The sequence below is a fragment of the Bradyrhizobium sp. 14AA genome, from assembly GCF_054185205.1.
This window is the reverse complement of sequence record NZ_JAVAYM010000001.1, coordinates 286,962-513,557: the sequence shown is the minus strand read 5'-3', so window position 1 is coordinate 513,557 and position 226,596 is coordinate 286,962. Positions and strand designations below refer to the sequence as shown.

Sequence of the window (226,596 nt, the reverse complement as noted above, 5' to 3'; positions counted from 1 at the left end):
CGTCGCGGGCTTCATCGAGAGCCGCACCTATCGCAGCTTCGAGGTCTATGCGGTGATCTGCGTGGTCTATTTCGCGATGGCGATGTCGTTCAAGGCGCTGTTCGCGATTCTCGGTGCAGCGGCCTTCCGCTGGCCGCGACGGCGCTGAGGGACCGGGCGATGCGATCCTTCTCCCTCATCGACTTCGTCTCGCTGTTCACCGCGCTGCGCTGGACGGTTGCGCTCGTCGTGCTCGCGCTCGCCTTCGGCGCGCCGCTGGCGCTCGGCTTCGCCACGGGCCGCATCAGCCGCTTTGCAGGCCTGCGCTGGACGATGGCGGCGTGCATCCAGGTGATCCAGAGCGTGCCGCTGCTCGGCCTGTTGTTCTTCTTCTATTTCGGCATGCCGGTTTTCCTCGGCATCCAGGTGCCGGCGCTCGTGGCCGTCACCGTCGCCTACACGCTCTACACCGCTGCCTTCCTCGGCGAGATCTGGCGCGGCGGACTGGAGGCCGTGAAGCAGGCGCAATGGGAAGCAGGTAGCTGCCTCGGCCTCTCCGCCTGGCAGCAGTTCCGCCACATCATCGCGCCGCAGGCGCTGCGGCTGTCGCTGCCGCCGACCGTCGGCTTCCTGGTGCAGCTCATCAAGGGCACCTCGCTCGCCTCGATCCTCGGCTTCGTCGAGCTTGCCCGCGCCGGGCAAGTGGTGAGCGCGGCGACGTTCCAGCCGCTGCTCACCTACGCGCTGGTCGCCGCGATCTATTTCGCGCTGTGCCTGCCGCTCACGCTCTGGTCCCGCTCTTTGGAGGCCCGCCTCGATGGCTCTCGTTGAAATTCGCGACGTGCACAAGACATTCGGCAAGGTCGAGGTGCTCAAGGGCGTCTCGCTCGACGTCGAGGAAGGCGAGATCGTCACCATCATCGGCCGCTCGGGCTCGGGCAAGTCGACGCTGCTCCGCTGCATCAACGCGCTGGAGAGCGTCGATACCGGCGAGATCCGCGTCGAGGGCGAGAAGGTCCACGCGAAGATGCCTGACCTCAAGAAATTCCGTCAGCGTGTCGGCATCGTATTCCAGGCCTTCAATTTGTTTCCGCATCTGAAGGTCGAGCGCAACATCACGCTGGCCCCGCTCCTCACCGGCCGCGTCGAGAAGGCCCGCGCGCGGGCGCTGGCAGAAGATGTGCTGACCCGCGTCGGCCTCGCCGACAAGATCGACGCCTGGCCGGAGCAGCTCTCCGGCGGCCAGCAGCAGCGCGTCGCCATCGCGCGCTGCCTCGCCATGGCCCCTCACCTCATGCTGTTCGACGAGGTGACCTCGGCGCTCGACCCCGAGCTCGTCGGTGAAGTGTTGAAGGTGATGGAGGCGATGGCGAAGCAAGGCATGACCATGATCCTCGTCACCCACGAGATGGGCTTTGCCCGCAACGTCGCCGACCGCATCGTCTTCATGCATCAGGGCCGCGTCTGGGAACAGGGACCGCCGGCCAAACTGTTCGCCAACCCCGAGACCCCCGAGCTCGCAAGCTTCATCGCCTCCGCGAAATGATCAACCACCCATCCGCCACCAGGAGAGAGTCATGACACCATTGAAGTCCCTCTTTGCGATCGCAGCCACGGCGCTCGCCGTGCTCGCTGCCCCCACCCTCGCGCAGGCCGACAAGCTCCAGGACGTGCTCGGCTCCGGCAAGCTGCGCGTCGGCATTCTGACCGATGCCGCGCCGTGGGGCTTCAAGGACGACAAGGGCGAGATTGCCGGCCTCGATGCAGACCTCGCGCGGCTGATCGCCGCCGACATGGGCGTGAAGCTCGAACTCGTGCCGGTGACGGGTGCCGCGCGCATCCCGAGCCTGCTCTCGGACAAGATCGACATGCTGATCGCGGGTCTCGGCGCCACGCCCGAGCGCGCCCAGCAGGTGATGTTCTCGCAGCCCTATGCGGTGGTGAATCTCGGCGTCTACGGCGCCAAGTCGCTTCCCGCCGCGACCGGCAAGAAGCCTGACAATCTCGACGGCCGCAGCGTTGCGGTGTCCAAGGGCTCGACGCTCGACGTCTGGCTCACCGACAACGCGCCGAAGGTGAAGCTGGTGCGCTTCGAGGACACGCCGGCGGCGCTCGCCGCCTATCTCGCCGGCCAGGCCGACACCTTCGCGGAGAACAGCGCGATCGCGCTGAAGGTGCAGGAGCAGAACCCGACCAAGGAGGTCGAGCTGAAATTCCTGATCCGCCAGTCGCCGGCCCATGTCGGCGTGCGCCAGGGCGAGCAGAACCTGCTCAACTGGATCAACACCGACATTTTCACCAACAAGCTCAACGGCAAGCTCGGCGCGCTGCAACTGAAATGGTTCAAGGAAGAGCAGACGCTGCCGACGCTGTAAGTTTCAGACAGGCTCCCGCGGTCTGCGCGGGAGCCCCCTTCACGAGGAGAATTCGAGATGATCAAACGTTACGTCGTCGGCTCCCGCATGAGCCAGGCCGTCGCCGCCGGCGGCATGGTCCACATCGCCGGCCAGGTCGCCGACGACCGCAAGACCGGCATCGTGTCACAGACCCAGCAGGTGCTGGCCAAGATCGACGCACTGCTGAAGGAAGCCGGCTCCGACCGCTCGAAGCTGATCGCGGTCAACGTCTTCCTGCCGCACATCACCGATTTCGACACGATGAACTCGGTCTATGACGCCTGGATCGACCCGGCCAACCCGCCGGCGCGCGCCTGTGTCGAAGCGCGTCTCGCAGATCCCGATTTGCGCGTCGAGATGACCGCGGTCGCCCTGCTCTAAAGCCCAGATCTTCCAACCTTCGGCCGGCGCCGGCGACGGCGCGGCCCCGAGGCAAGCCATGCATACCGGACTGTTTCACGAGATCGATTTCGAGAAGGACCAGAAATGGTCCGGCCATCTCGGCATTCCCTTCTCGATCGACCGCTCCCCCTACTACCAGCTCAAGATCCCGATCTTCCGGATCAAGAACGGCGCCGGCCCAAAGCTGTTGTTGATGGCCGGCAATCACGGCGACGAATATGAGGGCGAGATCACGCTGACGCGGCTGTATCGCCGGCTCGATGCCGGGGCCGTCAAGGGCGAAATCACCATCCTGCCCTTCGCCAACCTGCCCGCCGTGATGGCGGCGCGGCGCCGCTCGCCGCTCGACGAGGGCAATCTCAACCGGGCCTTCCCGGGCGATGCCGCGGGCACGCCGACGTTTCGTCTGGCGCATTTCCTCGAGCACGAGCTGTTTCCGCGCCACGACGTGGTGTTCGATATCCATTCCGGCGGCACCTCGATGGCGCATGTGCCTTGCGCGCTGATCGAGCGACAGGGACCGCCCGAGATGTTCGGCCACGCGCTGTGCCTGATGGAGGGGTTAGGGATGCCCTTCGCCTTCGTCGCCGAGAACGGCGCCACCGCCCCGACCTCGATGGCGGCGGCCGCGCGCGCCGGCGCGATCGGGCTGTCCGGCGAGTTCGGCGGTGGCGGCACCGTCACGCCGCAGACCATGGCGTTCACCGCGCGTGCCGTCGATCGCCTGCTGCTGGCACTTGGCCTCGTCCAGGCCCCGGTGCTGGGGCCGCATGCGCCGGTCGAGCGCGCCACCGAGCTGCTGGCGCTGCAGAGCCATGCGCAGGCGGTGTTCGCGACCCGCCGCGGCTGGTTCGAGCCCGCCGTCATGGTTGGCGCGCGCGTTGCGGCCGGCGACATCGCCGGCTGGTATCATGATTTCGAGCGTCCGGAGCTGGCTGAAGAAGTGCTGCGCTTCCCCGCCGACGGCATCGTGATCTCGCAGCGCCTGCACACCGACAGCCAGAGCGGCGACTGCCTGGTCCAGGTCGGCCGCGCGCTGTCGCGCGACGAGGTGGCGCGTTGAGCTTTGGAGACGTTGCCGACATCAACTAATCTCGGGAATCGATGACCGATCCGGCAAAGCCGAGCTATGACGACGTGGTGCGCATCCCGGCGCCGCCGGGGCGCAGCAGTGCGACCGGACGGCCGCCGCGCATCGAGGAGGTCGCGGAGCGCGCGGGCGTTGCGCCGATCACGGTGTCGCGGGTGCTGCGTCATCCCGAGAAGGTCAATCGCGAGACGCGCGAGCGCATTCTCGAAGTGATCGAGGCAACCGGCTACGCCTCCAACCCGCATGCCCGCGCGCTGCGCTCGGGGCGGTCGAACGTCGTGATGGCCTTCGTCTCCAACATCCTCAGCCAGCAGTTTGGCCTCGCGGTCCGCAGCTTCGCCGCCACGCTGGAGCCGGAAGGCTTTGAAGTGCTGATCGGCCAGACCTCCTACTCCTATGCCAAGGAGGTCGCGATGATCCAGTCGCTGCGCGGCATCCGCCCCGCGGCGGTGATGTTCACCGGCGTGATCGAGCTCGAGGAGAACCGCGCAGCGCTGCTGGAGCTCGGCATTCCAGTGATCGAGACCTGGGCCTATCCGCGCGATCCCATCGACATGCTGGTGGGTCTGCCCAACGCGGACGCCGGCGCGATGGCGGCGCGCAGGCTGGCTGAGGCCGGACATCGCCGCGTCGCCTTCATCGGTCGCACCAGCGGCCGTGGCGCGCTGCGCCGCGACGGGTTTCGTGCTGCGGCGGCTCAGCTGGGCCTCGAGATCGTCCACGAGATCGGCCTCGGCGAGATCACCGGCCTCGCCGACGGCCGCGCCGCGTTCACCGCGCTGATGGAGCGCGGCGGCGACGTCGATGCCGTGTTCTGCGCCAACGATTTGCTCGCGACCGGCGCGCTGATCGAGGCCCGCGCCCGCGGCCTGTCGGTGCCGCGCGATCTCGCCGTGCTCGGCTTCGGCGACAACGACGTCGCCGATCAGATCACGCCCGGCCTCACCACCATTTCCTTCGATGCGGCGGCCATGGGGCGTATCGCGGGCGAACTGCTGCTGGCGCGCCTGGCCGGTACCCAGCTCGCCGAGCAGCGGCGCGCGGTCGATCTGTTCCTGGTCGAGCGCGGCAGCGTCTGAACCCGGGATTAAGCGACGCTCTTGAGATCCTGCTGGATGGCGGCCAGCAGGGATTGCAGCGCCGCGCTGTCCACCGGCTTTGCCTCGGCCTTCGGGGACTGGAGATGGGCGGGCTGGACCCTGGCTAGATGCACAGCCTTGACCGGACGCTTCGGGAATGGCGGCGGTGCCGGCATCGCGCTTTGCGTGAAATCGCCCTCCTCGGCATGAACGAACTTGCCATGGATGACGTCGTCACGGCGGCCCATGACGAACATCGTCGCCCAATAGCCGGCGGCCAGAAGGATTACGCAGAAAAGAACAATCTCTAACATCATCGCACCCGAAATATGCGCGATAATTCAATGCCTTCGCCGGCACGTCAATGAACCGTCGGTCACACCCGCGGCTTTTGCGGGCGGGTGTGACCGATTAGTGACTCTTTTTTAACCATCCACCGCCCCGAGGGGGGCTGGATGCGGCCAGATCAGACCCTATCCGGCCCGACCCGCACGAGCTGCTTGCCGAAATTGGCCCCCTTCAGCAGCCCCATGAACGCGCCAGGGGCGCTTTCCAGGCCCTCGGTGACGAACTCCTTGTACTTGACCTTGCCGTCGCGGACCCAGCCGGACATGTCGCGCAGGAAGTCGCCGTGACGGGCGGCGAAGTCGGAGACGATGAAGCCGCGGAACGTCAGCCGCTTGGTCAGGGTCGCGCGCATCATGCTGGCGGCCCATTTCGGCGGCTTGGCCTCGGTGTCGTTGTAATGCGCGATCAGGCCGCAGACCGGCACGCGCGCGAATTGATTGAGCAGCGGGAACACCGCCTCGAACACGGCGCCGCCGACATTCTCGAAATAGACGTCGATGCCTTTCGGGCAGGCGTCCTTCAGCTTGGCGGCGAGATCGGGATCGCGGTGATCGATGCAGGCATCGAAGCCGAGCTCCTTCACGACGTAGTCGCACTTGTCCTTTCCGCCGGCGATGCCGACCGCGCGTGCGCCCTTGATCTTCGCGATCTGGCCGACGGCCGAGCCGACCGCACCGGAGGCGCCGGCGACGACGACGGTCTCGCCTTCCTGCGGCTTGCCGATGTCGAGCAGGCCCGTATAGGCGGTCATGCCGGGCATGCCGAGCACGCCGATGGAGGTCGAGATCGGCCCGAGCTTCGGATCGACCTTGATCAGGCCCTTGCCGCTGGAAATCGCATGCGTCTGCCAGCCGGAGCGGATGCGCACGATGTCGCCCTTAGCGAAATCAGGATTGTTGGACGCGGCGACCTCGCTGACCGCCTCGCCCTCCATCACGCCGCCGATCGGCACCGGTGCGGCATAGGACGGACCATCGCTCATGCGCCCGCGCATGTACGGATCGAGCGAGAGCCAGATCGTGCGCAGCAGGACTTCACCTGCCGCAGGCGCCGGCACTGCGAATTCCTCGATACGGAAATCGGACGGTTTGGGTTCACCGACGGGACGCGCGGCGAGAACGATGCGTTTGCCTTGGGACATGGCTTCCTCCTGATTATTGCTTCGGCGTGAACGGAAGCGGAGGGAGCGAAGCGCGTCAATACAAAAGGATTGGAGTGGTTGGTCGCCGGGGCGCGCGTACGCCGCTCGAGTGTCCCGGACGCGCTGCAACGTGCAACGTTGCTGCGCAGAGCCGGGACCCAGAAAGCAACACGGCAAAATGCGGAGACATGGGCCCCGGCTCTGCAGCGCACCGCTGAAGAAGCGCTGCGCTGCGTCCGGGGCACGAGACCGAGGACTAACCGCCGCCCGGATAGTTCGGGGCCTCGCGCGTGATCGTGACGTCGTGGACGTGGCTTTCGCGCAGGCCCGCGCCGGTGATGCGGACGAAGTTCGCCTTCTCGTGCAGCTCCTTCATGTCCTTTGCGCCGACATAGCCCATGGCGGCGCGTAAGCCGCCGGCGAGCTGGTGCATGACGTTGCCGACCGGGCCCTTGTAGGGCACCTGGCCCTCGATGCCTTCAGGCACGAGCTTGAGCGTGTCCTTGATGTCCTGCTGGAAGTAGCGGTCGGCAGATCCGCGCGCCATCGCGCCGACCGAACCCATGCCGCGATACGCCTTGTAGGAGCGGCCCTGCCACAGGAAGACTTCGCCAGGCGTCTCGTCGGTGCCGGCAAGCAGCGAGCCGACCATCGCGATGTCGGCGCCGGCTGCGAGTGCCTTGGCAAGATCGCCGGAGAACTTGATGCCGCCGTCGGCGATGACGGGGATGTCGGACTTCTTCGCCGCTTCTACCGCATCCATGATCGCGGTGAGCTGGGGAACGCCGACGCCGGCGACGATGCGCGTGGTGCAGATCGAGCCCGGCCCGATGCCGACCTTGATGCAGTCAGCGCCCGCGTCGATCAGCGCCTGCGCACCCTCCGTGGTCGCGACGTTGCCGGCGACCACCTGCACGGAATTGGACAGACGCTTGATGCGATTGACCGCGTGCAGCACGTGACGGGAATGGCCGTGCGCGGTGTCGACGACGACGAGATCGACGCCGGCGTCGATCAGCCGCTCGGTGCGCTCGAAGCCGGTGTCGCCGACGGTGGTGGCGGCGGCGACGCGCAGGCGTCCCTGCGCGTCCTTGCAGGCGAGCGGATGGGCGACCGCCTTCTCCATGTCCTTGACGGTGATCAGGCCGACGCAGCGATATTGCTCGTCGACCACGAGCAGCTTCTCGATGCGATGATGGTGCAGCATCCGCCGCGCCTCGTCCTGGCTGACATTCTCGCGCACCGTGACGAGGCCTTCATGCGTCATCAGCTCGGAGACTTTTTGCCGGCGGTCGGTGGCAAAGCGCACGTCGCGGTTGGTGAGGATGCCGACCAGCTTGCCCGGCGTGTTCTTGCCGGCGCCCGTGACGACGGGAATGCCGGAGATGCCGTGGTCGCTCATCAGCTTGAGCGCATCGTCGAGCGTCGCCTCGGGGCTGATGGTGAGCGGGTTCACCACCATGCCCGACTCATAGCGCTTGACCTGCCGGACCTGGGCGGCCTGCCCCTCGGGGTCGAAATTACGGTGGATGACGCCGAGGCCGCCGGCCTGCGCCATGGCGATCGCCATGCGGGCCTCGGTGACGGTGTCCATGGCGGAAGCCATGATCGGGATGTTGAGCGGAATGGCGCGGGTGACGCGCGAGCGGATGTCGACCTCGCCCGGCATGACGTCCGACAGGCCCGGCTTCAACAGCACGTCGTCGAACGTAAAGGCTTCGCGGATGCCTTGAAGTTGCACCGTGGCCATCTGCCAACTCCTTCCTGCGGCCCTGCCGCAAATGCTTATGGATGAGCGCCGCCCTCGGCGTACCTTGCGGCATCGCCTTAAGAATCGGAGCCCATCGGTGGGGTTGACGCGGGTCGATAGCACGGCCGCGTGACGAATCAAAGCAAATCGAGCCGCTGGCCAGCCATGCACAGGCTTTTTACGCAAATTCAGCGGGGATAGCCGGTCCGGCGTCTTTGGCCGGCCCGCCGCGCTCGCGGATCGCGTCCACGACCTCCCGGTGCGGCCGGTCCTCCGATGCAACCGCATCTCGGGTCACACCGTTGTTACGCGGGATTTAGGTGCTATGCGCCGATCCGCAATGGTCGGAGGCCGAAGGCGGTGATAAGCCGCAAATCTCGCCCTTCCCTCCGATTTCCATTACCAATCCGTCATGGTCGACAAGCAACGCATCATTCCGCTGATCGTGGCCACTGCTCTCTTCATGGAGAACATGGATTCGACGGTGATCGCCACCTCGCTGCCGGCGATCGCGGCCGACATCGGCACCAGCCCCCTGACGCTCAAGCTCGCGATCACGTCCTACCTGCTGTCGCTGGCGGTGTTCATCCCGGCGAGCGGCTGGACCGCGGACCGGTTCGGCGCGCGGATGGTGTTCGCGATCGCGGTCGGCGTGTTCATGGTCGGCTCGGTCGGCTGCGCGCTGTCGACCTCGGTCACCGACTTCGTGTTCGCGCGCATCCTGCAAGGCATGGGCGGGGCGATGATGACGCCGGTCGGCCGTCTCGTGCTGCTGCGCTCGGTCGACAAGAGCGCGCTGGTCAACGCGATGGCCTGGGTGACGGTCCCTGCCCTGATCGGCCCGGTGATCGGCCCGCCGCTGGGCGGCTTCATCACGACCTACGCCTCCTGGCACTGGATCTTCCTGATCAACATCCCGATCGGGCTGCTCGGCATCTTCATGGCGCTGCGCTTCATCGATCCCATCAAGAGCGAGACGCAGGAGCCGTTCGATCTCTACGGCATGGTGCTCGCGGGCATCGGGCTTGCCGGCATCGCGTTCGGTCTCTCCGTCGCCGGGCTCAATCTGCTGCCCTGGAGCACAGTGGCAGCGTTGATCGTGGGCGGCGCGATCTCGATGACGCTGTATGCCCTGCACGCGCGGCGGACGGGATCGCCGGTGCTGGACTTTTCGCTGCTGAAGCTGCCGACGCTGCGCGCGGCGATTTTCGGCGGCTTCCTCTTCCGGCTCGGCATCGGCGCGCTGCCGTTCCTGCTGCCGCTGCTGATGCAGATCGGCTTCGGCCTGTCGCCGTTCCATTCCGGCCTCGTCACCTTCGCCTCCTCGTTAGGGGCCATGGGCATGAAGACGCTGGCGGCGCGCATCATCCGCACCTTCGGCTTCCGCAATCTGATGACGGTGAACGCGATCGTCAGCGCGTTCTTTCTCGCCGTCTGCGCGCTGTTCACCGTGACGACGCCGCTGCTCATCATCATGGTGATCCTGGTGGTCGGCGGCTTCTTCCGCTCGCTGGAGTTCACCGCGATCAACACCGTCGCCTATGCCGACGTGGAGAGCCCGCAGATGAGCCGTGCCACCACGCTCGTCAGCGTCAACCAGCAACTCGCGGTCTCCGCCGGCGTCGCCGTTGGCGCCGCGTGCGTCGAGACGACGATGTGGCTCCACCATGTCAGCGAGATCGACGCCACCGTATTCGCCCCGGCCTTCGTCGTGATCGCGCTGACCTCGGCGGCCTCGAGCTGGTTCTTCTGGCAGATGCCCGTTGATGCCGGCCACGAGATCTCCGGCCGCAAGGCAGTGGAGATCGCAAGCCGCAAGGGCGCGGCGAAGAGCGCAGCCAGCGCCGCCGTCAAGACGGCGACGGAGGATACGCAGGACGTGCGGGATCAGCGGTTGGGGTAGTCTTTGCTGTCGTCATTGCGAGCGCAGCGAAGCAATCCAGACTGCATCTACGGAGACAGTCTGGATTGCTTCGTCGCTTCGCTCCTCGCAATGACGGGGTCTGTGGCTACGCCTTCGCCCCGCCGCGAAACCCTGTCGCCAACACATAGCGCTCGGAGGAATCCTGCCGGCTCGCGGCCGGCTTGACGTGGCGCACCGTCGCGAAGTCGCGCTTGAGCTGGGCGAGCAGATCGGCGTCGGCGCCGCTCTGGAAGGTTTTTGCCAGGAACGTGCCGCCGGGCTTGAGCACGTCGCAGGCGAACGCGGCGGCGGTTTCGACGAGGCCGACGATGCGGAGCTGGTCGGTCTTGCGGTGGCCGGTGGTGTTGGCCGCCATGTCGGACATCACGACGTCGGCGCCGCCCCCTAGCATCGCGGTGAGTTTTTCCGGCGCGTCGTTGTCCATGAAGTCGAGCTGCGCGAAATCGACGCCGGGAATCTCGGGCATTTCCAACAGATCGATCGCGACGACCTTGCCCTTGCCTTCCACCGAGCCCACGCGCTTGGCAGCGATCTGGCTCCAGCCGCCCGGCGCGGCGCCAAGATCGACCACGGCCATGCCGGGCTTCAAGAGCCGGAACTTGTCGTCGATCTCCAAGAGCTTGAACGCGGCGCGCGAGCGATAGCCCGCGGCCTTCGCCTTGGCGACATAGGGATCGTTGAGCTGACGCTCCAGCCACAGCTTCGACGACAATTTGCGCTTGCCGCCGGTCTTGACCTGGACGTGCAAGCGGCCGGTGGTGTCCTTGGCCATCTCACCAGCTCCTGAGCGCGCCGTCCTCGCGCATCATCTCGACCAGCATGCCCTCGCGCAGGCCCCGGTCGGCGACGCGCAGGCGCGGCAGCGGAAAGGCGCGGCGGATAGCGTCGAGGATGGCGCAGCCCGCGAGCACGAGATCGGCACGCTCGATGCTGATGCAATTGTTGCCGGCGCGCTCCTCGTAGCTCATGCCGAGCAGCTTCTTGATGGTCGCGGTGATGTCGGTGTCGTTCATCCAGATGCTGTCGATGCGGCGGCGGTCGTAGCGCGCGAGGTTGAGATGGATGCCGGCGAGCGTCGTCACCGTGCCTGACGTGCCGAGCAGATGCATGTCGGCGAGATCGCTGCCGTGCTGTTCGGCGAAGGGCGCGACGTGGTTTGCGACCTCCTGCTCCATCGCGGCGTAGATCTCAGGCGTCACGTCGCGGCCGCCGAACTGCTCGGCGAGCGTGACCACACCGTACGGGATCGACATCCAGGCTTTGATCCGCGGCTCCGGATTTTGCGGATCGCGCTCGATCCGCACCAGCTCGGTCGAGCCGCCGCCGATGTCGAACAGGATGGCGCCCCTGCCCCTGGGATCGACCAGCGGCGAGCAGCCGAGCACGGCAAGCGCGGCCTCGGTCTCGCGGTCGATCACCTCGAGCTCGATGCCCGTCTCGGCCGCGACGCGGCTGCGGAACCCCTCGGCATTCGAGGCCGCGCGACAGGCTTCGGTCGCGATCAGCCGCAGCCGTTTGGCTTTGCGCAAATTGATCTTGTCGCGGCAGATGCTGAGCGCGGCAACGGCGCGCTCAATTGCGGCCTCGCTGATGCACCCGGTCGCCGAGACGCCCTCGCCGAGCCGGATAATGCGCGAGAAAGAGTCGACGACGCGAAAGCCGTCCTGGGTCGGACAAGCGATCAGCAGCCTGCAATTATTGGTGCCGAGGTCCAGTGCCGCATAGACGCCGGTTCCCGGCGCCTGCACGGGGACGGCCGGTTCGGTGGCCAACGCCACCGCCGCCATCGACCCCTCCAGCTCACCGTGCGGCGCATGGCCGTCGCGGAGCCGCGTGTGGTCATTCATACAAACTGTCTTTCCGAGGCCGCATGGGCCGGTCAGGAATTGCTTTTTCGCCTGAAACATTAGCAGCGCAGCCGGTCTGCGCAACATCGCATCACATGGGACCATGCCCATTCGTGCGTTGTCGTGAACGGGGTGGTGGGTTATCTCAAAGGGGTCCGGTGCCCCGCTGCCGCGAAAATGCGCAAATGCCGGCTTTTCAGGTCATTTCCATGCAAGAACACACCAAATCGTCCACGCTCGAAAACGCTATTGCACTGCAAAAATATGGCGTCGGGCAGCCGGTCCGCCGCAAGGAGGACGACACGCTGGTGCGCGGCAAGGGCCGCTACACCGACGATTTCAACCTGCCCAGCCAGGCCTATGCCGTGGTCGTCCGTTCCACCCATGCTCATGGAATCATCCGCGGCATCGGCATCGACGCCGCCAGGGCGATGCCGGGCGTGCTGGGCGTGTGGACCGGCAGGGATCTCGACGCCGCCGGCTATGGTCCCTTCACCTGTGGCCTGCCGCTGAAGAGCCGCGACGGCTCGCCTTTGCTCCAGACCAACCGCCAGCCGCTCGCGACCGACAAGGTCCGCTTCGTCGGCGATCCCGTCGCCTTCGTGGTGGCCGAGACGCTGGCGCAGGCGCGCGACGCGGCCGAGGCGGTCGAGCTCGACATCGAGCCGCTGCCGGCCGTGACCGATCCCGAGGAAGCCGCCAAGCCCGGCGCACCGCAGCTCTACGATCACATTCCGAACAATGTCGCGCTCGACTACCATTATGGCGACATGGAGAAGGTGAACGCGGCCTTCGCGAGCGCTGCGCATGTGACCAGGGTCGACATCGAGAACACCCGCGTCGCCGTGGTGTCGATGGAGCCGCGCGTCGGCCTTGCTTCCTACGACAAGACGTCCGAGCGCTACACCCTCCAGGTGCCGACGCAGGGCGTCGCGGGCAACCGCGCCAACCTCGCCAAGAACCTGAAGGTGCCGAACGACAAGGTGCGCATCCTCACCGCCAATGTCGGCGGCTCCTTCGGCATGAAGAACATCAACTATCCCGAGTACATGTGCATCCTGTACGCGGCGAAGGCGCTGGGACGCCCGGTGAAGTGGCTCGACGAGCGCTCGACCAGCTTCCTCTCCGACAGCCACGGCCGCGCGCAGAAGATCCATGCCGAGCTGGCGCTCGACGCCGAAGGGCACTTCCTCGCGACCAAGCTGTCCGGCTACGGCAATCTCGGCGCCTACATCACCGGCGTTGCGCCCGGCCCGCTCTCGCTCAACACCGGCAAGAACTTTTCCAGCGTCTACCGCACGCCATTGATGGGCGTCGATATCAAGACGGTGCTCACCAACACCACGCTGATGGGCGCCTATCGCGGCGCCGGCCGGCCCGAGGCGAACTACTACATGGAGCGGCTGATCGACGCCGCCGCCGACGAGATGGGCATCAACCGGCTGACCTTGCGCAAGCGCAACTTCATCAAGCAGAGCCAGATGCCGTTCCCGGCCTCCTCCGGCGTCACCTATGACAGCGGCGACTTCCAGGCCGTGTTCAGCAAGGCGCTCGAAATCTCCGACCACGAGAACTTCGCCAAGCGCAAGAAGGAGAGCAGGAAGGCCGGCAAGCTGCGCGGCATCGCGGTCGGCTCCTATCTCGAGGTCACCGCGCCGCCGAGCCCCGAGCTCGGCAAGATCGTGTTCGATGCCGATGGCACCGTGCAGCTCATCACCGGCACGCTCGATTACGGCCAGGGCCATGCGACGCCGTTCGCGCAGGTGCTGTGCGAGCAGCTCGGCGTTCCCTTCGAGAGCGTCAAGCTGGTCCAGGGCGACAGCGACATCGTCCACACCGGCAACGGCACCGGCGGTTCGCGCTCGATCACCGCGAGCGGCATGGCGATCGTGGGCGCCGCCAAGCTCGTGATCGAAAAGGGCAAGCGCGCCGCCGCACACATGCTGGAGGCCTCCGAGGCCGACATCGAGTTCGCCGACGGCAGTTTTACGATCGCCGGCACCGACCGCAGCATCGACATCATGGAGCTGGCCAAGAAGCTTCACGACGGCAAGGTGCCGGAGGGCGTGCCTGACAGCCTCGACGTCGACCACACCAGCGAGGCGGTGCCGTCGGCCTTCCCGAACGGCTGCCACGTCGCCGAGGTCGAGATTGATCCCGACACCGGCGTCGTGCAGATCGTGCGCTACAGCGCGGTCAACGATTTCGGCACGGTGATCAACCCGCTGCTGGTCGCGGGCCAGCTCCATGGCGGCGTCGTCCAGGGCATTGGCCAAGCGCTGATGGAGCACATCCGCTACGACGAGAGCGGCCAGCCGATCACGGGGTCGCTGATGGACTACGCGCTGCCGCGCGCGGAGGACGTGCCCAACATGACGATCGGCGACCACCCGGTGCCGGCCACGACCAATCCGCTCGGCAGCAAGGGCTGCGGCGAAGCCGGCTGCGCCGGCAGCATGTCGACGGTGGTGAATGCGGTGGTCGATGCGCTGTCAGACTACGGCATCAAGCACATCGACATGCCGCTGACCCCGGAGCGCGTGTGGCGGGCCATTCAGGACGCGAAGGGCAAGGCGGCGTAAGGCTGCCCTTCCGCCTCCACAACAATGCTGTCATCGCCCGCCTTGTGCGCAATTGCGCACTGGGGCGGGCGATCCATTACTCCGAGACAGTCGTGATTGGCCGAGAGGCTTCGGCGTACTGGATGCCCCGCCTTCGCGGGGCATGACACCGTGTGAAATCGGTCCTGTCATTCCGGGGCGGTCCGCAGGACCGAACCGGTTCGATGCTTCGCATCGCCCCGGAATGACGTTGTCGGTAATTACGCCACCGCCTGCTCGCGCGGCTGGTAGATCGCGGTGTGCTGGCAGTGCGCCAGAGGCGTGGTGCCGTTGGCGACGACCAGCGCGTCGAGCTCCACGAAGCGGTGGCCTTTCTTCTCGTAGTTCGCGGTGACCCTCGCCCGCGCGGTGATCTCATCGCCGGCGCGCGCGGCGGACAGCAGCTGCATGCGGCTACCGACGTGGATCCACGGACCCAGGATCGTATTGTCGACGAGCACGCGGTTCATCACGCGCTGGATCAGTCCGGGATGGCCGAGGCCCTCGCGAACGAAGATCGGATCGGTCTCCCTGATGTCGGCGAGATAATCCGTCGCATCCTGCCCGGCCCAGCGTAGAGGAGCCGTGCCGAGCCATTTGCCAGTTTCGAACGTCGCGAGGCTCACCGGCTTGCGCTCGGCGACCACAGGGACCGCGATATAGTCGCTCAACGACACCACAGGCGCCGCCGCCGGCAGCAAGGCCGTGCCCGTCGCGCACAGCTCGGTGCGGCTGAACACCTCGATCGTGAGCAGGCCGTTGTGCTCGGTCGCGTCGACATCGGCAGGCTCGCCGTCATAGACCGGTTTGATGAACCGCGCCTCGACCAGCCCACGCGCGAGGAAATCGCGGCCCCACCGCGCCAGAGGCACGTGCATCATGTAGGCAAAGACATCGACGCCCGGCACCAGCCCGCCGGAAAAGCCGAAACGGCGCGCCACCGTGTCGTCATGCATCTTGTTTTCGGATTGCTTGGCGGTGTTGTAGGCCTCGACGCGCCAGGTTTCGAGCCGGTTCGGCATGGCTTGGCTTTCCCCATATTCTTGTTGTTTCGGGCCGATCGTAGGGCCCAGGGAACATCGGTCAATCCCCTCGCCTTTGCGGCCCGAATGGGGTACCACGCGGCGAATGACTGACACCCCCACCCGCATCTATGTCGACGCCGACGCCTGTCCGGTGAAGGACGAGATCTACCGCGTCGCGCTCCGGCACGGCGTGCCTGTGAGCGTGGTCGCCGGCAACTTTATCCGCGTGCCGCAGGACCCGCTGATCGAGCGCATCGCCGCCGGTAGCGGCATGGACGCGGCCGACGACTGGATTGCGGAGCGCGCCAAATCCGGCGACGTAGTCGTGACGTCAGATATTCCGCTCGCGAGCCGCTGCGTCAAGGCCGGCGCCGACGTGATCGCGCCGAACGGCAAGCCGTTCACCGAGGAGTCGATCGGGATGACGCTGGCGGTGCGCAATCTGATGACCGATCTGCGCTCGGCCGGCGAAGTCACGGGCGGACCGCGCTCGTTCGCGCCGCGCGACCGCTCGGCCTTCCTCTCGGCGCTCGACCAGACGCTGCGCCGGATCCAGCGCCGCCGCGCCGATCAGGCCGCAACGAGCCAAGGCTGACGATGGCGCCCCCGCTGATCCAACTGAAAGACATCAGGCTCACCTTTGGCGGCACGCCGCTGCTGTCAGGCGTCGAGCTCAATGTCGCACCGAGCGAGCGCGTCTGCCTGATCGGCCGCAACGGCTCGGGCAAGTCGACGCTGCTCAAGATCGCGGCCGGCCTCGTCGAGCCCGACGGCGGCACGCGCTTCGTGCAGCCCGGCGCGACCGTGCGCTATCTGCCGCAGGAGCCGGACTTCGGCGACCACAAGACCACGCTCGCCTATGTCGAGTCCGGGCTCGCCCCCGGCGACGACCAGCATCAGGCGCGCTACCTGCTGGAGCAGCTTGGCCTGACCGGCGACGAGAACCCGCACAATCTCTCCGGCGGCGAGGCCCGCCGCTCAGCACTGGCCTATGTGCTCGCGCCTTCGCCCGACATCCTGCTGCTGGACGAGCCGACCAACCATCTCGATCTCGCCACCATCGAATGGCTGGAACAGGAGCTCGACAGCCGCCGCAGCGCGCTGGTCATCATCAGCCACGACCGGCGCTTCCTCACCAATCTCTCGCGCGCGACGGCATGGCTCGACCGCGGCCGGATCAAGCAGATCGACCGTGGCTTTGCCTCGTTCGAGACCTGGCGCGACGAGGTGCTGGCCGAGGAAGAGCGCGACCAGCACAAGCTCGATCGCAAGATCGTCGACGAGGAGCACTGGCTGCGCCACGGCGTCTCCGGCCGCCGCAAGCGCAACGTCAAGCGGCTCGCCAATCTGCACACGCTGCGCGACCAGCGCCGCAACTATCGCGGCACCGCCGGCACGGCCAGTCTCGCCGCCGCCGAAGCCGAGCAATCCGGCAAGCTGGTGATCGAGGCGAAAGGCATCACGAAATCCTATGGCGAACGCAAGATCGTCGAGAATTTTTCGACCCGCATCCAGCGCGGCGACCGGCTCGGCATCATCGGGCCGAACGGCGCCGGCAAGACCACGCTGGTCAATCTGCTCACCGGCGGCGCGGAGCCTGATTCTGGCACCGTACGGTTGGGGGCCAATCTGGAGACGGCCACGCTCGACCAGCACCGTGAAAGCCTCGACCCCAAATCGACGCTGGCCGAGGCGCTGACCGGCGGCCGTGGCGACCAGATCATGGTCGGCGGCAAGCCGAAGCATGTGGTCGGTTACATGAAGGACTTCCTGTTCGCCCAGGAGCAGCGCGGCACGCCCGTGGAGGTGCTCTCGGGCGGCGAGCGCGGCCGTCTGATGCTGGCGCGCGCACTGGCGAAGCCGTCGAACCTGCTGGTGCTGGACGAGCCGACCAACGATCTCGACCTCGAAACCCTCGACGTTCTCGAAGAGATGCTCGGCGACTACGAGGGCACGGTCATCCTGATCAGCCATGACCGCGACTTCCTCGACCGCGTCGTCACCTCCGTGATCGCGCCCGAGGGCAACGGCAAATGGATCGAATATGCCGGCGGCTACAGCGACATGCTGGCGCAGCGCGGCGCCGATTTGAAGCGCGAGACCGCGAAGGCGCAAGCCCCTGCGGAGAAGAAAGAGGATCGCCCTGCTCCGGCAACGTCCGTGTCCAAGCGCAAGCTGAGCTTCAACGAGAAGCACGCGCTGGAAACGCTGCCTAAGAAGATGGAGACGCTGCACGCCGACATTGCAAAGCTGCAGCGCGTGCTTGACGATCCCAACCTCTACACCAAGGATCGCAAGAAATTCGACGATACCTCGGCCGCCATCGCCAAGGCACATGACGAACTGTCCGCCGCCGAAGAGCGCTGGCTTGAACTTGAAATGCTTCGCGAAGAAATAGAGCAGGCCTAATCATGACAACGACTCTCGCCGCAAAAATCGCCCGCGAATACGGTACCCCCTGCGCCGTCATCGACATGGACAGGGTCGAGCGCAACATCGCGCGGATCCAGAAGGCCTGCGATGAGGCCGGCGTCGCCAACCGTCCGCACATCAAGACGCACAAGAACCCGACCATTGCGAAGATGCAGGTCGCGGCCGGCGCCAAGGGCATCACCTGCCAGAAGATCGGCGAGGCCGAGATCATGGCCAATGCCGGCATCGACGACATCCTGATCAGCTACAATCTGCTTGGCGAGGAGAAGATGGCGCGGCTCGGCGCGCTGAATGCCAAGACCAACATGACGGTCGCCGCCGACAATTCGACCGTCGTCGCCGGCCTGCCGAAGGCAGCTGCGGCCTCAGGCCGCTTGCTCTCGGTCGTGGTCGAATGCGACACGGGACGCAAGCGCGCAGGCGTCGAGACGCCGGCCGAGGCCATCGCGCTGGCGCGTGAGATCGCAGCGTCCAAGGGGCTGCAATTTGCCGGCTTCATGCTCTATCCGACCGAGACCGGCTGGGCCGATGCGCAGAAATTCTATGACGAAGCGCTGGCCGGCGTGCGGGCGCACGGGCTGGACGCAAAAATCGTCTCGACCGGCGGCACGCCGAACCTGAAAAACATCGGCAAGCTCAAGGGCGGCACCGAGCATCGCTTCGGCACCTACATCTACAACGACCGCATGCAGGTCGCCGCGGGATCTGCGACCTGGGACGATTGCGCACTGCACATCTATTCGACGGTGGTGAGCCGCGCCGCCCCCGAGCGCGGTATCCTCGATGCCGGCTCGAAGACGCTGACCACGGACACCGGCGGCCTCGACGGTCATGGGTTGATCCTGGAGCACCCCGAGGCCAAGATCGCGCGCTTCGCGGAAGAACACGGCTTCCTCGATCTCTCCCGCAGCAACACGCGGCCGAACATCGGCGACGTCGTCCGCATCGTGCCGAACCACGTCTGCGTCGTCGTCAACATGATGGACGAGGTGGTGATGGTGCGCGGCGAGGAGATCATCGGCACGCTGCCGGTGGCGGCGCGGGGCAAGCTGCGGTAGGCGCTCTCTCCACCGCCGTCATTGCGACGAAGCAATCCAGACTACCTCTGCGGAGTGATCCTGGGTTGCTTCGCTACGCTCGCAATGACGGTGGTTAGCGTTTGAGCCATCTCAGCGCACCCCTGCCCGCGGCCGCCCCCGTCGCAAACGAGGCCTGCAGCAGGTAGCCGCCGGTCGGCGCCTCCCAATCCAGCATCTCTCCGGCGGCGAACACGCCTGGCAATTTGCGCAGCATGAAGTGGTCGTCGAGCTCGTCGAAGGTGATCCCGCCCGCGGTCGAGATGGCGCGATCGATCGGAGCGACGCCGGTGAGCTCTACCGGAATCGCGTTCACCAGATGCGCAAGCTCCGCCGGCGAGAACGCTGCCAGCGGCCGGCCGGATGCGATGGCGGCCTCCTGCATCAGGCCGATGCCAACCGGCGACAATTGCGCCGCCTTGCGCAGGAAGTTCGCCAGCGATTGCTTGCCACGCGTCCCTGATAGCCGCGTCGTCAGCGCGGCCGTGTCGAGATCGGGCCGCAATGCGATCATCAACCGCGCCTGCCCGAGGCCCAGCACCGCCTCGCGCAGCTCCGCCGACAGCGCGTAGATCGCGCCGCCTTCGATGCCGCCGCGCGTGATCATGGCTTCGCCCCGCACCGCGTGCGCGCCGATCGTCAGCGCCACGCCCTTGAGCGGTTGGCCCTCGAAACGATCGCGGAACACATCGGACCAGGCGACCGTGAAGCCGGAATTGGCTGGCCGCAACCGTGAGATGGTCACCCCCTTCGCCGCGAGGATGTCGGCCCAGCCGCCATCGGACCCAAGCCGCGGCCAGCTCGCGCCGCCGAGGACCAGCACCGTGGCGCTGGCCGCGATGATTTGCGCGCCACCAGGCGTCTGAAACCGGAGCCGCCCCTCCTCGTCCCAACCGGTCCAGCGATGGCGAAAGGCGAACCGCACTCCACCCGCATCAAGCCGCCGGAGCCACGCGCGCAGCAAGGGCGAGGCCTTGAACGCTTTCGGAAACACCCGTCCGCTGGTGCCGACGAAGGTCGGCTCGCCCAGCGCCGCGCTCCAGGCGCGGAGTGCGTCAGGGGAAAATGCCTCGACCGCCGCTTGCAGCTTCGGTGCGGCCTCGCGATAGCGCGCCATGAACTGCGGGAGCGGCTCGCTGTGGGTGAGATTGAGCCCGCCCCGGCCCGCCATCAGCAATTTGCGGCCCGCGGACGGCATCGCGTCGTACACGGTGACGCGGGCGCCGCCCTGCGCCAGCACCTCCGCTGCCATCAGCCCGGCGGGGCCGGCACCGATGACGGCGATGTGGTTGTCGGTTGAAGTCATGGCGGGAGTTTAGGCCAGATTCTCACGCCAGGCTCGACAGTCTCAGAGCTTGATGCCCGCCCGCGCCGCGGCCTGGGCCACGTACTTCTGCGTCTGCTCGAACGCGCCGGTCAGCGCCTTCGCCTTGGACATGTCGCTGATCTCGGCGAAATGGGCGGCGACCGCGTCCGGCGTCCATTCGGACTCCGGCAGGTTGATGCCTTCGCTCTCCACGATCTTGATCACGGCGAAGGAACCGGCGCCGGCGCCCATGATGGTGCGGGTCGGCGCGTCCTCGCTCAGCATGTACTCGACCGCCGGCGTAATCGCGTTCGGCTTCATCAGCTGCAGCGCCTGCGGCGGCAGCAGCTCTTCGGTCATGCGGGTTGCTGCCGTCGGCGAGATGATGTTGACGCGGATGTCGGTCTTGCGGCCCTCCTCCGCGAGCACGTTCATCAGCCCGACCATGCCTGATTTCGCCGCGCCGTAATTGGCCTGGCCGAAATTGCCGTAGAGTCCCGACGACGACGTCGTCAGCACGATGCGGCCGTAATTGCGGTCGCGCATGCCGGCCCAGGCCGCCTTGCAGCAATAGAAGGTGCCGACGAGATGCACGTCGAGCACCTTCTGGAAATCGGCGGCTTCCATCTTGCCGAACGACTTGTCGCGCAAAATGCCGGCATTGGCGCACAAGAGATCGACGCTGCCCCACTCCCTGGTGGCGCGCTCGACCATCGCGGTGACCTGCTCGAAGTTCGAGACGTCGGCGCCGTCGGCCATCGCCGTGCCGCCAGCCTTGCGGATCTCCTCGACCACGGCCTCGGCCGGGGAGAGCGAGCCGCCGGTGCCGTCACGCGCGCCGCCGAAATCGTTGACGACGACTTTTGCGCCGCGGCTGGCCAGGCCAAGGGCGTGCGCCTTGCCGAGGCCATTGCCCGCGCCTGTGACGATGGCGACGCGTCCGTCGAACCTGATTGCCATGGGTAAGAATCTCTATTCTTCCCTTCTCCCCTTGTGGGAGAAGGTGGCGCGAAGCGCCGGATGAGGGGTCTCTCTCGGCAGGTGCGCTCGCGGAGAGAGACCCCTCACCCGCCTCGCGTTCCGCGAGGCACCCTCTCCCACAAGGGGAGAGGGTAAGACCCCGCTCGTGTCGCTTTTTGAGCAGCGAAGCGCCGCCCGGTCAAGCCCAGCCAGGAGGGCGCCGGTTCACACGAAATAGATCAGCCCCAGCCATTCCGCGACCAGCGCCGGCTTGTCCTCGCCTTCGATCTCCACCGTCACGTTGGTGCGGGACTGCAATTCATTAGGCTTGCGCAGCTTGGCCTCCGCCAGCACGAAACGGCCGCGGACGCGCTTGCCTGAACGCACCGGGGAGATGAAGCGCAGCTTGTCGAAGCCGTAGTTCACACCCATCGTGGTGCCGGCAATCACAGGCATCACCTCATAGGACATGATCGACAGCAGCGACATCGTCAGGAAGCCGTGGGCGATGGTGGTGCCGAACGCCGTCTCCTTCTTCGCGCGTTCCGGATCGACATGGATGAACTGGTGATCCTCGATCACGTCGGCATAGGTGTCGATGCGGGGCTGGTCGATCAGGTGCCACGACGACACGCCGATCTCCTTGCCGACCATGGCCTGATAGGCATCGAGCGTAATCGGCGGCTTCTTCCAGACTTCGTTCACTTAGGTCTCACTCCGGGTTTTCGGCAGTTCCGGAAAATCCTCCTCGCGGAATTCCCGGCCGCGCAGCGGATCATTGCGATCATCGTCGCGCTCCAGCCTGCGTAGCTGCACACGACGGATTTTTCCAGAGATCGTTTTCGGCAGTTCAGTGACGATTTCGAGACGACGGATGCGCTTGAACGGCGCAAGGCGCGTGTGCAGGTGCTTGAAGATGGAGAGTGCCGTCTCCGGCGAGCGCTCCGCGCCCGATGTCAGCAGCACGAACGCCTTGGGGATCGCGAGCCGGATCGGATCGGGGCTCGGCACCACCGCGGCTTCGGCGACGAGCTCGTGCTCGAGCAATACGCTCTCCAGCTCGAACGGGCTGATGCGGTAATCTGAGGATTTGAACACGTCGTCGGAACGGCCGACGAAAGTGAGATAGCCATCCTCGTCTTCGAACACGACGTCGCCGCTGCGATAGAGCGCGCCTTCCGCGCCGGACAGCTGGCCGTCGTCGCCCTGATAGCCCTGCATCAAGCCAGCGGGACGCTCATTGCCGAGCACCAGCGTCACCTCGCCTTCCTTCGCCTTATTGCCGTCGGCATCGCTGATCTGCACGCGATAGCCCGGCAGCGGCCGGCCCATCGAGCCGACCTTGATTGTCTGCCCGGGCGAGTTGCCGGCGAGCGCGGTGGTCTCGGTCTGGCCGTAGCCGTCGCGGATGGTGAGGCCCCAGGCGGCCTGCACCTGGTCGATCACTTCAGGATTGAGCGGCTCGCCGGCGCCGCAGACCTCGCGCAATGCGACCTTGAACGAGGCCAGGTTCTCCTGGATGAACAGCCGCCACACCGTCGGCGGCGCGCACAGCGTGGTGACGCCGCAGCGGCCGATGGTGGCGAGCAGGCCCTTGGCGTCGAAGCGCGGCTGGTTGACCACGAACACGGTGGCGCCCGCATTCCACGGCGCGAAGAAGCAGCTCCAGGCGTGCTTGGCCCAGCCGGGCGATGAGATGTTGAGATGGATGTCGCCGGGCTTCAGCCCGATCCAGTACATGGTCGAGAGATGGCCGACGGGATAGCTGCGCTGGCTGTGCCGCACCAGCTTCGGTTTTGCCGTGGTGCCCGAGGTGAAATAGAGCAGCATCGGGGCGTCGGCGTTGGTCGGGCCGTCGGGCGCGAAGGTCTCAGGCGCTTTGGCCGCCTCCGCATAGGCGAGCCAGCCGTCGGAGGCCGCGCCAGCCACGATGCGCACGACGTTCTCGGCACCAAGGCTCGCGAATTTCGCGACCTGATCCTCGGCGGCCACCACCGCCCTCGCCTTGCCGCGATCGAGCCGGTCGCGCAGCTCCTCGGCGGTCAGCAACGTGGTCGCGGGGATCACGACGACGCCGAGCTTCATCGCCGCCAGCATGGTCTCCCACAACGGAACCACGTTGCCGAGCAACAGCAGCAGATGGTCGCCGCGCTTCAAGCCCTGCGCGCGGAGGAAATTTGCCACCTGGTTCGAGCGCTTCGAGAGCGCCGCGAAGGACAGTTTTGTCTGCCGGTCCTGCGCGGCATCGACGATCCAGAGCGCAGGCCGGTCCTTGGCTTCGGCATCCTTCGCCAGCTCGTCGAACCAGTCGAGCGCCCAGTTGAAGGGAACCGGATCGGGCCAGCGGAAGCCTTTGACCGCCGTCTCGTAGTCCGTGCGGTGATCGAGCAGAAACGCGCGTGCTTCCTGAAATGTCGTCATGGTTCAAGCCCGTCGAATTCGCGCATGGCAGCGAGCGTCGCATTCGAACGTAGCCCGGATGGAGCGAAGCGCAATCCGGGGTCGGTCGCGCCAATCGAAGGAGCTGTCCCGGACTTCGCTTCGCTCCATCCGGGCTACAAGCGGAGGCTATTTCCCGGCCAGCTCCCTAACGTGCTTGATAATTCCGGAAAAATCCACCCCACCCTGCCCGGCTGCGTCGAAAGACTGATAGATCTCCTGCGCATGCTTGCCGAGCGGCGTCGCCGCGCCGGCGGCCTTCGCCGCGTCCTGCGCCAGCGTCAGATCCTTCACCATCAGCGCCGAGGCGAAGCCCGGCTTGTAATCGTTGTTCGCCGGCGAGGTCGGCACCGGACCCGGCACTGGGCAATAGGTCGTCAGCGACCAGCATTGGCCCGACGAGGTCGAGGCGACGTCGAACAGCGCCTGGTGCGAGAGCCCGAGCTTTTCGCCGAGCGCAAAGGCTTCACTCACCGCGATCATGGAGATGCCGAGGATCATGTTGTTGCAGATCTTGGCAGCCTGGCCGGCGCCGGCGCCGCCGCAATGCACGATCTTCTTGCCCATCTTCTCGAGCACGGGCTTTGCGGCGGCAAATGCCTTGTCATCGCCGCCGCACATGAAGGTCAGTGTTCCGCCCTTGGCGCCGCCGGTGCCACCTGAGACCGGCGCGTCCACCGAGAGCACGCCGTTCTTGGCCGCGAGCGCGTGCGCCTGCCGCGCGCTCTCGACGTCGATGGTGGAGCTGTCGATGATCAGCGCGCCCTTGGTCATGGTGGGCACGACCTCGTTCCAGACGCCGAGCACGTGCTTTCCGGCCGGCAGCATGGTCACGACGACATCGGCGCCCTTCACCGCGCCCGTGGCGCTGTCGGCGATGCCGGCACCATCGGCCTTGGCCTGCGCGCGCGAGGCTTCAACGAGATCGAACGCGACCACCTTGTGGCCGGCCTTGACCAGATTGGCCGCCATCGGGCCGCCCATGTTGCCGAGACCGATGAATGCGATCGTGGCCATTGTCGTTTCCTCCGCTGTAGCGTTGTTAATCGAACTTCAGTTCGTCGGCGCCGATCTCGGCGAGATACGGCGCAAGCATTTGCGGCGTCACGTCCTCGATTCGCGGCGGCGACCAGGTCGGATTGCGGTCCTTGTCAATCACGGCGGCGCGCACGCCTTCGCGGAAATCGTCGCTGCGGAAGACTTCCAGCGCGGCGCGATATTCGCGCACCAGGCACTCCTCCAGGCTCGACGCCTCGCGCGCGAGCCGCAGCAGCTTCAGCGTCACCACCATGCCGCGCGGCGATTTCTCGTTGAGCGTCTTCAGCGTGGCCAGCGCGAACTCCGAGCCGTCACGCGCGAGCGCAGCAAAAATGTCTTCCATTCGGTCGAAGCCGAACAACGCATCGATAGCAGGCTCCTTGGCCGCGACCGGACCTGCTGTTTCGCCGGTCGCAAAGCCATTGATGAGCCCGCTGACCTCGGCTGCGGTCGCGCCCGGACGAACCTTCGTCAGCGCCTCGCGCAGCTCCGGCCATTTGGCCACCGCCACCACGGCGTCGGCGAATTTTGCATGGATGGCGTCGGGCCCGTTCATGGTCTGGCCGGTGAGCCCAAAGTAGGTGCCGATCTCGCCCGGCGAGCGGGACAACAGATAGGTGCCGCCGACATCGGGAAAGAATCCGAGCCCGACCTCGGGCATCGCGAGCTTGGTGCGATCGGTGACGATCCGATGGCTGGCATGGGCGGAGAGCCCGACACCGCCGCCCATCACGATGCCGTCCATAAAGGCGACATAGGGCTTTGGGAACTTCTTGATGCGCGCGTTGAGGATATATTCCTCGCGCCACAGGATCTTGCCGAGGTCACCGTTGACCTTGGAGCTTTCCCAGAGCGTGCGGATGTCGCCGCCGGCGCACAGGCCACGCTCGCCGGCACCTTCCAGCAGGATCAATGCGACGGCCGGGTCGGCCTCGAAGCGGTCGAGCGCCTTCTCGATGTCGCGAAACATCTCCAGCGTGACGGCGTTGATCGCCTTCGGACGGTTGAGCCTGATGACGCCGGCCGAGCCCTCGACGCGGGCGACGAGATCGCCCTCTTCCACACCACTCATCGCGCGCCCTCGATCAATTTGCGCGCCACGATGAGCCGCATGATTTCATTGGTGCCTTCGAGAATCTGGTGCACGCGCAGATCGCGCACGATCTTCTCGATGCCGTATTCGCTGAGGTAGCCGTAGCCGCCGTGCAGCTGCAGCGCATGGTTGGCGACCTCGAAGCCGACATCGGTGCCGAAACGCTTTGCCATCGCGCACAGCATGGTGGCATCAGGGTCTTTCCGGTCCAGCGCCGCCGCGGCGCGCCACAGGAAGGTGCGTGCGGCCTCGAGCTCGATCGCCATGTCGGCGAGACGGAACTGCAGCGCCTGGAATTCGTCGAGACGTTTTCCAAACGCCTTGCGCTCCTTCATGTAGGCGCGCGCCTTGTCGAGCGCGGTCTGCGCGCCGCCGAGCGAGCATGCGGTGATGTTGAGGCGACCACCGTCGAGGCCGGCCATCGCGATCTTGAAGCCGACACCCTCTTCGCTCAGCCGATTGGCCACCGGCACGCGGGCGTTCTCGAACATCACGGCGCGGGTCGGCTGCGCATTCCAGCCCATCTTGCGTTCATTGGCGCCGAAGGAAACGCCCGGCGTCTTGCCGTCGATGACGAGGGTCGAGATGCCGCCCGGGCCGTCACCGCCGGTGCGCACCATCGCGACGAGGAGATCGGTGCCGCCGGCGCCGGAGATGAACTGCTTCTGGCCGTTGAGCACGTAATGATCGCCGTCGCGCACCGCGCGGGTCCGCAGCGCTGCGGCGTCGGAGCCCGCGCCCGGCTCGGTCAGGCAGTAGCTTGCGATCAGCTCCATGGTGCAGAGCTTTGGCAGCCATTTGTGGCGCTGGGTGTCGCTGCCATAGGCATCGATCATCCAGGACGCCATGTTGTGGATGGAGATGAAGGCGGAAGTGGTCGGGCAGCCCGTCGCCAGCGCCTCGAAGATCAGCGCCGCGTCGAACCGCGTCATGGCGGAGCCGCCGACATCCTCGCGGATGTAGATGCCGCCCATGCCGAGCGTTGCGGCCTCGCGCATGACTTCGACGGGGAAATGCTTCTCCTCATCCCAGCGCAGCGCGTGCGGCGCGATCTTTTCCGCCGCAAACGCCAACGCCATGTCGCGAACCGCGATCTGATCCTCGTTCAGAGCGAACTGCATGGGTGCCTCGCTCTAAAGAGGATTACTTCATCAGCGGGATCGAGAACTCCGCGCCTTCCTTGACGCCGGACGGCCAGCGCGAGGTCACCGTCTTGGTCTTGGTGTAGAAGCGGACCGAGTCCGGACCATGCTGGTTGAGATCGCCGAAGCCCGACTTCTTCCAGCCGCCGAAGGTGTAATAGGCGATCGGCACCGGGATCGGCACGTTGATGCCGACCATGCCGACGTTGACCTTGGCCGCGAAGTCGCGCGCAGCATCGCCGTCGCGGGTGAAGATGGCAACGCCGTTGCCGTAGTCATGCTCGGACGGCAGCGCCAGCGCTTCCTTATAGTCGTGCGCGCGCACGACCGAGAGCACCGGGCCAAAGATCTCTTCCTTGTAGATCCGCATGTCCTTGGTGACGTTGTCAAACAGCGAACCGCCGAGATAGAAGCCCTTCTCATAGCCCTGCATCTTGAAGCCGCGGCCGTCGACGGCGAGCGTTGCGCCTTCCTTGATGCCGATGTCGATGTAGCCCTTGACCTTCTCGACCGCCTCGCGCGTGACGAGCGGGCCGTAATCAGCGGACGGATCGATCGAGGTGCCGATCTTGAGGCTCTCGACGCGCGGGATCAGCTTTTCCATCAGCCGGTCGGCGGTGGACTTGCCGACGGGAACGGCGACGGAGACGGCCATGCAGCGCTCGCCGGCCGAGCCGTAGCCGGCGCCGATCAGCGCGTCCACGGCCTGGTCCATGTCGGCGTCCGGCATGATGATGGCGTGGTTCTTGGCGCCGCCAAAGCACTGGCAGCGCTTGCCGGTCTGGGCTGCGCGCTCATAGATGTACTGCGCGATCGGCGTGGAGCCGACGAAGCCGACGGCCTTGATATCGGGATCGTCGAGGATGGCGTCGACCGCTTCCTTGTCGCCGTTGACGACGTTGAGGATGCCGGCCGGAAGGCCCGCCTCGATCATGAGTTCAGCGAGCAGCATCGGCACGCCGGGATCGCGCTCCGACGGCTTGAGGATAAAGGCGTTGCCGCAGGCGATCGCCGGGGCAAACTTCCACATCGGAATCATCGCCGGGAAATTGAACGGCGTGATGCCGGCAACGACGCCGAGCGCCTGACGCATGGAATAGATGTCGATGCCGGGGCCGGCGCCTTCGGTGTACTCGCCCTTCATCAGATGCGGAATGCCGCAGGCGAACTCGGCGACCTCGAGGCCGCGCTGGATGTCACCCTTGGCGTCGGGAACGGTCTTGCCGTGCTCGCGGGCGAGCAGCTCGGCGAGCTTGTCGTAGTCGCGCTGAACCAGCTCGACGAATTTCATCATGACGCGGGCGCGGCGCTGCGGGTTGGTCGCAGCCCATTCCGGCTGGGCGGCACGGGCGTTCTCGACGGCGGCGCGGACCTCGGCCTTGGACGCCAGCGCCACCTTGGCCTGGACGTCACCGGTCATCGGCTCGAAAACGTCGGCGGTGCGGCCCGAGGTACCCTTGACCTCCTTGCCACCGATGAAATGTCCGACTGAACGCATGGAATGATCTCCTTTAGGCCGAGCGAGAACGCTTTGACAAATCCTATTGACCTGCATTTTATAGGATTCAAGTCTGAGATATTGCACCATAGATGTGCGAAAATGCTGGATCAAGGTAGCATCGACTGGGACGACTTTCGCTTCGTGCTGGCCATCGTGCGGGGCGGCTCGGTTTCGGCTGCGGCAAAACAGCTCGGGGTCGACCATGCCACGGTGATCCGCCGCGTGGATCGGCTGGAGAAGCACCTCTCGGCAAAACTGTTTGACCGGCGCAAGACCGGCTATCTCCTCACCGAGGCCGGCCAGCGCGTCGCCGACAGCGCAGAAGCCATGGAATCGACCATTGTCGCCAACCAGGAGCAGGTCGGTGGCTCCGTGGCGCGGCTGACCGGGACGGTGCGGATCGGCGCGCCCGACGGGTTCGGCACCGCCTTCCTGGCGCCGCGGCTGGCACCCTTCGCGGACCGCTACCCCGACCTCGATCTGCAACTTGTGGCCACCGCGCGGCTGTTCAGCCTCTCCAAGCGCGAGGCCGATATCGCGATCAGCCTGACCATGCCGAAGGAAGGCCGCATCGTCGGCCGCAAGCTGCTCGACTACCGCCTCGGGCTTTATGCAGCCCCCGCCTATCTCGACCGCTTCCCTGAAATTACCTCGCGGCAGGACCTGCCGCAGCACCGCTTCGTCGGCTACATCGAGGAGCTGCTATTCACGCCGGAGCTCGATTATCTGCCGCAGGTGTCGCCGCGGATTTCGGCGCGCTTCCGCAGCGCCAACCTGATCGCGCAGCTCAACGCCACGCTGTCAGGCTTCGGCATCGCGGTGCTGCCGCACTTCATGGCGAGCGACTATCCGCAGCTGGTGGCCGTGCTGCCCGAGGAGATCTCGATCACGCGGACGTTCTGGATGCTGATGCACGCCGACAGCAAGGACCTCGCGCGGATCAGGGCGGTAGCGGACTACATCGGCGAGATCGTGGAGCGCGAGCGGGCGTTGTTTGCGGGGCGGTGAGCACCGCTCTCGTAGGGTGGGCAAAGCAACGAGACGCGCGAATGCGCGGCTCGTAGCGTGCCCACCATGCCAGCCGCAATCGCGGAAGGATGGTGGGCACGGCGCAAGAGCGCCTTTGCCCACCCTACCGCACTACGGCAGCTAATTCTGCTTCGCCTTCTTCGCAGCCGTCACCTTCGGCTCGCGCTTCACGCCGCCCAGCGCGCTGTCCTTGCCCGCCTTCAACACCTCGTCGGACAGTTCGCTCGATCCGGCGACGCGCGCCAGCAGCATGGTGCCGGCCATCGTCGCCAGCGTCGCGATCGCCTGCTTGCGGGCGGCCTTGCGCGGCGTGTTCGGGATGTAATCCGCCATCATCTCGACCATCTCGTCGAGCTTGCCGGCGAACGCCTTCCGCGTCTTCGGGCTCTCGCGAGCGATCTCGGCACCCAGCGCGGGAATCGAGCAGCCATGGCCGGGATTGTCGCGATGCAGCGCCGAGAGATAGGCCTCTGCGATCAGCGCCAGCCGCTTTTCCGGAGAGACCTCGTCCGTGATCTTGCGCCAGTGCTCCATCGAGCGGTCCATCGCATAACCGAAGGCCTCGATCACCAGCGCCTCGCGGGAGTCGAAATGCGCATAGAAGCCGCCATGGGTCAGGCCCGCCTCCTTCATGAGGTCGGCGACGCCGATGCCATGGGCCCCCTTCTCGCGCAGTCGCACGGAGGCCTTCTTCACGATCCGGTCGTGGGTTTCCTGCTTGTGTTCCCGGGAGTAGCGCATGCGTTTCTCATTGGATGTCGGAGATCATCTCATAACACAGAAATGGACCAGGCGGTGAATTAAATCATGTTAAGTTGTTGCGCCGAGCATGGAAAAGGTTGCAGTTGCATGGACCGCGAGCGCCCCCTTGCCGTCGCGCACAAAACCCTCGGTGTAGCTGGTCTGGCGCCCCAGCTTGATCACCTTCCCTTCGGCCGAGATCAGCCCGGAACGAACCGACAGCGGGCGCAGGAAGGTCATTTTCAGGTCGAGCGTCACCGATGACTGCCCGGCCTCAAGCCGGGTCGAGATCGCGCATCCCATGGCGGTATCGATCAGCGCCGCGGCGGTCGCGCCATGCAGCAGGCCAATGGTATTTTCCAGATCCTCGCGCGGCTCCAGTTCCATGACGATCCGGCCCGGCTCGACCACGGCCATGGTGAAGCCGATCAGCTTTGCGAAGGGCGGCGGCGGCAGCCAGCCGTCGCGAATGCCGAGCATGGCATCCATGCCGGACAAACCCATGGCGATTTTCGCAACCGGCGCAGGAACCTGCCAGTCCACCACGCGCTTGCGCTTTTGCGCGGGCGAAAACAGATCGGGTCGATCGACGTCGGTCATGGCCGCCTCTTTGAATGATATTTATCATACTATTTCGCGGATTTCGCGCAGGCAACTCCGTCTTCTCCGCGCTTGACACGCAGAGCATTTCGGCCCGGAAATGATCCCGACCGGCGCGCCTCGCACCTGTCCACGAAACCTCCGAGATCCCAAAATGGAAATGCTCAACAACCACTGCGGCGTGTCGCGCGATGCGCGCGGCGTCGTTCATGTCGCGATCTGCAACGCCGGCCCGCTGAATATCCTGGGCTCGCCCGTGACCGACGCGGTGCGCGAAGGCCTCCAGCAGCTCGGCGCCGACCGCGGCATCCGCGTCGTGGTGCTGCGCGGCCAGAGCGAGAAGAGCATGATCGGCGGCGCTGACATCAAGGAGATGGCCGGGCTCGACCAGACATCGGCCGAAGCCTTCATCAGCCGCCTGCGCGATCTCTGCGAGGCCGTGCGCCAGTTCCCCGCGCCCGTGATCGCGCGCATGCCCGGCTGGTGCCTCGGCGGCGGGCTCGAAGTCGCCGCCGCCTGCGACTTCCGGATCGCCGCGCACGACGCGCATTTCGGCATGCCGGAGGTCCGCGTCGGCATCCCCTCGGTGATCCATGCAGCCCTGCTGCCGCGCCTGACCGGCTGGGCCCGCGCGCGCTGGCTGGTGATGACCGCGGAGAACATCGACGCGCCGACGGCGCTGGCCTGGGGCCTGGTCGACAAGGTCGCGCCGGCAGGCGGCCTGGATGCGGAGATCGAGCACCTGGTGAAGGCCTTGCTCGAATGCGGCCCCGAGGCGCTGCGCTCGCAAAAGGCGCTGCTGCGGCAATGGGAGGAATTGCCGCTGACGGAGTCGGTGAACCTCAGCGTCAAGGTGTTCGGCGAATCGTTCCTGACCGACGAGCCGACGCGGCTGATGCAGGCGTTCGTGAACAGGAAGCGGTAGGTCCGCCCCAACAACGGTGCCATGCCCCGCGCAGGCGGGGCATCCAGTACGCCGCGGCTTCTCGAGTCGTCACAACTATCACGGAGTACTGGATCGCCCGCCTTCGCGGGCGATGACAGCGTCGTTTGGAGCAGCAGTTGCGCTGACGTCGGAATACCGGCGTCGCCACCTCCTCCAATCGAACGAGCAAATCTCATCCGAACCACGACAATTTCTCATGCCCCGCGCGGTTGCATTTTTTGCGCCGCATCATATGATGGATATAATATTAATCACCCATCATCGCCAGGGAGTTTTGTCATGGCCGAAGCCGCCGATCCCGTCGTCATCGTCTCCGCCGCCCGTACCCCGCTCGGCCGCTTCATGGGCGAGCTGTCGCCGCTCCCCGCGCACAAGCTCGGATCGCATGTGATCGGGGCTGCTCTGGAGCGCGCCAAGCTCGCGCCCGAGAAGGTCGACGAGGTCCTCATGGGCTGCGTGCTGCCGGCAGGACAAGGCCAGGCACCGGCACGCCAGGCCGCGCGTGCAGCGGGTCTCCCGGATGCCACCGGTGCGACCACCGTCAACAAGGTTTGCGGCTCCGGCATGAAGGCCACCATGCTGGCGCACGACATCATTCGCGCCGGCTCGGCCGAGATCGTCGTCTCAGGCGGCATGGAGAGCATGAGCAACGCGCCTTATCTCCTCGCAAAGGCGCGCGGCGGCTATCGTGCCGGCCACGACCGCATCATCGACCACATGATGATGGACGGCCTCGAAGACGCCTACGAGACCGGGCGCTCCATGGGCGATTTCGGCGAGGCCACCGCGGAGGCCTATCAGTTCACCCGCAAGGACCAGGACGCCTACGCGATGGAGACGCTGAGCCGCGCCCGCAAGGCGGTCGAGGGCGGCGCGTTCAAGGCCGAGATCGCACCGATCACGCTGACCGAGAAGGCCGGTCCGCGCATCATCGCCAATGACGAACATCCGCTGAAGGTCGATCCTGCCAAAATTCCCGGGCTGAAGCCGGCGTTCCGCGCCAACGGCACCATCACGCCGGCCGCCTCCTCTGCGAATGCCGACGGCGCCGCCGCGCTGGTGCTGACCAAGCGCTCGCTGGCCGATCGGGGCGGCCTGCCCGTTCTCGCCGAGATCAAGGGCCACGCCACCCACAGCCAGGAGCCGCAATGGTTCACCACGGCGCCGATCCCGGCGATCCGCAAGCTGCTCGACAAGGTCGGCTGGGCTGCCTCCGATGTCGACCTGTTCGAGATCAACGAGGCCTTTGCCGTGGTGGCGATGGCGGCACAGCGCGATCTCGGCATTCCCCGCGACAAGCTGAACGTCAATGGCGGCGCCTGCGCGCTTGGACATCCCATCGGCGCCACCGGCGCGCGGCTGATCGTGACGCTGCTGCACGCGCTCGAGGCGAACAATCTCAAGCGCGGCGTCGCGGCGCTCTGCATTGGCGGCGGCGAAGCCACGGCGATCGCGGTGGAGCGGCCGGCTCGCTGAGCCGCCAATGTCCGAAATTGAGGGAAGTCTGACATTTTAGACTTCCCGTTCCTGTGCCAGATTGCAACGATGATGCGGGTCTCCCTGGGGCTCGCCAACCAAGATTGAGGCCCAATGATCTCGAACCGGCTCGCAGCAGCGCTTTCCCGCCGCAACATCCACTACGGCTGGGTGATGGTGGGCGTCACCTTCCTCGCCGCGCTGATCAGCGCCGGCACGGTCGGCGCACCCGGTGTATTCATCGTCCCGCTTCAGAAAGAGTTCGGCTGGAGCACGGCGCAGATCTCCTCCGCGCTGTCGATCCGCTTCATCCTGTTCGGGCTGATGGCGCCGTTCGCCGCCGCCCTGCTCAACCGCTACGGCCTGCGCAACGTGACACTCACCGCGCAGCTGATCGTGGTCTCGGCGCTCGTGCTCTCGCTCGGCATGACCGAGGTCTGGCAGCTCGTGGCCTTGTGGGGCGTCGTGATCGGGATCGGCACCGGCATGACCGCGCTGGTGCTGGGCGCGACGATCGCCACGCGCTGGTTCGCGGCACGCCGCGGCCTCGTCATCGGCATCATGACGGCGAGCGTCGCGACCGGCCAACTCGTATTCCTGCCGCTGCTCGCAAGCCTCACCGAACGCTTCGGCTGGCGGCTCGCGCTCGGCTTCGTCTGCATCATGCTCGGCGTATCCGCACTCGCCGTGCTGCTCGCGATGCGCGACCGGCCGAGCGACGTGGGCTTGCGTCCCTTTGGCGATGAGGGCACCGAGCCCCTGCCCGCCCCGCCCGTGAGCCACGGCTCGATCACGGGCGTGGCGCTCGGCACGCTGCGCGACGCCTCGAAGTCGAGCGCGTTCTGGATCCTGTTCGCGACCTTCTTCGTCTGCGGCGCCTCGACCAACGGCCTCGTCCAGGTCCACCTGATCCCGATGTGCCTCGATTTCGGCATCCCGCAGGTGCAGGCTGCCAGCCTGCTCGCCGCAATGGGCATCTTCGACTTCTTCGGCACCATCATGTCGGGCTGGCTGTCGGACCGCTACGACAACCGCTATCTGCTGTTCTGGTACTACGGCCTGCGCGGGCTCTCGCTGATCTTCCTGCCGTTCAGCGATTTCTCGTTCTACGGCCTGTCGATCTTCGCGATGTTCTACGGCCTCGACTGGATCGCCACCGTGCCGCCCACGGTCCGCCTCACCGCGCAAAAATTCGGACCCGAGCGCGCCAACCTGGTGTTCGGCTGGATCTTTGCCGGCCATCAGCTCGGCGCCGGCGCCGCAGCGTTCGGCGCCGGTTTCTCGCGGACGGTCTATCAGAGCTACCTGCCCGCCTTCTTTATCGCCGGTGCGCTCTGCGTGTTCGCCTCGTTGATCGTGCTGGCGCTGTCGCGGCAACCGAAACTACAGCCGGCGGCGGCCTCGGCCTAGTACCTGATCGTGGTGGTGACGCCGAACACTGCGGCGTCACCGATCCGCGAAACACCGCTCGGATCATTCGGATTCGGGATGCCGCCCGACGGGCGGAACACGTACTGGAAGTAAGGCGCCACCAGCCAGCCCGGCTTGATATGCGCCTCGTAGATCATCTCGATCAGCGTCTCGTTGCTTCGCACGGGACTCTGGATGTCTGTGAAGAATTGCGTGTCGCGATCGAGATTGCGCGCGGTGTTCGATATCCGCATATAGGCCGCCGCCACGCCGAAGCGGTCGAGCGGACGGCCCGGAACGAAGCCGACAAAGCCGATGCCGCCGTCGAGATAAAGATCGATCAGGTTGCGGTCCGGCGGGCTGTAGGCGATGCGGCCGAACGCGGTGACCCCCGGCAGCGAGGCCGATGTGGTGTTGTCCTTGACCTCCGGCGGGCGGTAGAGCACCTGCTCGATGACGGCGAAGATGCCGTAGTTGCCGCGCAGCTTTGCCGGAATGCCGCTTCCGCTGGGGTTCGAGATCGACAGGCCCTCTGCCGTAAACCGCTGGCTGTCGAACGGGCCATAGTGCTTCCAGGCGCCCGGCGTGAAATTGCCGGCGAGTGGACGGCCGCCGATATCAATGTCGTAGTTGAAGCGGACCTGCCCGATCACCCACGGCGGATCGTTGACGCGGAACGCCAGGCCATGATGATCGCGAATCTGCGGATCGGCATCGCCCGGCCCTGACGGATCGCCGTTGAACACTGCGCCGAACGCAGTGATCTGGTCCGACAGCGCGGCCTTGATGCGAATGCCGGGCACCGCGATCGGCGGCGCCGGGCCGCCGGCCGGGAGGTTGCTCGCCTTGATCGCCGGCCAGCCGAAGGTGCCGTTGATGAAGAGGTCGTCGGTCTGGCTGTCGAAGAACTCGACGTCCGCCGCCTGCTGGCCGGCCCTGATGTTCAGGCGGTCATTGAAGAAGCTCTGCTCGAAATAGGCGTTGTAGAGCCGCTGGTCCGGCAGCGCCTCGATCTCGCTGATGGTCGCGAGGTTCATCACGTAGTTGCGGCTGAGCCCGCGGCCGTAGATCACGAACGCATTGGCGTAGAAGCGGCCGCCGGTCCAGCCGACCAGCTTGTCGAGATCGGCATCGACCGACAGATCGAGGCGGCCGAAATGGATCGCGCCGCGCTTAACGCCGCCGGAGACGTTGGCGATGTTGTCAGCGATGTAGGTGGCGCCGAAATTGAGGCCCTTGTTGGCGAGCCCGTCATGCCACTCGTTGAACCATTTTGGCGCCAGCCATTCGGCCGCGCTCTCGTCCTTGGCGCCGGCGAGCGCATTCGTGCCGGCCACCGTGCACGCCAGCGCAATTGCGGCCGCGCGTCGCAACATGGATTGATGGGCACGCCAACTCACAATCGACGCACGCTATTTGAAAATGCCCGTGCGCCGCATGAAGAGATAGGCCGCACCGACCGAGGAGGCCATCAGCACCGCGGCCCAGAGGAATCCGCTCTCGACATCGGTGAGCGGCAGGCCCTTGGTGTTCATGCCGAAGATGCCGGAGATCAGCGTCGGCGGCAAGAGCAGCGAGGTGACGATCGAGAGCGTGTGGAGGTGCTTGTTGCTCTCCTCCTCGTTCTTGAAGCGCAGCTCCTCTTCGAGCAGCCGGCTGCGCTCGCGGAGCTCGACGATGTCATGATCGAGCCCGTCCAGGCGCTGCGCGAGCTTGCCGGCCTGGATCCGCAATGCGGGTGAGAGATGATCGGTGTCCTTCTGGTCGAGGCGATGAAACAGCACGCGCAGGCCGGTGAGCTGGCGATGCAGCCTGACGCAGGTCCGGCGCAGCCGGCCGAGCGTGCGCCGCATCTCCGGCTTGGCCTCCTCGGCGAGAATCCGTTCCTCGATGCCGTCGATCTCCTGCCCGAGCTTGTCGGCCATCCGATCCAGCGTGTCGGCGACCTCGTCGACGATCTTCTCCAGGAGATGGGCGACATTGTCGACGCGGTAGCCGCCTTCGAGCACGCGGCGCGTGGCGTCCGCCGAACACAGTGCCTGATGGCGGCCGCTGATCAGCAGCCGCTCGGTCATGGCAAAGCGCAGGAACGCGGTCTCCTCCGTCGGGCTGTCGATCTCGCGCACGAGGTCGGAGAACACGCCGTAGACGCAGTGATCGATGACGTGAAGCTGCTGGAACGTGTCGTTGGACAGCAACAGCTCGCGCGCGAGCGGCGGCAGCTGCGACGATGCGATCCACGGCCGCGCGCGCGTATCCGTGAGATTGAAATGCAGCCAGAGCCGGCCGTCATGGATGAACTCGATCGGCTGGTCGATCGGCAGCGCCTCGGCGCTGCCGTCGCTGTGCAGCCGGAACGCCCAGACCAGTCCGGGGACGGCGGGCACAGTCTCCGATATCGCGCTGACAAGCTTCGCCGGCTCGGCCATGGCCAACCTCAACCGTCAACAAGATGCCCGTACCCGGAAGATGGCTGACGGCATCTTCCGGACCCACGCGGGTACTGAATTACGGCTCTGTTACAGTTTGATGATGACGCCCTACTCCGCCGCCAGCCCCGTCGCGGCCGCCGCCTCGGCTTCCCTGACGTAGTCGTGCACCACGCGGCCGAACGGCAGCGTCAGGTCGGCGATGTAATGGTGCGCGCCGAGGCAGCGGCGGACCGGGAAATCGGCAATTGGCGCATTGACGTGCGGCACCAGATGCAGCCGGCCCGGTCCCATCCAGGAGCCCTTCGGCACGATGTCGATCAGGTTGATCGCGACCAGCTGGCAGATCTCGAGGCGGCCATCGACGCCCGGGATCATCTTCAGATTGATCTGCGTCTTCGAGAGCGTGGCGCGGGTGAGATCGCCGTTGCCGGCCATGCTCTCGTGCTTGTAGCCCATCGTGCCCATGGCGACGAGCTGGCCGGCATATTCCAGCGTGCCCGTCAGCGTGTCCTTGACGATCTCGAGTTTCGGATGGGCGTATTTCTTGGGAAAGCCCCAGATCTCGCGCCCCGCAGCGATCGGCGGATCGTCGTCCAGATACATCTGCGAGACGAAGTTCACCTCCTCGCCATTGAGACGCGCGGGGATGACGAGGCCGGATTCGGTGTAGCTGCCGAAGCCGGAGGAGTCAGGCATCCTGATCCATTCGTAGTGCACGATCGGCTGGTCGATCGGCTCCAGCGGCTCGGGCAGACCGGCGCGGATCAGATCCGGATCGGTCTCGTAGGTGATGACCAGGAATTCGCGGTTGACGAAGCGATAGGGCCCGGACGGATAGCTCGGCCCCGCGGCGGGCATGGACGGAAGTCTCAACACGTCTTCACTGCGCATCGCGACTCTCCTGTGTGATGCTGGTGTGATGCCCGGCAGCTTCAAGCCTGATGCTAGCTGGCTTAAGGCAAATTGCTAGCCAGCGTCATTGACCGAGATGTGATGAATTTCCGTCAGGCGCGTGACCGCCCCGCCATTCCCGCCGTAGCTGAGCTGCATGCGGACGATGCATCGGCGCCGAAATTGTCATCACGCCGTCACCGCCGGACGCAATCGTTGGATTGAAAGCTGGAGGCATCGCCATGGACGCCCGCACGTCGCAGCCGACATATCAAACGCATCAGCCGCCCGCGCGGGGCTGGCGGCCGGAGCGCTGCGATCGCGTCGCGCTGGTGCTGCAGGGCGGCGGCGCACTCGGCGCCTACCAGGCCGGCGTCTACCAGGCGCTGCACGAGGCCGGCATCGAGCCCGACTGGGTCTGCGGCGTCTCGATCGGCGCGATCAACTCCGCCATCATCGCCGGCAACAGGCCGGAGAACCGGCTGGAGGCGCTGCGCATCTTCTGGGAGCGCATCACCAACCGCAAGATCTGGCACTACACACCTGACGGCGACATCTTCCGCCAGTGGCGCAATCTCACCAGCGCCTGGATGACGTCGGCGATGGGCCAGCCCGGCTTCTTCACCCCGCATCAGGTCAATCCGTGGCTCAGCCCGGTCGGCGCGCGGACTGCGACCAGCTATTACGACACGATGCCGCTGAGGGAGAGCCTGCTCGAGCTCGTCGACTTCGACCTCATCAACGAGAAGAAGGTCCGCTTCGCGGTCGGCGCGGTGAACGTGCTCTCGGGCAACTTCATCTATTTCGACAATTCCCATGACGAGATCGAGCCGGAGCACATCATGGCCTCCGGCGCCCTGCCCCCGGCGCTGCCGATGGTGCGGATCGGCACCGATCATTTCTGGGACGGCGGCATCGTCTCCAACACGCCGCTGCAGCATCTGCTCGACCAGGAGGATTCGCTCAACTCGCTGGTGTTCCAGGTCGACCTGTTCAGCGCGCGTGGCGTGCTGCCGCGCTCGATCCAGGACGTGATGGCCCGCCACAAGGACATCATGTATTCCTCGCGCACGCGCCACAACACCGACGTCTATCGCCGCACCCACAATCTCAAGGTCCTGCTCCACAAGGCGCTGGCGAAGCTCCCCGACGAGCAGCTCTCGGAGGAAGAGCGCAAGCTGAAGGCGAGCCTGTGCCACATGCCGGAGATCGCGATCCTGCATCTGATCTACCAGCAGAAGGCCTATGAGGGCGACGCCAAGGACCACGAATTCTCGGGTACCTCGATGCGCGAGCACTGGACGAGCGGCTACGAGGACACCAAGCGCACGCTGAAGCGCCGCGACTGGATCAAGATGCCGGAGGAAGGCATGGGCCTCGTGGTGCACGACGTGCACCGGGAGACGGAGAGCGCCTGAGGGAAGCCTCGGCCATGGCGCTCAAAACAAAAAGTGCGAAAACAACCCCATGCACAGTAGCCGGGGCGTGGTAGTTCAATGACTTAGCCCGTGCCATCCGCAAGGACGTTTGACACGTCGGGCAAAACACCGGCATAATGCCATCATCCCAACAACCCTCACCGCTCGGTCGGATGTGCATGCCGCAAGCCGCGGTCATGTCTGCGGCCGAACGCGCGCTGGTCATCAAGATGCCCAGGCCGCGCCAAAGCATGATCTGGAAAAGCGCGCGTGCTTGAACAACAGCCCAAACCGTGATGACGATTCATCCTGATCGCATCGCGCTTTGAGACAATGATTGTCGGGGCCTACTTCGCTTCCTTGTTCAATTCGATCGCGACCTCCGACATCCAGGATCCCGGCGCTTCCATCAGGAACGACTGATGATTGCTTTTGGTCTGGATCGTCACCAGCGCGGCCACGGTGTTTCCTTCAATGCGCGCTTCGATCAGGCCGTCTTTGTTCGTGCCGTAGACCTTGCCGCCCTGCCGGTACTCACTCTCGAACCAGTTGCCCGAGAGATCGGTCCCGCTCTGCTCGATGTTCGCGGACAGGACCATCTTGTAGGCGTCGCTGGCGCAGCGCAGGTCGAGGCTCACGGACCGTCCGGGCCTGGTGATGTTGTACGCCACCTTGCAACGGACCTTCTCACGCGGGCCGTCCGACGGCTTCATCGTGCCGATACCCGACCAAGTGCCTCCAAGACTGTCGAACACCGGCTCTGCACACACCGGGTTGATGCTGGCGAGCACCAGGCAGGCCGCGCCTGCGCCGAGACGTGCGGCCAAAGAGTTCAATCGCATTCTGTTAGTCCCGATCCATAAAGTCTGGGACCCCTCCTAGGCCGAGACAGCCGCAAGATGTTGGCGAAGATGTTGAGAAATGTTGCGGGAGATTGTCCTGGTGTTACCGATATTGCCGTTAGACTCCCCGCCGCAAACGTGGACAATGCGGCCCAAGCGCTTCATGCGCGCAGTGCACACCAAGATGCGCCAGAGGAAACAAAATGCCGGCTGCCGGTCCGTCGTCCGAACCCATCATCCCGACCGTTCCCTTGACCGCCCAGCTGCGCGATGCGTTGCGCGCGATCGTCGGCGGGAAAGGCCTCATCGAGGACGAGCACGGCAAGCAGCCCTTCGTGACGGACTGGCGGGGATTGCTGATCGGCGGCGCCGGCGCCGTCGTTCGTCCTGGCAGCACGGAGGAGGTCTCGAAAGTGGTCCGGCTCTGCCATGAGCACGGGGTCGCGATCGTGCCGCAGGGCGGCAACACCGGCCTGATGGGCGGGGCAACGCCATGGCCTGCGCACACCGGCATCGTGTTGTCGCTCGGCCGCATGAACCGCGTGCTGGACGTCGATACCGTCGGCTATTCGATGACGGTCGAGGCCGGCTGCGTGCTGCAGACGCTGCAGGAGACCGCGGCCGGGCACGACCGGTTCCTGCCGCTCAGCCTTGGTGCCCAGGGCTCATGCATGATCGGCGGCAATCTGTCGACCAACGCCGGCGGCGTGCAGGTGCTGCGCTACGGCAATGCCCGCAACCTCGTCCTGGGGCTCGAGGTCGTGTTGCCCAACGGCGATGTCTGGGACGGGCTGCGTGCGCTGAAGAAGGACAACACGGGCTATGACCTCAAGCACCTCTTCATGGGCGCCGAAGGTACGCTCGGCATCATTACCAAGGCGGTCCTCAAGCTATGGCCGGCGCCGAAGGACGTCTGCACGGCGTGGCTGGCTGTCCGCGATCCGCGCGCGGCGCTGGAGATCCTGTCCGAAGGCCACGCGGCATCCGGGGACAATGTCGGCTCCTGCGAGCTGATGAGCCGCGCCGCCATCGACATGGTGCTGCGCCACATTCCCGGCACCCAGGATCCGCTGAGGGCGGACACGCCATGGTTCCTCCTGCTGGAATGGTCGTCCTCGCGGGCGCGCCAGGACGGGACCGACGGCATGTCCGAGAAGATGGAGCAGTTTCTCGCCGATCAACTCGAGGCCGGCCGCGTGCTCGACGCGGCGATCGCTCACACGGGAGCTCAATCGCGCAACATGTGGCGCATCCGCGAAGGTGTCGCCGAAGCCTCTCGCGCCGAGGGACCGGGGCTGAGCTACGACGTGTCGGTCGCCATCTCCAAAATTCCGGAGTTCATCGACGTCGGGCTCAGGGCCGTGCTCGATATTCTCCCGAGCATTCGCCCCTACCCTTTGGGACACATCGGCGACGGCAATCTGCACTTTTCGTTCATGGGACCGAAAGGCATGGACCAGCAGACGCTGACCCAATACTCGGCCGCCATCACGCGGGCCGTGAACGATCTCATCACCTCCATGGGCGGCTCGATCTCGGCCGAGCACGGCATCGGCAGCGACAAGCTCGACGAGCTCAGCCACTATCGCTCGAAGACCGAGCTCGACATCATGCGAACCATCAAGCGTGCGCTCGATCCGCAGAACATCATGAATCCCGGGAAGGTGCTGCGGGTCTGATCGACGTCGGCCCCTACGGCTTACTCAACCGCGCGGATTGACGACGGTGTAGCCCCGCAGTGAGCGCGCGTGTATGCGCGTGGCGTGACCGCCCGAATTGGCGTCATATGCCATCCACGTGTCGCCTCCGAGATGCTGCTCCAGAACGAAGACATGTCCGTGCCGCGCTGCGACCATTCCCGGCGCCGGCGCCGCGCGGGGGAAGCGCAGCCAGTTGGACGCGAGATTCAATTCCGGCACGACACGACCAAACACCCGTAACGCGGCACCGCAGCCGCAGAAGGAGGAAGGGCAACCGGCCGGGCGACCACCGATGACGCGATCACCGGAGACGCTGATCGCGGTCGCGGTGCCGGCGGCATCGCCCACCGTCATTTGCGTCGAGCGATAGGCTTGCAACGAGGGTCTCGGAGTCCGCTCGCGGCGCGTTTGAGAATACGAGAAATCGCAGGGCATCGTGACATTGCATTCAGGTGCTTGATGAATGCGATAGGGCCGAGCTTCCGAAGCGACGGAGCTCAGGAGAACGAAGACACACGCAGAAATTACTGGCTTCAACATTGCAGGACTCCGAAATTGAGAGGCCTGCCCCGGGCAACGAGAAACCAATAACAGTTTGGCTGAAATGGGCCTAAAGAACGGCTGAAAATGGCTGCATTCGCGCGACGCGCTCTGCAATCATCATACCCCACACGTAGCGACCGAAATGATTAACTCGCAGAGGACGAATGCGCGCTAGAGCATGATCCGGAAAAGTGCGCAGCGGTTTTCCGAAAAGATCATGCTCAAACGACAACCTTAAGCGCGATGACGATTCATCCTAATCGCATCGCGCTTTAGCGTGCAGGCGCCCGTGGAATCTCCCATTGCTGGAGCCGATCGATCGACGCCTGCCGCTCATGCTGGCCTAACCAAATGGTGAGGAAAACCAGCGTGCCGGCCAGAGCGCCGATGCCGAAATACAGTTTCCTCATGCGCGTTGAATGCAGGACGTCGGAAATGGTTCCTTGCATCGATCGAGGCACCACACGGGCCGGTGTCCGCTCCCTCATGCTGTGATTATGGAGTCCGGGTCAGCGCTTCTCTTCTCTGCCCGGCCCCTGTTAGCCAGGAACCGCCGCCTCTCACTGCACCATCGCAGCCGCGATCTTCTCCGCCGACATCAACACCGGAAAATTGGTGTTGGCGCATGGCACCACCGGGAAGATCGAGGCGTCGACGACGCGCAGGCCCTGGATACCCTTGACGCGGCCCTGGGGATCGACCACCGCCATGGGATCCTCGGCGCGGCCCATGCGGCATGAGCATGAGGCGTGCCATACGCCGATGGTCGCCTTGCGCACGAAAGCTTCCAGCGCCTCGTCGTCGTTGATCACGTCGTCGAAGGTAAAACCCTCGACCACGAAATTGTCGATCAGATAGTGGCGCAGCGCCGCCGGCCCGTCCATCAAGGTGGCGGCGACCTTGGTCAGGATCTTGTTTTTGGTGTTGACCACGCCGATCTTGCGCACGCGGTCGGTATAGGCCGCAGGGAACGGCTTGTCCGTCACGGCCCTCACGCCGTCGCTCATCTGCACCGCCGCCATCTTGCGGAAGCCGCTCATCAGGCGATCGAGATCGCGCCGGTCAGACAGCAGGTTGAACTCGACAATCGGTTCGGCTGAGGGATCGCGCGAGGCCAGCTTGACCTGCCCGGTCTCGGAATAGGTCTTGTTGACGAAGGTCAGCAGCGAGCCGATCTGCGCGCCGACGGCGTGCCAGGCCGACTTGCTGAGCACGACGACGAACATGTCGCCCTTCGGCACGCCTTCGAGCCCGGACGAATAGCGCAGGCCGAGCTGCATGTGGCGCCTGGTGTGCCCGTTCATCCGCGCGCCGCGGCGGACAAAGGACGACAGCGAAATCGAGGGATGATCCATCAGGCGCTGGCCGACGCCTGCCAGTCCCATCAGGACGGGAATGCCCATATCCTTGAGGTGGCCGACCGGGCCGATGCCGGCGCGCAACAGATGCGCCGGCGAATGGATGGCACCGCTGGAGAGGATGATCTCGCGTCCGCGGAATTCCTGCTCGCGTCCATCGACGACAGCCTTCACGCCGACGCAGCGCGTGCCTTCGAACAGCAGCTCCCTCACCTGCGTGTTGGTGGAGATCGTCAAATTGGCGCGCTTGCGCGTGTCGCGATCGAGATAGCCCATCGCGGCCGAGACGCGCTGCTCGGCCTGGTTGGAATGCGTCACCGGAAAATAGCCGTCCACGAATTCGCCGTTCTGGTCGGGTACGAATTGATGGCCGGCCTGCTGGAAGGCGTCGGCGAACGCCTGCGAATGCCTCGTCCAGTGCTCCCGCCGAATTCTGCGCACCGGAATTCGGCCTTCCTTGCCGTGATACGGCCCGTCGAAATCGAGGTCGCGCTCGACCTTCTTGAAGAAGGGCAGCACATCGTTCCAGCTCCACCCCTCGGCCCCCCGCGCCTCCCATTCGTCATAGTCGGTCGGTGCGCCGCGATTGGCCATCTGGCCGTTGATCGACGAGCCGCCGCCCAGCACGCGCGCCTGCTCGTATTTGCGTAAAGGGGGACGCGCTTCGTTCGGATTGTTGTGGCTGACGACCTGGGTCGTGACCTTGAGCTCGGTCCAGTGGAAGCGCGGATCGAAATAGGCCGTGCCCGGATAGCTGTCCCTGATCTCGGCCGGCTCGTTGCCGGGTGGCGTGTCCTGGCCGGCTTCGCACAGCAGGACCTTGTTGGCGCTCCCGGCGGAGAGCCGGTGGGCCAGCACGGACCCCGCCGAGCCGCCGCCCACGATAATGAAGTCGTACACGATTGGCGTTTCCCCTTGTTCTTGTTCGGGGACCGTATCGCGTTATTCCTCCGAGGTCACGCCGCGGCTTCGACGCGCCTGTGGACGTGCCGCCTCGCTAGCAGCTTTTCTGCTGCAGATGCTGGACGCAGGTGCACGTCGTCGTCGCCGGGTATTTCACGTCGTAGTACGGAAAGTTCGACGTGGCCGGGCTGTTCGTCGAGCAGCGCGGGAACAGATAGTAGCTGTCGGTCAGCTTCACCGTGCCGCTGATGGTGTAGCCGAGGTTCGGTGTATAGTCGTAGGACACCTCGCTCAGGATGAGCGAGATGTTGGCGTTGTTGGTGTTGTTCGGAATGGTCGCGGTGAACTGCGACAGGGTCATCACCTGCCCCACCGCTCTCGTCCCCGACGAACTGGTCGACTTGCTCCATTGGACCGTCGCCTTGCCCTTGTCGTCGGTCGAGACACCGGAAACGGTAATCGTCATCAAGGAGGCGCCGCTGCCGCCCGTGATCGGATACGGCGCCATGATGGCACTCGCAGCCCCCAGGATGCCGTCCATCTGGGACGAGGTGACCTGCGTGTTCTGCGAAACCATGTCCGCAACGCTGTGCGCGGTCGCGGTGACCTTGACGTTCATCGACAACCCGTTCCCGAGCTCGACGCCGCCGACATAGAGCAAGAGCATGAAGGGCGCGACGATGGCAAATTCCGTCGCGGCAACGGCGCGGACATCGGTGCACAGGTGCCGGACGCGAGACGGCAGGGCGACAATCATCAGGTAGCTCCTGGCTCGTTCTGGAACGCGGCCGACGACATGATCAGCCGGTTGCCGTTCGAAAGATTCGAAAGGTTGAAGCCGAGCGGTCCGAGGAACACCGGCCATTGATACATCACGCGGAGCACGACGATGTCGCCGGCACTGCCGGGATTGTATTGCCAGGTGTTCGTGACTGCACCCGAGGCATCGAATGTCAGGGCCGGTATGCCCGTGGTCGCACTCGACCATGCACTTGCCACCTGCATGTCGACCATCAAGCTGCTGCAGTTGAAAAGGATTACGATCTGATCGCAGACCTTTTGCTTGAACGTCGCCTTATCCATTTGCGCGGACTGGACCTGTCCCGTCATGACGAGGCGCGCCGACTGACGAACCACGGATTCGAGCAGCTGCTGTGCAAAGAAAACCAGAAACGTCTGGATGAGCGCGATGATGAGAGCAAGAAACGGCGCGGCGACGAGCGCGAACTCGACAGCCGTGGCGCCCTTGTTGTCGGCAGCGAACGCGGCGCAGCGGCTGCGGCGCATCTTCCGTGTTGCGAGGGATCCGAGCATGGCCATTTCCCTACTGCACGAGGCTGGCCGTGCTGGACGCAACCTTGAGAAAGAGGTTGGTCAGCGCCGCGGAAATGTCGCCGCCATTCTGAACGCTCGCGTACAGGCCAGGCGACGCGCAGGATTGCAGCCGTTGCGCGATCGTGCCCGTCGACGAGGTCGGACTGTTGAACTGCGCGATGCGGGTGTTGTACCAACTTTCGGTCGGTAGTGGCAGATACTCGGTGTAGAGCACCGCGATGCGAATATTCCGCCTCTTGATGGTATCGCAGACCGTCGTGTCGAGCGGTTGCTGGCATCGCAAGGTCGTCGAATTGGCGGTCGGCAGCGCATAGGTGGCGTTGGCGTCGCAAGTGCCGCCCGTCTTCGGGATCAGCTTGTCCTCGACGCCGTCGGTGACCAGGAAGACCACCTCTTGCGGCGTATCGCCCGATTGATTGGTGCCGCCGCCGGGATCAGGCATGGCGGCGTTGAGGTCCGTCAGCCCCTTCGAGATGTCGGTGCCGTAGTCGGTGGTGTAGATGCAGCCGCCACTGCCGTTGAGAACGGGGCAGTTCTGGTGGTCGACCGTCAGGAGCGAAATGTTGGCGATCTTCGTGCCGGCGGTGGTCGGAGTGGTCAGCAGCTGGATCGTGTTCAAGGCATAGTCGAAGGTGTAGATGGCGGCCTTGTAGGTCGTGTTGTTGAGCGCCGACATGCACTGCATGACGCCGCCCGCCACACCCGATTGCGGGCACGACCAGGGGCCGACCATCAATTGCGTAAGGGCGTTCGTCACCAGGTCGATGCGCAGCGTGATGTTGTTGGCGCGCGCGATGGTGAGATTGTCCTTGTTCGTCGAACTTGGATTTGAGTTGTTGGGATGCGCCTCATGGCAGGCGAACGCGCAATTTTTCGCGTAGGTGGGCTGGCTCGCCGTCGCCGTGATCATCTTATTGATGTCGTTCTGGTTCGCCGCGATCGCCATCGACGGCGAGTCGTCCATCAACATGTAGAAGTTCATGTTGGGTGCGCTTGAGGCCTTCGCCGTTGCGGAGCCCGCGACCTGCCAGGTCTGCTTGCCGAGAACGCCGGGGAAATTGTTGACGGACTGCGCGGTGTAGGAAACCGTGATGCTTCGCGCGAGCCCGGTATCGGTGACGGTGATCGTCGGCGTCGGCGTCGCGGACAGCCCGGGAAGATTCGCCTTGGCCGCGAACACGGCTGCGGCAGTCGCCTGGACGACGGTGGTGTCGGTCTGCGTCAGCATCGCGGGCCTGACGGCCGCGATCGCGGCCGCGTCGGCGGCCGCGTTCAATTGCTCCCGCTTGCGCAAGGCGAGCGTGTAGTCGAGCGCCATGCCCAGCAGAAAGACGATGGGGACCATCGTGAGCGCAAAAATGATGGCGACGTTGGCTTTCCGGTCTCTCGCGAAACGAAGCATGACGCGACGGAGCATGATTTTCATCCTGGCTGCCGTCGTTGCGGCAGCGGCCCTTCCCCTGAAATCTACGGAGGAGAGCCGGTTTCGATCCCGGCACTCGCCCGTCATGAGCCGAATATGAGGATGGCTCCCTTAATCAACACTTACGCGCAATCCGCAAACATGGACTGCAACGGATTGAGATGTATCGTATTGAGAAGGCATCATTAACGTCGCTTAAATGCGATCGCACAGATCGGCGGTAACAGCTGTCCGCGGACCTCCTTGCGGCCTCGAGAGCGGTATTGTCCCGGATGGCCGCGGCCGCCGGTCCGGCTTTCTGGAAGCGGTCTTTCCGGCCGATTCGGGACTTTCGGACCTCCCGCTGCGACGGGACGGCGCATCGGGGCGCTTGCAGCGCCCGCGACCGGCTCTGGCGCTACGGCCTGATCGTCATGTTCTCCGGCGGCCCGGGCTTTCGCAGCGGCTCGGCGAGCCGCGCGAACTCGCACATCAGCGAGCGCGTCTTGCGGGGGTCGATGATCTCCTCGACCCAGAATTTTTCGGCCGAGCGGAACGGTGAGCGCAGCTTGTTGAGGCGCGCCTCGATCTCCTTCAGTTTTGCAACTTTGTCCTCGGCCGCATCGATCTCCGCACGGTAGGCGGCTTCGATGCCGCCCTCGAGCGGCAGCGAGCCCCAATAGGCCGAGGGCCAGGCGTAGCGGATCGAGAAGCGGTCGGCGGGCTGATGCACCACGCCGGCAACACCGAAGGCGTTGCGCAGGATCACGGTGCACCAGGGCACGGTGGTCTGGTTGACCGCGGCCATCGCGCGGACGCCGTGGCGGATGGTCGCCGCCTTCTCGGCATCGAGGCCGATCATGAAGCCGGGGCAGTCCATGAGATAGACGACCGGCAGATGGAAGGTCTCGGCGAAGTCCACCCAGCGCACCACCTTCTGGCAGGCGTCCGCGGTCCAGGAGCCGCCATAGTGAAAACTGTCGCTGGCGAGCAGCATCACCGCCCTGCCCTCGAGCCGTGCGAGACCGACGATCACAGGCTTGCCGAAATTCTTTGCGACCTCGAAGAACGAGCCCTTGTCGACGACGGACTCGATAATGGGGCGCATCTTGTAGACCTGCTTGCGGTTGCGCGGCACCGCGTTCATCAGCGCTTCCTCGGCGCGCTCGGGATCGTCGGTGCAAGGCAAGGTCGGCGGCAGCTCGTAGACCGACGACGGAAGGTACGAAAGGAAGCGCCGCGCGCAGGCGAAGGCCTCCTCCTCGGTGTCGACGGCATGATCCACCGCGCCGGCGCGGGTCTGGATGTCGGCGCCGCCGAGCTCCTCCTTCGAGAGGTCCTGCCCCAGCGCCTTCACCACCGGCGGCCCCGCGACGAACATCGCCGAGGATCGCGTCATGATGGAATAGTGGCTGGCGGCCAGACGCGCCGCGCCAAGGCCGGCAACCGAACCGAGGCCGAGTGCGACCACGGGCACGCGCGACAGGTTCTCGGTCGTGAAGCGATACCAGCGCGTGCCGCCAATGCCTCCAGGCAGGTTGGCCGCGCCCTTGGTCTCGATCGTTTTCACCGAGCCGCCGCCGCCGGAGCCCTCGATGATGCGGACGATGGGCAGGCGGAAATCATGCGCCATCTCCTCCGCCATCAGCGGCTTTGCGGAAATGGACGCATCGGCCGAGCCGCCGCGCACCGTAAAATCGTCGCCGACCACGACGACGGTGCGGCCATCGACGCGCGCGCGGCCGAACACGCAGTTCGCCGGCGTCAATTTCTGCAACTCGCCGCCGGAATCGTACTCACCGATGCCGGAGACGGCACCGATCTCGTGGAAGCTTCCTCTGTCGATCAGCTTGTCGATACGCTCCCGAACAGTCAGCCGGCCCTGGTCATGCTGTCGCTTGACCTTGTCAACGCCGCCCATCTCCCGCGCGAAGGCTTCGCGCCGGGCGAGCTCGTCGAGTTCCGGCTTCCAGTTCATTCACTCCCTCCGAATTGATCGGCTTGTTATTGTTGTGCACGGCCATTGCGACCGGTTTGCGCGAGATGCGGTTGTTGAAGACGTCGCCTTCCGCGCCCTCCATCAGGCTGCCGAGCGAGCGGCCGAGCGCGACCATCAGCGGCGCGACCTCGTCATGCAGACGCTGCTCGTCATACATCGCGGACAGCAGACCGATCGTGATGACCACGAACGTCTGGTACTGCGGCGACCAGATCGGCACCGCGAGGCCGTTGATGTGCGGGCTCCAGATCCCGCAGGCAGTGACATAACCGCGCTCGCGCAGCGACTGCCGGTTGGCCTCGATGCGGGGCCGCAAAATCTTTGCAGCCTCGGGCGCCTCCCGCTCCATGTCGTTGATGAAGGCATCGCCGACTTCCGGCGACAAGGCTGCCGTGTAGGCCGCGCCCGCGGCGGTCGAGGCCATCGAGATGCGACTGCCGGTGCCCTCGTGCAGGCCGAGCGCGGTCGCAGAGCGCGCGAACTGGAGATAGACGAGATGAAAACGATCGGGCACGACGAAGCCGACCGTCCCGGGCAGCTGCTCGGCGACCTCCTGGAGGCGTTGCCGGATCATGCTGCGCAGCTGCGCGCCCTTCATCATCGAGGCGCTCATCGCCACCGCGCTCGGGCCGATGCGATATTTCTGATCGCGCGGCAGATAGACGAGCTGGCCCATGCGCGTCAGCGTGTGCGTGAGCCGCGACACGGTCGAGCGCGGCAGGCCGCAGCGATTTGAAATCTCGAGATTGCCGAGCCTGCTATCGTGGCCCTCGAAGCATCGCAACACGTCGAACGCGCGCGACACCACCTGGATGACATCACCCTCGCCGGCGTCGCCAGCGAGTGCACCTTGCTTACTCAACCGCTCCGAACGTCGTCCCATGATCCCTACCGTCTGTTCCGCTGTGCGGAATTAAATTCCACTTGCAGACGACGCTACCTCAGGCATTTTGCGACGACAACAAAAAGGCGATGGCATGCCAGAAATTAAGATCGTCACGGAGGTCGCCGGACGCATCTGCGCAACTCCCGTGCAAGTTGGAGGAACCGTTGCGGATGGCGATGACGTTGTGGTGGTCGAAGCCATGAAGATGGAGATACCCGTGCCCTCGCCCGCGAACGGCACGATCACATCGCTTCTCGTGAAGCTCGACGACGTCGTTGCGGAGGGCCAGGCGATCGCGATCGTCGCGAACTGAGTGCCTTATCGTCATTTCCGCGACAATCTGTCTGGCTGCTTTCTGCATCCGCGGTACGGCGTTGCCATCGCCTGATCGCGGTGACATGATCTGTTTCAAAACAAACTCTGTTTCAAACAAAAAAAGAAAATCTTCGCGGCAAACGCGGGAATCATTGGAGGGAAACATGCTTCGTGGGCTGCTCGTGCTCGCGCCTGCCTTGGTTGCGGGCATTTCTTTTGCGTCTACACGCTATTCGTTTGCCGAAGACATCAAGCTGCCGGCGACCTTGACGTTCACCGCCTATGACACCGGAACCGCCGGCTTCAACATCGCGGTCGGCGTCGGCAAGATGATGAAGGACAAATACGGCACCGACGTGCGCGTGCTGCCCGCAGGCAACGACGTCGCCCGCCTCGCGCCGCTGCGCGCCAAGCGCGCCGTCTCCGCGGCGATGGGATCGGGCACCTATTTCGCGCAGGAGGGCGTGTTCGAGTTCGGCGCGAAGGAATGGGGCCCGCAGCCGCTGCAGATCCTGCTCTCGAGCGTCGACTGCAATTGCGGCTCGCTCGCGGTGGCCGCCGACACCGGCGTGAAGGAGCTGAAGGACCTCAAGGGCAAGCGCGTCGGGTTTGTGGTCGGATCGCCGGCGCTGAACCAGAACTCGCTCGCGGTGCTTGCCTTCGCAGGCCTCACGCAGAAGGACATCAAGGTCGTCGAGTTCGCAAGCTACGGCGCGATGTGGAAGGGGCTGATCAACAACGACACCGATGCCGCCTTCGGCACCACCATCACCGGCCCCGCCAAGGAAGCCGAGACCTCGCCGCGCGGCCTGATCTGGCCGCCGCTGCCCGCCAAGGACAAGGACGGCTGGGCGCGGATGCAGAAGGTCGGCTCGTTCTTTTTCCCGCAGACTGCGACGTGCGGCGCCGGCATCTCACCGGACAAGCCGGTCGAGCTCGGCAACTACCCCTACCCGATCTTCGTCGCCTATGCCTCGCAACCGGCCGATCAGGTCTATGCGATGACCAAGGCCATGATCGTGAACTACGACGCCTACAAGGACTCCGCGCCCGGCGCCGGCGGCCTCGCCGCCGACCGCCAGACCAAGAACTGGGTGGTGCCCGTGCATCCCGGCGCGGTGAAGGCGCTGAAGGAAGCCGGGCAATGGAGCGATGCGCAGGAGGCGCACAACACCAAGCTGATCAAGCGACAGGAGGTGCTCGGCGCAGCGTGGGCGGAGTACGGCAAGTCCAATCCGCCATCGGATGACAAGGCCTTCCTCGATGGCTGGATGAAGGTACGCGCCGCGGCGCTCGCGAAAGCCGACATGCCGAACGGGTTCGAGGACTAGTCCACAGCGGTTACCAGCCCACGCGCGGGGTCGATGATGTCTTCTTCAATCTCCACCGGCCTCAACGACGAGCCCAAGCGGGTCGTGTTCGACGATCCGCACGGCGCCGCCGGCAACATGCAGGAAGCCGAGGTCACGCGCGTCCGCACGTTGCGCGGCGCCTGGCGCTGGACGCTGATCGTCGCGACCGCCGCGACGATTTTGCTCTGCATCAACCAGCAATTTTCGCTGCGTTTCTTCGTCGGCTATACCCAGCTCAACACCGAGTATTTCTATCTCCTGATCGCGTTGATGCTGCCGTTCACGTTCCTCATCTTCCCGGGCACGGAGCGCGCGCCGCTCGACCGCATTCCCTGGTACGACCTCGTCCTCTTCGTCGTGACCTTCGCGGCCGCACTTCTGTTGATGTCGAGCGTGCGCAAGGCGGCGGAGGCCGGATGGGAGTTCGGCGGCGCGCCGAACAGCGTGATTGCCGCGGGCCTCGTGATGTGGGTGATGCTGATGGAGGCGCTGCGCCGCACCGGCGGCTGGAGCCTGCTGCTGAGCGTGCTTCCCTTCACCGTCTACCCGCTGTTCGCGGAGACCAGCTGGCTCGGGCCGTTCCGCGGCACGCAATCGACGCTGGAACAGGCGACCGCCTATCATGTGCTCTCGGGCGAGAGTCTGCTCGGCATTCCCATCCAGGCCTTCGCCGACACCGTGATCGGCTTCCTCGTGTTCGGCACCGCGCTGATGATGACCGGGGCCGGAAAGTTCTTCATCAATCTCGCCTTCGCGCTGTGCGGCACCTTCCGCGGCGGCGCGGCGAAAGTCTGCATCTTCGCCAGCGGCCTGCTCGGCATGATGTCGGGCTCGATCATCTCCAACGTGCTGACCGCCGGCACCATGACCATTCCGGTGATGAAGAAGAGCGGCTTTCGCGCCTCCTATGCCGGCGCGATCGAGGCCTGCGCCTCGACCGGCGCGGTGCTGGCGCCGCCGGTGATGGGCGCGACCGCCTTCGTGATCGCGCAGTTCCTCAATGTCAGCTACGCCGACGTCGCGGTCGCCGCGATCATTCCGGCCGCGCTCTATTATGTCGGACTGTTCATGCAGGTCGACGCCTACGCCGCGCGCCACGGGCTGAAGGGAATTCCGCGCGCCGAGCTGCCGCGGATCATGGATACGATCAAGGACGGCTGGTACTACGTCTTCGTCATCGCGCTGCTGATCGTGATGCTGCTCTACTTCAAGCGCGAGAGCCACGCGCCGTTCTATGCCACCGCGCTGCTGCTGGTGCTCAACCAGCTCTTCTCCAAGGACACACGCTGGACGCTGGCGACGATCGGCAAATTCCTGGAGGTCAACGGCCGCACTTTCGTCGAGCTGGTCGGCATCCTCGCCGGCTGCGGCCTGCTGATCGGCGCGTTCTCGATGACCGGCGTGGTCTCGAGCCTTGCCAACGACCTGCTGCATATTGCCGGCGACAATCCGTTCCTGCTGCTCGGCATGTGCGCCCTCACCAGCCTGATCCTCGGCCTCGGGCTGACGACGACGGCCTGCTACATCTTCCTCGCCATCCTGGTCGCGCCTGCGCTGGAGAAGCTCGGGCTCAACCGCATGGCCGTGCACATGTTCATCTTCTATTGGGGCATGCTGTCCTCGATCACGCCCCCGGTCGCGATCGCCTCCTTCGCGGCTGCAGGCATTGCCGGCTCGCCGGCGATGAAGACGGGCTGGGAATCGATGTGGGTCGGCAGCATCATCTATTTCATCCCGTTCTTCTTCGTGCTCAATCCGGCGCTGGTGCTGCAGGGGTCGAGCCCCTATCTCGCCGGTCTCGGCCTGATGGCGCTCGCCGCGTTCGGCACGCTGTTCATTTGCGGCGGCATCCAGGGCTACCAGCCCTTCGTCGGCGACCTCCGCGGCACAGGCGCGCTGGAATGGCCGATCCGCGTGCTGCTGGTGATCGGCGGCTTCGTGGTGGCAACCCCGGGCGGCGGGATCATGCCGCTGTCGCAGATGCAGGTGACGCTGCTAGGCCTTGGCATCCTCCTGCCCACGGTTCTGCTCGCCCTGCTGCTGGTCCGGCGGCAGGCCGTGGTTCCGGACGGGTTGCGCGTGCCCTGATTGCGTTGCACAAGTGAGGCAATGACACCGCATTCGCCTCTCGCCGCCGCCTGGACCCGCTCGAAACCGCCTTTGCTGCGGTTTCTGGACAATTGCCTCAACGAATTCTCTGCCGAAACTTCAGGCAGCGTGGCCGACTATATTCCCGAGCTGAGCAAGGCCGATCCTGCCTATTTCGGCATCAGTCTCGCCACACTCGACGGCCATGTCTACGAGGTCGGCGACTCCAGGGTGCCCTTCACCATCCAGTCGATGTCGAAACCCTTCGTGTTCGCGCTGGCGCTGGACCTGCTGGGCGCGAGCAAGGTCGAGAGCGCGATCGGCGTCGAACCATCAGGCGATCCCTTCAACTCGATCCGGCTCAACTCCGAGAACCATCCGTTCAACCCGATGGTCAATGCCGGCGCGATCGCCTGCACCGGGCTGATCTACGACAGCAAGGGGCCCGAGGCCTTCGAGCAGATCCGCCTTGCGCTCAGCCGCTTCGCCGGTCGCGATCTCACCGTGGACGAGGCCGTCTACGCCTCCGAAAGCCAGACCGGCGACCGCAATCGCGCCATCGGCTATCTCCTGAAGACCAACGCGGTGATCTCGGACAACGTCGCTGGCGTCCTCGACGTCTATTTCCGGCAATGCGCGGTGCTGGTCACCGCACGCGACATCGCGGTGATGGCGGCGACCCTGGCCAATCGCGGCGTCAATCCGGTGACGGGCGAGCAGGTGCTGAGCGCCTATGCGATCTCGCGCACGCTCTCGGTAATGACCTCGTCGGGCATGTACGACTATGCCGGCGAATGGATCTACCGGATCGGCATCCCCGCCAAGAGCGGCGTTGGCGGCGGCATCCTCGCCGCCCTGCCCGCCCGCCTGGGGCTCGGCAGCTATTCCCCCAGGCTCGACAAGCACGGCAACAGCGTACGCGGCATCAAGGTGTGCGAGGCGCTGTCCTCGCATTACGACCTGCACATGCTCAACCGCAGCGACGACGCCCGCAACGCCGTCATCGCCGACTACGACATCGGCAGGAGCCCGTCGCGGCGCGTCCGCCGGCCGCGGGAGCGCGAGATCCTGGCGGCACATGAGCGGGAGGTGCGGATCATCGAGCTGGTCGGCACGCTGTCGCTGTCGGCGGTCGACTATGTCTCGCGGCGGCTTGCCGGGCGGCCCCGGCCGCAATTCGTGATCTTCGATCTGCACCGGGTCACTTCCACCACGCGCGCCGGAGCGCGCCTGGTCGCCGAAGCGTTCGAGGAGCTTGCGGCGCTGAATGTGACCGTCGTGCTATCCGGTGTCAGGCGCGCGTCCAAGGAGTGGAACAGCTTGCGGGAGTGGACCGCGGAGCTGAAGAACGTCCGCGACTTCTACCTGCTCGACACCGCGATCGAATGGGCCGAGGACCAGATCGTCTATCGTTACGGCGGCTCGATCGATTTCCACGAGACCACCGAGCTTGCCGAACAGCCGCTGCTCGAGGGACTCGACACGGAAGAGCTGACGGACCTCGCTTCGATCTGCACGATCAAAACCTATCAGTCCGGCGCGAAGATCATCACGACCGGCGATCCGGCCTCCTCCCTGTTCTTCCTGCGCAGCGGCGCGGTGCATGTCACCCTGCCCGACGGCGTGCGGCTGGCGACGCTCACGGCCGGCATGGCGTTCGGCGAGATGGCACTACTGGAGCCGACGCGCTCGGCCGACGTGTTCACGGACATGGCGGCGACCGCGTTCGAAGTCCAGCTGAAGGACTTCGAGCGCTTCCGCAAGCAGCACCCTCACGCCAGCGAGCGCGTCATGCGCAACCTCGCGCAGCTGCTCGCCGACCGCCTGATCGTCGCCAACGCGAAGGTGGATATTCTGACGTCGACGTAGCGATGGCCCGCTTCACCTCTGCCCGGCGCATCTGGCATTTTGCGCGACCAGCGCACGCCTCGTCCTTCGAGACGACCGCTTCGCGGTCTCCTCAGGGTGCGGCTAAGCGGCACCGCTGCTCGTCGAAACTGCAGCCTCGCACTCAGTCCTCATCCTGAGGACCCGCCAACGGCGGGCGTCTCGAAGGATGGCCACAGAGAAATCGTTCTCTTACGCGATTGCCCTGCCCCAACGAGGATCGACCTCCAGCACTCTGCTTGCTTCAACGGCTCGCGGCTTCGCTCAGCCGTCGCTTGATCTTCGCCGCGCTCGCTTCGAGCAGCTCGGACGGCTTCCGGCCGGTCGCCGCGCAGAGGCAGGCCCAGTAATAGATGACGTCGCCGAGCTCATCGACGAGGCCCGCCTGATCGAGCCAGTTATCGCGCAGCAGCTTCTTGATATGATCCGCGACCTCGCCGGATTCACCGGCGAGGCCGAGCCCGAGATAGGACAACCGCTCGTTGGACGGATGCTCATCGACTTTGGCAACGCCAGCGGCCCAGGCCGCATATTCATCAATCGTCATGGGCATCCCTCGCAGCAGCGCCTCGTTCAGCCCACCACTTCCGTGACCGGCTGGAGGTCGATCTCGAATGTCTCCAAAAACTTTGACGTCATGATGTAGAAGCCGACCGAGAGCTGGAGCTCGACCAGTGCGGCCGGTGTCAGCTTCGATGCGATCGCCTTGAAGGTCGCGTCCGTTGGTTTCTTCAGGTTCACCGTCTCGTCGGTGAAGGCGAGCGCCGCGCGCTGCACCTCGTTGAAGCACGACGCCGCCTGCCAATTCTCCAGCGCCTCGTTCTGCTCGTCGGTGACCCCGACATTCTTGCCGATGCGCTTGTGCGCGACGATCTCGTATGGCGCCTCGCACAGAATGCCGGTCCGCGTGATCGCAAGCTCCCGCACGACCGGATCGAGCTCGCCCTTGTGGCGGATGGCGCCCCCCAGGCGGCAGTACTGCTCAAAGTAGCTCGGCGAGTGCGCCATCATCCGGAAGATGTTGGCATTGCGGTTCTTGTCGAGGATTTCGCGGGTGCGGTCGGATGCCTTGGACGGGTCGCTGTAGTTGATGCGGGCCATGATTTTCCTGAAGTTTTCCCTGAGCCTTTGATGCTTATTGTCGTTGTCGGCGAGAGTTCCGTGAAACTGTAATTGCGCGCGGACGCGGGAGCAACATCATCGAGTCAAAATGCCGCCGCATTGCTGATCGACCTTGGTACAGTCGATATTCGCCGCGTGGGGACAAATCGCGGCGGATACTCGCAAGGGGTGTTCCGAGTAACAACAATTGGCCATCGGGTGCGCTAGCCGCACAACGATGAGTCACGCCCAAGTCTAGGGAGAAAAAGGCATGAAGGAAGCCACCAAGGGGGCGGCCTCGGAAGCGTTCGCGCATATGCTGGCGGTGATGGCGATGCTCGTCATCGCCAGCATCCTGTTCTACGGGCGTTGAGTTAAAGCGTTTCAGAGTTTTCGTCATTCCGGGGTGGCCCTCGCACAGGCCAAGCCCAGAATACCCGTTCCAGGCTCGGTCCTATGACCGCCCCCGAATGACGGATCCCCTTACGATTCTCTCGTGAAGAACGGCACGAGCTTTCCCGCAAACGGCTTGAAGCTCGCAACGACCGAATCGCCGATGGCGAGTCCGTTGTCACCATGCGCCATCATGCGAAAGCCCTCGGCGCAATCGACCAGCAGGATGTTGTAGGGCACGTGCGCGCGCGTCTCGGGTGTGGCCGCACGGCAGACCAGCGAGGTCGCGTAGACCCTGCCCTTGCCGCTGGCGCGCGCTTCGCGGGGACCCGCGGTTCCACACGCTGCGCAGAAGGCGCGATGGAAATACTGCACATGGCCGCATGAGGTGCAGGTCTGGTAGGTGATGGCCTCTTCGCCCTTGGTCCAGTCCACTAGACGTTCGCTCATCGCACCCGCTCCAGGAACATGCTGACATGGGACGACAGCACGCCGCCGTCGCCGTGCAACAGCGCAATCGAAGCATCCCGCACCTGGCGGCTGGCCGCCCGCCCCGTCATCTGCAAATGCGCCTCGACCAGATGCGCCATGGCGCCGCCGACGCCGCAATGGCCGTAGCTGAGCAGGCCACCATGGGTGTTGAGCGGCATCGTACCGTCGCGGCCGAAATGGCCTGATCGGACGCGGGCGGCCGCCTCGCCGCGGCCGGCAAGGCCGAGGTCTTCCAGCAGCATCGCAAGCGTGATGGTGAAGCTGTCGTAGATCGCGGCGTAGCGCACGTCGGAGATGGCAAGGCCCGTAGCTTCCCTGGCGCGCGCGATGGAGATTTCCGCGCCGAGCTCGCTGAGTGCGGGCGCGGCCGTGACATGCTGATGGGTGTGCGCCTGGGCGCAGCCGCGGATGCGTATACCGGCCTCGCCCGTCCGCTCGCGGCTGATGACGAACGCGGCGCCACCATCGGACACCGGGCAGCAGTCGAGCAGCTTTAAAGGCATCGCCACCGGTTTCGAGGCCATGACGTCCGCAACCGTGATCGAATCATGGAATTGCGCGCCGGGATGGATACAGGCGTGGGCGCGCATCAGCACCGCGAACTCGGCGAGGTCTTCTTCCGTCACGCCGTATTCGTGCATGTACCTGTTAGCGACGAGGCCGTAATAGGCGGGGATCGTCGGCCCCAGCGGCACCTCGTAATCGGGATGGCCAACCTGCGCCAGCGCCTGGATCGAGGCATCGCGGCTCTGCCCGGTCAGCCGGTTCTCACCGGCGACCACGAGCACGTTGCGGCAGACACCCGACACGACGAGATGATGCGCGAGCATGGTCATCGCGAGCCCCGTGGCGCCGCCGACCTGCACGGCATGGGCATAAGACGGGCGAATGCCAAAATGCTCGGCGAACACGGTCGCCAGCATGATGTGCGGCGAGACCGTGGAATAGCCGCAAAGGATGCCGTCGATATCCGCGCGCTTCAGGCCGGCATCGTCGAGCGCGGCTTGCGCCGCCCTGCTCATCAGGTCGAGCGAGGATGAGCCCTCGTGCTTGCCGAAAGGCGTGAGGCCGACGCCGGTGATGAAGCTCATGGTGCCTCCTAGTCTGGCGCCGACCGCGTCACGCCATCGCGGACCATGGCGGCGATTTCGACGGTGGAATAGCCGATCTCGCGCAGAATTTCTGCGCCGTGCTCGTTGAGCCGCGGCGCCAGCCTGACAGGCTCGGCCTCAGTCTCCGACCAGTTCGCCGTCACCTTCATGCTGCGGATCGGGCCTTCGGTCGGATGGTTGACGATCGGGAAGAAGTTGGTCGCCTCGAGATGCTCGTCGTGCAGGATCGACGCGAGGTCGTGCATGGGCATGACGGGCACATCCGCCCCGGTCAGCAGCTCGATCCACTCGGCAGTGCTGCGCGTCTCGAAGATGCGCGCGAGCTCGGCATAGACGACGTCGATATTGGCGGCCCGTCCGGCGAAGGTCGCGAATTTGGGGTCAGTGCGCAGATCGTCGCGGCCCGTCGCCTTGAAGAAGTTCTCCCACTGCTTGTCGTTGTAGACGATGACGCTGAGATGGCCGTCCGAGGTCTTGTAGGGCCTGCGGTCGCGCGAGAGGTGGCGGGCATAGCCGCCCTTGTCGAGCGGCGGCTCGTAGGTAAGACCGCCCATGTGATCGCCCATCACGAAGCCGGCCATGGTCTCGAACATCGGGATGTCGACGCGCTGGCCGCGCCCGGTGCGGTCGCGATGCACGAGGCTGGCGCAGATCGCGCCGACCGCGGTGAGGCCGACGATACGGTCGACCAGCGCGTTGGGCACATAGCGCGGCACGCCGTCGCCGGTCTGCGCCATCAAGGCGGGGAGCGCGGTGGCGCCCTGGATCAGGTCGTCATAGGCGGGTTTGGCGGCATACGGACCGTCCTGGCCGAAGCCGAACACGCCGGCATAGACGAGGCGCGGATTGATCTCGGAGACGACGTCGTAGCCGAGCTGCAGCCGCGCCATCGCCTGGGGGCGGACGTTGTAGACCAGCACGTCGGCGTCCGTCAGGAGCCGCAGCACGGCCTCGCGGCCCGCCGGCTTCTTCAGATCGAGGCAGATCGAGCGCTTGCTGCGATTGGTGTTGAGGAACACCGGGCCCATGCCGGCATGGCGCATCGGGCCGATCAGCCGGGTGACGTCGCCGTCGAGCGATTCCACCTTGATGACATCGGCACCGTAGTCGCCGAGCATCTGGGTCGCATAGGGCCCCATCAGCACGGTGGTCATATCGATGACCTTGATGCCCTTCAGCGGCCCCATCGTTCGCTCCCGATTGCGCGGGGCTCTGGAAGCGCCCCCGCGATTTCGGTCCAGCTAAGGGCAGCCGCGCCGCGTGCGCAAGGGCGGCCGGCGTATGGCCGCATGCGCCGCGCTGCCGCTATTTCTTCTGGCGGGATTCCCGGATCCTGATGAGACGGTCGAGCTCGTCGTTCTGCTGATTGATCCGGTCGGCGATCCGCGACTCGCTCTGCTCGCCCGAGGCCGCTGCGGCCTGCTCGATGAGCTGGCGGATATTGTCCTCGAGGATCGCGATGCGGTCGTTGAGTGCGTCCATCGACAGCGAGTCTTCGTAGTCATTGCTCATGATGCATTCCCTGCAAAATCAATCAGGAGCATTAAGGGGGCTAAACTGGCCCACCATGATCTAACGCAAAGAAAGTGGGCACGGCGCATGGCGCCCATGCCCACCAAAGACGGTCCTACTTCAGCGGCTCCAGCACGGAGACGTAGTTGGCGACGGCCGCGCCGCCCATGTTGAAGATGCCGCCGAGCTTGGCATTCTTGAGCTGCATGCCCTCGGGCGCCTGCCCGGCAAGCTGCATCGCGGTCATCACGTGCATGGAGACGCCGGTGGCGCCGATCGGATGGCCCTTGGCCTTCAGACCGCCGGACGGATTGACCGGCAGCTTGCCGTCCTTGAGGGTCCAGCCTTCCTTGATGGCGCGGGCGCCCTGCCCCCTCGGCGTCAGGCCCATCGCTTCGTACTCGATCAGCTCGGCGACGGTGAAGCAATCATGGGTCTCGACGAAGGAGAGATCGCTGAGCGTGACGCCCGCCTGCTCCAGCGCGCGCTGCCAGGCGACCGTGCAGCCCTCGAACTGGAGGATGTCGCGCTTGGACATCGGCAGGAAGTCCTGGGCGTGCGCGGTGGCACGGAAGCCGATCGACTTGCCCATGCCCTTGGCGGTCTCGGCATCGGCCAGCACCAGCGCGGCCGCGCCGTCGGAGACCAGCGAGCAGTCGGTGCGCTTCAGGGGGCCGGCGACATAGGGGTTCTTCTCGCTCTCGGCGCGGCAGAAGTCGAAGCCGAAATCCTTGCGCATCTGGGCGAAGGGATTGGCGACGCCGTTCTTGTGGTTCTTGGCCGCGATCAGCGCCAGCGCATCGGACTGGTCGCCGTATTTCTGGAAATAGGAGCTGGCGATCTTGCCGAACACGCCGGCAAAGCCGCCGACCGTCTCGCCATCCTCGGGCAGGTAGGAGGCCTTGAGCAGGTACTTGCCGATCTCCGGCCCCGGCGTGCGCGTCATCTGCTCGACGCCGACGACCAGGACGATCTTGGCGGCGCCTGCGGCAATGGCTCGCAGGCCCTGATGCACCGCGGCAGAGCCCGTGGCGCAGGCGTTCTCGACGCGCGTTGCCGGCTTGAAGCGCAGCTTCGGGTCGGCCTGAAGCACCAGCGAGGCGGTAAAATCCTGCGCCGAGAAGCCGGCGTTGAAATGGCCGAGCACGATCTCGTCGACATCGGAGGCCGAAATGCCGGCATCGGCCATCGCCTCATTGGCAACGCGGGTGACGAGGCTTTCGACGGTCTCTGTGTCGAACTTGCCGAACGGCGTATGCGCCCATCCGACGATGCTGGCGGTCATGGTCTTCTCTCCCTGGGATCTCTCACCTGAGCTAAGTCTTAGCCCAGGGATGGCAAGACTTCACGCGGGTTTAAGGGCCTTGAGGGTGCGCTGGCAGATGGCAGTTATGCCGGCCCAGTTCCCGGCCCTGATCTCGGCCGTCGGGCATAGCCAGGACCCGCCGACCGCGACCACGTTGGGCTCGGCCAGCCAGGTCGCCGCATTGGCCTCGCCGACGCCGCCGGTGGGGCAGAACCGCACGCTCGGGAACGGCCCGCCGAGGGCGCGCAGGCCCTTGATACCGCCGGCCTGCTCGGCCGGGAAGAATTTTGCGACGTCGAAACCGTGCGCCAGCGCCATCATCAGCTCGGACGCCGTGGCAATGCCCGGTGCAAACGGCAAGGAGCTATGGGTGGCGGCCTTGAGGAGATCGGGGGTCAGGCCCGGGCTGATGCCGAAGGCGACGCCGAGCTTCTCGACACGGGTGAAGTCGGCCGGATTGAGAATCGTGCCGATGCCGACGACCGCCTCGGGGACTTCGGCCATCATTGCCCTCGCCGCCTCGATCGCAACGGGGGTGCGCAGGGTCACCTCCAGCGTGCGGACGCCGCCGGCAACCAGCGCACGCGCGAGCGGCACGGCATCCTGGATACGCTCGATGGTGAGGACAGGAATGACGGTCGCGGCCTTGAAGAGCGCGACGAGGTGGTTCTGTTGGGCAGCGGTGGGCATGGGTCTCAATCTTTATTTGGTCGCTTTACTTGGTCGCCTGACGAGAGGTCGCCGGCCGGTGGCGCTTCTTCGGGGGCATGGCATAGCCCGGAATGATGGCGCCGGCATAGCAGATCACCAGGCTGGCGAGGCGATGCCCGGCCTGGGCGGCCCCGACCGGTTCGGAACCGGCGAGCCGGGCGGCGATGTAGGCTGCGGCAAAGCTGTCGCCGGCGGCGGTGGTGTCCACCACCGGCTTGGTCATGGGCTCGGCGCGGACTTCGCTGGTCCCGCCGGGGAAGCGCAGCAGGCTGACGGGCTCGGCGAGGCGGAACACTAGCTCGGGCGTAGGAATGCGCGCCATCAACTGCTCCTGGCTTTCGCCGGGATAAAGCGCGAGCAGGTCCTCGGTCGAGGTCAGCACGATGTCGGCCGCCGCGAAGGCCGCGCCGAACACCTCGCGCGCGACATCGCGGTCCGGCCAGCCGCGTGCGCGAAAATTGGTGTCGAACACGAAGCGGGTGCCGAGCAGGCGTGCGCGCTTGATCGCCGCGAACAGGCGCTCGCGTCCGGCTGCGTCGTAGATCGAGAGCGTGATCGCCGAGAGATAGACGATGTCGTAGCTCATCAACGAGTTGAGGAGCTCGTCGGTCTCCGGCAGGCTCATCAGCTGGCGCGCCGCCGCGCTGTCGCGCCAGTGGAAGAACTGGCGCTCGCCCTTGGCATCGAGCTGGATCATGTAGAGGCCAGGCAGCTTGCCCGGCAGCCGCACGACACGCCGCGTGCCGACGCCCTCTGCATTCCAGGCGGCGATCATCTCGTCGCTGAGGCCGTCATCGCCGAGCGCGGTGAGATAATCGACCTTGACCTCGAGCCGCGCCAGATACACCGCCGTGTTGAGGGTATCGCCGCCAAAACCGCGCGAGTACAGGCCGCCGCCCTGCCCGGCAGTCTGTCCCGAGGATTGCCCCGCAGAATGCCCCCCTTGGGCCTGCCGGAGCTCGACCATGCATTCGCCGATGCAAGCCACGCTCGCCATCGTCATATCCACGCTGTTCATCAGTTGGATCAGGCGACGAAGTTGCCGCCGAGCTCGTCTTCGATGTGAATGCGGATGATATCGTCGAAATTCTTCTCGGCGGTGGTGAAGCCGAGCTCGAGCGACCGCTTTGCATTGAAGTTGCGCGGCCAGCCGCTGACGATGCCGACAATGAAGGGATCGGGCTCCCGCTTGATGCGTGCGGCGACCTTCTCGCCTGCCACGCGCTTCAGGGCGGCGATCTGCTCGCCGACCGTGGCCGACAGGCCCGGCATGGTCAGATTGCGGCGCGGGCCGACCGTGGCGAGATCCATGGTGCCGGCGTGCAGCAGGAAGCCGACGGCCGAGCGCGGCGTGGCGTGCCAGTGGCGGACGTCCTCGGAGACCGGAAGAACCACTTCCTTGCCGGCCAGCGGCTCGCGCAGGATGCTGGAGAAGAAGCCCGATGCCGCCTTGTTGGGCAGCCCGGGCCGGATGCAGATGGTCGGCAGGCGGATGCCGATGCCGTCGAGGAAGCCGCGGCGCGAATAGTCGGCGAGCAGCAGTTCGCCGATCGCCTTCTGGGCGCCGTAGCTAAGCAGCGGGGTGTGGAAGAACTCGTCGCCGATGGCATCGGGGAACGGCGCGCCGAACACGGCGATCGAGGACGTGAACACCACGCGCGGCTTGTAGCCGCCACCAGTGAGGCGGATGGCGTCGAGCAGCATCCGCGTGCCGTCGAGATTGATTCGGTAGCCCTTGTCGAAATCGAGCTCGGCTTCGCCCGAGACGATGGCAGCGAGATGGAAGATCACGTCCGGGCGGCCGGCGATCAGCTTCTCAGCCGCGCCCGGCACGGCGAAATCGCCCGACACGGTCTCGACCGGGAAACCGGCCTGCTCCGGCTTCTTCGGCTCGACCACGTCGTGCATGGTCAATTTGGTGATGTCGCTCTTGCCGAGCCGGCCGTCGCGCAGCAGCCGTTCACAGAGTTTGCGGCCGACCATGCCGGCAGCGCCGAGAACCAGAATGTGCAAGAGCCTACTCCTTCTTACTGGCCGGAACGCGCCTCTCTCGCAGGGCGTTCACTGGAACGCCCTCTTGGCGCGATCTCAGGCAAGCCCCGCGATCATTCCTTCACGGCGCCGGTCATCGCCGACACATAATGCTCCACGAAGAAGGCGTAAAGGATGACGAGCGGCAGCGAGCCGGCCAGGGCTCCCGCCATCAGCGACCCCCAGCGGTAGATGTCACCGTCCACGAACTCGTTGACGATCGCGACCGGCACCGTCTTGTTGCTGGTCGATTGCAGGAAGGTCAACGCGTAGATGAACTCGTTCCAGCACAGCGTGAAGCAGAAGATGAAGGCCGAGATCAGCCCGGGGATTGCGAGCGGCAGGACGATCTTGAGCAGGATCTGCCAGCGGCTCGCCCCGTCGATCAGGGCGCATTCCTCGAGCTCGAACGGGATGGTCTTGAAATAGCCCATCAGCAGCCAGGTCGAGAACGGGATCAGGATCGTCGGATAGGTCAGGATCAGCGCCAGCGGCGAGTCGAACAGGCCGTACTGGAACACGACGGTGGCGAGCGGAATGAACAGGATCGACGGCGGCACCAGATAGGCGAGGAAGATCAGCCCGCCGACGAGATTGGCGCCCTTGTAGCGCAAGCGCACGATGGCGTAGGCCGCGAGCACCGATGCGATGATCGAGAGCATCGTGGCGCAGATCGCCACATACATCGTGTTCCAGAGCCAGTGCGGATAGTAGCTCTCGAACAGCAGCTTGTGGAAATGCTTGAAGGTCGGATTCCAGGTCCAGAACGGGTTGTACCTGTCGAGATCGAGCAGCTGCTCGTCGGGCTTCACCGACGTCAGCGCCATCCAGTAGAACGGGAACAGCAGGACGATGACGATGATCGCGAGCGGCAGGTACAGCGTCACGAGCCGGCGCGGCACCGACTGCAGATAGCTCATGCCTTCGCTGTGATCGGCCGTAGGCGCCGAGCCCGACAGCACATTCTTCAGATCGATGGATCTGGTGGGCAGGTCAGTCATTGCTCTCTCCCTGCTGCCACTTGCGACGCTGCAGGCCGAACCAGGAGACCATGATCGCAGCGAGCAGGAACGGAATCATGGCGCTCGAGATCGCGGCCCCCTCGCCCAGCTGCCCGGCGATGATCGCGCGCTGGTAGGACAGCGTCGCCATCAGATGGGTGGCATTGACCGGGCCGCCGCGCGTCATCGCCCAGATCAGCTGGAAGTCGGTGAAGGTGAACAGCACCGAGAAGGTCATCACGACGGCAATGATGGGCGTCAGCAGCGGATAGGTGATGAACCGGAAATTCTGCCAGCGCGTGGCGCCGTCGAGCGTTGCTGCTTCATAGAGCGACGGTGACACCGTCTGCAGGCCCGCGAGCAGCGTGATCGCCACGAACGGCACGCCGCGCCAGATATTGGCGAAGATCACGCAAATGCGCGCCCAGGTCGTGTCGCCGAGGAAGTTGATGTTCTGGCTGATCACGCCGAGATGTTTCAGCGACCAGGAGATGATGGAGAATTGCGAGTCGAAGATCCACCAGAACGCCAGCGCCGAGAGCACCGTCGGCACGATGAAGGGGATCAGGACCATCGCGCGCAGCATCGCCTTGAACGGCATGTTCTCGTTCAGCAGCAGCGCGAGATAGAGCCCGATCGCGAATTTGAGTGCGCTGGCGACGAGGGTGTAGAGCAGCGTGTTGAACACCGACAGCCAGAAGATGGAGTCGTCCCACAGCCACTCATAGTTCTCGGTGGCGATGAAGTGCCCGACCCTGCCGATGCGGGTGTCGGTGAAGGACAGCCAGATGCCAAGTCCCAGCGGATAGGCCAGGAAGAAGATCAGGAACGCCATGGCCGGCACCATGAACCAGAAGCCGAGCCAATTACGATTGTGTTTGAGCTGGGTCCAGGCGGTGTCCTCGCTCATCTGAGGCTTGGCCCGGGGAATTGCGACATCAGCCATGCCAGATATCCCTGATCGAAATGTTGACGAGCGGGCGGCCAGATCGGCCGCCCGCCCCGTGACCGTCAGCGATAGATGCGCTTCAGCTGGCGCTCGGCTTCCGCCATCGCGCCCTTCGCATCCTTGGAGCCGGTGCAGTAGTTGGCGAACATGTCGACGACGATGAAGTCGGCGATTGCAGTTGCCGCCTTTTCGCCGACCGTACCGATACCGGACGCCGGCAGAGTGCGCTTGGAAGCCTGCGAGAACACGGCGTTCTTGGGATCCGCGGTCCAGATCGGCGCCGATTCATAGCCGTTCAAGGTCTGCGTCAGATAGCCCTGCGCGCCATCCAGCCACTTCTCGTAGTTCTCCTTCTCCAGCATGAAGGCGACGAAAGCCTTCGCCGCGTTCGGATATTTGGTGAAGTTGAAGGCGAGGATCGGCAGCGCAAGCTGCAGCTCGGTCGGCTTGCCGACCGGTCCGACCGGCCAGAGCGCGTGATAGGTGTCCGCGGCAAGCTCCTTCTTGGTCGCATCGGTCTTGGCGGCCACGTAGATCGAGATGCCGTTCGCCGTGCAATAGAGCTCGCCGGCGAGGAATGCCTTGTTGTTGGAGGAGTCGTTCCAGGACGGCGTGCCCGGGATGAAGCTCTCATACAGCGCCTTGCAATACTCGAGCGCCTTCGCCGTCTCCGGCGAATTGATGATGATCTTGTCGTTCTGGTCGACCGTGTAGGCGCCGTGCCCCCACAGCACCCAGTGCAGCCACGAATTGCCGTCGCCCGACGCATGCCCGAGAGCGAAGCCGGCCGGCGTGTTGTTCGCCTTCAGGGCCTTGCACATCTCGAGGAAGCCGGGGAAATCCTTCGGGAACTCCTTGAACCCTGCCTTGTCGAGCGCCGACTTGCGGTACGTCATGTAACCGCCGTTGGTCGCCACGGGGATGCCGAGCCAGTCGTCACCTTGCTTGCAGGTCTTGGCGGCCGCATCGGTCCAGCCGCCATATTTCTTGCCGAGATAATCGGCGACGTCGTTCATCTTCAGCACTTTGGTGGGGAACAGCTGCGGCAGCGTGTGCAAACCCCAGGCGAGATCGAGCCCGGACCCCGTGTTGGCCGCAACCGAGGCCTTCGGCTGCACGTCCTCGAAGGATTCGCTGAACACGTTCATCTCGGTGCCGGTGGCAGCCTTGAACGCCGCAACCATTGCGTTGAACGCATCATCCTCCTGCGGCACGAAGCGCTTCCACCGCATCACGGTCAGCTTGGCGCCGGGCTCCGCCTTCCAGGGCGCGCTCTGCGCCCAGGCCTTTGCGAAGTCGAACAGTGCCGGCCCGGTGAGCATGCCGGTCGCAGCCAGTGCCGTTCCGCCTTGAAGCAGAGTCCGGCGGGTAAAGTCTTGCATGTCGTCCTCCCTGTGATGCTTTTTCTTGTCTTAACTTGACTTACGCTACATGCGTTTGCCCGTCGCCTCGTCGAACAAGTGAACCAGCGACGGATCGGGCTTCAGCCGCACCTTGTCGCCCGGGTTGAACTGGTGGCGCTCGCGGAACACCGCGACGACCTGTTCGCCGCCGACCTTGGCAAACACCTGCGTCTCCGAGCCGGTCGGCTCGACCACGACGATCTCGGCCTCGGCGCCGTCATCGGCGATGGTGAAATGCTCGGGCCGCACGCCGTAGACCGCGGGACGGCCGTCGGACGCTGCCGGCGCATTCTTGAGCGGCAGCTTGACGCCGTTCGGCCCCTCGAAGCTCGCAACGCCGTTGACCCGCACATGCCCCTTGAGGAAGTTCATGGCCGGCGAGCCGATGAAGCCGGCGACGAACTGGTTTTCGGGCTTGTCGTAGAGCTCGAGCGGCGTGCCCATCTGCTCGACGATGCCGTCATGCATGACGACGATCTTGTCGGCCATGGTCATGGCCTCGATCTGGTCGTGGGTGACGTAGACGGTCGTCGTCTTCAGCCGCTGGTGCAGCTCCTTGATCTCGGTGCGCATCGCGACGCGCAGCTTGGCGTCGAGGTTGGACAGAGGCTCGTCGAACAGGAAGACCTGCGGATCACGCACGATGGCGCGGCCCATGGCGACGCGCTGGCGCTGGCCGCCGGAGAGCTGGCGCGGATAGCGTTCGAGCAGCGGCGACAGCGCGAGGATCTCGGCGGCGCGCTTGACGCGCTTGTTGATCTCGTCGGAGCCGGCGTTCCGCAGCTTCAGCGAGAAGCCCATGTTCTCGCCGACGGTCATGTGCGGATAGAGCGCGTAGTTCTGGAACACCATCGCAATATCCCGCTCCTTGGGCTGGACATTGTTGACGACACGGTCGCCGATCGAGATCGTGCCGGAGGTGATGTTCTCGAGGCCGGCGAGCATGCGCAGGAGCGTCGACTTGCCGCAGCCGGAGGGGCCAACCAAGACGACGAACTGGCCGTCCTCGATCGGAATCGTCACGCCGTGCAGGACTTCAAAATTGCCGAACGATTTCCGCACATCGCGGATTTGCACAGACGACATCTAGCTCCCTCCTCGAAAGTCCACGACGCCTCTAGCGCCGCGACCGTCTTGTTTTTTCAGACTTCACCGAACGAAGCCCGGTCTTAACAGGCGACATTGTCGGCAGTTTGTGCGGTTTTGGCAATTTGTCTTTGGTTAGTCGTTGCTGGTAGCGCTGTCAACGTTCCTTTGTTTGCGACAGTGGACTGTGTTATGAGCAGCAATGGGTCGAAAACGCACCAAGTCAGGCAAAATCCGGCTGGCGGAAGTCGCCGAGCTTGCCGGCGTCAGCCCGATTACTGCGTCCCGCTTCTTCCGCAATCCCGAGGCGCTGTCGGTCGCCAAGCGGACACGGGTCGAGAGCGCCGCCAAGGAGCTTGGCTATGTGCCGAACCTGGCGGCGCGCGCGCTGGCCTCGCAACGCACGGAAGTGATCGGTGTCTTGATTCCGTCACTGACCAACAACGTGTTCTCGGACGTGCTGCGCGGCATCTATGACGCCTCCGAAGGCAGCCGCTACTCGATCCAGCTGTCCAATACACGCTACAGTATTCTCCAGGAGGAGAAGCTGCTGCGCCTGTTTCTGGCGCAGAAGCCGGCAGGGCTGATCGTCACCGGCATCGACCAGACCACGGAATCGCGCGCGATGCTGGAGGCGGCCGAATGCCCGATCGTGCAGATCATGGAGATCGGTCCCAATCCGGTCGACATGATGATCGGCTTTTCACACTATGATGCAGCCCGTGCGGCGATCGCGCACCTGTTCGCGCAAGGCCGCCGCCGGATCGGCTTCGTCGGCGCGCGCATGGACCCGCGGGTGCAGCGGCGGCTGGACGGATATGTCGCGGCCATGAAGGACGCCGGCCTGTTCGAACAGCGCTTCGTCGTCACGACGGCAACGCCGACCTCGGTGACGCTCGGCGGCGCCCTGTTCACCGATCTGTTGGCGCACGAGGCCGGGCTCGATGCGGTGTTCTGCGCCAATGACGATCTCGCGCTCGGCGTGCTGTTCGAATGCCGGCGCCGGGAGATCGCGGTCCCCGAGCAGATCGCGATCGTCGGCTTCAACGACCTCGAATTCATGGCCTCGGCCGTCCCCACCCTCACCAGCGTGCGCACCAACCGCTACGAGATGGGCAAGACCGCCGCCACCATGCTGATCGAGGCGATCGACGGGCGGCGCCCGGAGCAGCCGGTGCTCGATCTCGGCTTCAAGGTGATCGAGCGGCAAAGCTCGTCGGCGCGCCGTTCGGACAGCCGGCCGGCCGCGACCGGCGCGGCTGCGGCGAACAAAATGGTAGCGTTACCAAGCAGCCATGACTAGTATCGGAATTGTGAGGAAACGACCCGCCAGCGGGAAGGCAGATCGCCGCTCGCGCCGCTGGGCATCGCACAAGCCGACCCCATGAGACGGACGCCAGTGCGTTTGCATTGCAGGAGAAACCAATGACAAAAAAACCAACCAATGGGCATGCCCCCGCCGGAAACGGCGCTCGCCGCCACCTTCGCTCGCAGGAATGGTTCAACAATCCTCATAATCCGGGCATGACCGCGCTCTATATGGAGCGCTATCTGAACTACGGCCTCACCCGCGCCGAGTTGCAGTCCGGCAAGCCGATCATCGGCATCGCCCAGACCGGCAACGACCTCTCCCCCTGCAACCGCCATCACATCGAGCTGGCCCACCGCGTCCGCGAAGGCATCCGCGAGGCCGGCGGCATTGCGATGGAATTTCCGACCCACCCCATCCAGGAGACCGGCAAGCGGCCGACCGCGGCGCTCGACCGCAACCTCGCTTATCTTGGCCTCGTCGAGATCCTCTACGGCTATCCGCTCGACGGCGTCGTGCTGACCACCGGCTGCGACAAGACCACCCCGGCCTGCATGATGGCGGCGGCGACCGTGAACCTGCCCGCGATCGTGCTGTCGGGCGGCCCGATGCTGAACGGCTGGCATGCCGGCGAGCGCACCGGCTCCGGCACCATCGTCTGGAAATCGCGCGAGCGGCTCGCCGCCGGCGAGATCGACTATGAAGAGTTCATGGAGATCGTGGCCTCGTCCGCTCCGTCAGTCGGTCATTGCAACACCATGGGCACCGCATCGACCATGAACGGGCTTGCCGAAGCGCTCGGCTTCTCGCTGCCGGGCTGCTCGGCGATCCCCGCCCCCTATCGCGAGCGCGGCCAGATCGCTTATGAGACCGGCAAGCGCATCGTCGATATGGTCTGGGAAGACCTCAAGCCCTCGGACATCCTGACCCGCAAGGCGTTCGAGAACTGCATCGTGATCAATTCGGCGATCGGCGGCTCGACCAACGCGCCGATCCACATCAACGCCCTCGCCCGCCACATCGGCGTCGAGCTGTCGATCGACGACTGGCAGAAGGTCGGCCACGACGTGCCGCTGCTCGTCAACATGCAGCCGGCCGGCTTCTATCTCGGCGAGGAATTCCACCGTGCCGGCGGCATTCCGGCCGTGGTGCGCGAGCTGATGAAGCACAAGCGCATCCATGAAGACGCCGTCACGGTGAACGGCCGCGGCATCGGCGAGAACTGCGCCAATGCGGCAAAGCCCGACAACGACGTGATCTGGGCTTACGACAAGCCGCTCGTCAAGGACGCCGGCTTCCTGGTGCTGAAGGGCAATCTGTTCGATTCCGCGATCATGAAGACCTCTGTGATCTCCAAGGAATTCCGCGACCGCTATCTCAGCAATCCGAAGGACCCGAACGCGTTCGAAGGACGCGCCATCGTGTTCGAGGGACCGGAAGACTATCACGACCGGATCGACGATCCCTCGCTCGAGATCGACGAGCACTGCATGCTGTTCATCCGCGGCGCCGGCCCGATCGGCTATCCTGGTGGAGCCGAGGTCGTGAACATGCAACCGCCGGCGGCCCTGATCAAACGCGGCATCCTGTCCCTGCCCTGCATCGGCGACGGCCGTCAGTCCGGCACCTCGGGCACGCCCTCGATCCTCAACGCCTCGCCGGAAGCTGCCGCCAATGGCGGCCTTGCGATCCTCAGGACCGGCGACAAGGTCCGCATCGACCTCAACAAGGGCAGCGCCAACATCCTGATCTCCGACGACGAGGTGAAGAAGCGCCATGCCGAGCTGAAGGCCAATGGCGGCTTCAAGCATCCGCCGAACCAGACGCCGTGGCAGGAGATCTACCGCAACACCGTCGGCCAGCAGTCGACCGGCGCCTGCATGGAGCTCGCCACCCGCTACCAGAACGTCGCCGGCACGTTTGGTGTGGCGCGGGACAATCACTAGCAGGCACATGTAGCCCGGGTGAGCGAAGCGACACCCGGGACACCGCCCCCGGATGTCGCGCTCGCGCGCTCATCCGGGCTACGGCACCGACAATCAAGTTCAAGGTGAGGAGAACAAGAAAATGGCAGACCGCCTCAAGGGAAAGCGCGCCGTCATCACGGCTGCAGCCGCAGGCATCGGGCGCGCAAGCGCCCTCGCATTCGCGCGTGAAGGCGCAACCGTCATCGCCACCGATATCAATGAAGCCGGCATCGCTGATCTGACCAAGGAAGGCATCGCCGAGGTCGCCAAGCTCGATGTGCGTAACACCGCCGATGTCAACGCTTTTGCAAAACGCGTCGGCAAGATCGACATCCTGCTCAACGCGGCCGGCTTCGTGCACCACGGCACCATTCTGGAATGCTCGGAGGAGGATTTCGATTTCTCGTTCGACCTCAACGTCAAATCGATGCACCGGACCATCAGGGCCTTCCTGCCCGAGATGCTCGCGGGCGGCGGCGGCAGCATCGTCAACATCTCGTCCTGCGCGGCGCTGCGCCCGCCGGCGAACCGCTACGTCTACAGCTCGTCGAAGGCGGCGGTGTCATTGCTGACCCGCGCTGTCGCGCTCGACTTCATCACCAAGGGCATCCGCTGCAACTCGATCTGCCCCGGCACCGTCGAGACGCCCTCGATGCTCGATCGCGCGGCTGCGCAAGGGCCGCAGGGCAAGGAGATGTTCATCTCCCGACAGAAGATGGGCCGGCTCGGCACAGCCGACGAGATCGCCGCCATGGCGGTGTATCTCGGCAGCGACGAAAGCGCCTTCACCACCGGCGTCGACCTCGTCGTCGACGGCGGCTACATGCTCTGACGCCCCGGGATCGAAGCCTCATGAACAAGATCGATCTCAACGGCCGCATCGCCATCGTCACCGGCGGCGCGCAGGGCTTTGGCCGCGCCATCACCGAGCGCTTTGTCGCCTCCGGCGCCAAAGTCGCGATCTGGGATTTTGACGCCGCGCTGGCCGAGAAGACGGCGAAGGAAATCGGAGACAGCGCCCGCGTGTTCAAGGTCGACGTCACCGACACGGCAGCGGTCGAGCAGGCGCGCGATGCCACGCTCGCCGCCTTCGGCAAGATCGACATCCTCGTGAACAATGCCGGCATCGCCGGCGTCAACAAGCCGGTCTGGGAGACCGACCTCGAGGAATGGCGCAAGGTGCTGCGCATCAACCTCGACGGCCCCTTCATCTGCTGCAAGGCGGTCGTCCCCTCGATGCTCAAGCAGAAATACGGGCGCATCGTGAACATCGCCTCGATCGCCGGCAAGGAAGGCAATCCGAACGCCTCGCACTATTCGGCGTCCAAGGCCGGCCTGATCGCGCTGACGAAGTCGCTCGGCAAGGAGCTCGCCGCGCACGACATTCTCGTCAACGCGGTGACACCGGCCGCGGCGAAAACCGCGATCTTCGACCAGATGACGCAGCAGCACATCGACTTCATGCTGTCGAAGATTCCGAAGGCGCGCTTCGTGCAGGTGGAAGAGTTGGCTGCGATGGCGGCCTGGCTCGCATCCGAAGATTGTGCCTTCTCCACCGGCGCGGTGTTTGATATTTCCGGCGGACGGGCGACCTACTGAGGCACTGGCCGCCCGAGGGGGCGGACCATGCAGCTTGGACGTGATTTTGGACGTCGGGACTTTGTGAAGCTCGCAGCGGGCGCAGCCGCGCTGCCGCTGCTGTCGCGCGGTGCGCTCGCGCAACTCGCGCCCAACCCGCCGAGCATCCGCCCGCCCTCGCCGGCCGAGCGCGGTGCCATGGCGCGGCTCGCGCGCACCTTCATGGACAAGTACGACGTGCCGGCGCTCTCCTTTGCGATCGGCTATGCCGGCGCTGTTGTCCATGAGGACGCGCTTGGCCTTGCCGATCGCGAGCGCAACGAGGCGGTGACGCCGCGGCATCTGTTCCGCATCGCCAGCGTCAGCAAGATGATCACCTCGGTCACGATCTTCCGCCTGATCGAGGAGAACCACGTCAAATTGACGGACCGCGTGTTCGGCCCCGGCGCGCTGCTCGGCACCGACTATGGGCAGCCGCCCTACTCTCCCGGCATCGACCAGATCACGCTTGAACATCTGCTGACGCACACCGCCGGCGGCTGGAGCAACGACAACCGCGATCCCATGTTCACGCATCCGCGGATGGATCATGCCGAGTTGATCGCCTGGACGCTCGCCAACCGGCCGCTGGACCGCCCGCCGGGCCAGCACTACGCCTATTCCAATTTCGGCTATTGCGTGCTGGGGCGCGTCATCGAGAAGCTCGCCGGCCAGCCCTATGCCGAGCACGTCCGCACCGAGGTGCTGGCGCGCTGCGGCGTCACCGACATGACGATCGCGGGCAACACCCGCGACCAGCGCCAGGCCGGCGAAGTCGCCTATTACGGCCAGGGCGAAAATCCCTACGACATGAAGGTGAGGCGGATGGATGCCCATGGCGGCTGGATCGCGACGCCGTCGGATCTCGTCCAGTTCCTGATGCATGTCGACGGCTACACGCGGCCGGCGAACATCCTGCGGCCGCGCACGATCCAGACCATGACCACCGCGCCCAGCTACAGCCCCGACTATGCCAAGGGATTTGCCGTCAACAAGTTCGACAATTGGTGGCACAATGGCAGCCTGCCGGGCACCAGCACCATCGCGGTCAGGACCCATGGCGGCTTCTGCTGGGCCGCCTTCACCAACACCAGGCGCGGGAATTCCAACATGGATGGCGATCTCGACAATCTCAACTGGACCATGGCGCGCCAGGTCGGCGAATGGCGGGTGGCGTGATGATCAGCGAAGGCGGATGCCTGTGCGGCGCGGTGCGGTTCAAGGCGGAGGGCGAGCCGCTCAACGTCCGCGTCTGCCATTGCCGTCTCTGTCAGAAGGCGATGGGCGCGCCCTTCTTCGCCCGCGCGCAATTCGACCAGCGCGCACTGACCGTCGAGGGCGAGACCGAGCGCTATGCGTCATCCGAAAACATCGATCGCGTGTTCTGCAAGCGCTGCGGCACGCGCCTGTTCGCGTGGCGGCGCAATGGCACGTTGGCGGGCGTGTCTCTCTCCGTTTTCGACGACCGCAACGCCTTCGCGCCCACCGAGCACATCTGGGTCTCGGAAAAGCCCGCCTGGCTGAAGCTCGACGACGGCCTGGTGCAATATCCGGGGACGATACCTGTATAGATCTGCACGACGGCGTGACGGCTTCGGGCCTCGCCGATCATTTGCGGCGTGGCATTTCGGAGCCGGCCACCTTATGTTGAGCTGAAGCGTTGCTGCACCACCGGTTGGGTTGGACGGCTGCAAGGCCGCAGGCACAACCGGGACAAACGAGCCGTGAACATTTCTCTCTATGGTCTCTCGGTCTGGGTCTTTCCGATCCTGATTGCCATCACCTTCCACGAGGCCGCGCACGCCTTCGTCGCGCATCGTCTTGGCGACAACACGGCCTTCCAGCTCGGCCGCGTCAGCTTCAACCCGTTCCGGCATGTCGACCCGTTCGGCACCGTGGTCCTGCCGGCCATGCTGCTGTTCGCGCATTCGCCGTTCCTGTTCGGCTATGCCAAGCCGGTGCCGGTGAACTACCGCAACCTCGGCAACCCGAAGCTCGACATGGTCTGGGTGGCGCTGGCCGGGCCTGTCACCAACATCCTGTTGGCACTGATCGCAGCTCTTGCCCTCCACGCCCTGCCCTTCGCGCCGGCCGGTTCGGCGCAGTGGATCTTTGACAATCTCAAGAACGCGCTGCTCTTCAACGCGATCCTGGCGGTGTTCAACATGATGCCGATCCCACCGCTTGACGGCGGGCGCGTCGCGGTCGGGCTGCTGCCCCGGCCGCTCGCGCTGCCACTGGCCCGGCTCGAGCCGTTCGGCATGTTGATCCTGATCGCCCTGCTGATCCTGCTACCGCTGGCGGGTTCGCAGTTCGGTCTAAATCTTGATGTTATTTCAGCAATACTGCGAACGTTGACCGGTTATGTGATTCAGGCTGTTCTCTTCCTGACCGGCAATGCGTAGTTGAACAGAACACCCGAACACAAGCCGAAGGGCCAGAGGCCGACTTGGTCAAAGCTGCCGATATGCTGATCGCGCGACGCGCCGACACCCGCGCCCGCGCTGATTTTGCCACCTGGAAGATGATGGCCAAGCTCAACGGGTCGTCCGCCCTCCCTCCGGAGGCCCAGGAGTTCCTGGCGAGCTACAAGAATCTGCAGGGGCAGATGAGCGAGGGCGAGGCCACCGAGATCACCATCGGCGCGATCTACAGGGCCTATTATGCCGAGATGGGGGGCGCGGGAGCTCCGCCCGACGTCCGCACCCGCCCGCCTGAGCCGGCAGCGGACAATGTTACCGCGTTCCGCCGCCCGGAACCAAAGCCGAAGAAGGTCAACTTCTTCGGGGCAAGTTCGGCCGGCGGAACCCAGAAGCGGCCGCTGCCGGTGGCGCTGATCTTCGCCTGCCTGGTCGTGGTCTATGTCGGGATCAGGCTCTACTGGCGCTGAGCCGTCTTCTTCTTTTTCTTCTCGTCCGGCGGCTTGAAGGTGATCGGGACGATGCGTTCGAACCGATCTTCATTCAACGCGGCAGGAGGTGTCGGAAACGGATCGGATTTGTGGACCATGGCGATCGCGGCCGCATCGTAAGCTGCATCTCCGGACGACTCCACGACGTCAACCGACATCACGTTTCCCCTTCGATTGAGGGCGAAGGTCACCTTTACAGTTTGGTTGTTGGGCTCCTTGCCGTCCGGATTGACCTTGTGCGCTGAAAGATGCGCGCTGATCTTGCGGTTCCAGTCGGCCGTCAGCTTCAGAATGTCCTTGCCGATGCCGGCCACAGGCGCCATCGCCTTCTCGGCCTCACGGGTGGCGTCTTCGAAGGTTTGCCGCTCCTGGTCAATCTGTTTCGGGGCGGCCTCCATCGCCGGCGTTTCAACGGCGGCGATCTTCGGATCGTCGTCCTGCTCCTTCTTCGGCTTGTTCGGGGAGACGATGCGGTCGGCTTCCTCGACCTGTTGCGGCCGATCCTGCGGAAGCTCCGTTTCCTCTTTCTCGGCCTTCTGCTGCGGAAGCTCCGGGCGCTCTTCTTGCGCAACGGAGTCGGTCGGTCCGGGAGGCAGCTCGGATTCCTGAGCCGGCGGCGACGCCATCTCGACGGCGAACTCCGCCCCCGCAGCACCGAGCCCCTCGTCGCCATCGTCGGCCTGCAAGTTCGCGAGCGCGAGCGCAGCCCCACCCACATGGAGGAGGACCGCGGCGATCGCCGCCAGGATCCAAAGCCTCCGGGATGATCTGGGTTCGAGCTTGACGTCAGACATAGCAGTTCCCTGGCGAACCTCTTAAGGCTGCGGAGCGCCTGCGGCAGGCGCTCCTGCGGCCGCGGGAGATCCCTCGAGCGCAACCAGTTTCACCCGCGTGTAGCCGCCCGAGCGCAACAGCTCCATGACACCCATCAACTCGCCATAGGGCACGAAGCGATCGGCGCGCAGAAAGACGTACTTGTCCTTGCTCATGTCGGACATTCCGTCCAGCGTCGCGATCAAATCGGCCCGGTGGACGGAATCCTCGCCGATCGCAAGCGTCAGATCGCGCTTGATGCTGAGATAGGTCGGCTTGTCCGGCTTCTTCTGCGGCGTCGAGCTCGACATCGGCAGATCGATCGGCAGATCGACCGTCGAGAGCGGGGCTGCGACCATGAAGATGATCAGCAGCACCAGGATGACGTCGATGAACGGCGTGACGTTGATGTCATGCGTTTCCGAGAAATCGTCGTCGTCATCATTGTCTGCGAGCGAAACACCCATGGTTCACTCCGCCGCGCGCGAATGCACGCTGCCGTGGCTGCGGTCGAGATCGCGCGAGAGCAGCCGTCCCGCCACGCCCGAGGCGCGGCTGACGAGCTCGAGGTAGCCCTTCGTCACGCGCGAGAAGTGGTTGTAGATGATGACCGCGGGGATGGCGGCGACGAGGCCGATCGCGGTGGCGAGCAAGGCTTCGGCGATGCCGGGCGCGACGACGGCGAGATTGGTGGTCTGCGACTTCGAGATGCCGATGAAGCTGTTCATGATGCCCCAGACCGTGCCGAACAGGCCGACGAAGGGCGACGTCGAGCCGATGGTCGCGAGCACGCCCATGCCGATACGGATGCGCCGCGCCTCTGCGCGCACGATCTCTTGGAAGCTCGAGGCGGCGCGCTCCTTGATGCCGGCATCGCTGGACAGGCCGGCCGACATCCGCGCCTCACGCAGCGCCGCCGCCAGGAACGACGGCAAGATGCCCTCCTTCGCGCCGAGCGCCATCTGTGCCTCCGCGAGCGAGCGCACATCCGCGATCTTCTTCAGCGCCAAACGAAGCTTGGTCGAGGCAATCGACAGCTCGATCGACTTGGCGATGAGGACGGTCCAGGTCATCAGCGAGGCGAAGGCGAGCCCGATCATCACCGCCTTGACGACGACGTCCGCCGACATGAACATGACCCAGGGCGACAATTCCTTCATGGCCGGCGCAGCCGATACAGCTTCGGACTTCGCAGCCGTCGGTGCGGCGGACGTGGGAGCCGCGGCGGCCGGGGGAGCCACGGGCGCGGCCACCGCGGGAGCGGTAACGGGCGCAGCCACAGGCGCGGTTGCAGACGGTGCTGCTGGCACGGCCGTGGCCGGCTGGGCCCTCGACTGGGCCGGCGCCGCCGGCGGGGTTTGTGTCTGGGCAGAAACAGGGGATGCGAACCAGGCGGCCGCCAGCATCATGGCTGCGGCAAGGCTTGCTTGGAAGGACATGATCTTCATACTTCGGCCCAGTAGCGAATGAGGTTGTGATAGATACCCGTCAATTTGACCGTTTCGGGATCGTCACGCCCGAGCCGTTCCACCAGCGCCTGTATCGCGGTGTCGAGGTCAAAGATCATGCTCCGGGCTTGATCGTCCCGTATCATGCTCTGAAGCCAGAAGAAAGACGCAACCCGCGTTCCCCGGGTCACCGGCGTGACGAGATGCAGGCTGGTGGAGGGATAAAGCACGCAGTCGCCGGCTGGCAACTTGACTTCATGCGAACCGTAGGTGTCCTCGATCACAAGTTCGCCACCGTCGTACTCTTCCGGCTCGGCGAGGAACAGCGTCACCGACAGGTCCGTGCGGATGCGAAGGCCGGTCAGGCGGTCGCCGCGGATCGCATTGTCGACATGCAGGCCGAAATGGTGGCCGCTGCTCGCCGCATAACGGTTGAACAGCGGCGGGAAGATCTGGAGCGGGATCGCCGCCGCGACGAAGCGCGGGTTGGACGTCAGCGCCGAGATGATGCGGTTGCCGAGCTTGCGCGCGACCTCGCTGTCCGGCGGCAATTGCTCGTTGCGCTTGACCATCGCCGACTGCGCGCCGGCGGTCGAGCGGCCGTCCTCCCAGTCGCTGGCATCCATGATGCGGCGGAAATCCGCCACATCATCCTTGCTGAGAACGTTTTCGATGCATGTCAGCATGAAACTCGTCGTTGCTCCGTCAGTAGCGCGCCGAGAGCACCAGGTAGGCGGCACGACCCGGTGCTTCCAGCACGAAGGGTGCAGCGCTCTGGTACAGCGCGTCGTAGTAGCGCTTGTCGAAGATGTTGTTCACGAACAGCTTGACCTGCCAGTTCTTGTCGATCTTGGCTTCCGCGAACACGTCGAACCGCCAATAGCTCGGAAGCGACGTGCCCTGGTTGGCCGCGAGCAAAGTGCCGCCGTAAATCTTCGAACGGTAGACCGCCTGCCCGCCCAGTTCCCAGACATCGGTGAGTTGGTACTTCGAAAGCAGGCTGAACGACTCATGCGCGATGTTGGCGAGCGGACGCCCGACATTGGTCGGATACAGGGTCTTGTTGGCCGATGGCGCCAGCGACTGCGTCACTTCGGACTGCATCAGCACGAGACCGCCGAACACGCTCCACTTGTCGGTGATCTTGCCGCCGATACCGAGATCGATACCGCGGATGCGATAGGCGGCCCCCGCGGTGATACACGATATGTTGCCGGTCGTGCCGGTCGGATAGACGCATCCCAGGGGGGCGGCAGCAGCCGCACTACCAACGTTCTGCGACTCGCGCGCGTTGTCCTTCGTGGTCTGGAAAAGCGCCGCGGTCAGAAGCAGATGACGATCGAACAGCTCCCATTTGGTGCCGAGTTCGATGGCCTTGTTCTTCTCGGGCCCGAATATCTGGGTATTGCCGCCGGCGAGGGTCGGATTGAGGCCGCCATAGGCCGTGCTGGTACCGTCGAACTCGGCACCGACCGGATTCGCTGATGTCGCATAGGCCACATAGACGCTGCCGTTCGGCGCCGGCTTCAAGGTCAGGCCGAGGTTGAAGTTAGGGATCAGGAATTCCGCCGACTGCTGGCCCAACGTGCCATTCGCGGCATAACCCGTCGACTTGATGCTGTAATTGTCGTAGCGGAAACCGCCATTGAGGATCACGAGGTCACGGTAGTTCGCACTATCCATGACGTAGCCGCTGACGGTGTCGATGCCGATCTTGGTCGGCAGACCTGCCAACGCGAGCGCTTTACCCGGCAAAAACGTGTCCTGGGGAGCGAAGATGCTGACGCCCGTCGGCGAACCTGCTGGGCTTGTGGGAATTCCGTTCCCCTCCGAGGTGAGCCCGAGATATTTGTCGATCGACGATCGCTCGCGATCGACCTCGATGCCCGCCAGCGCGGTATGCTTGAAACCGACCCCGTCCTGGAATTTGTAGGTCGCCTCCGTCTGATTGGCGATCACGTCGGTGATCTGGAGACGGCTCTGCGGATTCATCGTGAGCGTCGAAGCCGAAAGCGGGGTAGCGATCACCGGACTTTCCGGCAGCGTCCCGACGTAGTTCTGGGTCGAGCGAGACGCACGGAACTTATTGCTGACCATCAGGTCGGGCGTGATCTGCACTTCCGCGTTGAGCGAGCCGATATCCTGGCCGGTCCGGTAGAAGTCGCGGTTGATCTGGCCGTACCAGTTGTTGCGGTTGGAGCCGAAGTCCGGAAACGGACCGCCAGCGGTCGATGTCGTGCTCGGCCGATAATAGGGCACGCCGAAATCCGGCACGCCGGTCAATTCAGTGTGGATGTAGTTGGCGGTGACCTTGACTGCATCGGTCGGCTTCCACGTCGTCGCGACGAACGCGCCGTTGCGGTTGTCCTTGACGAAGTCGCGCCCGGCAACATTGGCGTCCTGAAACAGACCGCCGGCACGAACGGCCAGCGTCGGGTTGATCACCTGGTTGACGTCGAGCGTGACACGCTTGGTCTGGTCGGTGCCAAACGTGGTGTCCATATTATAGAAGCTCTTCTCCGTCGCCGCCTGCTTGGTGACGATATTGATCGCACCGCCGGCGACACCACGGCCGGAGAAGGTCGAGCCGGGACCGCGCAGGATCTCGACCTGCTCGGTGAAGAAGTTTTCGCGGACGCTGACGCCGGAGTCGCGCACACCGTCGATGAAGATGTCGTTGCGGGCATCGAAGCCGCGGATGAAGAAGCGGTCGCCGAACGCGTTGCCGCCCTCGCCCGAGCCGAGCGTCACGCCCGCCGTGCTGAGGATCGCCTGCTTCAGCGACGTGGCGTTCTTGTCCGCGAGCACTTCCTTGCTGAGCACCGTGATCGACTTCGGCGTGTCGACCAGCTTCTCCGGAAATTTACCACCGGCCTGCACGTGGTCGACCTTGTAGGGCGCGGCCGGGTCGGCATAGGGATTGGCGTCGGCGGGGCCGGACGGCGTGGCGGGAGCGGCCTGCTGGGCCGCCTGCTGGCGCTGCGCGGCGCGGCGCAGCGCGTTGCGGGCGCGGACTTGCTCAGGCGTGGGCTTCGAGGCCGTCGGACGCGGGCGCTGGACCGGAGCATCGACCGTCACCGGCGGCAGGTTCGACTGCTGCGCCTCCGCGCCGCTCGACACCGACGCCACCGCGATCAGGCTTGCGACTGCCGAGACCTTCTTGCCGGAAACGCCCGCGGACTTATCATCCGCCGCGTTGAATGCTGCGACCGAACGCAACGATTTCGGTGCGACCACCTGCCCCATTACCAAACGCCCCATATTCCTGTTCGCTCATTCACTTCGACGAACGATGGGCTGTTGGTATCGGCCACAAAATAGCGGGTCAATGCGAGCGCCTCGCAAGAACCCTTGAATTGGTCCAGATCAAAACGATTCTAAACTGCAGTTTGAAATCGTTCTAAAGCAAGATTGGATTGGTTCTAAACAGAGCGCACGAATTACCGGACGATCGTCGCTCTCGCTCACAGCATCAATCGCTGCTCGGCGGCTTCATCAGCGAGAACATTTCGTCGACGGTCTTTTGCGCGATGGCGCGTACGCGGTCGGTGCTGTCCATGCCGGCAATGTTGATGCCGTTGACGACCGCTTTGATCTCGTCACGGAAGTCGGTGAGGAAGCGCAAGGGATCGCGCTGCTCGTTGGCGACGCGTGCGATCAGCCCCGTGATCAAAATCTGACACGCGATCAGCTTGCCGTTCAGTTCGTCCATGCCCGCACTCCCGTTGTGGCGGCGCTGATATGGACGAGGCCGAATCTGCTGACAACCCAAAGGCCGCGCGGCCGGCTTAGAACCGTTCTGATCGCGGCAAGTCTGAAATCCCGGCAACTTGCGCGCAGCTTGCTTTTGCAGTTCGCCGCACGGTTGGCGAGCGCTGCCCATCTTTTGCACGCCGTTCATTCGCATCAGGAAAATGCAGCACTGCACACCGGCGCGCCAGCGAGTTGCCTAGGCAGTGCAAAGCTTTCCATTTGTTTAGGATTCTCAACTGATAGTGCTGTTTACACTGGAACTTGGCGTGTATTATACAAGCGCCCTGGAACCCTATGATTGCCCCATAATTCGTAAGCCTAGGGCACAAGAGCCGACACGAGCCGACATGAAAAAAACACGGCCGATCCTCTGGATTCTGATCATCGCGGCCGTGGCCTCCGCGGGTTACTATGGCTGGCAGAAATTCGGCTCGCCCGAGGCCGGGAAAGCCCAGACCGCGCAAAAGGGTCCGCCACGCCAGCCCGCCATCCCCGTGAGCGTCTCGCCGGTCCAGAAGGTCGACTTCCCGGTCTACCTGACTGGTCTCGGCACGGTTCAGGGCTTCAACACCGTCCAGGTCCGGACCCGGGTTGACGGCCAGATCGACAAGCTCGAATTCAAAGAGGGCCAGATCGTCAAGGAGGGTGAGCTCCTGATCTCGATCGATCCCCGCCCCTATCAAGCTGCGCTCGACCAGGCCAAGGCCAAGAAGGCGCAGGACGAGGCCAACCTGGCCAACGCCAATCTCGAGCTCCAGCGCGCCATGAAGCTCGGCGAATTCGCCACCGCGCAGCGGGTCGACACCCAGCGCTCCACCGTCGCCCAGCTCACCGCCCAGATCGCCGCCGACGAGGCCGCGATCGCCAACGCCCAGACCCAGCTCGACTACACTCAAGTCAAGGCGCCGATCACCGGCGTCGCGGGCCTTCGTCAGGTCGACATCGGCAACATCGTCAACGCCTCCTCGCAGACCGGAATCGTCACGATCTCGCAGGTCGAGCCGATCTCCGTGATCTTCACGGCGCCGGAAGACCAGCTCCCCTATATCAGCGAGGGTCAGAAGGCCGGCGCCCTCAAGGTGATCGCCTTCACCACCGACGGCAAGAAGACGCTGGCCGAGGGCAAGCTCGCCGTCATCAACAACCAGGTCGACACGACCAGCGGGACTATCCGGCTCAAGGCGGTGTTCGACAACAAGGACCACACGCTGTGGCCGGGGCAATCGGTTTCGACGCGCCTTCTGGTCCGCACGCTGAAGGATGCGATCGTGGTTCCGGACGACGCAGTCCAGCATTCGACCAACGGCCTCTACGCCTATACCGTCAACCAGGACAACAAGGCCGAAGTGCACAAGATCAAGGTCAGCTACGGCATCGACGGACGTTCGGTCGTCGATGAAGGCCTCGCGCCGGGTCAACAGGTGATCACCGGCGGACAATTCAAGGTGCAGCCCGGAAGCCTCGTCTCGACGGCGGTGGCAAGCTCGGATCCGGCCCAGAACAAGGTACGACGGGAATGACCGAGGGCGGGATTTCGGCACCTTTCATCCGTTATCCCATCGGCACCTCGCTGCTGATGGCCGGCATTCTCTTCGTCGGTCTCGTCGCCTATCCCCTGCTGCCGGTCGCGCCGCTGCCGCAGGTGGACTTCCCGACCATCCAGATCACAGCCAACCTGCCGGGCGGCAGCCCGGAGACGATGGCCTCGTCGGTGGCGCAGCCGCTCGAGCGGCAATTCGCCCAGATCCCCGGCATCGCCCAGATGACGTCGACGAGCTATCTGGGCACAGCGTCGATCACCATCCAGTTCGACCTCAACCGCAGCATCGACGGCGCCGCCAACGACGTGCAGGGCGCCATCAACGCCGCCAGCGGTCAGCTGCCGAAGAACCTGCCCTCGCCGCCGACCTATCGCAAGGTCAACCCGGCCGACGCGCCGATCCTGCTGCTGTCGGCCACCTCCGAGACGCTGCCCTTGACCAGCGTCAGCGACGCGGTCGACGCCCAGCTCGCCCAGCAGATCAGCCAGCTCTCCGGCGTCGCGCAGGTGTTCATCGGCGGCCAGCAGAAACCTTCCATCCGCGTTCAGATCGACCCGGCGAAACTCGTCGCCAAGGGCCTGTCGATGGAGGACGTGCGCAGCCAGATCGCGATCACGACGGTCGACAGCCCCAAGGGCAATATCGACGGCGAGAAGCGCGCCTACACAATCTACGCCAACGACCAGCTCACCCAGTCCAAGGACTGGAACGACGTCATCATTGCCTATCGCAACGGCGGCCCCTTGCGGATCCGCGACATCGGCCAGGCCGTCAGCGGCGCCGAAGACGCCAAGCAGGCGGCCTGGGCCAACGGCAAGCGTGGCGTGTTCCTGGTGATCTTCAAGCAGCCCGGCGCCAACGTCATCGAGACCGTCGACCGGATCAAGGCGACCCTGCCCCGGTTGGTCGCGGCGATCCCGCCCGCGATCAAGATCGAGCTCATCAGCGACCGCACCACGACGATCCGCGCGGCGGTCGAGGACGTCCAGTTCACGCTGCTGCTGACCATCGCCCTCGTGGTCATGGTCATCTTCATCTTCCTGCGCAGCTTCTGGGCCACCGTCATTCCCACCATCACGGTTCCGCTGGCGCTATTGGGCGCGTGCGCGCTGATGTGGGTCGCCGGCTATTCGCTCGACAATCTGTCGCTGATGGCGCTCACCATCGCGGTCGGCTTCGTCGTCGACGACGCCATCGTGATGCTGGAAAACATCACGCGCTACATCGAGGAAGGCGAATCGCCGATGGCGGCGGCCTTCAGGGGGTCCAAGGAAATCGGCTTCACCATCGTCTCGATCAGCATCTCGCTGGTCGCGGTGCTGATCCCGCTGCTGCTGATGGGCGGCATCATCGGGCGCCTGTTCCGCGAGTTCGCGGTCGTGCTGGCGATGACGATCTTCGTCTCGATGTTCGTGTCGCTGACCCTGACACCGATGATGGCCTCGCGCTTCCTGCGCGCCCATGGCGAGGTCAAACACGGCACGTTCTACCAATGGAGCGAGCGCGCCTTCGACGGGATGCTGCGCGGCTATGAATATGTGCTCGACCATGCCCTGGCCTGGCGGCGCACTACGCTGGCGATCTTCTTCGCCACGCTCGGACTGTCGATCTACCTGTTCGTCCTGATCCCGAAGGGCTTCTTCCCGCAGCAGGACGTCGGCCTGATCACCGCAACCTCGGAAGCCTCGCAGGACATTTCATTCAAGGAGATGGTCCGGCGCCAGGAATCGCTCGGCAAGATCATCCTTGCCGATCCCGACGTTGCCAGTGTTGCCATGTCGATCGGTGGCAGCGGCCGCGCCGGCAACAACGGCAACATATTCATCACGCTGAAGGCTCGCGACAAGCGCGAGGCGTCGGCCCAGCAGATCATCGCACGACTGCGTCCGCAGTTCGACAAGGTCGAGGGTGCTCGCGTCTACATGCAGGCGGCCCAGGACGTCCGGCTCGGCGGCCGGCCGACCCGCACGCAGTTCGAGTTCACCCTGCAGGATGCCGATCTTGCCGAGCTCAACGACTGGGCGCCGAAGATCCTCGCCAAGATGCAGATGCTGCCGGAGCTGCGCGACGTCGCGACCGACCAGCAGACGCAGGGCACCACGGTCCAGCTCAAGATCAACCGCGACACCGCCTCGCGCTACGGTATCCAGCCCCAGTTGATCGACGACACGCTGTATGACGCCTTCGGACAGCGGCAGGTCACGCAGTATTTCACCCAGCTCAACACCTACAAGGTGATCCTCGAGATCCTGCCGGAGATGCAGGGCAGTCTCGAGAGCCTGAACAAGCTCTACCTGAAATCGCCGCTGACCGGCGACCAGGTGCCGCTGTCGACCTTTGCGACCTGGACCACCGATCCGGTCCGCCCGCTCTCGATCAGCCACCAGGGCCAGTTCCCGGCGATCACGATCAGCTTCAACCTCGCCCAGGGCGTTGCGCTCGGTCAGGCGACGGAAGCTGTGCAGCGGGCGATGGCCGAGCTCGGCGCTCCGCCGACGCTGAATTCCAGCTTCCAGGGCACCGCGCAGGCGTTCCAGCAATCGCTCGGCACCGTGCCGCTTCTGATCCTCGCCGCGCTGGTCGTGGTCTATCTGATCCTCGGCATCCTCTACGAGAGCTACATCCATCCGATCACGATCCTGTCGACCCTGCCCTCCGCCGGCGTCGGCGCGCTCCTGATCCTGATGGCGGCCGGCTTCGACTTCAGCCTCATTGCATTGATCGGAATCATTCTCCTGATCGGCATCGTGAAGAAGAACGGCATCATGATGGTCGACTTCGCGATTGCCGCAGAGCGTGACCACCATAAGACGCCGGCGGAATCGATCCGGCAGGCGGCCCTCTTGCGCTTCCGTCCGATCATGATGACGACGATGGCGGCACTGCTCGGCGGCGTGCCGCTGATGCTCGGCCACGGCACCGGCGCCGAGATCCGCCAGCCGCTCGGCTACGCCATGGTCGGCGGCCTGATCGTCAGCCAGGCGCTGACGCTGTTCACCACGCCGGTGGTCTATCTCTATCTCGATGAGCTCAACAACTGGTTCTCGGGCTGGGGTCGCTCGGGCGACGGCGAAGACCACGAGACGCCCGCGCACGGCAGCGTTAAGGAAGCTGCCGAGTAGCCGCTTGCACCGCGCTTCCGGCGACGCTACAGCGAGGCCCTCGGTTCACGCCAACGCGGTTTCGCCATGCTCATGCAATCCAGACTTGTCGCCCTCGCCGCCGCTGTCCTGTTGTCGACCGGCGCCGCGTACGCCCAGCAGGGCGCCAAGAAGAATGCCGCTCCTGCCCCCGCCGCACAGCCCGCACCCGCCCCGACGCAGCCGCAGGCCGACGGCGCCCCGGCACAGCAGGCCGGCTGGGTCGTGCGCTGCACCAGCGTGAGTCGCGACGCGCCGCTCGAATGCGCGATGGAGCAGAACGCGGTGCTGACCAAGACCGGCCAGACCATCGTCCTGATCAACATCCGCATTGCGCCCGACACTCGTACGCCGGTTGCGCTGCTGCAATTGCCGCTCGGCCTCAACCTCCCGATCGGTGCCAAGCTCCAGGTCGACGAGGGCAAGACGTTCGACCTCCAGATCCAGACCTGCGAGAACCGCGGCTGCTACGCCTCGACGCCGATCGCGGCGGACCTGCTGAGCGCTTTGAAGTCGGGCAAGCAGTTGAAGGTTTCCTTCCAGAACATGGCCAAGGAGACGATCGCAATCCCGATGCCGCTGGGCGATTTCGCTTCCGCCTACGACAAGATCAAGTAGCGGGCATACTGTCATCGCCCGCCTTGTGCGCAATTGCGCATTGAGGCGGGCGATCCAGTATTTCAGAGGCGGCACGGCTAGAACCGAGAAGCCGCGGCGTACTGGATGCCCCGCCTTCGCGGGGCATGACACCGGTTCCTCCTACTGCCGCGCCATCTGCGCGTTGCCGACGGCATCGCCGTCGAGCCTCTGATCATTGTGCATGGTGACCGTGACGCGCAGCAGTCGGCCGGCGAATTCGAACGGCGCCTCGTAATGCGACACCGGGCTGCCGCGGTCGCGGCCGATGTCGAGGCCCGACCACGAGATCAGCGTGTGGAAGCCGAGCTGGGTCCTGAGCACGCCAGCCGCCTCGCCGTCGATCAGCAGCGTGTATTCGGTGACGCCGGTGCGCGAGCCCTTGGCCGGCGGCTCGTTGCGCACGAGACGCTCGACATGCACGCCGAGCCGTCGCGCGCCTGACGGCACCTTCCGCTCAGAGCGCACGATCTGGTGGCTGCCGCCGATGTTGAGATCGTGCACCAGATGGCCGTCTTTGACGTAGAGGCTGTAGCCCGAGGTCGCATCGCCGTGCGAGATCAGAACGCCATCGGCGCCCTGCTCCTCGAGCTCGACATGCGCCTCGATCGTGTAGCTGCGGCTGCGCACATCAGGCGCGACGTCGGTCGGCACGTGGCCCATGCCGGCGTGGAAGACGAAATGGTGGCGCGCACCGTGGAAGCGCGCGGCGTTCTCGGCAAAGCGCGGTCCGAAGCGGTCGTCGAGCGGCAGCACGCTGTGCTTCTCGGCCTCCTCCCACCATGTCGCGATCATCCGGCTAAGCCGCTCCGGCTCCTTGGTCGCGAGGTCGTCGGTCTCCGAGAAATCCTCATCGAGGTGGAACAGCTCCCATCTGTCGTTCTCGAACGGCGTCCCCGACGGATGAAAGGCGACCGCCTTCCACCCCGCCTGCCAAAGGCCGCGATGGCCGAACATCTCGAAATATTGCGGCGAGCTCTTTGACGGCGCAGATGCGTCCTCGATCGAGCGTGCAAAGCTTTCGCCCTCCAGCGGCATCTGCCGGCAACCCGCGATATCAGCGGGGGCCTCGATGCCGATCAGCTCAAGCAGCGTCGGCGTGAGATCGCAGGCATGCACGAACTGGTGCCGCAGCTCGCCCTTGGCCGCGATCTCCTTCGGCCAGTTGATGACGAAGGGATCGCGGATGCCGCCGCCATGGGTGTTCTGCTTGTAGCGGCGCAGCGGCGTGTTGGACGCCATCGCCCAGCCATGCGGAAAATTGCTGTGGGTGTCGGGACCGCCGATATCGTCGATGCGGGCGAGCTTTTCGGCGATCGGCTCCGGCTTGAAATTGAACGGCCCCATCGCGTTGACGAAGCCGAGCGGCCCGCCCTCCTGGCTCGCGCCGTTGTCGGACATCACGATGATCGCGGTGTTGTCGCGAATGCCGGCCGTCTCCAGAAACGAGACGAGACGGGCAAGATGGCGGTCGGAATGGTCGAGCATGCCGGCGAAAGCCGCCTGCAGGCGGGTGAAGACGCGGCGCTCGTCGGCCGAATGCTCCTCCCAGGCCTTCACGCCGTCATTGCGCGCGGGCATCCGCGTGTCCTCAGGCACGAGTCCCATCGCCTTCTGGCGGGCGAGACGCTGCTCGCGCTCGACGTCCCAGCCGTGCGCGAATGAGGCGTCATAGTTTCTGATGATGTCGGCCGGCGCCTGATGCGGCGCGTGGCAAGCGCCAAGCGCGACCCAGGTCAGCCACGGGATGTCAGGACGATCGGCGACGTGATCGCCGATGAAGCGGATCGACTGGTCGATCAAATCCTCGGTCAAATGATAGCCGTCGGCATGAGTGCCCGGCGGATCAATATGCGTGTTGTCGGACACGAGCTCGGGCGCATACTGGTCGGTCTCGGCGTCGAGGAAGCCGTAGAAGCGATCGATGCCGCGCCCGAGCGGCCAGCCGTCGAACGGGCCGGTGGCGCCGCTCTCGGTCAGCGGCGTGACGTGCCACTTGCCGACCATGTAGTTGCGATAGCCGTGGGTGCGCAGCATCTCGGCGAGCGTCCCGGCCTCGCGCGCGATCTTGCCGCGGTAGCCAGGATAGCCGGAATCGAAATTGGCGAGACACCCGACGCCGACGGAATGATGGTTGCGCCCGGTGAGCAACGCGGCACGCGTCGTCGAGCACATCGCCGTGGTATGGAAGCCGGAGTAGCGCAAGCCTTCCGCGGCGAGCCGGTCGATGGTCGGGGTCTTGATGGCCGAGCCGTAGCAGCCGAAATCGGAGAAGCCGACATCGTCGAACAGCACGACCAGAATGTTCGGCGCGCCCTCGGGCGGCCTAGCCCCCTCCGGCCACCAGGGCTTTGACTCCGCGACCGTCTTGCCGACGGTGCCGCGGAACGGCGTGCTGCCTGCGCTCATCTGCTCCTCGCCTTCGATGCCGACGGCTGCGGTTGACCCGCAGCTCTCTCCGGCCTAAATTATAATCCGAATTATGATTATGATTTTTGGCGGATGCAAGCACGGATGCGGCCAAGTTCCGACGAGCCCGGATTTCGCGACCTCGATTTGCCGGGCGTTGCCCCGTCGCGCCAGAAGCGCAGCCGGGAGACGACGCTGGCGCTGCTCCGCGCCGGCGCCGCCATGTTGCGGACACGCAGCCTTGCCGAACTCTCGATCGAGACGCTCTGCACGGAGGTCGGCGTCACCGTCGGCGCCTTCTACAGCCGCTTCGAGAGCAAGGAGGCCTATTTCAACGCATTGATGGCGCTGGCCGCGCGCGATGGCGAGCAGCGGCTCAAGGAGATGGGAAGCACGGCGCCGAAAACGGCCGAGCTCGACCAGCTCTGCCGGATCATCATCGGCGGCATCATCGTCTGGATGCGCAGCCATGAGGGGGTGCTGCGCGCCGCGCTTCAGCACGACGACACGCACCCGGACAAGTGGACGCCGTTCAAGGGCCTTGCCCGCGCCACCACCGCGCGCGGCACCCCTCTCCTGCTGCCGGTCATGGGCAAGGGGCGCAAGGCGGCCAAGACGCGCACCATCGCGTTCGGCTTCCAGGTCGTGCTGGGCACGCTGGTGAACGCGATCCTCAACGATCCGGGCCCGCTGTCGCTTCCGTCGAAAGAGATGGAGGCACGGCTTGCCGGCTGCCTGTCACTGCTGCTTCAGGCGGAGGTCGGTCAACCTCCGCCGAGATAGGCCTTCGTCCTGCCGTTCAGCCGGCAACCTCGCGCGCCCGAAGCAGCGTCGTGAAGCCGCCATAGATCATGCGCTTGCCGTCGAACGGCATGCCGTCCATTTTCAGCCGCGGGTCCGCCATCACCTTCTTGTTGACGGCATCGCGGGTCTCCCGGTCGCGGTAGACGATCCAGGCGAACACCACGACCTCCTCCTCCTTCGCCATCACTGCGCGCGGAAACGACGTCAGTTCGCCATAGGGAACGTCGTCGCCGATGCATTCGACGTAGTCGAGCGCGCCGTGCTCCATCCAGATCGCGCAAGCGGTCCTCGCCAGTGCCTTGTAGGCCTCGATCTTGTCCTTCGGCACGGCCAGCACGAAACCATCGACATAGGGCATCACGGATCTCCTCGGGTTGCATGGCCCAAGGACGATGGAACACCCAGTGAGCCGACATGTCGTGACGCGCGCAAGGTGAGGCAAACTGTCGCGCAGATTTCGTGATCCATTTCACATCCAGAGGTAGCAACTCCGCGACATCATCCCTGGCGTTCACGCCTGCTTAACAGCTATTTCAGATTGAATTTCAGAGGGCCGTTTTCATGAGCGCCCGCCTTTCGTTGCTCTGCGTCCACGGGGTGGGCCACGCGGAGATCGACTCCGGATTTCAGCAGTCCTGGTCCAAGGCCATCACCCACGCCGTCGGGGCGGTCGATCAGGACGTTCAGCTGACGATCGACTTCGTTCGCTACGACGATCTCTTCGACAAGGCCCCGCTCAATCCCCTGACCTACGCCGCGGCCACAGCCAAGCTGCTGGCAAGCGCGGTCGTTCACGGCATCGGCGACCTCCTGCCCGGTGCACGCGGCATCGGCGACATCCCGGCCGTCATCAAATGGACCGCGGGCATGGTCGCCCAATGGTCGACCGACGAGCAACTCCGCAAGGACCTGCGCCAGGTCATTCTCGACAAGATCGAGGCCAGGACCTACGACATGGTCCTGGCCCACAGCCTCGGCTCGTTGATCTGCTACGACACCTTCCTGCACGAGCGCGACGCGATCAAGGACGCGATCTTCGTCAGCTTCGGATCGCAGATCGGCAATCCGGCGGTGCGTGACGTGTTTGCCGGCCGCATCCAGCCCCTGACCTGCCGAAGATGGTACCACCTCTACAATCCCGACGATCACGTGCTGACCTATCCGCTCGACGTCCGGGCCGATAATTATCAGCAGGTCACGGTGGCCTTCGACGTTCCCAACGATGCGCTCAATCACGACGCGACGTGGTACCTGTCGCACACGAGCACGGTTGCGACCGTGTGGCGTGACTCGGCGCCGACGCCTGAGCCGCGCGCGATCGTGAGCGCTGCGCGCGAGATGGCGAGCCTTGCGGTCAAACCCAACCGCCGCGCCTTGCTGATCGGCATCAACGACTACCCCGATCCGGCCAGCCGGCTCGAAGGCTGCGTCAACGACGTCTTCCTCATGAGCTCGGTGCTCCAGGAGAGCGGTTTCGAGCCGGAGGACATCCGCATCGTCCTCAACGATCGCGCGACCACGCAAGGAATCATGGACCGGCTGCATTGGCTGCTCGACGGCGTTCGCGACGGCGACGAGCGCATGCTGTTCTACTCGGGACATGGCGCCCAGATTCCGCGCTACAACATCCAGGGCGAGCCGGATCACGTCGACGAATGTCTCGTTCCCTATGATTTCGACTGGTCCCCGGCTCACGCGATCCTGGACCGCCAGTTCGCCGAGCTGTACTCGCAGCTGCCCTATGACAGCTATTTCGTGGCGATGCTCGATTGCTGCCATTCGGGTGGACTGACGCGCGACGGCGGTCCCCGCGTGCGCGGACTGAGCCCTCCCGACGACATCAGGCACCGCGCGCTGAAGTGGGACGCGAAAGAGCGGATGTGGGTGCCGCGGGATTTCACACCGCTGAACCGGAGCCTGAAGGACAGGAAGAACGGCGCCGATTTCCTCGGGCAGAACGGCGCCACGCAACGGTTGGGGCGCGCGATGATGCTGCGAACCAAGCCGGACAAGGACTACGACAAGACGCGCAAGGAGCTCGATCATTTCGGGCCCTACATGCCGATCCTGCTCGAGGCCTGTCAGGAGCAGCAGCTCTCCTACGAATACCGGGACGGCGTGACGTCCTACGGAGTCTACACCTACTCCATGGCCGGCACGCTGCGCGAGCTGAGAGCCAAGAACGAAAATCCCTCCTTCAAGACGCTGAACGATCTCGTCACGGCGAAGCTGAAGCGGATGCGATACAACCAGACGCCCAATCTGGTCGGCGCCAGGATCCGCTGCAATGCGCCCGTACCATGGGGCAATTCGCAAGGCGCCGCCCCCACCGCGCCGACCGGCCCGAAAACATCGTCCAGCCGCCCGCGCAAGACCGGCCGCAAGCGCGCGCCCGTGAGAAAGAAGACGGCGAAAAAGAAGAGATAGCGAGCATCTGACATCGAGCGATCAGGCTTTGGAGAATTGATCATGGCCACAGGCATGTCCCTGCATATCGGTTTGAACTCGGTCGACCCGCAGCATTACGAAGGCTGGAGCGGCCCCCTCAACGCCTGCGAGGCCGACGCCAACGACATGGCCGACCTCGCCCATACCCGCAGCTTCGCACCGACCAAGCTCCTGACCCGCAAGGCGACACGTGCAGCCGTTCTGGGCGGCATCGCGCACGCCGCAAAATCCCTCAAATCGGGCGATACGTTCTTCGTGACCTATTCGGGACACGGCGGCCAGCTGCCGGACCTCAACGGCGACGAGCCTGATGGCAAGGACGAGACCTGGTGCCTCTTCGACGGCGAGCTCGTCGACGACGAGCTGTACTCGGCCTGGGGCGCGTTTGCCGCGGGAGTGCGCATCCTGCTGCTCTCGGACAGCTGCCACAGCGGCAGCGTGGCCAAGGCCCTGCATTACCAGGCCAGAGCACGTGCCGCCCCCGGCACCGTCTATCGCGCAATGCCGGACGAGGTGGCGCTGCGCGTCTACCAGAGCAACAGGAAGAGCTACGATCCCATCCTGAAGCGGCGCAAGCTGTCCGAGACTTTCGCCAAGCTCAAGGCATCGGTGCTGCTGATCTCAGGCTGTCAGGACAATCAGCTCTCGCAGGACGGCACGTTCAATGGCCTGTTCACGGGAACGCTGAAGACCGTCTGGAACGGCGGCACGTTCAAGGGATCCTACCGCCGCTTCCATACCGCCATCGCCGCCAAGATGCCGCCGGATCAGTCGCCCAGGCTGTCGCTGGTGGGCGCGAGCAATCCGGCCTTCATGGCCGCGCGCCCCTTCACCATCGAGGACGGAAAGAAGAAGTCATCGGCAAAGAAGAAAACAGCCGCGAAGAAGAAGCCGGCCCGGAGCAAACCAAGCTAGCACCGGGACGATGCGGCGAGCCAAGCCGCTGGATTCACTTGAGGGAAACCGCCTGGAATTGGCTGGGGAACCTGGATTCGAACCAAGACAAACAGAGTCAGAGTCTGTTGTGCTACCGTTACACCATTCCCCAACGGAATAGCCGAACAAATTCAATGTCTTACTGACTTGTCCAGCTGTGGCCGGATGCGCGTTTGGCGCAAATCACGGCTCAGGCGTGGCAGCGTTCTACCTGCTCGGCTCTGGGCTGGCAAGCGCTGCGGTGGATGGGTCTTGTCAGCTCCCGGGCAGGATCCGGACACGACCATTCCGGCCCCGACATCCCACTAATGCGGGCGTCCGATGTTGACGACGATCTCGCCCCTGCCGTTTGCGATCATCACCTGGCCGTACTCGTCCTGCGGCGGGCTCTCCTCGTAGCGCAGCGGGATCGTGGTGATCTGCTCCTGCGCTGCGCCGACCGGCTGCTGCGCGCTCACATCGAGGATCAGGATCTTCGGATTGATGCCCTGCGGCGAGCGCTTGGTCAGCCGGGCCTGCCAGCCATTGGTCGGGACCCGCACGTCGCCGATCATGATCAGTTTGGGCGGCACGCCCGGTGCGCGGTCGATCCAGGCCTTGAAGGTATTTCTCAGCAGGACAGTCATGATGCTTCTCTCCTCTGCCAAGTTACGCGACCTTCCGGTCACGGACGCAACATGGCCAGCGAAGCGAAGCTGATCGTGAAATGCCCGTGAATCGGCCGCGCACGCAAGATGCCGCGGCCAAAGGCCGGGACTCGCCACCACACGATACCGGCCGCGACATCGTCCCCCGCACTGGCCCGCGGCATATCGGCTGGCGAACAAGTCAGATCTTACTCGCGCATGAGTTGCCGACGGACTGCAACCGGATCGCGTGCGTGGCGCAGATGGCCGAAGACTCGCCCATTCACGCTCGTTTCACGCTCGTCGGCTCGAAGTGAGGAGCTTTCTCATTCGCCCGCAAGGCGCACTTCGATCAGCCAGCAACGCTTGACCATTTGATCGCGCAAGATGTACCATTCACGCATTGCACAAGATCCGGCGGGCTGTACTCCTGAGCTCACGTGTCATTGGCTTCGCGGACAACGCGAACCGATTATATCCATTCCACCAAACCCAGGCTCCCGGGACCTGCCCTCCTATATTGTCGTCGACGATGTCGACGGGGAATGGGACGAGATGTCGGGAGTCGACGGCGACAAGGCGGTTGGCGCGGGCGAGACCGGCCGCCTGCGGCTGAATATCATCGGAGCATTTTCAGCGTCGGTGGACGGACACGAGATCGGGCTCGGCCGAAAGGCGCAAGCGCTGCTCGGCTACATGATGCTCTCCTCCGCGCGCCAGTTGCCCAGGACCAAATTGGTCGGCCTGCTCTGGAGCGAGAAGGAAGACCCGCTCGCGAAGGGTTCGCTGCGTCAATCCCTCAGTCAGATCCAGCGCGAGCTGAAGGGGCGCGGCTGCTCGCATTTCCACGCAGACCAGACCCACGTGGCACTCGAGATCGAGCAGGTGGCATGTGACGTGATGGACATCGTCTCCGATGCCGAGCGCGGCATCGTCCATCCGACCCTGCTCGCGCACGAACGCCTGACCGACGATATTCTCGACGACCTGGAAGGCATCGATCCGGCCTTTTCGGAATGGCTTGCAGAGACGCGGCCGCTGATCCACGAACGGCTGATCGGCGCGCTGACCAAGCTGCTGCCCGACGAGGGCCAAACAGACGTCACGGCCACCGCGGAGGCTGCGGCCAAGGCCATCTACCGGCTGGATTCCGAGAACGAGCTGGCCGTTCGCGTTCTCATCAAGACGCACGTCGCGGCCGGAAGCATCGGTGCGGCGCTCGCGATCTATGCGCGGCTCTGGCGCCAGCTCGAAGACACCTACGATATCGAGCCGCACAAGCTCACACAGGACCTGATTGCCGGCCTGAGACAGCAGCAGCCCGAAACTGTCGCGCGGCCGGCCCCGTCCCCCGTGGCGTCGCCCGCGATCGGACTGGCCGGATTTGCCGCGAGCCGGCCCTCGGTCGCCGTTCTCCCCTTTCGCGCGCTGTCGCCAACGCTGGAGCCTCAATTCACGATCGGCATCGTCGACAGCGTCGTCCAGGCCCTGTCGAGCTTGAAGGAGCTGTTCGTCATTTCCCGCGGTTCGACCATGATCCCGATGACGCAGACACCGGATCTGCGCGCAATCGGCCGCGATCTCAACGCGCAATACCTGCTTCATGGAAGCATTCAGCGTGCCGGCGATCAGATCCGGATCTCGACCGAGCTCGTTGCCGCCGAAACGGTCGAAGTGGTCCGCGTCGACCGCCTCAGCGGGACTGCAGCCGACGTCTTCGACCTGCAGGATCGCATCGCCGTCGAGGTCATTCGCTCGCTGGCGCCCCAAGTCCGCGACCGGGAGCTTCATCGCGCAATGCAGAAGAGACCAGACGATCTCGACGCCTATCAGCTGGCGCTGGTTGGCTATGATCAGATGTTCAGTCCCGACTACACGACATTCGTGACGGCACGCACCAATTTCGAGCGGGCCCATGTCCTCAGCCCCAATTGGGCCCCGCCCCTGTCCTACAGCGCGATCTGGCACATGCAACGCGTGACGCGCGGTTGGTCGGCGAATGCACTGAGCGAGCGCGACACCGCGCGGGCACTTGCCGAACGGGCGCTGGAGCGCAACTCGGCCGATCCGCTCGCCAATGCCGTCGGCGGCTACACGCTGTCGCAGTGCAAGCACGACCATATCGGCGCGCTCAGGCAGCTTGACCGTGCGATCGAGCTCACGCCGAACCTGGCGCTCGCATTCGCGTACCGTGCCGCCGTGCACGTTCGCTGCGAAAATTACCAGGACGCACTCGACGATGCGGCGATCAACCTGCGCCTGTCACCGAGAGACCGGCACGCCTGGTTCGCCGAGATGATTTTGGCTCAGGCCCACTTTGCCACGAACAATCTCAACTCCGCCATCGAACACGCGGCCCAGGTCGCGGCCCTGTTGCCCAACAACCAGGTGAACCTGCGCGTCCTCGTCGCGGCCCTCGTGGAGAGCGAACGCCTCGACGAGGCCAAGTCCTTTGCCCGGCCACTCGTGACTGCAGGTGAGCTCGACCTGAAGTGGATCGCGATGTCGCCATGGCCGAAACCGACCCTGACGCGCATCGAAGCCGCGCTCTCGCGACTGGCATCGACATTTCGGCACGGAAACACCCAGCACGACACCAACAAATCTTAACAGAGGAGGCTCACATGGCGGGCGGATACGGGGGATATGGCGGTTACGGCGGTTATGGCGGCTACGGAGGGTACGGTGGCTATGGAGGATACGGCGGCTCTGGCGGACCAGGCGGCGCCCTGTTCGCCGATCGCGCCAATCTCCCGTTCGCAGGAGATCCCGGAATCAGCGAAGTAAGGTTCAATCCCACCGGCTTCGGCACGCGGCTCTGGTCGACCCGGTGGTACGCGTGGGTCGTGATGTCCGATCTTGCCAGTCGGGCAGATTGGCTCGAGCGACTCGGCGGGTTTGCGCTGCTCGGCGCCGGACCGACGCCATGGGCGGGCGATCTCGACGTCGACATTGCCAAGTTGAGAAAGATGACCAACGTACCGCTCTCCGAGCGCACCGACGCGATCGACGAAATCCTGACCGAGGCCGACGAGTTCATCAGCAAGTTCCTGCACCTCGTGTCCGCCACGGCGACGACACATCCGGCGACATCGCGCATGCTGATCGTCGCCGATGCGCTCACCGCGCTGATCTCGATGCACTACAAGGCGCATTTCAATCGTCCGCGCCCCACACAGGTGGTCCCAGGACTGATGTCGCCGATCCAGCATGGCGGGCACGCCTCATTTCCCAGCGGCCACGCCACTCAATCCCACGTTTTTGCGGCGCTCCTGACGGAAGTGATGCCGAAATGGCTCGGTGATCCCATGGCGGATGCCCCTGCGAGAAGCACGATCGCAAGGTCGCTTCGCGTTCTTGCCGACAGAGTTTCGCGGAATCGCGAGATCGCCGGCCTTCACTATCCATCGGATACCCGGGCCGGGGTGAAGCTGGCGGAGGCCATCACCGCCAGAATTCTCCTGGATCGGACCTACCTGCCGAAATTCACAGAGCTCGTCGACAACGCGAAGCAGGAGTGGAAGGACACCGGCGTCTTCACGGGAGGGAAAAATGCCGGAGAATGACAGCTACGGCTTCTACGAAGTCGTGCCCGACGGTTTCAATCTCCTCGACGCAACACCCGACAAGCTCGATCTCTACGGCATTCCGCAAAAGCCGGATGCCGACGGCGAGCCGCGCCTGTTCGGGTTCTGGAAGAGGCTCGTGTCGTCCCCTTTCAAGGCAAGACGGCCGACATTCAGCACCATCGATCCTCCGTTGCTGGGATGTCCGCTCCAATCGCTGTTGAACTGGTCGGGTGCGCTCATCGCTCCGCCCGCGCCCGAGCGGATCGTCTTCGCCTCGGCCGGATGGAGCGCGCCGAAGGTGAGCCTGCCGTCGGCACCGGCGCTTTTCACGCCCTCGAACGATCCAAGATCGTTGTTGTGGGTGGGCCTCGATGGCCACAACGGCACGACACCGAACATTTCCCTGCCTCAAATCGGCACCGGCCACTGGCCCAATCACAAACCCCAGCATTTTGCGTGGTGGGAGTGGTGGCGCAACTCTGCCTCCGATGGAGCGGCCGCGCCGCCGCCACAAGCGATCACGCTGATCGACAACCTCCCGATCGACGCCGGCGATGAGATCCTTGCCGGTCTTGCCGTTCAGGTCAGCGGAGACGTCCTCTTCTTCATCAAGAACCAGAGCAGCGGCGAGTTTCGCTCGTTTCTCGCCCGGCCTCCCGGCGCAATTCTGCCGCTCGGATCATCGGTGGAATGGGTGGTGGAACGGCCGACAGACCCGCCCAGCCGCAAGTTATTCGCGCTTCCCGCGTATGGTTCGGTGGATTTCAAATATTGCGTGGCGCGAGCAGCAGCCGATGGGCCACTCGCGCCGGGGCGGTTGATGACGCTGGACGACAAGTCACTGATGATCCACATGCGCGAGGCTTTCGCGGATCCCTATCGCACCGTCTCTGTCTCAAGCCCGGCGCTGCGGCAGGACCCGGACGGCTCGATCGGCGTCACATGCACTTTCAAAGAGCCGATGAACTGATCAAGCGCGTCTCGCGGTCATCTCGAATACTCCTGGAGCAGCGACGTGGCCGCCTACTCCAGCTTGATGTTCGCGGCCTCGATCACCTTCTTCCACCGCTCGGTCTCGGAGGCGATGTAGGCCTTGAACGGTTCGGAATCCACCGCGACCGCAGCGGCGCCGAGTTCGGCCATCTTCTGCACCGTCTCCGGCTGCTGCATGAAGCTGCGGATTTCGGCGGAGAGCTTTTCGATGATCGGCTTCGGCGTACCCGCCGGCACGAAGAAGCCGTGCCAGGCGACGGCCTCGAAGCCCGGCAGGAATTCAGCGACGGCTGGCACCTCGGAATCGAAGGCCGCGCGCTTCGGCGTGGCCGTCGCCAGCATCGCGAGCTGGCCGGTCTTCACCTGCGGCAGCAGCAGCGGCACGTTGTCGAAGGCGAGATCGATCTGGCCGCTGAGCAGGTCCGTCAGCATCTGGCTGGAGCCCTTGTAGGGCACGTGCACCATCTTGGTGCCGGTCATCTGCTGGAACAGCTCGCCGGCCAGATGCTGCGAGGTGCCGACGCCGGCCGAGCCGAACGAGACCTTGTCCGGGTTCGCCTTGAGGTACGCGATCAGCTCCGGCACGGTGCGCGCCTTGATCTTGTTGGGGTTCACGACAAGAACGTTGGGCACGACACTGATCTGGGCGACCGGCACAAGGTCCTTGTCCGGCTGGTAGCTGAGCTTCGGCCCATAGAGCGTGGGGTTGATCGCGAGCGCGGACGTGCTGGCAAGGCCGAGCGTGATGCCATCGGGCGCCGATTTCGCCAACCGCGTCACGCCGAGAATCGAGCCGGCGCCGCCGACATTCTCGACCACGAACGGCTTGCCGAGCTTCACCTGCAAATGGTTCGACACCATGCGGGCGAAGATGTCGGCGGTGCCGCCAGCGGCGAACGGAACGATCACCGTCACCTGCTTGGACGGATAAGCCTCCTGCGCCTTCGCCGGCGACGTCGCCAGCAGCACGGCTGAGGCGAGAACAAGCCACATCGATCTCATCGAAGTTTCCTCTGTATTCCCTGTTGTTGATTGCCGCCGCCCGCGAGCGGCGGAGATGGCTAGAACGCAGCCTCGTACATGTTCAGGATCGAATCCCGGCTGAGGTCGCGCGGATTGTTGTCGAGCAGACGGCGAATGGCATGCGCCTCGTCGGCCATCACGCCGAGATCATCCTTGGGCACGCCGAGCGCGGACAGCCGCATCTCGACGCCGAGGTTCTTGCAGAACTCATAAGTCGCCTCGAACGTCCCCTTTGCATCGTTTCGTTCCGACAGGCCGAGCGCCGCCAGCACGGCCGCCGTCTTGGCCTCGACCGCGGGCATGTTGAAGGCCAGCGTGTGCGGGAAGATCACCGCGCAGGCCAGGCCATGCGCGACATGGTGGCGCGTACCGAGTGGATAGGCGACCGCGTGGCCGGCAGTCGTATTCACCGGCCCGAGGCAGTAACCGCCATAGAGCGAGGCCAGCGACAACCCCGCACGCGCCTCGCGATCGCCGCCGTCGGCCACCGCGCGCTTGAGATATTGCCCGACCAGCCGCGCGCCTTCGAGCGCGTAGAGGTCGATCATCGGATGCGCCTTGCGGCTGGTATAGGCCTCGACGCAATGCGCCAGCGCATCGACACCGGTGGCCGCGGTGACTCCCTTCGGCACAGTCATGGTGAGATCCGGATCGACGACGGCGATATCGGCCAGCATGAAGCGGCTCTGCACCGCCTGCTTGTTCTGGCTGACGGGATCGGTGACGAGGGCGCGGGTGCCGGCCTCGCTGCCGGTGCCCGAGGTGGTCGGAATCTGCATCAGCGCCACGCTGCGGCCGGCGACCTTTTCCGGACCGACGATGTCGGCGAAGGCCACGTCGGACGTGCAGAGCACCGCAACCAGCTTGGCGAGATCCATCGCGCTGCCGCCGCCAAAGCCGACGACGAGATCGGGCTTGACCTCCTTCGCCAGCGCCACCGCCTTCTCGAGATTGGGCAGGTCCGGCTCGGGCTTGACGTCGCCGAACACCCTCACCGCACCCGGCAGCGCCAGCGTGTCGACACGGCGCGCATTGAAGGGGTCGGAGATCACCAGCGGCCGCCTGGCGCCGATCCGCTCCGCGAACCGGGCCGCGGCCGTGATCGTACCGTTGCCGAACTCAAGGATGGTGGGACGTTGGATTTCGATGGGCGTGAAGGCGTTGGTCATCGTGCACTCGATCTCGTCACTTGGATGCGGAAGCGCCAGCGGCCAGCCGCTCGGCATAGTCGATGGCCTCGATCAGGCTGTGCTCGTTGGCGATGCCTTTGCCGGCAATGTCGAAGGCGGTGCCATGATCGACGGAGGTGCGGATGATCGGCAGGCCCAGCGTGATGTTGACGCCTGACAGCTCCTGCCAACGGCCGGTCGCGGGATCGACCTGGAAGCCGAGCAGTTTTACGGGAATGTGCCCCTGATCGTGATACATCGCGACCGCGGCATCGTACTGGCCGGCGCGCAGCTTGACGAAGATGGTGTCGCCGGGCACTGGGCCGACGACGTCAAGCCCGTCAGCGACTGCCTTCGCAATCGTCGGCGCGGAGACGTCGATGTCCTGCCGGCCGAACAGACCGCCCTCGCCGGCATGCGGATTGAGCGCGGCGATCGCGATCTTCGGCTTGGTGATGCCGAGCCGCAGCAAGGCATCGTTGGTGAGGTCGATCACCATGCGCAGGCGCTCCGGCGTCAGACGCTTCGGCACGTCTTCCAGCGCCACGTGGGTCGAGACATGGCTGACGCGCATGTTGCCATGGGCGAGCAGCATCACCGAGCCGCGCACACCGGTCAGATGCGCCAGCATCTCGGTGTGACCGGGAAAATGATAGCCGGCCTTGTTGAGCGCTTCCTTGTTGAGCGGTGCCGTGACGATCGCGGACGTCCGCCCCGCCTGGGTCAGACGCACGCCCTGTTCGATCGCCTTGTAGGCAAAGCGGCCGCCGTCGGCGCTCAGCACGCCCGGCTTGATCGGGTCGCCCTCGGCGTCGGCCTGGAGGAAGCAGAGGTTCGGCCAGTCGCGATCGTCCGCGGTCACTTCCGGGATCGCCACGGCGGCGCCGAGCGCGGCCTTCGCACCATCGAGCGCCGCGCCGCTGCCGATGATCAGAATGCGCAGATCGCCCTTTCCGATCCGCTCCTTCAGCCCGACGCAGGCCTTGACGATGATCTCTGGCCCGATCCCGGCGGGATCGCCCATGGTGATGGCAAGATGACGAGAGGTCATATCGGACTCTCCATTCTGAGCAGATGATTGTCCCGGAGCAGGTCACGCCACAGCTCACTGGGACCGAATGCGCCGGATTTCGAGACGACATCGACGCCGGCCCAGCGCCCGCCCTGCAGGATCGAGCGCGGCAATCCCGGCACGATGCGCCCCGTCACCTGGAGCGCATGCGCCCCAAGAGCAACACATGCGGCTTTCAGGGTTTCACCGCCGGCAACGATCAGCGTGCCCGGTGGTTCGAGTGTCGAAATCAGCGCCGTCATTTCGCGCGCGATCCTCCGCGCCGCATCGGCACGGGTCAGGCCCTCGCCGAGAGAGAATTTGACCAGTGCCACGCCGTCAGCGGCCAGCTTGCGCTGGACCCGCGCCGCGCCCTCGCCTTCCGCAAGCGTAATCGTCGCCTCGCCGCACGCTGCGAGCTGGGACGCGGTGGCCGCCTGGTCGGAGCCGAACAGCCCAAGCACCGGCAGCTTCCATTGACTCGGCGCGTCGGAGCGATGGCTGCGCGCGAGCGCGCCCGCCAATCCGCCGCTGCCGCACCACAGCACGGGTCCCGGCATACGCCGTCCCATCTCGACGACACGATCGAGGTCGATGTCGCTCTCGGCATCGAAAACCTGAACGTCGCCCCGCGACAGCGTATCAGCCTCGCCCCGCAGCGCCTCGATGCCTTCAAGCTGCAGTTGGGCCAGGAGATTGTCGCCGACGCGATGCCAGTCACCTTGCACCGTGCGCGCGAATTGCTGGCCATTGACGGTGCGGCGCCCCTGATAGTCGAAGGCGGGTGCGACAACGCAGGACGTCCAGTGGCCGCCATGCAGGCAGGCACCGAGCTCGGCGGCCCACGCACCACGAAGCAGGCTATCGACCTTCTTGTAGGCGATCGTCGCTTCTTGGAGCAGTGGCGCCAGCCGTCCGACGATCTCGATGCTCTCGGCTTTCGACCGCTCGCGGGTGCCGCTGTCGATCGCAAGGCTTCCGGAGTCCTGCGGCGCAGCCGCCTCTGGCCAAGTGACATTGAACGGTCCGCACAGGCCGACAAACTCCGCCGCGGTGTCGAGCGCACCGGTGAGATCGTCGGCAAGCAGGCGGACGCTCGTCATGGTCATGCCGCTCCCGCACCAAAGATCTTGCCGGGATTCATCAGGCCCTTCGGATCGAGCAGTTGCTTGATATCGCGCATCAGTTCGATATCGAGCGGATCGGTGACGCGGGCGAGCCGGCCGCGATTGGTAATGCCGATGCCGTGCTCGGCACTGATGGCCCCGCCCTGCGCCGCGGTCTCGTCGTCGACGATCTCATTGATTTGCGCCACGAGCCTGGCCGTCGCCTCCGGATCCTGGCAATGCACCCGGTCGATCAGGGCCACCACGTGGATGTTGCCGTCGCCGATATGACCGTGCATCACGACGCGCGCCTGCGGGACTGCCGCCTTGATCCGGGCTTCGACATTGTTGACGAAGGCGGCCTGACGCTCCAGCGGCACCACGCTGTCATGCGACACGACGTAGCCGCTGCGCTTGTTGCCTTCGGACACGCTGTGCCTGACAGCCCAGATCGCCTTGGCCTGCGCAAGGTTGGACGCCAGGATCACGTCCTCGGCGAGCCCGGCCTCCATCGCCTCCGCGAGCACCGTGGCGAGTGGTTCATCGAGGTCGACGCCGGCGAGCGTGTCGGTCAGCTCGACGATCAGATACCACGGCGTCGTCAACTCGAACGGAATCGTGACATGCGGCACGGTCTCCGCGATCGCCTCGATCTGCGAGCGCGACATGATCTCGAGACTGCCGAGCCGGTCGCCGACCACACCGCGCAGGCGCTGCATGATCTCGAGCGCTTGCTCGACGCTTTGCAACTTCAGCAGCGCCAGCGCGGAGCTGCGCGGCGGCGCGAACAGTTTCAGCACCGCCGCGGTGACGATGCCGAGCGTACCCTCCGCGCCGATGAAAAGCTGCTTGAGCGCGTAACCGGTGTTGTCCTTGCGCAGCGCGCGCAGGCCGTTGAACACGCGCCCGTCGGGCAGCACGACCTCCAGCCCGAGCACGAGATCGCGTGTCGGACCGTAGCGCAACACGGCAGTGCCGCCGGCATTGGTCGAGATGTTGCCGCCGATCTGGCAGGAACCCTCGGCGCCCAGGCTCAAGGGAAAATAGCGATCGACGTCCCGCGCCGCATTCTGCACCTCTGCGAGGATGCAGCCGGCCTCGACCGTGATCGTATTGGCGAGCGGGCTGATATCTCGCACGGCCCGCATGCGATCGAGCCGGATCACGACATTGCCCGCACGATCGTCCGGCGTCGCGGCCCCGCACATGCCGGTGTTGCCACCTTGCGGCACGATCGCGAGCTGCCTTGCCGCGCAGAATTTGACGACGGCGGCGACCTCGGCGGTTGCGCCGGGCTTCACCACGGCGGCCGCGCGGCCGTGATAGCGCCCGCGCCAGTCCACCACATAGGGCTCCTGGTCAGGCCCGGACGCGATGACGTGCTTGTCGCCGACGATGTCAGCGAGCCCGGCCAATGCATCCTGGAAGGAGTCGGACATCGGCGCCTCGTTGTCCCCGCCGGATCTAGGCGACGGCCGCGAATGCAGCGGCATTCGCAAGCAGCTCTTTCACCTGGGCCGTCGGCAAGGACTCCAGCGGCGGCCGCAGACGCTGCCATCCGGCATGCTTGGTGCGCTCGGCAACCAGCGTCTTCAGCGACGCCATCTGCGGAAAGCGCGAGACCAGTTCGCGTGCCTTGACGATGCGCGCCTGCGCGGCCTTGAGCGCCACATCATCATCGCTGTCGCCAAAGTGCTTGTAGACATAGGCAAGGTCGCGCGCGACGAGATTGGAGGTCGCGGTGATGCAGCCGGCGCCGCCCTTGCGCAGCAGGGGCAGCAGCAACGGATCCGCGCCGACAAGAACCGAAAAGCCGGGGAAACGTTCGACCATCGCCGTCATGTTGGCGAAGTCGCCGGAGGAATCCTTGATGCCGGTGAACGTCGCCGGATAAGCCGTTCGCAGCCGCTCGATCAGCGCATGCGAGATCGGCTGCGCCGACATCTGCGGGATGTGATAGAGCACGACCTTGAGCCTGGCATCGCCGATGCGCTGCACGACTTCGCTATAGGATGCGAAGATACCGTCGTCGGTGACACCCTTGTAGTAGAACGGCGGCAGCATCACCACGGTATCGACGCCGACCGACAGCGCGTGGCGCGTCAGAGCGATGGTCTCGCTGAGCGCGGCAACACCGGTGCCCGGCAGAAGCCGCTGCGGCGCGATGCCGGCGGCGACCACCGCCTCCAGCAGCGCGGTGCGCTCGGCGGACGAGAACGAGTTCGCCTCGCCTGTCGTGCCGAGCAGCGCAATGCCGTCACAGCCTTCGTCGAGCAGATAGCGGCAATGCGCGACGAAGCGCGCATGATCGGGGGCGAGCTCGGCGTCGAGCGGGGTCAACGCGGCGGAGAACACGCCATGAGGGTGCAAAGATTGGGGGTGCAGCGATGATGTCGACAAACTTCCTCCGATCGTCAAATCGATGTTGTTCGGAATGCGAACATTTGTTATTGGATTGCTCTGTCGTAAAATCAGCATGCCGCCACGTCAAGGGCGACATGTCATGGCGAGGCATTCGGGCATGGCCAAGGTCGAAAAGAAGGCCACAAAACGCATATCGGAAACGGCTGCGAAAAATCCCAAGAATTACGTCGCCTCCGTCGGCAAGGCGTTCGCCGTGCTCCAGAGTTTCACCAGCGAGGCCTTTGAGCTCACCCTGAGTGAGATTGCCGCACGGGCCGATCTCGATCGTGGGACGGCGTTCCGGCTGATCCAGACCCTGATCGAGCTCGGCTATCTCCAGGCGGTTCCGCAGAGCCGCCGGTTCCGCCTCGGGGTTGCCTGTCTCGACCTCGGCTACACCGTGCTGTCGCATGGATCGCTCCGGCCGATCGTCGAGCCGCTGCTGCGCGATCTCGTGCCTGACGTCGGCGATGCGGCTTCGCTCGGCATTCTCGACGGCGGCGACGTCGTCTATCTCGCGCGTATCGGCGCGGGCCTCGACCGCCACAAGATGGATCGCCGGCCGGGCACGCGCATCCCCGCCTACAGCGCCGCGCTCGGCCATGTCATGCTGGCGCATCTGGCGCGCGACGAGCAGATCGTGCGCTTGGAATCGCGCCCCCGCGTCAAACTGTCGGAGCGAACGCTGACCGATCTCGATGCCCTGCTCACCCGGCTCGATCAGGTCAAGAAGAAGGGCCACGCCGTTTCCGACGGCGAGAACGCCTACGGCCTGCGCACGCTGGCAACGCCGATCTTCGACGCCCAGGGCGTTGTGATCGGAGGATTGAGCGTGACCGTCGATGCGATGCGCATGGACATGCCCACTTTTCGCGACCAGGCGCTTCCAAGGCTGATGCAGGCGACAAGCAAGGTACAGGACCTCGCGATCAAATCGGGATTGACGCGCTAGCAGCCGTCGCGACGGCTAGATGGCGATGCGATCGAAATCGGCTGCAATCCGCGTGTTCGGAAAGACCGCTGTCGCTTCGACCAATATCTCGTCGTCCCGATAACGTCCCGACATATGGACCAGCAAAAGCTGGCCAACGTTGTTTGCGGCCGCAAACGCTGCCGCCTCTGCCGCGGTGAGATGGCCGTAGTCCCGCGCGGTCGCAGCGTCGCGATCGAGGAAGGTCGCCTCGATCACCAGCAGGTCGGCATCAGCGACATGGTCGGACAGCCCATCGGTGGTCTCGGTGTCGCCGATCACGACGAGCTTCCTGCCGCCGCTCGGCGGCCCCAGAACGTCTTCCGGATCGATCGTGCGATCGTCGATCACGACCGATCGTCCCGCGGCCAGTTCTCCGCGCATGGGGCCATCAGGCACGCCAAGGGCCGAAAGACGATCAGACAGAAGATGGCGACGTGCGGGAGTTCTAAAGGCGAAGCCAAAGCTGTCGGTGTCGCGATGACGGACCGGGAAACAATCGATGGTGAAGTCGCCGGCATCGATGACCTGTCCTTCGGCGAGCGACGCGAATTCCACAGGGATCGGCGCCCTGCCCGCGCCCCACAGGCCCGCAAGCATGCGGACGACGATGTCAAGCGTGCCTGCGCCGCCATGAATGGTCATCATTTCGGCGCTCTGCCGCAGACCCAGTGTCGAGAAGAGACCGGGAATGCCGAGCACGTGATCGAGATGACCGTGCGTCAGCAGGATGCGGTCGAGCCGCCGGAAGCCGGCGCCGCTGCGCAGCAGCTGGCGCTGCGTGCCCTCACCGCAATCGACCAGGATGCGTTGGCCCGCGGCCTCCACGAGGAGAGCCGGATGATTGCGTTCCGCCGAGGGAACGCTGGCCGAGGTCCCGAGAAATGTCAGGGCGAACATGGTCGTCACGAGTCCAGCAGGTCCGGAAGCCGCCTTCAAGCGGCCGACGGCCTCACCGCCCCCAATGCCACGCGAGCAGCAGCGCGTACAGGCCCATCGACGCCGCATAGAGCGCTGCAAGCAGCGCGTAGCCGGCAATCTGGCGGCCAAGCCCCGCCTTCGGCGTGACCCACCAGTCGAGTGCCTTGAATGCGGCGGGCACCAGCCACCAGCCGAGCAGCTGGGTGCTCACGAGATTGCCGACGAACAGCGACAGCCAGACCGGCACGCCATGGCTGTCGATCAGCGGCCTGCTGATGAAATAGCCCCAGAGGTAGACCACGGGATAAAGCACCAGGAGGACGATGAGGTTGCTCTTCCAGATCAGGCTAGGGCCTTGCTCCGGCGCCTGGGCCTTGCCGGCCGGAAACCAGAAATTGAAGCCGTAGCTCGCCCGCTTCACGTTCATGCCGGCGTTGAAGCGCGCGCCCTCCTTGAGCAGCATCTGCCGCATCGGCGAGTCCAGCCATGCATTGAGGTTGGCATCGCTGTCGAATGACAGGATGACGATCCATTCGTCGTGCAGGCCCGGAATCGGCCGCTCGATCTTGTGGCGCAGGAACCCCTTGAACTCGGCCTCGGCGGCCTGGATGCGCTGCTGCCATTTCAGGAACGCATCCTCGAGCCCCTCGGGGACCTTGAAGGAGATGACGGCGGAGACCGCGCTGTCGCGCTGGACGCCGGTGTCGGGCAGGATATGGACGTCCTCCGAACCGACGAAGAAACGCTGCACCTCTGCAATGAGCCGCGCCCTCACATCGCTCTGAAGCCAGGCACGTGCCGCGGCCGGGCTCGCGAAACGCACGATGGTCACCCAGTCCACATGCGCGGGCGGCTGCGGCGGCACCACCTCCTGGCTGAGGAAGCCGGGCCAGGCCTTGAGCGCCTCGCCGACCTCGCCGTTCCACCGCGCGAACGCGGCAAAGCCATCGTCCGCGATGCGGCGCTGGATGACGAGGGCGACCGGCTGGCCGGCTGTCTCCGGAGATGTGCTCATCGTCGCGGTCCGCTTCAGCCCTTCTTGTAGAGACGCTTGCCCATCACCCAGGTCTCGTCGACGCAGCGATCGTCACCGACCATCATGACGGCGAACAGCATGCTCGCGGCCTCGTCCATCGTGCGCGGGCCGGCGCCGTCGGCGATCAGCGACTGGTGCCACGCTTGCGCGATCTGCCCGCCGTTCGGATCGAGCGCGACGAAGTCAGCCTCCTTGCCCGGCTCGAAGTTGCCGAGCTTGTCGTCGATGTAGAGGCCCTCGGCGCCGCCGAGCGTGATCGACCAGAAGCCGCGGTAGGGCGAAAGCTTGTTGCGCTCGGCCTCGGCGAGATCCTTGCGCACGGGGTCGATGCTGCCGTCGAGCAGCGTGTTGTTGCACATGCCGACCTTGTAGGCGTCGTCGAGCACGGAGATCATCGAGAAGCGGTTGCCGCCGCCGACGTCGGTGCCGAACGACATCTTCACCCGATGCTCCGGATCGGTGGCGCGGCCGAGGCGGAACAGGCCGCTGCCGAGGAACAGGTTCGAGCACGGGCAGAACACCACCGCCGCGCCCTTCTTCGACATGCGGCGGAATTCGTTGTTGGAGAGATAGACGCCGTGGCCGCCGGAGAACTTCGGCCCGACCAGGTCGAACTTCTCGTAGACGCCGAGATAGTCCTGGCAATCCGGATGCTCGACCAGCACGCCGCTGCATTCGGCCGGATTCTCGGAGATGTGGGTGTTGACCCAGCAATCAGGATGCTCGTGCTTGAGGCGCTGGCAGGCCTTGAGCAGCTCAGGCGAAGCACCGAAGGCGAAGCGCGGCGTGATGGCGTAGAGATTGCGGCCCTTGTTGTGATACTGCGCGATCAGCCGCTTGCTGTCGCGGTAGAAATTCTCGGGCGTATCGATGAAATCGGCCGGCGCGTTGCGATCGATGCCGGTGAGGCCCGCGATGACGCGCATGTTGCGGCGGGCCGCTTCCTCGAACAGTTCCTCGGTTGAAACAGGCGAGGAGCTGGTGAAGGCCTGGCAGGTGGTGGTGCCGGACGCCAGCAGCGCGTCGAGGAAACGCTTGACGCCCTCGCGCGCGTAGTTGCGATCCCGGTATTTCAGCTCTTCCGGATAGACCCACTTCTGGAGCCACGGCAGGAGCTGCTCGCCATAGGCCCCTAACACGCGGGTCTGCGGCAAATGGATGTGGCCGTCGATGAAGCCGGGAACGATGATGCGGTCCTTGATATGCGATATCTCGACGCCGGGATGCGCGGCAGCGATTTTCTCGTAAGCGCCAAACGCCTTGATGACGCCGTCGGTGACGACCATGAGGCCGTCCTGATGAAAGCGCGCCGCCGCCTGCTCATTGCCGACATGCTTCCAGGGATCATCGACGAAATCGAAGAACGTGCCGCGAATACCGACGGTGGTCATGAGCTTGTTCCTTCCTTAGGTCTGTGCGGCCTGGCGCGCCGCGGGCAGCGAGATCGCAAGCAGCAGACCTGCGATGGCGCAGAGGCCGAGATAGAGAAATCCGATTGGCGCCTGTGTCTCTTCGGGCAGCACCGCCGCGATCGCCATGGCGCCGCTCACGGCGAGATAGCAGAGCGCGCTGATGAGGCCGCCGATCAGGCCGTGGTCGCGTTCGAACAGGCCGAGCCCCATGCCGTACATCATCGGACACAGCACGCCGCAGCCGCCGAGCACCAGCGCACCACCGATCGTGATCGACGCAAAATCGAGACGGAGAATCATGCCGGTCGCAGCCAGAACCACGGAGCCAGCGAGAAACAACGCGAAGGCGCCGAAGCCCATCACCCGGGCCGGCATGAAGTGCGCGAAATGCGCACAGCCGAGCTCGCCGGCGAGATTGACGCCACCAAGGCCGAGCGCAACGAGACCGTAGATGGCAGCCGAATAGCCGAGGCCGGTCTGGTAGAAGAACGGTGCGACGACGCCGAACGCCAGCTGTGCACTCGCCGCGGCGGCAAACACCAGCACGAAGGCGAGGAAACCCGGGCGGACCAGCGCATCGCGCAAGATACCGGCGGTGCGGCGCGGATCGAACGGCGCGCGCCGATCAGCCGGCAACGTCTCGGGCAGAAGACATACGACGATCGCAGCGACGATGGCCGCGGCGATGGCGATGATGACGAAGACACCGCGCCAGGACGTCAGTTCGACGATGAAACCGCCGGCCGCCGGCGCAAGCACGGGCGCGAGCCCCCAGGCCGCTCCCAGCAATCCGGAGATCGCAGTCAGCTCACGCCCGCGAAAACAGTCGGCCGCGACCGCATAGGCGACGACGAGGCAGGTGCAGCCGCCGACGCCTTGCAGGAAGCGCAGCGCCAGCAGCAGCGAGGCGCTGGTCGCGAGCGCACAGGCGATGCTCATCGCGATGAGCACCGACAGCCCCGCGAGCAGGACGTTGCGGCGGCCGAGCGTATCGGAGGCGATGCCGACCGGCACCAGCGCCAGGCTCATGCCGAGCATGTAGGCGGTGACGGTGTTCTGCATCGATGCGGAATCGGTTGCGAGGTCCACCACCATCTGCGGCAGGCCCGGCGTGTAGGCGTCGAGCGGGATCTGGCTGAACGGCACGACGCACAACAGGATCGGCACGATCCCACCCCTGGCGCGACCGGCGTCCGAAGCAAGTGCAGTCATGGCTCACGCCCCCTCGATGCCCGCGGGTCCCATCTTTACGTGCGCGCAATGAGAGGCGACGATGCAGGTTGCGGGTCTTGACGCGCGGAACGTGCCAGAACTGTGTGTAAAAACTCTTAGGAGTTCTGGTTCAATGCGGACGGCTGATGGCTCTGGTTCCCGCTACCTGCGGGATGGTCAAACAAGAAGCGCGAAAACAACCCCATGCACAGTACAAATCATTGAGGAATTTCGTCCGGCATGGGTCGCGCGCCCGCCAGCGAGGACGTTTGACACGTCGGGCAAAACAGGCGCAGAATGGCGACATCGAAAATTCCGAATTCTCCGCTGACCATTAACCGTTCCGAAGGCATGACGGCTTTGAATCCCGGCCACGCCTCACCATCGGCAGCATCGGCCAGCAGGCTTGGTTCCCGATGCGCCGCCTCCTATCTCGCTCCCACGATTGCATGTTCGATAGCCGGGTCGGATATCAGCCGACAGCGTCGACATGGCGATGAGATACAAGGAAGCTCTCGATGACGGCAGCTGCCGCTGACCTGAACTACGGCTCGATCAGCGCACTTCTTGGCGTCCTGCAGGCGCGCAAAGTGTCTGCGTCGGAATTGCTCGAACACACCATCGCGCGCATCGAGGCGCTGGACGGGCGGATCAACGCGATCATCGTTCGCGATTTCGATCGCGCGAGAGACGCCGCGCGCGCCGCTGACGCTGCGCTCGGCCGCGGCGAGCGGTTGCCGTTGCTCGGCATTCCCGTGACCCTCAAGGAACCGTTCAACGTCGCCGGCCTGCGGACGACGTGGGGCTTCCCGCATTTCAGGGATTTTCAACCGACGGAAGACGCCCTTGTCGTCTCGCGGCTGAAGGCGGCGGGCGCCGTCATCATCGGCAAGACCAATATCCCGATCGGCTTGCGGGATTTCCAGAGCTACAACGAGATCCACGGGACGACGAACAACCCGTGGGACCTCGGCCGGTCGCCCGGTGGCTCCTCGGGCGGGTCGGGCGCGGCGCTGGCCGCGGGATTCGGTCCGCTCTCGATCGGCTCGGATATCGGCGGCTCGATCCGAGTCCCTGCGCATTTCTGCGGCGTGTTCGGACACAAGCCGAGCCTCGGCCTGGTCCCGCTGCGCGGATACAGCCTGCCGCCGGCCCCGCCCGTTCCCGGCCAGGGCGATCTGGCGGTGGTCGGGCCGATGGCGCGCACCGCCGCGGATCTTGCCTTGTCGCTCGACGTGATCGCCGGCCCCGACGAGACGCGTGACGGCATCGGTTATCGCCTTGCGCTGCCAGCTCCACGGCATGACCAGCTCAGGGATTTCAGGATTCTCGTGATCGATACGCACCCGCTGATGCCGACGGGTGACGCCGTGCGTTCAGCCATCGGGCGATTGGCGGAGCGGCTCGAACGATCGGGCGCACGAGTTGCGCGCGCGAGTGCGGCGCTGCCTGACCTTGCCGACTCCGCACGGCTCTACATGAGACTGTTGAACGCAGCGAGAAGTCCGCGCCTGACGCCGGCCGCCCTCGCAGAGGCGCAAGGACTTGCCGCGGCACTTGCGCCCGACGACCGCAGCCTGCAGGCCGAACGCGCGCGGAGCTGGGGCATGATCCATCGTGAGTGGCTCGCGGCTGATGCTGCCCGGCTGCAACTGCAACAGAAGTGGCATCTGCTGTTCCGCGACTTCGACGCGGTGATCTACCCGGCCGCAGCCGTGCCGGCGTTTCCACATGACCATTCCGAACCGTTCGACTTGCGGCAGCTCGACATCGATGGCAAGCTCTACAACTACTCCGATGCGTGCTTCATCTGGGCCGACCCCGCTTCGACCTGCGGACTGCCGGCGACCGCCGTTCCGATCGAGCGAACGGCTTCGGGCTTGCCGATTGGCGTTCAGATCATCGGGCCGTATCTGGAGGACCGCACGACAATCGCGCTGGCCGGACTGATCGAATGCGAGTTTGGCGGCTTCGTCCCGCCGCCGGCGCTGTCTGCAAAGTAGTCTGCAGGATAGCTACGCTCTGTCGGCCGACTGCGCCTCGACCGCCTGCACGGCGACGATCGCCACCTGCCGCAGCGCCTCGCGATCCGCGCCCGACGACGCCATCACGCCCATGCCGACCGCGACGGCCGAGACGTAGCGCGCGAGCGCGGCGGGATCGGCGCTCGGCTTGAGATCGCCTTCGGCCTTGGCGCGGATGAAACGGTCGCGGAGCTGGTCCTCGTTCTGGGCGCGACGGGCGGCGAGTTCGAAGGGGACGTTCTCCGAGCCAGTGCCGCAGGCGATGCCGCCCTGCACGAGCAGACAGCCGGGCGGATTGGCGGGATCGGTCTGCTTCTCGGCGATGCCCATCAGCATCCGCTCGGCGACCTCGCGTGCGGTGGAGGCCGCGACCACCTCGTCCATCCAGACGCCGCGCAATTTGGTGTAGCGATCGAGCGCGGCTTTCAGCAGGCCTTCCTTGTTGCCGAAGCAGGCGTAGAGACTGGGCGGATTGATGCCCATGGCCTCGGTAAGCTGGGCGATGGTGGCACCCTCATAGCCATGGCGCCAAAACACTTCCATCGCCTGGTCCAACGCCGTTTCGGCGTCGAATTCGCGGGGGCGTCCCATGCCCATGTGCCTCTCTCCTCGGAATTCGCGTTCTGCTGGAAGCTTAACGTCAAATCCTATCTATTTGTTCTAGCTTTATTTTCTTAGTCAGCTCCCAATTCTTGCGGTAAGGGGCTACAATTTTCTTAGTGAATGGTACATAAGTATCTTGCGCTGCGATAACCAGCTCCACATCTGTAGTGAACACTACATATCTGGAGCGCGCAAATGCCCCCCTCCCTAAATCCCGACCGTACCGGCCGCTTCCGCCGCCTTCTCGGCGGCGTCGCCATCGTGGGCGCCCTCGCTGTCGCCGGCTCGATCGCGACCGGCCACTATTTTCGTGCAGCGCAGGCGACCGCAACGGCCGCGGCAGCCGAGCAGGCCGTCCCTGTCACGGTCGCGCTGATCGAACCCAAGCAGACCGTGCTGTGGGACGATTTCTCCGGCCGGCTCGAAGCCATCCAGCGCGTCGAGCTTCGCCCGCGCGTGGCCGGCGCGATCCTTGCGACCAACTTCATCGAGGGCGCGCTGGTGAAGGCCGGCGACGTCCTGTTCAAGATCGATCCGGCGCCTTACGCCGCCGAGGTCGACAAGGCTGCGGCCCAGCTCGAAGCCGCCAAGGCGCGCGTCGTGTTCACCCAGAGCGAGCTCGAGCGCGGCGCGCAGCTCGTCGGCAACGCCGTGGTGACGCGGCGCGACTACGACCAGCGCGACAACGCCAATCGCGAAGCGGTTGCGAACGTGAAGGCGGCCGAGGCAACGCTCCAGACCGCAAAGCTCAATCTCGACTACACCGAGGTGCGCGCGCCCGTGGACGGCCGCGTCGGCAAGATCGAGATCACCGTCGGCAATCTCGTCGCCGCCGGCACCGCCTCCCCGGTGCTGACCTCGCTGGTCTCGGTCAATCCGATCTATGCCTCGTTCGACGCGGATGAGGAAGTGGTGCTGCGCGCGCTGAACTCGATCGCAGATAGCTCCGGCAAACGCGGCAAGCTCGACCAGATCCCGGTTGAGATGGCGACATCGGGCGGTCTCTCGGCCAGGGGCCACATCCAGCTCATCGACAACCAGGTCAATGGCCAGAGCGGCACCATCCGCGTCCGCGCGGTGTTTGGGAACGAGGACGGGCGTCTCATCCCCGGCCAGTTCGCCCGCGTGCGCATGGGCCAGCCGAAGCAGCAGACGCTGGTGATGATCGACGAGCGCGCGATCGGCACCGACCAGGACAAGAAGTTCGTGATGGCGGTCGGCGACGACAGCCGCGCAGTCTACCGGCCGATCACGCTTGGCGGCGCGGTCGACGGGCTTCGCATCGTCACCGCGGGCCTGAAGCCCGGCGACCGCATCGTCGTCAACGGCTTGCAGCGCGTGCGTCCCGGCGCCCTCCTCAAGACGGAGGTCGCGGCAATGGGCGCGCGCGGGCAGCAGGCATCGAACCACAGCAACCAGGACGTGGTGCAACGCTGACACCTTCTGTCATTCCGGGGCGCGCGTAGCACGAACCCGGGATCTCGAGGTTACGAAACTTCGAGCACATCACCTCTGGATTCCGGGTTCGCGCTTCGCGCGCCCCGGAATGACGGCGGAGCTGTGCCGGGACACACAGAATATTGCCCAGGGGCAAAGCCATGAATCTTTCAAAGTTCTTCATCGATCGTCCGATTTTCGCCGGCGTGCTGTCGGTGCTGATTTTCCTCGCGGGGCTGATCTCGCTGTTTGCGATGCCGATCTCGGAATATCCCGATGTCGTGCCGCCCTCGGTGCTGGTGCGCGCGTCCTATCCTGGGGCCAATCCCAAGGTGATCGCGGAGACGGTGGCTACTCCAATCGAGGAGCAGATCAACGGCGTCGAAGGCATGCTGTACATGTCGAGCCAGGCGACCACCGACGGCGCCATGACGCTGACGGTGACCTTCCGGCTCGGCACCGACCCCGACAAGGCGACGCAGCTGGTGCAGAACCGCGTGCAGCAGGCCGAGCCGCGCCTGCCGGCCGTGGTGCGCCAGCTCGGCATCATCACCAAGAAGTCCTCGCCCGACCTCACCATGGTCGTGCATCTGCTGTCGCCGAACGGCCGCTACGACATGACGTATTTGCGCAATTACGCCGTGCTCAATGTCAAGGACCGCCTCGCACGGATCGACGGCGTCGGCGACGTCCAGCTTTATGGCGCCGGCGACTATTCGATGCGGGTGTGGGTCGATCCGCAGAAGGCGGCCGAGCACGGCCTGACCGCCAGCGACATCGTCAAGGCGATCCAGGCGCAAAACGTCGAGGCCGCCGCCGGCGTCGTCGGCTCCTCCCCGAACGTGAAGGGCATCGACCTGCAGCTGTCCGTCAATGCGGAAGGACGTCTCGCCAACGAAGAGCAGTTCGGCGACATCGTGGTCAAGACCGGCACGCGCGGTGAAGTGGTGCGGCTGCGGGACGTCGCCCGCATCGAGCTCGGGGCGTCCGAATACGGCCTGCGCTCGCTGCTCGACAACAAGCAGGCGGTGGCAATCCCGATCTTCCAGGCGCCCGGCTCCAACGCGCTGCAGATCTCCGACCACGTTCGCGCCACCATGGCCGAGATCAAGAAGAACATGCCGGAAGGCGTGTCCTACCAGATCGTCTACGACCCCACCCAGTTCGTGCGCTCCTCGATCGAGGCGGTCATCCACACGCTGCTGGAGGCGATCGCGCTGGTGGTGCTGGTGGTGATCCTGTTCCTCCAGACCTGGCGGGCCTCGATCATTCCGCTGCTGGCGGTGCCGGTGTCGATCGTCGGCACGTTCGCCGTGATGCACGTGTTCGGCTTCTCCATCAACGCGCTCAGCCTGTTCGGCCTCGTGCTCGCCATCGGCATCGTCGTCGACGACGCCATCGTCGTGGTCGAGAACGTCGAGCGCAACATCGAGGCCGGGCTATCGCCGCGCGATGCCACCTATCAGGCGATGCGCGAGGTCTCCGGACCGATCATCGCGATCGCGATGGTGCTGATCGCGGTGTTCGTGCCGCTGGCCTTCATCTCCGGCCTCACCGGGCAGTTCTACAAGCAGTTCGCGCTGACGATCGCGATCTCGACGGTGATCTCGGCGGTCAACTCGCTGACGCTCTCGCCCGCATTATCTGCGTTGCTGCTCAAGGGACACAACGAGCCGAAGGACAAGCTGACGATCATCATGGAAAAGAGCCTTGGCTGGTTCTTCCGCCGCTTCAATCGGGCGTTCACCTACTCGTCGGAGAGCTACAGCGGCACTGTGACCAAGGTAATCTCGGGCAAGGCCGCGGTGATGGGTCTCTATGTGCTGCTGGTCGGCCTCACCGCCCTCCTGTTCCAGCAGGTGCCGAGCGGCTTCGTGCCCGGCCAGGACAAGCAATATCTGGTCGGCTTCTCGCGGCTGCCCGATGGCGCAACGCTTGATCGCACCGAAGAGGTGATCCGCAAGATGAGCGACATCGCGCTGACCCAGCCCGGTGTCGAGAGCTCGGTCGCCTTCCCGGGCTTGTCGATCTCGGGCTTCACCAACTCGTCGAACGCCGGCATCGTGTTCTCGACGCTGAAGCCGTTCGACGAGCGCAAGGGTCCGGCCCTGAGCGGAAACGCCATCGCGGCCGACCTCAACAAGAAATACTCCGGCATCCAGGAGGCCTTCATCGCCATGTTCCCGCCGCCGCCGGTCAACGGCCTCGGCACCATCGGCGGCTTCAAGCTGCAGATCGAGGACCGGGCCGGTCTCGGCTATGAGGCACTGAACGAGGCGACGAAGGCGTTCATGGCGGCGATGCAGAAGGCGCCGGAGATCGCCGGCGTGTTCTCGAGCTTCCAGGTCAACGTGCCCCAGCTGTTCGCCGACATCGACCGCACCAAGGCGCTGCAGCTCGGCGTACCCGTGACGGAAGTGTTCAACACGCTGCAGATTTACCTGGGGTCCTACTACGTCAACGACTTCAACAAGTTTGGCCGCACCTACTCCGTCTATGTCCAGGCCGACGCGCCGTTCCGCGCCCGCGCCGACGACATCAGGCAATTGAAGGTGCGCTCGTCCTCGGGCGACATGGTGCCGCTGTCGGCGCTGCTCAAGATCCGCCAGAGCGCGGGTCCGGAGCGCGCGATCCGCTACAACGGCTTCCTGTCGTCCGACATCAACGCGGCCGCCGCGCCCGGCTTCTCATCGGGCCAGGCGCAGGAGGCCGCGACGCGGATCGCGGCGGAGACGCTGCCGCCCGGCTTTGCCTTCGAATGGACCGACCTGACCTACCAGGAGTTCATCGCCGGCAATTCCGGCCTCTGGGTGTTCCCGCTGGCGATCCTGCTGGTGTTCCTGGTGCTGGCCGCGCTCTATGAGAGCCTGACCCTGCCGCTGTCGATCATCATGATCGTGCCGATGGGTCTCTTGGCGGCGATGTTCGGCGTCTGGATCTCCAAGGGCGACAACAACGTCTTCACCCAGATCGGCCTGATCGTGCTCGTCGGCCTCTCCGCCAAGAACGCGATCCTGATCGTGGAATTCGCACGCGAGCTCGAATTCGCCGGACGCACGCCGATCCGCGCCGCGATCGAGGCAAGCCGGCTACGTCTTCGCCCGATCCTGATGACGTCGATGGCCTTCATCATGGGCGTCTTGCCGCTGGTGCTCTCGACCGGTGCCGGCTCGGAGATGCGACGCGCGATGGGCGTTGCCGTGTTCTCCGGCATGATCGGCGTCACCGTGTTCGGCCTGTTCCTGACGCCGGTATTCTATGTGCTGCTGCGGACCGTCACCGGCATGAAGCCGCTGGTGCATCACGGCAGCGACACCAGCGCGGCGCCGGTCCAGGGTTCGATCACCAACCCGGGACACTAGATCAGGGAGATCCCCGAGATCAGCAACAGAACGAGCACGGTCTTGCGAAAGACCGTCTCGTTGATGCGGTGAAAGGCGATCACGCCGAGCGCGGAACCGGCGAACAGCGCCGGCAGGCTGACCGCGAGGTCGACGAAGACCTTCGACGACAGATCCTGGTGTCCGACCAGCAGCACGATCGCGAAGACCTGCATCGCCGCGATGAAAGGCTGCACCAGGCCGCGCTGCTCGCTCTTGGGCATGCCGCGCATGTCGCACCAGATCGTCGGGATCGCGCCGGGCATCGCCGTCAGCCCGCCGACGAGCCCTCCTCCGAACCCGATCAGCGCGACCCAGTGCCGGCCGACGGCCTCGCCGGCCGTCACCAGCGTCGGCCGCAGCAGCATGTAGGCCGCATAGAGCGCGACGACGATGCCGAAGCCGCGCCGGAGCAGATGCGTGTCCGTGCTCTGCAACAGCGCCACCGCAATGGGAACGCCGATCAGCCCACCGACGATCAGCATCAGGCTGCCTTCCCAGCGAATGTTGCGCCGGAGCGCCCACAGATTGGTCGCCTGCACGCCGATGCTGCACGCCATCATCAGCGGCACGGCCTCGAGCGGCTGGAACACCCGCAGCAGGATCGCACCCGCTACCGCCGAGAATGCAAAACCCGAGAGCCCCGAGACAAAGGCGCCGGCGAACACGGCAACGCTGAGCAGCATCAGAGTCGTGACATCAGGCACGGACCGTCCTCCGGTCAATCGTAGGGAACTTGCGAAACAGGGACATCGGCGCTCTCCGCGCAAGCGGCCGGCTCGCGCGGGAACGACACATGCATCGCCTGAGCGTGGGACCGCTCCAGCATCGCGAGCCCGACCAGTTGAAGGGTGACGAGCGCCGCCGTCAGCGCGATCGCGACGATGTTGAAATTACGCGCCTTCGAACGTGGGGTGGTCGGCGGCGCGCTCGCACGAATCAGATCCGTAGGCATTTTCTGAAGTATCCTTTTCGTTACTGACCGGAATGATTTCATTCAAAGGCGATGCGTCCTGCGGCTGCTCCAGCAGGTGGCGATAGCGCTGCAGCGCGCGGCGCGCTTCTATCTCGCGCTGCTCGCGGAACATCGCGCCCATGCGCGCGACGATGGCGCGGAACTTGCCAGCCAGGACAGGTGACGCCGTTCGCATGACGATCTCCTCTCAACCTGTGCGAGAGAATGATGGGATTCATTTTCGCGTGCTGTGAGTTGCTTCACAAAGATCGACCATGCCGAACAAGAAAGCGTGTGACGTCTCCTAAAAGAGAACGCGGCACATCGCGTCATTCAATCGAATGACGCGCGATAACTTTCTAATGATGCTTCTGATTGAACCTAATGGCGCGTCGAACGACTCGCCTCGCGCCGCGACGGCGCGTCAGTGCACGAGCGGATTGGAGAAGCCCGCCGCGAGCTTGACCAGATCGGCTTGACGGGAAACGCCGGTCTTGGCGAAGACGCGATGCAGATGCGTCTTCACGGTCGTCTCGGCGACGCCGAGCGCGGCCGCCGTCTCCGGCACGCCGCCCACCGTAACGATGGCCTGGAGAACCCGCAGCTCTGCCGGCGTGAGTTCGAACGCGCCGTCGATCAGGCCGGCACATGAGTGGACGTCGAATTCCGCTTTCCAGACAAGCAGGGCTCCGACGGCCGACGTGCGCTCCGTCGCGCCGGCGCGCAGCAGCGAAGGCAGCGCGATCACGTGGGCGACATAGTGCGATCCGTCACGCGCCGTCAGAGAAATCTTTCGACCGGCAGCTGCCGCTGCGGCAACCTCCCCTGCGTCACGGAAGATATCGCGCAGCGCCACATTGGTCGCGGAGGATCCCGCCACCAGCCGGCCCGAAACGGACCGCAGGACATCGTCGGCGGCCAGGATCGTCTCCGCGGCGGGATTGCTGTGAACGATGCGGCAGGCCGAATCGAGCAGGATGACGCCGGCACTGAGGCCGTCCACGACGTCGGCGAGCGCGCTCGCGCGCTGCTGCTTGCGCTCGATCGCGCGGTTGATCATCAGCGCCCGGCTTGCGTGCGGGGCGAGGAACTGCATGCGTGCGCGCTGCCCGGCGTCGAGCATGTCCTTGCCCGGGATCACGGTCAGCAGCATCGGACACGGCGACTTCGACTGCTCCAGCACCACGTTTGCGACGTCGATGCAACCCTGGGGCCGCAGCCATTCCTGGAAGAACCGCCCGCGGCGATACTCGTCGAAATCGACGAGATCCGGAATGTTGCGCACCTCGCCGTAGCGGGGCAGCCGCGCGAGGGGATCGTATTGGGCGTAGGTCTCGGCGTAGAGCTGGATGTAGTGCGGATCGACCCCGCAATAGTAATGCGTCGCGCCTGATTTGCTGACCTTGTCCTTCGAGATCAGACCGCAGGCCTGGCTGCCAATGAAAGCGTTGAGTGCGACGACGACCTCGCCCCACAACTCAAGGTTGAGGCCAGCATCGTATATGCTCTCGATCAGCTCGGACTGTGTTGGAGGTCGGGGCATCGGAACAGCCAATGGTCAAACACGGAGATTGCGAAATGTTCGTCATGCCCGGCGGCTTCTGTGAGTCTATCAAGGGAGCAAAAGGTTCAACTTCGGCAGGGATTTACGGATCAGTTGAGGAGCGGATTGGCGAATCCCGCCGCGAGCTTGACGAGATCGGCCTGCCTCGAAACGCCCGTCTTGGCATAGATGCGCTGCAGATGCGTCTTCGCCGTCGTCTCCGCGATTCCGAGCGCTGCCGCCGTCTCCGGAACGCCACCGACCTCGACGATCGACAGGAACACGCGCAGCTCCGCCGGCGTGAAGTCGAAGGTCCGCGCCATCAGCTCGCCATAGGACCCGCCTCCGAGCGCGACCTTGCGCAGGAGAAGCGCACCGACGGCGTCGGGCGCCCGGTCGCTGCCGTTACGCAGTACGGAGGCCAGCGGCAGGACATGTGCGACATACCGCTCGCCACTGAAAGAGAGCAGCGGAATCGCGCGGTCTCGCGCGGCCACCATGGCAATGTGGGCGCGACTGGCGAAGGCGTCGCGCAGCGTCTGGTTGGCTTCGGCGCTGCTGGTCACGAGCTGTCCGGCTGTGGACCGAACCACGTCATCGGCCGCGAGCAACGCGTAGCCGGCCGTATTGGCATGCACAACCCGGCAACTGGCGTCGAGCAGGAAGATGCCGGACGCCAGATTGTCCAGGACGTCCGCCAGCGCGGTGGCCAGCGTCAGTTTTGCGGAGATGGCGCGGTTGATCAGGAGGGCACGGCTGGCGTGCGGAACGATGAGCGAGAGCCGATGCTTCATCACGGGATCCACCATGCGCCGGCCCGAGAGCACCGTCATCATCACCGGGCAGCTCGCATTCGACCTGTCGAGCACGACGTTGGCCGCATCGCTGCAGCCCTGCGGCTGCATCCACTCCTGGTAGAAGCGCCCGCGCCGGTACTCATCGAAATTGACGAGCTCCGGGATGCTTACAATCTGGCCGTGCGGCGGCAGAACCGTCAGCGGATCGAACTTCGAGTGGGTCTCGGAATAGAGCTGGATGTAGTGCGGATCCGCCCCGCAATAATAATGCGTGACCCCGAATTTGCTGATCGAGTCCTTCGAGAACAGCCCGCAGGCCTGGCCGCCGACGAGATCGCGGATGCCGGTGACGACGTCGTTCCAAAGCGAGGGATCGAGCCCGGCATCATAGATAGCCTCGACCAGGTCAGGCAGTTTCTGTGGTCCGCGCATGGCTCAAAATGGCACTGAATGATCAATGCCATGCAACATAACAGAACCGGAGCATGCGACATCCTCCGTTCGGAGGAGGCGCCGGCCGGGCGGATGGGGCCCGGCCGGCGGGCACCGCGTTCAAGCCGCCAGGGCTGATGCCGGCTCAGAACGCGACGCGAACGCCACCCTTCGCGGTGCCGGTGCGGCTCTGGCTCAGAACGAACCGAAGCCGTTTCGTGGAGCACTGATGCAGAGTTGCGACACCGCCCCCGCGGTGCTTACGCCTGGTCCCAGCCAACCTTCTCGGCGTTCTCGGCCCAGACCGCGGCGCGATAGATCTCGCGTCCGCCATTGTCGCGCACGCGTATCCAGGCGTCGCGGTCGCGCAAATCGTCACGCCACACGAAAAGATGGCTTGCCATCTCGTTGGCCACCACGAAGGTTGCTTCGGGGCATTCGAACACCATGCCGCCCGGATCGATCTTCACGATATTGCCGACCAGGAGATCAAAGAAGAAACGGCGCATTCCAAACTCCAACTCTCGGCGCCGCACGACACACGGCGTCATGACCTACTCCACGCGCCCGAATACGTAATGGGCCGAAATGGGGATGCTGCGGTAGGCACCTGCCTCGTTGCACGGACCGGCGCGATCGACGCGCCTTGGTCATGACCTCGCGGTCAAGGATCATGTCAAATCCCTTCTTCTGGTCGAAATCGGCAGAGGCTGAAAATTCAGTCGCGCGCACTCACGGCAATTCGCCGCTCCTGATGTCGCTCGGCGTCGCGTTATAGGTCCGCCGGAAGCAGCGGTTGAAATAAGAGAGATCACCGAAGCCGACATCGTAGGCGATCGAGCTCACCGTCCGTTCGGCGAACTCGGGTTCCCGCAGCATGCGATGAGCGCGCTTGACGCGTTGCTCGATCAGGAAGGAAGAGAACGTCTTGCCGTCGGCCTCGAAAAGGCGCTGGAGATAGCGCGGCGTCACGCCGAGCTCCTGGGCAACCGACGCCACCGACAGATCCTGCCGCCAGCAATTGTTGGCAATGGAGACTTTCGCTTTCTGGAGCCGCGCCGCCTTGACGCCGCGCCGTCCGGCCAGCTCCCGCGTCTCACCGGTGGCGCCGAGGACGAGCGCCAGCAGATCGTGCAGATGTCCGACCCCGAGCTGCCGCAACGATGGCACCACGAACACCTTCTCCCGCACCAGCGTCACCGCGTAGTCGACCAGCAATCGAAGTCCGGTCGAGCTCTCCGGCATGACGCGCATCACGGCATCGTCGACATCCACGATCATCGGCGCCAGCACGCGTCTCGGCACACGTAGCGAGAAGCAGCTGCCCAGCGACAACCTCTCGAACGTCGTGACGTCCTCCGCACTCGTCAGGACCGCCTCTCCTGCCTGAAGCCTCAGATCGTGTCCTCGCTCCGATATCCCGAGAACGCCTGACCTGTTCACGATCAGGGCGAGGCTGTCGTCGCCATCGGCAACGAGCTGCCTGGTGCGAATGACGCGTGCTCCGCACAATCCCCCCATCAGCAGCTGGGCTTCCGGCAAGACGTGGGACGTGAAGCTCGCCGCGGCGGGCTTTCCCTCCCTGGGCTCGACCTCCGCCTTCAACACCCCGCGGCAATAGAATTCGCGAAGCAACGGGATGCGCTCGCCTTCGGGAATTTCATTCGTTGAAACATTGAGAACGGAAAAATCAATCATGCTGTTCACTGCAATCTTTCCGGCCGACGAGCAGGTCCGGCCACACGCTGTCGTTCCTCACACGCGCGTTCAATGCCATCGCGGCACGTCTTCGCATCGCTCGCTGCTCTTCACTTGTCAGGAGCGCGATATACGAAAGTATGAAATGACGCGCGTCCTGCATTCGGAGGACCCGAGAGCTCGATTCATCACAATGGATTGAGATTGCCGAACGTAACCGCAAACGATGTGAAATGGATCACACGACGTCATCGCCGTTCGTTCGCAGCGCGAACGGCACGGCAAAGCCGGCGGCGATCTTCACGAGATCGGCCTGCCTGCCGGCGCCGGTCTTCTCGAACAGGCGACCGAGATGCGTCTTCACCGTCGTCTCGGCGATGCCGAGCCTTGCCGCAATGTCGGGAACGCCGCCGATCTCGATGATGGCCATCAGCACGCGCAGTTCGGACGGCGTCAGCCTGAATGCCGTCGCGATCGCATCGCCTGCGAGCACTGGCAGCATCGATGCCCTTTGCACCAGGAGCACCGTGGCTGCAATATCGCGCGGCAGGCTGCGATCCCGCTTCAGCGGAAAGGCATGGAGCAGATAATGCTGACCGTCAACCGACGTCGCAAGCTCGATCTGACGACGAGTGGCGGAATGTGTTCCGCTGCCTCTATCGATTTCGTACAGGCTGCGGAATATTTTGTCGGCCTGGGTGTTGCGGGCCACGATCCGGTCGCCCACCATGGCAAGCAGATTGGCATCGGCGAACAGCTGGCGGCATGCCGCGTTGGCATGAACGACCCGACCGTCCGCGTCGAGCAGGCAGATCGCCGTGCTGAGTCCGTCGAGGACATCGGCAAGGTCGTCCACCGTGTGCGAGCGGGCCCTGATCTGCCGGCCCATGATCCTGGAACGCTGGATGTGCGGAGCAAGCAGCCGCATGCGCTCGCGCATCGCCTCGTCGACGGTTCCGCGAGAGCGGTGGCGCAACACCTGCAAGATCGTGGTGCGCGCATCCGACTTCTCGAGCGCGATGGTCGCGAGGTCTATCGCCCCTTGCGGTTCCACCCACTCGCGATAGAAGCTCGTCGCCAGGAAATCCGCATGGGGCATGATGTCGGTCACGCCGATCGGTTGCTCGGCCACGTGATCGAGATGACGATCGAGCAGAGGGTCGAGCTCCACATATCGGTCACGATAAAGCTGGCGGAAGCGGAACTCGGTCCCAAAATGCTGATGGATCTCGATCGAGAGCCTGGCTGAATCCCTGGACAGGATGGTCGCGGCACAGCCGCCGACGAAATACGAAACCTGCTCCAGCGCGCCGCTGCGCAGCGCGGGGTCGACCGCCGCATCGTAGATCTCGCCGACGAGGGACGAGAACCGGTTTGCCTGAAGGATCGTCATTGGTGGGACGACGCGAGCAGCGCGTTGCCCGTGCGAGAACGAGAGCTCGCGTTCCGGGAACCGGCGCAGGAGACGAGCCGGTCAATGGCCGCCTTCGACGAGTAAAAAACGTTGTAGCGAAATGCTGGAATATCGAACATCGTCCTTGCGTAACGTCAACCGCAGGGTGCGGCTTGGACGTTTCCGCCAAAGACTAGGATAAATACGAACAGCGCGCCGGCAGTGTGCGATGAGTCACGCGCCTGCTCGCTGCCACGCGTTTCATCGCCGTCGATGCTGACGGCTTCGGCAACTTATTTCCGGTTCTCCTCGCAGAACTTCAGCGCGGCGAGCGCTTCGCCGGCGCGGGGAATCTGCATCTCGATGCTGTCCTCGTCGTCGTCCTCGAAGTCGAGCGAGAGGCGCTTGGCCTTGGACAGCCGGTCCATGATCGACTGATCATACTCGAAGATGCCGCGCACGGTGGTCTTGTCCATGACCTCCCACTTGGCCTTCTTCATGATGTCGGCGTCGTCGGTGCCGACGTCGGCCCGGAGGATCTCGCCGACCTTGTCCCATTCCCAGCCGTCGTAGATCATCACGATCACGATCGCCTTGTCGGAATAGGTGATCACGATGACATAGTCGCGGTTCTCGTCATCCTTGTCCTTGTAACCACGGCTCGCGTTGCAATGCGTGTCCTGCGTACGCTTCTCGATGGTCCAGTCGCCGACCTTGGATTGTTGCGCGAACGCCGGCCCGGCACTCAAGGCGCCGGCAAGCAACCCGGCGGCGAGAAGGAATCGTTTCATGTCGGCCTCCAGCGTGTTCCCCGGGCCGAGATGACCACCTCCGCCGGCGGCCCGCAAGGGCTTCAGGCGCCTGCGCCGGGCGATGCCTCCGGCTCCCGCCGCGGCACGATCGCGATCGGGGTAAAGGTGTAAACCTCCTCGCCGCTCTGGTTGAACATCGTCCATTTCACCAGCGCGATCCCCTGAGGCTTCGACTTCGAGGGCGTCAGGCTCATGACCTCGCCGACGAGATGCAGGCGGTCATTGGGCCGCACCGGGATCGTCCAGCGCAGGCCGTCGACACCGGCGCCGATCAGCGGATGCGAGCCGAACGGGCGGGCCTGGATCGCCAGATTCATGGCAATCGCGGCGGTGTGCCATCCCGAGGCAGCGAGCCCCCTGAACAGGGTCCCCTTGGCGGCCTCGTGGTCGAGATGCATCGGCTGCGGATCGAACTCGGCCGCGAAACGCTTGATGTCGGCCTCGGTGACCTGAACTTCCGGAGATTTGAACCGCATTCCGACGGTAAGATCGCCGAACCACTCGACCTGCGCCATGATTTTGCCTCGCAATGTGATGCACCGCCTCCGAAGACGCGGCCGAAAGACTTGAATAAAAAGCGGGATGTAGCGGGCCCGCAGCGCACAAGCCAACCCAGGGTTCCCCGGCGAAACTCTTTTCCCGATGCGACGAAACACCCCTGAAACAGATGGCCGCTTTAGTGGTTGTCAAAATCAAACAGGGACGGCCACCATGCAATTCCTCCTGGACCTGATCTACGACTATGCCTGCTGCCAGAACCTCGTCGCGCAGCCGCCACGGGAGGACGGGCTATGATTGAGCTGATCTCCGCCCTGCTCGCCCTTTGCAGCGTCGGCGTTTTTGCGGCGCATGCGCTGGATGCCTATCGCACCACGCATTACTGAGCGGCACCTCCCCCGGCGCTAGAACGGCCGCCGGTAAAAATGCTCCGAATGCGTTGCAGGCGGAAACCTGTTGGCGAGCGCGATCGCGCCCCTCTCGTCCGTCTCGAGCGCGATCTTCTGCGCCAGCATGACGTCGCCCGGCACGAGGAAACCTGACGGGACGAAGCACCACCCCATCGTCGCCCGCCCTTCGCAGTCGATCTCATGGACGTTGGCGGCCGTGCCATAGTGAATGCGATACGTCTTGCCGGTATCACAGCCGACGACATCGAAATAGCGATGCTGCTCGAACTGCGCGCGCTGCTCCGGCGACAGCCAGTCGGCCAGAAGCCGGCGGCCGCGAGCATCCGGCGTGTTCTCGCCGAAGAAGCGCCGATAGAGTTCGCGCAACGCGTGCAGACGCGCACGCGCCGGCGCGCGGAGCCAGACTGCCGCAAACATGATCAGCTCAGATCAACCGCCGACCAGGCGGGGATAGAACAGCGTTTCGTGCGCGGTCGGATCGAACGATCTGATACGGGTCACTTCACCGGGCCCGGTCCGCAGCGCGGCAGTGAAGCCGGCGCCGGTCAGTTCCCGGAAGCGCTGCTCGGCCTGCGCCAGCGCTTCGGCATTGCCAGGATCAAACTCGTGGCGCGTGTCGCCAGTCTGGTCCATCACGATCTGGGTTGCCATGTTGAGTCTCCTCATGCCCAGCCCTGAACCCCAACAAAGCAAACCTCGTGCCGTCGGTTCCTGATAGCAACAACTTTCTCGCGCCGACGCATCACGCCTTGCTGAGCTAGAGCGTTTTCGAGCGAAGTGGATGCCAATTCGCCTCGAGAAAACGCGTCAAAACATGAATCGAGAGCCCCGTTCGAAACGAGGCTCCCGTCAGCGCGAGGCGGCGGCCCCTCCCCCCTCGTCGATCTGCCGCCCCATCAGCGCGATTGCCTTCTGATAGACGCCGGCGGCATTCCAGGCCTCGATGGCGGCGAAGTTCGGCTCGCCCGGCTGGTAACCGGCTCCCGCGCGCCAGCCATGGGCTTTGAGGAAATTCGCCGTCGAGTTCAGCGCGTTGGCGGCAACTTCGAGATTGCCGGTGCCATAGGCCAGGATGTTCTTGGGCATGAACTGGGTCTGGCCGACCTCGCCATGCATGGAGCCGCGGGTCGCCCCCGACAGCGTGCCGCGATCGATCAGCTTCAGCGCGGCATAGAGCTGGTCGGTGAAGAATTCGGGACGGCGGCAGTCATACGCAAGGGTTGCGATCGACGACAGCATGTTCTGGTTGCCGCGCTGGCTCCCGAAGCCGGTCTCCATGCCCCAGATTGCGATCAATGGCCCCGGCGGGACGCCATAGCGCTGCTGGATCGAGGCGAACAAGGCGGCCTGCGACTGCTTGAGCTGGCGCCCCTTGGCGACGATGGTGGTGGCGCCGCGCTTGGCGAGGAACTGGTCGAGCGACAGCGAGAAGCTGCGCTGGCCGCGGTCGGCCGCGATGGTGGCGCTGGCGTAATTGGTCTGCATCAACGCCGAGATCGCGGTCTGGCCGATGCCCTTGCCCTGCGCCTCCGCGCCGAACTCGCGCTTCCAGGCCTCGAAGCCGGCCGGCGAGCTGCCGCATTGTGCGGCCTCGGCCACGGCTGCCAGAGAGAGAAGCAGCGCGGTCGCACCAAGCACCGCCGTCGCAACTGTCCTGCCCTTGATCATTCGATTGTCCTCTCTCCGCCATACGCGACCGGCTCGCGCGGGCGCATGATCCTACGTCACCTGCGCGCGCTCAAGCCCCGTCCGAGGCCATCGGTCCGGGTAAGACCTCTTGACACCCCGGTGATGCCCTAATCGCGATGAAGCAGGAAATCCACCATGATGCTCTGGTGCTGCTCGTACATGTCGGTGCCGGTCCCGGTCACGCAGCCGAGCTTGCGGGCCTCCGCGATGAAGGGTGACACTTCAGGCCTTGTGATCACGCAGCCGCAATAGGCCGACCGCGCAAGATGCGCGACATCGACCGGCAGCGGATCGCTCTCGCGCATCCCGGCCGGCGTCGCATTGGCGACGAAATCGAAGCCCGCCGGGTCCTCCGAACCAACCCGCACAGGCGCCTTACCGAGTCCGTTGAGACGGCCGATCAGTGCGTCGCGGCGCTCAATCGCGCTGTCGTGAATCGCAAGCTCGCTGACACCGGCCTCCACCAGCGCCAGCGCGATCGCCGACCCCGCGCCGCCCGCCCCCACCAGAAGGGCCCGCATGCCGCTGGGTTCGATCCCCTTCGCCCGCGCCGCGCCGACGAAGCCCAGACCATCCACCATGTCGCCGTGCCACGAACCATCGGCGCGGCGGCGCATCAGGTTCACGGTGCGCAGGAAATGGGCGCGCTGCGTCGCGCTCGCGCAGGCCTCGTAGCAGGCGAATTTGTGCGGGATGGTCACGACGATGCCGTCGAGGTTCTTCAGCCGCGTTGCCACCGAGAGGAAATCCGGCAAATCCGCCGGCGCGACCTGAACGGGCACGAGAATGCCGTCATGGCCGCGGGCGGCGAAGGCGGCGCTCACGCCCGCAGGCGAGCGCACCTGCACGATGGGATCGCCGATGATGACGTAGAGCCGGGTGGCGCCCGATGGTGCCGGGATCATGCCACTCACGCCGGAAACGGGGAGCCGCCCGCCTCCGCGGTCCCATAGGTCATTTCCAGACCATCCAGATTGCCCTCCTTGCGCCATTTGTCGAGCAGCCGCAGGAACGCCACCGGCCCGCGCCAATATTGGCTGTTTCTTGCCGCGACCGGATCGAACACGCCCTCATTGTTGTAATAGCCGGGCGTGCATTCGGCGAGATAGGTCTGGCGGCCGACCGCGGCCTTGACGACCTCCTCGACCCAGGCGTTCTCGGCGGCGAGCGTCGGCTCCAGCGTCCGCGTCTTGCGCTTGCGCGCCTCGGCAATGACGTAGGCGATGTGCTGCGACTGCTCGTCGATGATGTGCGGGAAGTTGGCGCTCTGGCCGGCCTGCACCGTCACGATCAGGAAGCAATTCGGAAAGCCGCGGCTGTAGAAGCCATGCAGCGTCTTGACGCCGTCGCGCCAGCGTTCGGACAGGCTCAAGCCGTCGCGCCCGTAGACCTCGAAGCCCATGCGGCGCGCATAGTCGGTGCCGACCTCGAAGCCGCTGGCGTAGATCAGGCAGTCGAGCCCGTAGGGCTTGCCGTCGACGACAACGGCGTTTTCGGTGATGCGCTCGACGCCCTGACCTTTGGTGTCGACGAGATGCACGTTGGGGCGATTGAAGGTGCCGAGATATTCGTCGTGGAAGCACGGCCGCTTGCAGAACGCCTTGTACCAGGGCTTGAGCGCCGCCGCGGCCGCTTCGTCCTTGACCACGGCATCGACGCGCGCGCGGATCTCCTCCATCTTGCGGTAGTCGGCCTGCTCGATGACCTTCAGTGCTTCCTCCATCGAGGTCACCGGCTGCTTCTGGCGGCGCGGCGCCAGCAATATCTCGCCGAGCAATCCGGTCCAGCCGTCCTGCACCAGGTCCCGTTCGAACGGCTCGCCCGAGATCACGGCGGTGAAATTGTCCATGCGCTCGCGCTGCCAGCCGGACTTGAGACTTTGCACCCAGGCGTCTTCCGTCGGACGGTCGTCGCGCACGCCGATCGCCGATGGCGTCCGCTGGAAGACATAGAGCTCCTTCGCGGAGCGGCCGAGATGCGGCACGCATTGCACGGCGGTGGCGCCGGTGCCGATGATGCCGACCCGCTTGTCGGCAAGTCCGGTCAGACCACCATCCGCTGTGCCGCCGGTGTAGCCGTAATCCCAGCGGCTGGTATGGAAGCTGTGTCCCCTGAACGTCTCGATTCCGGGAATGCCCGGCAGCTTCGGCCGGCTCAGCGGCCCGCCGGCGAGGATGACGAAGCGCGCACGGATGCGATCGCCGCGATCGGTCTCGACCAGCCAACGCCCCTCCTGCTCGCGCCATTCCATCCGCGAGATGACGGTCTGAAACAACGCGCGTTCGTAGAGGCCGAAGTGACGGCCGATGCGGCGGGAATGTTCGTAGATCTCCGGCGCCCGCGCATATTTGCGCACCGGCATGTAGCCGGTCTCCTCCAGCAGCGGGAGATAGATGTAACTCTCGGTATCGCAGGCCGCGCCGGGATAGCGATTCCAGTACCAGGTGCCGCCGAAGTCGGCGGCCTTTTCCACGATGCGGAAATCGTCGATGCCGGCGTCGCGCAACCGCGCGCCGCAGAGCAGGCCGCCGAAGCCGCCGCCGACGATGAGCACTTCCGTCTGTTCGCTAACGGCTTCGCGCGCAAATCCGGCATCGGCCCAGGGATCGTCGAGGTAGCGGCCGAAATCACCGGTCACCTCGACATATTGCGCCTTGCCTTCCGCGCGCAGACGACGATCGCGCTCGTCGCGATAGCGGGCGCGGAGTGCGGCAACGTCAATGGTAGGTTCGCCGGTTGCGCCGGTCTTGTGTTTTTCCGCTGACATCAATCTCCTCCACGGCGGACGCGGCTTCGCGGACAGCCTGCATCAGGTTAGCCCCGAAAAAGCGACGCATGCAATCGCGCTCGCCGCTTTTTGCGTGAACGCCGCGCGGCGTTCCGCTACGCTGAGCTCAAATCACAAGCGTAGGCCACGCAACGACGTGGCTGTGGAGGAGACCATGCAGGGATTGATGATGGACATGCCGCTCCTGATCAGCGGCTTGATCCAGTATGCCGCCGACTATCACGGCGAAGCCGAGGTCGTCGCCCGCGAGATCGAGGGCGACATCCATCGCTATACCTATGCGGACGCCCATCCGCGCATCAAGCGCATGGCACTGGCCTTGAAGCGGCTCGGCATGAAGCGTGGGGACCGCGTCGGCACACTGGCGTGGAATACCCATCGCCATTTCGAGATGTTCTATGCCGCGCCGGGCATGGGCTATGTGCTGCACACCATCAACCCGCGACTGTTTCCCGAACAGCTCGTCTACATCATCAACCACGCCGAGGACCGCCTGCTGTTCATCGACCGCGCCACGCTGCCGATCGTGGAAGCGATCGCGCCGCAGCTGACGACGATCGAGGCCTATGTCGTGATGTCCTCGCGCGAACGGATGCCGGAGACGAAACTTGCGAACGTGCATTGCTACGAGGATCTTCTCGACAAGGAGAATGATGCCGGCTTCGCCTGGCCGGAATTCGACGAGAAATCCGCATCCACCATCTGCTACACCTCGGGCACGACGGACAACCCCAAGGGCGTGATCTATTCGCACCGCGCCGCAATCCTCCAGACCATGACCTGCTGCAATTTCGACTTCCTGCCGGGACATGTCGAAGGCGTGCGCGAGGTGATGATGCCGATGGCGCCGCTCTTCCACGGCAACGGCTGGAACATGCCGTTCACCGCGCCCTATACCGGATCGAAGCTGGTGCTGCCCGGCCGCAACTACGAGCCCGACAAGCTCTACGAGCTGCTCGAAGGCGAGAAGGTGACGCTGTCGGCGGGCGTGCCGAGCTTCTGGCTGATCCTGCTCGACTGGCTGGGCCGCACCGGCAACAAATTCTCGACGCTGCGCGCCACGCTGTCGTCGGGCTCGGCGCCGCCGCGCGCCATGGTCGAGAAGCTGAAGCGCGAGTATGACATCGACTACATCCAGGCATGGGGCATGACCGAGGCCCTGGGTTGCTCGATGCCGGGCTTGCGGCCCGGCTCGGAGCATCTCGGCGACAAGGAGAAATTCGACCGGCGCCAGGTCTCGGGCCGCGCCTGCTTCGGCACCGCCTTGCGCATCGTCGACGATGGCGGCGTTGAGCTGCCACGCGACGGCAAGACGGTCGGCCATTTGCGCGCGCGTGGCCCGTGGGTCGCCTCCGGCTACATGAAGCTCGACGAGGGCCTCGACCGCGACGGCTGGCTCATCACTGGCGACATGGCCGTGATCGATCCCCAAGGCCACGTCACGCTCACCGACCGCTCCAAGGACGTCATCAAGTCCGGCGGCGAATGGATCTCCTCGATCCAGCTCGAGGACGCCGCGCTGTCTCATCCCGATGTGCTGCAGGCCGCCGTGGTCGCAATCAACCACGAAAAATGGCAGGAACGTCCCCTGCTCCTCGTCGTCCGCAAAAAGGGAGCAACCGTCGATGGCAAGACGCTGCTCGACCACATGCGCCCGAAGGTCGCAAGCTGGTGGCTGCCGGACGCCGTCGAATTCCTCGACGAATTTCCGATGACCGGCACGGGCAAGGTGCTCAAATCCGCGCTGCGCGAGAAGTTTAGGGACTATCGCGTCGCTTGAAGCGACGCGCGATCGCGCTGAAGCCCGCGCCGTCCACCGAGCAAGGAGACCAGAGATGCTCTACCCGATGTCGCCCAAAGTCGTCGAGCTCAAGCGCAAGCTCGAAAGTTTCATGGACCGGCACATCTATCCGAACGAAGAGCGCTTCTATCGCGAGGCGGAAGAGCTCGGACCGTGGAAGGTCTATCCCGTCGTCGAGGAATTGAAGCCGCTGGCGCGCGCGGAAGGCCTCTGGAATCTGTTCCTGCCGGAGTCGAGCCACGGCGCGGGCCTTTCCAATCTCGACTATGCCCCGCTCTGCGAGGTCATGGGCCGCTCGCATCTTGCGCCGGAAGTGTTCAACTGCTCGGCGCCCGACACCGGCAACATGGAAGTGCTGGAGCGCTACGGCACGGAGAAGGACAAGGAGCGCTGGCTGAAGCCGCTGCTCGCGGGCGAGATCCGCTCCTGCTTCGCCATGACCGAGCCGGCGGTGGCGTCGTCCGACGCAACCAACATCGAAAGCTCGATCGTGCGCGACGGCGACCATTACGTCGTCAACGGGCGCAAATGGTACACCACCAACGCGACCGACCCGCGCTGCAAGATCTGCATCTTCATGGGCAAGACCGATCCTGACAATCCGGACCGGCACAAGCAGCAATCCATGATCCTGGTGCCGATGGACACGCCGGGCATCGAGGTGAAGCGGCCGCTACCCGTATTCGGCTTCTACGGCGTGCCCGACCGCGCCTCCGAGGTCGTCTTCACCAATGTCCGGGTGCCCAAGGACAACATGTTGCTCGGCGAAGGGCGCGGCTTCGAGATCGCGCAGGGCCGCCTCGGCCCGGGCCGCATCCACCACTGCATGCGGCTGATCGGCCTTTCCGAACGCACGCTGGAAAAGATGTGCCGCCGGGTGCGCAGCCGCGTCGCCTTCGGCAAGCCGGTCTCGGAGCAGACCGTGACGCAGGAGCGCATTGCGAAAGCCCGCATCATGATCGAGCAGGCACGGCTGCTGACGCTGAATGCCGCTTACGCCATGGACACCGTCGGCAACAAGGTTGCGAAGGCCGAGATCGCGATGATCAAGGTCGCCGTGCCCAACATGGCCTGCCAGATCATCGACTGGGCGATCCAGGCGCACGGTGGTGGCGGCACCTCGAACGATTTCGGTTTGACACAGGCCTATGCGACGGCACGTTTGCTGCGTCTTGCCGATGGCCCGGACGAAGTGCACCGGAATCAGATCGCCCGGTTCGAACTGAAGAAATATTCGAACGCTTGAGGTTTTTGCACTCTAGTCGCAAAGCGACGGAAGCAGTTGCCCTTCCCTTCTCCCCTTGTGGGAGAAGGTGGCGCGCGTAGCGCGCCGGATGAGGGGTCTCCATCCACGGAGACAGACCCCTCACCCAAGCGAATTCGTGTTGACCAGCGGAGCTGCCCTCTCCCGCAAGGGGCGAGGGCGCAACAGCACGCACCGCGATCGCAAGCAGGCCAGCGCGGCCCCTCGCCTCAGTTCGCCAGATACACGTCCGGATCGTAGCTGGAGCTCGGCTTCTTGAAGGCGTTGCGCAAGGCGCCCGACATCGGGACGTTGTAGTTGAGGCCGTTCGGCGGCGTCGGCGATTCCAGCCACCTCTTGTAGAGCACCTCGATTTCCGGGGTCGCATAAAGCTCCGCGGTCGCGCGATCGGCGAGCGCCTTGAACGGCGCATCCTCTCGCCGCAGCATGATGCCGTAGGGCTCCGGCTTCGAGAACGTCTCCTCGCTGATCATGAAGAGGCCCGGCTCCTTCGAGCGCGCGATCGCGACCGCGAGCTGCACGTCGTCGAGCGCGTAGGCCTGGGCACGGTCGGTCTCCAGCAGCAGGAAGGCTTCCGCCTGGTCCTTGGCCGGCATCACATTGATGCCGAGATTGCGCTCGGTGTTGACCTTGGCGAGCTGGGTCAGGTTGACCGAGCCGGCCACCGCCGTCACCGCCTTGCCCTTGAGATCGTCGATGCTGTTGATCTTTGCGGCTTTCTTCGCCGCGAACCGCGTCGCGCTGAGGAAGTGCGTGTTGGTGAAAGCGACTTGCTTCTGGCGATCGGCGTTGTTGGTGGTCGCCGAGCAATGCAGGTCGAGCGTCCCGTTGACCATCAGCGGAATGCGGTTCGACGACGTCACGGCGAGATAATCGACGGCGATGTCGGGCATGCCCAGCTGCTTCTTCACGGCGTCGACGATCTTGAGGCAGATGTCCATGGCGAAGCCGACCGGCTTCTGGTTTCCATCGAGATAGCTGAACGGGACCGAGGCCTCCTGGTAGCCCAGCGTGATCTTCTTCGTCTCCTTGACCTTCTGGAGCGTGCCCGACAGGTCTTCGGCTGAAGCTGCGCCCGCAAGACAGGTCAAGGCGAGGACAACGGTGGGCAAGCGCATCGACAACTCCTCAAAGGGGGGCTCGCGCCTCCATCCCGGGCGCGATTACGAGAGTTGATAGCGCAGCCGCGCGCCAGCCGCCAGACGAGCCTGCGCCTATCAGCTATCGCGGCTTGCGATATGGTGGCGTTCGTCTCCGCCGAAGCGACCCGGCCTCAAGCGCCGGGACAGCCCTTACGCCTCGATGCCGCGCTGGACCAGGATGCGCTCGGCGCTGTCGTTCCAGACGTCGATCTTGGTGATCTTGCCATTCCGAACCACGAAGCGGTCGACGTAACGGTTGCCCTCGAAGGTGGTGCCATCCTTCCATTCGCCGTAGAGCGTGCCGACGCTGTAGACCACGGTCTCACTATCGCCGGGGCAGACGTCGAACCGCTCCATCTTCTTCTTGACCCAGCGGTAGCGCTTGGCGTTGAAGCCGGTCGGGCCGCGCGGATGATCGAACTCGCGCCCGCCGGTGAAGGTGATCACCGTGCCCGGCGCCATATACACCGCCGCGGCGTCGGGATCGGGGATCATCGATGCCGTGAGATAGGCTTCCACGATCGCGGCATCGGACAATTGCGCGGTTTCGGCTATGGCGGCGGCGGACATGGCAAGCTCTCCCCGGGTTTTGCGGAAGTCTACAGCCGCTTCCGGAGAATACCTGCATATATTTTGAACATTTCCCTCGCTACACTGCCGACAATCTGGAGCCGACGATTCCTGCCGATTGCTCTAAATTCCGCCCGCAAGAAGCCATGACCACCCAATCCGCCTTCGACCTGATCTTTCGCAACGCCCTGTTGCGTGGTGCCTCCAGCCCCGTCGATGTCGGCGTGAAGGGCGACAGGATCGCGGCAATCGAGCCGAAGCTCGCCTGCGACGCCGTCGAGGTCGATGTCGGCGGACACCTCGCCCTGCCCGGCTTCGTCGACACCCATATCCATCTCGACAAGGCCTGCCTGCTCGACCGCTGCGGCCATGACCACGGCAGTCTCGGCGACGCCATCCGGACCGTGTCGGCGATGAAGCGCGACTTCACCGTCGAGGACGTCTATGCGCGCGGCGCCAAGGTGCTCGAGCGCGCCATCGTGCACGGCACGACGCGGATGCGCACGCATGTCGAGATCGATCCGCGGATCGGCCTGCGCAGCTTCGAGGCGGTGAAGGCGCTGAGGCGCGATTACGCCTGGGCGATCGACCTGTCGCTCTGCGTGTTTCCCCAGGAAGGCTTGACCAACGATCCCGGAGCTGAGGACCTGCTGGTCCAGGCCTTGCGTGACGGTGGCGAGGTGATCGGCGGCTGTCCCTATACCGACTCCGATCCAGCCGCACAGCTCGAGCGCATCTTCGACCTCGCGCAGAAGTTCGACGTCGACGTCGATCTCCATCTCGATTTCGATCTCGATCCCTCCTGGTCGCACCTCGACGAGGTCTGCCGGCAGACCGAGCGGCGGAACTACGGCGGCCGCGTCGCGATCGGCCACGCGACAAAACTCTCGGCCTTGCCGCCGGAGCGGATGAAGGCTGCCACCGTGCAACTGGCGAAAGCCGGCGTTGCCGTCACCGTGCTGCCCGCGACCGATCTCTATTTGATGGGACGCGAGGCCACCCACAACGTTCCGCGCGGATTGACGCTCGCCCACAAGCTCGCGGGCGACGGCGTGCTGTGCTCGGTCGCGACCAACAACGTGCTCAATCCATTCACGCCGTTCGGCGATGCCTCGCTGCTGCGGATGGCGAACTTCTACGCCAACGTCGCGCACGCTTCGGTTGGCGATTTCGACACCTGCCTTGATCTGGTGACCGCATTGCCGGCGCGGCTGATGAACCTCGGCGATTACGGCATCAAGGTCGGCAACCCCGCCGATCTCATCGTGCTCGACACCCAAGACAGCCGCTCCGCCATCGCCGAGCTGCCGGATATCGTGATGGGCTTCAAGCGCGGCCGCCAGACCTTTGCGCGGCAGCGGCCTACTCTGTTCCGCCCTGGCCCCTGAACGGCGCTCCACGCATATCTGCATTGAAACGCGACCGATCGCCGCGCCATTTCCGTCCGATAATACCGCTCGCCATTCTCAAACTCCGAATCCGGTACTATCCCGGATAGCAGACTCTCTCCGGAATCCCGATAGCTGCGCGCATTGCAAGTCCCGCGGTGCCGGTCCCAGTAAGCCTGCACTGAAGTCTGCATTGAACGGGGAAAGCATGGACGTGTTCAGCGCATTCAGCAGCATCGACTACCATTCCATTCGAGCGAAGACGCCCGCCGAGGCCGCCATGAAGCGGCTCGACGGCATCGGGCATGTCCTGTCGGACTTCGATCTTGCTGCCGTCCAGACCCAGGATGAGTTGACGCGCGCGCTCCTGACGCTCGATACCGCCGACAAGTGCATTCGTGCGATCCGCGCCGAATTCCGTACCGAAACGGCGAGCGATCGGCTGGTGCGCAAGGCCGAGAACCTGATGGCGCTGATCGAGCGTGCCCGTGACGAGCTCACGGGCGGCGGTGCGACAAAGTCCTGAACTGGAGCCGCGCTATTTCGCGCGATTGATCTTCGCCAGGATTCGATCCGCCTCGGTGCGCCAGTCGGCGCTGCGGGCGAACTCCTGGGTTCCCTTCGTTCCGAACACCCCTTCATCGGCGAGATCGGCCACCCAGGCCTGACGCTCGGCCGTGCCCTGCGCCGACCACGGCGTCAGCCCCGCCTCGCGCACGGTCTCGGCGACCTCACGCACCTCCTCGGCACGGCGGCGGCCGTGCTCGATCACGCGCTGGAAGAAATAGGCGCCCTGCTTCTCCCAGTTGATCGCAGGAAAGGTTTCCGCCAATGACGCCAGCACGGCATCCTCGACGCCATAGGCGCGCGCGGTGGTGAAGCTCTCGATGACCATGGCTTCCAGGCCCTTGATCATGATGCTGCGGCACATCTTCACCGCCGAGGACACACCGAGCTTGTCGCTGGCGACCTTCGCGGCAAAGCCGATCGCGTTCAACAGCGGCTCCAACTCCTTCGCGCCGGGACCGCCGAGCAGCAACGGCACCTTGATGCGATAAGGCGGCACCGTGGTCATGACTGCGCCCTCGACGTATCGCCCGGCCGCGCCATCGATCAGCGCAGCGGCGCGCTGCTTTGCGCCCGGAGAGGCCGAGTTGAAATCGAGGAACCAGGTGCCCTGGTTGATTGCGGACGCGCACGCCTTTGCCACCGGTACGGCCTGGCTCGCGGTGACCGCTGAGATGATGAAATCGGATTTCGCGGTCAGCTCGGCATGAGAGGCCACGAGCGTCACGCCGAATTTCGCCGCATGCTCCTCCAGCGACGCGCCCTGCTCGCCACCGAGCTTGATGTCATAGGCTGAGACCTTGATGTCCTGCTGGCGCAAATCCTCGGCCAAAATCCGGCCGACCTCGCCATAGCCGACCAGCCCGATCTGCCATCGTTTCGGATCCGCCATCAGTTCAGTCCTCGAATCGTTTCGTCGAACAGATCCTCGACCGCATAGCGGCGCGGGATCAGCGCCTGCTGGAATGCGTAGTCGACGATCAGCTCCAGCGATTTCCTGTTGGCTTCGATCCCGAACGGAACGAGGTCGGGTGTCGCCGCCGGCCCCACCTGCTCCTTGTTCCGCTTGAGCAGATCATAGACGCCCGCGACCACGTCGGGCCGCGATTTCGCCAGCTGCCCGGTCACGACCACGAGATGATTGACCGGCACGACACCGCGCCGGGCGTACCATTTGGCGGCTTCCGCCGCCGGATCGGGAAACAGCGGCTTCAGCTTGGGATTGTCAGAGGTCTCGCCGAGGACAGCATCGAGCTCTCCGTCGAGCAGCATCTGCAAGACCTTCTTGTCCTTCGGCGCGCGCTCGGTGGTGTCGACATATTCGGCAACGTGCGGGTCCTCGAAGGTCACCCACTTGATCTTGTCGAGATTGACGCCGTAGTCGTTGGCGAGGATGCCCCTGATCCACGCGCCGGTCGTCGTCGTGAAGGAGCGGATGCCGACGCGCTTGCCCTCGAGATCGGACGGCCCGACCGTTCCATGTGCTGGATTATAGAGCGCGTAGGAATGCTGGAAGCGACCCATCATGGTCGCCGGCAGCAGCACCAGCGGCTTGCCGTGCGCCTTCGCCATCAGATAGGTGACGATCGCCATCTCGCAGACGTCGAAGGCCTGCTCGCGCACCATTGGCTTGAACGCCGTGTTGGTCGGCGTGTACTCGATGAAGTCGAGATCGAAGAGGTCGGAGCGGAGCTCACCGCTCTTCACCGCCTGGACATGGGGATGACTGCCCAGCACGGCCTTCAGCTTGAGACGCTCCATCCGCCCGCTCCGTTTCGCGTCAGACGTCCTCGGGATTGTCGACATAGACGAGCCCGGCCTTCGCCAAGGCCTCGCGCATGCTGTACATGTCGAGGCCGAGCTCGCCCGAGGCGAGACGCTTGCGCTTGCCGCCCTCGTCCGCGTTGCGCTTCTTCGCCTTCTCGGCGACTTCAGCGGCGTAGCGCTTCGGCACCACCACGACGCCGTCGTCATCGGCGACGATGATGTCGCCCGGATCGACGTTGACGCCGGCGCAGACCACGGGAACGTTGACCGAGCCGAGCGTGGCCTTCACCGTGCCCTTGGCCGAGACCGCGCGCGACCACACCGGAAAGTTCATCTCGTGCAGCGCTTTGACGTCGCGGCAGCCGGCATCGATGATCAGCCCCTGCACGCCGCGCGCCTTGAGCGAAGTGGCGAGCAGCTCGCCGAACATGCCATCGGTATTATCGGTGGTGCAGCCGACGACAAGGATATCGCCTTTCCTGCACTGCTCGACGGCGACATGGATCATCCAGTTGTCGCCGGGCTGCGCCAGCACGGTGACGGCAGGCCCGGCAATCGCCGCGCCTGCCCAGACCGGCCGCAGGTAAGGCTTCATCTGGCCGAAGCGGCCGTAGGCTTCGTGCACGGTGGAGACGCCGTATTCCGCCATGCCGGCGGGATCGGCGCGCTCAATGTTGCGAACGACGACCGGCTTCATGCCAGCTCCTCCGCAACCGTCGGGAACAGGCGCTGATAGGCCTCGCCGTACGTCATCGGCACGCCGGTGTTGCGGCTGCCCTGGATGCCGCGGTTGAGCGCGACGCGCTCGTAATAGCCCCAGAGATGTTTTTGCGCGGCCAGGATCTGGAACGCCTCGTACTTCTCCTTCCAGACCTCGTCGATCTTGAGCAGCAGGTCCGGCTTGTAATTGCACTGCTCGGGCTGGTGCGGCTCGAACAGGAACACCGGCGGCGCGGAGTATTTGTACTGTGCGCCCGGCTTATGGCCCATCGCCTGCGCGACCACGCGGGTCTCCTGGGCGAAATGCGCGGCGTTCGGGTGGTCGAAATTATAGGGGTCTTCCAGCGCGTGCGTCAGCACGAAGCTCGGATTGAGCTCACGGTAGATGTCGACCATGCGGTCGAAATGCGCCTCGGTCAGCTTGAGCGGATAGTCGCCGCAGTCGAAGAATTCGATCTCGGCACCGAGCAGCTTGGCCGCCCGCTCCGCCTCGTCCTTGCGGCCGGCCTTGACCGATTCGAGCGTCGCGCCCTTCTCCTTCCAGGCGAACTGGCTCTCACCACGCTCGCCGAAGGACATGCAGACGATCTTCATGCGATAGCCCTTCTTCGCATGCAGCGCGATGGCGCCGCCGGCGCGCCAGACGAAATCGCCGGGATGGGCGGTGACGACCAGACCTGTTTTCATGGGACAAACTCCCTCTTTCGTTCGTAAGCATCATAAGCCGCCCGCGTCATGCCGGCAGCAGGTTCATTTCAAGCGGCCGCGACCGCGGGTTCCTCGCCGTCGAGCACGCGCCTCAGGCGCTCGCCGTCGAGCGCGCCTTCCCATTTGGCAATTGCGATGGTCGCAACCGCGTTCCCGATCAGATTGGTCGGCGTCAGCCCCTGCGACATCAGACGGTGGATGCCTAGCACCAGCGCGACGCTCGTCACCGGAATGCTGCCGGTCGCAGACAGCGTCGCCGCCAGCACGACGAAGGCGGCGCCTGCGATGCCCGCCGCCCCCTTGGAGGTCACGAGCAGGATCAAGAGCAGCTCGATCTGCTCGGCAAGCCCGAACGGTGTGTTGGTCGCCTGCGCCAGGAACACCGAGGCGGCGGCAAGGTAGAGGCAGGTGCCGTCGAGATTGAAGGAATAGCCGGTCGGGATCACCAGACCGACCACACTCTTCTCGCAACCCGCCTTCTCCAGCTTGGTCAGCATCCGCGGCAACACCGTCTCCGACGACGTCGTGGCGATGCAGATCAGCAGCTCTTCCCAGATGTAGCGGATCAGCTTCACAAGCGAGAAGCCACAGAGACGCGCCACCGGTCCGAGCGCCACGACGATGAAGACCACGCAAGTGAGATAGAAGCCGCCGAGGAGCTTACCGAGCGAGGCCAGCGAGCCCACGCCGAACTTGCCGACCGTGAACGCGATGGCGCCGAACGCGCCGATCGGCGCCGCCCACATCACGAAGCCGACGACCGCAAACACCATCTTGGCGGCGATGTCGATCAGGTGGACCAGCGGCGCGGCGCGCTCGCCGAGCTGCACCAGCGCGAAACCGCACAGCACGGAAATGAACAGGATCTGGAGGATGTTTCCTTCCGCAAAGGCGCCGACGAACGTGGCCGGCACGATGTTCATCAGGAACGGCACGAAGCCGATGACGCCAGTCTGCTTGACGTAGGGCTCGATCGCGCTGGCATTGATGCTGGCGGGATCGATGTTCATGCCGACCCCGGGCCTGAGCAGATTCACGGCGACGAGCCCGATGATCAGCGCGATCGTGGTCATGATCTCGAAATAGACGATCGCCTTCACCGCGACGCGGCCCACCCGCGCCATGTCGGCCATGTGCGCGATGCCGTGCACGACGGTGCAGAAGATGATCGGCGCGATCAGCATCCGGATCGCCTTGATGAAGGCATCCCCGAGCGGCTGCATCTTGGCGCCCGCCTCGGGACTGGCGATCCCAAGCGCGATGCCGGCCGCCATGGCGATGAGCACCTGGATCCAGAGCTCCCTCCACCAGGCCCGCCCGCGCGGCTTGTCGATCGCCAGCGCCGTCATCGGTCGAACTCGAACAGGCGCGCGGGATTGTCGACGAGGATTTTTTGCTGGAACTCCGGCTCCGGCGCGAACAGCGGGATCAGATCGACGAGATCGCCGTCGTTCGGCATCACCTTCACGTTCGGATGCGGCCAGTCGGTGCCCCAGATGACGCGGTCCGGCGCGGTCTCGACGATCTTTCGCGCGAACGGCACGGCATCCGTGAATGGCGGACCGGCCGAGGACACCCGCTCCGAGCCGCAGATCTTGACCCAGCACTTGTCGTCGCGCTGCATCAGTTCGATCAGGATCGTGAACGGAAGCTGGTCGAGCCCCTCGGACGCCTTCACCCGTCCCATGTGGTCGATGGTGTAGCTCAGCGGCAGTTTCGCCAGCATGTCGGCATATTCAGGCAGGTCGATCGCATCGAAATGCAGATCGATGTGCCAGCCGAGCGGCGCGACCATGGCGATGACGCGGTCGAACACGCGCTTGTCGGGGACGCCGCCGAGATGGCGGACGAAGTTGAAGCGGCAACCGCGAAAACCGCCCTCGTGCAGCACGCGAAGCCCGCGTTCGGTGATGGTATCGTCGATATTGGCGACCGCGCGGTAGGCGCCGTTGCTCTGCGCGATCGCATCGAGCGCCACCGTGTTGTCGGTGCCGTGCACGCTGGCATTGACGATGACGGCGCGCTCCACGCCGAGCTTGGCATGCAGCGCGCGAAAATCCTCCAGCGGCGCATCCGGTGGCGTGTAGGAGCGGTCAGGCGCGTATGGGTATTTCGCGCCGGGCCCGAAGATGTGGCAATGCGCGTCGCATGACAGCTTCGGCAGCTTGAATTTCGGCGTGCGCGTGTTCGGATCGGGCGGCGGAATGGTGGGCGTGTACATCATATTCATCAGGTGAACTTGAACAGGCGCGCGGGATTGTCGACCAGCAGCTTCTGCCGGACCTTCGCATCGGGCGCGTAGAGGGGAATGAGGTCGACGAGATCGCCGTCGTTCGGCATGACCTTGACGTTGGGATGCGGCCAGTCGGTGCCCCAGATGACGCGATCGGGCGCGTTGTCGATCAGCGCCTTCGCGAACGGCACGGAATCGTGGAACGGCTTGCCGGCGGCCGAGGCGCGCTCGAGGCCGGTGATCTTCACCCAGCACTTCTCGTCCTTCTTCTGGAGGTCGAGCAGCGCGGTGAAACCGGGATCGTCGAGACCCTTCCCGGCCTGCACCGTGCCCATGTGGTCGATCACGTAAGGCGTCGGCAGCGCGGTGAGGATGGATGCGAATTCGGGAACCGTACCCGGCTCGAGATAGACATCGATATGCCAGCCGAGCTCGGCGACGCGATGCACGATGCGCTGGAACTTGCCCATGTCGCCGACGCCGCCAAGGCGTTTGAGGAAGGCGAAGCGGCAGCCGCAGATGCCGGCCTTGTCGAGCGCCGCCAGCTCCTTCACGCTCATCTCGTCATTGACGTTGGCGATGCCCTTGTAGGCACCCTCGCTCTGGGCAATGGCATCGGTGACGACGCGATTGTCGGTGCCATGCACAGTGGCATTGACGATGACGCAGCGCTCGACGCCGATTGTCTCGTGCACGCTATGGAACGTCTCGAGCGGCGCATCGGCCGTGTTGTAGGGCCGCTTTTCCGAGAACGGGTAACGCGACGCCGGCCCAAAAATATGGGTATGGCTGTCGCAGGATTTCGCCGGCAGCTTGAACGACGGCGTCTTGGGATTGGGATCCGGCGGATCAATCGTCGGAATCGTCTTCGGCTCTTGCGCGCGCGCTTCGCTCGCGAGCGCCCCGCCGGCCAGTCCGGTCAAGAGATGCAAGCACTCCCGCCTGTTCATGTTTCCACACCCTGTCACATCGTCCGCTTGCGAGCGGAAGCGCTGTTACGCCTCCCCTCGAGTGGCTTCTTTCAAGTCTTGCTGCTGACGACCGGCCGCCGCCGCGCCGGCGCGGCCTGATCCAGAGCCGGCGCCTGGAACGCGGCAACGGTCGCCTGCACCAATTGCTCGATGGCATTGGCGGGGTCGCTGCCGTCGGCCTCGCCGCGCGACAGGCGCGAGACGCGATCCGGCGTCACCAGCGAATAATAGAGCGCGCCGAGCAGGAAGTGGCTGCGCCAGACGATGTCGGTGCGCGGAATGTGCGGCAGGCTGTCGTGGATCGCGTCGATGAAGGCGTGGCTGGTGTCGTCAAAAGTCTGCGCGATGATTTTTCGCGCGACCTCATTGCCTTCCGCCGACATCACAGCGCGGAGCCGCGTGAAACGCGCGCCGCCGCCGGCGAGATCGCTGCCCGAGGTGAAGGCGGGCACCACATAGGCCCGCACCACAGCTTCCAGCCGGTCCTGGAGATCGCGCACGCGCCTGGCGGCGGCGAGCAGCTCGGAACGGCGCAGATTCATCGGCCCGCAATGCCGCCGGTAGATCTCCAGCAGCAGGCCGTCCTTGGTCTTGAAATGATAGGTGACGCTGCCGGGATTGGCCCCGGCAGCTTGCGCGATGTCGCGCACCGATACGGCGTTGAATCCGTTGGTGGCGAACAGCTCCTCGGCCGCGGCGAGGATCGCCTCGCGCATGTTCGGCTTGCGGGCCGTTTCCTTGCTGGTGGGCTTGCGTACCATGTGATTTGTACTATCGTACAAAAGATCAGGTCTCGTCAACAAAAACCATGGGCGGCGTCCGGACGGCCTGGAAGACCGCGGGTCGGGACGCGAATGCCCGTAAGGAGTGCTGGGTAATGCTGGGTTTGAACAAGAAGATCGGCGCTTTGATGCTCGGCGCCGGTCTGCTGCTCGCGGGTAGCGTCGCGCAGGCCGCCGACAACTATCCGAGCAAGCCGGTCCACATCCTCGTGCCCTATGCGGCCGGCGGCGCAGTCGACGTGCTCGCCCGCACGCTGGGCCAGGCGCTGGCAAAAACCTGGGGCCAGCAGCCCGTGATCGACAACCGTCCCGGCGCCGGCGGCATCGTCGCCTCGCAGGCGCTGACGCAGGCCGCACCGGACGGCTACACGCTGATCCTGGTCGCGAGCGGCCATCCGCTGAACCAGTTCATCTATCCCAGTGTGCCCTACGACACGTTCAAGGATTTCACCGCGATCAGCGAGGTCGCCTCTTCGCCGCTCGCGATCGTCGTGGCCAAGGACAGCCCGTACAAGACGCTCGGCGATCTCCTCGCCGCCGCCAAGAAGGAGCCCGACAAGCTCTCCTACGGCATGTCCGGCAACGGCACGTCGGCGCATCTCGCCGGCGAGCTCTTGAAATACATGTCCGGCACCAAGATCGTGGCGATCCCCTACAAGGGCGGCGCGCCGGCGCTGACCGCCGTGATCGCGGGCGAGATCCCCCTCAGCGTCAACCCGCTCGCGGAAGCGATCGGCCAGCTCGAAGGCGGACCGGTGCGCGCGCTCGCGGTGACCTCGGCCGAGCGCTCCAAGGCGCTGCCCAATGTTCCGACGATCGCGGAAGCCGGCGTACCCGGCTACGACGTCTCGGTCTGGTGGGGCGTGCTTGGTCCGGCAAAGATGCCGCCGGAGATCGTGGCAAAGCTCGAGACCGATCTGAAGGCGGCGCTGCAGGACCCGAATGTGCTGTCGACACTCGGCAAGATCGGCGCGGCCCCCGTCGGCTCCTCCGCCAAGGAGTTTGACGCCTATATGCGCGCCGAGGCGACCAAATGGGAGCCGGTGCTGAAGGCCGCCGACATCCGCGCGCAATAAGGCACTTTACATGAGGACCTCATCTCGGCTCCTTTCACGCACCGCCCTGCTCGCGGTTGCAGTCATCAGCCTGCTCGGCGCGCCCGCGCGCGCCGACGGCGAAGCAAAGCTGCTGGCGCCGAGCGGCACCTTGCGCGTCGGCATCTATCCGGGCAGCCCGACCTCGATGGTGACGGATGCGGCCGGCAAGCCGCACGGCCTCGCCTACGATCTCGGCGGCGAACTGGCAAAACGGCTCGGCGTTGGCGCCGACTATGTCAGGTTCGAGCGCGTTGCCGACATCGTCACCGCGATCCACGACGGCAAGGTCGATTTCACCGTGACCAATGCCACGCCGGCCCGCGCGAATGACGTCAGCTTCAGCCTGCCCGTGCTGGCGATCGAGCTCGGCTATCTCGTCCCGGCAAACTCGCCGATCCGAGAGGTCGCGGACATCGACAAATCAGGCGTGAGGATCGGCGTCACCAAGGGCTCGACCTCGGAGCGCACGCTCCCCACAAAGTTCAGGAACGCGACCATCGTCCCCGCCGAAAGCGTCAAGGTCGCCATCGGCATGTTCGGGAGCAGTGAGATCGATCTCTATGCCACCAACAAGCCGACGCTGTTCGAGATGTCCGACCAGATGCCGGGCGCGAAAATCCTCGACGGCAATTGGGGCCTGGAGCACATGGCGATCGCGACCCCCAAAGGACGCGAGGACGCGCTCGCCTTGCTCAACCGCTTCGTGGTCGAGGAGCAATCGTCCGGCGCGCTAGAGACGATACAACGTCAGGCCGGCTTGCGCGGCGCGACGAAGCCGACGCGCGAGTAGGTCTCGCCGAGTTCGAACGCACGACGCGGCTGCTGCAGACTCTCGAAAACCTGCGAACGATTGGCGATCGCAGCAGCGTCGATAGCCTCGATTCCATTTGCTGCAAATCAACGCGGCAACGTGGACAAAGCGTCATTTGTCTTCGGGGCTGCGTTGGGCGACCAAAGCCTGGCATCGCCGGAGACAGAGAATGAGCAAGCCTTTATTGTTGACACTCCATCGCTGGATCACGCTGGTCTTTGCGCTTCCCCTGTTCGCGATCATCGCCACCGGCCTGATCCTGTCCTTCGAGCCGCTGGTGCAAGTCAGTGGCATCGACGGTCCGGCGATCGATCCCGCACGAGTCATCGAGCTGGTGAAGACGTATGATCCGGACAGCAAGGCGCGCGGACTTTCGATCAATGCGGCTGGTCAGCGGATGACGCTGCAAGGCTCCGGCACGCCGGCGATCGACCTCGTGACCGGCGCGCCTGCCGCCGCCAGCTCCGGCCTCAGCGATCTCTTCCTGTGGGCGCGGATCACGCATGAACGGTTGCTCGGCCAGGCGTGGCTGGTGACGAGCTCGACCATCGCCATGGTCGCTTTGATGGTGCTCGGTATCTTCATGGGGCTGCCACGGCTGCGCAACACGCTGTCCGGATGGCACAAGGGCACCGCCTGGTTCGCACTTCCGCTGGTCCTCCTGAGCCCGCTGACCGGCCTGTGCATGGCGTTCGGCCTGACGTTCCAGAGCGGAGCCGCTCCGGCCGGCGCCGGCCGTCCGCTTCCCCTGCCCGACGCGGTCCGGATGATCGCAGCCTCCCATGACCTGTCGCATGTGATCTCGATCGGCACGCGCGGAGGCCGCGTCATGGCGCGACTCTATGAGCATGGAGAGCTGCGCGCCTACGCCGTGAGTTCGTCGGAGGTCACACCACTGCCGCGCAACTGGCCGCGCCTGATCCATGAGGGAAACTGGTCGGCCCTGATCGCCTCGCCGCTCAACGTGGTGACGTCGATCGCGCTGCTCACGCTGCTGTCGACCGGCCTCCTGATCTGGACGCGAAGAAAGCTGCGTAAGCGGCGTCCGCGTTCCGACCGGCAAGCCGGCGCGGCCGTTGTTGGCGCCGGCTGATCGCGCCGAAGTCAGTTGCGCGCGCTCGCCCGCATCTTGTCCGGCCGCGTGACGGGCCGCAGCAAGTCGGCATCATCGTCGGCCGACGGGATCAGGATCGCGCGCTCGCGCGGCAGTGCCTCCGGCATCTCGTCACGAATGAAGGCGACGAGCTTTTCCCTGATCTCGCAGCGCAGATCCCACGATTGCGGCGCGTTGCGCGCGCTGACCAGCGCGCGCAACGCGATGGTGCGCGAATCCGCATCGACGACCTGGAGATTGACCACCGCGCCGTCCCAGAGCTTGGACTGCTTCACGGCGTCCTCCAGCCAGCGCCGGATGCGCGGCACGTCGGCGCGATAGTCAACGTGGAGCGCGATCACGCCGATCAGCGAGGCGGTGTCGCGGGTCCAGTTCTGGAACGGCTTTTCGATGAAATAGGACAGCGGCACCACCATGCGGCGCCAGTCCCACAGCCGGATCACGACATAGGTCGAGGCGATGTCCTCGACCCAGCCCCACTCGTTCTCGATGATCACGGCATCCTCGATGCGGATCGGCTGGGTGATCGCGATCTGCAATCCCGCGATCAGGTTGCTGAGCAGCGGCCGCGCGGCCAGGCCGACGATGATACCGGCGGCACCGGCGGAGGCGAACAGGCTGACGCCATATTGCCTCACCGAGTCGAACGTCATCAGCGCAGTGGATACCGTGATGACGACGATGATGGTGTCGGTGACGCGCTTGAACACCCGCACCTGCGTGACGTGCTTGCGGGCAACGAAATTTTCGGTCACGTCGCGAAAATTCTGCAGGTAGCGTGCCGCGCTCATGTCGACGACGCGGATCGATATCCAGCCGACCAGGGCAATGACGGCGACGACGAACAGGCGCATCAGCGGTGTCCGGAACGCCTCGTCCAGCGGCGCGAGTGGCAGGACCAGCGCGACGGCGGCAAGACACAGCGCCAATTGGGCCGGCCCGGACGTCCGCTCGATGAAGACGCCCAGAAGCGGGAGACGGGTCTCGAAGGCGCGGTTCAACAGCCAGACGGCGAATCGATACACGGACAGCGCAAGCAGGATCGCACCGGCAACCAGGCCGAGGCCGATGAACCATGATGGTATCCACCCGAACATCCCGTCGATGTCGGTCGTGAGAGCCTGCCAATTCATTGCTGTCCCTGTCCTTCGCTCGCGTCAGCGCTCAACGCCTTCCGGCCGGCTTCGCTCCCCCGTCTCGTGCAATGCAGCATTCCGCTGATGCAACCGTCGCCGAACTGCGCTAGCTTGAGCCGCTCATGACCAGACGTAGCGGCAGCGCCGATCTTCCCTTGCACAGCGGACGGGTTCCGCCCTGGCTGGCGAGTCGCATGGCATCGCTGGGGGCCATCGTCACGCAGGCGATCGTCCATCATTACGGCCGCGACGCCTTTCTCCAGCGTCTCTCGCATCCATTCTGGTTCCAGTCGTTCGGCGCCGTCATGGGAATGGACTGGCACTCCTCCGGCATCACGACCTCCGTGATCGGCGCGCTGAAGCGTGGGCTCGGCCCGCTCCAGGACGAACTCGGCGTCTATGTCTGCGGCGGGCGCGGACAGCATTCGCGCAAGACGCCGGACGAGCTGCTGCAGCTCGGCGATCGCGTCGGCTTCGACGGCGCCAAGCTCACCCGCGCCAGCCGCCTGGTGGCGAAGGTCGATAGCGCAGCCGTGCAAGACGGTTTTGACCTCTATCTCCACGGCTTCTTCGTCACGGCGGACGGCAAGTGGACGGTGGTGCAGCAAGGCATGAACGGCGACAAGCGGCAGGCCCGCCGCTATCACTGGCATTCCGAGGCGTTGAAGAGTTTTGTCGATACGCCGCACAGCGCGATCGACGGACCGCAGCAGGGCGAGATCGTCAATCTCACGGACCATCGCGCCGATGTCTCGCGCACCGCGCAGCTCGAGCTTTTATGCGATCTCGGCCCTGATCGCATTCTCACTGAGTTCGAGCGCCTCACCGGGACTGCGCCCGAGCCCGCGCAGGCGATGCTGCCGCATCTGATCATGCCCGCGCATCACGATGTCCGTCCCAAGGACGTGTTCGCGCGCCGCCTGCACGGCACGCTGGCCGCCGCCGCCGAGCGCGGCCCGGTCGACTTCCCGGAGCTGTTGCTGACGCCCGGTGTCGGCGCGCGCACCGTGCGTTCGCTGGCGATGGTCGCCGAGGTCGTTCACGGCGCGCCGTATCGCTTCACCGATCCCGCGCGGTTCTCGCTCGCCCATGGCGGCAAGGACCGGCATCCCTACCCCGTTCCGATCAAGGTCTATGACGAGACCATCCGTGTGCTCAAAGATGCGGTCCAGAGCGCCAGGCTCGGGCGTGAGGAAGAGATGCAGGCGATCAGGCGCCTCGACGACCAGGCGCGGCGCCTGGAGCGAACGGCACGCGGCCCGTCGGTCGAGGCCTATATCACCGGCGAGCGTGCAGCCTCGCCCGATCTCGACGGCCGCTCCGTGTTCGGCTGGGAGCGCGATCTCGTCGCGGCGAAGAAGTCGACGGGCTCTTGACGGCGCTTAATCTTCGGGGGGCTCCTCGTCGTCCGTGAGCCGGTTGGCCGAATGGTCCTGATATTGCTCGGTCTGGATGAACTTGCTGTCCATGCCGCGAATGTCGGAATGTTGCGCCTTGTCGCGGTTCGACAGGATCATGTTGTCGCCGATCTTGTCCTTGGGAATGTCCGTCAGCGCTCCGTTGCCTGCGCCCTTGCCGTGCGCGCCCGAACCGATATGCGTCTTGCCTCCGTGGGGCATGGATTGCTCCATCATTGTTGTCAGCAATGGCCAACGCCTGCACCGCGGGGTTTGTTTCGCAGTTGCATGAGGGAACGGCGATCGCGGTTCCCTTCAACTTGCGAGCAGCTGCTCGTCATCGGAACTCGCCTGGCGCGTTTCGCGGGCATCGGCAATCACGGGCAATTTCGCAATCATGCGAATCCCCGGCCGCCTGCGCCAGTGAATCTGCGAGACGTCGACGGCCAGCCCAAGCCGCGGCCAGCGCGTGAATAAGGCCTGAAGCGCGCAAGTCGCCTCGATGCGTGCGAGCTGATGCCCGAGGCAGAAATGGATCCCCGTACCAAAGGACAAATGGCGGTTGGGCTTGCGTTCGAGATCGAGGCTCTCGGGACGATCATGCACCGCCGGGTCCATGTTCGCCGCGGCGAGCATCACCATGACGCGATCGCCCTTCTTCAGGCGCACACCTTCGACCTCGACATCCCGCCGCACATAGCGCGGTTTTGAAAATTGCACCGGCGAGACGAAACGCAGGAATTCCTCGACGGCGAGCCCGGCGCGGCTCCAGTCCTGCTCCAGCCAATCGCGAAGGCCGGGAGTCCTGAGCAACTCGTAGACCGAGCCGCTGATCAGATGCGTCGTCGTCTCGGAGCCGGCCGCAAGCAGCAAGAACACCATCGAGACCATTTCGTCCGGCGTGATCTGACCGCCCTCGCGCTCGACCTGGACCAGCTCGGCGATCAGGCCCTCGCCGCCCTGCACGCGCGCGATCTGCAACTGCCGCTCGAGGTAGGCGCGCATCTTGCGGAACGCGAACAGCAGGCGGAAGAAGCCGGCGACATTCGTCAGCGAGGACATCGTATTGGCCCAGGCGATGAATCTCGGACGATCGGCCGGCGGCAGGCCAAGCAGCTCGGAGATCACCGCGAGCGGCAGGATGCGAGCGTAGCGCTGGACCAGATCGGCCGGGCTTCCATCCGCGAACAGCTCGGCAGCCAGGCCGTCGGCGATGGCACGGATGTGCGGCTCCATCGCGACGATCGCGCGGCGGCGAAACGCCTCGTCCACGATGCTGCGCAGCCGGGTGTGATCCGGCTCGTCCATCGTCAGCATGTTGTTGGCGATGGTCCTGACATATCTCGGCGTCCACCAGCGCAGACCCGCGAGGTCGCCATCCTCCTTGCGCAGCGTGAAATTGGCGCCGTCCTTCAGCACTTGCGCAGTCGCGTCATGGGTCGTGGTGATCCAGACATCGCCAACGAGAGGAAACCGGGTCGCGACCACGGGGCCGGACATGCGCAACGTCGCGATCGCCTTGGGCGGATCGCGAAAAAAGGCCTCGCTGGTGAAATCGAGGCGCGCTGTCATGGAATCACCGGAGCGGCTGGTGGCGTCTCACCCAGATGGTGTGCGGCGTGGACGGCACAAGAGGAGCCGCCTCGTCGGCCGTAGACGTGGAGAGAGGCGCCTAGCCCCGCCCCGGCGAGCGCTGACCGGTCTTGCGCTGCTGCTGGTTGGTATAGGCGTCCCAATGGCTCCAGCTACCGTTGCTGAGGCTCTGCATGTCGGTGCCGAGCGGCCGGCGCGTGCGCTTGTCGTGATCGGCGATCACGCGCTCGGACTGGGCGATCTTGCGCTTGAGTTCCGCGATCGCCTTCTGGGTCTGGCCGTTCCGCTTCGAGGAGGCGATCTCGCCCATCGTGAAGCGCGCGGTCTCGAGCGCCTTCAACTCGGCGCGGTTCTTCTTCAACTGAACCCGGTGCCAGGCGATGTTGCTGTCGCTGTCCGCAACCATGTGGGAACTCCGCTGATTCGTTCCCACAAGTGTATCGTGTGCCGAATCGGCGCCGCAACGGGCCCCACGCGGCAAAAATGCGGTCTTATTGCGTAGGAATTCCGCGCCCAGAGCCCCGGAACGGGGCTCTGGTTTCTATTTTTGACGCGTTTTCTTGGCGCGAACCGGTACCCACTTCGCTCGAAAACGCTTTAACGCTCGGCAAAGGCCTTTTCGACCACGAACTGGGCCGGCTCGCCGTGGTTGCCCTCGACGAATCCGCGTTCGCCGAGCAGCACGCGGGTGTCCGCCACCAGCGCCGGGCTGCCGCAGATCATGACGCGGTCGTGGGCGGCTTCCAGCGCCGGCAGGCCGATATCGGCGAACAGCTTGCCCGAGGTGATGAGGTCGGTGATGCGGCCACGGTTGCGGAAGGGGTCGCGGGTCACGGTCGGGTAGTAGATCAGCTGGTTCTGGATGTACTCGCCGAGCAGCTCGTCCTTCGGCAGATGTTCCGTGATCATCTCGCCATAGGCGAGCTCCTTCACGTGGCGGCAGCCGTGCAGCAGCACGACCTTCTCGAACCGCTCATAGGTCTCGGGATCCTTGATCACGCTCAGGAACGGCGCGAGGCCCGTGCCGGTGCCGATGAGGTAGAGGTTGCGCCCCTCCTCGAGGTTGTCGATCACCAGCGTGCCGGTGGCCTTGCGGCTGACGATGATCTCGTCGCCCTGCTTCAGGTGCTGGAGGCGCGAGGTCAGCGGGCCGTCCGGCACCTTGATCGAGAAGAACTCCAGCGTGTCCTCGTAATTGGCGCTGGCGACGCTGTAGGCCCGCAGCAGCGGCTTCTCGCCGACCTTGAGCCCGATCATGGTGAATTCGCCGTTGCGGAAGCGGAAGGTCGGGCTGCGGGTGGTCTTGAAGGAGAACAGCGTGTCGGTCCAATGGTGGACGCTCAGAACGCTTTCCTGATTGAAATTGCTCATCTCACCCTTCCGTTTCGCTTCCAGTGCGGTTTCCGAGGCGGTCAGCTATGCGTCGTTTGTACACGATCATTTGTATACTAATGAATAATCCGGCTTGATCCCGCGGTCAAGGCTGCCCAAGATCGAAAGCGTTGCAGTTACGAACAAGGAGCCCCTTCCATGGCGCATGACGCCCCCCAGGCCACCGGACCCTCGAAGCTCGTGATCCGGAATATCGGCCTGATCCTGTCCGGCGCCCTGGAAAAGCCGATCCTGGACGGCGACACCATCGTCGCCGAGAACGGCAAGATCACCGCGATCGGCCGCTTCAAGGATCTCAATACGGAAGGCGCAACCACCATCGTCGAGGCCAACGGCACCACGGTCGCGCCGGGCCTGATCGACAGCCATGTCCACCCCGTCGCCGGCGACTGGACGCCGCGCCAGAACCAGATCGGCTGGATCGACAGCAATCTGCACGGCGGCGTCACCACCATGATCTCCGCCGGCGAGGTGCACATGCCCGGACGTCCGCGCGACGTCGTCGGGCTGAAGGCCATGGCCATCTTCGCCCAGCGCGCATTCTGGAATTTGCGGCCGGGCGGCGTGAAAGTTCACGCCGGTGCGCCCGTGATCGAATGCGAGATGGTCGAGGAGGACTTCAAGGAATTGGCCGCGGCCGGCGTCAAGCTGCTCGGCGAAGTGGGCTTGGGCGGCGTCAAGGACGGCCCCACCGCGCGCAAGATGGTCGGCTGGGCCCGCAAATACGGCATCCAGAGCACGATCCACACCGGCGGACCTTCAATTCCCGGATCCGGCCTGATCGACAAGGACGTGGTGCTGGAGGCCGACACCGACGTGGTCGGCCACATCAATGGCGGCCACACCGCCCTGCCCGACGACCAGATCCGCTGCATCTGTGAAGGTTGCAAGCGCGGGCTCGAGCTCGTTCACAACGGCAATGAGCGCTCCGCCCTGTTCACGCTACGCATCGCGCGCGAGATGGGCGACCTGCACCGTGTCATCCTCGGCACCGACGCGCCGGCCGGATCGGGTGTGCAGCCGCTCGGCATCCTGCGCATGGTCTCGATGCTGTCCTCGCTCGGCGATCTGCCGGCGGAGATCGCGTTCTGCCTCGCCACCGGCAACACGGCGCGGATGCGCGAGCTCGATTGCGGCCTCATTGAAGTGGGCCGCTCCGCCGACTTCGTCATCATGGACAAGGCCCAGCACTCGCCGGGCAAGAACATCCTGGAGAGCGTCCAGCTCGGCGACCTCCCCGGCGTCGGCATGACCATCATCGACGGCATCGTGCGCACCCAGCGCAGCCGCAACACGCCGCCGGCCGGCCGGGTGCCGGAGGTGGTGGCGAAGTGACGCAGCCGCAGCGGCTCGCCGCTCCGCATAGCTCCGAGAAAGCGTTGAACAAGTCTCCTGCCTGCTGCGTCTAACGCAGGCAGCCCCTGGCGGCGGCATTTCATTGCTGGAGCGTCGAGGGGACATGAGGAGCTCGTTGCGGATCGCCGCAGGCGGATTGGCAGGTGCGGTGGCGGGCTTTGTCGTCGTGCTGCTGATCCTCGAGCTGACCAATTTTGGGACCCCGGCTGATCCGATCACCTCCGGCTTGCTGGCGCTGTTCGTCCTTGCCCCGGCCGGCGCGATCGCGGGGATGATTCTCGGCACGAAGCTGGCGATGCGCGGCCGGGAAAATGCCGGCGGGCTCGTCGGCAACAGCCTGAAATCATTTGCCGCGCTCGGTGTGCTCTGCGCCGCCGCCGGGACCGCCTACTACGTCTATGCGATCACGACGGCCACGCCCTGGCTCAACCCGAACGCTGCCAACCCGCTTCTCGTCTTCGAGGTTCGCCTTCCCGCGGAATCGGCGTTGCCGAACTCCGCCCGCGAGGTCGCCGTCGAACTACAGACCGACCTCAACACCATGCCGAGCGAGCAAAGCCTCCTCCGCCGCGATGGCGACAGACCCGTCATCGCAGGCGAAGTCGAACTCGCGTTCCGAACCTCGCACCGGCAGCTCGCCGTCAACATCGAAGGCCAGCCCAACAGGCTCTACCCGATCGGACTGTCAGCCAAGGCACCACATGCCGCGGAGTTCGGTCCGTGGCAATCACAGGCCGACGGCAGCGAGATCCGCTACCGGGCCAAATGGCCGGGGAAAAGCTGATCGGCCGCGTCAGCGCGGCCTGGCGGCATCGCAACGCACGTAGACCTGGCGCTTGGCCTGCCCGACCGGGCCATTGTCCATCACCAGCTTGCCATCCGTAGCGATCGAAATCCGGGGATTGGAGCGAAACTTTTCGCCCTCGCCTTCGCAAGAAAGCCGCATCCTCCAGCTTCGGCTGCCGTCAGCGGTGATCTCGCCGGCACGGCAGCGCGTCTCGTACCAGTACAGGCGATTGCCACCCTCGATACTCATGCGGTTGGCACTGTCTTGATCACGGCAATCCTTCCTGGTCGAAGCCCAGAACCCCTCGTAGGGCTGCGCGGCAAAGGCAGGCGCGCATTGGCCCGCGAGCGCCGCACCAAGGCTCAAGACCATCGCAATACGTGCCGTCGCTCTCATGCCGGTAGACCTCGACAAATCCTTCATCGAGGTTAGTCGCCAATCCCCGCAGCTTGTTCAACTGCCGTAGGGTGGGCAAAGCGAAAGCGTGCCCACGATTCTTCCTTTGAATCATCTGAAGACGGTGGGCACGGCGCTTCGCGCCTTTGCCCACCCTACGACACCTTCACCGCAGCTTGTTCAACAGCGCCATCAGCATCTCGCGCTCCCGGGCGTCGAGCGGCGCCAGTGTCTCGCGGGTGATCGCAAGCGCATTCGGCGCGACCTTCTCCGCAAGCTGCAGGCCGGCACGCGTCAGGCTCACCAGCAGCCGCCGGCCGTCCTCGGGATCCTGGCTGGTCTCGGTGAGACCGCGCGCGGTCAGGCGATCGATCACGCCCTTGATGGTCGCGACGTCCATGGCCGTGAGACGGCCGAGCTGGTTCTGCGAGCACGGCCCGGTCTCGGCGAGTTTCGACAGCGCCGCCCACTGCGTCGGCGTCAAATTCGTGCCGATGTCGCGGGAGAAGATCGAGCTGTGGCGCTGCCAGACCTGGCGCAGGATGAAGCCGACCTGCTCGTCGAGAACATAGGGCGGTTTTGCCGGCTTGACGCTCTTCTTCGCCGTGACACTTCTTGCCATCCGTTCGCTGCCCTTCCCCTTGCCTTCACAACGACAGATGCGCGTCGCGGATATCAGGACGCGCATCGAGCTCGGCCATGGTGCCGCCGAAGCAGATGCGGCCGCGCTCGATGATGTAGGCGCGATCGGAGATCAACCGCGCGAAATGCAAATTCTGCTCGGAGACGACGATGCTGACGCCCTCCTTCTTCATGGTCAGGATGGCATCGACCATCTGCTCCACGATCTTCGGCGACAGGCCCTCCGAGGGCTCGTCCAGCAGCACCAGCGACGGATTGCCCATCAGCGTTCGCGCGATCGTCAGCATCTGCTGCTCGCCGCCGCTCATTCGACCGCCCGGGCGGTTCTTCATCTCGCCGAGATTTGGAAACAGCGTGAACAGCTTTTCGCGCGTCCAGTATGGCGCGTTCGGACGCTTGGGCTGCTTGCCGACCTCGAGATTTTCTTCGACGGTCAGGTCCGTGAAGATACGCCGCTCCTCCGGCACATAGCCGAGCCCCTCGCGCACGATCTCGTGCGTCGGCCGCGCCGAGACATCCTTGCCCTCGAACATGATGCGGCCGGAGCGCTGTGCGACGAGGCCGACGATCGAGCGGAACGTCGTCGACTTGCCGGCGCCGTTGCGTCCAAGCAGCGCAACGACCTCGCCCTCGCCGACTTCGAAGCCGATGTCGAACAGGATATGCGCCGGACCATAATGGCTGTTGAGGCCCTCGACCGTCAGCTTCATGGCGAGGCTCCCTCGCGGTGGCGGGAATCGTAGACCAGGCCCTCGCCGAGATAGACCGCCTGCACCTGCGGATTGCCGCGTACCTCGGCCGGCGAGCCCTCCGCGATCAGCGTCCCTCGATTCAGCACGATGATGCGGTCGGCATGCTCGAACACCACGTCCATGTCGTGCTCGGTGAAGAGCACGCCGATGGACTTTTCCCGCGCGATCTGCGCCGTCAGCCGCATCAGGTCGACGCGCTCGCGCGGCGCCATGCCGGCGGTCGGCTCGTCCATCAGCAGCAGCTTCGGCTGGTTCGCCAGCGCCACGGCAAGCTCGAGCCGCTTGAGATCGCCATAGGCGAGCTCGCCGCAGGGGCGATCGGCATAGCCACTCATGCCGACCAATTCGAGCAGACGGCCGGCCTCGCCGCGGTCGAAATTCGGTGCCGAGCCCCAGAGATTGAACAGCTGCTTCCAGTGCGAGATCAGCGCGACCTGCACATTCTCGCGCACCGTCATGGTCGCGAAGGTCGCGGTGATCTGGAAGGTACGCCCCACCCCAAGCCGCCAGATCTCGCGCGGCTTCTTGCCGGTGGTCTCCTCGCCCAGCAGGCGGACCTGGCCGGTATCAGGCTTGTTCTGGCCGTTGAGCATGTCGAAGCAAGTGCTCTTGCCGGCGCCGTTCGGTCCGATCAGTGCCAGAATCTCGCCGGCGCGCAGCGAGAACGAGACGCCGCGCACGGCGTGGATGCCGCCGTAGGATTTGGTCAGGCCTTCGACCGCGAGAAGTGGGGGTGCAGCGCTCATTCGGCGGACTCGATCGGCTTGGCAAGCAAGGAGGATCCCGGCGGCGAAGACTTCCTGCGGCGCTGCGCCAGCATCTCCAGCATGCCGACGATGCCCTTGGGGAAGACGACCACGATCAGGACGATGAAGCCGCCGAGCACGAGCTTCGACAAATCGGTCTGGCTGACCAGCCAGATGTTCAATGCCTTGTAGACGATGGCGCCGATCACCGCGCCGGACACCGTCTCGACGCCGCCGAGCAGCACCATGACCAGTGCATCGACCGACAGCGAGATACCGAGATTGTCCGGGAAGACGCTGCCCTTCAGATACGCAAACAGCGCGCCGCCGATGCCGGCGGTGGTGCCCGCGATCACGAACGCCGTCCACTGGATGCGCTTGGCGTTGATGCCGATCGCCTCTGTACGCAGAAGCGAGTCACGTGTGGCCCGGAGCGCGTAGCCGAACGGCGAGAACACCATGGCCCGCAGCGCGATGGTGACCAGCGCCGCGACGCCGAGCGCCAGCCAATAGAAGTTCGACGGGCTCGACGCCCATTTTTCCGGCCAGACGCCGAGTATGCCGTTGTCACCGCCGGTTACGCTCACCCACTGGAACGCGATCGACCAGACGATCTGCGCGAAGGCGAGCGTCAGCATGGCGAAATAGACGCCGGAGAGCTGCACCGCGAAGAAGCCGAACACGGCGGCGCCCATGCAGCCGAGCAACGGCCCGAGCAGCAGGCACACGATCATCGGCAGCCCCGCCATCTTGGCGAGGAAGGCAACGCCATAAGCGCCGAGCCCGAAATAGGCGGCGTGGCCGAAGGACGCGAGCCCGCCGACCGACATCAGGAAGTGCAGGCTGACGGCGAAGATCACGAAGATCGCGATCTCGGAGCCGACGGTCAGCGCATAGTTGCCGGCGAACAGCGGCAGGGTCGCTGCGATGAGAAGCGCGGCCAGCGCCGCCAGCCGCTCGTTCGACGTCAGCGGGCGCCAGGGATTGACGGTGAGACCCGGCGTCTTGCGCGCAGGCGCCTCCGGCTTGCCGAACAGGCCCCAGGGTCGCACGATCAGCACCACCGCCATCACCAAGAAGACCAGGATGATGGAAATCTTCGGAAAGATCAGGATGCCGAAGGCATTGAGCTCGGAGACCAGCACGGCCGCGACGAACGCGCCGACGATGCTGCCGAGGCCGCCGATCACGACCACGACGAAGACCTCGACGATGATGCGCAGATCCATGGCGTGATGCACGGCATCGCGGGGAATCTGCAGCGCGCCGCCGAGCGCGGCGAGGAAGACGCCGACCGCGAACACCGATGTGAACAGCCATTTCTGGTTCACGCCGAGCGCTGCGACCATGTCGCGGTCCTGCGTCGCCGCGCGCACCAGCACGCCCCAGCGCGTGCGCTGGAACAGCAGCCAGAGGATGCCGAGCACGACGGGACTGAGCACGATCAGGAACAGATCGTAGCTCGGGATGTTCTGGCCGAAGAAATCGATCGCACCCTTGAAGCCCGGTGCGCGGCGGCCGACGAGATCGTCAGGCCCCCAGATCAGCACGACGAGGTCCTCGACCATCAAGGTCAGGCCGAAGGTCGCAAGCAGCTGGAACAATTCCGGCGCGTGATAGATGCGGCGGAGCAGCACCATCTCGACGATGACGCCGATCATCGCCACGGCGATCGCCGCCAGCACGATGCTGCCCCAGAAGCCGAATGCGCCCGACAGGCGCTCCGTCAGCGTGAAGGCGATGTAGGCGCCGATCATGTAGAAGGCGCCATGCGCGAAATTCACGATCCGCGTCACGCCGAAGATGATCGACAGGCCCGACGCCACCAGGAACAGCGACGCTGCGCTGGCGAGACCGGTCAGAAACTGTACGACGTAAAAGGCCATCGGCGGTCCGGGTTCAGGGGAGTCGTAGGGTGGGTTAGCGAAGCGTAACCCACCAACTTTTCTCGTGTGGCACCGAAGATGGTGGGTTACGCCGAGCGGTCTGCGCTACGCGCAGTCCGCAGGGCTAACCCACCCTACGGCAGTGGAGATCAATCCTTCGGACGCAGCTTCTCGACTTCGGCGTCGCTGGGCAGATAGTCCGCACCCTTCTTGTAGGACGAGTCCACCATCACGCCCTTGCCGTCCTTCAGCGCGGTCTTGCCGACAAAAGCGCCGAGCGTCGACTGGTGGTCGATCTTGCGGAAGGTGATCTCGCCGAACGGCGACGGCATCGACAGGCCTTCCGCCGCGGCAATCAGCTTCTCCGGATCGGTCGAGCCTGCCTTGGCCAGGATCGCTGCGGCCGCCTTGATGGTCTGGTAGCCGACGATCGAGCCGAGGCGCGGATAGTCGTTGTACTTCGCCTGATAGGCCTTCAGGAACGCGTCATGCTCGGGCGTCTTGATCGAGTACCAGGGATAGCCGGTGACGATCCAGCCTTCGGGCGTCTCGTCCTTCAGCGGATCGAGATATTCGGGCTCGCCGGTCAGGAAGGAGACGACCTCGCGCCCCTTGAACAGGCCGCGGGTGTTGCCTTCGCGCACGAGCTTGACGAGATCGGCGCCGAAGGTGACGTTGAGGATCGCCTCGGGATTGGCGGCAGCCACCGCCTGCACCACGGGACCTGCGTCGATCTTGCCCTGCGGCGGCCACTGCTCGTCGACCCACTGGATGTCGGGGCGCTTCTCCGACATCAGCTTCTTGAACACGGCGACCGCCGACTGGCCGTATTCATAGTTCGGCGCAATCGTCGCCCAGCGCTTGGCGGGCAGCTTGGCTGCCGCCTCCACCAGCATCGCGGCCTGCATGTAGTTCGAGGGACGCAGGCGGAAGGTGTATTTGTTGCCCTTCGACCAGGTCACCGCATCCGTCAGCGGCTCGGCCGCGAGGAAAAACACCTTCTTCTGGTTGGCGAAGTCGGAGACGGCGAGGCCAATGTTCGACAGGAACGTTCCCGTCAGCATCGCCACGCCTTCACTGGAGACGAGCTCATTGGCGGCGGTCTGCGCGTCGGCCGGCTTGCCGCCGTCGTCCTTGGAGACGACGACCAGCTTCTTGCCGTTGATGCCGCCGGCCGCGTTGATCTCCTCGACCGCGAGCTGCCAGCCCTTGCGATAGGGCTCGGTGAATGCCGGCAGCAGCGAGTAGCTGTTGATCTCGCCGATCTTGATGTCCTGCGCCAGGGCCGAATGGGCCATGCCGCCGGCCAGAAGCGCAAAGGCCGCCCCGACGAAGTAATTTCTTGCTCGCATCCCAACCTCCAGTTTTGAACTCTCTTGCGTCTTCTATCTCAAACCGTCTTCGCCCTTGACTTCCGCGACCGTCAGCCCGCCGACGCGCGGCAGCGGACGACCGCTGTCGGTGACGGCGACCGCGACCATGATCTCGTTGGCACGCGGCGCGTCGTTGATCTGCACTTCCATCCCGTCGAAATGACTGCGCACGAAGGCCGCGTCCTTGTGCCCGAGCGGAATGTCGAGCGTCGTGCCCGGACCGCTGCGCTTCTTCGACGACGGGATCAGCGCCGCGCCCTTGGTCAAAACCTTGCGCACCGGCGCGCCCATCTTCGGATGAAGGATGGCGGCGGCATGCTCCAGCTCGCCGTTCTCGCCGACGGCCGCGGCCTTGCCATAGCTCTGCGCCTTCGCGCCATCGATGCCGAGTGCGGCCACCGCGCGCTTCGACAGGAGCTCGCCGAGCTCCTCACCGATCGCGATCAGCGGCGAGAGATCCTCGACATATTTTCCGGCAAAGGGATTTTCGATCACGGCGATCGCAGCAGCGCGCCGCGTCGGCGGCGAGACCTGGCGGCCCATCTCCATCTGCGTCTCTTCGACGACGGTGACGATCTTGCGGATGATCGCGCTCATGATTGTTTCCCTTGGGCTCGTCCCTGCTCACGCATGAACCGCGTTCTCCAACTGACGCGGGCGCGATCCTTGCCGTTCAATATCTTTCGGTCCGATGACAAGCATATCACCACTGAGCTGCAACACGGCACCCTCGATCAATCCCCGATCGAACAATTGCCGTGCACATTCCGCGCCAGATTCCAGCGCCGCGGCGATCTCGTTCGGCGACACCGCGCCGACGTCGCGGGTGACGAGACGCGCGCCGAGATCGCTGTCGGGCTGAAGCTCGTTCGCAGGCTTTCGGATGATTGCGGGATGCCCTGGCAGATCGACGGCATTGGCGATCACCGTCGCGGCCGCATCGGCCTGCGATGCCGTTGCCGCGAGCACCGTCACCGCGTCGGCAATGCCGAGCGAAAAACTGCGGCCGTGGCGTCCGCTGGTCGCAATCCCCCGCACCGAGTCGTCCGCGTCGATCCTCATCGTCCGCATCACGCCCGCGCGATCGGGCCGGTCCATCAGGCCAACGGAAAAATGCTCACCCCCGACAAGATGAAGCGCGATGTCGCCGCCGTTGTTGACATAGGCCTGATCGAGCGTTGCGGCGCCGAGCATAGCGCGAAGAATCTCCTCCGCCACACTGCCGGCAACGGCCGCCATCGGCGTGATGAAGCAATCAGCGGCATAGGGCGCTACCGCGGCATGCATGCGGCGGGCGACCACACTTTTCAACGTGATGCGCTCCCCGGCGGCCGTCCGCAGCTCGGGCAATTCCGCACAGAGCTCATCGAGTAGCCCCGTGAACCGGCGCGCCGCCGCCTCATAGGCAGCACGCACCTCGCCCTCGCGCCCCCTCGCCTCAACGATCAGATCAATCGGACCATCCTGCAAATGCAGCCGTCGGCCATCTGACAGCAATGCGATTTGCGGGAGCCTTGTCATGCCCGCGGCCCCGGAATCGGGTTCTGCCAGGGCAGCTGGCGGACATCGTCGCCGTTCTGCACCTCGGAGAGCGGCTTGACGTAATCCATGTGCCCGCCGAGCGCGGCATAGTCGGACAATTTCATGGTGAACTCGATGGGCGCAACCAGCGCCGGCGTCGGCACGTAGCCGAATGCACCCGCCGGCATCTGCGTCACGTCGACCATGTAGGTGATGCCGCCGCCGGGCCAGACATACACAGGCGCGCCGCCGCTGGTGACGCGCGTCAGCGCATCCTTGACCGAGCGCGTAAGCCGCACCGGATTGTCGGTGACGCCGGCGCGCAGCGAGCCGCCCGCACCCGCCATGAACAGCACCGTACACAGCGCCGGCTCGCAATTCTCCTGGATGCGTTCGACCGAGAACTTCAGCTCAGCGGGCATCTCGGTCTCGACCGGCTTCAGGGCCTCGTCGAGCACGTAATAGGACGAATGCTCGCCGGTCGTGGAGACCATCAGCATGGAGAGACCGGGTTTTGCCTCCTTGGCATCGAACGGCCCGAGGATCGCGAGCGGATCGGAGATATTGGTGCCGCCCCAGCCCGTGCCGGGATCGGCGACCTGGAAGTAGCGGCCGGGCGTCGAGCGGCGGCCCTTCATCTTGATGCCGGTGTCGGCGATGTCGAGCAGCTTGCCGGCCTGGTGCTCGCTGAGCACGCCGGTGATGTGGTCGTCGACCACGACGACCTCGTCAACCTTGCCATGCCATTGCTTAGCGAACATTCCGATCGTCGCCGAGCCGCAGCCGACGCGCATGCGCTCTTCTTTCATGCCATTCACGATCGGCGGCTGGCCCGCCTGCACCACCACGCTCGCGCCGCCGTCGATGGTGAGCTCCACCGCCTTGCAATTGGCGAGGTCCATCAGCGTGTCGCAGGTGACGCGGCCCTCCTTCTTGGAGCCGCCGGTCAGATGATGCACGCCGCCGAGCGAGAGCATCTGCGAGCCGTATTCGCTGGTCGTGACATGGCCGACCGCCTCGCCTTGCGCGCGGACGGTCGCGGTTTCGGGGCCGAGGTAGCGGTCGGTGTCGATCTTCACCTTGATTCCGCAATAAGAGAAGATGCCTTCGGTGACCACGGTCACCATGTCGACACCGTCGACGTCCGCGGAGACGATGAACGGCGCCGGCTTGTAGTCGGGGTAGGTCGTGCCCGCCCCGATCGCGGTGACGAAAGTCGAGGGCTCGTGGACGATCTTGCCGTCCCAGTCTTCGGTGCGGCCGAACGGAACGAGCTTGCCGCCATGCGAGACGGTGCGCTCCAGGATCACATGCGGATCGACGCGGACAAGCTTGCCGTCGTGATTGGCGTAGCGATCGCAGGCGCCCGCCGCGCCCGGCTTGATGTAGCACATCACCGGACAGGCATCGCAGCGGATCTTGTCGGAGACGGTGCTCGTCGTTTCAGTCACCATGTGCAAGCCAGCGACGGGGTTATCATTCGTATACGAACGATGTTGCGCGCGCTCCGGATAGCTGTCAAGCGGCGGTGCGGCGCAAAAGATGCGACTGCCGCATAAAACCTCATTTGCCTATCCGCGCTGTCCACAAAGAAGGCAGCCACGCTGCACTGCGGCATGCACGGCTTGCACGTTTGTGTACAAACGGTATCGTCGCGACGTAGATTTTTTCGCGACCGCATGACCGCGGGCTTGGGAACGAGATGACGCAGACACCGATCCGCCTCACCGTCAACGGAGGGATCCACGAGGTCACTGCGGCGCACGAGACGCCGCTGCTCTACGTGCTGCGCAACGATCTCGCGCTCAACGGTCCGAAATATGGGTGCGGCCTAGGCGAATGCGGCACCTGCACTGTCCTGATTGATGGCGCCGCGGCGCGCTCCTGCGTGATTCCGGTCGGTGGCTGCGTCGGGCGCGACATCGTGACGCTCGAAGGGCTCGGCACGCGCGGCAGGCCTGATGTCGTGCAACAGGCCTTCATCGACGAACAGGCCGCGCAATGCGGCTATTGCCTCAACGGCATGATCATGACCACCAAGGCGCTGCTCGCGATCAACCCGCAGCCGACCGAGCAGGAGGCGCTCGCCGCGCTGCGCTACAATCTCTGCCGCTGCGGCACGCATGTCGAAATCCTGCGCGCCGTGATGCGCGCATCGGGCAAGCTCACCGAGGCCGCTGATTGATGGCCTCCCCTGTCCCGAACGGAGCTGAACGGCCATCCGGTTCGCTCGTCGTCGTCCGCACCGTGGACGAGCTCACATCCGAGACTTTTGTCCGTATCACCGCGGATGGGTCTGTCACCGCCTATAACGGCCATGTCGATCTCGGCACCGGCATCCGCACCGCGCTCGGCCAGATCGTCGCCGAGGAGCTGGACGTGTCCTTTGCCCGCGTGGTCGTGGTGCTCGGCGACACTGCCCTGGTGCCGAACCAGGGCGCGACGATCGCGAGCGAGACCATCCAGATCACGGCCGTGCCCCTGCGCAAGGCTGCGGCGCAAGCGCGTCACTTTCTGATCGCGCGCGCGGCCGAGCGGCTCGAACTGCCGGCGGCCGATCTCACGATCGAAGACGGCCTCGTCCGTGGACACGACAATCGCAGCGTCAGCTATGGCGAACTGATCGGCGGCGAGACGATCCAGCTCGAGCTTGCCGACGAGGTTGCCGTGAAACCCGTCGGCGATTACGCCATCGTCGGCCAGTCGATGCCACGCGTCGACCTGCCCGCCAAGGCCACAGGCGAATTGACCTTCGTGCACGACATCCGCGTCCCCGGCATGCTGCACGGCCGCGTGGTGCGCCCGCCCTATGCCGGCGTCGATGCCGGACCGTTCGTCGGCACTAGCCTGATCGCGGTCGACGAGGCCTCGGTGCGCGACATCCCCGGCCTCATTGCCGTCGTCCGCGTTGGCGATTTCGTCGGGGTCGTTGCCGAGCGCGAGGAGAATGCGATCCGCGCCGCGGAACGGCTCGCGGTGAGCTGGAAGCCGACACCTGATCTGACCGACCTCGCCGATGTCGAGACGGCGCTACGGGCCAATCCCTCGACCCCGCGCACGCTGATCGACAAGGGCGACGTCGATGCGGCGATATCAGGCGCGGCCAAGCCGATGCAGCGCACCTATGTCTGGCCCTATCAGATGCACGCCTCGATCGGCCCGTCCTGCGGGGTCGCCGACTTTCAGGACGGCAACATCCGCGTCTGGTCGGGAACACAAAATCCGCACGTGCTGCGCAGCGATCTGGCGCTCCTGATCGAGCGTCCCGAGAGCGAGATCGAGGTCATCAGGCTGGAGGCCGCCGGCTGCTACGGCCGCAACTGCGCCGATGACGTCACCGCGGACGCGCTTCTGCTGTCCCGCGCCGTCGGCCGGCCCGTGCGCGTGCAGCTCACGCGCGAGCAGGAGCACACCTGGGAGCCCAAGGGCACCGCACAGCTCATCGACGTCAATGGCGGCCTCGACGCCGACGGCGGTGTCGCTGCTTACGATCTCGCCACGCGCTATCCGTCGAGCGCCGCGCCGACGCTGGCGCTGCTGCTGACGGGTCGCATCTCCCCCGAGCCTGTCGTGCTCCAGATGGGCGACCGCACCGCGATCCCGCCTTACGACTACGACAACATGCGCGTCGTCGCCCATGACATGCCGCCGATCGTGCGCGCCTCCTGGTTCCGCGGCGTGTCTGCACTGCCCAACACTTTTGCACATGAATCCTATATCGACGAGGCCGCGACCGAGGCCGGCGTCGACCCTATCGAATACCGGCTGCGCTATCTGAAGGACCAGCGCGCGGTCGATCTCGTCAACGCGGTGGCCGAGCGCGCAGGCTGGACGCCGCGGCCGGTACGACAGGAGCAGGACGGCGAAATCGTGCACGGGCGTGGCGTTGCCTACGCACTCTATGTCCACAGCAAGTTTCCAGGCTATGGCGCGGCGTGGTCGGCGTGGATCGCCGACGTTGCCGTGAACAAGGCGACCGGCGACGTCAGCGTGACGCGCGTCGTCGCGGGGCAGGACTCCGGCCTGATGATCAATCCGGACGGCGTGCGTCACCAGATCCACGGCAACGTCATCCAGTCCACCAGCCGCGCGCTGATGGAGGAGGTCTCCTTCGAGCGCGGCGCGGTCGCCGCGCGCGAATGGGGCGCCTATCCGATCATCCCCTTCCCCGACGTGCCCAAGATCGACGTCTTGATGCTGCCGCGTCAGGACCAGCCGCCGCTTGGCGTCGGCGAGTCCGCCTCAGTCCCGAGCGCGGCGGCGATCGCGAACGCGATCTTCGATGCCACCGGCGTCCGCTTCCGCGAGCCGCCGTTCACGCCCGAGCGCATTCTCAAGGGCTTGCACGGCGATGCACCGGCTACGCCGCAAACTCTCCCCGCACCTGCCCCACCGCCTCCGTCCCGCATCTGGGAAAACCCGTTCGCCAAGCGCGCCGGCATCGTCGCAGCGATTGCGGCGGTCTGTACCGCCGCGATTGGCATTGGCGCAGCTCTCCTGCCCGGCCGCGCCATCGCGCCGATCGCGCGGCCCGACGCATCGGTCTATTCCGCGGCAACGATCGCGCGCGGCCAGCAGCTCGCGGCCCTCGGCAATTGCGCGGAATGCCACACCAATCTCACGGGCGTACCCAATGCCGGTGGCCGCGCGCTGGAGACGCCGTTCGGCACGATCTACAGCACCAACATCACGCCCGATGTCGAGACCGGCATCGGCGCCTGGTCCTATCCCGCCTTCGAGCGCGCGATGCGCGATGGCTTGCATCGCGACGGACGGCAACTCTATCCCGCCTTCCCCTACACGCACTTCTCGAAGACTGATGATGCCGACATGCAGGCGCTTTACGCCTACCTGATGGCCCAGCCTGCGGTGCGCGCAAGCGCGCCCGCGAACACGCTCAGCTTCCCCTTCAATCTCCGCCCGCTGCTCGCGGGATGGAACGCGCTGTTCCACCAGACCAAGGACTTCAAGCCCGATCCCAGCAAATCCGAGCAGTGGAATCGTGGCGCCTATCTCGTCGAGAGCCTCGGCCATTGCAGCGGCTGCCACTCCCCGCGCAATGCGCTCGGCGCCGAGCAACGCAATTCCTATCTCGCCGGCGGCTTTGCCGAGGGCTGGGAGGCGCCGCCGCTCACCTCGCTCTCGCATGCGCCGATCCCGTGGAGCGAGGACGAGCTTTTCGCCTATATGCGCACCGGCCATTCGCGCTATCACGGCGTCGCCGCCGGTCCGATGGCCCCTGTCGTCAGGGACCTCAAGGCCCTGCCCGACCAGGACATCCGCGCGATGGCGGTCTATCTCAACTCGTTCAACGACGCCGCGGCCGATGCGCCCGCGCTCGCGGCAAGACTGGAAAGCGCGACGCAAGTCACCGTCGCCTCGTCCACCGGCGCGCGGCTCTATCAGGGCGCCTGCGCCGTCTGCCACGAGGTCGGCGGCCTGCCGCTGTTCGGCAGCCGGCCCTCGCTCGCGCTCAACAGCAATCTGCACAGCGCCACATCGGACAATCTCGTGCAGGTGATCCTGCACGGCATCGCCGAGCCCGTGTCGAGCGATCTTGGCTACATGCCCGCCTTCAGGAACAGCATGAGCGATGCGCAGGTGGAGGGACTCGTCAGCTTCCTGCGCAAGCAGTTCGCTCCGGACAAGCCGGCGTGGACCGGCGTCCGCGAGACGATCGCGCGGGTGCGATCGTCAACGCACTGATCTTTTGAGCATGACCTTGTCGGAAAACCGCTTCACACTTTTCCGGGTCATGCTCTAAGCGTGCTTCTTCATCTCCACCGGCGGCGTGCCGTGGGTGTGGAAGGACTCGATCGTCTTCAATCCCCACGCCTGGCCCTTCTTACGCTCCTCCTCCGTCCACACGATCGGCTTCCAGTCGGGCGCGAGGATGAGACGCGCGCCGGCATTGGCGACCTCGACACGGTTGCCGCCGGGCTCGTAGACGTAGAGGAAGAAGGTCTGCTGGATCGCGTGCTTGTGCGGACCGGTCTCGATGTGGATGCCGTTCTCCAGGAAGATATCGGCGGCGCGAAGAATCTCTTCGCGGCTGTCGAGGGCGTAGGTGACGTGGTGAAAGCGGCCGGGCGTGCCGGAATGGTCGAGCGAATAGGCGAAATCATAGCTCTTGTTCGACATGGTCAGCCACATCGCAGCTTCCCGGCCGTCGTTCAGCACGATCTGCTCGGTGAGCCGGCAGCCCAGATAGTTCTCGAAGAACTCGCGGTTGGCCTTGATGTCGACGGCGAGGCAGTTGAGGTGATCGAGCCGGCGCACGTTGACGCCGCGCGCGGGAAACCGCTGCGCCTGGTTCTTCAGTGCGGGCTTCAGCTCCGGCGGCGCCTGATACCATTCGGTTTCGTAATAGAGCTCGACGATGTGACCGTCAGGATCGCGGCAGCGGAAGGTCGGCCCCTGCCCCATGTCGCCGTCGATCCAGCCGATGTCGAAGCCGGAGCCCTTCAGCGCGGCGACGCGGCGCTCGAGCGCCTGCTGGCTGCGCGCACGCAGCGCCATGTGCTCCATGCCTGACGTCTTGGACGCCGTGAGCTTCAGCGAATAGCGCTCGTAATCGTCCCAGCCGCGCAGATAGACCGACTCGCCCTTCTGCCCGCTCACGGTCATGCCCATGACGTCGACGAAGAATCTCAGGCTCTCGTCCGGCTTGGGCGTCAGAAGCTCCATATGGCCGAGATGGGCGAGATCGAGAATTGGTTCGGGCTGCATGGCTTCCTCCAAAGCTTGGCTTGCGATCCGCTTCGCCGGATCGCGCAATCGGGCGCAGGGCTGTAACGCGCTCACGCGTCCGAGGGCGGCACCGAGGTCGCGGGTTCATTTGTACTAATGTACAAATGATTAGGTCCCGTCAACAAACTCCTCGGATCGGGCTTACCGGGACACCGCCGATCAGTTGCGACCGGATCGCGCACGGCTGGACGTCAGCAACGCCTCCGCGCCGGGCGACAATTCGATCTCCTGCTTGAGCTGCCCTTGACGGCACCTGCTATCTAAAGGTGTACTGGAACCCGGAGCGTCAAGACGATCGGCGCGCCGGGAGTTGGGGGAGCTCGATGGCCAAACGATCCAAGAGCACGCGGCCGGCCGGCAATTCGGCGTCAGGGCGGATCGCCACGATACGCGCGGCCGGCGTGCGCGATACGCCCATCGACCATCCTGAGCGGCTCCCGCGCCTGGCACAGGAATGGGCCTATCTCCTGCGGGTGCGCTCGCGATGGGCGCCCGATGTCGAGTTGCGCAAGTCCATCGCCGGGCGCGCGGTCGAGGACCTCAAAAGCGTGGGCGTATCGCTCGACCGGCTGCGCGAACTGGCGAAAGCGGATCACATCGAGATCGAACTGCATGACTGGAATCGTGAGGACGCGCAGATCTGCGCGATCCATGAAGCGGCCTGCGAGATTCCCTGGGAGTATTTGCTCAGCTCCGGCACGCGCGCAGAAGGCCGCTACCACAGCGTCTTTATCTCGCGCCTCTTCGACAACGGACTGGCGCGGGTCAGACCGCATCCGCCGACCAGCGTTCTGTTCGTCGAGAGCGCGCCCGGACGCTTCAAGGACAAGTACGAATTCGAGGACGAGGAAAAACGCATCAGCGCCGCCGTCGGCGCCGCCAACAAGCCGGATGATGACAATTACTGGACGATCCTCCGCACACCGCAGAAGAGCGAGCTCGCCGATACGGTTCGCAAAAACTGGGAAGCGATCCACGTCACGGGAATAGACACACATCAGGCCGGATGGATGATCGACGATTTCTACGTGGACATGAAAGAGAAGAACAAGCAGCTCTTCGAAAGCCTGATCGATTCAGCCGGTCGGCTGCCTGATGGAATGATCCTCCGCCAGGACCATGAGAGCGAGCTTCCCGTTCTCTACGACGAGCTGGCCAGGATTCTGGTGGGTCCCACGCCACCGCGGATCGTGACGCTCAATCTCTACTATTCCGGCGCACGCATCGCGCGCGAGCTGGTCAGAAACAAGGCTCATGTCGCCGTCGGATTTCTCGACGAGATCGACGACGAACTGGCGGAGCTGTTTTTTCAGGCCTTCTACTGGAATTGGTGTCATGGAGAGAACAACAAGATCTTCTCGATCCCGGATGCATTCCTGAAGGCCTGGGACGCGATGCCCATGGACAAGGTGCACGGCACCTCGATCGTGATCTGGATGGGGCGCAGCGTCTTCGAGCCCGGCAGCAAGTCAATCAGCAAGACGGCGTCGAGAGCTTCCCCTGCAAGGAAGAAGGCGTCTCCCCGAAAGAAGAGGGCAGCCAGATGAACCCGATCCAGGTCGACCTGGAAGTGCCGGAGGAAATCAACTATTCCCTGCTGCACAACAACAGGCCCTTGCTCGACAAGCTGACGCTGACGCGGCTGGTTCGGGACACCGTTCATGCGATCACGATCCAGGTCGAGCTGTGTGTCGGCGCCGAGAACTATCCCTACCGGTACACGATCGCGGAGATGAAGGAATTGCAGCGCCCGCTGTCCTGCGACGTGATCATTCCCCTCACCTCCAGCTTGACCCGTTCGCTGCACGAACGTGTGCAGTCCGCCGTCTACGTCAAGGTGACTTGCGCCGGGCAAACCGTCTTCGAGGACACCAGACGCGTCACGCTGATACCGGTGGACGAATGGCTCGACGATACCGAGAACAATCCCTGGCTGCCGTCCTTCGTGCTGCCGCGAGATCCGGCAATCCTGAGGATCATCCAGGCCTCACGGCGTTACCTGATCGGCATCCTCGACGATCCCGGCGCAGGGTTCGACGGATATCAGCAGGGGGTCCAGCGTGTCGTCGATCGCCAGGTGCAGGCGATCTGGACAGCGCTTGTGAACGAGTATCGCCTGCAATACATCAACCCTCCCCCCGCCTACTCGGAACAGACGCAGCGGCTGCGCACCCCGAGCGAGATCATCGCGTCCAATACCGGCACCTGCATCGACCTCGCGCTGCTGCTCGCCTCGTGCCTCGAATATGTCGGTATTTTCCCGGTCGTGGTCCTGCTCACCGATCACGCCTTCGTCGGCTACTGGCGATCCGAAGGAGCTCACGACGACTTCAAGGGTGTGGTGAAGGTGCCCGCCACGGTGCCGGCCATCGGCGATGCCGCGACCCGCGACGCGGGATTGTGCTACGTCGACCCGTATGGCTGGCGGCTCACCAGGATGAGCTACACCGAGGTCATGGCCTATGTGGCATCGGGCGATCTCGTGATGCTGGAAGCCACCAACCTGACGGGAGCTGTCAGCTTCAAGGACGCGCAGAAGCAAGGCCGGGCCAATTTGCGTAGCCAGAAGGAATTCGACAGCCTGCTCGACATCCAGCGCGCACGCGAATTGAACGTCACACCGCTTCCAATCATCAACGAATGACGGCGTCGAACATGTCGCAGTTTGCCGCGGAAGATCCCAGGCGTTACCAGTCGCTGATCAAGGCGGCCGAGGATCACGACGACCTGTTTCAGGCCCTCTACGTCGATCACGATGACAAGATGGACTCCGTGTCCGGCCTGCGACGTCGCCGGCGGAGCATCTCCAACTCACCCGACGAAAATATCCTCGCAGCTTCACTGGTCGAGGAAAACGGCGTCCTGCGTTGGTATGACGGCGTTCCGGTCCGGAAGGAAGTGCCGCAGCGCCGCCGCCGTGCACGACGTGCCGGGGAACCGCCGCCGCTTCCCGACCAGACGGTCGTTCTGATCAAGGAGTTTCCGAGGCTCCAGCCCAACAAGGCCGCCGCCGCCATCGGCGCCATCGACATGCGCCTCAATTCCGCGATCGACGTCTCGCTGCAATCCCACCTCAAGCAATTGCGACGCGGCCCGCAAGGGTTCGTCATCGATGGCGCCGACGCCCATGGGCCATTCACTGGCCGCACCCTGTTGTTGGTCCACGGAACCTTTTCCAACGCCGTCAACATGATCGGTGAGTTCAAGGCAACGCCCGACGGCCAGGCATTTCTCAACGCCGCCTTTGACGGCGCCAACAAGTACGACCAGGTTCTCGTCTTCGAGCACGCGACGCTCGCCGTGAGCCCGGTGCTGAATGCACTCGAGCTCGGACGCGCTTTCAGCGGGGCCTCCGGAGACGTCCACGTCATCGCCCACAGCCGCGGAGGATTGATCGTGCGCTGGTGGCTGGAGGCCTTCGGCGGAGCGCTCGCAGCCAGGACGCGCGTCGTCTTCGCGGGCTCGCCGCTTTACGGCACCTCGCTGGCCGCGCCCGACAAGCTCCAGCACGCATTGGGCCTGATTTCCAACATCGGGACGTATGCCGAGAAGACGCTGACGCTCGTCGGCGGTGCCAATCCGTTCCTCTGGGTCGCGGGCAAGCTGGTCGAGGTGGTGATGACCGTCACCGGCACGTTAGCCAAGACACCCCTGCTCGACGGGCTCGTTGCGCTCATTCCCGGACTGTTCGGACAATCCAGGATCTCCAACAATTACGAGCTCAATCTGTTGCGGCTAGGTCCTTGCACGACGCAGCCGGCCTATTTCGTCGTCAAGTCGAACTTCGAGACGCCTGATCCCGGGTGGCAGTTCTGGAAGAACTTCAGGGCATTGAGAGCCGGCGACCTCGCCGCGGATGAGATCTTCCCCGACGAGAACGACCTCGTGGTCGACACCGGATCGATGACGGATCTGGGAGGCACCGGCTTCCCACTCACCGTCAGTGGAGAAGAATATTTTAGCAAGTCGCCCGACGTCTGGCACTGCAACTATTTCCGCCAGCAGCGGACCATCGCATTCATCCGGGCCAGTTTCGGCTAGCTTCCCGGCACCGACAGCTTCGCTGCGTGCTCACGGAACAACGCCCGCAACTGCCGTCGCAACGGCAGCAGCGGCTTCGACGCGGCACCGAGCCTGCCCGACGGCGCAATCAGATAGGCCTGGGTTTCGTCCTTGATGACGTGTTTCGCGTAGCCGGCCTCTGCGATCTGCCGTTCCAGCGCGCGCGTATCGTATTCACGCATGGCGTCGCGAACCTTCCTGCGGTAGTCGTCATCGGTGAAGAACAGCGCGTGCGCGAGCTCGTGCGTCAAGGTGCTGCCGCGGCCTTCGTAGATGCCGATCACATAGAACCGCCCGCGCAGCCTCGCGAACACGCGGAGCAGCCGCGTCTCCTTCTTCGTCAGCGGATCGAAGGCGCCGGCATAGAACGGAGCGAACGCCGTCGACGGCACGTTGAAGCCCGACCAGTCCTGGTAGTAGGTGAAGTTACCGTTTTGCCCGGCGTACCAGTCCATATACTGCTCGAGCGAGAAGACGCGGCCGTGGAATTTGGGGGACTCGTAGTGCTCCTGCACGCGCAGGAAGGTCGAGGTCAGCTCGTACTGGGTCTTGAACCGCAGCAGGTAGATGCCGGGCCCGACCCGCTGTTTGACGATCTTTGCCGGCATCCGCCGCGCCCTCTCCTTGGCTATCCCGAACCGCGCCGCATTCGCCGCTCTTCGGCATATGGTAAACCACTCCTTAACCGTCCGCAGCCGCGGCCGGCCTGGAAATGCAGCATTTCCCCGCCGTTTCCGCTCATATGTATGCACTGGGAACAAACCTCACAGTGGAATTGTCGCGGATTTAACGAAGCGGCCGCGCCCGCCGTTTAACCGTTTGTCCAGCGACGGCCGCGCATAGTCCGGACTAAACCCCTTGCTCTTGCCAGGTTCATTGATCGTGACATCCTTTGGACGCGTGATATCGGTTCGCGGATCGCTCGCCCGGGTCGGGCTTCTGGCCGAAAGCCGGATGCCGGTCTCGGAAGTTCGGGCAACCGTCGGCCGCTTCGTCAGTATCCGCAGCGCCAGCTCGGTCATCGTCGCGATGATCACCGAGGTCTCCTGCGAGAACCTGGCGAGCAGCGACAATTACATCGCGATCGCCTCGGTCGACCTGCTCGGCGAGATCATGAACGCCAGCGACAAGCCGAAATTCCAGCGCGGCGTCACCAATTATCCGACCATCGGCGATGCGGTCGACCTGATCACGAGCCAGGAGCTGCGCACGATCTACGCGCCGACCGGCTCGGACCAGATCAATGTCGGCTTCCTCCAGCAGGACCGTTCCGTCATCGCGTATGTCGACGTCGAGGAAATGCTGTCCAAGCATTTCGCGGTGCTGGGATCGACCGGCGTCGGTAAATCGACCGGCGTCTCGCTGCTGCTCAACGAGATCCTGAAGGCGCGCCCGAACCTGCGCATCTTCCTGCTCGACGTCCACAACGAATATGGCCGCTGCTTCGGCGACCGCGCGCTGGTGCTCAACCCGCGAAACCTGAAGCTGCCGTTCTGGCTGTTCAACTTCGAGGAAATCGTCGACGTGCTGTTCGGCGGCCGCGCCGGCGTGCCCGAGGAGCTCGACATCCTCGCCGAGGTGATCCCGCTCGCCAAGGGCGTCTACACCCAGTACCAGAACGCCGACCGCATCGGCCTCAAGCGCATCGACCCCAAGCAGATCGGCTACACCGTCGACACGCCGGTGCCGTACCGCCTCGTCGATCTGATGTCGCTGATCGACGAGCGCATGGGCAAGCTCGAGAACCGCTCCTCGCGCATCATCTATCACAAGCTAATCTCGCGCATCGAGGCGGTGCGCAACGACCCGCGCTACGCCTTCATGTTCGACAACGCCAATGTCGGCGGCGACACCATGGCCGAGGTCATCAGCCATCTGTTCCGCCTGCCCGCCAACGGCAAGCCGATGACGGTGATGCAGCTCGCCGGCTTCCCGGCCGAGGTCATCGACTCCGTCGTCTCGGTGCTGTGCCGGATGGCCTTCGACTTCGGCCTGTGGAGCGACGGCGTCTCGCCGCTGCTGTTCGTCTGCGAGGAAGCGCACCGCTACGCCTCCGCCGACCGCAACATCGGCTTCGGTCCGACCCGCAAGGCGGTGTCGCGCATCGCCAAGGAAGGCCGTAAATACGGCGTCTATCTCGGCCTCATCACGCAGCGCCCCGCCGAGCTCGACGCCACCATCATCTCCCAGTGCAACACGCTGTTCACGATGCGCCTTGCCAACGAACGCGACCAGGCGCTGCTGCGCGCCGCCGTGTCCGACGCCGCCGCGAACCTGCTCTCGTTCGTGCCCTCGCTCGGCACCCGCGAAGTGCTGGCGTTCGGCGAAGGCGTCGCGTTGCCGACGCGCTTGCGCTTCAAGGAGGTGCCGCCGCACCAACTGCCGCGCGGCGAAGCCACCATTAGCAGCGTGCCGTCGGTCACCTCCGGCCACGACATGCATTTCGTCGGTGCCGTGCTCGAACGCTGGCGCGGCGCCACCTCGCAGCGCGACGTGCCGAACGATCCGGTGTTCGCGGCCCCGCCGGCGAAGTCGATGTCCAGCCTCGAAGCCCCGATGCTGCAGCCCTCGATGGGGCTCGATCCCGACCGCTTCTCGCTGTTGAAGAAGCCGCTGCGGTAACACAGCTCTCGTGTCCCGGACGCGCCGCAGCGCGTAGCGCTGCCGCGCAGAGCCGGGACCCACGCCACATGCACTGCGCTCTCGGAAACATGGGCCCCGGCTCTGCAGCGCACCGCTGAAGAAGCGCTGCGCCGCGTCCGGGGCACGAGACCTCGCGACCCCACTGGAGCCACTCGCCTGCATGGACTATGTTTCCTGCCCCCAAAGCCGGAATCCATGCCCATGACAACAACCGCCACGCCACGCTTCCCCGCTCCCGCCCTCGACACGCTGCCCGACGACATCCGCACGCGCCTCCTCGGCGTGCAGGAGAAGAGCGGCTTCGTGCCGAACGTGTTCCTGACGCTGGCCTACCGTCCCGACGAGTTCCGCGCCTTCTTCGCCTATCACGACGCATTGATGGAGAAGGACGGCGGTATCACCAAGGCCGAGCGCGAGATGATCGTGGTGGCGACGTCCGCCGCCAATCAGTGCCAGTACTGCGTGATCGCGCATGGCGCTATCCTGCGCATCCGCGCCAAGAATCCGCTGATTGCCGACCAGGTCGCGGTGAACTACCGCAAAGCCGACATCACGCCGCGGCAGAAGGCGATGCTCGACTTCGCGATGAAGGTCTCGGCCGATGCGCAGCGGATATCGGAGGACGATTTCGCCGCGCTTCAACCGCACGGCTTCAGCGACGACGACATCTGGGACATCGCGGCAATCTCCGCGTTCTTCGCACTGTCGAACCGGCTGGCGAATTTCACGGGCATGCGGCCGAACGAGGAGTTCTATCTGATGGGACGACTGCCGAAGAAATGAATGACACGGTGACTGACGAGCAATGATGGACTGGCCTGAGATTCTTCTGCGCCTCGGCGTTGCCACCCTCGCTGGCTGCGCCATCGGCCTCAATCGTGACCTGCACGGCAAGCCGATCGGGCTGAAGACGCTCGGCATCGTCGGGCTCTCGACCGCGACCGTCGTATTGCTGGCCGTGCAGTTCGCCGAGGCCGGCAAGATCACCGATGCGGCGAGCCGCGTCATCCAGGGCATCCTCACCGGCATCGGCTTCCTCGGTGCCGGCGTCATCGTCCACGAAAGCGAGAAGTTTCGCGTCCGCGGCCTGACCAGCGCCGCTTGCACCTTCTTCGCCGCCTGCCTCGGCATCGCCTGCGGCGTCGGCCAGTGGCCGATCGTCGGCACGGCGCTGACACTGGCCTTCATGATCCTCACCGTCGGTAACCGCACCGAGCACTGGCTGCACCGGATGCTCGGTGGCAGGAACGAGACGCATCAAACCGATGCGCCGCCGAAGCCCGGCTCTCCGGGTACGAACTAGAACCGGAGCCGCCGCGCCCACAGCGGCTTCAGCGCTTCGAGCACCGTCAGCACCAGCAGTCCCGCGCCAAGCGTGATCAACAGATCATCGGCATGCAGCGGACCAAAGCGGAACAGGCTGGAGGCCGGCGGCCAGAGCAGTGCGGTGGCAAGCACAAAGGCGATGGACAGAAATATCCAGAGCAATGCGGGGTTGGGACGGAAGAATGCCGACACGAACGAAGCGCTGAAGGATCGGTTGACCAGGACCAGCGCGACGACGCAGACGACCAGCGCGACGAAGGCGAGCGTCCGCGCCTCGTCCGGCGGAAGCCCGGAGTAAAGCGCGGCGACGAATATCACAGCGATCAAGGCGAGCGACAGCGCGCCCTGGAACATGCTCCAGCCGACCAGGGGCCACGAGAACAGCTCGGCATCAGCTCGCCGCGGCGGGCGCATCATGACATCGCGCTCCTCGCGCTCGGCTTCGAACACCAGCGAGCAGACGGGATCGATGATCAGTTCCAGAAACGCGATGTGAACCGGGCCGAGGATCAGGGGCAGCCCGAAGACCAGCGGAAGCAAGGCAAGCCCCGCGATCGGAACGTGGACGGCGAAAATGAAGGCCATCGCCTTGCGCAGATTGTCGTAGATGCGGCGCCCCAGGCGGATGGACGCCACGATGGAGCTGAAATCGTCGTCGAGCAGGACGATCGAGGATGCCTCGCGGGCGACATCGGTGCCGCGTCCGCCCATCGCGATCCCGATATTGGCGGCCTTCAGCGAGGGCGCATCGTTGACGCCGTCGCCGGTCATCGCGACGATCTCGCCGCTGGCCTTCATGGCCTGAACGATCCGCAGCTTCTGTTCCGGCAAGACCCGCGCGAAGACGTTCGCGCTCGCAACGAGCTCGTTCAGCTCGGCCTCGTCTGCGCCCCTGATCTGCTCGCCCGTCACGGCATCCTCGACGTCGAGCCCGGCCTGCCTCGCGATCGCCATCGCGGTTGCCGGATAGTCGCCCGTGATCATGGCGACGCGGATGCCCGCCGCGCGGCACTCGCGGACCGCTTCGGGAACGGCCGGACGGAGCGGATCGGCAAGTCCGACGAGGCCAACGAAGCGAAACGCGAAAGCCTCCTGGGATGGCGGCAGGGATTTGTCGTCGCAAGCGGCAGTGGCCACACCGAGGACGCGGAGCCCGTCCTTGGCCATCGCACCGACGGCGTCCCGCATCGCGGCCTGATCCGCGCCATCCAGCCTGCAGAGACGGGCAATCGCCTCGGGCGCGCCCTTGGCCGAGACGAAGCATCCCGGCTGGCGTGGCGACTGCCAGACCTGCGTCATGGCGAGCAGCTCGGGGCGCAGGCCGTAGGTGCGCACCAATGTCGGGCTGTCCTCCGTTGCGCCTCTCGCGCGCAGAGCCGTATCGGCGAAGGCATGCAGGGCCTTCTCCATCGGATCGAACGGTTCAGGAGAGCTCGCCAGCGCGCTGCAACGGACCAGTTCGAAGAACTCCGCCCCGACATCGGCGCCCTCCGACGCTGCGGGGCGCATGCACGCCCCGTCGAGCCGCCGCAGCTCCGCAACCGACATCTGGTTCTGGGTCAGGGTCCCGGTCTTGTCGGTGCACAGCACCGTGGCGGAGCCGAGCACTTCGATGGCCGCGGCGCGCCGGGTCAGCACCCGCGCCTTGGAAATGCGCCAGGCGCCCATGGCCATGAACACGGTGAGGACCACGGCAAATTCCTCGGGCAGCATGGACATGCCGATGGCGATGCCGCCGAGCAGGGCTTGCAGCCAATCGCCCCGCAAAGTGCCGTAAAGCAGGACGGCAGCAAGGCTGACCACCGCGCCGCCGAGAAAGCACAGCCGCACCAGCCGCGCAGTCTGCTGCTGGAGCCGGGGCGGCTCCGCCTGCAGGCCATGCAGCGAGAGGCCGATCTTGCCGATCTCGCTGCGAGGACCGGTGGCCTCGACCCGCGCCAGCCCTTCGCCTCGCACGACCAGCGCGCCGGAATACACGAACGGCTGATCGTCGCCGCCGGGCCGATGATCGGCCAAAGCGGCGTTCGCCACGACCTGCTTCCGAACGGGCACCGATTCTCCCGTCAGCAGGGACTCGTCCACCTGCAGATCGCGCGCATCCATGATCACTGCATCGGCGGGGATCCGATCGCCTTCGGCCAGCACGAGAAGATCGCCGCGCACGACGTCCCGGCCCGGTATCCGCCGCCGCTCGCCGTCCCGGATCACGAGGGCCCGCGGGCTGGTCAGGTCTCGCAACGCTTCCAGCACGCGCTCGGTGCGGGTCTCCTGCACGATCGTGATCACGACGGAGATGGCGCCGAACGCCAGCAGCAGCAGCGCCTCGCGGAGGTCGCCGAGCAGGAGGTAGACCAGCCCGCCGCACAGCAGCAGCGCGAGCATCGGTTCGCGCAGCACTTCCAGAACGATGCGCAGCGGCGTGCGCCGTTCGGGCCGAGGCAGTTCGTTGTGGCCGTCCTGTTGCAGCCGCAACCGGGCTTCGGCTTCGCTCAGTCCGGCCGAGCCGCTGCCTTGTACCTTGCTCACGCCTTCCGCCGCAGGCTCCATACGCTTGCGGCCCCCACGATGGCGGTGACGAGCAGGACGGCGACGAAGGTCTGGATGATGGTGAAGTTCAGCGCATCACGCGCCACGAACAGCGCGGTGATCGCGCCGGCGACGATAAAGACGATGCGAAAGATGATGCTCACGGCCAGGTCTCCAGGTCTCTTGTCTCCAGGTCTGCATGACGTGGAGCCGACCTTGACGTGGAGCAGACCCCGGCCTTTCGGCACGTGGCGCAACGCTGGTCCGGCAATCATGCAGGCGGACCATAGCCGCCTGCGCTACAGCGAATTTGCGGAAGATCAAGCGTATCCGCCGCCTGGCCGCTAGCGCTTCGCCATCAGATCCAGCGCCGGGGCAAAGCGCTCGGCGAACGTTGCTGCCTTGGCCTCGCGCGCTGCGGCAAGCGAGGCCGAGATGAAGGTGTGAAACCCGACCGATACGACCGCGAGCAAGGCGGCGGCGAGAATGAAACGGCGCATGTCCTCCTCCTTCGTGAACTCGACTTCCAGGAAGGATGAGACGGCTTTGTTTCAGGACGGTTTCGTCGGCGCGGAAAATGATGTCGCTCAAGCGGCTGTGATGAGAGCCGGCTTATCGGGCCGCATGCCGTAACCAACTAATAATAGTCGGCGTAGCCTTGCAGCGACCAGAATCGGGAATTTTACCCCCGTGTTCACGATCGTGAATCGCAAGGCCGCCGCGACAGGCAGCACTTGCCTCGCATGCGGAGTCGTCGAGGACTACTCAAATGAACGTCGTCATTCAGAAGCTCAATGGTCTATGGCACCTCATCATCGGGTCGTGCCGGATCCGAACGCCCTTCCTGGCAACCCAGGATCGCGCGCTGGTCGTCACCTACGCGCGGCGCGCTTATCCCGGCGCCAAGATCTTCCAGCGCGACTGATATGAGCGGTTGCGCTCAATCATCCTCCGCCGGGCCGCACCAGCCGGGCAGATAGATGGCGTCCTTGCTCTTGGCCGAGGCCAGGGCCTTCTCGAGCGCCCTGTCGAAATTGGCATCCACCGCCTTGCGCGACAGCTTCCGGCGCAGAAAGTCGGCCCACAGGAATTCGGAGAACGGCGTGGTGTCCTTGGCAAAGCCGCCCATGCGGCGCAATTCGCCGGCAAGGCTGCGGAACGGATCGTCCTTGAGATCGGCGACCGATTTCGGCAGGTCCCGGAACGCCCGCCGCTCGCCCTTGGCGTCGTAGGGATAGACCCAGCGCTTGTTGTCCATCACGCCCCAGAACGCCTCGCGCTCGACCATTCTGAGGTCGCCGACGATGGTAACCAGCACCTCCTTGACGCCTTCGTCATGCAGCGCCCGGCCGAGATGATGATGGTCGATCACGTAGTAGCGCTGGTCCGGGCCGTAGACGACGGGGATCATGTGCTTGCCGAGCAGGTCGGCCTGCTTCTTCTTGTCGTGCTCCCGCCAGCGCTTGCGCTTCTCCTTGACCTCGCGCATGCCGACCGTCATCTGCGTCGGCCGAAGCGACAGGATCGGGACCGGGTGCACTCTCGGCTCGCGCGCGTTGGTGGTCATGGTCCTGGGATCCCTCACTTGATTGCAACGGCTGGTTCAGGTTCCAGAGGTTATGCCATGAGGTCCGCGCAGGTAAAATGCGTTCGGCCGGGCGCGGAGATCACAAGCGGATGTGGGCGGGAGTGAAGACGCCACCGCCATGGCCGCTATTGCAACGCGACCCGTGCTGGCCTGACACCAGGATGACGGCCGGTTCCGCGATGGTTCGCTGCGCCCCTGCAGGATAGTGCAAACGTGCAATGCACGTGCGCGTTGAGAAGATTTTCTGCAACGTGTTCTCCACGTGTGCTATCTAAAAATCGCTGCTTCGGAGTGATCCCCGCACCATGAAAACCCAGCGGCCCATAAGCTCGGATGACGAGCACCGGGTGCTCCAGTTCAGGCCGCGCACCTCGCCTTCCCCAGCGGTCCACCGGGGCAACGGGACCGTGCAGCCGTTGCGTGTCGCGCCCGCACCGCTCGACCTGTCGCGCTACGAGCAGCCCCGCACCGAACCTGACCACTTCCGCCACCGCATGCTCGCCAACATCGCGGCGCTCGCCTTCACCATCGCCCTGACCGCAATCGGGATCTGGCTCGCCGTCAGCATCGCCGACCTGCGCCGGACCCAGGATTGCGTGCTGATGGGCCGCCGCGACTGCGTCAAGATCACGACGCCGCATATCTAGGCGGGCGGAGTGCCCGCCCAGGCCGAAGGCGTTACCGGCGGCGTCCCCAGCCCCTGTCCTTAGGCCTGTCCGGCTCCATTGAACTCAGGGCGGCGCTCCGATATACGGGCTTTCGACCCGGCCAGAGGGGGGTTTGAGGGCGTCATCAGGGGCGCGATGCCCACCCACCGTGCCACTCTGGAAAATCTGACAAATATCCGCAATATATCAAAGGCTTAGTGATGTCTTCCACATTCGATCAGGTCGCCACGATCATCGCTGAAACCTGCGACATCCCGCGCGACACGATCACGCCGGATAGCCATGCCATCGATGACCTCGGCATCGACAGCCTCGATTTCCTTGATATCGCGTTCGCGATCGACAAGCAGTTCGGCATCAAGCTGCCATTGGAAAAGTGGACCCAGGAGGTCAACGACGGCAAGGCGACCACCGAGCAGTATTTCGTGCTGAAGAATTTGTGCGCCCGCATCGACGAACTGGTTGCGGCCAAGGGCGCGAGCGCCTAAGCGCGCGGCCATGCAACTCGAATACTTCCACATGATCGATCGGATCGTCGACCTCAACGTCGACGAGAAGAAGATCGTCGTCGAGGCCCAGGTCCCCAAGGAGAGCACCATCTTCGAGGGGCACTTCCCGGGCTATCCCTTGATGCCCGGCGTGCTCCTGATCGAATCGATGGCGCAGGCCTCCGGCTGGCTTCAGCTCGGCGTGTTCAAGTTCGAGCGCATGCCGATCCTTGCCGCCGTGAAGGAAGGCAAGGTCCGCGGCTCGGTCTTCCCCGGCGATCTCATGAGCATCGAGGCGAGCCTCACCTATGAGGGCTCGGGCTATGCCATGACCGAAGCCAAGATCAGGGTCGGCGGCAAGCTGCGCGCGAACTCGTCGCTCACCTTCACGCTGATTCCCTTCCCCAATGCGGATATGCGCGGATACATGGCGAAAGTCGCCGAGCGCGTCGGGTTTCCGCAACAGGTCGTATCGCCATGACTGACACTGCTTCGAAGCCCGGCCAGACGGAAGTCTGGATCACAGGCATTGGACTCGCGACTTCGCTTGGCGAGGGCCTCGACGCCAACTGGGCCGCGCTCCAGGACAGACGCATCAACGTCGACGAGAAGGGCTTTGCGCCCTACGTCGTGCATCCCCTGATGCCTGTGACCTTCGACAGCCAGATCCCGAAGAAGGGCGACCAGCGCCAGATGGAAGCCTGGCAGCGCATCGGCACCTATGCCGCCGGGCTTGCGCTCGACTCCGCCGGGATCAAGGGCAACAAGGACATCCTGTCGAAAATCGACATGGTGGTGGCCGCCGGCGGCGGCGAGCGCGACCTCAACGTCGACACCGGCGTGCTTACGGCCGAGGCCAAGGGTGCCAACGCGCCCGGCTTCCTCAACGAGCGGCTGATGAGCGATCTCAGGCCCACGCTGTTTTTGGCCCAGCTCTCCAACCTGCTCGCCGGCAACATCGCCATCGTGCATGGTCTTGGCGGCACCTCGCGCACCTTCATGGGCGAAGAGGTGGCCGGCGCCGACGCCGCCCGCATCGCGCTGGCGCGCATCGCCTCGGGCGAGAGCGACATTGCGCTGGTCGGCGGCTCGCATAATGGCGAGCGCAAGGACCTGATGGTCCTCTACGAATTCGGCGACTTCAATCTGAAGGACAAGTTCGCCCCCGTCTGGGCGCGCAAGGACCACGCCGGCTTCGCGCTGGGATCTGCCGGCGCCTTCCTGGTGCTGGAATCGAAGGCGCATGCGGAAGCGCGCGGCGCGAAGCCGTTCGCGAAGCTGTCGAGCGTCGTCGCCGACCTCGCCCGCCGCAAGCAGCCCGGCGACATGGCCGCGACGCTGGAGAAGCTCTGGGCCAAGCTGCCGAAGCGCGAGGGCAAGGGCGCGATCATATCGGGCGCGACCGGCGCGGAGCCTGCGACGAGCGAGGAGCGCGGCTTCCTGAAGGGCCACGCCGACTTCCCGGTGCGCGCGACCGGAACGATGTTCGGTCACGCCATGGAAACGCAATTTCCGCTCGGCATCGCGCTCGCCGCGCTGTCGATCTCGCGCGGCGCGCTGTTTCCGCCGAACGATTCGACCGGAACCGAGATTGAAATGCAGGGCGCGCCCACCCAGATTGTGGTGGTGGGGGCTGGACACTGGCGCGGCGAAGGCATGGCGCTGGTCGAAGCAGTGAGCTGAAGCGCAGGCGCGCTTTGGCGGGATGACGCTTGAGCTTGATCGGGGGACACATGACTGCACCACGCGACAAATTCGGGCGCCCCGTCGTCGTCGTCACCGGCATGGGCATCATGACCTCGCTCGGCGCCGGCAAGGCCGACAATTGGGCCAAGCTCGTCGCCGGCGAATCCGGCATCCGCACCATCACGCGCTTTCCGGTCGAGGGTTTGAAGACCACGATGGCCGGCACCGTCGATTTCGTCAGCGTCGATCCGTTTTCCTCCACCGGCCTGTCCGAACGGATGGCTGAACTCGTGACGCAGGAAGCGCTCGAGCAGGCCGGCATTGGCGCCAAGGCGGATTTCCCGGGCCCCCTCTTCCTTGCGGTCGCACCTGTCGAAGTCGAGTGGCCGCAGCGCCGCGAACTCGGCCGCGCCGTCGGCAAGCTCGACTTCACCTATGACGATTTGCTGCGCATCTCCGGCGGCGGCAAGTACAGCGCCTATCATCACCGCTTCATGTTCGGGTCGGTGGCCGCGCATCTTGCGGAAACCTTTGGCACCAAGGGCTCGCCGATCTCGCTGTCGACGGCCTGCGCGTCCGGAGCCACCTCGATCCAGCTCGGCGTCGAGGCGATCCGCCGCGGCGAGACCGATGCCGCGCTGTGCGTCGCGACCGACGGCACCGTGAATCCGGAAGCCCTCGTGCGCTTCTCGCTGCTCTCGGCGCTATCGACCCAGAACGATCCGCCGCAGGCGGCCTCCCGTCCCTTCTCCAAGAACCGCGACGGTTTTGTCATGGCCGAAGGCGCCGGCGCGCTGGTGCTGGAGAGCTACGAAGCCGCTACCGCACGTGGGGCAAAAATCCTCGGCGTGATCGCCGGCTGCGGCGAGCTCACCGATTCCTTCCATCGCACCCGCTCGTCTCCTGATGGGAAGCCGATCATCGGCTGCATGAACAAGACGCTGGCCGATGCCGGCATGACGCCGGACCAGATCGACCACATCAACGCGCACGGCACCGCGACGCCCGAGAACGACAAGATGGAGTACAACACGACATCGGCCGTGTTCGGCGACCTCGTCTCGAAGATTCCCGTCACCTCCAACAAGTCGATGGTCGGCCACACCATCTCCGCCGCCGGCGCGGTGGAGGCGATCTTCTCGCTGCTCACGCTCGAGCATCAGCGCATTCCGCCGACGATCAACTACGAGACGCCGGATCCCACGATCCTGTTCGACGTCGTCGGCAACAAGGCGCGCGATGCCCGCGTCACCGCTGTCATGTCGAACTCGTTCGGCTTCGGCGGCCAGAACGCCTCGCTGATCCTGACCCGCGAACCGGCCTGACCGGACGCATGGCGCTGCTGACTGCGAGCATGAAGGCCCGCGCGCGGGAGGCTGCAAAGTCGATTGGCGGCAGCCTGATTGGCGCGGCCACCGTCGGCTTGCTGCGCACCACCCGCTATTTCGATCCGGCCAAGACCTCGGACTTTTTCGCGCGCGTCGTGAAGCTGATCGGCCCGCGCCTGCGCGAGCACCGCATCGGCCGCGCCAACCTCAGCGCCGCCTTTCCCGAGAAATCGCCGGAAGAGATCGACAACATCCTGATGGGCGTCTGGGACAATCTCGGCCGCGTCGGCGCCGAGTTCGCCCATATCGACCACGTCTGGGACTACGACCGCGACCACCCCGAAAACAGCCGGATCGAATTGCCCAAGCGCAGCATCGAGCTGTTCGACCAGATCCGCGACGACGGCAAGCCGGCGCTGATCTTCGCCGCGCATCTGGCCAACTGGGAATTACCGGCGCTCGCCGCCGTCGCGCATGGGCTCGACGCTGCGATCCTCTACCGCCGCCCGAACATCGCCTCCGCCGACCGCATCATCCAGGAGATGCGCCAGGTCAACATGGGCACGCTGATCCCGGCGGGCCGCGACGCGCCGCTGCGGCTCGCGCAGGCGCTGAAAGACGGCAAGCACGTCGCCATGCTGATCGACCAGTATCTGACCGGCGGCGTCGAGGTCACCTTCTTCGGCCGCAAGACCCGCGCCAATCCGATGCTGGCGCGCCTCCTGCGCCAGGTCGAATGCCCGATCCACGGCGTCCGCATCATTCGCCTGCCCGGCAACCGCTTCACCGCCGAGATCACCGAGGAAGTCCCGCCTGTGCGCGATGCCGACGGCAAGATCGACATCCAGGGCACCACGCAGGCGATCACCAGCGTGGTGGAAGGCTGGGTACGCGAGCATCCCGAGCAGTGGCTCTGGCTGCATCGCCGGTGGCGGTAGCTGCGCGGTCATTGCGAGGGAGCGAAGCGACGAAGCAATCCAGAGTGCCTCCGAGGAGAGATTCTGGATTGCTTCGCTTCGCTCGCAATGACGAGTGCGGCGCCTACCGCCCCGTCTTCACCTTGGTCCAGAGCCGGTTGATGATGCGCTGGGTCGTCGGCTCGCGCGCGGTGATGACGAACAGCTTTGCGAGCGTCGCCTCGTCCGGATAGATGTTCCTGTCACCAAGGATCTTCGGATCGACCAGCTTCTGGCTGGCGAGGTTGCCGTTGGCGTAGGACAGGAAGTCCGAGTTCTTGGCGGCAACGTCGGGGCGGTAGAGATAGTTGATCAGCTCGTAGGCCTCAGTGACGTTCTTGGCGTCCGCAGGGATCGCGAGATTGTCGAAGAACATCTGCGCGCCCTCCTTCGGGATCGTGTAGCCGATCTCGATGCCGCTCTTGGCCTCCGCAGCACGCGCGCGCGCCTGCATGATGTCGCCGGACCAGCCGACCACGAAGCAGATCTCGCCGGTCGCGAGCGCGCTCAGATATTCGGAGGAGTGAAATTTGCGCACCGACGGGCGAACCTTGGCGACGGCATCGGCGGCCTTCTCGATATCGGCCTGCTTGGTCGAGTTCGGATCGAGCCCGAGCCAGCTCAGCGCCGCCGGAAAGATGTCGTCGGCGGAGTCGAGCATATGCACGCCGCAGTCTTTGAACTTTGACAAATTCTCCGGCTTGAAGACGATGTCCCAGCTGTCGATCTTCGCATCGGGTCCCAGGATCTGCTTCACCTTGGCGACGTTGTAGCCGATGCCCGTCGTGCCCCACATGTAGTTGGCGGCGTAGACGTTGCCGGGATCGTAGATGGCGAGGCGCTGCGTCACCACGCCCCATGCGTTGGCGAGGTTCGGCAGCTTCGCCTTGTCGAGCTTCTGGAAGATGTTGGCCTTGATCTGGCGCTGCAGGAAATAGGCGGTGGGCACCACGACGTCATAGCCGGACTTGCCGGCCATCAGGCGCGTCTCCAGCGTCTCGTTGGCGTCGAACGTGTCGTAGACCACCCTGATGCCGGTTTCCTTGGTGAAGGCCTCAAGGACGTCAGGCGCCATGTAGTTCGACCAGTTGTAGAAGTTGACGACGCGCTCCTCGGCCCCTGCGGGGGCGGAGAGCAACGTCAGCGCCGCGGCGATTGCAAGACCGAGGCGAAACCCCGAGCGGCCGACGTTCGTCATCTCGGATCTACCTCTTGCGTCCGCGCACCGCGTCCGACAGCCGCTCCAGCGCGGTGTCGAGGGTCTCGTCCTTCTTGGCAAAGCAGAAGCGCACCACTGACGTCACCGGGTCCTGCTCGTAGAACGCCGAGACCGGGATCGCCGCGACCTTGTACTCCTTCACAATCCGCCAGCAGAATTCGGTGTCGCTCTCGTTGAGCCCGAGCGGCGACAGGTCGACGGTGAGGAAGTAGGTGCCTTGCGACTTCAGCACGGGGAAGCCGAGGCTTTCGAGGCCCTTGGTCAGGCGGTCCCTGCTTCGCGTCAGATCCTTGCGCATCGACAGGAAGTAGTCGTCGGACTTGCCGAGGCCGTAGGCGACGGCGGCCTGCAGGTTCGGCGCGGTGGTGAAGGTCAGGAACTGATGCACCTTGGCGGCGACGCGCAAGAGCGGCGGCGCGGCACAGACGAATCCGATCTTCCAGCCGGTCAGCGAGAAGATCTTGCCGGCCGAGCCGACCTTGATGGTGCGGTCGCGCATGCCGGGGATGGTGATCAGCGGGATGTGCTTGTGCTCGTCGAAAGTGACGTGCTCCCAGACCTCGTCGCAGATCGCGATGACGTCGAACTCCTGGCAGTAGCGCGCGAGCAGCTCGAGGTCCTCGCGCGGATAAACCACCGCCGAGGGATTCAGGGGATTGTTGAAGAGCACCGCCTTGGTCTTTGAATTAAAGACGCTTTTCAGCATGTCCTCATTCAGTCGCCAGTGCGGCGGTTCGAGGCGGACAAGGCGCGGGATGCCGCCGGCCTGGCGGATGATCGGCAGATAGGAATCGTAGACCGGCTGGAAGCAGACCACCTCGTCGCCGGGCTGGACCACGGCGAGAATGGCCGAGGTCAGCGCCTCGGTACCGCCGGAGGTGACCATCACCTCGCTCATCGGATCGAGCTTGAGGCCGTGCCAGTGGCCGTAATGGGTCGCGATCGCCTGGCGCAGTTCCGGCAGGCCCATCATCGACGGGTACTGGTTGTAGCCGTTCAGCGAGGCCTCGGCCGCGGCGCGGCGGATGTCCTCGGGGCCGGGATCGTCCGGAAAGCCCTGACCGAGATTGATGGCGGCATTGTCGCGCGCGGCCTGCGACATCGCCTCGAAGATGGTGACGGGAAGGTCGGCGAAGACCTTGTTCAGCGAAGCGCTCTTGGTCGTCATCGCGAGGTCAGCCACCGACCTTGCTGGGAAGCCCTGCCGCCTTCCAGCCCAGCATGCCGCCGGCCAGATGCTTGTCGTAGGGCAAGCCCGCGGCCTGCGCGGCGAGCGAGGCCGTCACCGAGCGTTTGCCCGAGCGGCAGGCGAACACGACCTCCTTGCCGGCGGGATCGGGGATCGCCTTGGGATCGAAGGTCGAGAGCGGAACCACGACGCCGTAGGGATAGGCCTCGGCGTCGACCTCGTTCGGCTCACGGACGTCGACAAGCAGATAGCGCCCTTCCGCGACACCCTTGGAGACCTCGTCCGGGGTCAGATCCTGCACTTGGTTTGCCACATCATCCTCCAACGTCGCGAGCCGCATGCCGGGGCGATCCCGGCCGGCGGCAACCTCGCCTCTCGGCTCACGAAAATCAAGCGCTACAAAGGCTTGAGCCGCGCGGCGCAAGTTAAAGCTAAATCGCAGCGACTTGAAGTGCGGGTTTGGCTGGCCGGCCTAGATCGTCACCTGCGTTCCGACCTCGACCACGCGGCCGCTAGGGATCTGGAAATAGTCCGTGGCATCGTTGGCGGAGCGGCTGAGCGAGATGAACAGCCGGTCCTGCCAGCGCGGCATGCCGGAATGGGCGGCGGGCTTCAGCGCTCTGCGCGACAGGAAGAACGAGGTCGACATGATGTCGAACTGCCAGCCGAGCTTGCGGGCGATCGCCAGCGCCTTCGGCACGTTGGGCGATTCCATGAAGCCGAACTTCAGCGTCACCTTGGAGAAGGTCGGACTGATCTGCTCCAGCCTGACGCGCTCGGCCGGATCGATGCGCGGGGTCTGCGCGGTCTCGATGGTGAGAATGACATTCTTCTCGTGCAGCACCTTGTAGTGTTTCAGACTATGCATCAGCGCGGTCGGGGCGCTGAGCGGATCCGAGGTCAGGAACACGGCGGTGCCGGGCACGCGCTGCGGCGGCCGCTTCTCCAGCATCGCCACGAGGTCGGCGAGCGGGAACTCGAGCTTGCGCGACTTCTCGAACAAGAGCCGGCTGCCGCGCCGCCACGTGTACATCAGGATGATCATGAGCGCGCCGAGCGCCAGCGGCACCCAGCCGCCCTCGAACACCTTGAGCAGATTGGCGGCGAGGAAGGTCAGGTCGAGGAACAGGAACGGCGCGATCAGCGCCCCGGCGGCGAGCGGCGACCAGCGCCAGACCTTCCAGATCACCACGAAACCCATCATCGCCGTGACCACCATGGTGCCGGTGACGGAGATGCCGTAGGCGGAGGCGAGCGCGCTGGAGGAGCGGAACAACAGCACCAGCAGCACCACCGCGACCAGCAGCAGCTGGTTGATGCGCGGGATGAAGATCTGGCCGGAATGGGCTTCCGACGTATGGCGAATTTCGAAGCGCGGCAGCAGGCCGAGCTGGATCGCCTGGCGCGTCAGCGAATAGGCGCCGGTGATCACCGCCTGGCTGGCGATCACGGTGGCGGCGGTGGCGAGCACGACCATGCCGCCGCGGAACCAGCCTTGCGGAAACAGCTGGAAGAACGGGCTCTCGATCGCGCCGGGATCGCCGAGCACGAGCGCGCCCTGCCCCAGATAGTTCAGCGCCAGCGACGGGACCACGATGAACAGCCAGGCGGTCTGGATCGGCCGCTTGCCGAAATGGCCGAGGTCGGCATAGAGCGCCTCGGCGCCGGTGACCGCCAGGAACACGGCGCCCAGCGTCACGAAGCCGATGATGCCGTGGTGGAGCATGAAGGACACCGCGTAGAGCGGATTCAGCGCGAACAGCACCTGCGGGTGCTGGATGATGGGGTGGATCGCCGCAATCGCAATCACCGCGAACCAGACGCACATCACGGGACCGAAGAAGGCGGCAACGCGGGCGGTGCCGCGCGACTGCACGGCGAACAGGCCGACCAGGATCACGACGGTCAGCGGCACGATGTAGGGCTCGAACGTCAGGGTGACGTCCTTCATGCCTTCGATCGCCGACAGTACCGAGAGCGCCGGCGTGATCACGGCGTCGCCGTAGAACAGCGCGCCGGAAATGATGCCGAGCAGGACGATGGTCGCCCCGCCGGTGCCGACCGCGCGCTGGGCCAGCGCCATCAGCGCGAGCGTGCCGCCCTCGCCGTTGTTGTCGGCGCGGAGCAGGATCACGACGTATTTGAGCGTCACCACGACGATGAGCGCCCACAGGATCAGGGAGAGCACGCCGAGCACGGCCGCCGGCGAGGCGACCCCTTCGACGCCCGAGGCCGCCGTCACGGCCTCGCGGAACGCGTAGAGCGGGCTAGTGCCGATATCGCCATAGACGACCCCGATGCTGCCGAGCGTCAGCGCACCGAAACCGGCCGTGGTGTGGGCGTCGCCATGCCCATTGGCCGCCGCCGTTTCCGGGGCGGGAACTGCTACGTCGCTTGTCATGGGAGAGCCTGATGGCCTCTAAAAATGCTTCACTGCACAACGGCGGAAGAGCGCGCGGGCTTATAGTCCTGCGCTGCAGGCATAGCCTAGCCCGATTTTGGGCCCTCACCATGCAAAATTCGCATAGGTCCGCCGATCGCGTTCAAATGGTGACTTGCGTGCCGACTTCAACCACCCGCCCGGTCGGAATCTGGAAATAGTCGGTGGCGTCGTTGGCGGACCGGCTCAGCGCGATGAAGATATGGTCCTGCCAGAGCGGCATGCCCGACTGCGCCGAAGCTTTAAGCGACCTGCGCGACACGAAGAACGACGTCGACATGATGTCGAACTGCCAGCCCTGCTTGCGCGCGATCGCGAGCGCCTTGGGGACGTTCGGCTGCTCCATGTAGCCGAAGCGCAGGCGGACCTTGGAGAACTTCTCGCTGATCTTCTCCATGCGGAACCGCTCGGACAAATCAACCCGTGGTGTATGCGCGGTCTCGATGGTGAGGATCACGTTGTGCTCGTGCAGCACCTTGTTGTGCTTGAGATTGTGCAGCAGCGCGGTCGGCACGAAAGAGGGATCGCTGGTGAGGAACACCGCGGTGCCCTTGACGATGTGCGGCGGCCGCTTCTCCAGGCTCCGGATCAGATCGTCCAGCGGCACCTCGATCCGGCGCGTCTTCTGGATCAGAATCCCCGAGCCCCGTCGCCAGGTCCAGATCGTCCCGGCCATGGCGGCGCCGAACAGCAGCGGCACCCAGGCGCCTTCGAGCAGCTTCAGGAGATTGGCGCTGAAGAAGCTGATGTCGACGACGACGAAAGGCACGATCACCGCCGCAGCCGTCGCGGCACGCCAGTTCCACAATTTCCAGATCACGACAAAACCCATGACGCCGTCGGCGACCATGGTGGTGGAGACCGCGATGCCATACGCCGACGCCAAATTGCTGGGAGTGTGGAACAGCAGCACCAGCAGCATCACGCCGATCAGCAGCAGCCGGTTGACGCGCGGCAGATAGATCTGGCCGGCATGGGTCTCAGACGTGTAGCGCACCTCGAAGCGCGGCAGCAGGCCGAGCTGCACCGCCTGATAGACCAGCGAATAGGCGCCGGTGATCACCGCCTGGCTCGCGATCACGGTCGCGGCGGTCGCCAGGCCGACCAGCGGCAGCACCAGATGCTCGGGCACCATGCGGTAGAAGGAATGTTCGATCGCACTCGGATCGGAGAGCACCAGCGCGCCCTGCCCGAAATAGTTGATCAAGAGCGAAGGCAGCACGAAGAACATCCAGGCCGACTGGATCGGCTTGCGGCCGAAATGGCCGAGGTCTGCGTAAAGCGCCTCGCCGCCGGTCACCGCCAGGAACACGGCGCCCAGCGTCACCAGGCCGATCGTGCCGTGCGACAGCAGGAATTGCAGCGCGTAATACGGATTGATCGCGGCCAGCACCGAGGGATCGTCGGCGATGTGGACAGCGCCCATCACCGCCAGACAGGTGAACCAGATCACCATCACCGGCCCAAAGGCCGAGGCCACCAGCGCGGTTCCCTTGCTCTGCACCGCGAACAACAGCGCCAGGATGAAGACGGTCAGCGGCACGACATAGTGCTCGAACGCGGGGGTGGCGAGCTTCAGGCCCTCGACCGCCGACAGCACCGAGATCGCCGGGGTGATCATGGAATCGCCGATGAACATGGAGGCGCCGACCACGCCGAGCGCGAGCAGGAACCAGCTCCGTCGCCCGAGCGCGCGCTGGCCGAGCGCCATCAGCGAGAGCGTGCCGCCCTCCCCGTTATTGTCGGCGCGCAACAGCAGCAGCACGTATTTGGCGGTGACGACGATAAAGAGCGCCCACAGGATCAGCGAGAGCACCCCGAGCACCATGCCCCGCGTGACTGCCTCACCATGGGCGGCCCCCCTGACCGCCTCGTGGAATGCGTAGAGCGGCGAGGTGCCGATATCGCCGAAGACGACGCCGATGCTCCCGAGCGTAAGGGCCCAAAAGCCTGATTTGACCGGTTGCCCGTCCTGGGTCTCGGCCTGTGTGATGCTCGCCGTCATGAAAGTGGAAAACGCTTCTTCCCTGGAATTGATCCGGCGCCTTTTGACGCTTCCTGCGCGCCTGTCAATCGGCACAGCATAGCAGGCATCGACACGCATGCGGTGACGACGCGGCGACCTCGTCGTTAGCGCGACGAGATGCCTCAGGTAAGATGGTAGCGCAAGAGGATTAGGGCTTCAGATTCGGCGGCAGCGGCGGATCTTCGCGCATCAGGGTGATGGTCACCCGCCGGTTGGCCGCGAGCGAGGGATCGTCCGGAAACAGCGGCTGGGTATCCGCCTTGCCGGAGACGGCGAAGATGTGGGACGGCGGCAACCCCTCGCGTTCGAGGATCTGGCGCACGGCATTGGCGCGGTCGGCCGACAGATCGAAGGCACCGTAATCGCTGCGGGTCGGCACGAATCCAGCCGCGGTGTGGCCGGCAATGGAGACGCGGAGTGGCGTTGCCTTGAGCGGTATGGCGAGCTTCTCGACCAGGCGGCGGGTGCGGTCATAGGGCACCTTGGAGCCGTCGGCGAACATCGAACGGCCGTCCTGGTCGACGATCTCGAGGTTGAGGCCCTGCTTGGTCTCCTCGAACATGATGTGCTTGGACATCTCGGTCAGTTCCGGCATGTCCTGCAGCGCCTGGCGCAGCGAAGCTGCGGCGAGCGCGAAATTACGGTCGACCTTGATCTTGGCGCCCGACGTGCGGTCGCGATCCTCCTGGTCCGGCGTCGGCGTGTTGGAGGCATCCTCGGGCTGGATGTGGTCGACGTTCTTCAGCCGCGGGCGAGTCGGCAGACCGTCGGACTCGACGATGCCGGCGTAGCGCGCCTCGCTCTGCACGCCGAAGGCATCGCGCATCGATCCCGCGACGATCTTCAGCTTGTTGGCGTCCTGCGTCGAGAATGCGACGAGCATCACGAAGAAGCTCATCATCAGGCCCATGAGGTCGGCGAAGGTCACGAACCAGCCGTGACCACCGCCGTGAGCATCGCCGCGTTTCTTCTTGGCCATATCTCGAAATCCCGGCGGGCAGGCTTACGCCGGCACCGGCTCGCCCTCGGCGTGGCGATGCTTCTCCGGCAGGTAGGCCAGCAGCATTTCGCGCACCAGGGTCGGGCTCTTGGAGTCGCGGATCATCAGGATGCCGTCGATGATCAGCGTGCGGTTGGTCTCCTCGTCGAGCAGCTTGCCGTGCAGCTTGTCGGCGATCGGCAGACAGAACAGGTTGGCGACGAGCGCGCCGTAGAGCGTCGCGAGCAGCGCGGTCGCCATGAACGGGCCGAGCTTGGAGGGGTCGGTCATGTTGGCGAACATCTGCACCATGCCGATCAGGGTGCCGATCATGCCGAACGCCGGGGCGCAGTCGCCGATGGCGCGGTAGATCTTGCTGCCCTCGTCGAGGTGCATCAGGAAGTTGTCGCGGTCGCGCTCGAGATTGTCGCGGATGAAGTCGAGGTCGTAGCCGTCGGCGACGTAGCGGATGCCCTTGGCGAGGAACGGTTCGTCGGTCTCGACCTTTTCGAGACCCACCGGGCCCTGCTTGCGGGCGATCTCGGCGATGCGGGCGAGCTCGTCGACGAGGTCGTGCGCCGACAGGCGGCTCATGGTGAAGGCGAACTTGGCGCCGAGCGGAAGGCCGTGCAGGAGCGCCGAGAGCGGAAAGCGGATCATGGTGGCGGAGATCGAGCCGCCGAAGATGATGATCATTGCATGTTCGGAGATGAACATGTGGAGATCGCCACCCATGAAGATCATCGCGGTGATGACGATGATGCCGGCCGTGAGCCCAACGCCCGTCATGATATCCATGGGAGACTCCAACGCGTACGCAACAACGGCCGTCCTGGCCGCTGGCGCGGCCCAACCCCGAACCGCATCAGGAACCCTAGAGCGCCACCCTTAAATCCGCGTAAAGGTTAAGTCCGGACAGCGTGCTACCCGCCGTTGTCGGGCGCCGCGATTGCCGTCCAGCGGCAGGAATTTCAACACTTCGCTAACCATAAATGCGCGCCGACGCGACGGCTGCGGCCCTGCGCCACATCGAGGCGAAAGATCATTTGGTGTCTTCTGGCCATGCGGCATGCCCATGGCGGGAGCCATTGCAATGTTGACGCTGTTCGGTCTTCTCACCGCGCTGCCGGCGGTGCTGGCGCTGCATCTGCTCGATCCGGAGCTGGTCCTGCCGGCGTTCAGCGTCCTGCTCTTCGTCGAGGCGGCCTTCGCCGTGATCGCAGCGCGTCTGTTGCGCGTTCCGGACAACGTGGACGACATCACCCTCTGGGATCTTGCCGGCGGCTTTGCCCTGATCGGATGCGCCGCCGCCGTCTTCGGCGAGCCGGATCAGGCCGCCCTGTTTCTGACGGAACAGCACGGCCCGCGGCCGGCATCGCGGCCGTAGGTCGTTCAGTCGCTTGCTTAGTGGATTTCCGCCGAGCGCTTCAGCGCGGCCTTCAGCTTCTCCAGCGAGAAGTCGGGGCTGCGGGCGATCTCCAGGATCGGCGTCTCGCGGCGGCCGCAGAGCTCGGCGGCTTCGGGCAGCTTTGCGGCGATGTCGAGCGGGATCACGATGGCGCCGTGCTGGTCGGCATGGATCAGATCGTCGGACTTCACGGTCATGCCGGCGACGCGGACCTCACCGCCAAAGCTCTCCGCATGCACCCAGGCGTGCGACGGGCCGATCGAGCCGGCGAGCGCCTGGAAGCCCGGGGCCCATTGCGGGATATCGCGGATCGAGCCGTCGGTGATGACGCCGAGACAACCGAGCGCCTTGTGCACGTTGCTCTGCACCTCGCCCCAGAACGCGCCGTAGCCGACATCGGGGCCGTCGATGTCCTGGATCACCGAGATGCGCGGACCATGACCGGTGCCGACATATTCGTAATATTCGATGCGGCGCTTCGACTGCTCTTCCGCAGGCAGCGAAGACTTCAGCACCGAGCGGATCGCGACCGTACGGGCATAGCCGACGATCGGCGGCAGGTCGGGGAACGGGCAGACCAACTGCTTGGTGGTGTAGCCGATCAGGCGGCGCTCGGGCGCCACGATCTCCATGGCATTGCAGATCGTCGGCGTGTCATAGCGGCCCAGCGCTTCGAGGACGGAAGCGGGCAGCGGCCCGGTCGCTTTATCAGTCACGGCGTTCTCTCCCAGATTGGCGGCCGCTGTTGGCGCGGTGCCGCCGGCACGAGGCGATATAGCCGAGATCGGGTCTCAACCCAACTCAGGTGGCCTCATGGCAGATATCCGCGTGTGGCCGCTTAGTGCAGCCGTCCGGGCCGGTCGTCCTCTTGCGGCGGCTCCGACAAATTGGCCAGCGTCGGCGCCGACGGCGGCGACGAGACCTCGCCTCCCGACGGCGCGCCGGCTTCCATCGCGCGCGCCTGGTCGCGATAGGATTTGTAGCCCAGCGGCAGTGCGAGGAGATACAACACCGTGCCCACCGAGAGCACGTGCCAGGGATAAGCGATCAGGATCGCGATGAAGACGATCACCGCGACGAACGCCGGCAGCACCAGCTCGGGCGGCACGCGCATGCGCTTGGTCTTGCCGGAGAACACCGGCAGGCGCGAGACCATCAGGAAGGCGATCAGCAGCGTATAGGCCGCCGTCACCGCCGCAGGGGTGCGGCCGAGATCGAGGAAGGCGACATAGATCGGCAACAGCACCGTGATCGCGCCTGCCGGTGCCGGCACGCCGGTGAAGAAATTCGCGGCGAAGGCCGGCTTGTTGGGATCGTCCATGGTGGCGTTGAAGCGCGCCAGCCGCAGGCCGCCGGAGATCGCGAACACCATGGCGGCGATCCAGCCGGCGTTGCCGAGCTCGTGCAGCTGCCAGAAATACAGCATCAGGCCGGGCGCGACGCCGAAATTGACGAAGTCGGCGAGGCTATCGAGCTCGGCGCCGAACTTGGACTGGCCCTTGATCATGCGCGCGATGCGGCCGTCGATGCCGTCGAGCGCGGCCGCGAACACAATGGCGTAGACCGCGAGCGACATCCGCCCCTCGATCGACAGGCGGATCGAGGTCAGGCCGGCGCAGATCGCCAGCAGCGTGATGACGTTGGGCACCAGCATCCGCACCGGGATCGGGCGGAACCGCCGGCGGCGCGTATCGGGGTATTTGAAGTCATAGGGCGTCATTGCTGGTCCTCACCTCAGGGCGAGATATAGCAAGCTGCGTTCCCCTGCGCCATTGCGGCGGAAGGCCCCCGAATACCGACTTATTGGTTAATTGGCGCGGTAGGCGCGGCTCGGGTCCTCGGCGGTCAGATCGGCCAAAATCGTCTCGCCGGCGATCGCGGTCTGGCCTTCCGACACCAGCGCCTTGGTGCCAACCGGCAGATAGACGTCGAGCCGCGAGCCGAAGCGGATCAGGCCGAAGCGCTCGCCGGCACCGATCGCCTGGCCTTCCTTCACGAAGCAGACGATGCGCTTGGCGACGAGCCCTGCGATCTGCACCACGCCGATCCGCGCCGTCGGCGTCGTGATGACCAGCGAGTTGCGCTCATTGTCCTCGCTCGCCTTGTCGAGCTCGGCATTGATGAACAGGCCAGGCCGGTAGGCGATGCGGTCCACCCTGCCCGCGATCGGGCTGCGGTTCACGTGGCAGTTGAACACGCTCATGAACACCGAGATGCGCGGAAGCGGCCGGTCGCCGAGCCCGAGCTCGGCCGGCGGCAGCGCCATGGTGATCATCGAGACGCGGCCGTCGGCCGGCGACACCACGAGCCCCTCGCGCACCGGCGTCACGCGCACGGGGTCGCGGAAGAACAGCGCACACCACACGGTCAGGATCGTGCCGATCCATCCCAGGGGCGACCACAGCCAGAACAGGACGAGGCTTGCCAGCGCAAAGCCGCCGATGAAGGGATAGCCCTCCTTGTGGATCGGCGGGATCTGACGCTGGATCGAATCGAGAATGGACATCGCTATCTGCCGCTCATGGGTTGATGGCGCGCGGGTCGTCTCGCGCCGGAGTTGTTTAGGCCAGAGTTGGGACCGGAGACAAGGTCACTCCGCGGCCGCCGGCGCCGTCAGGGCGTCGTCGACCGGCGGCGGCTCCCGGTTGGGCGCCTCGCTGGCATCGGCCATTTTGGCCAGTTTCTCGCGTGCCGCCTCGGCCTCGCGCTGCCTGTTCCACATGCTGGCATAGAGACCGCCCTGCGCGAGCAGCAGGGCGTGGGTGCCGCGCTCGGCGATCCGCCCCTGGTCCAGCACGATGATCTCGTCGGCACCGACGATGGTCGAAAGCCGGTGTGCGATCACCAGCGAGGTGCGGTTCTTCGCCACGCGGTCGAGCGCACCCTGGATCTCGTGCTCGGTGTGGGTGTCGAGCGCCGAGGTCGCCTCGTCCAGCACCAGGATCGGCGGCGCCTTCAGAACAGTCCGCGCGATCGCGACGCGCTGCTTCTCGCCGCCCGACAGTTTCAGGCCGCGCTCGCCGACCTGGGTCTCGTAGCCCTTCGGCGCCATGCGGATGAAATGATCGATCTGCGCCAGCCGCGCCGCCTCTTCGACCTCGGCGTCGTCGGCATCCCAGCGGCCGTAGCGGATGTTGTAGCGGATGGTGTCGTTGAACAGCACGGTGTCTTGCGGCACCATGCCGATCGACGCACGCAGTGAATCCTGCGTCACCGCGCGGATATCCTGGCCGTCGATCAGGATCTTGCCGCCGGAAACGTCGTAGAGGCGGAACAAGAGGCGCGAGATGGTCGACTTGCCCGCGCCCGAGGGACCGACGATCGCAACCGTCTTGCCGGCGGGCACCTCGAAGCTGATGCCTTTCAGGATCGGCCGCGTCGGCTCATAGGCAAAGCGCACGTCCTCGAAGCGCACCGTGCCGGCGGAGATCACCAGCGGCTTTGCGCCCGGCACGTCCTTGATCTCGGCCTCGCGGCCCAGCACGTTGAACATCTTCTCGATGTCGATGATGGCCTGCTTGATCTCGCGATAGACCATGCCCATGAAATTCAGCGGCTGGTAGAGCTGGATCATCATGGCGTTGACCAGCACGAAATCGCCGACCGTGTTGGTGCCGTTGCGGATGCCGATCGCGCACATCAGCATGGTCGCGGTCAGTCCCAGCGTGAAGATCACGGCCTGGCCGGTGTTGAGCACCGCGAGCGAGGTATAGGCTTGGATACTCGACTCCTCGTAGCGTGCCACGGAGCGGTCGTAGCGCTGCGCCTCTCGGGCCTCGGCGCTGAAATATTTCACGGTCTCGTAGTTGAGCAGCGAGTCGATCGCCTTGGTGTTCGCCTCGGTGTCGGAATCGTTCATCTTGCGGCGGATGCCGATCCGCCACTCGGTCGCGACGTAGGTGTAGTACATGTAGACCGTGACCGTGATCAGGGTCGCGACCACGTAGCGCCAGTCGAACTGCCAGAGCAGCACGGCCATCAGCAGCGTGACTTCGACGATGGTCGGGATCAGCTGAAGGATCACCATGCGCACGATGACCTCGATGCCCTCGCGGCCGCGCTCGAGCACGCGCGTCAGGCCGCCGGTCTTGCGCTCCAGGTGAAAGCGCAGCGACAGCTCGTGCATGTGGATGAAGGTGATGGTGGCGAGCTTGCGCACCGCATGCATGGCGACGCGGGCAAAGATGCCGTCGCGCCATTGCGTCAGCACCGCCATCACGATGCGCATCGCGCCGTAGCTCGCCGTCAGCAATAGCGGCGAGGCGATCACCCAGAGATGCCAGTTGCCCGCCTGCACCGGCGCGGTGTCGGCGCCGGTCAGCGCATCGATCGCCCATTTGAAGCTGAACGGCACGGCCAGCGTGATCAGCTTGGCGGCCAACAGCAGCACCAGCGACCAGACCACGCGCATCTTCAGGTCGAAGCGGTCGCCCGGCCAGATATAGGGCCACAGATGCGCCAGCGTGCCCATCAGCGTGGCCCGCTCCAGCGGCCCGCCGACGGGGTCAGGAACGTCGGCGCCGTCGAACGATTGAGGTTGGTCCATCAAAGAGCCTGAAAGCCCGCCGGATGCGGGCGTCACTGCGATTAACGATTTTCGCCTGTCATATAGAGCTTTCCCGATGCCCGCGCACCCCGCCAGATGGCGAATCTTCGATTGTTTGTCGCCATTTACCGGTAGATTTCCGGGTGGTCCGAATCACCGATTGGACTTGACGCCCCTTCGCTGCAATGCATCATGGCACCAATGAGCACGATCAAAACCGTCTGTGTCTATTGCGGCTCCGGCCCCGGAACCAATCCCCACTTCACCGAAGGCGCCAAGGCGTTCGGCAAGGCGCTCGCCGAGAACAACATCCGCCTGGTCTATGGCGGCGGTTCGCTCGGCCTGATGGGCTCGGTCGCGACCTCCGTGCTGGATCACGGCGGCATCGTCACCGGCATCATTCCCGAATTCCTGCGGAAGCGGGAGAATGCGTTGACCCGCGTGCAGGAGATGATCGTCACCCCCGACATGCACGAGCGCAAGCGGCTGATGTTCGAGCGCTCCGACGCCTTCGTGGCGCTGCCGGGCGGCGTCGGCACGCTGGAGGAGCTGGTCGAGCAGATGACCTGGAAGCAGCTCGGCCGTCACGCCAAGCCGGTGCTGCTCGCCAATATCGATAATTTCTGGGAGCCGCTGTTCTCGCTCTTGTCGCACATGCGCCAGACCGAGTTCATCCGTGCCGGACTTTCGATCGACATCCTCAAGGCCGATCGCGTCGAGGAGATCCTGCCGAAGCTGAAGGCGGCTGCGGCCCAGATCGCCGAGGCGGAAAAGCAGCTCGCCCCGGAAGTCGCGCGCAAGCTCTAGTCACTCCGCCGGAAACGTCACCGCCTCGATCCGGTTACCATCAGGGTCGGTGACGAACGCCGCATAATAGCGCACGCGGTCGTGCGGCCGGATTCCCGGCGCACCGTCGGATGCGCCGCCGGCAGACAGCGCGGCGGCATGAAACGCATCGACCTCACTCGTTGTTTTCGCCCGCAGGCAGATGTGCACGCCGCTCGAAGGCGCCACGCGCGGCATGGCTTCGCGCAGATTGATCCAGAATTCCGGATAGGCCTTGCCGAAGCCGACCGTCCGCGGCCGCGTGACGAGGCGCGCGAGCCCGAGGGCCGCAAGCGTTGCCTCGTAGAATCTTGCGGCACGATCGAGATCGCTGACGCCGACGGAGATGTGGTCGATCATGCCCTGCCCCTCTCCTCACTCTCCGCGGTCATCGCCCGGCTTGACCGGGCGATCCAGTATTCCGAGACGCCCGAGAGCTACTGAGAAGCCGCGGCGTACTGGATACCCCGCTTTCGCGGGGTATGACAGCCGTTGCGGGTCCTACGCCGGCGCCCCCGACTTCACGAGCTTGTAGATCACCGAATCCATCAGCGCCTGGAACGAGGCGTCAATGATGTTGGGGGAGACGCCGACCGTGGTCCAGCTGTCGCCGTTCTCGTCCTCGCTCTCGATCAGCACGCGCGTGACCGCGCCGGTGCCGCCGTTGAGGATACGCACGCGGTAATCGATCAGCGTCAAGCCCTCGATGTATTTCTGGTACTTGCCGAGGTCCTTGCGGAGCGCAACGTCGAGCGCGTTGACGGGACCGTTGCCTTCGGCGGCCGAGATCAGATGCTCGCCGGCGACGTCGACCTTGACCACGGCCAAAGCGACCGTGACGCGCTCACCGAGCGCGTTGTAGCGCTGCTCGACATTGACGTCGAACTGCTCGACCTCGAAATAATGCGGCACCTTGCCGAGCGTGCGGCGCGCCAAAAGCTCGAACGAGGCGTTGGCGGATTCATAAGCGTAGCCGGCGGCTTCGCGCTCCTTCAATTCCTCGACGAGGCGCGTCAGCTTGGGATCGCTCTTCTCATAGGCGATACCGGCGCGATCGAGTTCGGCGATGACGTTCGAGCGTCCGGCCTGGTCGGACACCAGCACCTTGCGGTGATTGCCGACCAACTCCGGCAACACATGCTCATAGGTCTGCGGATCCTTCAGCACGGCGGAGGCATGAATGCCGGTCTTGGTGACGAAGGCGCTCTCACCGACATAGGCCGCATGCCGGTTCGGCACGCGGTTGAGCATATCGTCGAGCGTGCGCGAGACTTTGACCAGCGTCGCCAGCTTCTCGGACGTGACGCCGATCTCGAAGGCGTCGGCAAAGTCCTTCTTCAATTTCAGCGTCGGGATCAGCGAGCAGAGATTGGCGTTGCCGCAGCGCTCGCCGAGACCGTTCAGCGTGCCCTGAATCTGCCGCGCCCCGGCGCGCACCGCGGCAAGCGAATTCGCCACGGCCTGTTCGGTGTCGTTATGGGCGTGGATGCCGACGTGATCGCCGGGGATGTGCTTCGTCACCTCGGTGACGATGGCTTCGACCTCATCAGGCATGGTGCCGCCATTGGTGTCGCACAGCACCACCCAGCGCGCGCCGGCCTCGAAGGCGGCCTTGGCGCAGGCGAGCGCGAACGCCGCGTCCTCCTTGTAGCCGTCGAAGAAATGCTCGCAGTCGAGCATGACCTCGCGGCCGGCGGCCTTTGCGGCGGCGACGCTGTCGCGGATCGAGGCGAGGTTTTCCTCCTTCGTCGTCTCCAGCGCGACGCGCACCTGATAGGCGGATGATTTCGCCACGAAGCAGATCGCATCCGCCTTGGCCTCCAGGAGGCCGGCAACGCCGGGATCGTTGGAGACCGAGCGCCCTGCCCGGCGCGTCATGCCGAAGGCGGTGAAGCGCGCATGGCTGAGCTTCGGCCTGGTGCCGAAGAACTCGGTGTCGGTCGGATTGGCGCCGGGATAGCCCCCCTCGACATAGTCGATGCCGAGGTCATCGAGCATCGCCGCGATGATTTGCTTGTCGGCCAGCGTGAAGTCGACACCGTTGGTCTGCGCGCCGTCGCGCAGCGTGGTGTCGAACAGATAAAGGCGCTCCTTGCTCATGGCGCTGCTCCGAGCGTCTTCTTCATGGTGGTGTTGGCGAGCCACTCGTCGTTCATGGTGACGCTGTTGCGCTGCTGGGCGGTGTAGCCTCGCTTGGCGAAGAAGCCCTGCGCGGTGTCGCTGGCGTCGACCGAGAGGCTGGTCGCGCCGCGGCCGCCGGCGAGCTTCTCCAGCGCATCGACCAGCAGGGTCGCGATGCCCTGCCGGCTGACCGCCGGATGCACATAGAGCATGCGGATGTGATCGGTGCCGCGCAGCGAAGCAAAACCAACCGGCGAGCCGTCGAGCGTCGCGATCAGCGTCAGGTCGGCCGCGAGCCGCTTGCCGAACTCCTCGTCCTCGGCCGCCCCCATCCAGGCCTGCTGCTGCGCTTCGCTATAATCGTCGCCGGTCAGCTCCTCGATGCTGGCGGTGAAGATCGCCGCAAGTACCGGCACGTCATCGGGCAGGAAGGGCCGCAAACCGGGCTTTGGCAAAGTCTGTCCCATCGTCTTCACCACATCCCATAGAGTTTCAGCACGATCGCCACCGCTGCGCCGAGCAGCAGGACCTTCAGCGCGATGTAATAGAGCCAGTGCCGCGGAAATGGCGTGTCGGGCCGCTTCATCGCGCGATCTCCCAAGTGGTCCCTTCCTTGGAATCCTTGATCGCAACCCCCATCGCGGCGAGCAGATCGCGGATCCGGTCGGACTCCGCGAAGTCCTTGCGGCCACGGGCGGCCGTCCGCTCCGAGATCAGGCGTTCGACCTCCCCGGCATCGACTCCGCTCGCCTGCTGCTTGCGCCCTTCCCACTGCGCGGCACTCTCTGAGAGGAAGCCGAGCAGCCGCAATGAGCCCGCGAGCGCGGTCACATCGCTATTGCGCAGGCCATGCAGCGCCGCGATTGCCAGCGGCGTGTTGAGGTCGTCGAGCAGCGGCTCGACCACGGAGGCCGCCGGCTGGCCGGAGGCAACGTCGGCCGCGACGCGATACCAGTCGTCGAGCGTCTTGGCGCTCTCCTCCAGCGACTTCATGGTCCAGTCGATCGGCGAGCGGTAATGCGTCTTCAGCATGTTCAGGCGCAACACCTCGCCCGGCCAATCCGCGAGCAGCTCATGGATGGTGATGAAGTTGCCGAGCGACTTCGACATCTTCTCGCTCTCGACCTGAAGGAAGCCGTTGTGCATCCAGTAATTCGCCATGCGCTCACGGTGGAAGGCGCAGCAGGTCTGCGCGACTTCGTTCTCGTGATGCGGAAACACGAGATCGATGCCGCCGCCATGGATGTCGAAATGCTCGCCGAGATGCTTCCAGGCCATGGCCGAGCACTCGATGTGCCAGCCCGGACGCCCCTGCGCGGTGATGCCGGCCGGCGACGGCCATGACGGCTCGCCGGGCTTCGACGGCTTCCACAGCACGAAGTCGGTGTTGCCCTTCTTGTAGGGGGCGACATCGACGCGGGCGCCGGCGACCATCTCGTCCAGCGAGCGATTGGACAGCGCGCCATAGCGCGGCAGGGAGGAGTTGGCCGCGTTCATCGCCTGCGGCGAGAACAGCACGTGATCCTCGGCGACATAGGCAAAGCCGCCGGCAACGAGCTTCTCGATGATCTCGCGCATTTCGGCGATATGCTCGGTCGCGCGCGGCTCGACGCTCGGCCGAAGTGCACCCAGCGCATCGACGTCGGCGTGAAACTGCTTGCCGGTCTGCTCGGTGACCTCACGGATCGCCTCGTTCAGCGGCAGGCCGGGAAAGTCGCGCGCGGCGCGGTCGTTGATCTTGTCGTCGACGTCGGTGATGTTGCGGACATATTTGACGTGCGCCTCGCCGTAAGTGTGGCGCAGCAGCCGAAACAGCACGTCGAACACGATCACCGGCCGCGCATTGCCGATATGGGCAAAGTCATAGACGGTCGGCCCGCAGACATACATGCGGACGTCCTTCGCATCGATCGGTACGAAGGTGCGCTTTTCCCGGCTCAGCGTATCGTAGAGGCGTAATTCCATATGGATACCCGTCGGCTGTTGGCCGGGCGTCCAGTGCTCTCAATGTGTTTGAGAAAAGACGGCTCCAGCCAGCGAATCGCTAGCTCGTAATCTCGCAAATGATGCAAATGGCGAGGAGACCGTTCATGCGCGAACATATGGGCTATGAGGCGGCCCCGCGTCAAGAGAGCCGCGAAAATGCCGTCTTGTCTCCGCAATGCGCAGGCGCCCGTCTTGATGGTTCATCATCCTTAACCTTTTGAGTTTATTCGGAACCCGGCGGTCCCCCCAGCCCCCGGTGCACCCATGCGATCCCTGTTCGCGCTCGTCTCCTGTGCCTCCATCGTCGCGGCATCCAGCGCTTTCGCCGAGACCCGCGTCTTCATCATCGCCAACCAGGCCGACGGCTACGGCGTCGACCAGTGCCTGGCCAGGGGCGACAAATGCGGGGCGCAGGTCGCGCGGACCTACTGCCAGTCACGCGATTTTGCCCAGGCTTCGGCCTACCGGCGGGTCGATCCCGACGAAATTACCGGCTCTGTCCCCAAAACCGGCGCAAACTGCTCCCATGGCCATTGCGACGAATATGTCGCAATCACCTGCCAGCGCTGAATTCCCTCGGAGCTGGCGGACCTTAGGACCAGTCTTCGGCCCCTGAAACGACGTGACGATGCCGCAGGAAGCGGCTATTGGAGGGCGCGCTTCGGCCCCCAGATCACGCTGGGCCGTGACCTCGCTAGAATGGCGGATATGCCTGAATTTTTGTCTCTCTCCCGTGCCCGCTCGCTCCTTGCCTGCACCGTGCTCCTGAGCACGGTCGTGCTCGCCAATGGCGCTCTCGCGCAGGCCGGCCCGCCGCCTCAGCCCGGCCAGAACGGACTTGGACCCAATCCGATGTGCGCGCGGCTGGAAGGCCAGCTTGCCGCGCTCGATCGTGGCGGCGGCGGCGGTGACCCCGCGCGCGAAGACCAGATCCGCCGTTACCAGGATTCCCAGGCCAAGCAGCAGGCCGAGCTCGACCGCGTCACCATGCAGGCCAAGCGCATGGGCTGCGATTCCTCCGGCTTCTTCTCGCTGTTCAACGGCCAGTCGGCACAATGCGGTCCGGTCAACACCCAGATCCAGCAGATGCGCGCCAATCTGGACCAGATCACCGGCAATCTCGAGCGCCTGCGCGGCGGCTCGGGCGGCTTCAGCCCGGAGCGCGACAATCAGCGCCGCTCGGTGCTGTCGGCGCTCGCCCAGAACAATTGCGGCCCGCAATATGCCAACGCCGCGCAGTCACAGGGCGGCGGCAACTTCCTGAGCAATCTATTCGGCGGCGGCAACAACCCCAACAATCCGCAAAGCTTGCCGCCCTCCGATCTCGGCCCGCAATCCGGCACCTACCGCACCGTGTGCGTGCGCACCTGCGACGGCGCGTACTTCCCGGTCTCGTTTGCGACCGTGCCGGCGCGCTTTCCCGACGACGAGAAGACCTGCAAGGCGCTGTGCCCGGCCGCCGAAGCCGTGCTCTACACCCATCGCAATCCCGGCGAGGACATGAACTCCGCGGTCTCCACCAGCGGCCAGCCCTACACGGCGCTGCCGACCGCGTTCAAATTCCGCAGCGAGTTCAACCCGTCCTGCTCCTGCAAGGCCGCGGGCCAGACCTGGGCCGACGCGCTGAAATCGGCCGACGACAAGGCGGCGGCTGAGCAGCAGGGCGACATCATCGTCACCGAGGAGAGCGCCAAGAAGATGCAGCAGCAGCGGCTCAACAAGGGCACGCCTGCCGCGACGACCAAGAAGGGTGCAGCGTCCGCACCGACGACGGCCACCGCACCGCCTGCGACGCCGCCGGCGGATGCATCCCCCACGACCTCGTCAGAGAACAAGCCGATCCGCTCGGTCGGCCCGAGCTTCCTGCCGCAGCAGCAGAAGTAGGCCCTAACCGTCACGCCTCGCGAAGACGGTCGCAAGGCGCGGCCGTTTCACTGTTACTGCTCGCCCTCACGACTCCAGGGGAAGAGATTGGCCGGAAAGTCCGCTGCGTAGCGCTTTCCCTTCGGGGGCGGCGGCGGCTCGTCCGGTGGATTCGGATTGGGCTCGACCACCCGCCGATAGAGGTGCCAGGTGGCATGGCCAAGCACCGGCAGAACGACAGCGAGACCGACAAAGAGCGGTACCGAGCCGATCACGAGCAGCGCCGCCACGATGAGGCCCCATCCGGCCATCGCAACCGGATTCGCCGCCACCGCTCGGAGCGAGGTGCGGATCGCGTCGATCGCAGTCGCATGCCGGTCGAGCATCAACGGAAACGACACGACGCTGACGCACAAAGCCACAACCGCAAACAGGAAGCCGACACCGCAACCGACGATGATGAGCGACCAGCCTTCCGGCGTCGTCAGCACGCGCGTTGCGAAGTCGGGAATGCTTGCGGCCGCCGCATGACCGAAGATTGAGACATAGATTGCGTTCGCGACACCGATCCAAGCCCCGAACAGGACCAGCAGGAGCACGCCGAGTTCTACCATGGCGCCGAACGACGGTGCGCGCAGCACCTTGACCGCATCCCATGCATCGACCTCCTCGCCGCGCTCGCGCCGACGGCTGAGTTCGTAGAGACCGATCGCGGCAAACGGGCCGATCAAGGCAAAGCCGGCGGCCAGTGGAAACAGTAGCGGCAGCACCGAGTAGCCGAGAACCATCCTGAACAGGACGAGACCGAGAACGGGATAAATCACGCACACGACGATCGCGTGACTCGGCATCGCCTGGAAATCCTCCCAACCCAGGCGCAAGGCCTCGGTCAGGTCGGACAGGCCGATCTTGCGAATGGGATAGGAGGCCGCTTCGCCGAATACGTGCCGCCTGATGAGGCCGTGGGAGTACAGAGTGGCCATGAACGGACCCTCCCGTGCTGAAAATCGCGGTTTCGATAACACGCGCTTTCCAGCCACGCGTGTCCGCCTGACGAGCAGGAAACGCGATGGGTCGAGTACGGCAACCCAGGTTCAACGAACGAGCCTGGCCGGACGGAACCCGTCGCGACCTGCCTCGCAAAGTCTAGCGCTTGCGGCGCAAGGCTGCACTCACGGTTGGGTGAATTGTGCACCAGCACGGATTTGTGCGTTGCATCACCCAGACCCCAACATCCGCACCTGATGCTTTGTCGGCCTACCAGCACGTCAATCACGCCACGTCGGGGCACCTACATTGCTCTATTGACGCCGGATTGGGCTGGTATCATTTTAGACGCAGACGCCCTTAGAGTTGATGGTCGCGAACATTCTCTTGATTTCGCGGCCAGTGGAATGGGCGAGGCAACAGGCCGGCGATGGCATAAGTGCCAACCGAGAAAGGCCAGCCATCGCGACAGACATGAGCTCCGCCCTGGATTCGTATCCGTAGCCTTCGATGGCAAGGATGGATCAGGATGGCTGTCGCACTGATACTGCTTCTGGTCGCGATCGGCTCGGTGCTGTTTCACCTCTACAGCCCGTGGTGGTGGACGCCGATCGCCACGAACTGGGCCTATATCGATCACACCATCAGCATCACGTTCTGGATCACGGGTTTTGTTTTCGTCGCGGTGATCGCCTTCATGGCCTATTGCGTCTTCCGCTTTCATCACAAGGAGGGAAGACGGGCTGACTACAATCCTGAAAACAAAAAGCTCGAATGGTGGCTGAGCGTCGGGACCGGCATCGGCGTCGCCGCCATGCTCGCGCCTGGCCTCGTGGTCTGGCACCAGTTCGTGACGGTGCCTGCGGATGCCACCGAGGTCGAGGTCATGGGCCAGCAATGGCAATGGAGCTTCCGCCTTCCGGGCAAGGACGGGCGGCTCGGCACATCCGATGTCCGCAACATCGCTTCCGACAATCCGATGGGGCTCAATCGCGACGATCTACACGCGCAGGACGACGTCGTGATCGAGAACGGCGACCTGCACCTTCAGCTGGGAAAGCCGGTCAAGGTTCTCCTCCGCTCGGTTGATGTCCTGCACGATTTCTACGTGCCCGAATTCCGGGCCAAGATGGACATGGTTCCGGGCATGGTGACTTATTTCTGGATCACGCCGATCCGAACCGGAACGTTCGACGTTCTCTGTGCGGAGCTTTGTGGCGCGGCTCATTATCAGATGCGGGCCAAGGTCATCATCGACGAAGAGCGTGAATATCACGCTTGGCTGGAGCAACAGAAAACGTTTGCAGAATTGTCGCCGGCAAACACCGTCGTGAAGGCGACATATCAATCCGGCGGCAAGTAGCAAGGCGCCGCCGCGAAGATGGATCGGGTGCGCGAGGCCAACTCGTCGCCCCCGATGGAAACGACCGAGGAGGTTTTCTATGGTCGATATTCCATATGAAGGGATCGCTGGCACGCCGCCTGCCGAAGTACCTGATGTCGAGCTCTATCATCCGAGGAGCTGGTGGACACGGTATGTCTTCTCGCAGGACGCCAAGGTGATCGCCATTCAGTACTCGCTGACGGCCTCGGCCATCGGGCTGGTGGCCCTGGTGCTGTCGTGGCTGATGCGACTGCAACTGGGATTCCCCGGCACCTTCTCCTTCATCGACGCCAACCAGTACCTCCAATTCATCACCATGCACGGCATGATCATGGTGATCTACCTGCTCACCGCATTGTTCCTGGGCGGCTTCGGCAACTACCTGATCCCGCTGATGGTCGGCGCCCGGGACATGGTCTTCCCTTATGTGAACATGCTGAGCTACTGGGTCTACCTGCTCGCAGTCCTGGTGCTGGCCTCGACATTCTTCGTGCCCGGAGGCCCCACCGGCGCCGGCTGGACGCTGTACCCGCCGCAAGCGATCCTCTCCGGAACGCCCGGGCAGGATTGGGGCATCATTCTCATGATGTCGTCCCTGATCCTGTTCATCATCGGCTTCACCATGGGCGGGCTGAATTACGTGGTCACGGTGCTCCAGGCGCGCACCCGCGGCATGACGTTGATGCGCCTGCCCCTGACGGTGTGGGGCATTTTCACGGCGACCGTCATGGCGCTCCTCGCATTCCCTGCACTCTTCGTTGCCTCGGTCATGCTGCTGCTCGACCGTCTGCTGGGAACCAGCTTCTTCATGCCCTCCCTCGTCGAGATGGGCCAGCTGTCGAAATATGGCGGCGGCAGCCCGCTGCTGTTCCAGCACCTGTTCTGGTTCTTCGGCCACCCCGAGGTCTACATCGTCGCCCTGCCCGCCTTCGGCATCGTCTCCGATCTGATCAGCACGCATGCGCGCAAGAACATCTTCGGTTACCGCATGATGGTCTGGGCGATCGTGGGCATCGGCGCGCTCAGCTTCGTCGTATGGGCACACCACATGTATGTGAGCGGCATGTTCCCGCAATTCGGGTACTTCTTCGCCACCACGACGCTCATCATCGCCATCCCCACCGCGATCAAGGTCTACAACTGGGTGCTGACCCTGTGGCGCGGCGACATTCATCTCAGGGTGCCGATGCTGTTCGCCCTCGGCTTCATCATCACCTTCGTGAACGGCGGGCTCACCGGCCTCTTCCTCGGCAACGTCGTCGTGGACGTGCCCCTCTCGGATACCATGTTCGTGGTCGCGCATTTCCACATGGTGATGGGCGTGGCGCCGATCATGGTCGTGCTCGGCGCTATCTATCATTGGTACCCCAAGGTCACGGGGCGGATGCTGAACGACGTCCTGGGCAAGTTTCACTTCTGGGTCACCTTCCTCGGCGCCTACCTGATCTTCTTCCCCATGCACTATCTTGGACTGCTCGGGGTTCCGCGCCGGTATTTCGAACTCGGAGATACGTCGTTCATCCCGTCCTCAGCCCACTCACTGAACGCCTTCATCTCCGTGGTGGCCTTGACCGTCGGCTTCAGCCAGATGGTGTTCCTGTTCAATCTTGCCTGGAGCCTGTTCAAAGGTGAGGCCTCAGGCGGCAATCCGTGGCAGGCGACGACGCTGGAGTGGCAGACGCCGGAGACGCCCCCCGGGCACGGCAACTGGGGCAAGGAGCTCCCGGTCGTGTACCGCTGGGCCTACGACTACAGCGTACCCGGCGCCGCCGAGGACTTCATCCCGCAGAACCAGCCGCCGGGCGCGACGCACCTCGTTCAGGGAGCTGCTTCGTGAGCGCCGTCATCCTGTTCCTGGCTGTGCTTGCGGTGATCGCCGGGTGGTGGCTGTCGCAGCAGCGGCTGACGGCCAAGCCCTGGCTGGAGGAAGGTCCGATCGGTGACTTCCCCGGCGGCGATGCCATGACCTGGCCGGCAGCGAAGGTTGGACTTGGCGTGTTTCTCGCCGTCGCGAGCACACTATTCGTCCTCTTCATCAGCGCCTACTCGATGCGCATGGACGTGGCGGACTGGCGGGCGCTGCCCGTGCCGCGGCTGCTGTGGTTCAACACGGGCGTCCTGGTCCTGAGCAGCGTCGCGCTGCAATGGTCCTACGTGGCCGCGCGCCGAGACGACGCTGAAGGCGTCATGATCGGCCTGCTCGCGGGCGGCGCGGCTGCCGTGATCTTCCTCGGCGGACAGCTCCTGGCCTGGCAACAGCTCGGCGCGGCCGGATATTTCGTGGCGTCCAATCCGGCGAACTCCTTCTTCTACCTGTTGACCGCAGTGCACGGGCTGCATCTGACGGGCGGTCTGGTGGCGCTTGGCAGAACCTCGACCAAGATGTGGCGCGGCGCCGCGATCGCCGACATGCGCTTGAGCGTGGAGCTGTGCGCCATCTATTGGCACTTCCTGCTGCTGGTCTGGCTTGTGCTGCTCGGGCTTCTCACGGGCTGGACCGACGATTTCGTCAACATCTGTCGCCGATTGCTGAGCTAGGGAGGCGAGACCAGATGGCAGAGACCATGCTGACAAATCCAGGCCATTCGACTGCGCGGCTTGAAGGCTGGCGCGGCATCGCCGCCGACTGGGCGTCCGATCAGCGCGCCTTCAAGAACGTGTCCTGGGGCAAGGCCATGATGTGGATCTTCCTCCTCAGCGACACCTTCATCTTCAGCTGCTTCCTGCTCTCCTACATGACGGCGCGCATGTCGACGACCGTGCCGTGGCCCAATCCCAGCGAAGTCTTCGCCCTCAACATCGCCGGCAAGCACATTCCGCTGATCCTGATCGCCATCATGACCTTTATCCTGATCAGCAGCAGCGGGACGATGGCGATGGCCGTCAATTTCGGCTACCGCCGCGATCGCGTCAGAACCGCAGCCTTGATGCTGGCCACGGCGGCGTTCGGCGCAACCTTCGTCGGCATGCAGGCCTTCGAATGGACCAAGCTGATCATGGAGGGCGTCCGACCCTGGGGCAATCCGTGGGGCGCACCGCAGTTCGGCGCGAGCTTCTTCATGATCACCGGCTTCCACGGCACCCACGTGACGATCGGCGTGATCTTCCTGATCGCCATTGCGCGGAAGGTCTTGCGCGGCGACTTCGACGTCGAGAGGCGCGGCTTCTTCACGAGCCGCAAGGGGTATTACGAGATCGTCGAGATCATGGGCCTGTACTGGCACTTCGTCGATCTCGTGTGGGTATTCATCTTTGCGTTCTTCTATCTTTGGTGAGGTCGGCGCATGACAAACACGGCGATACACATGGAAGGACAGCTCCACGCTCCGGCGCATGGCGCAGTCGCAACGGGAGCCGTTCACGCCACCGGTCAACAGCACCCGATCAGGCTCTACCTCGTGGTCTGGGGCTGGTTGTTCGTCCTCAGCACGTGCTCCTACCTCGTCGACTATTTTGGCCTGCATGGATATCTGAGGTGGTCGCTGATCCTGCTGTTCATGGTGTTGAAGGCCGGCCTGATCGTCGCCGTCTTCATGCACATGGCCTGGGAGCGACTGGCCTTGGCCTATGCCATCCTGCTGCCGCCGATCGCGGTGTTGGTCTTTGTGTCGATCATGGTGCTCGAATCCGAATACACCCACTTGCTTCGGGTGCTGTTCTTCGCAACCCCGTCGTAGCGCCGCCAGTCTCTGACCTCACCCCTCGAACGCGTCGATTGACGCCCTGCTCCCGCGCGAGACCAGCGTTTCGTCAGGCGCCGGCAGCGGCTCGCCCTTGTCGCGAAAGCGGTTGGTGATGGGATAGCGGCGGTCGCGGCCGAAATTCCTGGGTGTCACCTTCACGCCGGGCGCGGCCTGGCGGCGCTTGTATTCGGCGACGTTGAGCAGATGGTCGATGCGGGTGACGATCTCGCGGTCGAAGCCGGCGGCGATGATCTGATCGAGCGGCTCTTCGCGCTCGACAAGACGTTCCAGGATCGCATCGAGCACGTCGTAGGGCGGCAGCGAGTCCTGATCGGTCTGGTTCTCGCGCAGCTCCGCCGTCGGCGGGCGCGTGATGATGTCGGGCGGGATCACCTCGCCCGCCGGCCCGAGCGCGCTATCGGGCTTCCAGCCGTTACGCAAGCTTGCCAGCCGAAACACCTGCGTCTTGTAGATGTCCTTGATCGGGTTGAAGCCGCCGTTCATGTCGCCATAGAGCGTGGCGTAGCCGACCGACATTTCCGACTTGTTGCCTGTCGTCACCACCATCAGCCCGGTCTTGTTGGAGATCGCCATCAAGAGCGTGCCGCGGGTGCGGGCCTGGAGATTCTCCTCGGTGATATCGGGCGGTAGGTTCTTGAAGATGCCGGACAGGATGGTCTCGAAGCCGGCCACGGCCTCCGCGATCGGCAGCACCTCGTAGCGGATGCCGAGATGCCCGGCGAGCTCGCCGGCATCCGCGATCGAGTGTGCCGCAGTGTAGCGGTAAGGCAGCATCACGCCATGCACCTGATCGACACCGAGCGCATCGACCGCGATCGCCGCGCACAGCGCAGAGTCGATGCCGCCGGAAATGCCGAGCAGCACGCCGGGAAAGCCGTTCTTGGCGACGTAGTCGCGCAGGCCCAGCACGCAGGCGGCATAGTCGGCCTTGTCGCCCTCGAGCTGCTCCGCGATCGGACCATTGCAGCGCCAGTCGTCGCCGTTGCGCGTGAAGCGCAGCGTGGTGACGTTCTCCTCGAACGCCGGCAATTGCACCGCGAGCGAGAGATCGCCGTTGAGCGCGAACGACGCCCCGTCGAATACCAGTTCGTCCTGGCCGCAAGTTTGGTTGAGATAGACCAGCGGCAACCCGGTCTCGGTCACGCGAGCCACGGCGACGGACAGGCGCACGTCGCTCTTGTCGCGGGCGTAGGGCGAGCCGTTCGGCACCAGGATGATCTCGGCGCCGGTCTCGGCCAGCGTCTCGACCACATTCTCGTAGTCCTCGGATTCTTCGAGCCAGATGTCCTCGCAGATCGGCACGCCGATGCGCACGCCGCGCACGGTCACGGGGCCCGCGGCAGGCCCGCGCGAAAACAGCCGCTTCTCGTCGAACACGCCGTAATTCGGCAGATTGCATTTGAAGCGCAAGCCGGCGATGCGGCCGCCGTCGAGCAGCGCGCAGGCATTGTAGAGCCTACCCTCCTCGACCCAGGGCGTGCCGACCAGCATTGCCGGGCCGCCATCGGCGGTCTCGCGGGCGAGGCTCTCGATCGCCGTGCGGCAGGCGGCCTGGAACGCCGGCTTCTGCACCAGGTCTTCCGGCGGATAGCCGGCGATGAACAATTCCGGAAACAGCACGAGATCGGCGCCGTCGGCGGCAGCCTGCGCACGTGCGGCACGCGCTTTCGCGGCATTGCCCTCGATGTCGCCCATGGTCGGATTGAGCTGGGCGAGCGTGACCGCGAATGCATTGAGACGTTCGGTCATGGCCGCCGCGCTCCGATCGTGCCTAAAGCATGATCCGGAAAAGTGCGAAGCGGTTTTCCGGATCATGCGTATACAACAACCTAAAGCGCGATGCGCTTTAGAGGAACCCCAATCGCTCGATGACGGCGATGATCCAGAACGCGCCGGCCATCAGCAGCGCGACACCGACCGCGGCCGAGCCCGTGTCCTTGACCCGCCCGATCTGCTTGTCATGATCCATGGTCAGGCGATCGGCGAGCTTCTCGATCGCGGTGTTGAGCAGTTCGACCGTCAGCACGAACGCAACCGAACAGACCAGCTCGACGGCGCGCATCGCGGTCGCACCGATGAACCATGCCAGCGGCAGCGACAGCAGGAGCGCAAGAATCTCCTCGCGGACGGCCTGCTCCGAGCGGAATGCAAAGGCCAGACCGTTACGGGAATTGATCGTGGCCTTCCAGATCCGCAGCAAGGTTTTACAGCCCCGCTGCGGCCGGCATCGGCTTGACCTTGCCGGCGCGCTCCTGCTTGAGGAGCTCCGCGATCAGGAAAGCCATGTCGATGGATTGCTCGGCATTGAGGCGGGGATCGCAGACCGTGTGGTAACGATCGTTCAGATCCTCGTCCGTGATCGCGCGCGCACCGCCGATACACTCGGTGACGTCCTGGCCGGTCATCTCCAGGTGCACGCCGCCGGCATGGGTGCCTTCCGCCGCGTGGATCGTGAAGAACGACTTCACCTCGGACAGGACACGGTCAAAGGGGCGCGTCTTGTAGCCCGACGTCGAGGTGATGGTGTTGCCGTGCATGGGATCGCAGGACCAGACCACGACCTTGCCCTCGCGCTTCACGGCGCGGATCATGTTCGGCAGATGCTCGCCGACCTTGTCCGAGCCGAAACGGCCGATCAGCGTCAACCGGCCCGGCTCGTTGTCGGGGTTGAGCACGTCGATCAGCTTCAACAGCTCGTCGGGCTTGAGCGACGGGCCGCACTTCAGCCCGATCGGATTCTTGATGCCGCGGAAATATTCGATATGGCCATGATCGAGCTGGCGGGTGCGGTCGCCGATCCAGATCATGTGGCCTGACGTCGCGTACCAGTCGCCCGTCGTCGAATCGACGCGGGTCATGGCCTGCTCGTAACCGAGCAGCAGTGCCTCGTGGCTGGTGTAGAAATCGGTGGCGCGCAGCTCGGGATGGGCTTCGAGATCGAGGCCGCAGGCGCGCATGAAGTTGAGCGCGTCCGAGATGCGGTCGGCCAGTTCCTTGTAGCGGCGGGACTGCGGTGAATCCTTGAGGAAGCCGAGCATCCACTGATGCACGCTGCCGAGATTGGCGTAGCCGCCGGTGGCGAAGGCGCGCAGCAGGTTCAGCGTCGCCGCCGACTGGCGATAGGCCATCAGCTGGCGCTGCGGATCGGGCACGCGCGCTTCCCTGGTGAAGGCGATGTCGTTGACGATGTCGCCGCGATAGCTCGGCAGCTCGACGCCATCCACCTTTTCGGTCGACGATGAGCGCGGCTTTGCGAATTGGCCGGCGATGCGACCGACCTTCACCACGGGCACCGCGCCCGCATAAGTCAACACCACCGCCATCTGCAGCAGCACGCGGAAGAAGTCGCGGATGTTGTTGGCGCCGTGCTCGGCAAAGCTCTCGGCGCAGTCACCGCCCTGCAACAGGAAGGCCTCGCCGGCCGCAACGCGGGCCAGCGCCTTCTTCAGATTGCGCGCCTCGCCCGCGAACACCAGCGGCGGAAAGGTCGCAAGCTGCGCCTCGACGTCGGCCAGGGCCTTGGCGTCGGGATAATCGGGCACCTGTAGCACCGGCTTGCTGCGCCAGGACTCGGGCGTCCATCGCTCGGACATCGCAATCTCTCCGTGAAGCAAAAAGCACAACCTGATCTGTGGGTTGCGAGGGCCGCCTTATACACAGGCTCGCTCCCGGCCGCCAGTTGTAAATCCAGTCGGCACGACAAACCCTTGCGGCGAAAGCCAAATTCGCTTTTGCTGGGAAACGGCAAGGAAACTGGCAAGGAAACCGGCAAGGAAACCGGCGGGGACACCTTCTGCCCATGGACGCGGCACTGGACGACGTTTTCATCGACGAGATCAGCTTCCCCGCAACCGACGGGTATGGGCTGGCCGGCACCCTGTTCCTGCCGCGCGGCACCTAGCACCAAGCCGTCCTGATCAACTCGGCGACCGCGGTTCCGCGCAAGATCTATCGGGGCTTTGCCTCCTACCTCGCCCATCGCGGCTGCGCGGTGATGACTTACGACTATCGCGGCATCGGCGACTCCCGGCTGCCGGCGATGGTCGGCTACAACCAGCCGAAATCGCTGGTCGGCTTCAAGGCCTCGATGTCGGATTGGGCCGCGCTCGATGTCACCGCCGCGGTGCGCTGGATGCGCGAGCGCTACAATACCCTGCCGCTTGCCTATGTTGGCCACTCCTTCGGCGGCCAGGCGCTCGGGCTGATCGCCAACAACAGCGAAATTTCCCGCGCCGCCTTCGTGGCCTCGCAGGCCGCGACCTGGCGGCTGATGACGTCGCCGGAAAAATACCGCGTCTTCGCCTTCATGAATTTTGTCGGCGTGCCGCTCGCCCACGCGCTCGGCTATGCGCCGGGCTGGGCCGGCATCGGCGAGGACCTGCCCAAGGGCGTCTTCCTGCAATGGGCGGATTGGGTGTCCAGCCCGCGCTACCTCTTCGATTCAAAACTGCCAGCGCTGGAGAATTTTGCCAAGTTCAAGGGCGAGCTGCGCGCGCTGTGCTTCTCCGATGATCCCTGGGCGACGCGGCCCGCGGTCGAGCTGCTCACCGGCGGATTCACCGCGATCAAGCCCGAGGTACTGACAGTGAAACCGTCAGACGTCGGCGCCAAGGGAATAGGCCATTTCGGCTTCTTCCGCCCCGAGCACCGCGACACGCTCTGGCGCGGCGTCGCCGAATGGGTCCAGGGGGAGTGAGCCCAGCGTCAGCGGATGATCGTCGTCAGCGACGAGTAGCGCCTGTTCGGCTTGGCTTCGCTTGCAGAGAACTGCGCGAAGGCGTCGCTGACGCGGACCGCCGGCGGCGTATCGCCGGCGAAGCGGAATTCCTTCGGCTTCGGCGCATAGAAGCTGGCGTGGTAATAAGCGTCGTCGAAGCGGGCTTCGCCGACGCCGAACAATGCGTCGCAGACGAACAGGAGTGCATAGACTCCCGCGACTGCTGCGACGATCTCCCTGAGAATTAACATGATGATGCCCTGCCCTTTGCCGGCAGGATGCAGCCTGGTTCCAAAGCTCTGGTTTAAGGCGCCGCGCTTCTTGTCCGCACGGTTTGCCACCGCTGAGCGGATTGCAGACAATTTTATCGATCTCGAAAAAAGAGCCCGCCTGACCGTGCCAGGCGGGCCCAGGATTGGCCGATCGGGAGGTACTCAGACGGCCAGGTTCATCCACACGGCCTTGGGCTCGGTGAAATTGTCGAGTGCGGCGCTGCCGTGCTCGCGGCCAAGGCCGGAGTCGCGTTCGCCGCCCCAGGGCAGACGCACGTCGGTATAGCCATAGGTGTTCATCCAGACCGTGCCGGCGCGTGCCCGCTTGGCGAAGCGCTGCAGCTTGCCGATGTCGCGGCTCCAGACACCGGCGGCGAGGCTGTAGGCGGTGCCGTTGGCGATCCGCAAGGCGTCGGCCTCGTCCTTGAACTTGATGACGCTGACGACGGGGCCAAAGATCTCCTCCTGCGAGATCCGCATCTCGTGGGCGACATCTGCGAATACGGTCGGGCTGATGAAATAGCCGCGCTCGCCGACACGCATCCCGCCGGTGACGAGCCTCGCCCCCTCCTTCCGGCCGATATCGACATAGTCGAGGATCGACTTCATCTGCTTCTCGGAGATGACGGGGCCAAGCGCGGTCTTGCGGTCGAGCGGATCGCCGATCCTGATCGACTTCGCGCGCGCAGCCAGACGTTCGACAACTTCGTCATAGGCGTTCTCCTGCACCAGCACGCGGGAGCCGGCCGAGCAGACCTGGCCCGCGTTGAAGAAGATGCCGGAGGCCGCAGCCTTGCTGGCTGCTTCAAGATCGGCATCATCGAAAATCACGTTGGCTGACTTGCCGCCGAGCTCGAGCGAGACGCGCTTGAAATTGCTGGCCGCGCCCTTCATGATTCCGCGCCCCACCCCGGGCGAGCCGGTGAAGGTGACCTTGTCGACATCGGGGTGATTGACCAGCGCGTCGCCGACGACGCGGCCGGGGCCGGTCACGACGTTGAAGACGCCTGCGGGGAGGCCCGCTTCGAGCGCGAGCTCGGCGATGCGCAGCGCCGACAGCGAGGTCAGCTCGGCCGGCTTCATCACGATGGTGCAGCCGCAGGCCAGCGCCGGCGCGAGCTTCCACATGCCGATCATCAACGGGAAATTCCACGGCACGATCGCCGCGACCACGCCGACCGGCTCGCGCATCGTGTACGTCAGCGCATCGTCGCGCACCGGCACGACGTCGCCGCTGATCTTGTCGGCCCAGCCGGCGTAGTAGATCAGCGTGTCGACGGCGGCCGGAAAGTCCTGGCGCATCGTCGCGGAGATCGGCTTGCCGGCATCGATCGACTCGAGCTCGATGATCTCGTCTGCGTGCTGTTTCAGCAGGTCCGCCCAGCGCAGCAGGATCTGGCCGCGCTCGGAGGCGCGCATCGTGCGCCACGGACCTTCGAACGCCCGGCGCGCGGCTGCCACGGCGTGCTCGACATCGGCCTCGCCGCCCTCGGCGACGATGGCGATGACCTGCCCGGTGGCGGGATTGAGGGACTTGAAGGTCCGGCCGGAGCTTGCGGGAACGCGGCGGCCGTCGATCAGCAGATGCTGCGGCCGGGCCATGAATTCGGTCGCCGGCGAATGCGCAAAGTCATATGCAACAGACATCATATTTCCTCCTGTTCTGGTATGCCAGACTAGGCACCTATTGGCTGGAGTAAATATGATATGGTTTGCAAATGGACGCCCCACATATGAAGCGTAGTTCATAAGGAAAACCCATGCTTCAGATCGAGATCGAGGCCGTCTGGCGGTTTCGCCACGAAGGCAGCCCGCGCACCGCGGTCATCATGCTCGGCGTGCTCAACGAGATCAGGAAGACCGGGAAGATCACCAGCGCGGCCAGCGATGCGCACCTCTCCTACCGCCACGTCTGGAATCTGATCGAGCAATGGTCGGAGTTCTTCGGCACGCCGCTCGTCGAGACCCAGCGCGGCAAGGGCTCAAAGCTCACACCGTTCGGGGAACGCTTGGTGTGGGCCGGCGAGCGCATGCAGGCGCGGCTCGGACCGCAGCTCGAAAACCTGGCGCAGGAGCTGGCGAGCGAGATCAAGCCGTTCCTCGAACAGCGCCCCTCCGTGATCCGCGTCCATGCGAGCCACGGCTTTGCGGTGGCGAAGCTGCGCGAATTCCTCGACCGCGAGCCCGGCATCGGCGTCGATCTGCGCTATGTCAGCAACCAGCATTCGCTGGTCTCGCTGGCGCAGGGCGCCTGCGATCTCTCCGGCCTGCATCTGCCGCACGGCGCACTGCGCGCCCAGGGCATCAAGGCGGCGCGCGAATGGCTCGATCCGCGCGAGGATCGCATCATCAGCTTCGTGACACGCGAGATGGGCTTGATGGTCGCGCGCGGCAATCCGCTGCGCATTGCTTCGCTGAACGATCTCACCCGACCAAACGTCCGCTTCGTCAACCGCGACCATGATTCCGGCACGCGCCTCTTGTTCGACCAATTGCTCGCCGCAAACGGCATCGACGAGAGCAGCATCAACGGCGCGCAGCAGATCGAGTTCACCCACGCCGCGGTGGCCGCCTATGTCGCGAGCGGCATGGCGGACGCGAGCTTCGGCGTCGAGGCCGCCGCGCGGCATTTCGGCCTCGATTTCATCCGCATCCTCACCGAGGATTATTTCTTCGTCTGCAAGCGCGCCTTTCTCGATACCGCCCCGATGCAGCGCATCCTCGAGATCATCCGCAGCGCCGATTTCCGCGCCGCCGTCGCCACCCTGCCCGGCTATGTGCCGTCTGACACCGGCACGGTCACCGGCGTGAAGGCGTTTCTGGAGATGCACGCTGTGCGGTGATGGCGCGCGCTCATCTTGTCCGCGACGGGCAAGAGTGGCAATCTTGTCAAGCAAAGTACAAGAGACCCCGCCATGTCGCGCGCGAGCGCCAAGCCGCTTCCCCAATTGAGCCTTCGCATCGACCTCGACGGCGAGGATCGGATCGGGCCCGGCAAGATCGAGCTTCTGGAGCAGATCCGCGAGCACGGCTCGATCTCCGCGGCCGGCCGAGCCATGGACATGTCCTACAAGCGCGCCTGGGATCTCGTCGACGAGATCAAGCGCATCTGCGGACATCCCGTCGTGGAGCCGCAGGCCGGCGGCAAGGGCGGCGGCGGCGCGATGCTGACGCCGTTCGGCGAAAAACTCGTCGCGCGCTACCGCAAGATCGAGCGCGACGCCGCGCGCGCCGTGCACAAGGAGCTGGAAGCGCTGAGGAGCGATATCTCCCGTTCGCGTAAGTCGTGACAGCCGCTAGTTCGGCCGCACCGATATGTCCGGCGTCGGCTGGGTCAGCGCTTCGCCCAGCAGGCTCTGCTCGTCCCGCGGGATCGAGAAGCGCACCTTGAAGCCGTCCTCGGTCTGCAGCGTGATGATGCGCTGGGATGTATCGGTCGACTGCTCGATCGCCCAGGACGCCAGCGGATAGGCGTAGCGCAGGCTCTGGTCGCCGTAGCGGGCCTTCAGCGCCGTCTCGAGCAACCCCGGCAGCGTCATGATCAGCGCGCCGACCTGGTTGAGCGAAACGCTGACCGCCGCCGGATTGCCCGTCACATCCTCGAAACCCAGCGAGATCGCGCCGCCGTCGGATGCCACCTCGCAGGTCGTGAGCTGCCTCACCTTGATTTCCATCGTCAATCCAAGAGCGCACTTCGCTATATCCATCAAGATATATCGATATGTCCGCCCGCGTCCAGCCTGCTGCTTCTGGAATTGGTCGAATCAGCCGCCACGATCGACCGGCGGAAGCGTGAAGCCTGCACCGCTCCCTTCTGCAAGGGAGCGCAGATCAGATCACCGGCTCGTCCTTCAGCGCCGACACCACCTGCTCGCCCTGCGCGGTCAGGCGATAGGTCACCAGCGGACGGCTCGACGGCGGCTTGCGATCGAGTTCGACGATGTAGCCGCGCACCATCAGAGCTTCGAAGCTGCCGTAATAGCCGAACATGCTGATCTGGTTCTGCCTGAGCAGCTTGAACTCGCGCAAAAGGCGGATCTCGTTGCCGGAGAGCAGCGACCGGCGCACGCGCTGAACGAACTTCGCACGCTGGTCGAACCAGGCCTGATCGGGCAGCTCGTGCGTGACCGGGGCCGGGTCACGTTCGCAGGGACGCGCCTCTGCGACGACATCGACAGAAATCGGAGGCAGGCACGGCATGCTGCTGACGACCACGTCCCTGGCGACATCGAGCAGTGCGATCGGCCAGCGCCGCTTGTTGTCCACCATGACCGGCGGCGGCACGACATTGTCGCGCACCAATTGCTCGAAGCGGCCGGCGGTCACGCCGACATAGGCCGCCGCGCGGCGGCGATCGACCAGACCGGCGTCCGGCCCGTGGTCCAGCTCGCAAGCGATGTTCTCGTTCACCCCGAAATCCCCTGGCGCGTCGTTGCGCGAGGCCGGGCGGTCCCCGGGACCGGCCGCGCCGGCGGCGAACCTAGGTGGGAGCAGCGCTCTCGAAAAGCAGAGATTTTCGCACATGTTGCTGCCGTTTCGGCAACGGCTATAGTGCGCCGGGGGTCCCATGCGCTTTCACTCACCGGCCATCCAGTATTTCCACGCCGTCCGCCGTACCGGCTCGATCCGGGCTGCGGCGCGCGTCCTGAACGTCGCCTCGTCCGCGGTCAGCCGCCAAATTCTCAAGCTTGAACAAGAAGTTGGATCGCCGTTGTTCGAGCGCAATGCGCGCGGCCTGACGCTGACCACGGTCGGCGAGATGCTGGCCCGGCATGTCATGAACGTGCTCCAGGACCTCGACCGCTTCCGCTCCGACGTCGCGTCACTCTCCGGCGCCTGGCACGGCACCGTCAGCATCGCCTGCATCGAGTCGCTCACGGAATCGGTGCTGCCGGACCTGATCGCCGCGCATCGCGGCCGGGCCCGGCGCGTCAGCTTCACCACCGAGGTGAAGGGATCCTCGGACGTGCTGGAGGCGCTGAGCCGCGGCGAGGCCGATATCGGCATCGCCATGGCGCTGCGGCATCCGCCGGACCTGCGCCAGGTCGCCTTGAAGCGTTTTCGCCTCGGTGCGGTCGTCGCGCGCGAGCATCCGCTGGCGCGACGCAAGACGGTCACGCTGGCGCAATGCCTCGCCTTCCCCGTCATCCACGCGCTGCCGGAGCTGTCGATCTATCATCTGCTCCAGCCGCTGATCGCGCAGCTCCCGGAGACGCCGGAGCCTGCGATCCAGGCCAATTCGATCGACCTGATGCGCGAGCTCGCCGCGCGCGGCGTCGGCGTCGCCTTCCAGACCCAGCTCGGCATCAACAGGCTGTCGCGCGACAGCCAGCTCGTCTTCCTGCCGCTCGACAATGCCGCCCGGTATGGTCCGACCTCGGCATCTATGTTCGCGCCGAGCGCACCCTGCCCGCTTACACGGATTCCTTCCTTCAGGAGCTGGTGCGCGAGCTCGGCGAACGCGAGCGGCGCGAGAACGCGGCCTATCCGCAGGTCGTCTGAGCCAAGGCTCAGTGATTGGCCCCCTTGCGGTGGCCGCTCTCGCTGAGACGGTCGACCCAGGCGATGCCGATCGCCGAGATGATGAAGGTCAGATGGATCAGCACCTGCCACATCACCCCGCTCTCGGTGAAATTGCTGCGCGTGGTGCCGAGATTGCCGGCCTCGATGAAGGTCCTGAGCAGCGAGATCGAGGAGATGCCGATGATCGCCATCGCCAGCTTGATCTTGAGCACGCTGGCATTGACGTGGCTCAGCCATTCCGGCTCGTCGGGATGGCCGTTCAGGTTCAGCCGGGACACGAAGGTCTCGTAGCCGCCGACGATCACCATCACCAGCAGGTTCGAGATCATGACGACGTCGATCAGCCCGAGCACGACCAGCATGATCTGCTGCTCGCTGGCGTCGAACGAGTGCACGACCAGGTGCCAGAGCTCCTTGAGGAACAGCAGCACATAGACGCCCTGCGCGATGATCAGTCCGACATAGAGCGGCACCTGCAGCCAGCGCGAGCCGAAGATCAGCTGGGCGAACGGACCGATCTGCGGTCGCGGCACGGCGTGCGCCGAAGGTGCTTTGCGTTCAGACGTCATGGAT

At 64.9% G+C, this 226,596-nt stretch carries 210 protein-coding genes, 1 tRNA gene and 2 pseudogenes (1 of these 213 cut by a window edge); 81 read left to right on the top strand and 132 right to left on the bottom strand.

From position 1 onward, the window contains the following. The 7 genes in view from RAD15_RS02260 to RAD15_RS02230 are tightly spaced (at most 58 nt apart) and all read left to right on the top strand, a layout consistent with a single transcriptional unit that may run on beyond the window. Positions 1-148, top strand: the final stretch of a protein-coding gene (locus RAD15_RS02260) for an amino acid ABC transporter permease (protein ID WP_458173938.1). It extends 512 nt beyond the left edge of the window; the window shows 148 of its 660 coding nt (coding positions 513-660); its start codon lies beyond the left edge, outside the window; its stop codon occupies positions 146-148. Positions 149-159: 11 nt separating this feature from the next. Continuing rightward, a complete protein-coding gene (locus RAD15_RS02255; RefSeq protein ID WP_458173936.1) occupies positions 160-810 on the top strand; it encodes an amino acid ABC transporter permease in 651 nt (216 codons plus the stop codon). Beyond that, positions 797-1,525, top strand: coding sequence for an amino acid ABC transporter ATP-binding protein (locus tag RAD15_RS02250; protein ID WP_458173934.1), 729 nt, complete (start codon positions 797-799; stop codon positions 1,523-1,525). Before RAD15_RS02255 ends, RAD15_RS02250 begins: the two co-directional genes overlap by 14 nt. Positions 1,526-1,556: 31 nt before the next feature. Next, the gene (locus RAD15_RS02245) at positions 1,557-2,354 is read left to right on the top strand and encodes a transporter substrate-binding domain-containing protein (RefSeq protein WP_458173932.1); all 798 of its coding nucleotides are present in this window, start codon (positions 1,557-1,559) and stop codon (positions 2,352-2,354) included. 57 nt (positions 2,355-2,411) lie between these two features. Continuing rightward, entirely contained in the window at positions 2,412-2,756 is a 345-nt protein-coding gene (locus tag RAD15_RS02240) for a RidA family protein (protein WP_212453444.1), read from the top strand. Positions 2,757-2,814: 58 nt separating this feature from the next. After that, positions 2,815-3,840, top strand: coding sequence for a succinylglutamate desuccinylase/aspartoacylase family protein (locus RAD15_RS02235; protein WP_458173929.1), 1,026 nt, complete (start codon positions 2,815-2,817; stop codon positions 3,838-3,840). A gap of 41 nt (positions 3,841-3,881) precedes the next feature. Beyond that, positions 3,882-4,946, top strand: a complete 1,065-nt coding sequence (locus tag RAD15_RS02230; RefSeq protein ID WP_458173927.1) for a LacI family DNA-binding transcriptional regulator — start codon at positions 3,882-3,884, stop codon at positions 4,944-4,946. Positions 4,947-4,954: 8 nt separating this feature from the next. Here RAD15_RS02230 and RAD15_RS02225 read toward each other — a convergent pair whose 3' ends face one another. The 3 genes from RAD15_RS02225 to guaB form a co-directional block, all read right to left on the bottom strand. Beyond that, positions 4,955-5,260, bottom strand: coding sequence for a hypothetical protein (locus tag RAD15_RS02225; RefSeq protein WP_458173925.1), 306 nt, complete (start codon positions 5,258-5,260; stop codon positions 4,955-4,957). Positions 5,261-5,412: 152 nt separating this feature from the next. Continuing rightward, on the bottom strand, positions 5,413-6,435 hold the full coding sequence (locus tag RAD15_RS02220; RefSeq protein WP_458173923.1) for an NADP-dependent oxidoreductase: 1,023 nt from the start codon (positions 6,433-6,435) through the stop codon (positions 5,413-5,415). A 256-nt stretch (positions 6,436-6,691) separates the two neighbouring features. After that, entirely contained in the window at positions 6,692-8,185 is a 1,494-nt protein-coding gene (gene guaB / locus RAD15_RS02215; protein ID WP_458173921.1) for an IMP dehydrogenase, read from the bottom strand. Positions 8,186-8,597: 412 nt separating this feature from the next. Between guaB and RAD15_RS02210 the strand changes: the two genes are divergently transcribed. Further along, positions 8,598-10,088, top strand: a complete 1,491-nt coding sequence (locus RAD15_RS02210) for an MFS transporter (RefSeq protein ID WP_458173919.1) — start codon at positions 8,598-8,600, stop codon at positions 10,086-10,088. 106 nt (positions 10,089-10,194) lie between these two features. Here RAD15_RS02210 and RAD15_RS02205 read toward each other — a convergent pair whose 3' ends face one another. Both RAD15_RS02205 and RAD15_RS02200 read right to left on the bottom strand, forming a co-directional pair. Beyond that, the gene (locus tag RAD15_RS02205) at positions 10,195-10,881 is read right to left on the bottom strand and encodes an RlmE family RNA methyltransferase (RefSeq protein WP_458173917.1); all 687 of its coding nucleotides are present in this window, start codon (positions 10,879-10,881) and stop codon (positions 10,195-10,197) included. A 1-nt stretch (position 10,882) separates the two neighbouring features. Then, the gene (locus tag RAD15_RS02200; protein WP_458173915.1) at positions 10,883-11,956 is read right to left on the bottom strand and encodes a Ppx/GppA phosphatase family protein; all 1,074 of its coding nucleotides are present in this window, start codon (positions 11,954-11,956) and stop codon (positions 10,883-10,885) included. A gap of 209 nt (positions 11,957-12,165) precedes the next feature. Here RAD15_RS02200 and RAD15_RS02195 point away from each other — a divergent pair, with 209 nt between their 5' ends. Then, positions 12,166-14,538 (top strand): xanthine dehydrogenase family protein molybdopterin-binding subunit, encoded by a 2,373-nt coding sequence (locus RAD15_RS02195; RefSeq protein WP_458173913.1) that lies wholly within the window; start codon positions 12,166-12,168, stop codon positions 14,536-14,538. A 239-nt stretch (positions 14,539-14,777) separates the two neighbouring features. Here RAD15_RS02195 and RAD15_RS02190 read toward each other — a convergent pair whose 3' ends face one another. Then, positions 14,778-15,578: a hypothetical protein gene (locus tag RAD15_RS02190; RefSeq protein WP_458173911.1), complete on the bottom strand. Its 801-nt coding sequence runs from the start codon at positions 15,576-15,578 to the stop codon at positions 14,778-14,780. A 106-nt stretch (positions 15,579-15,684) separates the two neighbouring features. Here RAD15_RS02190 and RAD15_RS02185 point away from each other — a divergent pair, with 106 nt between their 5' ends. From RAD15_RS02185 to RAD15_RS02175, 3 genes are read left to right on the top strand one after another with little or no spacing between them, the layout of a single operon-like run. Continuing rightward, entirely contained in the window at positions 15,685-16,176 is a 492-nt protein-coding gene (locus tag RAD15_RS02185; protein WP_458173909.1) for a YaiI/YqxD family protein, read from the top strand. Between the two features lie 2 nt (positions 16,177-16,178). Next, positions 16,179-17,990 carry an ABC-F family ATP-binding cassette domain-containing protein gene (locus RAD15_RS02180; RefSeq protein WP_458173907.1) on the top strand — a complete coding sequence of 604 codons (1,812 nt, stop codon included), beginning with the start codon at positions 16,179-16,181 and terminating at the stop codon, positions 17,988-17,990. A 2-nt stretch (positions 17,991-17,992) separates the two neighbouring features. Then, complete coding sequence (locus RAD15_RS02175; RefSeq protein ID WP_458173905.1) at positions 17,993-19,072, top strand: D-TA family PLP-dependent enzyme; 1,080 nt, start codon at positions 17,993-17,995, stop codon at positions 19,070-19,072. Positions 19,073-19,166: 94 nt separating this feature from the next. Here RAD15_RS02175 and RAD15_RS02170 read toward each other — a convergent pair whose 3' ends face one another. The 8 genes from RAD15_RS02170 to RAD15_RS02135 form a co-directional block, all read right to left on the bottom strand. Next, the gene (locus tag RAD15_RS02170; RefSeq protein WP_458174991.1) at positions 19,167-20,342 is read right to left on the bottom strand and encodes an NAD(P)/FAD-dependent oxidoreductase; all 1,176 of its coding nucleotides are present in this window, start codon (positions 20,340-20,342) and stop codon (positions 19,167-19,169) included. A 96-nt stretch (positions 20,343-20,438) separates the two neighbouring features. Then, entirely contained in the window at positions 20,439-21,356 is a 918-nt protein-coding gene (locus RAD15_RS02165) for an SDR family NAD(P)-dependent oxidoreductase (RefSeq protein ID WP_458173903.1), read from the bottom strand. A 225-nt stretch (positions 21,357-21,581) separates the two neighbouring features. Next, positions 21,582-22,061, bottom strand: a complete 480-nt coding sequence (locus RAD15_RS02160) for a MaoC family dehydratase (protein ID WP_458173901.1) — start codon at positions 22,059-22,061, stop codon at positions 21,582-21,584. Further along, positions 22,062-23,777: an AMP-binding protein gene (locus RAD15_RS02155; RefSeq protein WP_458173899.1), complete on the bottom strand. Its 1,716-nt coding sequence runs from the start codon at positions 23,775-23,777 to the stop codon at positions 22,062-22,064. A 147-nt stretch (positions 23,778-23,924) separates the two neighbouring features. Further along, positions 23,925-24,842, bottom strand: a complete 918-nt coding sequence (gene mmsB / locus RAD15_RS02150) for a 3-hydroxyisobutyrate dehydrogenase (RefSeq protein WP_458174989.1) — start codon at positions 24,840-24,842, stop codon at positions 23,925-23,927. Further along, positions 24,838-25,905 (bottom strand): enoyl-CoA hydratase/isomerase family protein, encoded by a 1,068-nt coding sequence (locus RAD15_RS02145; RefSeq protein ID WP_458173897.1) that lies wholly within the window; start codon positions 25,903-25,905, stop codon positions 24,838-24,840. The genes mmsB and RAD15_RS02145 overlap by 5 nt, the downstream gene beginning before the upstream one ends. Beyond that, on the bottom strand, positions 25,902-27,047 hold the full coding sequence (locus RAD15_RS02140) for an isobutyryl-CoA dehydrogenase (protein WP_458173895.1): 1,146 nt from the start codon (positions 27,045-27,047) through the stop codon (positions 25,902-25,904). The genes RAD15_RS02145 and RAD15_RS02140 overlap by 4 nt, the downstream gene beginning before the upstream one ends. Before the next feature lie 22 nt (positions 27,048-27,069). After that, positions 27,070-28,566 (bottom strand): CoA-acylating methylmalonate-semialdehyde dehydrogenase, encoded by a 1,497-nt coding sequence (locus RAD15_RS02135; RefSeq protein WP_458173893.1) that lies wholly within the window; start codon positions 28,564-28,566, stop codon positions 27,070-27,072. Positions 28,567-28,668: 102 nt separating this feature from the next. On the opposite strand from RAD15_RS02135, the gene RAD15_RS02130 reads away from it, so the two are divergent. After that, positions 28,669-29,577 (top strand): LysR family transcriptional regulator, encoded by a 909-nt coding sequence (locus tag RAD15_RS02130; RefSeq protein WP_458173891.1) that lies wholly within the window; start codon positions 28,669-28,671, stop codon positions 29,575-29,577. Positions 29,578-29,718: 141 nt separating this feature from the next. On the opposite strand, the gene RAD15_RS02125 is transcribed toward RAD15_RS02130, so the two are convergent. Next, on the bottom strand, positions 29,719-30,339 hold the full coding sequence (locus tag RAD15_RS02125; protein ID WP_458173889.1) for a TetR/AcrR family transcriptional regulator: 621 nt from the start codon (positions 30,337-30,339) through the stop codon (positions 29,719-29,721). 69 nt (positions 30,340-30,408) lie between these two features. Beyond that, complete coding sequence (locus tag RAD15_RS02120; RefSeq protein ID WP_458173887.1) at positions 30,409-30,939, bottom strand: PaaI family thioesterase; 531 nt, start codon at positions 30,937-30,939, stop codon at positions 30,409-30,411. A 154-nt stretch (positions 30,940-31,093) separates the two neighbouring features. Between RAD15_RS02120 and RAD15_RS02115 the strand changes: the two genes are divergently transcribed. The 3 genes from RAD15_RS02115 to RAD15_RS02105 all read left to right on the top strand — a co-directional run bounded on the left by RAD15_RS02115 (position 31,094) and on the right by RAD15_RS02105 (position 34,771). Continuing rightward, a complete protein-coding gene (locus RAD15_RS02115) occupies positions 31,094-31,864 on the top strand; it encodes an enoyl-CoA hydratase (RefSeq protein WP_458173885.1) in 771 nt (256 codons plus the stop codon). Between the two features lie 300 nt (positions 31,865-32,164). Beyond that, positions 32,165-33,361: an acetyl-CoA C-acyltransferase gene (locus tag RAD15_RS02110; protein ID WP_458173883.1), complete on the top strand. Its 1,197-nt coding sequence runs from the start codon at positions 32,165-32,167 to the stop codon at positions 33,359-33,361. Between the two features lie 114 nt (positions 33,362-33,475). After that, the gene (locus RAD15_RS02105; protein WP_458173881.1) at positions 33,476-34,771 is read left to right on the top strand and encodes an MFS transporter; all 1,296 of its coding nucleotides are present in this window, start codon (positions 33,476-33,478) and stop codon (positions 34,769-34,771) included. Here RAD15_RS02105 and RAD15_RS02100 read toward each other — a convergent pair. From RAD15_RS02100 to RAD15_RS02090, 3 genes are all read right to left on the bottom strand, one after another. Beyond that, positions 34,768-36,147, bottom strand: a complete 1,380-nt coding sequence (locus tag RAD15_RS02100; protein WP_458173879.1) for a carbohydrate porin — start codon at positions 36,145-36,147, stop codon at positions 34,768-34,770. The two genes, RAD15_RS02105 and RAD15_RS02100, sit on opposite strands and share 4 nt — an antisense overlap. Before the next feature lie 36 nt (positions 36,148-36,183). Beyond that, a complete protein-coding gene (locus tag RAD15_RS02095) occupies positions 36,184-37,200 on the bottom strand; it encodes a transporter (RefSeq protein ID WP_458173878.1) in 1,017 nt (338 codons plus the stop codon). 111 nt (positions 37,201-37,311) lie between these two features. Then, positions 37,312-38,094, bottom strand: coding sequence for an acetoacetate decarboxylase (locus tag RAD15_RS02090; RefSeq protein WP_458173877.1), 783 nt, complete (start codon positions 38,092-38,094; stop codon positions 37,312-37,314). A 242-nt stretch (positions 38,095-38,336) separates the two neighbouring features. Between RAD15_RS02090 and RAD15_RS02085 the strand changes: the two genes are divergently transcribed. Beyond that, on the top strand, positions 38,337-39,512 hold the full coding sequence (locus RAD15_RS02085; RefSeq protein ID WP_458173876.1) for a patatin-like phospholipase family protein: 1,176 nt from the start codon (positions 38,337-38,339) through the stop codon (positions 39,510-39,512). A 347-nt stretch (positions 39,513-39,859) separates the two neighbouring features. On the opposite strand, the gene RAD15_RS02080 is transcribed toward RAD15_RS02085, so the two are convergent. Beyond that, a complete protein-coding gene (locus tag RAD15_RS02080; RefSeq protein WP_458173875.1) occupies positions 39,860-40,354 on the bottom strand; it encodes a hypothetical protein in 495 nt (164 codons plus the stop codon). 203 nt (positions 40,355-40,557) lie between these two features. Here RAD15_RS02080 and RAD15_RS02075 point away from each other — a divergent pair, with 203 nt between their 5' ends. Then, positions 40,558-42,033, top strand: coding sequence for an FAD-binding oxidoreductase (locus tag RAD15_RS02075; protein WP_458173874.1), 1,476 nt, complete (start codon positions 40,558-40,560; stop codon positions 42,031-42,033). Positions 42,034-42,057: 24 nt separating this feature from the next. On the opposite strand, the gene RAD15_RS02070 is transcribed toward RAD15_RS02075, so the two are convergent. The 8 genes from RAD15_RS02070 to RAD15_RS02035 all read right to left on the bottom strand — a co-directional run bounded on the left by RAD15_RS02070 (position 42,058) and on the right by RAD15_RS02035 (position 50,477). Next, a complete protein-coding gene (locus tag RAD15_RS02070) occupies positions 42,058-42,432 on the bottom strand; it encodes a hypothetical protein (RefSeq protein WP_458173873.1) in 375 nt (124 codons plus the stop codon). Positions 42,433-42,869: 437 nt separating this feature from the next. Beyond that, the gene (locus tag RAD15_RS02065) at positions 42,870-43,046 is read right to left on the bottom strand and encodes a hypothetical protein (protein WP_458173872.1); all 177 of its coding nucleotides are present in this window, start codon (positions 43,044-43,046) and stop codon (positions 42,870-42,872) included. Positions 43,047-43,157: 111 nt separating this feature from the next. Further along, positions 43,158-44,855 (bottom strand): GMC family oxidoreductase, encoded by a 1,698-nt coding sequence (locus RAD15_RS02060; protein ID WP_458173871.1) that lies wholly within the window; start codon positions 44,853-44,855, stop codon positions 43,158-43,160. 97 nt (positions 44,856-44,952) lie between these two features. After that, positions 44,953-45,615 (bottom strand): TadE/TadG family type IV pilus assembly protein, encoded by a 663-nt coding sequence (locus RAD15_RS02055; RefSeq protein ID WP_458173870.1) that lies wholly within the window; start codon positions 45,613-45,615, stop codon positions 44,953-44,955. Further along, a complete protein-coding gene (locus RAD15_RS02050) occupies positions 45,615-46,172 on the bottom strand; it encodes a TadE/TadG family type IV pilus assembly protein (RefSeq protein WP_458174987.1) in 558 nt (185 codons plus the stop codon). Before RAD15_RS02050 ends, RAD15_RS02055 begins: the two co-directional genes overlap by 1 nt. 10 nt (positions 46,173-46,182) lie before the next feature. Continuing rightward, a complete protein-coding gene (locus RAD15_RS02045; protein ID WP_458173869.1) occupies positions 46,183-47,610 on the bottom strand; it encodes a TadE/TadG family type IV pilus assembly protein in 1,428 nt (475 codons plus the stop codon). A 403-nt stretch (positions 47,611-48,013) separates the two neighbouring features. Then, positions 48,014-49,573, bottom strand: a complete 1,560-nt coding sequence (locus RAD15_RS02040; protein ID WP_458173867.1) for an acyl-CoA carboxylase subunit beta — start codon at positions 49,571-49,573, stop codon at positions 48,014-48,016. Then, positions 49,503-50,477 carry an IclR family transcriptional regulator gene (locus RAD15_RS02035; protein WP_458173865.1) on the bottom strand — a complete coding sequence of 325 codons (975 nt, stop codon included), beginning with the start codon at positions 50,475-50,477 and terminating at the stop codon, positions 49,503-49,505. Before RAD15_RS02035 ends, RAD15_RS02040 begins: the two co-directional genes overlap by 71 nt. A 94-nt stretch (positions 50,478-50,571) precedes the next feature. Between RAD15_RS02035 and RAD15_RS02030 the strand changes: the two genes are divergently transcribed. From RAD15_RS02030 to glsA, 4 genes are all read left to right on the top strand, one after another. After that, on the top strand, positions 50,572-50,793 hold the full coding sequence (locus RAD15_RS02030; protein WP_063684430.1) for a biotin/lipoyl-containing protein: 222 nt from the start codon (positions 50,572-50,574) through the stop codon (positions 50,791-50,793). A 166-nt stretch (positions 50,794-50,959) separates the two neighbouring features. Beyond that, the gene (locus RAD15_RS02025; RefSeq protein ID WP_458173863.1) at positions 50,960-52,126 is read left to right on the top strand and encodes a TAXI family TRAP transporter solute-binding subunit; all 1,167 of its coding nucleotides are present in this window, start codon (positions 50,960-50,962) and stop codon (positions 52,124-52,126) included. Between the two features lie 33 nt (positions 52,127-52,159). Then, entirely contained in the window at positions 52,160-54,235 is a 2,076-nt protein-coding gene (locus RAD15_RS02020) for a TRAP transporter permease (protein ID WP_458173861.1), read from the top strand. Between the two features lie 21 nt (positions 54,236-54,256). Then, the gene (glsA, locus tag RAD15_RS02015; protein ID WP_458173859.1) at positions 54,257-56,104 is read left to right on the top strand and encodes a glutaminase A; all 1,848 of its coding nucleotides are present in this window, start codon (positions 54,257-54,259) and stop codon (positions 56,102-56,104) included. A gap of 262 nt (positions 56,105-56,366) precedes the next feature. Here glsA and RAD15_RS02010 read toward each other — a convergent pair whose 3' ends face one another. The 14 genes from RAD15_RS02010 to RAD15_RS01945 form a co-directional block, all read right to left on the bottom strand. Then, positions 56,367-56,669: a nucleoside triphosphate pyrophosphohydrolase family protein gene (locus RAD15_RS02010; protein WP_458173857.1), complete on the bottom strand. Its 303-nt coding sequence runs from the start codon at positions 56,667-56,669 to the stop codon at positions 56,367-56,369. A gap of 26 nt (positions 56,670-56,695) precedes the next feature. Beyond that, complete coding sequence (locus RAD15_RS02005) at positions 56,696-57,223, bottom strand: carboxymuconolactone decarboxylase family protein (protein ID WP_458173855.1); 528 nt, start codon at positions 57,221-57,223, stop codon at positions 56,696-56,698. Positions 57,224-57,706: 483 nt separating this feature from the next. Beyond that, the gene (locus RAD15_RS02000) at positions 57,707-58,066 is read right to left on the bottom strand and encodes a Zn-ribbon domain-containing OB-fold protein (protein WP_458173853.1); all 360 of its coding nucleotides are present in this window, start codon (positions 58,064-58,066) and stop codon (positions 57,707-57,709) included. Continuing rightward, on the bottom strand, positions 58,063-59,199 hold the full coding sequence (locus RAD15_RS01995) for a thiolase family protein (protein WP_458173851.1): 1,137 nt from the start codon (positions 59,197-59,199) through the stop codon (positions 58,063-58,065). Before RAD15_RS01995 ends, RAD15_RS02000 begins: the two co-directional genes overlap by 4 nt. A gap of 8 nt (positions 59,200-59,207) precedes the next feature. Further along, on the bottom strand, positions 59,208-60,407 hold the full coding sequence (locus RAD15_RS01990) for a CaiB/BaiF CoA transferase family protein (RefSeq protein WP_458173849.1): 1,200 nt from the start codon (positions 60,405-60,407) through the stop codon (positions 59,208-59,210). Between the two features lie 118 nt (positions 60,408-60,525). Then, positions 60,526-60,732, bottom strand: coding sequence for a hypothetical protein (locus RAD15_RS01985; RefSeq protein ID WP_458173847.1), 207 nt, complete (start codon positions 60,730-60,732; stop codon positions 60,526-60,528). A gap of 115 nt (positions 60,733-60,847) precedes the next feature. After that, positions 60,848-62,017 (bottom strand): acetyl-CoA acetyltransferase, encoded by a 1,170-nt coding sequence (locus tag RAD15_RS01980; protein WP_458173845.1) that lies wholly within the window; start codon positions 62,015-62,017, stop codon positions 60,848-60,850. A 60-nt stretch (positions 62,018-62,077) separates the two neighbouring features. Further along, entirely contained in the window at positions 62,078-62,728 is a 651-nt protein-coding gene (gene eda, locus RAD15_RS01975) for a bifunctional 4-hydroxy-2-oxoglutarate aldolase/2-dehydro-3-deoxy-phosphogluconate aldolase (RefSeq protein WP_458173843.1), read from the bottom strand. Positions 62,729-62,753: 25 nt separating this feature from the next. Further along, positions 62,754-63,746, bottom strand: a complete 993-nt coding sequence (locus RAD15_RS01970; protein ID WP_458173841.1) for a sugar kinase — start codon at positions 63,744-63,746, stop codon at positions 62,754-62,756. A 29-nt stretch (positions 63,747-63,775) separates the two neighbouring features. Next, positions 63,776-64,762, bottom strand: a complete 987-nt coding sequence (gene denD, locus RAD15_RS01965; RefSeq protein ID WP_458173839.1) for a D-erythronate dehydrogenase — start codon at positions 64,760-64,762, stop codon at positions 63,776-63,778. A gap of 92 nt (positions 64,763-64,854) precedes the next feature. After that, on the bottom strand, positions 64,855-65,781 hold the full coding sequence (locus RAD15_RS01960) for a carbohydrate ABC transporter permease (RefSeq protein WP_458173837.1): 927 nt from the start codon (positions 65,779-65,781) through the stop codon (positions 64,855-64,857). Then, positions 65,774-66,691 carry a carbohydrate ABC transporter permease gene (locus tag RAD15_RS01955; RefSeq protein ID WP_458174985.1) on the bottom strand — a complete coding sequence of 306 codons (918 nt, stop codon included), beginning with the start codon at positions 66,689-66,691 and terminating at the stop codon, positions 65,774-65,776. The genes RAD15_RS01960 and RAD15_RS01955 overlap by 8 nt, the downstream gene beginning before the upstream one ends. Before the next feature lie 101 nt (positions 66,692-66,792). Beyond that, a complete protein-coding gene (locus RAD15_RS01950) occupies positions 66,793-68,112 on the bottom strand; it encodes an ABC transporter substrate-binding protein (RefSeq protein WP_458173835.1) in 1,320 nt (439 codons plus the stop codon). A 45-nt stretch (positions 68,113-68,157) separates the two neighbouring features. Then, on the bottom strand, positions 68,158-69,219 hold the full coding sequence (locus RAD15_RS01945; RefSeq protein ID WP_458173833.1) for an ABC transporter ATP-binding protein: 1,062 nt from the start codon (positions 69,217-69,219) through the stop codon (positions 68,158-68,160). Positions 69,220-69,421: 202 nt separating this feature from the next. On the opposite strand from RAD15_RS01945, the gene gntR reads away from it, so the two are divergent. The 8 genes from gntR (at position 69,422) to RAD15_RS01905 (ending at position 77,002) form a co-directional block, all read left to right on the top strand. Then, positions 69,422-70,522, top strand: coding sequence for an HTH-type transcriptional regulator GntR (gene gntR / locus RAD15_RS01940; RefSeq protein WP_458173832.1), 1,101 nt, complete (start codon positions 69,422-69,424; stop codon positions 70,520-70,522). A 122-nt stretch (positions 70,523-70,644) separates the two neighbouring features. Then, positions 70,645-72,474, top strand: a complete 1,830-nt coding sequence (locus tag RAD15_RS01935; RefSeq protein ID WP_458173830.1) for an IlvD/Edd family dehydratase — start codon at positions 70,645-70,647, stop codon at positions 72,472-72,474. 121 nt (positions 72,475-72,595) lie between these two features. Beyond that, entirely contained in the window at positions 72,596-73,327 is a 732-nt protein-coding gene (locus RAD15_RS01930) for an SDR family oxidoreductase (protein WP_458173828.1), read from the top strand. Positions 73,328-73,347: 20 nt separating this feature from the next. Continuing rightward, positions 73,348-74,094 carry an SDR family NAD(P)-dependent oxidoreductase gene (locus RAD15_RS01925; RefSeq protein ID WP_458173826.1) on the top strand — a complete coding sequence of 249 codons (747 nt, stop codon included), beginning with the start codon at positions 73,348-73,350 and terminating at the stop codon, positions 74,092-74,094. 27 nt (positions 74,095-74,121) lie between these two features. Beyond that, complete coding sequence (locus tag RAD15_RS01920; RefSeq protein ID WP_458173824.1) at positions 74,122-75,291, top strand: serine hydrolase domain-containing protein; 1,170 nt, start codon at positions 74,122-74,124, stop codon at positions 75,289-75,291. Continuing rightward, positions 75,291-75,683, top strand: coding sequence for a GFA family protein (locus RAD15_RS01915; protein WP_458174983.1), 393 nt, complete (start codon positions 75,291-75,293; stop codon positions 75,681-75,683). The genes RAD15_RS01920 and RAD15_RS01915 overlap by 1 nt, the downstream gene beginning before the upstream one ends. Positions 75,684-75,836: 153 nt before the next feature. Then, positions 75,837-76,517, top strand: coding sequence for a site-2 protease family protein (locus RAD15_RS01910; RefSeq protein WP_458173822.1), 681 nt, complete (start codon positions 75,837-75,839; stop codon positions 76,515-76,517). A gap of 62 nt (positions 76,518-76,579) precedes the next feature. Further along, positions 76,580-77,002: a hypothetical protein gene (locus tag RAD15_RS01905; protein WP_458174981.1), complete on the top strand. Its 423-nt coding sequence runs from the start codon at positions 76,580-76,582 to the stop codon at positions 77,000-77,002. Here RAD15_RS01905 and RAD15_RS01900 read toward each other — a convergent pair. The 6 genes from RAD15_RS01900 to RAD15_RS01875 form a co-directional block, all read right to left on the bottom strand. After that, on the bottom strand, positions 76,990-77,817 hold the full coding sequence (locus tag RAD15_RS01900) for a TonB family protein (RefSeq protein WP_458173820.1): 828 nt from the start codon (positions 77,815-77,817) through the stop codon (positions 76,990-76,992). The genes RAD15_RS01905 and RAD15_RS01900 overlap by 13 nt on opposite strands. Before the next feature lie 21 nt (positions 77,818-77,838). Further along, complete coding sequence (gene exbD, locus RAD15_RS01895; RefSeq protein ID WP_458173818.1) at positions 77,839-78,303, bottom strand: TonB system transport protein ExbD; 465 nt, start codon at positions 78,301-78,303, stop codon at positions 77,839-77,841. A 3-nt stretch (positions 78,304-78,306) separates the two neighbouring features. Continuing rightward, complete coding sequence (gene exbB / locus RAD15_RS01890; protein ID WP_458173816.1) at positions 78,307-79,284, bottom strand: tonB-system energizer ExbB; 978 nt, start codon at positions 79,282-79,284, stop codon at positions 78,307-78,309. Next, positions 79,281-79,970: a Fe2+-dependent dioxygenase gene (locus RAD15_RS01885; RefSeq protein WP_458173814.1), complete on the bottom strand. Its 690-nt coding sequence runs from the start codon at positions 79,968-79,970 to the stop codon at positions 79,281-79,283. Before RAD15_RS01885 ends, exbB begins: the two co-directional genes overlap by 4 nt. A 19-nt stretch (positions 79,971-79,989) precedes the next feature. Continuing rightward, complete coding sequence (locus tag RAD15_RS01880; protein WP_458174979.1) at positions 79,990-82,530, bottom strand: TonB-dependent receptor; 2,541 nt, start codon at positions 82,528-82,530, stop codon at positions 79,990-79,992. Between the two features lie 226 nt (positions 82,531-82,756). Further along, entirely contained in the window at positions 82,757-82,996 is a 240-nt protein-coding gene (locus RAD15_RS01875) for a hypothetical protein (protein ID WP_458174977.1), read from the bottom strand. A 388-nt stretch (positions 82,997-83,384) separates the two neighbouring features. Between RAD15_RS01875 and RAD15_RS01870 the strand changes: the two genes are divergently transcribed. The 3 genes from RAD15_RS01870 to RAD15_RS01860 all read left to right on the top strand — a co-directional run bounded on the left by RAD15_RS01870 (position 83,385) and on the right by RAD15_RS01860 (position 88,336). After that, the gene (locus RAD15_RS01870; RefSeq protein WP_458173812.1) at positions 83,385-84,557 is read left to right on the top strand and encodes an efflux RND transporter periplasmic adaptor subunit; all 1,173 of its coding nucleotides are present in this window, start codon (positions 83,385-83,387) and stop codon (positions 84,555-84,557) included. Beyond that, positions 84,554-87,700: a multidrug efflux RND transporter permease subunit gene (locus RAD15_RS01865; protein WP_458173810.1), complete on the top strand. Its 3,147-nt coding sequence runs from the start codon at positions 84,554-84,556 to the stop codon at positions 87,698-87,700. The genes RAD15_RS01870 and RAD15_RS01865 overlap by 4 nt, the downstream gene beginning before the upstream one ends. A 66-nt stretch (positions 87,701-87,766) precedes the next feature. Next, positions 87,767-88,336, top strand: coding sequence for an invasion associated locus B family protein (locus tag RAD15_RS01860; protein WP_458173808.1), 570 nt, complete (start codon positions 87,767-87,769; stop codon positions 88,334-88,336). Between the two features lie 141 nt (positions 88,337-88,477). On the opposite strand, the gene RAD15_RS01855 is transcribed toward RAD15_RS01860, so the two are convergent. Then, complete coding sequence (locus RAD15_RS01855; protein ID WP_458173806.1) at positions 88,478-90,763, bottom strand: arylsulfatase; 2,286 nt, start codon at positions 90,761-90,763, stop codon at positions 88,478-88,480. A 105-nt stretch (positions 90,764-90,868) separates the two neighbouring features. Between RAD15_RS01855 and RAD15_RS01850 the strand changes: the two genes are divergently transcribed. Next, positions 90,869-91,546 (top strand): TetR/AcrR family transcriptional regulator, encoded by a 678-nt coding sequence (locus RAD15_RS01850; protein WP_458173804.1) that lies wholly within the window; start codon positions 90,869-90,871, stop codon positions 91,544-91,546. A gap of 16 nt (positions 91,547-91,562) precedes the next feature. On the opposite strand, the gene RAD15_RS01845 is transcribed toward RAD15_RS01850, so the two are convergent. Beyond that, positions 91,563-91,925 (bottom strand): DUF1428 domain-containing protein, encoded by a 363-nt coding sequence (locus tag RAD15_RS01845; protein ID WP_458173802.1) that lies wholly within the window; start codon positions 91,923-91,925, stop codon positions 91,563-91,565. A gap of 203 nt (positions 91,926-92,128) precedes the next feature. Here RAD15_RS01845 and RAD15_RS01840 point away from each other — a divergent pair, with 203 nt between their 5' ends. Beyond that, complete coding sequence (locus RAD15_RS01840; protein WP_458173800.1) at positions 92,129-93,994, top strand: caspase family protein; 1,866 nt, start codon at positions 92,129-92,131, stop codon at positions 93,992-93,994. Between the two features lie 42 nt (positions 93,995-94,036). Next, positions 94,037-94,930 carry a caspase family protein gene (locus RAD15_RS01835; RefSeq protein ID WP_458173798.1) on the top strand — a complete coding sequence of 298 codons (894 nt, stop codon included), beginning with the start codon at positions 94,037-94,039 and terminating at the stop codon, positions 94,928-94,930. Between the two features lie 59 nt (positions 94,931-94,989). On the opposite strand, the gene RAD15_RS01830 is transcribed toward RAD15_RS01835, so the two are convergent. Together RAD15_RS01830 and RAD15_RS01825 are read right to left on the bottom strand one after the other, a co-directional pair. Next, positions 94,990-95,063: transfer RNA gene (locus RAD15_RS01830), tRNA-Gln, on the bottom strand. A gap of 193 nt (positions 95,064-95,256) precedes the next feature. After that, entirely contained in the window at positions 95,257-95,577 is a 321-nt protein-coding gene (locus RAD15_RS01825) for a hypothetical protein (protein ID WP_458173796.1), read from the bottom strand. 555 nt (positions 95,578-96,132) lie between these two features. Between RAD15_RS01825 and RAD15_RS01820 the strand changes: the two genes are divergently transcribed. Genes RAD15_RS01820 through RAD15_RS01810 form a run of 3 tightly spaced genes read left to right on the top strand, consistent with a single transcriptional unit; the run spans position 96,133 to position 100,116 of the window. Then, positions 96,133-98,187, top strand: a complete 2,055-nt coding sequence (locus RAD15_RS01820; protein ID WP_458173794.1) for a BTAD domain-containing putative transcriptional regulator — start codon at positions 96,133-96,135, stop codon at positions 98,185-98,187. Further along, positions 98,088-99,143 (top strand): phosphatase PAP2 family protein, encoded by a 1,056-nt coding sequence (locus tag RAD15_RS01815; protein WP_458173792.1) that lies wholly within the window; start codon positions 98,088-98,090, stop codon positions 99,141-99,143. Before RAD15_RS01820 ends, RAD15_RS01815 begins: the two co-directional genes overlap by 100 nt. Beyond that, on the top strand, positions 99,130-100,116 hold the full coding sequence (locus tag RAD15_RS01810) for a G1 family glutamic endopeptidase (protein ID WP_458173790.1): 987 nt from the start codon (positions 99,130-99,132) through the stop codon (positions 100,114-100,116). The genes RAD15_RS01815 and RAD15_RS01810 overlap by 14 nt, the downstream gene beginning before the upstream one ends. A gap of 53 nt (positions 100,117-100,169) precedes the next feature. On the opposite strand, the gene RAD15_RS01805 is transcribed toward RAD15_RS01810, so the two are convergent. From RAD15_RS01805 to RAD15_RS01780, 6 genes are read right to left on the bottom strand one after another with little or no spacing between them, the layout of a single operon-like run. Further along, positions 100,170-101,141: a Bug family tripartite tricarboxylate transporter substrate binding protein gene (locus tag RAD15_RS01805; RefSeq protein WP_458173788.1), complete on the bottom strand. Its 972-nt coding sequence runs from the start codon at positions 101,139-101,141 to the stop codon at positions 100,170-100,172. 59 nt (positions 101,142-101,200) lie between these two features. Continuing rightward, a complete protein-coding gene (locus tag RAD15_RS01800) occupies positions 101,201-102,331 on the bottom strand; it encodes an iron-containing alcohol dehydrogenase (protein WP_458173786.1) in 1,131 nt (376 codons plus the stop codon). A gap of 16 nt (positions 102,332-102,347) precedes the next feature. Further along, positions 102,348-103,382, bottom strand: a complete 1,035-nt coding sequence (gene pdxA / locus RAD15_RS01795; RefSeq protein ID WP_458173784.1) for a 4-hydroxythreonine-4-phosphate dehydrogenase PdxA — start codon at positions 103,380-103,382, stop codon at positions 102,348-102,350. After that, positions 103,379-104,485: a four-carbon acid sugar kinase family protein gene (locus RAD15_RS01790; protein ID WP_458174975.1), complete on the bottom strand. Its 1,107-nt coding sequence runs from the start codon at positions 104,483-104,485 to the stop codon at positions 103,379-103,381. Before RAD15_RS01790 ends, pdxA begins: the two co-directional genes overlap by 4 nt. Positions 104,486-104,487: 2 nt before the next feature. Beyond that, positions 104,488-105,927 carry an FAD-binding oxidoreductase gene (locus RAD15_RS01785; protein WP_458173782.1) on the bottom strand — a complete coding sequence of 480 codons (1,440 nt, stop codon included), beginning with the start codon at positions 105,925-105,927 and terminating at the stop codon, positions 104,488-104,490. 25 nt (positions 105,928-105,952) lie between these two features. Beyond that, the gene (locus RAD15_RS01780; protein ID WP_458174973.1) at positions 105,953-106,843 is read right to left on the bottom strand and encodes a dihydrodipicolinate synthase family protein; all 891 of its coding nucleotides are present in this window, start codon (positions 106,841-106,843) and stop codon (positions 105,953-105,955) included. Between the two features lie 148 nt (positions 106,844-106,991). Here RAD15_RS01780 and RAD15_RS01775 point away from each other — a divergent pair, with 148 nt between their 5' ends. Further along, positions 106,992-107,843 carry an IclR family transcriptional regulator gene (locus RAD15_RS01775; RefSeq protein WP_458173780.1) on the top strand — a complete coding sequence of 284 codons (852 nt, stop codon included), beginning with the start codon at positions 106,992-106,994 and terminating at the stop codon, positions 107,841-107,843. A gap of 15 nt (positions 107,844-107,858) precedes the next feature. Here RAD15_RS01775 and rnz read toward each other — a convergent pair whose 3' ends face one another. The 4 genes from rnz to RAD15_RS01755 are packed head-to-tail and all read right to left on the bottom strand — an operon-like array spanning position 107,859 to position 112,442. Then, a complete protein-coding gene (gene rnz, locus RAD15_RS01770) occupies positions 107,859-108,761 on the bottom strand; it encodes a ribonuclease Z (RefSeq protein ID WP_458173778.1) in 903 nt (300 codons plus the stop codon). Positions 108,762-108,813: 52 nt separating this feature from the next. Then, entirely contained in the window at positions 108,814-109,797 is a 984-nt protein-coding gene (locus RAD15_RS01765) for an antibiotic biosynthesis monooxygenase (protein ID WP_458173776.1), read from the bottom strand. Between the two features lie 14 nt (positions 109,798-109,811). Next, positions 109,812-111,209 (bottom strand): guanine deaminase, encoded by a 1,398-nt coding sequence (guaD, locus tag RAD15_RS01760; protein ID WP_458173774.1) that lies wholly within the window; start codon positions 111,207-111,209, stop codon positions 109,812-109,814. Positions 111,210-111,224: 15 nt separating this feature from the next. Next, the gene (locus RAD15_RS01755; RefSeq protein ID WP_458173772.1) at positions 111,225-112,442 is read right to left on the bottom strand and encodes a multidrug effflux MFS transporter; all 1,218 of its coding nucleotides are present in this window, start codon (positions 112,440-112,442) and stop codon (positions 111,225-111,227) included. A gap of 518 nt (positions 112,443-112,960) precedes the next feature. Here RAD15_RS01755 and RAD15_RS01750 point away from each other — a divergent pair. Then, on the top strand, positions 112,961-114,445 hold the full coding sequence (locus RAD15_RS01750) for an amidase (RefSeq protein ID WP_458173769.1): 1,485 nt from the start codon (positions 112,961-112,963) through the stop codon (positions 114,443-114,445). 12 nt (positions 114,446-114,457) lie between these two features. Here the strand turns inward: RAD15_RS01750 and RAD15_RS01745 are convergent, their stop codons facing one another. Beyond that, a complete protein-coding gene (locus RAD15_RS01745; RefSeq protein ID WP_458173766.1) occupies positions 114,458-115,063 on the bottom strand; it encodes a TetR/AcrR family transcriptional regulator in 606 nt (201 codons plus the stop codon). A gap of 201 nt (positions 115,064-115,264) precedes the next feature. On the opposite strand from RAD15_RS01745, the gene RAD15_RS01740 reads away from it, so the two are divergent. Beyond that, positions 115,265-116,506 carry an efflux RND transporter periplasmic adaptor subunit gene (locus RAD15_RS01740; protein ID WP_458173764.1) on the top strand — a complete coding sequence of 414 codons (1,242 nt, stop codon included), beginning with the start codon at positions 115,265-115,267 and terminating at the stop codon, positions 116,504-116,506. A 161-nt stretch (positions 116,507-116,667) separates the two neighbouring features. After that, positions 116,668-119,868, top strand: a complete 3,201-nt coding sequence (locus tag RAD15_RS01735) for an efflux RND transporter permease subunit (protein ID WP_458173762.1) — start codon at positions 116,668-116,670, stop codon at positions 119,866-119,868. Here the strand turns inward: RAD15_RS01735 and RAD15_RS01730 are convergent. The 14 genes from RAD15_RS01730 to RAD15_RS01665 all read right to left on the bottom strand — a co-directional run bounded on the left by RAD15_RS01730 (position 119,865) and on the right by RAD15_RS01665 (position 132,880). Continuing rightward, positions 119,865-120,593, bottom strand: a complete 729-nt coding sequence (locus RAD15_RS01730) for a sulfite exporter TauE/SafE family protein (RefSeq protein WP_458173760.1) — start codon at positions 120,591-120,593, stop codon at positions 119,865-119,867. The two genes, RAD15_RS01735 and RAD15_RS01730, sit on opposite strands and share 4 nt — an antisense overlap. Positions 120,594-120,779: 186 nt before the next feature. Continuing rightward, the gene (locus RAD15_RS01725) at positions 120,780-121,037 is read right to left on the bottom strand and encodes a hypothetical protein (RefSeq protein ID WP_458173757.1); all 258 of its coding nucleotides are present in this window, start codon (positions 121,035-121,037) and stop codon (positions 120,780-120,782) included. A 228-nt stretch (positions 121,038-121,265) separates the two neighbouring features. Beyond that, the gene (locus RAD15_RS01720; RefSeq protein WP_458173755.1) at positions 121,266-122,384 is read right to left on the bottom strand and encodes a helix-turn-helix transcriptional regulator; all 1,119 of its coding nucleotides are present in this window, start codon (positions 122,382-122,384) and stop codon (positions 121,266-121,268) included. A 110-nt stretch (positions 122,385-122,494) separates the two neighbouring features. Then, on the bottom strand, positions 122,495-123,613 hold the full coding sequence (locus RAD15_RS01715; RefSeq protein WP_458173753.1) for a helix-turn-helix transcriptional regulator: 1,119 nt from the start codon (positions 123,611-123,613) through the stop codon (positions 122,495-122,497). A 260-nt stretch (positions 123,614-123,873) separates the two neighbouring features. After that, positions 123,874-124,122 carry a DUF6894 family protein gene (locus RAD15_RS01710; protein ID WP_458173751.1) on the bottom strand — a complete coding sequence of 83 codons (249 nt, stop codon included), beginning with the start codon at positions 124,120-124,122 and terminating at the stop codon, positions 123,874-123,876. Positions 124,123-124,345: 223 nt separating this feature from the next. After that, on the bottom strand, positions 124,346-125,311 hold the full coding sequence (locus RAD15_RS01705; protein ID WP_458174971.1) for a helix-turn-helix transcriptional regulator: 966 nt from the start codon (positions 125,309-125,311) through the stop codon (positions 124,346-124,348). 238 nt (positions 125,312-125,549) lie between these two features. Next, a complete protein-coding gene (locus RAD15_RS01700; RefSeq protein ID WP_458173749.1) occupies positions 125,550-126,704 on the bottom strand; it encodes a helix-turn-helix transcriptional regulator in 1,155 nt (384 codons plus the stop codon). Positions 126,705-126,997: 293 nt separating this feature from the next. Then, complete coding sequence (locus RAD15_RS01695; protein ID WP_458173747.1) at positions 126,998-127,495, bottom strand: hypothetical protein; 498 nt, start codon at positions 127,493-127,495, stop codon at positions 126,998-127,000. Between the two features lie 62 nt (positions 127,496-127,557). Then, entirely contained in the window at positions 127,558-128,031 is a 474-nt protein-coding gene (locus RAD15_RS01690) for a MaoC family dehydratase (protein ID WP_458173745.1), read from the bottom strand. Positions 128,032-128,418: 387 nt separating this feature from the next. After that, a complete protein-coding gene (locus RAD15_RS01685; protein ID WP_458173743.1) occupies positions 128,419-128,841 on the bottom strand; it encodes a hypothetical protein in 423 nt (140 codons plus the stop codon). Between the two features lie 12 nt (positions 128,842-128,853). After that, entirely contained in the window at positions 128,854-129,075 is a 222-nt protein-coding gene (locus tag RAD15_RS01680) for a hypothetical protein (protein ID WP_458173741.1), read from the bottom strand. 198 nt (positions 129,076-129,273) lie between these two features. Next, positions 129,274-130,092 (bottom strand): lytic murein transglycosylase, encoded by an 819-nt coding sequence (locus RAD15_RS01675; RefSeq protein WP_458173739.1) that lies wholly within the window; start codon positions 130,090-130,092, stop codon positions 129,274-129,276. Positions 130,093-130,220: 128 nt separating this feature from the next. Continuing rightward, positions 130,221-131,018: a shikimate dehydrogenase family protein gene (locus RAD15_RS01670; protein ID WP_458173737.1), complete on the bottom strand. Its 798-nt coding sequence runs from the start codon at positions 131,016-131,018 to the stop codon at positions 130,221-130,223. A gap of 5 nt (positions 131,019-131,023) precedes the next feature. Then, complete coding sequence (locus RAD15_RS01665; RefSeq protein ID WP_458173734.1) at positions 131,024-132,880, bottom strand: flavin-containing monooxygenase; 1,857 nt, start codon at positions 132,878-132,880, stop codon at positions 131,024-131,026. Between the two features lie 175 nt (positions 132,881-133,055). On the opposite strand from RAD15_RS01665, the gene RAD15_RS01660 reads away from it, so the two are divergent. Together RAD15_RS01660 and RAD15_RS01655 are read left to right on the top strand one after the other, a co-directional pair. Further along, the gene (locus RAD15_RS01660; protein WP_458173732.1) at positions 133,056-134,681 is read left to right on the top strand and encodes a long-chain fatty acid--CoA ligase; all 1,626 of its coding nucleotides are present in this window, start codon (positions 133,056-133,058) and stop codon (positions 134,679-134,681) included. A 55-nt stretch (positions 134,682-134,736) separates the two neighbouring features. Continuing rightward, positions 134,737-135,948 carry an acyl-CoA dehydrogenase family protein gene (locus RAD15_RS01655; protein WP_458173730.1) on the top strand — a complete coding sequence of 404 codons (1,212 nt, stop codon included), beginning with the start codon at positions 134,737-134,739 and terminating at the stop codon, positions 135,946-135,948. Positions 135,949-136,175: 227 nt separating this feature from the next. On the opposite strand, the gene RAD15_RS01650 is transcribed toward RAD15_RS01655, so the two are convergent. After that, positions 136,176-137,084: an amino acid ABC transporter substrate-binding protein gene (locus RAD15_RS01650; RefSeq protein ID WP_458173728.1), complete on the bottom strand. Its 909-nt coding sequence runs from the start codon at positions 137,082-137,084 to the stop codon at positions 136,176-136,178. 174 nt (positions 137,085-137,258) lie between these two features. Beyond that, on the bottom strand, positions 137,259-137,678 hold the full coding sequence (locus RAD15_RS01645) for a nuclear transport factor 2 family protein (RefSeq protein ID WP_458173726.1): 420 nt from the start codon (positions 137,676-137,678) through the stop codon (positions 137,259-137,261). A gap of 146 nt (positions 137,679-137,824) precedes the next feature. On the opposite strand from RAD15_RS01645, the gene RAD15_RS01640 reads away from it, so the two are divergent. Both RAD15_RS01640 and RAD15_RS01635 read left to right on the top strand, forming a co-directional pair. Then, a complete protein-coding gene (locus RAD15_RS01640; protein WP_458173724.1) occupies positions 137,825-139,066 on the top strand; it encodes an amidohydrolase family protein in 1,242 nt (413 codons plus the stop codon). Positions 139,067-139,280: 214 nt separating this feature from the next. Then, positions 139,281-139,592, top strand: a complete 312-nt coding sequence (locus tag RAD15_RS01635; RefSeq protein ID WP_458174969.1) for a hypothetical protein — start codon at positions 139,281-139,283, stop codon at positions 139,590-139,592. Positions 139,593-139,604: 12 nt separating this feature from the next. On the opposite strand, the gene RAD15_RS01630 is transcribed toward RAD15_RS01635, so the two are convergent. From RAD15_RS01630 to RAD15_RS01595, 8 genes are all read right to left on the bottom strand, one after another. Then, entirely contained in the window at positions 139,605-140,525 is a 921-nt protein-coding gene (locus RAD15_RS01630; protein ID WP_458173722.1) for a DUF1932 domain-containing protein, read from the bottom strand. Further along, on the bottom strand, positions 140,525-141,394 hold the full coding sequence (locus RAD15_RS01625) for an ABC transporter substrate-binding protein (protein WP_458173720.1): 870 nt from the start codon (positions 141,392-141,394) through the stop codon (positions 140,525-140,527). The genes RAD15_RS01630 and RAD15_RS01625 overlap by 1 nt, the downstream gene beginning before the upstream one ends. Before the next feature lie 19 nt (positions 141,395-141,413). Continuing rightward, complete coding sequence (locus RAD15_RS01620) at positions 141,414-142,097, bottom strand: 4-carboxy-4-hydroxy-2-oxoadipate aldolase/oxaloacetate decarboxylase (RefSeq protein ID WP_458173718.1); 684 nt, start codon at positions 142,095-142,097, stop codon at positions 141,414-141,416. Beyond that, complete coding sequence (locus RAD15_RS01615) at positions 142,094-142,807, bottom strand: PIG-L deacetylase family protein (protein ID WP_011086622.1); 714 nt, start codon at positions 142,805-142,807, stop codon at positions 142,094-142,096. The genes RAD15_RS01620 and RAD15_RS01615 overlap by 4 nt, the downstream gene beginning before the upstream one ends. 68 nt (positions 142,808-142,875) lie before the next feature. Further along, the gene (gene dctA, locus RAD15_RS01610; protein ID WP_458173716.1) at positions 142,876-144,177 is read right to left on the bottom strand and encodes a C4-dicarboxylate transporter DctA; all 1,302 of its coding nucleotides are present in this window, start codon (positions 144,175-144,177) and stop codon (positions 142,876-142,878) included. Further along, a complete protein-coding gene (locus RAD15_RS01605) occupies positions 144,174-145,058 on the bottom strand; it encodes an amidohydrolase family protein (RefSeq protein ID WP_458173714.1) in 885 nt (294 codons plus the stop codon). Before RAD15_RS01605 ends, dctA begins: the two co-directional genes overlap by 4 nt. Continuing rightward, positions 145,058-146,011, bottom strand: coding sequence for an amidohydrolase family protein (locus tag RAD15_RS01600; RefSeq protein ID WP_458173712.1), 954 nt, complete (start codon positions 146,009-146,011; stop codon positions 145,058-145,060). Before RAD15_RS01600 ends, RAD15_RS01605 begins: the two co-directional genes overlap by 1 nt. 71 nt (positions 146,012-146,082) lie before the next feature. After that, complete coding sequence (locus tag RAD15_RS01595) at positions 146,083-146,793, bottom strand: TetR/AcrR family transcriptional regulator (protein ID WP_458173710.1); 711 nt, start codon at positions 146,791-146,793, stop codon at positions 146,083-146,085. Between the two features lie 116 nt (positions 146,794-146,909). Here RAD15_RS01595 and RAD15_RS01590 point away from each other — a divergent pair, with 116 nt between their 5' ends. The 3 genes from RAD15_RS01590 to RAD15_RS01580 all read left to right on the top strand — a co-directional run bounded on the left by RAD15_RS01590 (position 146,910) and on the right by RAD15_RS01580 (position 149,815). Continuing rightward, positions 146,910-147,890 (top strand): tripartite tricarboxylate transporter substrate binding protein, encoded by a 981-nt coding sequence (locus tag RAD15_RS01590; protein WP_458173708.1) that lies wholly within the window; start codon positions 146,910-146,912, stop codon positions 147,888-147,890. Positions 147,891-147,900: 10 nt separating this feature from the next. Next, positions 147,901-148,701 (top strand): ABC transporter substrate-binding protein, encoded by an 801-nt coding sequence (locus tag RAD15_RS01585; RefSeq protein ID WP_458173706.1) that lies wholly within the window; start codon positions 147,901-147,903, stop codon positions 148,699-148,701. A 190-nt stretch (positions 148,702-148,891) separates the two neighbouring features. Beyond that, a complete protein-coding gene (locus RAD15_RS01580) occupies positions 148,892-149,815 on the top strand; it encodes a PepSY domain-containing protein (RefSeq protein WP_458173704.1) in 924 nt (307 codons plus the stop codon). An 11-nt stretch (positions 149,816-149,826) separates the two neighbouring features. Here RAD15_RS01580 and RAD15_RS01575 read toward each other — a convergent pair whose 3' ends face one another. Then, positions 149,827-150,969, bottom strand: coding sequence for a mechanosensitive ion channel family protein (locus RAD15_RS01575; protein ID WP_458173702.1), 1,143 nt, complete (start codon positions 150,967-150,969; stop codon positions 149,827-149,829). A gap of 125 nt (positions 150,970-151,094) precedes the next feature. On the opposite strand from RAD15_RS01575, the gene RAD15_RS01570 reads away from it, so the two are divergent. Beyond that, positions 151,095-152,348, top strand: a complete 1,254-nt coding sequence (locus RAD15_RS01570; protein ID WP_458173700.1) for a DUF763 domain-containing protein — start codon at positions 151,095-151,097, stop codon at positions 152,346-152,348. A gap of 6 nt (positions 152,349-152,354) precedes the next feature. On the opposite strand, the gene RAD15_RS01565 is transcribed toward RAD15_RS01570, so the two are convergent. The 4 genes from RAD15_RS01565 to RAD15_RS01550 all read right to left on the bottom strand — a co-directional run bounded on the left by RAD15_RS01565 (position 152,355) and on the right by RAD15_RS01550 (position 155,333). Further along, positions 152,355-152,591, bottom strand: a complete 237-nt coding sequence (locus RAD15_RS01565) for a hypothetical protein (RefSeq protein ID WP_458173698.1) — start codon at positions 152,589-152,591, stop codon at positions 152,355-152,357. Between the two features lie 93 nt (positions 152,592-152,684). Further along, positions 152,685-153,941: a cytochrome P450 gene (locus tag RAD15_RS01560; protein WP_458173696.1), complete on the bottom strand. Its 1,257-nt coding sequence runs from the start codon at positions 153,939-153,941 to the stop codon at positions 152,685-152,687. Positions 153,942-154,041: 100 nt separating this feature from the next. After that, on the bottom strand, positions 154,042-154,368 hold the full coding sequence (locus tag RAD15_RS01555; protein WP_018320980.1) for a hypothetical protein: 327 nt from the start codon (positions 154,366-154,368) through the stop codon (positions 154,042-154,044). 191 nt (positions 154,369-154,559) lie between these two features. Beyond that, positions 154,560-155,333: a ferredoxin--NADP reductase gene (locus tag RAD15_RS01550; protein ID WP_458173694.1), complete on the bottom strand. Its 774-nt coding sequence runs from the start codon at positions 155,331-155,333 to the stop codon at positions 154,560-154,562. Between the two features lie 159 nt (positions 155,334-155,492). Between RAD15_RS01550 and RAD15_RS01545 the strand changes: the two genes are divergently transcribed. After that, positions 155,493-156,689: an amidohydrolase family protein gene (locus RAD15_RS01545; RefSeq protein WP_458173692.1), complete on the top strand. Its 1,197-nt coding sequence runs from the start codon at positions 155,493-155,495 to the stop codon at positions 156,687-156,689. Positions 156,690-156,813: 124 nt separating this feature from the next. Next, positions 156,814-157,494, top strand: coding sequence for a hypothetical protein (locus tag RAD15_RS01540; RefSeq protein ID WP_458173690.1), 681 nt, complete (start codon positions 156,814-156,816; stop codon positions 157,492-157,494). Positions 157,495-157,503: 9 nt separating this feature from the next. On the opposite strand, the gene RAD15_RS01535 is transcribed toward RAD15_RS01540, so the two are convergent. The 9 genes from RAD15_RS01535 to RAD15_RS01495 form a co-directional block, all read right to left on the bottom strand. After that, entirely contained in the window at positions 157,504-157,893 is a 390-nt protein-coding gene (locus tag RAD15_RS01535; RefSeq protein WP_458173688.1) for a hypothetical protein, read from the bottom strand. 166 nt (positions 157,894-158,059) lie between these two features. Next, complete coding sequence (locus RAD15_RS01530; protein ID WP_458173686.1) at positions 158,060-158,515, bottom strand: MarR family winged helix-turn-helix transcriptional regulator; 456 nt, start codon at positions 158,513-158,515, stop codon at positions 158,060-158,062. A 25-nt stretch (positions 158,516-158,540) separates the two neighbouring features. Beyond that, positions 158,541-159,245: an ABC transporter ATP-binding protein gene (locus RAD15_RS01525; protein WP_458173684.1), complete on the bottom strand. Its 705-nt coding sequence runs from the start codon at positions 159,243-159,245 to the stop codon at positions 158,541-158,543. After that, positions 159,242-160,033, bottom strand: a complete 792-nt coding sequence (locus RAD15_RS01520; RefSeq protein ID WP_458173682.1) for an ABC transporter ATP-binding protein — start codon at positions 160,031-160,033, stop codon at positions 159,242-159,244. Before RAD15_RS01520 ends, RAD15_RS01525 begins: the two co-directional genes overlap by 4 nt. After that, positions 160,030-161,919: an ABC transporter permease gene (locus RAD15_RS01515; RefSeq protein WP_458173680.1), complete on the bottom strand. Its 1,890-nt coding sequence runs from the start codon at positions 161,917-161,919 to the stop codon at positions 160,030-160,032. The genes RAD15_RS01520 and RAD15_RS01515 overlap by 4 nt, the downstream gene beginning before the upstream one ends. A gap of 149 nt (positions 161,920-162,068) precedes the next feature. After that, the gene (locus RAD15_RS01510; RefSeq protein WP_458173678.1) at positions 162,069-163,271 is read right to left on the bottom strand and encodes an ABC transporter substrate-binding protein; all 1,203 of its coding nucleotides are present in this window, start codon (positions 163,269-163,271) and stop codon (positions 162,069-162,071) included. A 33-nt stretch (positions 163,272-163,304) separates the two neighbouring features. Further along, positions 163,305-163,889, bottom strand: coding sequence for an amino acid synthesis family protein (locus RAD15_RS01505; RefSeq protein ID WP_458173676.1), 585 nt, complete (start codon positions 163,887-163,889; stop codon positions 163,305-163,307). 27 nt (positions 163,890-163,916) lie between these two features. Beyond that, positions 163,917-164,813, bottom strand: a complete 897-nt coding sequence (locus tag RAD15_RS01500) for a UPF0280 family protein (RefSeq protein WP_458173674.1) — start codon at positions 164,811-164,813, stop codon at positions 163,917-163,919. Next, the gene (locus RAD15_RS01495) at positions 164,810-166,267 is read right to left on the bottom strand and encodes a 6-hydroxynicotinate reductase (RefSeq protein ID WP_458173672.1); all 1,458 of its coding nucleotides are present in this window, start codon (positions 166,265-166,267) and stop codon (positions 164,810-164,812) included. Before RAD15_RS01495 ends, RAD15_RS01500 begins: the two co-directional genes overlap by 4 nt. Positions 166,268-166,515: 248 nt before the next feature. Between RAD15_RS01495 and RAD15_RS01490 the strand changes: the two genes are divergently transcribed. Beyond that, complete coding sequence (locus RAD15_RS01490) at positions 166,516-166,998, top strand: (2Fe-2S)-binding protein (protein ID WP_458173670.1); 483 nt, start codon at positions 166,516-166,518, stop codon at positions 166,996-166,998. After that, a complete protein-coding gene (locus RAD15_RS01485) occupies positions 166,998-170,519 on the top strand; it encodes a molybdopterin cofactor-binding domain-containing protein (RefSeq protein WP_458173668.1) in 3,522 nt (1,173 codons plus the stop codon). The genes RAD15_RS01490 and RAD15_RS01485 overlap by 1 nt, the downstream gene beginning before the upstream one ends. 54 nt (positions 170,520-170,573) lie before the next feature. On the opposite strand, the gene RAD15_RS01480 is transcribed toward RAD15_RS01485, so the two are convergent. Continuing rightward, positions 170,574-171,542, bottom strand: a complete 969-nt coding sequence (locus RAD15_RS01480) for a catechol 2,3-dioxygenase (RefSeq protein ID WP_458173666.1) — start codon at positions 171,540-171,542, stop codon at positions 170,574-170,576. A gap of 344 nt (positions 171,543-171,886) precedes the next feature. Between RAD15_RS01480 and RAD15_RS01475 the strand changes: the two genes are divergently transcribed. From RAD15_RS01475 to RAD15_RS01465, 3 genes are read left to right on the top strand one after another with little or no spacing between them, the layout of a single operon-like run. Continuing rightward, on the top strand, positions 171,887-173,110 hold the full coding sequence (locus tag RAD15_RS01475) for a hypothetical protein (RefSeq protein WP_458173664.1): 1,224 nt from the start codon (positions 171,887-171,889) through the stop codon (positions 173,108-173,110). Beyond that, positions 173,107-174,207 (top strand): hypothetical protein, encoded by a 1,101-nt coding sequence (locus tag RAD15_RS01470; RefSeq protein WP_458173662.1) that lies wholly within the window; start codon positions 173,107-173,109, stop codon positions 174,205-174,207. Before RAD15_RS01475 ends, RAD15_RS01470 begins: the two co-directional genes overlap by 4 nt. Positions 174,208-174,218: 11 nt before the next feature. Beyond that, the gene (locus RAD15_RS01465) at positions 174,219-175,604 is read left to right on the top strand and encodes an esterase/lipase family protein (protein WP_458173660.1); all 1,386 of its coding nucleotides are present in this window, start codon (positions 174,219-174,221) and stop codon (positions 175,602-175,604) included. Here RAD15_RS01465 and RAD15_RS01460 read toward each other — a convergent pair. Both RAD15_RS01460 and RAD15_RS01455 read right to left on the bottom strand, forming a co-directional pair. Next, on the bottom strand, positions 175,601-176,233 hold the full coding sequence (locus tag RAD15_RS01460; RefSeq protein ID WP_458173658.1) for an ABC transporter ATP-binding protein: 633 nt from the start codon (positions 176,231-176,233) through the stop codon (positions 175,601-175,603). The two genes, RAD15_RS01465 and RAD15_RS01460, sit on opposite strands and share 4 nt — an antisense overlap. A 156-nt stretch (positions 176,234-176,389) precedes the next feature. Continuing rightward, a complete protein-coding gene (locus RAD15_RS01455; protein WP_458173656.1) occupies positions 176,390-176,662 on the bottom strand; it encodes a hypothetical protein in 273 nt (90 codons plus the stop codon). On the opposite strand from RAD15_RS01455, the gene RAD15_RS01450 reads away from it, so the two are divergent. The 3 genes from RAD15_RS01450 to RAD15_RS01440 all read left to right on the top strand — a co-directional run bounded on the left by RAD15_RS01450 (position 176,655) and on the right by RAD15_RS01440 (position 179,571). Next, on the top strand, positions 176,655-178,247 hold the full coding sequence (locus RAD15_RS01450) for an ATP-binding protein (protein ID WP_458173654.1): 1,593 nt from the start codon (positions 176,655-176,657) through the stop codon (positions 178,245-178,247). The two genes, RAD15_RS01455 and RAD15_RS01450, sit on opposite strands and share 8 nt — an antisense overlap. A gap of 222 nt (positions 178,248-178,469) precedes the next feature. Next, positions 178,470-179,051, top strand: coding sequence for a peroxidase-related enzyme (locus tag RAD15_RS01445; protein WP_458173652.1), 582 nt, complete (start codon positions 178,470-178,472; stop codon positions 179,049-179,051). A 22-nt stretch (positions 179,052-179,073) separates the two neighbouring features. Further along, a complete protein-coding gene (locus tag RAD15_RS01440; RefSeq protein ID WP_458173650.1) occupies positions 179,074-179,571 on the top strand; it encodes an MgtC/SapB family protein in 498 nt (165 codons plus the stop codon). Here the strand turns inward: RAD15_RS01440 and RAD15_RS01435 are convergent. From RAD15_RS01435 to RAD15_RS01425, 3 genes are all read right to left on the bottom strand, one after another. Next, positions 179,568-182,120: an HAD-IC family P-type ATPase gene (locus tag RAD15_RS01435; protein ID WP_458173648.1), complete on the bottom strand. Its 2,553-nt coding sequence runs from the start codon at positions 182,118-182,120 to the stop codon at positions 179,568-179,570. The genes RAD15_RS01440 and RAD15_RS01435 overlap by 4 nt on opposite strands. Beyond that, positions 182,117-182,284, bottom strand: coding sequence for a hypothetical protein (locus tag RAD15_RS01430; RefSeq protein WP_458173647.1), 168 nt, complete (start codon positions 182,282-182,284; stop codon positions 182,117-182,119). The genes RAD15_RS01435 and RAD15_RS01430 overlap by 4 nt, the downstream gene beginning before the upstream one ends. A 180-nt stretch (positions 182,285-182,464) precedes the next feature. Beyond that, complete coding sequence (locus RAD15_RS01425) at positions 182,465-182,620, bottom strand: hypothetical protein (RefSeq protein WP_458173646.1); 156 nt, start codon at positions 182,618-182,620, stop codon at positions 182,465-182,467. Between the two features lie 269 nt (positions 182,621-182,889). On the opposite strand from RAD15_RS01425, the gene RAD15_RS01420 reads away from it, so the two are divergent. Next, entirely contained in the window at positions 182,890-183,045 is a 156-nt protein-coding gene (locus RAD15_RS01420; RefSeq protein WP_212338915.1) for a hypothetical protein, read from the top strand. Positions 183,046-183,060: 15 nt separating this feature from the next. On the opposite strand, the gene RAD15_RS01415 is transcribed toward RAD15_RS01420, so the two are convergent. After that, positions 183,061-183,687, bottom strand: coding sequence for a ParB-like protein (locus tag RAD15_RS01415; protein ID WP_458173645.1), 627 nt, complete (start codon positions 183,685-183,687; stop codon positions 183,061-183,063). A 326-nt stretch (positions 183,688-184,013) separates the two neighbouring features. Here RAD15_RS01415 and RAD15_RS01410 point away from each other — a divergent pair, with 326 nt between their 5' ends. The 6 genes from RAD15_RS01410 (at position 184,014) to RAD15_RS01385 (ending at position 188,816) form a co-directional block, all read left to right on the top strand. Next, positions 184,014-184,355 (top strand): hypothetical protein, encoded by a 342-nt coding sequence (locus RAD15_RS01410; RefSeq protein WP_458173644.1) that lies wholly within the window; start codon positions 184,014-184,016, stop codon positions 184,353-184,355. Between the two features lie 221 nt (positions 184,356-184,576). Continuing rightward, positions 184,577-184,864, top strand: coding sequence for an acyl carrier protein (locus tag RAD15_RS01405; protein WP_007592476.1), 288 nt, complete (start codon positions 184,577-184,579; stop codon positions 184,862-184,864). A gap of 10 nt (positions 184,865-184,874) precedes the next feature. Beyond that, positions 184,875-185,345 (top strand): 3-hydroxyacyl-ACP dehydratase FabZ family protein, encoded by a 471-nt coding sequence (locus RAD15_RS01400; protein ID WP_458173643.1) that lies wholly within the window; start codon positions 184,875-184,877, stop codon positions 185,343-185,345. Continuing rightward, a complete protein-coding gene (locus RAD15_RS01395; protein ID WP_458173642.1) occupies positions 185,342-186,547 on the top strand; it encodes a beta-ketoacyl-ACP synthase in 1,206 nt (401 codons plus the stop codon). Before RAD15_RS01400 ends, RAD15_RS01395 begins: the two co-directional genes overlap by 4 nt. Before the next feature lie 50 nt (positions 186,548-186,597). Further along, positions 186,598-187,875, top strand: a complete 1,278-nt coding sequence (locus tag RAD15_RS01390; RefSeq protein ID WP_458173640.1) for a beta-ketoacyl-ACP synthase — start codon at positions 186,598-186,600, stop codon at positions 187,873-187,875. A gap of 8 nt (positions 187,876-187,883) precedes the next feature. Continuing rightward, positions 187,884-188,816, top strand: coding sequence for a lipid A biosynthesis lauroyl acyltransferase (locus RAD15_RS01385; RefSeq protein WP_458173638.1), 933 nt, complete (start codon positions 187,884-187,886; stop codon positions 188,814-188,816). Positions 188,817-188,919: 103 nt separating this feature from the next. On the opposite strand, the gene RAD15_RS01380 is transcribed toward RAD15_RS01385, so the two are convergent. The 7 genes from RAD15_RS01380 to RAD15_RS01350 all read right to left on the bottom strand — a co-directional run bounded on the left by RAD15_RS01380 (position 188,920) and on the right by RAD15_RS01350 (position 197,485). Beyond that, entirely contained in the window at positions 188,920-190,032 is a 1,113-nt protein-coding gene (locus RAD15_RS01380) for a polyamine ABC transporter substrate-binding protein (RefSeq protein ID WP_458173636.1), read from the bottom strand. A 7-nt stretch (positions 190,033-190,039) separates the two neighbouring features. Beyond that, complete coding sequence (locus RAD15_RS01375; protein ID WP_458173634.1) at positions 190,040-191,221, bottom strand: aminotransferase; 1,182 nt, start codon at positions 191,219-191,221, stop codon at positions 190,040-190,042. A 7-nt stretch (positions 191,222-191,228) separates the two neighbouring features. Then, complete coding sequence (locus RAD15_RS01370) at positions 191,229-191,555, bottom strand: rhodanese-like domain-containing protein (RefSeq protein WP_458173632.1); 327 nt, start codon at positions 191,553-191,555, stop codon at positions 191,229-191,231. A gap of 159 nt (positions 191,556-191,714) precedes the next feature. Next, the gene (locus RAD15_RS01365) at positions 191,715-193,643 is read right to left on the bottom strand and encodes a potassium transporter Kup (protein WP_458173630.1); all 1,929 of its coding nucleotides are present in this window, start codon (positions 193,641-193,643) and stop codon (positions 191,715-191,717) included. A gap of 142 nt (positions 193,644-193,785) precedes the next feature. Beyond that, on the bottom strand, positions 193,786-195,687 hold the full coding sequence (locus RAD15_RS01360; protein ID WP_458173628.1) for a potassium transporter Kup: 1,902 nt from the start codon (positions 195,685-195,687) through the stop codon (positions 193,786-193,788). A 169-nt stretch (positions 195,688-195,856) separates the two neighbouring features. Next, positions 195,857-196,687, bottom strand: a complete 831-nt coding sequence (locus RAD15_RS01355) for an OmpA/MotB family protein (protein WP_018320942.1) — start codon at positions 196,685-196,687, stop codon at positions 195,857-195,859. Between the two features lie 24 nt (positions 196,688-196,711). Continuing rightward, entirely contained in the window at positions 196,712-197,485 is a 774-nt protein-coding gene (locus tag RAD15_RS01350) for a motility protein A (protein ID WP_018645542.1), read from the bottom strand. Between the two features lie 295 nt (positions 197,486-197,780). On the opposite strand from RAD15_RS01350, the gene RAD15_RS01345 reads away from it, so the two are divergent. After that, positions 197,781-198,074 (top strand): hypothetical protein, encoded by a 294-nt coding sequence (locus tag RAD15_RS01345; RefSeq protein ID WP_458173626.1) that lies wholly within the window; start codon positions 197,781-197,783, stop codon positions 198,072-198,074. Between the two features lie 17 nt (positions 198,075-198,091). Here RAD15_RS01345 and RAD15_RS01340 read toward each other — a convergent pair whose 3' ends face one another. From RAD15_RS01340 to RAD15_RS01325, 4 genes and pseudogenes are all read right to left on the bottom strand, one after another. Continuing rightward, positions 198,092-198,811, bottom strand: coding sequence for an RraA family protein (locus RAD15_RS01340; RefSeq protein ID WP_208086134.1), 720 nt, complete (start codon positions 198,809-198,811; stop codon positions 198,092-198,094). 122 nt (positions 198,812-198,933) lie between these two features. Beyond that, the gene (locus tag RAD15_RS01335) at positions 198,934-199,815 is read right to left on the bottom strand and encodes a CDP-alcohol phosphatidyltransferase family protein (protein ID WP_458173624.1); all 882 of its coding nucleotides are present in this window, start codon (positions 199,813-199,815) and stop codon (positions 198,934-198,936) included. Between the two features lie 87 nt (positions 199,816-199,902). Then, positions 199,903-200,622 (bottom strand): annotated as a pseudogene (locus RAD15_RS01330) (phosphatidylserine decarboxylase); the annotation flags it as partial. A 63-nt stretch (positions 200,623-200,685) separates the two neighbouring features. Next, positions 200,686-202,641: an ABCB family ABC transporter ATP-binding protein/permease gene (locus tag RAD15_RS01325; RefSeq protein WP_458173621.1), complete on the bottom strand. Its 1,956-nt coding sequence runs from the start codon at positions 202,639-202,641 to the stop codon at positions 200,686-200,688. A 201-nt stretch (positions 202,642-202,842) separates the two neighbouring features. Here RAD15_RS01325 and RAD15_RS01320 point away from each other — a divergent pair, with 201 nt between their 5' ends. Continuing rightward, entirely contained in the window at positions 202,843-203,448 is a 606-nt protein-coding gene (locus RAD15_RS01320; protein WP_458173619.1) for an LOG family protein, read from the top strand. Here RAD15_RS01320 and RAD15_RS01315 read toward each other — a convergent pair whose 3' ends face one another. The 4 genes from RAD15_RS01315 to cysS form a co-directional block, all read right to left on the bottom strand. Continuing rightward, complete coding sequence (locus RAD15_RS01315) at positions 203,449-203,826, bottom strand: VOC family protein (protein ID WP_458173617.1); 378 nt, start codon at positions 203,824-203,826, stop codon at positions 203,449-203,451. 141 nt (positions 203,827-203,967) lie between these two features. After that, positions 203,968-205,566 (bottom strand): citramalate synthase, encoded by a 1,599-nt coding sequence (cimA, locus tag RAD15_RS01310; RefSeq protein WP_458173615.1) that lies wholly within the window; start codon positions 205,564-205,566, stop codon positions 203,968-203,970. Beyond that, positions 205,563-206,054, bottom strand: coding sequence for a GNAT family N-acetyltransferase (locus RAD15_RS01305; protein WP_458173613.1), 492 nt, complete (start codon positions 206,052-206,054; stop codon positions 205,563-205,565). Before RAD15_RS01305 ends, cimA begins: the two co-directional genes overlap by 4 nt. 115 nt (positions 206,055-206,169) lie before the next feature. After that, positions 206,170-207,552 carry a cysteine--tRNA ligase gene (gene cysS, locus RAD15_RS01300; protein WP_458173611.1) on the bottom strand — a complete coding sequence of 461 codons (1,383 nt, stop codon included), beginning with the start codon at positions 207,550-207,552 and terminating at the stop codon, positions 206,170-206,172. Positions 207,553-207,837: 285 nt separating this feature from the next. Between cysS and RAD15_RS01295 the strand changes: the two genes are divergently transcribed. Together RAD15_RS01295 and RAD15_RS01290 are read left to right on the top strand one after the other, a co-directional pair. Further along, complete coding sequence (locus RAD15_RS01295; RefSeq protein ID WP_458173609.1) at positions 207,838-208,143, top strand: hypothetical protein; 306 nt, start codon at positions 207,838-207,840, stop codon at positions 208,141-208,143. 129 nt (positions 208,144-208,272) lie between these two features. Next, complete coding sequence (locus RAD15_RS01290; RefSeq protein ID WP_458173607.1) at positions 208,273-209,457, top strand: DUF2865 domain-containing protein; 1,185 nt, start codon at positions 208,273-208,275, stop codon at positions 209,455-209,457. A gap of 53 nt (positions 209,458-209,510) precedes the next feature. Here RAD15_RS01290 and RAD15_RS01285 read toward each other — a convergent pair whose 3' ends face one another. Beyond that, the gene (locus tag RAD15_RS01285; protein WP_458173605.1) at positions 209,511-210,419 is read right to left on the bottom strand and encodes a DUF2189 domain-containing protein; all 909 of its coding nucleotides are present in this window, start codon (positions 210,417-210,419) and stop codon (positions 209,511-209,513) included. A gap of 533 nt (positions 210,420-210,952) precedes the next feature. Between RAD15_RS01285 and RAD15_RS01280 the strand changes: the two genes are divergently transcribed. From RAD15_RS01280 to RAD15_RS01260, 5 genes are all read left to right on the top strand, one after another. Next, positions 210,953-211,786, top strand: coding sequence for a cytochrome c oxidase subunit II (locus RAD15_RS01280; protein ID WP_458173603.1), 834 nt, complete (start codon positions 210,953-210,955; stop codon positions 211,784-211,786). 79 nt (positions 211,787-211,865) lie between these two features. Then, positions 211,866-213,644, top strand: a complete 1,779-nt coding sequence (locus RAD15_RS01275; protein ID WP_458173601.1) for a cbb3-type cytochrome c oxidase subunit I — start codon at positions 211,866-211,868, stop codon at positions 213,642-213,644. Then, positions 213,641-214,345, top strand: a complete 705-nt coding sequence (locus tag RAD15_RS01270) for a cytochrome c oxidase subunit 3 (protein ID WP_458173599.1) — start codon at positions 213,641-213,643, stop codon at positions 214,343-214,345. The genes RAD15_RS01275 and RAD15_RS01270 overlap by 4 nt, the downstream gene beginning before the upstream one ends. 14 nt (positions 214,346-214,359) lie before the next feature. Next, positions 214,360-215,082 (top strand): heme-copper oxidase subunit III family protein, encoded by a 723-nt coding sequence (locus RAD15_RS01265; RefSeq protein ID WP_458173597.1) that lies wholly within the window; start codon positions 214,360-214,362, stop codon positions 215,080-215,082. 9 nt (positions 215,083-215,091) lie between these two features. After that, positions 215,092-215,484: a cytochrome C oxidase subunit IV family protein gene (locus RAD15_RS01260; protein WP_458173595.1), complete on the top strand. Its 393-nt coding sequence runs from the start codon at positions 215,092-215,094 to the stop codon at positions 215,482-215,484. Between the two features lie 18 nt (positions 215,485-215,502). On the opposite strand, the gene RAD15_RS01255 is transcribed toward RAD15_RS01260, so the two are convergent. The 3 genes from RAD15_RS01255 to RAD15_RS01245 form a co-directional block, all read right to left on the bottom strand. After that, positions 215,503-217,260, bottom strand: a complete 1,758-nt coding sequence (locus tag RAD15_RS01255; protein WP_458173593.1) for an NAD+ synthase — start codon at positions 217,258-217,260, stop codon at positions 215,503-215,505. Between the two features lie 97 nt (positions 217,261-217,357). Further along, on the bottom strand, positions 217,358-217,711 hold the full coding sequence (locus RAD15_RS01250; RefSeq protein ID WP_458173591.1) for a diacylglycerol kinase: 354 nt from the start codon (positions 217,709-217,711) through the stop codon (positions 217,358-217,360). Positions 217,712-217,715: 4 nt separating this feature from the next. Further along, entirely contained in the window at positions 217,716-219,104 is a 1,389-nt protein-coding gene (locus RAD15_RS01245) for a class II 3-deoxy-7-phosphoheptulonate synthase (RefSeq protein WP_458173589.1), read from the bottom strand. A 206-nt stretch (positions 219,105-219,310) separates the two neighbouring features. On the opposite strand from RAD15_RS01245, the pseudogene RAD15_RS01240 reads away from it, so the two are divergent. Continuing rightward, positions 219,311-220,207: pseudogene (locus RAD15_RS01240) on the top strand (alpha/beta hydrolase family protein). Between the two features lie 8 nt (positions 220,208-220,215). Here the strand turns inward: RAD15_RS01240 and RAD15_RS01235 are convergent. After that, entirely contained in the window at positions 220,216-220,479 is a 264-nt protein-coding gene (locus RAD15_RS01235; protein ID WP_458173587.1) for a hypothetical protein, read from the bottom strand. A 183-nt stretch (positions 220,480-220,662) separates the two neighbouring features. Beyond that, positions 220,663-222,147 carry an aldehyde dehydrogenase family protein gene (locus tag RAD15_RS01230; RefSeq protein WP_458173585.1) on the bottom strand — a complete coding sequence of 495 codons (1,485 nt, stop codon included), beginning with the start codon at positions 222,145-222,147 and terminating at the stop codon, positions 220,663-220,665. A 113-nt stretch (positions 222,148-222,260) separates the two neighbouring features. Between RAD15_RS01230 and RAD15_RS01225 the strand changes: the two genes are divergently transcribed. Both RAD15_RS01225 and RAD15_RS01220 read left to right on the top strand, forming a co-directional pair. Then, positions 222,261-223,343 (top strand): substrate-binding domain-containing protein, encoded by a 1,083-nt coding sequence (locus tag RAD15_RS01225; protein ID WP_458173583.1) that lies wholly within the window; start codon positions 222,261-222,263, stop codon positions 223,341-223,343. Between the two features lie 72 nt (positions 223,344-223,415). Next, positions 223,416-223,790: a winged helix-turn-helix domain-containing protein gene (locus tag RAD15_RS01220; protein WP_458173581.1), complete on the top strand. Its 375-nt coding sequence runs from the start codon at positions 223,416-223,418 to the stop codon at positions 223,788-223,790. A 6-nt stretch (positions 223,791-223,796) separates the two neighbouring features. Here RAD15_RS01220 and RAD15_RS01215 read toward each other — a convergent pair whose 3' ends face one another. Further along, the gene (locus RAD15_RS01215) at positions 223,797-224,174 is read right to left on the bottom strand and encodes a hypothetical protein (RefSeq protein WP_458173579.1); all 378 of its coding nucleotides are present in this window, start codon (positions 224,172-224,174) and stop codon (positions 223,797-223,799) included. A gap of 157 nt (positions 224,175-224,331) precedes the next feature. Then, a complete protein-coding gene (locus tag RAD15_RS01210; RefSeq protein ID WP_458173577.1) occupies positions 224,332-224,910 on the bottom strand; it encodes a hypothetical protein in 579 nt (192 codons plus the stop codon). 157 nt (positions 224,911-225,067) lie between these two features. Between RAD15_RS01210 and RAD15_RS01205 the strand changes: the two genes are divergently transcribed. Beyond that, positions 225,068-226,048, top strand: a complete 981-nt coding sequence (locus RAD15_RS01205; protein ID WP_458173575.1) for a LysR family transcriptional regulator — start codon at positions 225,068-225,070, stop codon at positions 226,046-226,048. On the opposite strand, the gene RAD15_RS01200 is transcribed toward RAD15_RS01205, so the two are convergent. Then, entirely contained in the window at positions 226,011-226,592 is a 582-nt protein-coding gene (locus RAD15_RS01200; protein ID WP_458173573.1) for a TIGR00645 family protein, read from the bottom strand. The genes RAD15_RS01205 and RAD15_RS01200 overlap by 38 nt on opposite strands. Positions 226,593-226,596 lie beyond the last annotated feature (4 nt).

Excerpts from the sequence above, each read along its gene's own strand:
- RAD15_RS01450 (WP_458173654.1), top strand. The coding sequence starts at position 176,655 with ATGATCACCGAGGTCTCCTGCGAGAACCTGGCGAGCAGCGACAATTAC.
- RAD15_RS01775 (WP_458173780.1), top strand. The coding sequence starts at position 106,992 with ATGGCGAGGCATTCGGGCATGGCCAAGGTCGAAAAGAAGGCCACAAAA.
- dctA (WP_458173716.1), bottom strand. The coding sequence starts at position 144,177 with ATGACGGCGCTGGCGATCGACAAGCCGCGCGGGCGGGCCTGGTGGAGG.
- RAD15_RS01715 (WP_458173753.1), bottom strand. The coding sequence starts at position 123,613 with ATGCGCGGACCACAGAAACTGCCTGACCTGGTCGAGGCTATCTATGAT.
- RAD15_RS01755 (WP_458173772.1), bottom strand. The coding sequence starts at position 112,442 with ATGACTGCACTTGCTTCGGACGCCGGTCGCGCCAGGGGTGGGATCGTG.
- RAD15_RS02255 (WP_458173936.1), top strand. The coding sequence starts at position 160 with ATGCGATCCTTCTCCCTCATCGACTTCGTCTCGCTGTTCACCGCGCTG.
- RAD15_RS01535 (WP_458173688.1), bottom strand. The coding sequence starts at position 157,893 with ATGAGAGCGACGGCACGTATTGCGATGGTCTTGAGCCTTGGTGCGGCG.
- RAD15_RS01870 (WP_458173812.1), top strand. The coding sequence starts at position 83,385 with ATGAAAAAAACACGGCCGATCCTCTGGATTCTGATCATCGCGGCCGTG.
- RAD15_RS01785 (WP_458173782.1), bottom strand. The coding sequence starts at position 105,927 with ATGTCCGACTCCTTCCAGGATGCATTGGCCGGGCTCGCTGACATCGTC.
- RAD15_RS02065 (WP_458173872.1), bottom strand. The coding sequence starts at position 43,046 with ATGCAAGGAACCATTTCCGACGTCCTGCATTCAACGCGCATGAGGAAA.
- RAD15_RS01525 (WP_458173684.1), bottom strand. The coding sequence starts at position 159,245 with ATGAAGCTGACGGTCGAGGGCCTCAACAGCCATTATGGTCCGGCGCAT.
- RAD15_RS01290 (WP_458173607.1), top strand. The coding sequence starts at position 208,273 with ATGGCGGATATGCCTGAATTTTTGTCTCTCTCCCGTGCCCGCTCGCTC.
- RAD15_RS01570 (WP_458173700.1), top strand. The coding sequence starts at position 151,095 with ATGACCAGACGTAGCGGCAGCGCCGATCTTCCCTTGCACAGCGGACGG.
- RAD15_RS01650 (WP_458173728.1), bottom strand. The coding sequence starts at position 137,084 with ATGCGCTTGCCCACCGTTGTCCTCGCCTTGACCTGTCTTGCGGGCGCA.
- RAD15_RS02095 (WP_458173878.1), bottom strand. The coding sequence starts at position 37,200 with ATGGCCGAGCCGGCGAAGCTTGTCAGCGCGATATCGGAGACTGTGCCC.
- RAD15_RS01710 (WP_458173751.1), bottom strand. The coding sequence starts at position 124,122 with ATGCGCCGTTTCTTCTTTGATCTCCTGGTCGGCAATATCGTGAAGATC.
- RAD15_RS01445 (WP_458173652.1), top strand. The coding sequence starts at position 178,470 with ATGACAACAACCGCCACGCCACGCTTCCCCGCTCCCGCCCTCGACACG.
- RAD15_RS01360 (WP_458173628.1), bottom strand. The coding sequence starts at position 195,687 with ATGACGGCGAGCATCACACAGGCCGAGACCCAGGACGGGCAACCGGTC.
- RAD15_RS01220 (WP_458173581.1), top strand. The coding sequence starts at position 223,416 with ATGTCGCGCGCGAGCGCCAAGCCGCTTCCCCAATTGAGCCTTCGCATC.
- eda (WP_458173843.1), bottom strand. The coding sequence starts at position 62,728 with ATGCCCACCGCTGCCCAACAGAACCACCTCGTCGCGCTCTTCAAGGCC.
- RAD15_RS01235 (WP_458173587.1), bottom strand. The coding sequence starts at position 220,479 with ATGTTAATTCTCAGGGAGATCGTCGCAGCAGTCGCGGGAGTCTATGCA.
- RAD15_RS01655 (WP_458173730.1), top strand. The coding sequence starts at position 134,737 with ATGCTCTACCCGATGTCGCCCAAAGTCGTCGAGCTCAAGCGCAAGCTC.
- RAD15_RS01500 (WP_458173674.1), bottom strand. The coding sequence starts at position 164,813 with ATGACAAGGCTCCCGCAAATCGCATTGCTGTCAGATGGCCGACGGCTG.
- RAD15_RS02225 (WP_458173925.1), bottom strand. The coding sequence starts at position 5,260 with ATGTTAGAGATTGTTCTTTTCTGCGTAATCCTTCTGGCCGCCGGCTAT.
- RAD15_RS01245 (WP_458173589.1), bottom strand. The coding sequence starts at position 219,104 with ATGTCCGAGCGATGGACGCCCGAGTCCTGGCGCAGCAAGCCGGTGCTA.
- RAD15_RS01555 (WP_018320980.1), bottom strand. The coding sequence starts at position 154,368 with ATGGTTGCGGACAGCGACAGCAACATCGCCTGGCACCGGGTTCAGTTG.
- RAD15_RS01750 (WP_458173769.1), top strand. The coding sequence starts at position 112,961 with ATGACGGCAGCTGCCGCTGACCTGAACTACGGCTCGATCAGCGCACTT.
- RAD15_RS01350 (WP_018645542.1), bottom strand. The coding sequence starts at position 197,485 with ATGGATATCATGACGGGCGTTGGGCTCACGGCCGGCATCATCGTCATC.
- RAD15_RS01575 (WP_458173702.1), bottom strand. The coding sequence starts at position 150,969 with ATGAATTGGCAGGCTCTCACGACCGACATCGACGGGATGTTCGGGTGG.
- RAD15_RS01415 (WP_458173645.1), bottom strand. The coding sequence starts at position 183,687 with ATGACCACCAACGCGCGCGAGCCGAGAGTGCACCCGGTCCCGATCCTG.
- RAD15_RS01590 (WP_458173708.1), top strand. The coding sequence starts at position 146,910 with ATGCTGGGTTTGAACAAGAAGATCGGCGCTTTGATGCTCGGCGCCGGT.
- RAD15_RS01585 (WP_458173706.1), top strand. The coding sequence starts at position 147,901 with ATGAGGACCTCATCTCGGCTCCTTTCACGCACCGCCCTGCTCGCGGTT.
- RAD15_RS01995 (WP_458173851.1), bottom strand. The coding sequence starts at position 59,199 with ATGAGCTTCATCACCGGCGTCGGCCTCACGCCTTTCGGCAAGCACGAG.
- RAD15_RS01225 (WP_458173583.1), top strand. The coding sequence starts at position 222,261 with ATGCTTCAGATCGAGATCGAGGCCGTCTGGCGGTTTCGCCACGAAGGC.
- RAD15_RS01705 (WP_458174971.1), bottom strand. The coding sequence starts at position 125,311 with ATGATTGATTTTTCCGTTCTCAATGTTTCAACGAATGAAATTCCCGAA.
- RAD15_RS02120 (WP_458173887.1), bottom strand. The coding sequence starts at position 30,939 with ATGACCGACGTCGATCGACCCGATCTGTTTTCGCCCGCGCAAAAGCGC.
- RAD15_RS01905 (WP_458174981.1), top strand. The coding sequence starts at position 76,580 with ATGCTGATCGCGCGACGCGCCGACACCCGCGCCCGCGCTGATTTTGCC.
- RAD15_RS01805 (WP_458173788.1), bottom strand. The coding sequence starts at position 101,141 with ATGAGATCGATGTGGCTTGTTCTCGCCTCAGCCGTGCTGCTGGCGACG.
- RAD15_RS01670 (WP_458173737.1), bottom strand. The coding sequence starts at position 131,018 with ATGATCCCGGCACCATCGGGCGCCACCCGGCTCTACGTCATCATCGGC.
- RAD15_RS02230 (WP_458173927.1), top strand. The coding sequence starts at position 3,882 with ATGACCGATCCGGCAAAGCCGAGCTATGACGACGTGGTGCGCATCCCG.
- RAD15_RS02220 (WP_458173923.1), bottom strand. The coding sequence starts at position 6,435 with ATGTCCCAAGGCAAACGCATCGTTCTCGCCGCGCGTCCCGTCGGTGAA.
- RAD15_RS01315 (WP_458173617.1), bottom strand. The coding sequence starts at position 203,826 with ATGATCGACCACATCTCCGTCGGCGTCAGCGATCTCGATCGTGCCGCA.
- RAD15_RS01640 (WP_458173724.1), top strand. The coding sequence starts at position 137,825 with ATGACCACCCAATCCGCCTTCGACCTGATCTTTCGCAACGCCCTGTTG.
- RAD15_RS01700 (WP_458173749.1), bottom strand. The coding sequence starts at position 126,704 with ATGACGATCCTTCAGGCAAACCGGTTCTCGTCCCTCGTCGGCGAGATC.
- RAD15_RS01860 (WP_458173808.1), top strand. The coding sequence starts at position 87,767 with ATGCTCATGCAATCCAGACTTGTCGCCCTCGCCGCCGCTGTCCTGTTG.
- RAD15_RS01875 (WP_458174977.1), bottom strand. The coding sequence starts at position 82,996 with ATGGACGAACTGAACGGCAAGCTGATCGCGTGTCAGATTTTGATCACG.
- RAD15_RS01465 (WP_458173660.1), top strand. The coding sequence starts at position 174,219 with ATGTCGCAGTTTGCCGCGGAAGATCCCAGGCGTTACCAGTCGCTGATC.
- RAD15_RS01675 (WP_458173739.1), bottom strand. The coding sequence starts at position 130,092 with ATGATCAAGGGCAGGACAGTTGCGACGGCGGTGCTTGGTGCGACCGCG.
- RAD15_RS01800 (WP_458173786.1), bottom strand. The coding sequence starts at position 102,331 with ATGACCAACGCCTTCACGCCCATCGAAATCCAACGTCCCACCATCCTT.
- RAD15_RS02245 (WP_458173932.1), top strand. The coding sequence starts at position 1,557 with ATGACACCATTGAAGTCCCTCTTTGCGATCGCAGCCACGGCGCTCGCC.
- RAD15_RS01580 (WP_458173704.1), top strand. The coding sequence starts at position 148,892 with ATGAGCAAGCCTTTATTGTTGACACTCCATCGCTGGATCACGCTGGTC.
- RAD15_RS02105 (WP_458173881.1), top strand. The coding sequence starts at position 33,476 with ATGATCTCGAACCGGCTCGCAGCAGCGCTTTCCCGCCGCAACATCCAC.
- RAD15_RS01395 (WP_458173642.1), top strand. The coding sequence starts at position 185,342 with ATGACTGACACTGCTTCGAAGCCCGGCCAGACGGAAGTCTGGATCACA.
- RAD15_RS01365 (WP_458173630.1), bottom strand. The coding sequence starts at position 193,643 with ATGACAAGCGACGTAGCAGTTCCCGCCCCGGAAACGGCGGCGGCCAAT.
- RAD15_RS01980 (WP_458173845.1), bottom strand. The coding sequence starts at position 62,017 with ATGACCGCCAGCATCGTCGGATGGGCGCATACGCCGTTCGGCAAGTTC.
- RAD15_RS01930 (WP_458173828.1), top strand. The coding sequence starts at position 72,596 with ATGGCAGACCGCCTCAAGGGAAAGCGCGCCGTCATCACGGCTGCAGCC.
- RAD15_RS02235 (WP_458173929.1), top strand. The coding sequence starts at position 2,815 with ATGCATACCGGACTGTTTCACGAGATCGATTTCGAGAAGGACCAGAAA.
- RAD15_RS02130 (WP_458173891.1), top strand. The coding sequence starts at position 28,669 with ATGCTGGATCAAGGTAGCATCGACTGGGACGACTTTCGCTTCGTGCTG.
- RAD15_RS01550 (WP_458173694.1), bottom strand. The coding sequence starts at position 155,333 with ATGAGCAATTTCAATCAGGAAAGCGTTCTGAGCGTCCACCATTGGACC.
- RAD15_RS01335 (WP_458173624.1), bottom strand. The coding sequence starts at position 199,815 with ATGACGCCCTATGACTTCAAATACCCCGATACGCGCCGCCGGCGGTTC.
- RAD15_RS02085 (WP_458173876.1), top strand. The coding sequence starts at position 38,337 with ATGGACGCCCGCACGTCGCAGCCGACATATCAAACGCATCAGCCGCCC.
- RAD15_RS02185 (WP_458173909.1), top strand. The coding sequence starts at position 15,685 with ATGACTGACACCCCCACCCGCATCTATGTCGACGCCGACGCCTGTCCG.
- RAD15_RS01845 (WP_458173802.1), bottom strand. The coding sequence starts at position 91,925 with ATGCCCTATGTCGATGGTTTCGTGCTGGCCGTGCCGAAGGACAAGATC.
- RAD15_RS01745 (WP_458173766.1), bottom strand. The coding sequence starts at position 115,063 with ATGGGCATGGGACGCCCCCGCGAATTCGACGCCGAAACGGCGTTGGAC.
- RAD15_RS01815 (WP_458173792.1), top strand. The coding sequence starts at position 98,088 with ATGGCCGAAACCGACCCTGACGCGCATCGAAGCCGCGCTCTCGCGACT.
- guaD (WP_458173774.1), bottom strand. The coding sequence starts at position 111,209 with ATGACCACCGTCGGTATTCGCGGCACGTTCTTCGATTTCGTCGATGAT.
- RAD15_RS01485 (WP_458173668.1), top strand. The coding sequence starts at position 166,998 with ATGGCCTCCCCTGTCCCGAACGGAGCTGAACGGCCATCCGGTTCGCTC.
- RAD15_RS01320 (WP_458173619.1), top strand. The coding sequence starts at position 202,843 with ATGAGCACGATCAAAACCGTCTGTGTCTATTGCGGCTCCGGCCCCGGA.
- RAD15_RS01545 (WP_458173692.1), top strand. The coding sequence starts at position 155,493 with ATGGCGCATGACGCCCCCCAGGCCACCGGACCCTCGAAGCTCGTGATC.
- RAD15_RS01725 (WP_458173757.1), bottom strand. The coding sequence starts at position 121,037 with ATGCGAACGGCGTCACCTGTCCTGGCTGGCAAGTTCCGCGCCATCGTC.
- RAD15_RS02025 (WP_458173863.1), top strand. The coding sequence starts at position 50,960 with ATGCTTCGTGGGCTGCTCGTGCTCGCGCCTGCCTTGGTTGCGGGCATT.
- pdxA (WP_458173784.1), bottom strand. The coding sequence starts at position 103,382 with ATGACCTCTCGTCATCTTGCCATCACCATGGGCGATCCCGCCGGGATC.
- RAD15_RS01285 (WP_458173605.1), bottom strand. The coding sequence starts at position 210,419 with ATGGCCACTCTGTACTCCCACGGCCTCATCAGGCGGCACGTATTCGGC.
- exbB (WP_458173816.1), bottom strand. The coding sequence starts at position 79,284 with ATGAAGATCATGTCCTTCCAAGCAAGCCTTGCCGCAGCCATGATGCTG.
- RAD15_RS01405 (WP_007592476.1), top strand. The coding sequence starts at position 184,577 with ATGTCTTCCACATTCGATCAGGTCGCCACGATCATCGCTGAAACCTGC.
- RAD15_RS01945 (WP_458173833.1), bottom strand. The coding sequence starts at position 69,219 with ATGTCGTCTGTGCAAATCCGCGATGTGCGGAAATCGTTCGGCAATTTT.
- RAD15_RS01255 (WP_458173593.1), bottom strand. The coding sequence starts at position 217,260 with ATGACCGAACGTCTCAATGCATTCGCGGTCACGCTCGCCCAGCTCAAT.
- RAD15_RS02115 (WP_458173885.1), top strand. The coding sequence starts at position 31,094 with ATGGAAATGCTCAACAACCACTGCGGCGTGTCGCGCGATGCGCGCGGC.
- RAD15_RS01660 (WP_458173732.1), top strand. The coding sequence starts at position 133,056 with ATGCAGGGATTGATGATGGACATGCCGCTCCTGATCAGCGGCTTGATC.
- RAD15_RS01850 (WP_458173804.1), top strand. The coding sequence starts at position 90,869 with ATGCGGCCAAGTTCCGACGAGCCCGGATTTCGCGACCTCGATTTGCCG.
- RAD15_RS01970 (WP_458173841.1), bottom strand. The coding sequence starts at position 63,746 with ATGGCGAGCGTGGCTTGCATCGGCGAATGCATGGTCGAGCTCCGGCAG.
- RAD15_RS02200 (WP_458173915.1), bottom strand. The coding sequence starts at position 11,956 with ATGAATGACCACACGCGGCTCCGCGACGGCCATGCGCCGCACGGTGAG.
- cysS (WP_458173611.1), bottom strand. The coding sequence starts at position 207,552 with ATGGAATTACGCCTCTACGATACGCTGAGCCGGGAAAAGCGCACCTTC.
- gntR (WP_458173832.1), top strand. The coding sequence starts at position 69,422 with ATGGGTCGAAAACGCACCAAGTCAGGCAAAATCCGGCTGGCGGAAGTC.
- RAD15_RS02190 (WP_458173911.1), bottom strand. The coding sequence starts at position 15,578 with ATGCCGAACCGGCTCGAAACCTGGCGCGTCGAGGCCTACAACACCGCC.
- RAD15_RS01600 (WP_458173712.1), bottom strand. The coding sequence starts at position 146,011 with ATGAACAGGCGGGAGTGCTTGCATCTCTTGACCGGACTGGCCGGCGGG.
- RAD15_RS02080 (WP_458173875.1), bottom strand. The coding sequence starts at position 40,354 with ATGCGATTGAACTCTTTGGCCGCACGTCTCGGCGCAGGCGCGGCCTGC.
- RAD15_RS01515 (WP_458173680.1), bottom strand. The coding sequence starts at position 161,919 with ATGGCCTTTTACGTCGTACAGTTTCTGACCGGTCTCGCCAGCGCAGCG.
- RAD15_RS01685 (WP_458173743.1), bottom strand. The coding sequence starts at position 128,841 with ATGTTTGCGGCAGTCTGGCTCCGCGCGCCGGCGCGTGCGCGTCTGCAC.
- RAD15_RS02045 (WP_458173869.1), bottom strand. The coding sequence starts at position 47,610 with ATGCTCCGTCGCGTCATGCTTCGTTTCGCGAGAGACCGGAAAGCCAAC.
- RAD15_RS01855 (WP_458173806.1), bottom strand. The coding sequence starts at position 90,763 with ATGAGCGCAGGCAGCACGCCGTTCCGCGGCACCGTCGGCAAGACGGTC.
- RAD15_RS02005 (WP_458173855.1), bottom strand. The coding sequence starts at position 57,223 with ATGGCCCGCATCAACTACAGCGACCCGTCCAAGGCATCCGACCGCACC.
- RAD15_RS01740 (WP_458173764.1), top strand. The coding sequence starts at position 115,265 with ATGCCCCCCTCCCTAAATCCCGACCGTACCGGCCGCTTCCGCCGCCTT.
- RAD15_RS02140 (WP_458173895.1), bottom strand. The coding sequence starts at position 27,047 with ATGCAGTTCGCTCTGAACGAGGATCAGATCGCGGTTCGCGACATGGCG.
- RAD15_RS01595 (WP_458173710.1), bottom strand. The coding sequence starts at position 146,793 with ATGGTACGCAAGCCCACCAGCAAGGAAACGGCCCGCAAGCCGAACATG.
- RAD15_RS02125 (WP_458173889.1), bottom strand. The coding sequence starts at position 30,339 with ATGCGCTACTCCCGGGAACACAAGCAGGAAACCCACGACCGGATCGTG.
- RAD15_RS02240 (WP_212453444.1), top strand. The coding sequence starts at position 2,412 with ATGATCAAACGTTACGTCGTCGGCTCCCGCATGAGCCAGGCCGTCGCC.
- RAD15_RS02175 (WP_458173905.1), top strand. The coding sequence starts at position 17,993 with ATGACAACGACTCTCGCCGCAAAAATCGCCCGCGAATACGGTACCCCC.
- RAD15_RS01810 (WP_458173790.1), top strand. The coding sequence starts at position 99,130 with ATGCCGGAGAATGACAGCTACGGCTTCTACGAAGTCGTGCCCGACGGT.
- RAD15_RS02250 (WP_458173934.1), top strand. The coding sequence starts at position 797 with ATGGCTCTCGTTGAAATTCGCGACGTGCACAAGACATTCGGCAAGGTC.
- RAD15_RS01475 (WP_458173664.1), top strand. The coding sequence starts at position 171,887 with ATGGCCAAACGATCCAAGAGCACGCGGCCGGCCGGCAATTCGGCGTCA.
- RAD15_RS02165 (WP_458173903.1), bottom strand. The coding sequence starts at position 21,356 with ATGGCAATCAGGTTCGACGGACGCGTCGCCATCGTCACAGGCGCGGGC.
- RAD15_RS01470 (WP_458173662.1), top strand. The coding sequence starts at position 173,107 with ATGAACCCGATCCAGGTCGACCTGGAAGTGCCGGAGGAAATCAACTAT.
- RAD15_RS01955 (WP_458174985.1), bottom strand. The coding sequence starts at position 66,691 with ATGAGCGAGGACACCGCCTGGACCCAGCTCAAACACAATCGTAATTGG.
- RAD15_RS02110 (WP_458173883.1), top strand. The coding sequence starts at position 32,165 with ATGGCCGAAGCCGCCGATCCCGTCGTCATCGTCTCCGCCGCCCGTACC.
- RAD15_RS01495 (WP_458173672.1), bottom strand. The coding sequence starts at position 166,267 with ATGGTGACTGAAACGACGAGCACCGTCTCCGACAAGATCCGCTGCGAT.
- RAD15_RS01490 (WP_458173670.1), top strand. The coding sequence starts at position 166,516 with ATGACGCAGACACCGATCCGCCTCACCGTCAACGGAGGGATCCACGAG.
- RAD15_RS01460 (WP_458173658.1), bottom strand. The coding sequence starts at position 176,233 with ATGCCGGCAAAGATCGTCAAACAGCGGGTCGGGCCCGGCATCTACCTG.
- RAD15_RS01840 (WP_458173800.1), top strand. The coding sequence starts at position 92,129 with ATGAGCGCCCGCCTTTCGTTGCTCTGCGTCCACGGGGTGGGCCACGCG.
- exbD (WP_458173818.1), bottom strand. The coding sequence starts at position 78,303 with ATGGGTGTTTCGCTCGCAGACAATGATGACGACGACGATTTCTCGGAA.
- RAD15_RS02205 (WP_458173917.1), bottom strand. The coding sequence starts at position 10,881 with ATGGCCAAGGACACCACCGGCCGCTTGCACGTCCAGGTCAAGACCGGC.
- RAD15_RS02135 (WP_458173893.1), bottom strand. The coding sequence starts at position 28,566 with ATGCGTTCAGTCGGACATTTCATCGGTGGCAAGGAGGTCAAGGGTACC.
- RAD15_RS01505 (WP_458173676.1), bottom strand. The coding sequence starts at position 163,889 with ATGAGCGCGATCATCCGCAAGATCGTCACCGTCGTCGAAGAGACGCAG.
- RAD15_RS01880 (WP_458174979.1), bottom strand. The coding sequence starts at position 82,530 with ATGGGGCAGGTGGTCGCACCGAAATCGTTGCGTTCGGTCGCAGCATTC.
- RAD15_RS01735 (WP_458173762.1), top strand. The coding sequence starts at position 116,668 with ATGAATCTTTCAAAGTTCTTCATCGATCGTCCGATTTTCGCCGGCGTG.
- RAD15_RS01765 (WP_458173776.1), bottom strand. The coding sequence starts at position 109,797 with ATGAGCACATCTCCGGAGACAGCCGGCCAGCCGGTCGCCCTCGTCATC.
- RAD15_RS01885 (WP_458173814.1), bottom strand. The coding sequence starts at position 79,970 with ATGCTGACATGCATCGAAAACGTTCTCAGCAAGGATGATGTGGCGGAT.
- RAD15_RS02055 (WP_458173870.1), bottom strand. The coding sequence starts at position 45,615 with ATGATTGTCGCCCTGCCGTCTCGCGTCCGGCACCTGTGCACCGATGTC.
- RAD15_RS01205 (WP_458173575.1), top strand. The coding sequence starts at position 225,068 with ATGCGCTTTCACTCACCGGCCATCCAGTATTTCCACGCCGTCCGCCGT.
- RAD15_RS01665 (WP_458173734.1), bottom strand. The coding sequence starts at position 132,880 with ATGTCAGCGGAAAAACACAAGACCGGCGCAACCGGCGAACCTACCATT.
- RAD15_RS02180 (WP_458173907.1), top strand. The coding sequence starts at position 16,179 with ATGGCGCCCCCGCTGATCCAACTGAAAGACATCAGGCTCACCTTTGGC.
- RAD15_RS02010 (WP_458173857.1), bottom strand. The coding sequence starts at position 56,669 with ATGACGATTGATGAATATGCGGCCTGGGCCGCTGGCGTTGCCAAAGTC.
- RAD15_RS01645 (WP_458173726.1), bottom strand. The coding sequence starts at position 137,678 with ATGTCCGCCGCCGCCATAGCCGAAACCGCGCAATTGTCCGATGCCGCG.
- RAD15_RS02145 (WP_458173897.1), bottom strand. The coding sequence starts at position 25,905 with ATGAGTGGTGTGGAAGAGGGCGATCTCGTCGCCCGCGTCGAGGGCTCG.
- RAD15_RS01920 (WP_458173824.1), top strand. The coding sequence starts at position 74,122 with ATGCAGCTTGGACGTGATTTTGGACGTCGGGACTTTGTGAAGCTCGCA.
- RAD15_RS01375 (WP_458173634.1), bottom strand. The coding sequence starts at position 191,221 with ATGACGACCAAGAGCGCTTCGCTGAACAAGGTCTTCGCCGACCTTCCC.
- RAD15_RS02035 (WP_458173865.1), bottom strand. The coding sequence starts at position 50,477 with ATGGGACGACGTTCGGAGCGGTTGAGTAAGCAAGGTGCACTCGCTGGC.
- RAD15_RS01720 (WP_458173755.1), bottom strand. The coding sequence starts at position 122,384 with ATGCCCCGACCTCCAACACAGTCCGAGCTGATCGAGAGCATATACGAT.
- RAD15_RS01530 (WP_458173686.1), bottom strand. The coding sequence starts at position 158,515 with ATGGCAAGAAGTGTCACGGCGAAGAAGAGCGTCAAGCCGGCAAAACCG.
- RAD15_RS01630 (WP_458173722.1), bottom strand. The coding sequence starts at position 140,525 with ATGGCGGATCCGAAACGATGGCAGATCGGGCTGGTCGGCTATGGCGAG.
- RAD15_RS02050 (WP_458174987.1), bottom strand. The coding sequence starts at position 46,172 with ATGCTCGGATCCCTCGCAACACGGAAGATGCGCCGCAGCCGCTGCGCC.
- RAD15_RS01820 (WP_458173794.1), top strand. The coding sequence starts at position 96,133 with ATGTCGGGAGTCGACGGCGACAAGGCGGTTGGCGCGGGCGAGACCGGC.
- RAD15_RS01990 (WP_458173849.1), bottom strand. The coding sequence starts at position 60,407 with ATGGGGCCGCTGAAGGGCATCAAGGTCATCGATATGACCACCGTGCTG.
- RAD15_RS01825 (WP_458173796.1), bottom strand. The coding sequence starts at position 95,577 with ATGACTGTCCTGCTGAGAAATACCTTCAAGGCCTGGATCGACCGCGCA.
- RAD15_RS01925 (WP_458173826.1), top strand. The coding sequence starts at position 73,348 with ATGAACAAGATCGATCTCAACGGCCGCATCGCCATCGTCACCGGCGGC.
- guaB (WP_458173921.1), bottom strand. The coding sequence starts at position 8,185 with ATGGCCACGGTGCAACTTCAAGGCATCCGCGAAGCCTTTACGTTCGAC.
- RAD15_RS01355 (WP_018320942.1), bottom strand. The coding sequence starts at position 196,687 with ATGGCCAAGAAGAAACGCGGCGATGCTCACGGCGGTGGTCACGGCTGG.
- RAD15_RS01605 (WP_458173714.1), bottom strand. The coding sequence starts at position 145,058 with ATGAATATGATGTACACGCCCACCATTCCGCCGCCCGATCCGAACACG.
- RAD15_RS01280 (WP_458173603.1), top strand. The coding sequence starts at position 210,953 with ATGGCTGTCGCACTGATACTGCTTCTGGTCGCGATCGGCTCGGTGCTG.
- RAD15_RS01215 (WP_458173579.1), bottom strand. The coding sequence starts at position 224,174 with ATGGAAATCAAGGTGAGGCAGCTCACGACCTGCGAGGTGGCATCCGAC.
- RAD15_RS02040 (WP_458173867.1), bottom strand. The coding sequence starts at position 49,573 with ATGAACTGGAAGCCGGAACTCGACGAGCTCGCCCGGCGCGAAGCCTTC.
- RAD15_RS01935 (WP_458173830.1), top strand. The coding sequence starts at position 70,645 with ATGACAAAAAAACCAACCAATGGGCATGCCCCCGCCGGAAACGGCGCT.
- RAD15_RS01690 (WP_458173745.1), bottom strand. The coding sequence starts at position 128,031 with ATGGCGCAGGTCGAGTGGTTCGGCGATCTTACCGTCGGAATGCGGTTC.
- RAD15_RS01440 (WP_458173650.1), top strand. The coding sequence starts at position 179,074 with ATGATGGACTGGCCTGAGATTCTTCTGCGCCTCGGCGTTGCCACCCTC.
- RAD15_RS01510 (WP_458173678.1), bottom strand. The coding sequence starts at position 163,271 with ATGCGAGCAAGAAATTACTTCGTCGGGGCGGCCTTTGCGCTTCTGGCC.
- RAD15_RS02155 (WP_458173899.1), bottom strand. The coding sequence starts at position 23,777 with ATGACGACATTTCAGGAAGCACGCGCGTTTCTGCTCGATCACCGCACG.
- RAD15_RS01620 (WP_458173718.1), bottom strand. The coding sequence starts at position 142,097 with ATGAAGCCGGTCGTCGTTCGCAACATTGAGCGCGCCGATCCCGCCGGC.
- RAD15_RS01950 (WP_458173835.1), bottom strand. The coding sequence starts at position 68,112 with ATGCAAGACTTTACCCGCCGGACTCTGCTTCAAGGCGGAACGGCACTG.
- RAD15_RS01325 (WP_458173621.1), bottom strand. The coding sequence starts at position 202,641 with ATGGACCAACCTCAATCGTTCGACGGCGCCGACGTTCCTGACCCCGTC.
- RAD15_RS02090 (WP_458173877.1), bottom strand. The coding sequence starts at position 38,094 with ATGCGCAGTGAAGACGTGTTGAGACTTCCGTCCATGCCCGCCGCGGGG.
- RAD15_RS02075 (WP_458173874.1), top strand. The coding sequence starts at position 40,558 with ATGCCGGCTGCCGGTCCGTCGTCCGAACCCATCATCCCGACCGTTCCC.
- RAD15_RS01305 (WP_458173613.1), bottom strand. The coding sequence starts at position 206,054 with ATGGGACAGACTTTGCCAAAGCCCGGTTTGCGGCCCTTCCTGCCCGAT.
- RAD15_RS01985 (WP_458173847.1), bottom strand. The coding sequence starts at position 60,732 with ATGAGCAATGACTACGAAGACTCGCTGTCGATGGACGCACTCAACGAC.
- RAD15_RS01260 (WP_458173595.1), top strand. The coding sequence starts at position 215,092 with ATGACAAACACGGCGATACACATGGAAGGACAGCTCCACGCTCCGGCG.
- glsA (WP_458173859.1), top strand. The coding sequence starts at position 54,257 with ATGACACCGCATTCGCCTCTCGCCGCCGCCTGGACCCGCTCGAAACCG.
- RAD15_RS01275 (WP_458173601.1), top strand. The coding sequence starts at position 211,866 with ATGGTCGATATTCCATATGAAGGGATCGCTGGCACGCCGCCTGCCGAA.
- cimA (WP_458173615.1), bottom strand. The coding sequence starts at position 205,566 with ATGAGCAAGGAGCGCCTTTATCTGTTCGACACCACGCTGCGCGACGGC.
- RAD15_RS01520 (WP_458173682.1), bottom strand. The coding sequence starts at position 160,033 with ATGAGCGCTGCACCCCCACTTCTCGCGGTCGAAGGCCTGACCAAATCC.
- RAD15_RS01400 (WP_458173643.1), top strand. The coding sequence starts at position 184,875 with ATGCAACTCGAATACTTCCACATGATCGATCGGATCGTCGACCTCAAC.
- RAD15_RS01615 (WP_011086622.1), bottom strand. The coding sequence starts at position 142,807 with ATGAAAACAGGTCTGGTCGTCACCGCCCATCCCGGCGATTTCGTCTGG.
- RAD15_RS01385 (WP_458173638.1), top strand. The coding sequence starts at position 187,884 with ATGGCGCTGCTGACTGCGAGCATGAAGGCCCGCGCGCGGGAGGCTGCA.
- RAD15_RS01625 (WP_458173720.1), bottom strand. The coding sequence starts at position 141,394 with ATGGAGCGTCTCAAGCTGAAGGCCGTGCTGGGCAGTCATCCCCATGTC.
- RAD15_RS01565 (WP_458173698.1), bottom strand. The coding sequence starts at position 152,591 with ATGCCCCACGGAGGCAAGACGCATATCGGTTCGGGCGCGCACGGCAAG.
- RAD15_RS02030 (WP_063684430.1), top strand. The coding sequence starts at position 50,572 with ATGCCAGAAATTAAGATCGTCACGGAGGTCGCCGGACGCATCTGCGCA.
- RAD15_RS01200 (WP_458173573.1), bottom strand. The coding sequence starts at position 226,592 with ATGACGTCTGAACGCAAAGCACCTTCGGCGCACGCCGTGCCGCGACCG.
- RAD15_RS02020 (WP_458173861.1), top strand. The coding sequence starts at position 52,160 with ATGATGTCTTCTTCAATCTCCACCGGCCTCAACGACGAGCCCAAGCGG.
- RAD15_RS01540 (WP_458173690.1), top strand. The coding sequence starts at position 156,814 with ATGAGGAGCTCGTTGCGGATCGCCGCAGGCGGATTGGCAGGTGCGGTG.
- RAD15_RS01380 (WP_458173636.1), bottom strand. The coding sequence starts at position 190,032 with ATGACGAACGTCGGCCGCTCGGGGTTTCGCCTCGGTCTTGCAATCGCC.
- RAD15_RS02210 (WP_458173919.1), top strand. The coding sequence starts at position 8,598 with ATGGTCGACAAGCAACGCATCATTCCGCTGATCGTGGCCACTGCTCTC.
- RAD15_RS01835 (WP_458173798.1), top strand. The coding sequence starts at position 94,037 with ATGGCCACAGGCATGTCCCTGCATATCGGTTTGAACTCGGTCGACCCG.
- RAD15_RS01560 (WP_458173696.1), bottom strand. The coding sequence starts at position 153,941 with ATGACAGCGCGCCTCGATTTCACCAGCGAGGCCTTTTTTCGCGATCCG.
- RAD15_RS01230 (WP_458173585.1), bottom strand. The coding sequence starts at position 222,147 with ATGTCTGTTGCATATGACTTTGCGCATTCGCCGGCGACCGAATTCATG.
- RAD15_RS01915 (WP_458174983.1), top strand. The coding sequence starts at position 75,291 with ATGATCAGCGAAGGCGGATGCCTGTGCGGCGCGGTGCGGTTCAAGGCG.
- RAD15_RS01900 (WP_458173820.1), bottom strand. The coding sequence starts at position 77,817 with ATGTCTGACGTCAAGCTCGAACCCAGATCATCCCGGAGGCTTTGGATC.
- RAD15_RS02195 (WP_458173913.1), top strand. The coding sequence starts at position 12,166 with ATGCAAGAACACACCAAATCGTCCACGCTCGAAAACGCTATTGCACTG.
- RAD15_RS01410 (WP_458173644.1), top strand. The coding sequence starts at position 184,014 with ATGAAAACCCAGCGGCCCATAAGCTCGGATGACGAGCACCGGGTGCTC.
- RAD15_RS01480 (WP_458173666.1), bottom strand. The coding sequence starts at position 171,542 with ATGCAGCCCGAACCAATTCTCGATCTCGCCCATCTCGGCCATATGGAG.
- RAD15_RS02170 (WP_458174991.1), bottom strand. The coding sequence starts at position 20,342 with ATGGCAGCGGAGGTGCTGGCGCAGGGCGGCGCCCGCGTCACCGTGTAC.
- RAD15_RS01680 (WP_458173741.1), bottom strand. The coding sequence starts at position 129,075 with ATGGCAACCCAGATCGTGATGGACCAGACTGGCGACACGCGCCACGAG.
- RAD15_RS01345 (WP_458173626.1), top strand. The coding sequence starts at position 197,781 with ATGTTGACGCTGTTCGGTCTTCTCACCGCGCTGCCGGCGGTGCTGGCG.
- RAD15_RS01790 (WP_458174975.1), bottom strand. The coding sequence starts at position 104,485 with ATGACGAGCGTCCGCCTGCTTGCCGACGATCTCACCGGTGCGCTCGAC.
- RAD15_RS01425 (WP_458173646.1), bottom strand. The coding sequence starts at position 182,620 with ATGCGCCGTTTCATTCTCGCCGCCGCCTTGCTCGCGGTCGTATCGGTC.
- rnz (WP_458173778.1), bottom strand. The coding sequence starts at position 108,761 with ATGTTCGCCCTGACATTTCTCGGGACCTCGGCCAGCGTTCCCTCGGCG.
- RAD15_RS01265 (WP_458173597.1), top strand. The coding sequence starts at position 214,360 with ATGGCAGAGACCATGCTGACAAATCCAGGCCATTCGACTGCGCGGCTT.
- RAD15_RS01695 (WP_458173747.1), bottom strand. The coding sequence starts at position 127,495 with ATGAAACGATTCCTTCTCGCCGCCGGGTTGCTTGCCGGCGCCTTGAGT.
- RAD15_RS01390 (WP_458173640.1), top strand. The coding sequence starts at position 186,598 with ATGACTGCACCACGCGACAAATTCGGGCGCCCCGTCGTCGTCGTCACC.
- RAD15_RS01420 (WP_212338915.1), top strand. The coding sequence starts at position 182,890 with ATGAACGTCGTCATTCAGAAGCTCAATGGTCTATGGCACCTCATCATC.
- RAD15_RS01960 (WP_458173837.1), bottom strand. The coding sequence starts at position 65,781 with ATGACTGACCTGCCCACCAGATCCATCGATCTGAAGAATGTGCTGTCG.
- RAD15_RS01865 (WP_458173810.1), top strand. The coding sequence starts at position 84,554 with ATGACCGAGGGCGGGATTTCGGCACCTTTCATCCGTTATCCCATCGGC.
- RAD15_RS02100 (WP_458173879.1), bottom strand. The coding sequence starts at position 36,147 with ATGTTGCGACGCGCGGCCGCAATTGCGCTGGCGTGCACGGTGGCCGGC.
- RAD15_RS01295 (WP_458173609.1), top strand. The coding sequence starts at position 207,838 with ATGCGATCCCTGTTCGCGCTCGTCTCCTGTGCCTCCATCGTCGCGGCA.
- RAD15_RS02000 (WP_458173853.1), bottom strand. The coding sequence starts at position 58,066 with ATGAGCGAACGTCTAGTGGACTGGACCAAGGGCGAAGAGGCCATCACC.